Here is a 229,029-nt window from a genome sequence, read left to right on the forward strand (position 1 = left end):
TGATCCCGGATGACGCCCACCTGCACCGCTGGCTGGACATGGCCCGCGAGCGCATCAGCTTCCAGGGCCTGCCGGCGCGCATCTGCTGGGTCGGCCTGGGCCAGCGCGCCAAGCTCGGCCTGGCGTTCAACGAAATGGTCCGCAGCGGCGAGCTGAAGGCACGATCGTGATCGGCCGCGACCACCTCGACTCCGGCTCGGTGTCCAGCCCGAACCGCGAGACCGAAGCCATGCAGGACGGCTCCGACGCCGTGTCCGACTGGCCGCTGCTCAACGCCCTGCTGAACACCGCCAGCGGCGCCACCTGGGTTTCGCTGCACCATGGCGGCGGCGTGGGCATGGGCTTCTCCCAGCACTCGGGCATGGTGATCGTCTGCGACGGCACCGACGAAGCAGCGGCACGTATTGCTCGCGTCCTGACCAACGACCCAGGCACTGGCGTGATGCGCCATGCCGACGCCGGTTACCAGATCGCTATCGACTGCGCGAAGGAGCAGGGCCTGAACCTGCCGATGATTACCGGCAAGTGATTCGCTGATAGCAAGCCAGGACCAGGGAGAGGGCCGCCGCACGGCGTGGTGCGGCGGCCTGGTCCGTAAAGCAGTACATCGACAGACAAGAAATCCCTTCGGGAGAACAATAACGATGTCCCAGGCCAGTGATAGCTCCAAACCCCTGATCGAAGTCCGTTCGATCGACTACATCCCCGAGGCCGAGCGCCACGGCAAGCTCTACAGCCAGTTCACCCTGTGGCTGGGTGCCAACCTGCAGATCACCGCCATCGTCACCGGCGCCCTGGCCGTGGTGCTGGGCGGCGATGTGTTCTGGTCGCTGATCGGCCTGCTCATCGGCCAACTGTTGGGCGGAGGCGTGATGGCGCTGCACGCAGCCCAGGGGCCGAAGCTCGGCCTGCCGCAGATGATCTCCAGCCGCGTGCAGTTCGGCGTCTACGGCGCGGCGATTCCGATCGTGCTGGTGTGCCTGATGTACCTCGGCTTCACCGCCACCGGCACGGTGTTGTCCGGCCAGGCGCTGGGGCAGCTGTTCGGCGTCAGCGACAGCGTCGGTATCCTGCTGTTCGCCAGCGTCATCGTGCTGGTGACCGTGCTCGGCTACCGGGTGATCCACGTCATCGGCCGCATCGCCAGCGTCATCGGGATAATTGCTTTCATCTACCTGTTCAGCCGGCTGATGAGCCAGAGCGACGTCGGCGCGCTGCTGCAGATTCGCCACTTCAGCTGGGGCAGCTTCCTGCTCGCGGTGTCCCTGGCCGCGTCCTGGCAGATCGCCTTCGGCCCCTACGTCGCCGACTACTCGCGCTACCTGCCGAGCAAGACTTCTGCGGTGAAGACCTTCCTCGCCGTGGGCGCAGGCTCGGTGATCGGCGCGCAGGTCGCGATGATCTTTGGCGTGTTCGCCGCCGCCGGTGCCAACGGCCAGTTCGCCGGCCACGAAGTGGCCTACATCGTCGGCCTGAGCGGCAGTGGCGCGGTCGCCGCGCTGCTGTACTTCACCATCGCCTTCGGCAAGATCACCATCTCGACGCTGAACTCCTACGGCAGCTTCATGTGCATCGCCACGGTGATCAGCGGCTTCCGCGGCCACCTGGAAGTGAGCCGCCTGCAACGCCTGGTGTTCGTGCTGGTGATCGTCGGCGCTGCGACGCTGATCGCGCTGCTCGGCCAGCATTCGTTCCTCGGCGCGTTCAAGCCCTTCATCCTCTTCCTGCTGGCCTTCTTCACCCCGTGGAGCGCGGTCAATCTGGTCGACTACTACTGCATCACCCGCGAACACTACGACGTGCCGGCGCTGGCCGATCCGGATGGCCGCTACGGCCGCTGGAACATTCCCGGCATCAGCGTCTATGTGATCGGCGTCCTGGTGCAATTGCCGTTCATTTCCACCAAGTTCTACACCGGCCCGCTGGTGGATGCCCTGGGTGGCGTGGATATCTCCTGGATCATCGGCCTGGTGGTCCCTGCGGTTCTCTATTACCTGGTCGCCCGCCGCGTCACGCGGGCAGTACCGGACCGGCTGATCCTGCCGGCCCGCACCTGAACAGACCGGCCCGGCCGCGCGGCCACAAGCCTGCGCGGTCCTTGCACTGCCCAACCTCATTCACGTTTAGGAGCATCAGATGAACAACACCAAGAAGACGCTGCTGGGCCTGTTCCTGTCCGCCGGTCTGCTGGGCGGCACCATGGCATCGGCCCAGGCCGCCGGCTGGTGCGAGAGTGGCAAGCCGGTGAAGTTCGCCGGGCTGAACTGGGAGAGCGGCATGCTGCTCACCGACCTCATGCAGATCATCCTGAAGAACGGCTACGGCTGCGAAACCGACAGCCTGCCGGGCAACTCCATCACCATGGAGCAGGCGCTGGCGAACAACGACATCCAGATCTTCAGCGAGGAATGGATCGGCCGCAGCGACGCCTGGAACAAGGCCGCCGCCGCCAACAAGGTGGTCGGCGTGGGCGCGCCCATCGTCGGCGCCACCGAAGGCTGGTACGTGCCGCGCTTCGTGATCGAGGGCGACAAGGCGCGCAACATCGAAGCCAAGGCGCCGAACCTCAAGGCCGTCACTGACCTTGGCCAGTACGCCGAAGTCTTCCGCGACCAGGAAGAGCCGGGCAAGGGTCGCTTCTACAACTGCCCGGCCGGCTGGACCTGCGAGCTGGAAAACTCCGAGATGCTGAAGAAGTACGGCCTCGAGGACAAGTACACCAACTTCCGCCCCGGCACCGGCCCGGCCCTGGATGCCGCCGTGCTGTCGAGCTACAAGCGCAAGGAGCCTATCCTCTTCTACTACTGGTCGCCGACGCCGCTGATGGGCCAGGCCGACCTGGTGAAGCTGGACGAGCCGGGCGTGAACAAGGACGTGAAGATCCAGGTCGGCCTGTCGAAGGTCTTCCACGACCAGGCGCCGGAACTGGTGGCGGTGCTGGAGAAGGTCAACCTGCCCATCGACCTGCTGAACCAGAACCTGGCGAAGATGGCCAAGGAGAAACTCTCCTCCGAGCAACTGGCCAAGGCCTTCCTCAAGGAGCACCCGGAAGTGTGGACCACCTGGGTCAGCGAGGACGCTGCGAAGAAGGTCCAGGCCGCGCTCTGACGCCGCCGAATCCGGGGAGGCCCAGCTTCCCCGGTGATGCCCACTCCTGACGAGTACGTGCCATGTTTCCCGAACGCTTCACTTTCTCCATCGCCGACTGGGTCAACGGTTGGGTCGATGCCCTGGTTACCAACTACGGCGACGTGTTCCGCCACATCTCCGACACCCTTCTGTGGGCCATCGTCAACCTGGAGAGCGTGCTGCGGGCCACTCCCTGGTGGCTGATGCTGGCCATCGTCGCCGGCATCGCCTGGCACGCCACCCGGCGCATCCTGCCGACCGTAGTCATCGTCGGGCTGCTGTTCCTGGTGGGGGCCGTGGGCCTGTGGGACAAGCTGATGCAGACCCTCGCGCTGATGATGGTAGCGACCATCATCTCGGTGCTGATCGGCATCCCGCTGGGCATAGTCGCGGCGCGCAGCGACCGCTTCCGCGCCGTGCTGCTGCCGATGCTGGACATCATGCAGACCATGCCCAGCTTCGTGTACCTGATCCCGGTGCTGATGCTGTTCGGCCTGGGCAAGGTGCCGGCGATCTTCGCCACCGTGATCTACGCCGCTCCCCCACTGATCCGCCTCACCGACCTGGGGATCCGCCAGGTCGACCGCGAGGTGATGGAAGCCATCACCGCCTTCGGCGCCAACCGCCGCCAGCAACTGTTCGGCGTGCAGCTGCCGCTGGCGCTGCCGAGCATCATGGCCGGCATCAACCAGACCACCATGATGGCCCTGTCGATGGTGGTCATCGCCTCGATGATCGGCGCCCGCGGCCTGGGCGAAGACGTGCTGGTGGGCATCCAGACGCTCAACGTCGGCAAGGGCCTGGAGGCGGGTCTCGCCATCGTCATCCTCGCCGTGGTCATCGACCGCATCACCCAGGCTTACGGCCGCTCGCGCCACCATGAGGCCAGCAAATGAGCAAGATCCAGGTCAAGAACGTCTACAAGATCTTCGGCGCCAAGGCCGACTCGGCGCTGGCGATGATCCGCCAGGGCAAGAGCAAGGCCGAGGTACTCGCCGCCACCGATTGCGTGGTCGGCGTCAACGACCTCTCGCTGTCCATCGAGGCCGGGGAAATCTTCGTCATCATGGGCCTGTCCGGTTCCGGCAAGTCGACCCTGGTGCGCCACTTCAACCGCCTGATCGATCCCACCAGCGGGCAGATCCTGGTGGACGGCGAGGACGTGCTCGCCTACGACGCCGCCGCGCTGGAGAACTTCCGCCGGCGCAAGATCAGCATGGTGTTCCAGAGCTTCGGCCTGCTGCCGCACAAGAGCGTGCTCGACAACGTTGCCTACGGCCTGAAGATCCGCGGCGAGAGCAAGGCGCTGTGCCAGGAGCGCGCGCTGCACTGGATCGCCACCGTGGGCCTGAAGGGCTACGAGAAGTCCTACCCGCACCAGCTTTCCGGCGGCATGCGCCAGCGCGTCGGGCTGGCCCGCGCCCTGGCCGCGGACACCGACATCATCCTCATGGACGAAGCCTTCAGTGCCCTCGACCCGCTGATCCGCGCGGACATGCAGGACCAGCTGTTGGAGCTGCAGAAGACCCTGCACAAGACCATCGTCTTCATCACCCACGACCTCGATGAAGCGGTGCGCATCGGCAACCGCATCGCCATCCTCAAGGACGGCCAGCTGATCCAGGTGGGCGCGCCCGCCGACATCCTCCACAAGCCCGCCGACGAGTACGTCGACCGCTTCGTCCAGCGCCGCGTCGCCGCGCTGTAACACCATTCGCCGGCGGGGAAGGGGGCTTCCCCGCCTACAGGAGTTCCGCATGTCGTCCTCTTCCACCCTCACCTTCGGCAACGGCCCGCTGCGCTGGCAGGACCTGGTCGCGGTGGCGCGCCAGGGCGCGCGCCTGCAACTGTCGACGGCCGCCTGGGCTCGCATCGACAACGCCCACGGCATCGTCGAGCGCATCGTCAGCCGGGGTGAGCGGGCCTATGGCATCAGCACCGGCCTGGGTGCGCTGTGCAACGTGGTGCTGCAGGGCGAGCAACTGGCGCAGCTGTCGCGCAACACCCTGCTCAGCCATGCCTGCGGCGTGGGCGAGCCGCTGAAGGACGAACAGACCCGCGCGATCATCGCCGCCGCCATCGCCAACTACAGCCACGGCAAGTCCGGCCTGCACCGCCGCGTGGTGGAAGCGCTGCTGGCGCTGCTCAACCACGGCATCACCCCGCGCGTGCCGGCGCAGGGTTCGGTGGGCTATTTGACCCATATGGCCCACGTCGGCGTGGCGCTGCTGGGCATCGGTGAGGTGAGCTATCGCGGAGAAGTCGTTCCCGCTGCCCGCGCCCTGGCCGCCGAAGGCCTGGAACCGGTGCAACTGGGCGCCAAGGACGGGCTCTGCCTGGTCAACGGCACGCCGTGCATGACCGGCCTGAGCTGCCTCGCCCTCGACGAGGCGGCCCGCCTCGCGCAGTGGGCCGACGTGATCGGCGCCATGAGCTTCGAGGCCCTGCGCGGGCAGATCGACGCCTTCGACGCCGAGATCATCGCGCTCAAGCCGCACCCGGGCATGCAGAAGGTCGGCGCCAACCTGCGCGCTCTGCTCGAAGGCAGCGAAGTCATCGCGAGCAGCAAGGGCATCCGCACCCAGGACGCCCTGAGCATCCGCTCCATGCCGCAGATCCACGGCGCCTGCCGCGACCAGCTGGAGCATGCAGCGAAACAGATCGAGACCGAACTCAATTCCGCTACCGACAACCCGCTGGTGCTGGGCACGCCGGACGATTACCGGGTGGTGTCCCAGGCCAACCCCCACGGCGAATCCGTGGCCATGGCCGCCGACCTGCTGGCAATCGCCGTGGCCGAACTGGGCGGGGTTTCCGAGCGCCGCCTGGACCGCCTGATCAACCCGCTGGTCAGCGGCCTGCCGGCCTTCCTGGTGAGCAAGCCGGGGGTCAACTCGGGGATGATGATCGTGCAGTACGTCGCCGCCTCCCTGGCCGGCGAGAACCGCCAGCTGGCGCAGCCGGCGGTGGTGGACAACTACGTCACCTCCGGCCTGCAGGAAGACCACCTGAGCCTGGGCACCAGCGCCGCGCTCAAGCTCGGCCGCGCCCTCGACAACAGCCGGCGCATCCTCGCCATCGAATACCTGCTGGCCGCCCAGGCCTTCGAATTCCTCAAGCCGCAGCGCTTCGGCAGCGGCACCGACTGCGCCTGGAGCCTGCTGCGCGAACAGGTGCCGGCCTACGACAGCGACCGCTGGCTGGCGCCGGACATCGAGCGCGCCGCCGAGCTGCTGGCCAACCCGGCGGCGCTGCACAGCGTCGGCGCAAGCATCGGGAGACTGCAATGAAACACCTCTGGCAGCACTGCCACGCAGCGACCATGAAGGACGGCCGCTACTCGATCATCGAGGACGCGGCGATCATCACCGAGGGCGAGCGCATCAGCTGGATCGGCCCGCGCGCCGAACTGCCCGAACGCCCGATCCAGAGCACCGACCTGGGCGGCGCCTGGGTTACACCCGGCTTCATCGACTGCCATACCCACCTGGTGTTCGGCGGTGACCGCAGCGGTGAGTTCGAACAGCGCCTGAACGGCGTCAGCTATGCCGAGATCGCCGCAGCCGGCGGCGGCATCGCCAGCACCGTGCGCGCCACTCGCGAGGCCAGTGAGGACGAACTGCTGGCCAGCGCCATCAAGCGTGCCCGCCCGCTGCTGGCCGATGGCGTGACCGTGCTGGAGGTGAAGTCCGGTTACGGCCTGGACCTCGATAGCGAACGACGCATGCTGCGCGTGGCCCGCCGCCTGGAGCAGGAACTGCCGGTGACGGTGCGCACCACCTGCCTGTCCGCCCACGCCCTGCCGCCGGAATATGCCGGCCGCGCCGACGAATATATCGAGCAGGTCTGCAATCACATCCTCCCGGCGCTTGCCGACGAAGGACTGGTGGACGCGGTGGACGCCTTCTGCGAGCACCTGGCGTTCTCCCCTGCGCAGGTCGAGCGGGTGTTCCAGGCAGCCCAGCGCCTTGGCTTGCCGGTGAAGCTGCATGCCGAACAGCTGTCCTCGCTGCATGGTTCCAGCCTCGCTGCGCGGTATGGCGCGCTGTCCGCCGACCACCTGGAGTTCATGGACGAGAGCGACGCCATCGCCATGGCCGAAGCCGGCACCGTCGCTGTGCTGCTGCCGGGCGCCTTCTTCGTCCTGCGCGAAACCCAGCTGCCGCCGATGGATGCCCTGCGCAAGCACGGTGTGAACATCGCCATCGCCAGCGACCTCAACCCCGGCACCTCGCCGGCGCTGTCCCTGCGCCTGATGCTGAACATGGCCTGCACCGCCTTCCGCCTGACCCCGGAAGAAGCCCTGGCCGGCGTCACCCTCAATGCCGCGCGCGCGCTGGGCATGGCCGACAGCCACGGCAGCCTGGAAGCGGGCAAGGTTGCCGACTTCATCGCCTGGGACATCCAGCGCCCCGCCGAACTCGCCTACTGGCTCGGCGGCGACCTGCCCAAGCGCGTCATTCGTCACGGCGAAGAGCTGTGAATCTGCTCTTCGTAGGAGCGAGCTTGCTCGCGAACCGGGCTCCGCAGCGGGGCTGTTCGCGAGCAATAACGATGGCGTCCCCCTCGCTCCTACACGCAATGCATACATCTCGCCCGTACTGGAGATAGCCCCATGGACAACGTTCTCGAATTCAAACGCGGCCGCGTGCCGCTGCTGGTCAGCATGCCGCACCCCGGCATCCGCCTGACCCCGGCCGTGGAAAACGGCCTGGTGGACGAGGCCCGCGAGCTGGCCGACACCGACTGGCACATCCCCCAGCTCTACGCCTTCGCCGAAGAGCTGGGCGCCAGCACCCTGGCCGCCGGTTACTCGCGCTACGTCATCGACCTCAATCGCCCGGCCGACGACAAGCCGCTGTACAGCACCGCCACCACCGGCCTCTACCCGGACACCCTGTTCGACGGCCGCCCGCTGTTCAAGGACGGCCAGACGCCGTCGGCCGAAGAGCGCGCGCGTTACCTCGCCGAAGTCTGGACGCCCTACCACCGCACCCTGGCCGACGAGTTGGCGCGCCTGAAGGCCGAGTTCGGCTACGTGCTGCTGTGGGATGCCCACTCCATCGCCTCGGTGATCCCGCACCTGTTCGACGGCAAGCTGCCGGACTTCAACATCGGCACCAACAGTGGCGCGAGCTGCGACGCCGAGCTGGCCGAGCGCCTGGTTGCGGTGTGCGCCGATGCGCCGGCCTACCGGCACATCCTCAACGGCCGCTTCAAGGGCGGGCATATCACCCGCCAGTACGGCCAGCCGCAGGACAACGTGCACGCGGTGCAGCTGGAGCTTGCGCAGTGCAACTACATGGATGAGCACGCGCCCTTCGGCTACCGCGAAGACCTTGCCGCGCCGACCGCCCAGGTACTCCGGCGCATGCTGGAAACCTTCATCGCCTGGGGCCGCGAGCGCTACGGCCGCTGAGTTTTACGCAGCTTCCTGCCGCGCCGGGACTGTCGGCGCGGCGCCGCCGGACCACGCATCTCGGCGGCGCTTCCCCGGTGCGGCAGGGGGCTGTCTTTTCTTCAGGGCTGGACGCCTTCCAGCGTGCATTCGATGTGCTCGACACCGCGCTGATCGTTCGCCCATCCGGCGAGCACCGCGCGCAGTTGGGCTTCGTCGCTGGTAGCGACAGCTAGCAACTGCTCCTGCTGCCAGCTTTCTTCCTCCTCCAGCTCGTGATCATGCTGCTCGTGCGGATGGCCTTCCGAGCACTGGCGGCACAGCACACGCACGTTCTTCGACCAGGACTCGTTGGCGATATCCAGCTCATCCAGGCGTTGCTGCAGCGCGTCGAGGTCTTCCGGCGAGCCGAGCCGGAGGTCGACTTCATAGGTGCTGTGCGGGGAGGCGGTGAACAGTTCCAGGACGTTGAACACCGGATACTCGCGGCCCTGGTTTTCCCGGTAGCCGACCGCGGCGCCATCGTGCAGAACGATGTCGCCATGGCGGAAGCCCGAATCCGGGTAGGGGATGTTCAGCAGGCTGGCGCGCACCGGGTCGATGCGCTGCGCCCAGACCACTTCGGCGCTCTCGTCGGCATTCAGGCGCACCGGGGTCATGCCGAAATCGGCCTCGATGGGCTGGTCGCCCAGCTCGATGGCGATCCCCAGACGGTTCCACACGGCCCGCGCACAGCTCCAGTCGCGTAGCGCAGTGGCGGCGATGGCGAGGTTCCAGTTAGCCGCTTCATCGTCTGGCGTCAGGTCGACGGCCCGCTGGTTGTAGCGCTGTGAGGCCGCCCAGTCGCCGCGGTATTTGTAGATCAGGCCGATGTTGTAATGGGTTTCCGACTTCTCCGGTGCCAGCTCGATGGCCTGGAGATACAGCGCCAGGGCTGCATCGCTATCGCCCTGGTCGTCCAGGGTCATGGCTTGTTGGTGCAGTGCGTCGGCTTTATCGCGAGACATGGCTTTCCTTGTCGGTTCGACTCAATGTCGTCCTGGTGCACCCGAAGGGCACAGATGAGGCCGCCACTTTAAACCAGGCATGCCGTTCTGCCCGGTCTGCTCGCCCGCGCGAGCAAGGGACTATTCGAAGCGGTGCTGCGCCAGTTGCCTCTCGGCGTGCCGCACCAGCATTTCCAGCAGCAGCGCCTGGGTGTGCGGCGGGGTTTCGTCGGCGCGGGTCAGGGCGTAGAGCGTGACCTTCACGGTGGGTGACAGGGTGCGCTGCACCGTCAGGCGTTCGTCGGCGCCCAATGCGGTGAAGGGGTCGACCAGCGCCAGTCCTGTGCCGGCTTCCACCAGCGTCCGTGCCAGTGCATAGGTCTGCACTGCGATGCGCACGCGCGGTGGCGGTTCGACGTTGGCCAGATGGCTTTCCAGGCGCGCCGACAGCGGGTCGGAGGTGGACAGCCCGATCATTGGCTCGCCGGCCAGCTCGTCCAGCGTCAGCGGCTGGCCGAGGCGCTCAGTCGGCCAGTGCTCGCGTGGCGCCAGGGCCACCAGCGGGCCGCTGGCGATGGGCTGCGAGAGCAGGCCGGGGTGGTCGCTCTGCTGCAGGGTCAGGGCGAGGTCGAGTTCACGCATCAGCAGGTTCTGCACCAGCTCGCGGGAGTGCTGGGTGGCCAGTTCGCAGCTGCTCTGCGGGTAGCGGTCGGTCCATTCGCGGATCACCGGCGGCAGCAGCGACAGCGCCATGGCCGGCGTGGCGCCCACGCGCAGGCGGTTCTCCGGCTGGCCGCGCAGGCTCTGCGCCAGGCGCCGCACGCCCTGCAGGCTTTCGCTGACCTTGGCCACTTCGCGCTCCAGTTCCAGTGCCTCGGGTGTCGCCTGCAACTTTCCGCGAACACGGAGAAAGAGCGGGAAGCCCAGTTGCTGCTCGGCATGCTGCAGCACCTTGGTGACTGCTGGCTGCGAGACGTGCAGCAGTTGCGCGGCGCCGCTGACCGAGCCGGTCTCGCGGATGGCCTGGAACACTTCGATATGGCGCAGGCGCATGGGCGTCTCCCTTGTGTGGATAACCGATGCGTATAACGCAAGGTTATGGGTTGCCCATGTTTATTCATTGTTCGCCGCCTGTCACCCGGGCCTAAGGTCGGGGCCAGGAATGGATGGGCAGTGAGAAGGCAATGGCGCAGCGGGTTTGCATCATCGGCGCGGGCGTGGTCGGGCTGGCCACGGCCCAGGCGCTGGTCCTCGAAGGCTTCGAGGTCACCGTGCTGGAAGCGCGGGATCAGGCCGGGCTGGAAACCAGCTTCGCCAACGGCGGCCAGCTGTCGTACCGCTACGTGGCGCCGCTGGCCGATGCCGGCGTGCCGCAGCAGGCGCTGGGCTGGCTGCTGCGCGGCGACTCGCCGCTGCGCCTGCGCCCGCGTCTGGACCCGGCGCAATGGCGCTGGCTGCTGGAGTTCACCGCTGCCTGCCGGCGCTCGGTGAACCAGGCCAACGCGAAACACCTGCTGCGCCTCGCGCTGTTCAGCCAGGCCACGCTGGCACAGTGGCGCGAGGATGGGCTGGACGGCTTCGACTGGCGGCGCAACGGAAAGCTGGTGGCCTTCCGCGACGAAGGCAGCTTGCGCAGCGCGCGGCAGAACCTGTCCGATCCTTCCACGCAATTCGTGCTCTCGGCGCAGCGATGCCGCGAGCTGGACCCGGCGCTGGAGCGCGCGCCCTTCGTCGGTGGCATTCATACGCCGGACGAGGAGGTCGCCGACTGCTTCCTGTTCTGCCAGCGGCTGACCGAGCGGCTACAGGCGTCCGGGCGCTGCCGGATTCTCTATGGCCATCCCGCGTCGCGGCTGATCCTGCGCAACGGCGCCGTGGCTGGAGTCGAGGCGGGCGGGGCGGCTGGTGTGGAAAGCTTCGAGGCGGATCACGTGGTGCTCGCTGCCGGCTACCGTAGCGCCGCATTGCTGCCGCGCGGGCCGCGTCTGCCGCTCTATCCGCTCAAGGGCTACAGCCTCACCGCGCCAATCCGCGCGGGCGACCACGCGCCGGAGGTGAGCCTCACCGACTACGACCGCAAGGTGGTCTACGCACGTATTGGCGAGCGCCTGCGCATTGCCGCCATGGTCGACATCGTCGGCTTCGACCCGCGCCTGGAGCCCAAGCGGCTGGCGCTGATCCGCCAGCAGGCGGCGGACACCCTGCCCGACGCCTGCGACTACGGCGCCGCCATCGAATGGGCCGGCATGCGCCCGGCCACGCCCGCCGGCGTGCCGCTGGTGGGCGCCTGCGGGCCGCGCGGGCTTTGGCTGAATCTTGGTCACGGCGCTCTCGGTTTTACCCTGGCGTGCGGCAGCGCAGAGCTGATCGCCGCGCAGATCAGCGGGCGCAAACCCGGTATCGACACCAGCGGCCTGACGCCCGAACGGCTGGCCGGCTGATTCCATCGGATAGGGAGACTCACCATGCAACTCACACGCATCGCCACCAACGACCGCCTTTCCGGCGCTATGGTCTTCGGCTCGCTAGTGTTCCTCTCCGGGCAGGTGCCCGGTCAGGCCGGCGATATCCAGGGCCAGACCCGCGAGGTGCTGGCGAAGATCGACGCACTGCTGGCCGAAGCCGGCACGGAGAAGGCGAATATCCTCAGCGCGACCATCTACCTGAAGGACATCGCCGCGGACTTCGAAGCCATGAACGGCGTCTGGTCCGCCTGGCTGCCCGAAGGTTGCGCGCCGACCCGCACCACGGTGCAGGCGCTGCTGGCGCGGCCGTCGGTGCTGGTGGAAATCACCGTGATTGCCGCGCGCCCCTGAACCTCAACCCGACTCACAACAACAAGAGGGATCGAACCCATGAAACGACTCGCACTGGGAATGCTGGCGGCGTCCAGCCTGGTCTGCGCGCTGGCGCAGGCGAACGAAGCGCTGGATGGCACGCTGAAGAAAGTCGCTGATCGCGGCACGATAACCCTGGGTTATCGCGACGCCTCGGTGCCGTTCTCCTACCTGGGCGACAACAGCGGCCAGCCCATGGGCTACTCGGTGGACCTGGCCGGCAAGGTGGTCGAGCGCATCCGCCAGAAGCTCGACAAGCCGGACCTCAAGGTGAAGTACAACCTGGTGACCTCGCAGACGCGCATCCCGCTGGTGCAGAACGGCACCGTCGACCTGGAGTGCGGCTCCACCGGCGTCACCGCCGAGCGCCAGAAGCAGGTCGCCTTCTCCTACGGCTTCATCTACGTGAAGGGCCAGCTGCTGACCGCCAAGGACAGCGGCATCCAGGGCTTCGATGACCTCAAGGGCAAGAACGTGGTGACCACCGCCGGTACTACCAACGAGCGCTACCTCAAGGCCTACAACGCCGAGCACAAGCTGGGCATGAACGTGGTCAGCGCCAAGGACCACGGCGAAGCCTTCCTCATGCTGCAGTCCGGCCGCGCGGTGGCCTTCTACATGGACGACGCGCTGCTCTACGGCGAGAAGGCCAAGGCCCGCGACCCGCACCACTGGGTGGTGGTCGGCGAGCCGCAGTCGCGGGAAATCTACGCCTGCATGGTGCGCCGCGACGATCCGCAGTTCCTCGCCCTGGTCAACCAGACCCTGGCCGACCTCTACGCCTCGGGCGAGATCAAGGGCATCTACCAGCGCTGGTTCGAACAGCCGATCCCGCCGAAGAACCTCAACCTGGAATTCCCCATGACCGCCGAGCTGCAGGCGATCATCGCCAAGCCCACCAGCGAGCCGGTGCAGTAACGCCGCTAGCGTTGCAGGCCGAGGTGGCGGATCAGCGGCTGCGCCTCGGCCAGCCGCTCCCAGACGTCGTCGAGCAATTCGGCGGGGTAGTGGGGCAGGCGTGGCAGCTCCTGGCGCGGTACCCAGGCGACCTCGCGGATATCGAACTCATCGCCACCCAGACCGCGCAGGTTGTCCAGGCTGACCCGGCCGTCCCAGGCATCCACGCGGTAGAACAGCTCCATGTGGAAGCGCCCCGCCACCGGTTCGGCGAACTCGCGCACATAGACCAGCGGGCCGACTTCCACCGCCAGCCCGGTTTCCTCCCGGCACTCGCGGCGCACCGTGTCGCGGGTGGATTCGTCCTTGTCCGACTCGAAGCCGCCGCCCGGCGGAATCCAGTAAACGTCCCCGGCCACCTCGTGGCGCACCAGCAGGATTTCGTCGTTGCGCAGCAGCAGGCCGGCGGCGCGGATGCGGTGTTGCAGGGGGGATGTCATTGCCAGTCGAGCCTCGCCAGTTTCCATTCGGAGCCGTCGCGCCACCATTCCAGCTTCACCGAATAATGCCCGGCGCTGTCGGGGATGAAGCTCTCGGCGCCGGTGAGGGCCACCTGCGCGTCGGTATGGCCGCGGTTGGCGTAGGTCGGATCGATGCGGCTCTCGCTGCTGAGCAGGATCACCTTGACCTGCTGGTGGCGCAGGAACAGCAACGTCATGGTGCGCTTGGCCCAGTCGCGGTCGAACTCGCCGTTGGCGCGGAAATCGCCGGCCAGCTGATCGATCACGGCCCCGCTATTCTTGGCTTCGAGGTTGTCCTGCAGTTGCTTGACGGCGGCGTCCAGTTGCGCGCGCGGGTCGTCGCGGCCGCAGCCGGTCAGGGCGAGCAACAGCAGGAACAGAGAAAGAAACAACTTCCGTGGCATGGCTCACTAACTCCCTTATGGGTTTTTCGCTGGCCCGAGTATCATGCCCGACACCGTGGGGGCCGAAGACTTTCGACGGAAGTCGCGCTGCGGCAACGCGACTTTCTATAAGTAGGCAGCAGGCCCTAGGATGGTTACTGGTCCGGGAGCGACCGTACGCACTGATCCAGGAGCGAGCCATGCAAACTTTGTATCCGGAAATCAAGCCTTACGCCCGCCACGAACTGGCCGTCGATGAGCCCCACGTCCTCTATGTGGACGAGAGCGGCACGCCCGACGGATTGCCGGTTCTGTTCATCCATGGTGGCCCGGGCTCCGGTTGCGATGCCATGTCGCGACGCTTCTTCGATCCCAATATCTACCGCATCGTCACCTTCGACCAGCGCGGCTGTGGCCGTTCCACGCCCTACGCCAGCCTGGAGAACAACACCACCTGGCACCTGGTGCAGGATATCGAGCGCATCCGCGAGCACCTGGGCATCGACAAGTGGGTGCTGTTCGGCGGCTCCTGGGGCTCGACCCTGTCGCTGGCCTACGCCCAGACCCATCCCGAGCGGATGCTGGCGCTGATCGTGCGCGGCATCTTCCTCTGCCGCCCGCAGGAAATCCGCTGGTTCTACCAGGAGGGCGCGAGCCGCCTGTTCCCCGACTACTGGGAAGACTACCTGGCGCCGATTCCCGCCGACGAGCAGGACGACCTGCTGCACGCCTTCCATCGCCGCCTGACCGGCCCGGACCAGATCGCCCAGATGCACGCGGCGCGCGCCTGGTCTACCTGGGAAGGACGCACCGCCACGCTGCGGCCGAACCCGGCGGTGGTGGATCGCTTCGCCGATCCGCACCGTTCGCTGTCCATCGCCCGCATCGAGAACCACTACTTCGTCAACGACGGCTTCCTCGAACCGGACCAGCTGCTGCGCGACATGCACAAGATCGCCCACCTGCCTGGCGTGATCGTCCACGGCCGCTACGACGTGGTCTGCCCGCTGGACAACGCCTGGGCGCTGCACAAGGCCTGGCCCAACAGCGAGCTGCAGATCGTCCGCGATGCCGGCCACGTGGCCGGTGAGCCGGGCATCACCGATGCGCTGGTGCGCGCCACCAACGAGATCGGCCGGCGCCTGCTGAACCTGCCGCCGGAGGCTGAATGAAGGGTCTGATCCAGCGGGTGCGCGGCGCCCGCGTCGAGGTCGAGGGCGAAATCGTCGGCGCCATCGACCAGGGGCTGCTGGCCCTGGTGGGGATCGAACCCCAGGATGATGAAGAGTCGGTAAACCGTTTGTTGCACAAGCTGCTTAACTATCGAGTGTTTGCCGACGATGAAGGTAAAATGAACCTTTCATTGAGCGATGTCGGCGGCGGCCTGCTGCTGGTCTCGCAGTTCACCCTGGCCGCGGATACCCGCAAGGGATTGCGGCCGAGCTTTTCCAGCGCGGCGCCCCCTGAAAAGGGCGCCGCGTTGTTCGATCTGCTCGTGGCACAGGCACGAGAGCGTCATTCCATGGTCGCCACCGGACGTTTCGGCGCCAACATGCAGGTCCACCTGGTCAATGACGGCCCGGTGACCTTTCTTCTGGAGGCTTGAACGCGCGGCAGCTTGTCATAACGCCGTGGGATGATGGTTAGGGCTATGTACTTAGAACAATGCGCCTCCGGGAGTCAGAAGTACCCGTGGAAAAAATCGGGGAATCATTCAGGCTCACCGGGGTCGGAATTCAATCGCCAGCAGATTGGCATCGCCTTTGCTGGCTTTAATCGTTTTGTGTTCACGGACGAGGGGGACTCGTGATTTTCCGTTCCGTTCAACAACCGCTTTCGCGCCAAATCCTTCGCGGACTGGTCGGCTCCGCCCTGTTGGCGTTGAGCACTACCCATGCCTGGGCCTTCAATCTCGACGACGTTGGCGAACAGGCCAAGGCGCTGGCTGCTGAGAAGTACAGCGCACCGACGAGCAACCTGCCATCGGAATTCAGCGAAATGAAATTCGCCGATTACCAGCAGATTCGCTTCCGTAACGAGAAAGCCTACTGGGCTGACGAGAAGACCCCCTTCAAGATCAGTTTCTATCACCAGGGCATGCACTTCGATACCCCGGTGAAGATCAACGAAGTCACCGCTACCGACGTCAAGGAGATCAAGTACGATCCCTCGCGTTTCGACTTCGGTTCGCTGAAATTCGACGCCAATGCCACCAAGGATCTGGGCTACGCCGGCTTCCGCCTGCTGTACCCGATCAACTCGCCGGACAAGCAGGACGAGATCGCCACCTTCCTTGGTGCGAGCTACTTCCGCATCATCGGCAAGGACCAGTGGTGGGGCCTCTCCGCCCGTGGCCTGGCGCTGGACACCGCGCTGCCGTCGGGTGAGGAGTTCCCGCGCTTCCGCGAGTTCTGGATCGAGAAGCCCAAGCCCAAGGACAAGCACCTGGTGATCTTCGCGCTGCTGGATTCGCCCCGTGCGACCGGCGCCTACCGCTTCACCATCCGTCCGGGCAATGACACCGTGGTGGATGTGAAGGCCCGTGTGTTCCTGCGCGACAACAAGGTTTCCAAGCTGGGCCTGGCGCCGCTGACCAGCATGTTCCTGTTCGGCTCGAACCAGCCGTCGCCGGAGCACAATTTCCGTCCGGAACTGCATGACTCCACCGGCCTGCAGATCCATGCTGGCAACGACGAGTGGATCTGGCGTCCGCTGAACAACCCGAAACACCTGTCGGTGAGCGCCTACAGCGTCGAGAACCCGAAAGGTTTCGGCCTGCTGCAGCGCGGCCGCGAGTTCTCCCGCTACGAAGACCTGGATGACCGCTACGACCTGCGCCCGTCCGCCTGGGTCGAGCCGCAGGGTGACTGGGGCAAGGGCACCATCGAACTGGTGGAAATCCCGACCCCGGACGAGACCAACGACAATATCGTGGCCTTCTGGAACCCCGAGAAGCGCCCGGAAGTCGGCGAGCCGCTGGACTTCGCCTACCGCATGCGCTGGACCAAGGACGAGCAGGCCCTGCACGATCCGAAGAACGCCTGGGTCATGCAGACCTTGCGCTCGGTCGGCGACGTGAAGCAGAAGAACCTGATCCGTCAGCCTGACGGCAGCGTCGCCCTGGTCGTCGACTTCGTCGGCCCGACCCTCAAGGCGCTGGCCGGCGACACCCCGGTGAGCACCCAGGTGAGCACCGACGACAACGCTGAGGTGAAGGAAAACTCCCTGCGCTACAACGCGGTGACCCAAGGCTGGCGCCTGACCCTGCGAGTCAAGGTCAAGGATCCGAAGAAGCCGACGGAAATGCGCGCTGCGCTGGTGAACGGTGGCCAGACCATTTCCGAAACCTGGAGCTACCAGCTGCCTGCCGATGAATAATTCCACCGCTACCACCGCGCCGGTGGCCGACTACCTCGCGCACCTGCCCCTTTCGGCGCAGGAGCGTGAGCAGCTGGCCCAGGCCGGTTCCTTCAGCGAGCTGCACGAGCAGCTCGCTGGCGATGCCCAGGGCGATGACGCAGCGCTGGCCTCGGTCGGTGCGCGTCTGCGCCACGGCTATGGCCAGGACCTGGACGATGCGCAGATGCTTGGCATGGACGATAACGGCCGCGCCTACCTCAAGGCCGCGCCGCCGATCCAGCGCACCAAGGTGATTCCCGAGCCCTGGCGCACCAACCCGATCATGCGCGGCTGGCGCCGCCTGACCGGGCGCAGCAACCCGGCCAAGCCTTCCCGCGACCTGCCCAAGGCCCGCTGGCAGCGGGTCGGCTCGCTGCGCCGGTTCATCCTGGTCCTGCTCATGCTCGGCCAGACCAGCGTCGCCACCTACTACATGAAAGGCATCCTGCCCTACCAGGGCTGGGCCTTCGTCGACCTCGAAGAGATCAACCGCCAGACCTTCCTGCAGACCCTGGAACAGGTGCTGCCCTATGCCATCCAGTTCGGCGTGCTGGCGCTCTTCGCCATTCTCTTCTGCTGGGTCTCGGCAGGCTTCTGGACCGCCCTGATGGGCTTCTGGGAACTGCTCACCGGCCGCGACCGCTACCGTATCTCCGGCAGCAGCGCGGGCAGCGAGCCGATTGCCGCCGACGCCCGCACCGCCATCGTCATGCCGATCTGCAACGAAGACGTCCCGCGCGTCTTCGCCGGCCTGCGGGCGACCTACGAATCGGTGGCGGCCAGCGGCGAGCTGGATCGCTTCGATTTCTTCGTGCTCAGCGACACCAACCAGCCCGACATCGCCATGGCCGAAGAAAAGGCCTGGATCGAGCTGTGCAAGGAAGCCCTGGGTTTTGGTCGCATCTTCTACCGTCGCCGCCGGCGCCGGGTGAAGCGCAAGAGCGGCAACATCGACGACTTCTGCCGTCGCTGGGGTGGCCAGTACAAGTACATGGTCGTCATGGACGCCGACAGCGTGATGAGTGGCGACTGCCTGACCAAGCTGGTGCGCCTGATGGAGGCCAACCCCGAGGCTGGCATCATCCAGACCGCGCCCAAGGCGTCGGGCATGGACACCCTCTATGCACGCATGCAGCAGTTCGCCACCCGCGTCTACGGCCCGCTGTTCACCGCCGGCCTGCACTTCTGGCAGCTGGGCGAATCGCACTACTGGGGCCACAACGCGATCATTCGGGTGAAGCCCTTCATCGAGCACTGCGCCCTGGCGCCGCTGCCGGGCAAGGGTTCCTTCGCCGGTGCGATCCTCTCCCACGACTTCGTCGAAGCCGCGCTGATGCGCCGCGCCGGCTGGGGCGTGTGGATCGCCTACGACCTGGAAGGCAGCTACGAGGAATTGCCGCCCAACCTGCTGGACGAGCTCAAGCGCGACCGCCGCTGGTGCCACGGCAACCTGATGAACTTCCGCCTGTTCCTGGTCAAGGGCATGCACCCGGTGCACCGCGCGGTGTTCCTCACCGGCGTGATGTCCTACCTGTCGGCGCCGCTGTGGTTCTTCTTCCTGGTGCTGTCCACCGCGCTGCTGGCAGTGCACCAGTTGATGGAGCCGCAGTACTTCCTGGAGCCGCGCCAGCTGTTCCCGATCTGGCCGCAGTGGCACCCGGAGAAGGCCATCGCCCTGTTCTCCACCACCCTGACTCTGCTGTTCCTGCCCAAGCTGCTCAGCGTCATGCTGATCTGGGCAAAGGGCGCGAAGGGCTACGGCGGTGTGATCAAGGTGACCATGAGCATGCTGCTGGAGATGTTCTTCTCCGTGCTGCTCGCCCCGGTACGCATGCTCTTCCACACCCGCTTCGTGCTGGCCGCGTTCCTCGGCTGGGAAGCCCAGTGGAAGTCGCCGCAGCGTGACGACGACGACACCCCGTGGAGCGAGGCGATTCGCCGCCACGGCCTGCAGACCCTGCTGGGCCTGTGCTGGGCGCTGCTGGTGGCGTGGCTGAACCCGCGCTTCCTGTGGTGGCTGTCGCCCATCGTCGGCGCCCTGATGCTGTCGATCCCGGTCTCGGTGATCAGCAGCCGGGTCAAGCTGGGCCTGGCCTCGCGCGACGAGAAACTGTTCCTCATCCCCGAGGAATACGACACCCCGCGCGAGCTGCGTGCCACCGACGAGTACACCTATCAGAACCGCTGGCAGGCGCTGAAGGACGGCTTCGTCCGTTCCGCCGTCGACCCGGTGCTGAACGCCCTGGCCTGCGCCATGGGCACCGCCCGCCACGGCCAGTCCGCCGCCATCGAAGCGACCCGCAGCGCGCTGGTCGAGAAGGCGCTGGAAGCCGGCCCCGAGCAGCTTGACGGCAACCGCCGCCTGGCGCTGCTGAGCGACCCGGTGGCGCTGTCGCGCCTGCACCTGGCGCTCTGGCAGGGCGACAAGGAACAGTGGATCGGCCCGTGGCGGCAATCGCTGCAGGCCGACGCCCATGCCCCGGCAGTGCCCCTGGCACCGGTCGCGGAGCAGGGCGCCATGGCGCTGCCCGCCGCGCAATCCTGACCCAGCGCCTCCCTCGTCCCGTCCGGGGCGAGGGAGGCGTGGCGGTTTAGCCTGTTTTCCCCGCGCACCGCTGCTGGTACCCTTCGCCAGCTATCCAGAAAAGATTGAGATATCCGCCGCATGGGGTACGCTTCGCACCCTTCTGTGCCCGGCATGCCTGGGCGCGCGCGATTCGATCGCTGGAAAAAACAAGAAGTTCTTTCACTTGCTTGGGAGTATGGGGATGAAAAAGTACCTGGCATCGCTGGTGATGGGCGTCTGCGCCCTGGTCAGCGTGAGCGCGGCTCAGGCCGGCGCCATCGATGAAGCGGCCAAGCGCGGCACCCTGCGCGTGGGCATGGACCCGACCTACATGCCGTTCGAGATGACCAACAAGCGCGGTCAGATCGTCGGCTTCGAAGTGGACCTGCTCAAGGCCATGGCCAAGGCCATGAACGTCAAGCTGGAGCTGGTCTCCACCGGTTACGACGGCATCATCCCGGCCCTGCTCACCGACAAGTTCGACATGATCGGCTCGGGCATGACCCTGACCCAGGAACGCAACCTGCGCCTGAACTTCTCCGATCCCTTCATCGTGGTCGGCCAGACCCTGCTGATCCGCAAGGAGCTGCAAGGCGAGATCAAGTCCTACAAGGACCTGAACGATGCGAAATACCGCATCACCTCGAAGATCGGCACCACCGGCGAATTCGTTGCCAAGAAGCAGCTGTCCAAGGCCCAGTACCACGGCTTCGACAACGAGCCCGAAGCGGTCATGGACGTGGTCAACGGCAAGGCCGACGCCTTCATCTACGACTCGCCCTACAACGTCGTTGGCGTGAGCAAGTTCGGCGCCGGCAAGCTGGTGCACCTGGACCAGCCATTCACCTACGAGCCGCTGGCCTTCGGCCTGAAGAAGGGCGACTACGACTCGATCAACTTCATCAACAACTTCCTCAAGCAGATCCGTGAAGACGGCACCTACGATCGTCTGCATGACAAGTGGTTCAAGAACACCGACTGGCTCAAGGACATGGAATAATCCACGTCTGACGCAAGTCGACCCGACGCGCAGGCCACAAGCCTGCGCGTTCGCATTTTCACGGTAGAGATTCGTGGCTAGAACGAAACGCGCAACCTGGCCCTGGCACGGGCTGACCGGACTGATCCTGCTGATGATCGGCCTGGCCCTCTGGTACTCCACTTCGCTGATCTCCTACGAGTGGCGCTGGAATCGCGTCCCGCAGTACTTCGCCTACCAGGCCGAAGAACCGCTGCGTGCGGACAACGTCTCGCGGGTGGAGAAGATCGAGGACCAGGGCGGCAATGCCCGCGTCACCCTGGAGGACGAGGACGGCAAGCAGCAGGTGCTGACCGTGGCCGCCGACAGCCTGCAGTTCTCCGAGAACGACGACGTCGCCGAGGGCGATGTGGTCGGCTCGACTCGCCACTGGGCCGCCGGCCCGCTGGCCTGGGGCCTGTGGACCACGGTGTGGATTTCCTTCGTTTCCGGTGCGTTCGGCCTGTTCATCGGTCTGTTCACCGGTCTCTGCCGCCTGTCGAAGAATCCGACCCTGCACGACCTCTCGACCCTCTACGTCGAGCTGGTACGCGGCACGCCGCTGCTGGTGCAGATCTTCATCTTCTACTTCTTCATCGGCACCGTGCTGAACCTCTCCCGCGAGTTCGCCGGGGTGGCGGCACTGGCGCTGTTCACCGGCGCCTATGTGGCCGAGATCGTTCGTGCCGGCGTGCAGTCCATTGCCCGTGGCCAGGACGAAGCCGCACGCTCCCTGGGCCTGAACGCTGCGCAGTCGATGCGCCACGTGATCCTGCCGCAGGCCTTCAAACGCGTGCTGCCGCCGCTGGCCGGGCAGTTCATCAGCCTGGTCAAGGACACTTCCCTGGTCTCGGTGATCGCCATCACCGAGCTGACCAAGAGCGGCCGCGAGGCGATCACCACCTCGTTCTCCACGTTCGAGATCTGGTTCTGCGTCGCCGCGCTCTATCTCGTGATCAACCTGCCGCTGTCGCATCTGGCGGGGCGTCTGGAGCGGAGGCTCGGCCAAAGTGATTGAAGTGCGTAATCTGACCAAGGTCTACGACACCCGCGGGCTGGTCGTGCGCGCGGTGGACGACGTCAGCACCGGCGTCGCCCGCGGCGAAGTGGTGGTGGTGATCGGGCCATCCGGCTCGGGCAAGTCCACCTTCCTGCGCTGCCTCAACGGCCTGGAAGAGTTCGACTCCGGCTCGGTGAGCATCGACGGCGTCGACCTCGCCAACCCGAAGACCGACATCAACGCCTACCGCCGCGAAGTCGGCATGGTGTTCCAGCACTTCAACCTGTTCCCGCACATGACCGTGCTGGAGAATCTGTGCCTGGCGCAGAAAGTCGTGCGCAAGCGCGGCAAGGCCGAGCGCGAGGCCAAGGCCAAGGCGCTGCTGGAGAAGGTCGGCATCGGCCAGAAGGCCAACGAATACCCGTCGCGCCTCTCCGGTGGCCAGCAGCAGCGCGTGGCGATTGCCCGTGCGCTGTGCATGGAGCCGAAGGTGATGCTGTTCGACGAACCGACCTCGGCGCTCGATCCGGAAATGGTCGGCGAGGTGCTGGACGTGATGAAGACCCTGGCGCTGGAAGGCATGACCATGGTCTGCGTGACCCACGAAATGGGTTTCGCCCGCGAAGTGGCGGACCGCGTGCTGTTCTTCGATCACGGCAAGCTGCTGGAAGACGCCGCTCCGGCAGAGTTCTTCGCCCAGCCCAAGGATGCCCGCGCGCAGTCGTTCCTGCGCCAGGTGCTGTGAGGCTGCTGCCGCGCTGAAGAAGCCGCCTTCGGGCGGCTTTTTTCTGCCCGTTCGAGGAGGTATCTGCTCTTGTAGGAGCGAGCTTGCTCGCGAACCGAGTCCGCAGCGGGGCTTGTTCGCGAGCAAGCTCGCTCCTACGAAAAACGACTCCGGCGTTCGCTGGTGATCCCTCAAGTCCCAGGCATAAAGAAACCGCCCCCGGGGCGGTTTCTTCTGCAGCGGCGGATAACGCCGTAAGCGTTATGCGCCCTACGCGGGCAAGTGAGGGGCGGAGATTTTGTAGGAGCGGACTCTGTCCGCGATAGGTCCGCATCGCGCCGGAAACCATCGCGGACGGAGTCCGCTCCTACGATTACGGGCGCGCTGGCAGCAAATCCCAGGCAAAAAGAAACCGCCCCGAGGGGCGGTTTCTTCTGCAGCATCAGTCGCGGTTGCGGGTCAGCAGCGCGGGACGCTCGGTCTTGCGGCGCGGTTCCAGCTCTTCCAGCTGCTCCGGCGTCGGGAAGCGGTCGGTACGCACCAGGTCGCGCTTGTTGATCACCACCGGTTGGCGGGTCGGCTTGGCGGCGCCGTATTCGCTGGGCTCACGCAGCGGGGCGTCGTTCATGCGCGAGGCTGGGGCCTTGCCGCCACGCTTGCGCTGGCCTTGACCCTGGCCCTGCTTGCCCTGACCGTTGCTGCCCTGGCCACGAGCGCCGCTGCCATTGGGCTTCTTCGCGGCCTTGCCCTGACCTTGGCCCTGACCACGGCCTTGAGCGCCCTGGCCTTGGCCGCCGCCCTGGCTGCCCTGGCTGCGAGGACGTTGCTGGCCCTGGTTCTGGCCCTGACCTTGCGCCTGACCCTGACCGCCACGGCGGCGTTGGCCGCGTGGCTGGTCCTTGTCCGGGAACGGGCTGACGTAGTCGGCGCGGTTGCCGAAGTTGTCGAAGTCGTCGTCGAGGAATTCTTCCGGGTCGCGATTGCCATCGACGGCTTTCGGCGCGCGGGTCGGCTTGGGCTGCTGCTGGCGACCCTGGTCCTGCTGGCGCGGCTGACGGGGTTCACGGGGCTCACGCGCTTGAGCGTTGGCGCTCGGCTGAGCGTCGCCGCCCTGGCCGTCGCCCTTCTTCTTGCCGCGACCGCCACGACGGCGGCGCTTGCCAGCCGGCTTGTCACCGTCGGCACCTTCGCCTTCAGCGCTGGGGGCGGCGCTCTGCTGCTCCTGGGCCTGCGGCTGTTGCGGCTTGTCCTTGTTGCGGTCCTTGCGCTCGCCGCGCTTGGCCTTATCCTTGCGCGGTTGGCGCTGGGGAGCTTCCTTCGGCTCGGGCTGCTGGACTTCCGGCAGCACGGTGTCGGGGTCGAAGCCCAGCATGTCGCCATCGGGGATGCGCTGCTTGGTCAGGCGCTCGATGGCCTTGAGCAGCTTGTCCTCGTCCGGCGCCACCAGCGAGATGGCTTCACCGGTACGACCGGCGCGGCCGGTACGGCCGATGCGGTGGACGTAGTCTTCCTCGACGTTGGGCAGCTCGTAGTTGACCACGTGGGGCAACTGGTCGATGTCCAGGCCGCGGGCGGCGATGTCGGTGGCGACCAGGATGCGCACGTCGTTGGCCTTGAAGTCGGCCAGGGCCTTGGTGCGCGCGTTCTGGCTCTTGTTGCCGTGGATCGCGGCGGCCGGCAGGCCATGCTTGGTCAGGTACTCGGCCAGGCGGTTGGCGCCGTGCTTGGTACGGGTGAACACCAGCACCTGTTCCCAGGCACCCATGGTCACCAGGTGCGCCAGCAGGGCGCGCTTCTGCACGGACGGAATGCGGAACACGCGCTGCTCGATACGCTCGACGGTGGTGTTCGGCGGGGTGACCTCGATGCGCTCCGGGTTGTGCAGGAGCTTGTTGGTGAGGTCGATGATGTCTTTCGAGAAGGTCGCCGAGAACAGCAGGTTCTGGCGCTTGGCCGGCAGCTTGGCGAGGACCTTCTTGACGTCATGGATGAAGCCCATGTCGAGCATGCGGTCGGCTTCGTCGAGGACGAGGATTTCCACGCGGGACAGGTCGACGCTGCCCTGACCGATCAGGTCGAGCAGGCGGCCGGGGCAGGCGACCAGGACGTCGACGCCCTTGGACATGGCCTGCACCTGCGGATTCATGCCGACGCCGCCGAAGATGCAGGCGCTTTTCAGGGGCAGGTCGCGGGCGTAGACCTTGAAGCTGTCGTGCACCTGGGCAGCCAACTCGCGGGTCGGGGTCAGTACCAGGACGCGGGCCTGGCGTGGGCCATGGCGGTGTTCGCGGTCCGGGTGGCCTTCGGGGAACAGGCGTTCGAGCACCGGGAGGGCGAAGCCGCCGGTTTTGCCGGTGCCGGTCTGAGCGGCAACCATGAGGTCGCGGCCTTGCAGTACGGCGGGGATGGCGCGTTCCTGGACGGGAGTGGGGCGCGCGTAGCCGGCGGCTTCAACGGCGCCAGCCAGGGCCTCGGAGAGACCGAGGGAAGTAAAGGACATGCGGGGTTCCTGTAGGCCGGCGACCTGCCGGCTCGAGGGCGCGTGATTTCAGGCTCGGGGCGAGCGCTCAGCCGATGGCTGGAAGCACCCCGTCCACGATACGCCGGCGTTGCGCTGGCCGGGATCGCGGACGGTAAGCCCGGAGCAATGATCCTCAGCGGGGGAGCTTGAGGTTGTTCCAGAGCGCCAGGCTGGGTTCAGCCTGGTTCAGGGTGTAGAAATGCAGACCCGGTGCGCCGCCCTCGAGGAGGCGTTCGCACATATCGGTAATGACCTGCTCACCAAAGGCCTGGATGCTGGCGATGTCGTCGCCGTAGGCTTCCAGCTGCTTGCGAATCCAGCGGGGGATTTCCGCGCCACAGGCGTCGGAGAAGCGGGCCAGTTTGGTGTAGTTGGTGATCGGCATGATACCCGGTACGACCGGAATGCTGACACCGAGTTTCTCCGCACGCTCGACAAAATGGAAGTAGCTGTCGGCGTTGAAGAAGTATTGTGTGATGGCAGAGTCGGCGCCGGCTTTGACCTTGCGCACGAAATTCGCCAAATCATCCTCGAAATTGCGCGCTTGCGGGTGAACTTCCGGATAGGCGGCAACTTCGATGTGGAAGTGGTCGCCGGTTTCGGCGCGGATGAATTCCACCAGTTCGTTGGCGTAGCGCAACTCGCCGCTGGCCATGCCCATGCCCGAAGGCAGGTCGCCGCGCAGGGCGACGATGCGGCGGATGCCGGCATCCTTGTAGTGCGCCAGCAGGGCGGAGAGCTCAGGCTTGGTATCGCCGACGCAGGACAGGTGCGGGGCGGTCGGCACCTGTACGTCGCCGTCCAGCTGCAGCACGGTGGTCAGGGTGCGGTCACGGGTGGAACCGCCGGCACCGTAGGTGCAGGAGAAGAAGTCGGGTTTTTTCGCGGCCAGCTGGCGCGCGGTGGCCAGCAGCTTTTCATGGCCGGCTTCGGTCTTGGCGGGGAAGAACTCGAAGCTGAAGCGGCGTTCTTTCTGACTCATGGTCGTTCCTTCGGCGCCGCGTCATCGCGTGGCTGCCGGCATGTGCCGTCGACTTCAGAAGTAACGGCGGTAGTTGTCTATCTTCGCGCGCAGTCGCTCGGCGCTGGGCTCGTGCACATGGCCGAGGGCGGCCAGGATGCGCTGCGACTCCACGTGGTAGTCGGCGATCTTGCTCCGCGCCCAGGTCGAGGGTGGCGGCTGCAGGTTGGTGATGCGGTCGCACAGCTTGACGATCGCATACTGCGGCGCGCCGGTCGCCAGCCTTTCGAGGTAGTCGTCCAGCGGCAGCTTGCCGCCTTCCACCACCTTGCTCAGGTGCCGGGCGCCCTCGGCGACGAACTCGCCGAAACGCGTCTGCAGTTCCTTGAAGGGCACCGGGGTGTCTTCGAGCACGTCGTGCAGCAGGGCTATCTGGACGGTTTCCGCCAGGCGCTCGATGGGCGCTGCGCGGTCGGCCGCCATCACTTCATTGGCTACCATCGCCAGATGAACCGCATAGGGCAGCGTCGAGGCCGTGAGCGTCTGCCCGGCGTGGGCGCCAGCGGCGAAGAGCCAGGCTTCGTTGTAGCTGTCCTGCAGATCCATGCGGCGGTCCGTCCAGATGGCAAAGAGGGCAGGCGATTGCTCGTCTGCCCTCCGGCACATCAGTAGCGGTAGGTGTCCGGCTTGAACGGGCCGGCCACGGTCACGCCGATGTACTCGGCCTGTTTCGGGGTCAGCTGGGTGACGACGCCACCGAAGCCTTTGACCATTTCCAGGGCCACTTCTTCATCGAGCTTCTTCGGCAGTACTTCGACGGTCAGGCGCTCGGCTTTCTTCTCGGCAGAGAGGTCAGCGTACTTCTGCTCGAACAGGAAGATCTGCGCCAGCACCTGGTTGGCGAAGGAGCCGTCCATGATGCGGCTCGGGTGGCCGGTGGCGTTGCCCAGGTTCACCAGGCGGCCTTCGGCCAGCAGGATCAGGTAGTCATCGTTGGCCGGATCGAAATCGCCAGCGCCGGTGCGGTGGATCTTGTGCACCTGCGGCTTCACTTCTTCCCACGCCCAGGTCTTGCGCATGAAGGCGGTGTCGATCTCGTTGTCGAAGTGACCGATGTTGCAAACCACGGCGCGCTTCTTCAGCGCTTTGAGCATGCCGGCGTCGCAGACGTTGACGTTGCCTGTGGTGGTGACGATCAGGTCGATCTTGCCCAGCAGGGCGGCGTCAACGCTGGCTTCGGTGCCGTCGTTCAGGCCGTTCTTGTAGGGGGAGACCAGCTCGAAGCCGTCCATGCAGGCCTGCATGGCGCAGATCGGGTCGATTTCCGAAACCTTCACGATCATGCCTTCCTGACGCAGGGACTGGGCGGAGCCCTTGCCCACGTCGCCGTAGCCGATCACCAGGGCCTGCTTGCCCGACAGCAGGTGGTCGGTACCGCGCTTGATGGCGTCGTTCAGGCTGTGACGGCAGCCGTACTTGTTGTCGTTCTTGCTCTTGGTGACCGCGTCGTTGACGTTGATCGCCGGGACTTTCAGGGTGCCGGCCTTGAGCATGTCGAGCAGGCGGTGCACACCGGTGGTGGTCTCTTCGGTGACGCCGTGGATGCGCTCGAGCATCTGCGGGTATTTCTTGTGGAGGATTTCGGTGAGGTCACCGCCGTCGTCCAGCACCATGTTGGCGTCCCACGGCTGGCCATCTTTCAGGATGGTCTGCTCGATGCACCACTCGTATTCCTGCTCGGTCTCGCCTTTCCAGGCGAATACCGGGATGCCGGCGGCGGCGATGGCGGCAGCGGCCTGATCCTGGGTGGAGAAGATGTTGCAGGACGACCAGCGCACTTCGGCGCCCAGCGCGGTCAGGGTCTCGATGAGTACCCCGGTCTGGATGGTCATGTGGATGCAACCGAGGATCTTCGCGCCTTTCAGCGGCTGGCTGGCGGCGTACTTGCGGCGCAGGCCCATCAGTGCCGGCATTTCGGACTCGGCGATGATCAGCTCGCGGCGGCCCCAGGCGGCCAGGGAAATGTCGGCGACTTTGAAGTCGGTGAAACCGGCAGGCGTCATGACAGCGCTCATGCGTAACTCTCCATTCGTTGTCTGCGAATGGGCGCCGTTGATGCGTTTGGCGATCGGCGGATGCCGACCGTGACGCGCCCCGTCCGAGCCTGACATGTCGAAGCGAATCGACCTGCTGCAGCGCCCCTCGGACAGGTGGCGGGAACGACCGGGCAGTGCCGGTCGTTATTGAAGCCTGCGGATTATAGCCATGGCGCATGACAAGCCAAAGGCTTTTGGTCGCGTTCGCGCACTGGATCGCGGCCGGGATCCCCGTCGCGCCCGCGCCAGGGGCCGTGAAAACCCTGGCGCGGGCGTCGTTGCGGGGATCGGGGGCGCCTGCTGGGGCAGGCGCGATTGTCAGAGTCGACGGGCGGCGGATAACGCCTGGGGCGTTATGCGCCCTACGGGGGTTAGATCACGCCGTCTTCGCGCAGCTTGCCGATGGCGCCCTGGTCCAGGCCGAGCACGCCTGCGAGGATTTCGTCGGTGTGCTGGCCGAGGGTCGGCGGGGCGTTGCGGTATTCCACCGGCGTCTCGGACAGGCGGATCGGGCTGGCCACCTGCGGCACGCTGCCGGCCAGCGGATGCGGCAGGTCCACGCGCAGGCCGCGGGCGATTACCTGCGGGTCGGCGAAGACCTGTGCCAGGTCGTTGATCGGGCCGCACGGCACGCTGGCCTGTTCCAGCACGGCGATCCACTCGGCGGTGGTGCGCATGACGGTGGACTGGCGGATCAGCGGGATCAGCACTTCGCGGTGCGCCACGCGTGCCTTGTTGGTGGCGAAGCGTTCGTCGGTGGCCCATTCCGGGTGGCCCGCCAGCTCGGCGAACTTGCGGAACTGGCCGTCGTTGCCGACGGTGAGGATGAAGTCGCCATCGGCGGTCGGGAAGTCCTGGTACGGCACGATGTTCGGGTGCGCGTTGCCCAGGCGACGCGGTGGGTTGCCGGTGGTCAGGTAGTTCAGGGTCTGGTTGGCCAGGCACGCGACCTGCACGTCCAGCAGCGCCATGTCGATGTGCTGGCCGATGCCGCTGACGTCGCGATGGGCGAGGGCGGCAAGGATCGCGGTGGACGAGTAGAGGCCGGTGAGGATGTCGGTCAGCGCGACGCCGACCTTCACCGGGCCGGCGCCTTCCTCGGCGTCGGAGCGGCCGGTCAGGCTCATCAGGCCGCCCAGGCCCTGGATCATGAAGTCGTAGCCGGCGCGCTTGGCGTAGGGGCCGGACTGGCCGAAGCCGGTGATCGAGCAGTAGATCAGCTTCGGGTTCAGCGCTTTGAGCGACTCGTAGTCCAGGCCGTAGGCTTTCAGGCCGCCGACCTTGAAGTTCTCCAGCACGATGTCGGCCTTGGCGGCGAGTTCGCGCACCAGGCGCTGGCCTTCGGGTTGGGTGAAGTCGATGGTCAGGGATTTCTTGTTGCGGTTCGCCGACAGGTAGTACGCCGCCTCGCTGGTGTCGCGGCCATCGCTGTCCTTGAGGAACGGCGGGCCCCAGGCGCGGGTGTCGTCGCCGCTGCCGGGACGCTCGATCTTGATCACTTCCGCGCCGAGGTCGGCGAGGATCTGCCCGGCCCAGGGGCCGGCGAGAACGCGGGAGAGGTCGAGGACACGGATGTGCGAAAGGGCGCCGGACATGCAATCACCTGCAACGTGAAAAGGGGCGGGGAGGGCGCAGTGCGGGGACTCCACGGTCCTCCCCGGGGCCTCTCGGGCGAGAGGTAAACGGTCGCCAGCCCGGCTCCTGGAGCCGGGCTGGCGCGAGGCGCTTAGAAGAACGCCTGGATGCCGGTCTGGGCGCGGCCGAGGATCAGCGCGTGGACGTCGTGGGTACCTTCGTAGGTGTTCACCACTTCCAGGTTGACCAGGTGGCGGGCCACGCCGAACTCGTCGGAGATGCCGTTGCCGCCGAGCATGTCGCGGGCCAGACGGGCGATGTCCAGGGCCTTGCCGCAGCTGTTGCGCTTCATGATCGAGGTGATTTCGACGGCGGCGGTGCCTTCGTCCTTCATCCGGCCCAGGCGCAGGCAGCCTTGCAGGGCGAGGGTGATGTCGGTCTGCATGTCGGCCAGCTTCTTCTGGATCAGCTGGTTGGCAGCCAGCGGGCGGCCGAACTGCTTGCGGTCCAGGGTGTACTGGCGAGCGGTGTGCCAGCAGGCTTCGGCGGCACCCAGGGCGCCCCAGGAGATGCCGTAGCGGGCGGAGTTCAGGCAGGTGAACGGGCCGCGCAGGCCGCGCACGTCCGGGAAGGCGTTCTCTTCCGGGCAGAACACGTTGTTCATCACGATCTCGCCGGTGATCGAGGCGCGCAGGCCGACCTTGCCGTGGATCGCCGGGGCGGACAGGCCTTCCCAGCCTTTTTCGAGGACGAAGCCGCGGATCTGACCTTCGTCATCCTTGGCCCAGACCACGAAGACGTCGGCGATCGGGCTGTTGGTGATCCACATCTTGGCGCCGGTCAGGCGGTAGCCGCCGTCGACCTTCTTGGCGCGGGTGATCATCGAGCCCGGGTCGGAGCCGTGGTCCGGCTCGGTCAGGCCGAAGCAGCCGATGTACTCGCCGCTGGCGAGTTTCGGCAGGTATTTCTGCTTGGTGGCTTCGTTGCCGAATTCGTTGATCGGCACCATCACCAGGGACGACTGCACGCTCATCATCGAGCGGTAGCCGGAGTCGATGCGCTCGACTTCACGGGCGATCAGGCCGTAGCAAACGTAGTTCAGGCCGCTGCCGCCGTATTGTTCGGGGATGGTCGCGCCGAGCAGGCCGGTTTCGCCCATCTCGCGGAAGATCGCCGGGTCGGTCTGCTCATGGCGGAAGGCTTCCAGCACGCGCGGGGCCAGCTTGTCCTGGGCGAACTGGTAGGCGCTGTCGCGCACCATGCGCTCTTCTTCGGTGAGTTGCTGATCCAGCAGCAGCGGATCTTCCCAGTTGAAGCTTGCTTTGGTCGCCATGGAGAAACCTCGAACGCAGACAGTGAAAGACCCGCACAAGTCTAGGCGGGCTCGGTGTGGGCCATCCTAGTCAGCCGTCGGGAAGCCGGGCAACCGACTAATTCGCACGCTGTTGTGCTATTTTGTCACTCCGTAATCGCCTGGTTGCGACGCTGTTTTGCGTTTCAGCCTCTATATCAGGCGTTCCTGGCATTTCCTGCGCATCACGATATTCCGAAGAGGCATTCGATGCGACGCAAGATCCCGACCACTGCGGCGCTGGTCGCCTTCGAATCCGCCGCCCGCCACGAGAGTTTCACCAAGGCCGCCGACGAACTGTCGCTGACCCAGAGTGCCATCTGCCGGCAGATCGCCACGCTGGAGGAGTTCCTCGGCGTCGAGCTGTTCCGCCGCTCGCGGCGCGGGGTGAAGCTGACCGAAGCGGGGCTCAATTACAGCCGGCGCGTCGCCCAGCGCCTGGACGCAGTGGAGCGCGACACCCTGGCGGTGATGGGCCAGCAGGGTGGCGGCACGCTGGAGCTGGCGGTGGTGCCGACCTTCGCCACCCAGTGGCTGCTGCCGCGGCTGAAGGACTTCAAGCGCCTGCACCCGGAAGTCACGGTCAACCTGACCAACCGCACCCGGCCGTTCCTCTTCGCCGACACCGAGTTCGACGCCGCGTTGTATTTCGGCGATGGCGTGTGGTCCGGTACGGTGGCCAACTTCCTCATGCACGAGAACCCGGTGCCTGTGTGCAGCCCCGAGCTGCTGGGTGGGCAACGGGAATTATCCGCGGCGCAGATCGCCGAACTGCCGCTGATGCAGCAGACCACCCGGCCCTACGCCTGGCGCCAGTGGTTCGGTTCGCTGGGCATGAGCGTGGCGCACGACATGAGCGGCACCCGCTACGAGCTGTTCTCCATGCTCGCCCAGGCGGCCATGCATGGCATGGGCGTGGCGCTGATCCCGCCGATGCTGATCCAGCACGAGCTGGCCGACGGCCGGCTGATCGTGCCGATGCAACATGCCTATTTGAGCGAAAATGCCTATTACCTGATGATTCCCGAACGCAAGGTGGAGTCGGCGACCCTCGGCGCTTTTCGCGACTGGCTGGTGGATGAAGCCGCCCGTTATCGCGCCGAAGCCGGGCTCGGCTGAGCCATGGCAAGCAGGGCGGTGTCGGCCGGGTCCAGAATTGCATAGCCGGCGGGGCTTTCCCCGTCATCGCGCTCACGAGGCGCAACCTCCCAAGAAGGAGCTTCCATGAATTTCCATACCCGCAAATGGGTCAAGCCTGAAGACCTCAACCCGAACGGCACCCTGTTCGGGGGCAGTCTTCTGAAGTGGATCGACGAAGAAGCGGCGATCTACGCCATCGTCCAGCTGGGCAACCAGCGCGTGGTGACCAAGTTCATCTCCGAGATCAACTTCGTCAGTTCGGCACGCCAGGGCGACATCATCGAGCTGGGCATCACCGCCACCGAGTTCGGTCGCACCTCGATCACCCTGAGCTGTGAAGTGCGCAACAAGATCACCCGCAAGAGCATCCTCACGGTCGACAAGATGGTCTTCGTAAACATCGGCCCGGACGGCCAGCCGGCGCCCCACGGCCGTACCGAGATCCTCTACATCAAGGATCAGTTCAAGGACGACGCCATTCCCCAGCCCTGACGGGCTAGCCTCAAGGGTGATTGCCAGCGTGCCCGGAGCCAAGCCGAACCGCGGCGAAAACCTTTGCATTTGCGTCGATTGAGTGTGAGCCTGTGCCCGCCCACGGCGGGCATGGGCCGACGCACGCTCCCCGCCGATCCAGCTGCACGCATTCACTGGAGTGCGTCTGCAAAACAATGACCGGGGAGAGACCATGCACACCACCTTCGCATCCGCGCTGCGCCAACTGGCCGTGGCCACCTGTGCCAGCCTGCTGCTGGCCGGCGCCGCGCACGCCGCAGCGATCAAGGCTGATACCAAGCCCGAAGCCGGCACCTTCAAGATGGGCATGCAGCCCTGGCTGGGCTATGGCCAGTGGTATGTCGCCGAGCAGGCCGGCGCCTTCAAGGCCAACGGCCTGGAGCAGGTCGAGCTGGTCAACTTCACCGAAGACAAGGACATGAACGCCGCCCTGGCCAGCGGCCAGATCGACGGTGGCAACCTCGCCACCCACACCGCCATGGCCATGGTCGCCGCCGGCCTGCCGGTGAAGATCGTCCTGCTGCTGGACCAGAGCACCAGCGCCGATGCGCTGATCGTCGATCCGTCCATCAAGACGCTGACCGATCTGAAGGGCAAGCAGGTCGCCTACGAAGAAGGCACCACCAGCGACATCCTCCTGCACAGCGCCCTGCGCAAGGCCGGCCTGACCATCGCCGACGTGCAGCCGGTGCCGATGCCCGCCGCCAACGCCGGCAGCGCGCTGATCGCCGGGCAGGTTCCGGCCGCTGTGACCTACGAGCCGTACCTGTCTGCTGCCAAGCAGCAGAACCCCAAGGTCAACCTGCTGTACAAGGGCTCGGATGATCCGGGCATCATCAGTGACGTGTTCGTGGTCCGCGACGAGGTCCTGAAGGAGCGTCCCGGCCAGGTGCTGGCGCTGATCAAGAGCTGGGAAGCCGGCCTCAAGCACTACAACGAGAAGGGCGCCGAAGGCCGCGCCGCCATCGCCAAGGGCGTGGGCGCCGACGAGTCGGAGCTGACCAGCGCCTTCGACGGCGTGCACTTCTACTCGGTGAAGGAAAACCAGGCCGAGCTGAAGGGCGCCTTCCAGAAGGGTTCCTTCGAACACATCCAGAAGGCCGCCAGCGAAGCCGGCATCCTCCAGCAGCCGGTCACCCCGGCGCAGGCCATCGACGCGCGCTTCGTCGAGGCGCTCTGATCCTCTGATTCATTGATCTTCCGAGACACGGCGTGCGCCGGCCCTGAGCCGGCGCGCGTCTTTCTCCGTTCGACGAGCCTGACATGAAAGCCCGCAAATCCAACCCGCTGTTCACCATCGGCAAGCCGATCGCGCAGCGCCACTTCCTGCTCATCGGCGGCGCCGTGTTCGTCCTGCTGGCGCTGCTCTGGTGGCTGGCCGGCGCCAGCGGCGCAGTGCCGAAGATCTTCCTGCCGGCGCCCGGCGACGTCTGGGCGCGCATGCTCAAGCTGGCCGCCGACGGCACCCTGTGGTCGGACCTGAAGGTCAGCGTGTACCGCATTGCCGTGGCCTTCCTGGTGTCTTCGGCGATGTCCATCGTGATCGGCGTGTTCGCCGGCTGCTATGGCTTCTGGAAGGCTGCCACCGAGCCGCTGGTGGACTTCGTGCGCTACATGCCGGTGGTGGCCTTCGTCCCGCTGACCATCCTCTGGGCCGGCACCAGCGACTTCCAGAAATTCCTCATCATCTGGATCGGCACCTTCTTCCAGCAGGTGCTGATGGTGATGGACGCCATCAAGCGCGTGCCGGCGGACTTCGTCGGTCTCGGTCGTACCCTTGGCATGCCGGACCGCCGCATCCTCCTGAAGATCGTCCTGCCCAGCGCGCTGCCGGGCATCTGGGATGCCCTGCGGATCAGCCTCGGCTGGGCCTGGACCTGGCTGGTGCTGGCCGAACTGGTGGCCGCGACCTCCGGCCTGGGCTATCGCATCACCGTGTCCCAGCGCTTCTTCCAGACCGACACCATCATCGGCTACATCCTCCTGCTGGGCTTCCTCGGGCTGGTCACCGACCAGGCCATGCGCGCCGGCGAGAAGGTCCTGTTCCGCTACAACCGGAGACGCAGCTGATGGCAACCCTGGAAATCTCCGGCCTGAACAAGAGCTTCGCGGTCGGCAAGGAGCGCCGCGAGGTGCTGCGCAATATCGACCTGACCCTGGCGGACAACGAATTCGTTTCCATCGTCGGCACCTCGGGCTGCGGCAAGAGCACGCTGCTGTCCATCGCCGCCGGCCTGGAGGAGTTCGACAGCGGCAGCGTGAAGGTGGATGGCGTACCGATCACCGGGCCGGGCCTGGACCGCGGTGTGGTGTTCCAGTCCTACACCCTGCTGCCCTGGCTCACTGCGCGGCAGAACGTCGAATTCGCCCTCAAGGCGGCCGGCATGTCCCGCGCGCAATGCCGCGAGATCGCCGACGAGCACCTGGAGCTGGTCAAGCTGACGAAGTTTGCCGAGGCCTACCCGAACGAGCTCTCCGGTGGCATGAAGCAGCGCGTGGCGATTGCCCGTGCGCTGTCCTACCGGCCGAAGATCCTGCTGATGGACGAGCCCTTCGGCGCGCTGGATGCCATGACCCGCCACCAGATGCAGGAGCTGCTCACGCGCATCTGGGAAGTCCACCGGCTGACGGTGATGTTCGTCACCCACGACGTGGAAGAGGCGGTGTACCTGTCCGACCGCATCGTGGTGATGGGCCTGGGCCCTGGGCGGATCAAGACCACCTTCGAGGTGAAACTCGGTCGCCCGCGCCATGAGGACATGGCCGCCAGCGCCGAGTTCATCGACCTGCAGCGCCAGGTCCTGCGCTCGATCCGCGAGGAAGAACAGGGCGTCGCCGCCCTGTAATTCTCAGAAGTGGTTACCAGCGGCCGGAAGCACCGCCGCCGCCGCTGGAGCCACCGCCGCCCCGGAAGCCACCGCCTCCGCCGCCGCCACGCCCGCCGCCGCCACGGCCGATCGAGCTGATGATCATCAGCAGCAGCTGCAGTACGCCCGAGGTCAGCCACATTGGCGGCAGGAAGAAGATGTACAGCACTAGCGGGATCGAGAAGGAACCGATCATCTGCTGCTGCAGGGCTGCGGGATTGGTTTCGCTGAACAGCAGCACCGCCGAAGCGACGCCGCCAACCAGCGCGCTGCACAGCAGGTAGCGGCCCATGCTGCGCTGGCGCAGCCATTGCACCGGGAACAGCAGGCACAGCAGCGGCACGCCGACCAGCAGGGCGAGCATGCCGATCAGGCACGCGGGTGGGATTTCCTCGGCGGCGCTGGCGTTGTGGTTGGAATAGGCATCGCTGTAGCCCGTCACCGGGCCGGTCTGCGGCAGTTGGTCCGCTGCGCTTTCATCGGGTTCGGCTGGGGCTGCCGCTGGTGGTTCGATCAGCGCGACCAGGCTGTCCACACCGGCCTGGATGCCGCCGGCGAAGTCGCCGGTCTTGAAGTGCGGGACGATCTGATCGCGGATGATGCGCCCGGCCTGCACGTCGGTGATGGTGCCTTCCAGGCCGTAGCCGACCTCGATGCGCAGCGTGCGGTCGTTCTTGGCGACCACCAGCAGCACGCCGTCGTCCACGCCCTTGCGGCCCAGCTTCCACTGCTCGAAGGCGCGCACCGCGTAATCCTCGATGCTGTCGTCGCCGGTGCTGGGGATCAGCAGTACGGCGATCTGCGCGCCCTTGCGCTGTTCGAGGCCGGCGAGCTGGCTTTCCAGCTGCGTGCGCTGGCCCGCGTCGAGGGTCTGGGTGAGGTCGGTGACGCGGGCGCTGAGCGGCGGGATGGCGACCGGCGCCGCCTGCAGAACGGCCGCCCAGCACAGCAGCAGGGCGGCCAGCAGCCAGCGCGGCAGGGTCATTGCGCGGGCTGCGCCGGCGCGTTGCCGAAGTCCACTTTAGGCGCGGTGGAGATGGCGGCTTCGTTCTCCACGCTGAAGTTGGCCTTGGGCTTGTAGCCGAAGATCTTCGCGGTGATCACCTGGGGGAACTGGCGAATCATCACGTTGTACTCCTGCACCGACTTCACATAGCGGCCGCGGGCGACGGTGATGCGGTTCTCGGTGCCTTCGAGCTGGGTCAGCAGGTCCTTGAACAGGCCGTCGGCCTTGAGCTGCGGGTAGTTCTCCGAGACCACCAGCAGGCGCGAGAGCGCCGAGCTGAGCTGGCCCTGGGCCTGCTGGAAGCGCTTGACCGCTTCCGGGTCGTCTAGTTGGTCTGCGTTGAGGGTGGTGCTGCCGACCTTGGCGCGGGCTTCGGTCACCTGGGTCAGTACGCTGGCTTCATGGGAGGCGTAGCCCTTCACGGTGCTGACCAGGTTGGGAATCAGGTCGGCGCGTCGCTGGTACTGGTTGAGCACTTCCGACCAGGCGGCCTTCACCTGTTCATCACCGGCCTGCATGGCGTTGTAGCCACAGCCGGAGAGCAGGGTGACGAGGATGTAGCCGGTGAGGAACTTGATCAAACGGGGCATGGCAGGCGCTCGTGCTGGCGAAAAGGCCCAGTCTAGGCCAGTTCCGGCTGAGGAGTCAGATGGAAATGTCCGAAACAGCCAGCGCTTGCCGGCCATGGGGTGGCTCGGGGTAGAATCTTGTTGGTCTATACCAGGAGTTGTATTTCGTGTTCGCCACTACCCTGGTGCTGCTCGCCGCCCTGCTGCACGCCACCTGGAACACCCTCGTCAAATTCAGCAATGACCGCCTGCTGGTGGTCGCCTGCATGGACATGGTCGGCTTGGCCGCCGCGCTGCTGGTGCTGCCGTGGATCGAGATTCCCCCCGCCGAAGTGTGGCCCTGGCTGCTCGCCGCCGTGTCGCTGCAACTGGTCTACCGGGTGCTGCTGATCCAGGCCTACAAGGTCGGCGATCTGGGCCTCGTCTACCCGTTGATGCGCGGCCTGTCGCCGCTGGTGGTGCTGGCGCTGACCCTGTACTTCGGCGGCGAGCACCTGACCGACAAGCAGATCCTCGGCATCCTGCTGATCCCGGTCGGCATGCTGTTCCTGCTCAAGGGCGGCGGCGGCTCGAAGCTGCCGTGGATCGCCTATCCCACCGTGTTGCTGATGGGCATCTGCATCGGCAGCTACACCTGGACCGACGGCAACGCACTGAAGCTCTGGCCCAAGCCGCTGGACTACCTGGTCTGGCTGTCGCTGCTGTCCGGCCTGCCGTTCCCGCTGGTGGCGCTGGTCGGGCGCACCCGCGCCTTCGCCAAGTTCTGGATCAGCGACTGGAAGCTCGGCCTGAGCGTCGGCTTCTGCGTGCTCCTCAGCTACGGCCTGGTGCTCTGGGCCATGCAACTGGGCTCCATCGCCGAGGCCGCCGCGCTGCGCGAGACCAGCGTGCTGCTGGTGGTGCTGTTCGGCATGCGCTTCCTCAAGGAGCCTTTTGGCCTGCCGCGCCTGGCGGCGTGCAGCCTGGTGCTGGCAGGCATGCTGGTGATGAAGCTGTGAGGATTGGCTCAGGCTACGGCGCATGCCGCCAAGCCGGTCAAGGACGCAGCACGGGGCGATGACCTAAGCTGCGCGCTTTCCCCTCGACGAGACCTTCCCCATGCCTGTTGCCTTCTGGTGCGTCCTGATCGCGATCTTCCTGCCTTACGTCGGCACCAGCATCGCCAAGTTCACCGGCGGCGGCTTCGGCCCCCGGCAGAATCACGACCCGCGTACCTTCCTCGCCACCCTGGAGGGCTACCGCAAGCGCGCCAACGCTTTCCAGATGAACAGCTTCGAGGTGACCCCGGCCTTCGCCGCGGCGGTGATCATTGCCTACGTAGTGAACAACGCCGAACCCGCCACCATCGACCGCCTGGCCATCGCCTGGGTCACCAGCCGCCTGCTCTACATGATCTTCTACATCGCCGACCTGGCGTTGCTGCGCTCGCTGGCGTGGTTCCTCGGCATGGGCCTGATCATCGGAATCTTCGTCGTCTCGGCCTGACCGGAAGCCGCCTGAACGGCGGCTGAACGAAACGCGCGCCACTGCGGCGGATGGCCGCAGCGGCTGGCGCGTGGTCTGGAACATTCGGAATTCGGGGCGGATAATCCGGCGCTTCCGTGTCTGGCCGTCCTACAAGAGTCCCCCATGAAGTTGAAGACCCTGCTCGTTCTGCTGCTCGCTGGCGCGGCGCTCGCCGGCTGCCATCGCCTGGACCCCAACTCGCCGGAGTACAAGCGCCAGGCGGTGTTCAAGGAGATGCTCAAGACCAGCGAGGACATGGGCGGCATGCTGCGCGGACGCATCCCCTTCGATGCGGACAAGTTCCGCGCCAATTCGACCAAGCTCGGCGAACTGGCCGACAAGCCCTGGCAGTATTTCCCCACTACCCAGCCGTCGGCGGACAAGGTGGAAAGCGACGACACCCGCGCCAAGGCCGAAATCTGGCAGCGCCAGCTGGAGTTCCAGGCCGACGCCAAGACCTTCCAGCAGGCCGTCCACACCCTGGGCGAGAACACCCGCAACGCCGCGCCGACGCCCGAGGGCGTGCGCAAGGACTTCGCCGCAGTAGAAGACGCGTGCGAAGCCTGCCACAAGAAATTCCGCGCGCTCTGATAAGCGCTTTTTTGTAGGAGCGAGCTTGCTCGCGATCTGCCCCGCAACGAGGCTGGTTCGCGAGCAAGCTCGCTCCTACAGGTTGCTCCGCGCAACGGAGCGGCGGTTTTACTCCTCCAGCTCGCGCTTGGCCTGCTCCAGCTCGGCGCGGGCCTCGGCCAGCTTGTCCTTGCGCTTCTCGATCTTCTGCGGGTCGCCCTTGCTCATGGCCTTGCGCAGGTCTTTCTCGCGCTGGGCGACGTCCTTCTCCGCATCCAGCACATTCTGCTTGCGCTCCTGGCTGAGGGTGGCGTCGGTGCAGTAGGTCTTCACTTTCTCCAGGGCGGTCTGCAGGCCGGCTACGCGGTTGCCGTTGCCCTGTGCCTTGGCCTGTTCCAGCTGGGTTTCGAGGTTGGCGCGCTTGGCCGCGCAGCCGGTCAGCGGCGGCTTGCCCGACTCGGCGGCGAGCAGCGGGCCGGCGCAGCCGAGGGCGAGAATGGCGGCCATCAGGGCAGAGCTTCGGAACATTTTCGGAGTCCTTGGTTACCAAACACTAAGACGTTGGAGTCAACGAGCGGATTTTGCCACGGACGGGCCGATCGCGGGCTGCCACAGGACAAGGCCGGGACTCCCAGGGCCCGCCAGGCGGGCGAGGAGGGTGGTATGCGGGTGCTGATGCGGATCGTGCAGACACTCATCGCGCTGCTGGTGCTGGCGCTGCTGGTCGGTGGCTGGTGGTACGTGCCAGGCGAGCTGAAGCAGCGGCCGGTGCTGACCGGCAGCAGCGAGGACGCCTCGGTGCGCCAGGGCGCGCGGCGGCGCAGCTACGTGCTGTATGTCCCGCAGAAGCTGGCCGAGCGGCCGGCGCTGCTGGTGGTGCTGCACAGCTCGCAGAGCAACGGCGAGCGCATGCGCCGCGACAGCGGCTACCGCTTCGATGCGCTGGCCGATCGCGACGGCTTCCTGGTGCTCTATCCCGATGGTTTCGAAGGGCACTGGAACGACTGTCGGCGAGCCGCGTCCTACAGCGCCCGCCAGCAGAACATCGATGACGTCGCCTTCCTCTCGGGGATGATCGGACGCCTGCAGCGCGAGCGCGGCGTCGATCCTGCGCGGGTCTTCGTTACCGGTTACTCCAATGGTGGGCAGATGGCCCTGCGCATGGCCGCCGAAGCGCCGGATGCCGTCAAGGGCGTCGCCGCCGTGGCCGCCAGCCTGCCCAGCGCCGACAACGACGCCTGCCAGCCGGCGCAACAGGCCCGCGCCGCGCTGCTGATGAACGGCACCCAGGATTCGATCAATCCTTATGCCGGCGGCCGGGTGACGCTGTTCGGCTTCGGTGATCGCGGCGCGGTGCTGTCCGCCGAGGATTCCGCCCTGGCCCTGGCGCGCCGCAACGGCCAGAGTGGCGCGCCGGAAGTGGATCGGCTGACCGATCCCGGCCCGGTCTGGACCCAGCGGCAACGCTGGTCCGCCGCTGGCGGGCCGCCAGTCGAGCTGGTGACGGTGCATGGCGGCGGACACCTGATTTCGCAGCCAGATTACCGGCCGCCGAGAATGCTCGGCCAGGCCGATCCGCAACTGGACGGGCCGGCCGAGATCTGGCGTTTCTTCAGCGAGCTTGCACCGCCGCAGCTGCCGACTGATCCGCTGCCCTTCAACCCGCAGGCGCGCTAGAGCTCGATCACCCGGCAGGGATCGAAGCCGCTGTCCTCGCCCGGATAGGCGCCGGGGTTGGCGACGATGCGCGCCTTGCCGATGCGGTAGTCCAGGCATTCGTGGACGTGCCCGTGGATCCACAGGTCGCAGCGCTCGGCCAGGCCTTCGAGGTTCGAGGCGAAGGCTGGCGACAGCCCATCGCCGACATACTCCGCGGGGATCGAGCGCGCGCTGGGCGCATGGTGGGTGACGATCACCGTCGGTCCGGCAAAAGGTAGCGCCAGTTCGGCGTCCAGCCATTCGCAGGTAGCGCGGCAGAACTCCTGGCTCATGTCGGGGGTGAACGGCTGGGTGAAGTAGTCGATGGTGTTGAAGTCCGGCATCATCAGCTGCGCCTGCTCCCGGGCCAGCTCCGCCGCGCGCTTGCCGTAGAGCTGGAAGTCGGTCCACAGGGTGGCGCCGAGGAAGCGCACGCCGCCCAGGACCAGCGCATCCTTCTCCAGGAAGTGGATATCCAGCGCCTGCGCCAGGTTGCGCATCGCCTGGGTCAGATCCGCCATGTCCGAGTGGTAGAACTCGTGGTTGCCGGCGACGTAGATGACTTCGCTGTCGGGAAACTCTTCCCGCGCCCAGTGCAGGCCCTGCAGGTGCTCGTGGATATCGCCGGCCAGCACCACCACGTCGGCCGGGGCTTGGGGTAATTCACGGCGGCCGTCGGGGAAATGTTCGTGGTGAAGATCGGAGAGAACTCGCAGGCGCATCGGCTTCGGCTTTGGCTGAAGGAAAGAGCCGAGCATAGCGAATGGTCTTACTTTTGACATGAATCATGGCACCGGCAGTCCCTGCCTAAATCCCTTTCGAAATTAAGGGATGATTCAGAAGTTTCCTTCAGCTTCCGCTTGGGCTCGCTGTTTTAGCGCCCCAAGGAGGACTCATGAAACTCATCTGGATCGTACTGCTGGCCGTGGCGGCCAGCTTTGGCCTGGCGCTGTTCATCGACCCGCCGGCAACCCTGGATATCTGGGTCGTGCGCAAGCAGGCCATTCTCTTTACCGGTGTCGCGTCCTTCGCGCTGATGTCGCTGATCATGCTGCTGGCGGTGCGCCCGGTCTGGCTGGAAAAGCCCCTCGACGGCCTTGACCGCATGTACCGCGCGCACAAGTGGGCGGGCATCCTGGCCATCGTGCTGGGTCTTGCGCATTACCTGATGGAGCTGGGCGGGCCGCTGCTTGCCGAGTTCATCACCAAGCCGGCCAAGGGGCCGCGGGTGGAAGCCTTCCTCGACGCGTTCCGCGGCTCGGCCAAGGACCTGGGCGAGTGGTCGGCCTGGCTGCTGGCGGCGATGCTGGTCATCACCCTCTGGCAGCGCTTCCCGTATCACCTGTGGCGCTACGTCCACAAAACCCTGGCGGTGGTCTACCTGGTGCTGGCCTTCCATGGCGTGGTGCTGGCGCCGGCGGGCTACTGGGCGCAGCCCATCGGCTGGCTGGTGGCGCTTTGCGCTGCGGTGGGCAGCCTCTGCGCGCTGTGGTCGCTCACTGGGCAGATCGGCCGTCGGCGCACCCACGAGGGCGTCGTGGTGGCGATCGAGCGTCCCGGCGAGCGCATGCTGGAAGTGACTTGCAAGCTGCAGGGCCACTGGCAGCACCGTGCCGGCCAGTTCGCCTTCCTCACCTGCGATCGCCTGGAAGGGCAGCATCCCTTCACCCTGTCCAGCGGGGACCTGGGCAATGGCGAGGTGCGCTTCAGCATCAAGGCGCTGGGGGACTACACACAGCGCCTTCAGGACGGGCTGAAGGTCGGTGATCCGGTGAAGGTCGAAGGCCCCTACGGCCGCTTCGACTTCCGCCGCGACAAGGGCGAGCGGCAGGTGTGGATCGCCGGTGGCATCGGCGTCACGCCGTTCCTGGCCTGGCTCGAATCACTCCAGCAACGCCCCGAAGACTGTCCGGAGGTAACCCTGCTGTACTGCGTGCGCTCGCCGTCCGATGCCATCTACGCCGGGCGTTTGCGTGAGCTGTGCGCGCAGTTGCCGCGCATCGACCTGCGGGTGCATTACAGCGAAAGCGAAGGCTACCTGCAGGCGACCGACCTGGGCTTGCAGCCCGGCGCGCAAGGGCGCTGGCCGAGCGTCTGGTTCTGTGGTCCGCAGGCGCTGGCCGAATTGCTGCGCCGTGACCTGCGCCGCCAGGGCATGCCGGGCAACCGCTTCCACCAGGAAGCCTTCCAGATGCGCTGAGGCGTTCAGAAACCGGCAACGCCAAGGTCGTGCAGCTGCTCGCGCAGTTGCACGACTTCCGGGGCGTTGAAGAAGTCTTCCAACTGTTTCGCGCGCACCTTGCCGATGCCCGGCTGCTGCTGCCATTGCGCGGCGCTGCGAGTGGCCAGCGCTGACCAGTCATCGCCTGCCGGATGAGCGTCGGGCGAAGGCGCTCCGAGGGCGCGCAGCCAGAGGGCAAATGGGCGCTGGCGAGCGAACTGGAATTGCTGGTGCAGTGCAGACGCGCTGCGCTCAGCCAGTCCGGGCACCTGGCTCAACTGCTCCGGTGTCAGCGTCATCCAGTCGAGCATTCCTCGCAGCAGGTCGGCTTCGTGCAGGCGGCGCCAGGTTCCCGGTCCGACGCCGGCGAGCCCCAACCCACTTTTCCCAGCCAGCCACTCCAGGCGGGCGAGGAACTGTTCCTCGCAGCCCACTGAGGGTTGCCAGCAGGAGAGGGCGTTGTACTGCCCGTCTTCCGGTGCAGCTATTTCGACACGGGTTGGCGAGCGCCAGATCACACCATCCAGACGCGGAATGGTCAGCCCGGCCAGGGCAATGGCGACTTGGTCTCCGGGGCGCACGTCGAGGCTGCGCCAGCGCTTGAGCGAGCCGGCGCCGACGCGCTGGATGGTCCGCCCATCCAGCTCAACCGGTGCGAGGTGCAGCACCGGCGTTACCCGCCCGCTGCGGCCGACCTTGAACTCCACGCGACGGACTTCGGCTAGCGCCTGTTGATGTGGGTATTTCCAGGCGACTGCCCAGCCGGGTGTTTGCGCGCTCCAGGTCTTGCCCGGTGGCCGGCGGCCCTGACGGATGACGATGCCGTCACTGGCGAAGGGCAGTGGCTGGCGATACCAGTGTTCGCGCCAGGCCTCGATATCGCTCAGGCCTGTTACCGGCTCGGTCAGCTCGGCACTGTCGGTGAAACCCAGCTGGCGCAGGCGTGCCAGGCGCTCGGGCATCTCCAGCGGGCCGTCCGGCAGTTCCCAGACGAACAGGCCGATCTGCTCGGCCTCGTCGCCCGGCTCCTTGCGGGCCATCAGCCCGGCCACCTTGCCGCGTGCTCCGGCGCCGCCTTGCCGAGCTTGCACGTGCAGTGGCAGGCGCCAAAAGAGCTCGCCCTGCAGCACCAGGACACCGCGCTCGCCGGGCAGTTGCTTGGGAATTGTGGCAATCCGCTGGGCGTTGGCGGTCCAGTCTTGCCCGGCGCTGCCGTCGCCGCGGCTGATCGCCTGGAGGAAGCGGCCGTCACGGTAGAGCAGCGTGACCGCTACGCCGTCCACCTTGGGCTGCACCCAACGGTCGCTGCGGTTCGCCAGCCAGTCGCGCACCGCCGAGGCATCGGGAAGCTTGTCGAGGCCGGTGTGGGCGGCGGGGTGGCGAACGGTGCCGGTACTGCTGGCCAGTGGTGTTTCGGGGGTGGCGGGGAGCTGCGGGAAGCAGACCTGCCATTGTTTCAGGCGTTCACGGGCCTGGTCGTAGAGTTCGTCGGCAACCGGCGATTGGCCGTCGCGGTGGTAGGCGTCGTCCCACTGCTTGAGCTGGGCGCGGAGTGCCTCGATCTGCTTTGGCGCCTGCTCGGCTGGCCAGTCGGGGCAGGCTTGTGCGGCGGAGGCTAGACAGAGCAGCAGGGCGACGATCAAGCGTGGCATGGCGGACCTCCGCGCGGGGCAATGAGGCGCAGCCTAGAAGCGCGGTGCAGTGGTCGATGCCGAGGGTGGGGAGGGATGCTTCGCTGTGCTGTGTCGGACGCCGGCGGCAGGCTCGGGGAGCGTGTAGGAGCGAGCTTGCTCGCGAACCTCTCCACGCCGTCGTTCGGGCCATTCGCGAGCAAGAACTGGGCGTCCCCCTCGCTCCTACGAAAGGCTCGTGTCGCAGAAACGAAAAAGCCCCGCCAATGCGGGGCTTTTTCCTGCTACCGGGTCTTACAGGCCGGCGGCGTCACGCAGGGCGGCAGCCTTGTCGGTGCGCTCCCAGGTGAAGGCGGTGAAGGTGTCGTCACCGTAGGTCATTTCGAACGGGTTGCGACCGAAGTGGCCGTAGGCCGCGGTCTGCTGGTACATCGGGTGCAGCAGGTCGAGCATCTTGGTGATCGCGTACGGACGCAGGTCGAAGTGCTCGCGGACCAGCTGGATGATCTTGTCATCGCTGATCTTGCCGGTACCGAAGGTGTTGATCGAGATGGAGGTCGGCAGGGCCACGCCGATGGCGTAGGACACCTGGATCTCGCAGCGCTCGGCCAGGCCGGCGGCAACGATGTTCTTGGCCACGTAGCGGCCGGCGTAGGCGGCGGAACGGTCGACCTTGGATGGGTCCTTGCCGGAGAACGCGCCGCCGCCGTGACGGGCCATGCCGCCGTAGGAGTCGACGATGATCTTGCGGCCGGTCAGGCCGCAGTCGCCCACCGGGCCGCCGATCACGAAGTTGCCGGTCGGGTTGATGTGGAACTGGGTGTCCTTGTGCAGCAGCTCGGCCGGCAGGGCGTGCTTGATGATCAGCTCCATCACGCCTTCGCGCAGGTCGGCCAGCGACACTTCCGGGTTGTGCTGGGTGGACAGCACCACGGCGTCGATGCCGACCACCTTGCCGCCTTCATAGCGGCAGGTGACCTGGCTCTTGGCGTCCGGGCGCAGCCAGGTCAGCAGGTTGGACTTGCGTGCCTCGGCCTGGCGCTCGACCAGGGCGTGGGAGAAGCGGATCGGCGCCGGCATCAGCACGTCGGTTTCGTTGCTGGCGTAGCCGAACATCAGGCCCTGGTCGCCAGCGCCCTGGTCTTCCGGCTTGGCACGGTCGACGCCCTGGTTGATGTCCGGGGACTGCTTGCCGATGATGTTCATCACGCCGCAGGTGGCGCCGTCGAAGCCGACGTCGGAGCTGGTGTAGCCGATGTCGCAGATCACGTCACGGACGATCTGCTCCAGGTCGACCCAGGCGCTGGTGGTGACTTCGCCGGCAACGATGGCGACGCCAGTCTTGACCAGGGTTTCCACGGCCACGCGGGCGTGCTTGTCCTTGGCGATGATGGCGTCAAGCACCGCATCGGAGATCTGGTCCGCGATCTTGTCCGGATGGCCTTCGGAGACGGATTCGGAGGTGAAAACTGAGTATTCGCTCATCTAACGGTTCCTGTTCAATTACCGGTGGGTGAGGACGCTTCGCGAATCCGGCTTGGCGAAATGCCGTACCTGGATCTGAAAGCCATTACGTAAACCGATGTACACACTTTCGCCGGACGCGAGCCCGGCGGCGTCGGCCCAGAGGGCCAGGTCTTCCTGTTCGAACCCCAGCCAGAGATCACCGCAGGCCTCGCGGGCCCAGCTCTGGTCGTGGCTGCAGAGTTCGGTCACCAGCAGGCTGCCACCGGGTTTGACCAGGTGGGCCAGCTGCTTCACGGCCTCCGCCGGTGCGGCGAAGTGGTGCAGCACCATGTTCAGCACCACGCAGTCGGCCGCGTCGTCGACGTCCTGCAGGGCGTCGCCCAGCCGCAGCCGGACGTTGTTCAAGCCTTCGCTGGCGCAGCGCTGGCGAGCCATGTCGAGCATGGTCTGGCTGTTGTCCAGCGCGGTCACCTGAGCGAAACGCCGGGCCAGCTCGGGGAGGAATCCACCGTCGCCGGGGCCTACTTCCAACGCCGTGGCGCCGGGGGCGAAGCTCAGTGCATCGAGCAGCGCCAGCACGCTTTCGCGGTATTGCGGCAGTCCTGCGATCAGGTCCTGGGTCGCCTGGAACTTCTCCGCGCTGCGGGCAAAGAAGTCACGGCTGACGGCGGCACGCTGGGCGTGCACGCCATCGACGCGGGCGCTGACGTCAGCGGCCAGCGCCAGTTCGTCCACTTCTTCGAGCAGCGCACCGTGCAGCGTGCCACCCAGGCTTTCGCCCTGGGGCAGGGCGCGGCGATAGAAGATCGCGTTGCCTTCGCGGCGGGTGGCGACCAAGCCGGCCTGGGCCAGCACCTTGAGGTGGTGGCTCATGCCCGACTGACGCACGCCGAAGATATGCGCCAGTTCCAGCACGCCGAACGAATCGTTGGCCAGCACCCGCAGGACGTTCAGCCGCAGCGGATCGCCGCCGGCCTTGCACAGGGCAGCCAGCTGGTCGCAATCGTCGTGGCGGATTTCGGGCAGGCGCAGACTCATAGGTCGCGCAGTCTAGTCGCGGCTTTCGGGGGGGGCAATAGCTGTATCAAAAAGTTTTGATATTGGCGGATGAGCGGTTTTTGACCAGCCGGACCACTTCCGCGCGTGCCTTGCATCAGGCATCTGCCGATCTGTCATTGCCCCACAGGCCCCGGCTGGGCGAAAATAACGGCCTTTTTTCATTCCCTTCGATCTTTCGAAGCAGCCCCCGCAGGAGATTAGCGATGCCCAGCCGTCGTGAGCGAGCCAACGCCATCCGCGCACTGAGCATGGATGCCGTGCAGAAAGCCAACAGCGGCCATCCCGGCGCCCCCATGGGCATGGCGGATATCGCCGAAGTCCTCTGGCGCGACTTCCTCAAGCACAACCCGAGCAACCCGCAGTGGGCTGACCGTGACCGCTTCGTGCTGTCCAACGGCCACGGCTCGATGCTGATCTACTCGCTGCTGCACCTGACCGGCTACGACGTCACCGTCGATGACCTGAAGAACTTCCGTCAGATGCATTCGCGCACCCCGGGCCACCCGGAGTACGGCTACACAGCCGGCATCGAAACCACCACCGGTCCGCTGGGCCAGGGCATCGCCAACGCCGTGGGCATGGCGCTGGCCGAGAAGGTCCTCGCCGCGCAGTTCAACCGCGCCGGCCACAGCATCGTCGACCACTACACCTACGCCTTCCTGGGCGACGGCTGCATGATGGAGGGCATCTCCCATGAAGTCGCTTCGCTGGCCGGCACCCTGCGCCTGAACAAGCTGATCGCCTTCTACGACGACAACGGCATCTCCATCGATGGCGAAGTCCATGGCTGGTTCACCGACGACACTCCCAAGCGCTTCGAAGCCTACGGCTGGCAGGTGATCCGCAACGTCGACGGGCATGACGCCGACGAGATCAGGACCGCCATCGAGACCGCCCGCAAGAGCGACGTGCCGACCCTGATCTGCTGCAAGACCATCATCGGCTTCGGCTCGCCGAACAAGCAGGGCAAGGAAGAAAGCCACGGCGCCGCCCTGGGCGTCGACGAAGTGGCTGCCACCCGCGCCGCGCTGGGCTGGAACCACGCGCCGTTCGAAGTCCCGGCCGACATCTACGCCGAGTGGAGCGCCAAGGACACCGGCGCCACCCGTGAAGCCGAGTGGAACAAGCGCTTCGCCGCCTACCAGGCTGCGCACCCGGAACTCGCCGCCGAGTTCGAGCGTCGCGTTGCCGGTGAGCTGCCGGCCGACTTCGCCGAGAAGGCCGCTGCCTACGTCGCCGACGTCGCCGTCAAGGGCGAGACCATTGCCAGCCGCAAGGCCAGCCAGAACGCCCTGAACGCCTTCGGCCCGCTGCTGCCGGAACTGCTGGGCGGCTCCGCCGACCTCGCCGGTTCCAACCTGACCCTGTGGAAGGGCTGCAAGGGCGTGACCGCCGACGATGCCAACGGCAACTACATGTTCTACGGCGTACGCGAGTTCGGCATGAGCGCCATCATGAACGGCGTGGCCCTGCACGGCGGCTTCATTCCCTACGGCGCGACCTTCCTGATCTTCATGGAATACGCCCGCAACGCCGTGCGCATGTCCGCCCTGATGAAGCAGCGCGTGCTCTACGTGTTCACCCATGACTCCATCGGTCTGGGCGAAGACGGCCCGACCCACCAGCCGATCGAGCAACTGGCCAGCCTGCGCCTGACGCCGAACCTGGACGCCTGGCGCCCGGCTGACGCCGTGGAATCCGCGGTGGCCTGGAAGTACGCCATCGAGCGCGCCGACGGCCCGTCTGCGCTGATCTTCAGCCGCCAGAACCTGCCGCACCAGCCGCGCGACGCCGCCCAGCTGGCCGACGTGGCCCGTGGCGCCTATGTGCTGAAGGACTGCGACGGCGAGCCGGAACTGATCCTGATCGCCACTGGCTCCGAAGTCGGCCTGGCCGTCCAGGCGTTCGACAAGCTCAGCGCCGAAGGCCGCAAGGTGCGCGTGGTCTCCATGCCGTCCACCAGCGTCTTCGACCAGCAGGACGCCGGCTACAAGCAGGCCGTGCTGCCGGTTGAAGTGGCCTCGCGCATCGCCATCGAAGCCGCCCACGCCGACTACTGGTACAAGTACGTCGGCCTGGAAGGCCGCGTCATCGGCATGACCACCTTCGGTGAGTCGGCCCCGGCCCCGGCGCTGTTCGAGCACTTCGGCTTCACCGTCGAGAACGTGCTGGAAGTCGCTGCCGAGCTGCTCGAAGCCTGATCGAGGCTCTTGTAGGAGCGAGCTTGCTCGCGAACCGCTTCGCTCGGTTCACGGGCAGGCCCGCTCCTATGCAGAACACCAAGGGATAACAATGTCCAAGCGCCCTTACCGAGTTGCCCTCAACGGCTACGGCCGTATCGGCCGCTGCGTGTTCCGTGCCCTGCACGAACGCGGCGCCAAGGCTGATTTCTCCATCGTCGCGCTGAACGACCTGGCGGACCTGGCCAGCCTGGAATACCTGACCCGCTTCGACTCCACCCACGGCCGCTTCCCCGGCGAGGTGAGCGTGGCCGACGGCTGCCTGCATGTCGGCGGCGACTGCGTGAAGGTGTTCCGCGAAGCCGAACCCGAGGCCATCGACTGGCGCGCCCTGGACATCGACCTGGTGCTGGAATGCTCCGGCGTCTACAACACCCGCGCCGACGGCGAGCGCTTCCTTGGCGCCGGCGCGCCGCGGGTGCTGTTCTCGCAGCCGATGGCCAGCGAGTCGGACATCGACGCCACCGTGGTCTTCGGCATCAACCAGCAGGGCCTCTCCGGCGCCGAGACGCTGGTGTCCAACGCCTCCTGCACCACCAACTGCAGCGTGCCGCTGCTCAAGCTGCTGAACGAGGCGGTGGGTATCGAGTACGTCTCGATCACCACCATCCACTCGGCGATGAACGACCAGCCGGTGATCGACGCCTATCACCACGAAGACCTGCGCCGCACGCGCTCGGCCTTCCAGTCGGTGATCCCGGTGTCCACTGGTCTGGCGCGTGGCATCGAGCGCCTGCTGCCGGAACTCGCCGGACGAATCCAGGCCAAAGCCATTCGGGTGCCGACGGTGAACGTCTCGGCCCTGGACATCACCCTGCAGGTCTCCCGCGATACGTCCGCCGAGGAGATCAACCGCGTGCTGCGCCAGGCCGCCACCGAAGGCCCGCTGAAGGGCCTGCTGGCGTACACCGAGCTGCCCCACGCCAGCTGCGATTTCAACCATGACCCGCACTCGGCCATCGTCGATGGCAGCCAGACCCGCGTTTCCGGCCCCCGGCTGGTGAACGTGCTGGCCTGGTTCGACAACGAGTGGGGGTTCGCCAACCGCATGCTCGACACCGCAGGGCATTTCCTGCGGGTCGCCGCTACCGAACGTTAATCAAAACAGCCCCAACAGGACTGACTGTCATGACCGTGTTGAAGATGACCGACCTCGACCTCCAAGGTAAGCGCGTGCTGATCCGCGAAGACCTCAACGTTCCGGTGAAGGACGGTGTGGTCAAGAGCGACGCGCGCATCCTGGCCTCGCTGCCGACCATCAAGCTGGCCCTGGAGAAGGGCGCGGCGGTGATGGTCTGCTCGCACCTGGGCCGCCCGACCGAAGGCGAGTTCTCCGAGGAGAACAGCCTGCAGCCGGTCGCCGACTACCTGTCCAAGGCCCTCGGCCGCGCCGTGCCGCTGGTCAAGGACTACCTGGGCGGCGTCGAAGTGAAGCCGGGTGAAGTCGTGCTGTTCGAGAACGTGCGCTTCAACAAGGGCGAGAAGAAGAACGCCGACGAACTGGCCCAGCAATACGCCGCCCTGTGCGACGTGTTCGTCATGGACGCCTTCGGCACCGCCCACCGCGCCGAGGGCTCGACCCACGGCGTGGCCAAATTCGCCAAGGTTGCAGCGGCCGGCCCGCTGCTGGCTGCCGAACTGGAAGCCCTGGGCAAGGCCCTCGGTAACCCGGCACGCCCGATGGCGGCCATCGTCGCCGGCTCCAAGGTCTCGACCAAGCTCGACGTGCTCAACAGCCTGGCGCTGATCTGCGACCAGCTGATCGTCGGCGGCGGCATCGCCAACACCTTCCTCGCTGCGGCGGGCTACAAGGTCGGCAAGTCGCTGTACGAGGCCGACCTGGTCGATACCGCCAAGGCCATCGCCGCCAAGGTCAGCGTGCCGCTGCCGGTGGACGTGGTGGTTGCCAAGGAGTTCGCCGAGACTGCCGTCGCCACCGTCAAGGACATCGCTGACGTGGCCGACGACGACATGATCCTGGACATCGGTCCGAAGACCGCTGCCCAGTTTGCCGAGCTGCTGAAGACCTCCAAGACCATCCTGTGGAACGGTCCGGTCGGCGTGTTCGAGTTCGACCAGTTCGGCGAAGGCACCAAGACCCTGGCCAAGGCCATCGCCGAAGGCTCCGCCTTCAGCATCGCCGGCGGTGGCGACACCCTGGCGGCGATCGACAAGTACGGCATCGGCGAGCAGATCTCCTACATTTCCACCGGTGGTGGCGCCTTCCTCGAGTTCGTCGAGGGCAAGGTCCTGCCGGCCGTGGAAGTGCTGGAGCAGCGCGCCAAGGCCTGATCCGCGCGGCAGGCGGGCGACAGTAAAGCAAACCTCTGCGGCATCCCCGGGTCACAGACCTTGTAAGGATGCCAAGGAGAACGGTCATGCGAGCTGTCACCCCTCTGCTGTCGTTTTGCCTCGTACTGATGGGTTGCACCGGCAGCGGTGGTTCCCCCAGTACCTGTGAAGTGATGAGCCCGCCGGCGGTCATGGTCCCCTCGGACCAGAACCGCGAGCGGGTGGAAAGCCAGAGCAGCGGCGATCCGACGCCCGACCAGAAACCGGTGAACTGCCCCTGAGGCAGCGCCCGGCGGTCGGGATCACGATCTGACACTGCCGCCGGCGCCCGAGCGCAGGCGGCACTGGCGTTCCGGCGGCGGGACGGGCAATCTGGCGCATTGGATATCCGGCGGCGCGTCCGCCCGAAGGAGAATCGCCCGATGCTGCGTTATCTCGTCCCGGCCCTGGCGCTCGCGCTGGTGGCGGGCTGTTCCAGCCAGTCGAGCGGCGGCAAGTCCGCGGCGGCGGACGGCTGGGTCCACTGGGTCTGCGACAGCAAGGCCGAGGTGCGCTGGCGTTATGTCGATCCCAGCAAGTCGGTGGTCGACCTGAAGCTGGGCGAAGACGACGTCGTGCACCACCTGGAAGAGGAACCCGGCGGCTCCGGCGCTTTCTATAGCGACGGGCTGGTCGGCTTGAGCATCAAAGGCGACCAGGGCCTGGTCTACTGGGTCGAGAGCAACGACCTGATCGGCCGTGGTTGCAAGGCGCCCTGAGCGCCGACTGTCCGGCCCGTGCCGGAAGACTTGAACACGGCCTGCCCCTGCGGCAGGCTTCCAAACATGTAGTTAAGGGGCTCGTGTAACCGAGCCTGACTTCTGGGAGAAGCGAAGACCATGGCACTCATCAGCATGCGCCAAATGCTGGACCACGCCGCCGAGTTCGGCTACGGCGTTCCGGCTTTCAACGTCAACAACCTCGAGCAGATGCGCGCCATCATGGAAGCGGCCGACAAGACCGATTCCCCGGTGATCGTGCAGGCCTCCGCTGGTGCCCGCAAATACGCCGGCGCGCCCTTCCTGCGCCACCTGATCCTCGCGGCCATCGAAGAATTCCCGCACATCCCGGTGTGCATGCACCAGGACCACGGCACCAGCCCTGACGTCTGCCAGCGTTCCATCCAGCTGGGCTTCTCCTCGGTCATGATGGACGGCTCGCTGAAGGAAGACGGCAAGACCCCGGCCGACTACGACTACAACGTACGCGTTACCCAACAGACCGTTGCCTTCGCCCACGCCTGCGGCGTCTCCGTGGAAGGTGAACTGGGCTGCCTGGGCTCCCTGGAAACCGGCATGGCTGGCGAGGAAGACGGCGTTGGCGCGGAAGGCGTGCTGGATCACAGCCAACTGCTGACCGACCCGGAAGAGGCCGCGGACTTCGTCAAGAAGACCCAGGTCGACGCCCTGGCCATCGCCATCGGCACCAGCCACGGCGCCTACAAGTTCACCAAGCCGCCGACCGGTGACGTGCTCTCCATCGAGCGCATCAAGGAAATCCACAAGCGCATCCCCAACACCCACCTGGTGATGCACGGCTCCTCCTCGGTGCCGCAAGAGTGGCTGAAGGTGATCAACGAGTTCGGCGGCGACATCAAGGAAACCTACGGCGTGCCGGTCGAGGAAATCGTCGAAGGCATCAAGCACGGCGTGCGCAAGGTCAACATCGACACCGACCTGCGCCTGGCCTCCACCGGTGCCATCCGCCGCATGATGGCCGAGCAGCCGAGCGAGTTCGACCCGCGCAAGTTCTTCGCCAAGACCATCGTCGCCATGCGTGATATCTGCATCGCCCGCTATGAAGCCTTCGGCACCGCCGGCCATGCCTCGAAGATCAAGCCGATCTCCCTGGAAGGCATGTTCCAGCGTTACGCCAAGGGTGAGCTGGTGTCGAAGGTCAACTGATCCCGAGCCCTCTCCTGCTCTGTTACTGAAGAGTGCAGAGTTGAAGAGCCCCGCCCTGCGGGGCTCTTTCGTATCTGCCAGAAGGAAATCGCCGATGCTGCGTGCCTTGCTTTCCGTCCTGCTGCTGACGCTGCTTGCCGGCTGTTCGTTGCGCCCGTCCCAGCCTGCGGCGCCGTCGCCGAAGCCGCCGGTGGACCTGCCAGTGGACTCGCAGAACTGTCTGACCCACGAAGAGTGCACGCTGAAGACCTCGCGCACCCTGCTGTTCGTCTTCGATTACGCCGAGGCCGGTGCCGCCCTGGTGGAGAACGAGAACCGCGTGCTCAGCACGCCGGAAAAGGCGCCGAAGAAGGGCTGGCCGGCGATCCGTATCCAGCTGGCCGACCCGGATGGTGGCCGCTTCGAGTTCTCCAGCGAATGCCGGCAGAAGCGCTGCCGTATAAAGGAAGCGCGGCTGCTCAGCTGCTACCGTAGCTATCTGGATGGAAAGACAACTCTCGACGGCAAGGCCTGCCGGTTCCGCTGAGCACTGGTGCTCGGGCCGGACGGGCTCTGGAGGCACGATGACGGATGTACACGGCAGTGCGCAGGAAGGTTTCTCCCGCGAGGCCAAGGCCTACGCCCATGGGCGCCCGGATTATCCGGACGAGCTGCTGGGCTGGCTCGGCGAAGAGCTTGATGTCGGGGCTGGCAAGGAGGTCGTCGACCTCGGCGCGGGCACCGGGAAGTTCACCTCCCTGCTGCTGCGGACTGGCGCGCAGGTGACTGCCATCGAGCCGGTAGCGGCGATGCGCGAGCAGTTGAGCGAGAAGCTCCCGGCGGTGAAAGTCCTGCAGGGCACGGCCCAGGCGATGCCGCTGGTGGCGGAGAGTATCGACGCGCTGACCTGCGCCCAGGCGTTCCACTGGTTTGCCAACGAGCCGGCGCTGGAGGAAATCCATCGTGTCCTGCGTCCGGGCGGTCATCTCGGGCTGGTCTGGAACGTGCGCGATGAGCGCGTCGACTGGGTCGCCCAGGTCACGCGTATTCTCGAACGCTACGAAGGCAGCACGCCGCGCTTCCACACCGGTCAGTGGCGCCGTGCCTTTGCCGGCTCGCGCTTCGCGGACCTGCGCCTGCGCGAGTTCAGCTACCAGCACGTCGGCCCGCCGGAGCAGGTGATTGTCGCGCGTACCCTGTCGGTGAGCTTTATCGCGGCGCTGCCCGAGGAGCAGAAGCAGCGCGTCGCCGAGCAACTGCACGAGCTGATCGCCACGCACCCGGCGCTGAAGGGGCGCAGCGAAATTGCCTTCCCCTATCGCACTGAGGCCTACAGCACCCGCGCTCTGGCCTGAGCAGGGAATGCGTTAGACTGGCGGCTGTTTCTTCCGCCAGTCGTTCCCCATGCAGCCGCTTCGCTATCTCCAGGCCTATCCGCCGCAACTCCAGGACCAGGTTCGCCAGCTCATCGAGCAGGATCGCCTCGGCGACTACCTGGAGCGTCGCTATCCCGCCCGCCACGATGTACAGAGCGACAAGGCGCTGTACAGCTACGCCATGGACCTGAAGCAGCAGTACATGCGCACTGCGCCAGCGGTGGACAAGGTGCTCTACGACAACAAGCTGGACGTGGTGCAGCGCGCGCTGGGCCTGAATACGGCGATTTCCCGCGTGCAGGGCGGCAAGCTCAAGGCGAAGAAGGAAATCCGCGTGGCCTCGCTGTTCAAGGAAGCGGCACCGGAGTTCCTGCAGATGATCGTCGTCCACGAGCTGGCGCACCTGAAGGAGCGCGACCACAGCAAGGCCTTCTACCAGCTCTGCGAGCACATGCTGCCCGGCTATCACCAGCTGGAGTTCGACCTGCGCGTCTACCTGACGTGGCGCGACCTGCCGCGCTAGTACAGGCGCGCCAGGTAGACCATCCCTAGCCCCCAAGGCAGTAGCAGCGCATAGCCCAGGTAACGCAGCGCCTTGCGCCAGGCGTTGTCTCGCCTGCCGATCCACGCTATCGCCGCCAGAACCACCGTATAGACCGCCAAGCTGACCAGCAGCAGTTGGTATTGCTCCGGCGTGGGTGATGCCTGGGTGAGTGGGGCGCGAACGAGATGCCAGGTGCAGAGCGCCAAGGCAGGCGCCAGCAGTGCTAGGGCAGCAACTGTCCGGCCGCTCAGGCGCAGCAGGAAGGCGATCAGCAGGGTAAACAGGCCAGCGCTGCCGAGCAGGGCGGAGAACAGCTGGGCGACCAGGATAACGTCGGCGTATTGATCCAGCGAGCGAGGTTCGGCCAGCAGGAGTAGAAGCGAAGAACCGAGTAGCACGGCGAGCAGGCAGAACGACCCGCTCAGCAGGGAGCGCAGCATGGAGAGGCTCCGGAGAAGTTGCCGCGGGAAACCCCTGACGCGCCGGATGGGGTCGGTCGTCCGGGGTGCTTCACCGCCGCAAACGTGAGATTAATCAAGGATTTGGCTAAATGCCACGATTTTATTCTGAACCTTTTGCCAAGCGGCTTGTATTGCCCGGTCCGGTCGCTGGAAAAAAGCCCCTCTACGAGGGGCTTTTCATCAGAACAGATCGATCGGCGCTTCTTCGTCCGCCGGCATGCCGCTGCCAGGGGAGCTGCCAGGCGCCAGTTCGTTCATCGACGGCGGTGTGTCTTCGTTCTTGAACAGCTCGAAGTACGCGCCCGGCGTGCCTGGAGCGGCCGCTCGACCGGTGACCGGATCGATACGCAGGCTGACCAGGCCGGGCGGCTCGGGCAGCAGGTGCGAAGGCTTGTCCTTGAGCGCAGCGCCCATGTAGCGCATCCAGATCGGCAGGGCGACGTTGCCACCGTACTCGGCGCGGCCGAGGCTTTCCGGCTGGTCGAAGCCGACCCAGACGGTGGTCATGTAGTCGGCGTTGAAGCCGGAGAACCAGGCGTCCTTGGACTCGTTGGTGGTGCCGGTCTTGCCCGCCAGGTCGTCGCGCTTGAGCGCCAGGGCACGGCGGCCGGTGCCGCGCTTGATCACGTCCTGCAGCATGCTGGTCATGATGTAGGCGGTGCGCGCATCGATGATGCGTTCGGCAGCGGCCGGCTCGATGGTGGTCTTCGCCTGGTTCGGGTCATCGTTGCCGAAGGCGTCGGTGCTGGCCGGCTGGGCTTGTGCCTGGGCGGCCGGATCGAGCTTCTCCTCGTTCTGCGGCACGCTGGGCGGATTGGCCTGGTACAGGGTCTGGCCATCACGGCTCTCGATGCGCTCGACGATGTAGGGCGAGACCTTGTAGCCGCCGTTGGCGAAGACGCTCCAGGCGCTGGCGATTTCCATCGGGGTCAGGGTCGCGGTGCCCAGGGCCATCGACAGGTTCGGTGGCAGGTCGTCCTTGTTCAGGCCGAAGCGGCTGATGCAGTTGCGCGCACGGTCGACGCCCAGGGCCTGGAGGATGCGGATCGAGACCATGTTGCGCGACTTGTACAGCGCCTCGCGCATGGGGATCGGGCCGAGGAAGGTGTTGGTGTCGTTCTTCGGACGCCAGACCTTGTCCAGGTATTCGTCGTAGAACACCACCGGGGCATCGTTGATCAGCGAGGCGGCGGTGAAGCCGTTGTCCAGCGCACAGCTGTAGATGAACGGCTTGAAGCTGGAGCCGGGCTGGCGGCGGGCCTGGGTGGCGCGGTTGTAGTTGCTCTGCTCGAAGGAGAAGCCGCCCACCAGCGCCATGATCGCGCCGTTCTGCGGGTTGAGCGACACGAGGGCGCTCTGCGCCGCGGGCACCTGGGTCAGGCGCAACGAACCGTCATCCTTGCGCTTCACGCGAATTACGTCGCCGGCCTGGACCACGTCGCTGGGCTGGCCGGGCATGCGGCCCATGCTGTTGTTGCTCAGGTAGGGGCGGGCCCACTTCATGCCATCCCAGGGCAGGGCTTCTTCCTTGCCGTCGCGGGTCATGACCATGGCGCCGCTCTTCTCGACCTGGGTCACGATGGCCGGCTCCAGGCCGCCCAGCGGACGCTGCTGGGCAATCGCCTGACGCCAGGCGTCGCGAGTTTTGCCCGGCAGTCGGGTTTCCGGGCCGCGGTAGCCGTGGCGCTGGTCGTAGTCCTGCAGGCCTTCGCGCAGGGCGGTGTTGGCGTCGTCCTGCAGGTCGCTGCGAACGGTGGTGTAGACGCGATAGCCTTCGGTGTAGGCATCGCCACCGAAGCGGCCGACCAGCTCAGCGCGGGCCATCTCGGCGATGTAGGGGGCGGTCAGTTCCGGGGTCTGGACGTGGTACGACGCACCCACCGGTTCCTTGACCGCCTCTTCGTAGCGCGGCTGGTCGATGAAGCCGAGCTTGAGCATGCGCTCCAGAATCCAGTTGCGCCGCTCCAGGCTGCGCGCCGGGTTGGCCAGCGGGTTGTAGCGCGAGGGCGCCTTGGGCAGGCCGGCGATCATCGCCATCTGCGCCAGGCTGACGTCCTTGATCGACTTGCCGTAGTACACCTGCGCTGCCGCCTCGACACCGTAGGCGCGGTTGCCCAGGTAGATCTTGTTGACGTACAGCTCGAGGATCTCGTCCTTGGTGAGCGTGCGCTCGATCTGCAGGGCGAGCAGTATCTCGTTGATCTTGCGGGAGAAACTACGCTCGTTGGTGAGGAAGTAGTTCTTCGCCACCTGCATGGTTATGGTGCTGCCACCGGTCTGGATGTGCCCGGTCTTCAATAATTGCGCGGCAGCACGCATCAGGCTTTTCACGTCCACGCCATAATGATTGGCGAAATTGTCATCTTCGGCCGATAACAGTGCATGGACGAAATCCGGGGGGATTTCGGCAAAGCGAATCGGTGTTCGGCGCATCTCGCCAAACTCTGCTATCAATTTGTTATCAGCACTGTACACGCGCAACGGCATCTGCAACCGCACGTTGCGCAAGGCATCCACGGAAGGAAGGTTGGGGCTGAGGTACAGATAGGCGCCGCTGAAACTGAGCAGCAATCCACAAATAATGGTGACGCAGGTCCACCACAGAAACTTCAGCAGGCGCATCGGAAGGTCTTGGATTTCCAGAGAAAAGAAAGAGTTAAGCGGATGGCGCGGTAAAAAGGGAAAAGCTGATCACATTATAAGCAGTTTTTTTGCTGGCGAGCCATTTGCGAAGCTGTCAAGTCTGGTATCTAATGTGGAAAAACATAAATCGTCCGTAAGTCTCGGATGCTGATAGGAAATCAGTCGTGCTAGGGCTCTTCAATAAGAAAGCGAACACGCTGCTGGGGATAGACATCAGTTCGACTTCGGTCAAACTTCTCGAATTGAGCCGCTCTGGAGGCCGCTACAAGGTAGAGGCCTACGCTGTCGAGCCGCTCCCGCCCAATGCAGTGGTAGAAAAGAACATCGCTGAGCTTGAGGGCGTCGGCCAGGCGTTGTCACGCGTGGTCGCCAAGGCGCGGACCCCCGTGAAAACGGCTGCGGTCGCAGTTGCCGGCTCGGCGGTCATCACTAAAACCATCGAGATGGACGGTGGACTTTCCGACGACGAGCTGGAAAATCAGCTCAAGATCGAAGCCGACCAGTACATCCCCTATCCCCTCGAAGAGGTCGCGATCGACTTCGAGGTGCAGGGTGCATCCGCACGCAACGCGGAGCGAGTCGATGTTCTGCTTGCCGCCTGCCGGAAGGAGAACGTCGAGGTTCGCGAAGCAGCGCTGGCGCTTGCCGGTCTGACGGCCAAGGTCGTCGACGTCGAGGCCTACGCGCTGGAGCGAGCCTTCAGTCTGCTCGGGCAGCAGTTGGGCGGCAATGCCGACGAGCTCACAGTTGCGGTGGTCGATATCGGCGCCACCATGACTACCCTGAGCGTCCTGCACCACGGCCGCACCATCTATACGCGGGAACAGCTGTTCGGCGGGCGCCAGCTCACCGAGGAGATCCAGCGTCGCTATGGCCTGTCGGTCGAGGAGGCTGGTCTTGCGAAGAAGCAGGGCGGCCTTCCGGATGACTACGACAGCGAAGTGCTGCAGCCGTTCAAGGATGCCGTGGTCCAGCAGGTGTCCCGTTCGCTGCAGTTCTTCTTCGCGGCCGGCCAGTTCAACGACGTGGACTACATCCTGCTCGCGGGCGGTACTGCCTCCATCCCCGACCTGGATCGCCTGATCCAGCAGAAGATCGGTACTCCGACCCTGGTCGCGAACCCCTTCGCCGACATGGTGCTGAGCGGAAAGGTCAATGCCGGCGCGCTGGCCAGTGATGCCCCTGCGCTGATGATTGCCTGCGGTCTGGCGATGAGGAGTTTCGACTGATGGCACGCATCAACCTATTGCCATGGCGGGAGCAGCTGCGCGAGGAGCGCAAGCAGCGCTTCCTGGTGACCCTCGGGGCGGTACTGCTGGCTTCGGGTGCGTTGGTTTTCCTCGGGGACCAGTACTTCAACTCGTCCATCGAGAACCAGAACGCGCGCAATGATTTCCTGCGCAAGGAAATCTCCGTGCTGGACACGCGTATCAAGGAAATCAGCGAGCTGAAGACCCGTCGTCAGCAGTTGCTGGAGCGGATGAAGATCATCCAGGACCTGCAGGGCAACCGTCCGATCATTGGCCGGGTGTTCGATCAGCTGGTTCGTACCTTGCCCGATGGCGTCTACTTCACCGGGTTGAAGATGAACGGCAATCTGATTTCCATCGCAGGTGCGGCGGAATCGAACAACCGTGTTTCCAACCTGATGCGCAACCTGGACGCCTCCGAATGGCTGGCCTCGCCGAACCTGACCGAGGTCAAGGCGATTACCCAGGGAGCCCTGGATCAGGCCAACGTCTTCCAGCTCACCGTTCGCCAGGTTCAGCCGGATGAGGACAAGCAGGACGACAAGAAGAACGCAGCGCAAGGAGCCAAGAAATGAGTCTGGCCAGTTCGCTGGAAAGCTTGCGCAAGATCGACGTCAACGATCTTGATCTGAACAACATTGGCTCCTGGCCGGCAGCGGTCAAGGTGATCGCCTGCGTACTGCTGATGATCATCGTGCTGGCGCTGGGGTACAACTTCCACCTCAAGGATCTGGAAGCGCAACTAGACCAGCAGCGTCAGGAAGAAGTGACGCTGAAGGAGCAGTTTGCGACCAAGGCCTTCCAGGCTGCGAACCTGGATGCCTACAAGGCCCAGATGAAAGAGATGGAGGAATCCTTCGGTGCCCTGCTGCGGCAGTTGCCCAGTGACACCGAAGTGCCGGGCCTGCTGGAAGACATTACCCGCACCGGTCTGGGAAGCGGTCTGGAGTTTGAGGAAATCAAACTGCTGCCGGAAGTGGCCCAACAGTTCTACATCGAACTGCCAATCCAGATCAGCGTGGTGGGTGGTTACCACGACCTGGCGACATTCGTCAGCAGTGTTTCGAGCCTGCCGCGCATCGTGACTCTGCATGATTTCGAGATCAAACCGGCAACCGACGGCAGCACTTCCAAGCTGCGCATGAGCATCCTGGCCAAGACCTACCGCTACAACGACACGGGCGTGAAGGTCGGTGGCGCTGCAGCAGGAGGCGCGAAATGAAAGCGCGTCTGATAGCTGGGTGCTTCGTGGTTCTGGCGTTGCATGGTTGTGGCTCGGGCAGCGACTTTGCCGACCTGCAGTCCTACATGGACGAGGTGCGGGCTCGCCCGAAAGGTTCCATCGAGCCGCTACCCAAGTTCCAGCCGTACGAGCCGTTCACCTATAGTGCCGCTGCGTTGCGCAGTCCATTCCAGCCGCCGGTGAAGATCGACCTGGCGGTGAAGCAGAAGGGCAATCGCGTCGTCAAGCCGGACGACACGCGGGTCAAGCAATTCCTCGAGGGGTTCAACATCGAAACCTTCGAAATGGTCGGTACCTTGTCCAACGAGCAGGGTACGTTTGCGCTGGTGCGCGGTGCAGGAGGGGTGCATCGGGTGCGAGTGGGCGACTATCTGGGGCGCAACGACGGCAAGATCGTTGCGATCAGCGAAGGCAAGGTCGACGTGGTCGAAATCGTTCCTGATGGTGAGGGTGGCTGGCTCGAGCGTCCGCGCAGCCTGACTCTCAAGGAACGCTCCTAAGGGCGGGGATGAACATGCATAACAAACAGCAGTCTGCACGACGGATTCAGACGATGAACAGAACACTTTCCCGCCTGAGCATTTCCCTGCTCGCGGCAGTCTTTGCCCCGGCCTTGCTGGCGGCCAATCTCCAGAGTGTCGATGTGGCGGCACTTCCGGGGGATCGCGTCGAGCTGAAGCTGGGCTTCGACGAGCCGGTGGCCGCTCCGCGCGGCTATACCATCGAGCAGCCGGCGCGTATCGCGCTGGATCTGCCCGGGGTGCAGAACAAGCTTGGCAGCAAGAACCGTGAACTGGGCGTCGGTAATGCGCGCAGCCTGACGGTGGTCGAGGCCAAGGACCGCACCCGCCTGATCGTCAATCTGACGAGCCTGGTGCCTTACAGCACGCGCTCTGACGGCAACAATCTGTATGTCGTGGTAGGTGGGGCGGCTGCAACTGCTTCCTCCTACGCCTCTGCGGCGCCGTCCTCGGCTTCGGCGGCTCGCCCGGCTGCACCCAAGCCTTACATCCCGGCTGGCAAGGCCATTCGCAACGTCGATTTCCAGCGTGGCGAGCAAGGCGAAGGCAACGTCGTGATTGATCTGTCCGACCCGACCGTCGCTCCGGATATCCAGGAGCAGGGCGGCAAGATCCGTCTCGACTTCCCGCGTACCCAACTGCCGGACAACCTGCGCGTGCGCCTGGACGTCAAGGACTTCGCCACGCCGGTGCAATTCGTCAACGCTTCGGCCACTGGCGACAAGGCCAGCATCGTCATCGAGCCGACCGGCCTCTACGATTATCTGGTCTACCAGACCGATAACCGCATGACCGTCAGTATCAAGCCGCTGACCCAGGACGATGCCGAGAAGCGCAAGAAGGACAATTTCGCCTACACCGGCGAGAAGCTGTCGCTGAACTTCCAGGACATCGATGTGCGCTCGGTGCTGCAGCTGATTGCTGACTTCACCGACCTGAACCTGGTGGCTTCGGATACCGTGCAGGGCAATATCACCCTGCGTCTGCAGAACGTGCCGTGGGATCAGGCGCTGGATCTGGTGCTCAAGACCAAGGGCCTGGACAAGCGCAAGGTCGGTAACGTGCTGCTGGTCGCACCGGCTGACGAGATCGCCGCGCGTGAGCGTCAGGAGCTGGAAGCACAAAAGCAGATTGCCGAGCTGGCACCGCTGCGTCGTGAGCTGATCCAGGTGAACTACGCCAAGGCCTCGGATATCGCCAAACTCTTCAACTCCGTCACCGGTGCTGCCGGTGCTGCCGGTGCCCCGGCTGGGGCGGTTGGGGCTGATACCCGCGGTTCAATCACGGTCGATGACCGCACCAACAGCATCATTGCCTACCAGACCCAGGAACGTCTCGACGAGCTGCGCCGCATCGTTTCTCAGCTGGATATTCCTGTTCGCCAGGTGATGATCGAGGCGCGTATCGTTGAAGCCTCGGTTGACTACAGCAAGAGTCTCGGTGTGCGTTGGGGTGGTGCCTTCACCTTCGGTAACTGGGCCAGCTGGGGTAAGGACGGGAATATTGGCACCGGTGGTTCCAACGGGACCAGCTGTGGTCCGTTTGGTGGCGGTGGATGTACGCTGCCGACTACCAGTAGCTCGCCAACCCCGTCGGTCGATCTGGGCGCAACCAATGCTACCTCCGGCATCGGCATCGGCTTCGTCTCCAACAACGCCATCCTCGACCTGCAGCTCTCCGCCATGGAGAAAGGCGGTAACGGCGAAGTGGTCTCCCAGCCGAAGGTAGTTACCTCCGACAAGGAAACCGCGAAGATCCTCAAGGGCTCGGAGATTCCTTACCAGGAAGCCAGCTCCAGCGGCGCGACCTCGGTGTCCTTCAAGGAAGCTGCGCTGTCCCTGGAAGTGACCCCGCAGATCACTCCGGATAACCGCATCATCATGGAAGTGAAGGTCAACAAGGACGAGCCGGACTACGCCAACGCCCTGAACGGCGTACCGCCGATCAAGAAGAACGAGGTGAACGCCAAGGTGCTGGTCAACGATGGCGAGACCATCGTGATCGGTGGCGTGTTCTCCAACACCCAGACCAAGGCGACCGACAAGGTTCCCTTCCTGGGTGACGTTCCGGTCCTGGGCCGACTGTTCCGTCGTGATTCGGTAACCGACAGCAAGAACGAACTGCTGGTTTTCCTTACCCCGCGGATCATGAATAATCAGGCCATTGCAATCGGCCGTTGATCAATGTCGTGTCCAATTTGATTCTGGTAGGCCCGATGGGAGCTGGTAAAAGCACCATCGGGCGTCTTCTCGCCAAAGAGCTTCACCTCGTTTTCAAGGATTCGGATAAGGAAATCGAGCAGCGCTGCGGAGCCAACATCCCCTGGATATTCGATGTCGAGGGTGAAGCTGGCTTCCGTGAACGTGAGCAGTCGATGCTAGCCGAGCTGTGCGCCGAAGGCGGCATGGTCATCGCCACCGGCGGTGGCGCGGTCATGCGTGACGCCAATCGGCTGATCCTCAAGGGCGGTGGCAAAGTCATCTACCTGCATGCCTCGGTGGAGCAGCAGATTTCCCGCACGGCACGCGACAAGAATCGTCCGTTGCTGCAGAGGCCGAATCCGGACCAGATACTTCGCGATCTCATGCAGATGCGCGATCCGCTTTATCGCGAGATCGCCGACGTGATCATCGAAACCGACGAGCGGCCGCCGCGCCTGGTGGTTCTGGAGATTCTGGAGCGCCTGCACAAGCTGGAGCGCCATTAACGGCGCTGCAATCTGCGGTATCCTAGTCCCCTTTCTTGCCTGGGGGTTTCATGCGCACACTCAACGTCGATCTGGCCGATCGCAGCTACCCGATCTACATCGGTGAAGGGCTGCTGGACGATCCGCGCTACTTCGAGCCGCACATCCGTGGCCGTCAGGTAGCCATCGTCACCAACGAAACGATCGCGCCGCTGTACCTGGATCGACTGCAGAAGACCCTGGCCGGCTACAAGGTCACCACGGTCGTGCTCCCCGATGGCGAAGCCTACAAGCAGTGGGAAACCCTGCAGCTGATCTTCGATGGCCTGCTGACTGCGCGCCACGACCGCAAGACCACCCTGATCGCCCTCGGCGGCGGCGTCATCGGTGACATGACCGGTTTTGCCGCGGCCTGCTACCAGCGCGGTGTCGACTTCATCCAGGTGCCGACGACCCTGTTGTCTCAGGTGGACTCCTCGGTCGGTGGCAAGACCGGCATCAACCATCCGCTGGGCAAGAACATGGTTGGGGCCTTCTACCAGCCCCAGGCCGTGGTCATCGATACCGCGACCCTGAAGACCCTGCCGTCGCGCGAGCTGTCCGCCGGCCTGGCCGAGGTGATCAAGTACGGTTTCATCTGCGACGAGCCTTTCCTGACCTGGCTGGAAGCGCACATGGCTGACCTGCTGGCGCTGGAAACCACTGCGCTGACCGAAGCGATCGAGCGCTCCTGCGCCGCCAAGGCCCGCGTGGTCGGTGCCGACGAGAAGGAAACCGGCGTCCGCGCCACCCTCAACCTCGGCCACACCTTCGGCCACGCCATCGAAACCCACATGGGTTACGGCGTCTGGCTGCACGGCGAAGCAGTGGGTGCGGGAACCGTGATGGCACTTGAGATGTCGCATCGGCTGGGATGGCTGACAAAGGCCGAACTCGACCGCAGCATCCGCCTGCTCGCCGCGGCGAAGCTGCCGGTGGTGCCGCCGCAGGAAATGAACGCCGAGCATTTTCTCGAGCACATGGCTGTCGACAAGAAAGTGCTCGATGGCCGTTTGCGTCTGGTATTGCTCCAAGGGCTGGGGGGCGCGGTCGTCACCGCCGAATTCCCCCGTGAGATTCTGGAAGAAACACTGCGCGCTGACTACCAGGCACTGGTCGGTCAGGCAGGAGAACACTGAGGTCCCATGTCCAGCTTGCATGCCGATGAGGCCTTCCTGGCCCACTACCAGTTCAGCCACGATCCGTTCGCACCGCGGGTTCCGGGCTTCAAGTTCTTCCCGGCGCAGCGCAAGCCCGTGCTGGGCCAACTGCACCACCTGGCGCGCTACAGCCAGCTGCTGCTGGCCGTCACCGGCCCGCTGGGCAGCGGCAAGACCCTGCTGCGCCAGGCGCTGGTCGCCAGCACCAACAAGGACGCCGTCTCCAGCGTGGTGATTTCCGGTCGCTCGGTGACCGACGAAGCCACCCTGCTGCGCCAGCTCGCTCAGGGCCTGGGCATCACCCAGACCAGTATCGAGGCGATTCTTGCCAAGGTCGCCCAGCTGGCGATCACCGGCCAGGACGTCTACCTGCTGGTGGACGATGCCGAGCAACTGCGCGACGACGCCCTCGAAGTCCTCCTGTTGCTGGCCGCCGGCAATTCCGAAGCGCGCCTGCACGTCTTCCTGTTCGGCGAGCCGGAGTTGCTGTCGCGCCTGGAGGTGCTCTCCGAAGGCGAAGAACGCTTCCACGCCATCGAGCTGCAGCCTTACAGCGAGGAAGAAACCCGCGAGTACCTGGCACAGCGTCTCGAGGGCGCGGGGCAGGGCATCGAGCTGATCTCCGCCGACCTGCTGGCCGATATCCACGAACAATCCGGTGGTTGGCCGGGCACCATCAACCAGACCGCCCGCGACGCGATGATCGAAGCCATGCTGGCCGACCGTAGCGGCGAGCGCAAAGCGGCCGGCGCCGGCTTCAAGCTGCCGAAGAAGCACCTGGCAATCCTTGGTGTGGTGGCCATCGGCGTCATCGCCGCGTGGTTCATGCAGGGCAAGACCAGCAAGCCGGAAACCGCGAGCAACACCGCCGCGCAGAGCTCCTCGCAGCTGCCGCTGGGCGGTGCCGCCCCGCAGCCCGGCGCACAGCCGCAACCGGACGCCCAGGGTAGTGGCCCGGCGGTACAGTTCGCCGGCTCCAACCAGCCGCTGCCGTTGCCGCTGGTGGGTGAAAGCCAGCCGGTGATCCGTGAGCCGATGGCCCAGGCCGGCGGCCAGGAAGATGCCGATGACGGCGGCATGCCGTCCGCGGCCATTCCGCCGACCGTGACCACCTCCGCTCCGCCGGTGACTCCGCTGGCCAACAACGGTCCCAAGCCGCTGAACCCGGTGCCTGCGGCTCCAGTCCAGCAGCAGGCCGCTGTTCAGCCGACTCCCGCTCCTCGTCCGGAGCCGGTCAAGCCGGCCGCCACCGCACCGGCCAAGCCTGTCCAGGCCGCCAAGCCGGCAGCGACCAAGCCTGCTACCACTGTTGCCAGCGCCAAGCCGGCAACCGCTGCCAGCAAGCCTGCGGCCGCGGCCGGTGGCAGTGCTGGCGGCAGCAGCTGGTACCAGTCCCAGGCTGGCTCGCGCTACTCGGTGCAGGTGCTGGGTACCGGCTCCGAAGCCAGCGCCAAGGCCTTCATCAGCCAGCAGGGCGGTGGCGACTACCGCTACTTCCGCAAGAACCTGCAGGGCAAGCCGTTCTACGTCGTGACCTACGGCAACTTCGCTGATCGCACTGCCGCACAGGCGGCGATCAAGAAGCTGCCGGCGAAGATCCAGGCTTCCAAGCCCTGGGCGCGTCCGTTCTCCAGCATCCAGCAGGACATCGCCGGAGCCCGCTGACAGCCCGTCATGTCGCAAAAATGAAAAAGCCGGAGCCCCGCAAGGAGCTCCGGCTTTTTTCTTTTGCACTGAACTTTCAAAAATGCGACATTCGGTGTCGGCAGTGCGTCAAAAAAAACAGTGACGGCGCAATCTGCGTGTGTACAATGACCTCCCTTTGCCTATCGGAAACTTGCCGCTTGAGCGAGTAGACAGGCGAAGTGCTTGAAGAGGGTCTGCTGACGTTTCGTCATGGCCAGTACCGGAACCGCCGCTGCGTTGGGTAAGACGCGGCACATCGGGCGCTCCGGTCATTCCAGGTGAACCAGGGGCAATAGCGGCGCTGCACGGTAGATGCGGCCCGAGCCTTTGGGTTGCGCGGGAATCGAGCCAGCAACGGCGAAACAGGGCGATGGCGAAACGTCAGCAGACCCTGGAATTTATAAAAGTTTTGCCGGTGAGAGTTCCCTATGAAAGCAGGTCTGTACCATCCTGAGACGTTCAAGGATAACTGCGGATTCGGTCTGATCGCCCATATGACGGGCGAGGCAAGCCACGAACTTCTGCAAACCGCCATCGAAGCACTGACCTGCATGACCCACCGAGGTGGGATCAACGCGGACGGGAAAACCGGGGACGGCTGTGGGCTGCTGATCCAGAAGCCCGACCAGTTCCTGCGCGCCGTGGCCAAGGAGTCCTTCAGCGCCGAGCTGCCCACCCAATATGCCGTGGGCATGGTCTTCTTCAACCAGGATCCGGTGAAAGCCGAAGCCGCCCGCGCGAACATGAATCGCGAGATCGAGCGTGCCGGCCTGAAGCTGGTCGGCTGGCGCAAGGTGCCGATCGACACCAGCGTCCTGGGTCGCCTGGCGCTGGAGCGCCTGCCGCAGATCGAGCAGGTGTTCATCGGCGGTGAAGGCCTGTCCGACCAGGAATTCGCGGTCAAGCTGTTCAGCTCCCGTCGCCGCTCCTCCGTGGCCAACGCCGAGGACGCCGACCACTACATCTGCAGCTTCTCGCACAAGACCATCATCTATAAGGGCCTGATGATGCCGGCGGACCTCGCCGCCTTCTATCCGGATCTCTCCGACGAGCGCCTGAAGACCGCCATCTGCGTCTTCCACCAGCGCTTCTCGACCAACACCCTGCCGAAATGGCCGCTGGCCCAGCCGTTCCGCCTGCTGGCGCACAACGGCGAGATCAACACCATCACCGGCAACCGCAACTGGGCCCAGGCCCGTCGCGCCAAGTTCGCCAACGAGTGGATGCCCGATCTCGACGAGCTCGGCCCACTGGTCAACCGCGTGGGTTCCGACTCCTCCAGCATGGACAACATGCTCGAGCTGATGGTCACCGGCGGCATGGACATGTTCCGTGGCCTGCGCATGATCATTCCGCCGGCCTGGCAGAACGTCGAGACCATGGACGCCGACCTGCGCGCGTTCTACGAATTCAACTCGCTGCACATGGAGCCGTGGGACGGCCCTGCCGGCGTCGTGCTGACCGACGGCCGTTACGCCGTCTGCCTGCTCGACCGCAACGGCCTGCGTCCATCGCGCTGGGTCACCACCAAGAACGGTTACATCACGCTCGCCTCGGAAATCGGCGTGTGGGACTACAAGCCCGAGGACGTCATCGCCAAGGGCCGCGTCGGCCCGGGCCAGATCCTCGCGGTGGACACCGAGACCGGCCAGCTGCTGCAGACCGAGGACATCGACAACCGCCTGAAGTCGCGCCACCCGTACAAGCAGTGGCTGCGCCAGAGCGCGCTGCGCATCCAGGCCACCCTGGACGATGACCAGGGCGTGGCCAGCTACGACGGCGACCAGCTCAAGCAATACATGAAGATGTTCCAGGTCACCTTCGAGGAGCGTGACCAGGTGCTGCGCCCGCTCGCCGAGCAGGGCCAGGAAGCGGTCGGCTCGATGGGCGACGACACCCCGATGGCGGTGCTGTCCAAGCGCATCCGCTCGCCGTACGACTACTTCCGCCAGGTCTTCGCGCAGGTCACCAACCCGCCGATCGACCCGCTGCGCGAAGCGATCGTGATGTCCCTGGAAACCTGTCTGGGCATCGAGCAGAACATCTTCGAAGAGTCCCCGCACCACGCCAACCAGGCGATCCTGACCTCTCCGGTGATCTCCCCGGCGAAGTGGCGGACCCTGATGAACCTGGAGCGTCCGGGCTTCGACCTGCACCACATCGACCTGAACTACGACGAGTCCGTCGGCCTCGAGACGGCCGTGCGCAACATCGCCGACCAGGCCGAGGAAGCCGTGCGCGCCGGCAAGGTGCTGCTGGTGCTGTCCGACCGTCACATCGCCCCCGGCAAGCTGCCGGTGCATGCGGCCCTGGCCGTCGGCGCCGTGCACCACCGCCTGGTGCAGACCGGCCTGCGCTGCGACTCCAACATCCTGGTGGAAACCGCCACTGCCCGTGACCCGCACCACTTCGCGGTGCTGGTGGGCTTCGGTGCGTCTGCGGTCTACCCGTTCCTCGCCTACGAGGTGCTGGCCGACCTGATCCGTACCGGCGAAGTGCTCGGCGACCTCTACGAGGTCTTCAAGTACTACCGCAAGGGCATCTCCAAGGGGATGCTGAAGATCCTCTCGAAGATGGGCATCTCCACCATCGCCTCCTACCGTGGCGCCCAGCTGTTCGAGGCCATCGGCCTGGCCGACGAAGTCACCGGCCTGTGCTTCCCGGGTACCCCGAGCCGCATCCAGGGCGCGCGCTTCCTCGACATCGAGAACGAGCAGAAGCTGCTGGCCAATGAAGCCTGGAACAACCGCAAGGCGATCCAGCAGGGCGGCCTGCTGAAGTTCGTCTACGGCGGCGAGTACCACGCCTACAACCCGGACGTGGTGAACACCCTGCAGGCCGCCGTGCAGCAGGGCGACTACGCCAAGTTCAAGGAATACACCGCGCTGGTCGACCAGCGTCCGGTGTCCATGCTGCGCGACCTGCTCAAGGTGAAAACTTCCGAGCAGCCGCTGAGCCTGGACGAGATCGAGCCCCTGGAGTCCATCTTCAAGCGCTTCGACGCCGCCGGCATCTCTCTCGGCGCACTGTCGCCGGAGGCCCACGAGGCCCTGGCCGAAGCCATGAACCGCCTGGGCGGCCGCTCCAACTCCGGTGAAGGTGGCGAAGACCCGGCGCGCTACGGCACGCTGCGCAGCTCCAAGATCAAGCAAGTAGCAACCGGCCGCTTCGGTGTGACCCCGGAATACCTGGTCAACGCCGAAGTCCTGCAGATCAAGGTGGCCCAGGGCGCCAAGCCCGGCGAAGGCGGCCAGCTGCCCGGTGGTAAGGTCAACGGCCTGATCGCCCGCCTGCGCTATGCAGTGCCCGGCGTGACCCTGATCTCGCCTCCGCCGCACCACGACATCTACTCCATCGAAGACCTCGCCCAGCTGATCTTCGACCTCAAGCAGGTCAACCCACAGGCGCTGGTCTCGGTGAAGCTGGTATCCGAGCCGGGCGTCGGCACCATCGCCGCCGGCGTGGCCAAGGCCTATGCCGACCTGATCACCATCTCCGGCTACGACGGCGGTACCGGCGCCTCGCCGATCACCTCCATCAAGTACGCCGGTTCGCCGTGGGAACTGGGCCTCGCCGAGGCGCACCAGACCCTGCGCGGCAACGACCTGCGCGGCAAGGTCCGGGTGCAGACCGACGGCGGCCTGAAGACCGGCCTGGACGTCATCAAGGCGGCCATCCTCGGCGCCGAGAGCTTCGGCTTCGGCACCGCGCCGATGATCGCCCTGGGCTGCAAATACCTGCGCATCTGCCACCTGAACAACTGCGCCACCGGCGTCGCCACCCAGAACGACAAGCTGCGCAAGGACCACTTCATCGGCACCGTGGACATGGTGGTGAACTTCTTCACCTTCATTGCCAGCGAAACCCGTGAGTGGCTGGCCAAGCTCGGCGTGCGCAGCCTGGAAGAACTGATCGGCCGTACCGACCTGCTGGAAATCCTGCCGGGCGAGACGCCCAAGCAGGGCAACCTCGACCTAACGCCGCTGCTGGGCAGCGACTTGATTCCGGCCGAGAAGCCGCAGTTCTGCGAAGTCGAGAAGAACCCGCCGTTCGACCAGGGCCTGCTGGCCGAGAAGATGGTTGAGCTGTCGCGTTCCGCCATTCAAGGCGCCAAGGGCGGCGAGTACGAACTGGACATCTGCAACTGCGACCGTTCCATCGGCGCGCGGATTTCCGGCGAGATCGCCAAGGTCCACGGCAACCAGGGCATGGCCAAGTCGCCGATCACTTTCCGCTTCAAGGGCACTGCGGGCCAGAGCTTCGGCGTGTGGAACGCCGGCGGCCTGCACCTGTATCTGGAAGGCGACGCCAACGACTACGTCGGCAAGGGCATGACCGGTGGCAAGCTGGTCGTTACCCCGCCCAAGGGCAGCCCGTTCAAGTCGCAGGAATCGGCCATCGTCGGCAACACCTGCCTGTACGGCGCCACTGGCGGCAAGCTGTTCGCCGCCGGCACCGCGGGCGAGCGTTTCGGCGTGCGCAACTCCGGCGCCCACGCCGTGGTTGAAGGCACCGGTGATCACTGCTGCGAGTACATGACCGGCGGCTTCATCTGCGTGCTGGGCAAGACTGGCTACAACTTCGGCTCCGGCATGACCGGGGGCTTCGCCTATGTCCTGGACATGGACAACACCTTCGTCGACCGCGTGAACCACGAGCTGGTGGAAATCCAGCGCATCAGTGGCGAAGCGATGGAAGCCCAGCGCAGTCACCTGCGCAAGGTACTGGTCGAGTACGTAGAAGAAACGGCGAGCGAGTGGGGCGCGAACGTCCTGGAAAACCTGGACGACTACCTGCGTCGGTTCTGGCTGGTGAAACCCAAGGCTGCAAGCCTGGGCTCGCTGCTGTCCAGCACCCGTGCCAACCCGCAATAAGCGCCTGAAGTTGTTGATGAGGTCACGAAATGTCTGAACGTATGAATTCTGATCGCCTGAACAATGACTTCCAGTTCATCGAAGTCGGGCGCAAGGATCCAAAGAAGAAACTGCTGCGCCAGCGCAAGCGCGAGTTCGTGGAAATCTACGACCTGTTCAAGCCGGCGCAGGCCGCTGACCAGGCGCACCGCTGCCTGGGCTGTGGCAACCCGTACTGCGAGTGGAAGTGCCCGGTGCACAACTTCATCCCCAACTGGTTGAAGCTGGTCTCCGAAGGCAACATCCTCGCTGCCGCCGAGCTGTCCCACCAGACCAACACCCTGCCGGAGGTCTGTGGCCGGGTGTGCCCGCAGGACCGCCTGTGCGAAGGCGCCTGCACCCTGAACGACGGCTTCGGCGCGGTCACCATCGGCTCGGTGGAGAAGTACATCACCGACACCGCCTTCGCCATGGGGTGGCGCCCGGACATGTCCAAGGTCAAGCCCACCGGCAAGCGCGTCGCCGTGATTGGCGCAGGCCCAGCCGGCCTGGGCTGCGCTGACGTGCTGGTGCGCAACGGCGTGACCCCGGTGGTGTTCGACAAGAACCCGGAAATCGGTGGCCTGCTGACCTTCGGCATCCCCGAGTTCAAGCTGGAGAAACAGGTGCTCTCGCGCCGTCGCGAAGTGTTCACCGGCATGGGCATCGAGTTCCGCCTGAACACCGAGATCGGCAAGGACATCACCATGGAGCAGCTGCTCGATGAGTACGATGCCGTGTTCATGGGCATGGGCACCTACACCTACATGAAAGGCGGCTTCCCCGGCGAAGACCTGCCCGGTGTGCACGACGCGCTGGACTTCCTCATCGCCAACGTGAACCGCAACCTGGGCTTCGAGAAGTCGCCGGAAGACTTCGTCGACATGAAGGGCAAGCGCGTCGTGGTACTGGGCGGTGGTGACACCGCGATGGACTGCAACCGCACCTCCATCCGTCAGGGTGCGAAGAGCGTGACCTGCGCCTACCGCCGTGACGAAGAGAACATGCCCGGCTCGCGCAAAGAGGTGAAGAACGCCAAGGAAGAAGGCGTGAAATTCCTCTTCAACCGCCAGCCCATCGCCATCGTCGGCGAGGACAAGGTGGAAGGTGTGAAGGTGGTCGAGACCCGTCTCGGCGAGCCGGACGCCCGCGGCCGTCGCAGTCCCGAGCCGATTCCGGGTTCCGAGGAAATCATCCCGGCCGAAGCCGTGCTGATCGCCTTCGGCTTCCGCCCGAGCCCGGCACCGTGGTTCGACCAGCACCAGGTGGAAATCGACAGCCAGGGCCGCGTCATCGCTCCGGCCGCTTCGCAGTTCAAGCACCAGACCAGCAACCCGAAGATCTTCGCCGGTGGCGACATGGTCCGCGGTTCTGATCTGGTGGTGACCGCGATCTTCGAAGGCCGCACCGCCGCCGAGGGAATCCTCGACTACCTCGGCGTCTAAGCCGGACCTGTAGGAGCGAGCTTGCTCGCGAATCTGGCCCCGCAGCGGGGTTTGTTCGCGAGCAAGCTCGCTCCTACGAAGAGCACAGCCAGTGCGGCAGAATGCCGCGATGGACGAAAGGCACGGCACCCGCCGTGCCTTTTCTTTTGGGCTTTGCGAAAATACCCGCACTTTTTTGCCGGATGCCGTTATGACTGCCTTGAAGAACGATCGCTTCCTCCGCGCCCTGCTCAAGCAGCCCGTCGATGTCACCCCTGTCTGGATGATGCGCCAGGCCGGCCGCTACCTGCCGGAGTATCGCGCCACCCGCGCCAAGGCCGGTGACTTCATGAGCCTGTGCATGAACCCGCAGATGGCCTGCGAAGTGACCCTGCAGCCGCTGGACCGCTACCCGCAACTGGACGCGGCGATCCTCTTCTCCGACATCCTCACCATCCCCGACGCCATGGGCCAGGGCCTGTACTTCGAGACCGGCGAAGGCCCGCGTTTCAAGAAGGTCGTCAGCAGCCTGGCCGACATTGAAGCCCTGCCGGTCCCTGATCCGGAGAAGGACCTGGGCTACGTGATGGACGCCGTGCGCACCATCCGCCGCGAGCTGAACGGCCGCGTGCCGCTGATTGGCTTCTCCGGCAGCCCCTGGACCCTGGCCACCTACATGGTTGAAGGCGGCTCCAGCCGCGACTTCCGCAAGTCCAAGGCGATGCTCTACGAGAACCCGCAGGCCATGCACGCGCTGCTGGACAAGCTGGCGCAGTCGGTCACCAGCTACCTCAACGGGCAGATTCTGGCGGGCGCGCAAGCGGTGCAGATCTTCGATTCCTGGGGCGGCAGCCTGTCGGCGGCGGCGTACCAGGAGTTCTCGCTGGCCTATATGCAGAAGATCGTCGATGGGCTGATCCGCGAACACGAAGGGCGCCGCGTGCCGGTGATCCTCTTCACCAAGGGTGGCGGCCTCTGGCTGGAATCCATGGCCAACACTGGCGCCGAAGCCCTGGGCCTGGACTGGACCTGCGACATCGGCAGCGCCCGTGCCCGCGTCGGTGACAAGGTGGCCCTGCAGGGCAACATGGACCCGGCGGTGCTCTATGCCAAGCCGGAAGCCATCCGCGCCGAAGTGGCGCGCATTCTCGGCGCCTTCGGCAACGGCAATGGCCACGTGTTCAACCTCGGCCACGGCGTTACTCCGGAAGTCGATCCGGCTCATGCTGGAGCGTTCTTCGAGGCGGTGCACGAGTTGTCGGCGCAGTATCACTGAGTCTGATGCTGGATTGAAAAAGCCCCGCAGATGCGGGGCTTTTTTGTGTCTCGTGCAGGCCTGCGAAGTGGGCTATCTGTAGGAGCGGAGCTTCTCCGCGATGCTTTTTGCGTTGGGTTCGGAGTTTCAGCGCCGCTTCGGCGTGCGCGCGGATTCCCTGTTTCGCCCCCTCGGGCGAGTCCCTTTTGGCAAACGCCCCAAAAGGAACCAAAAGGTCTTGCCCCGGACATCCGGTTTTTCGCTTAGGCGAAAAATACCCTCGTTGAAACGAAGTTTCAGGGGCACGCTGCGAAGGGCCGTCCCTGGCCCATCGCAGCTCTCGCGACATCCATGTCGCTCAACCCCTGAAACTCCGCTTCAACGAGGCCTCCTGAACGGGGCGTTCGGAGTGCGCTGAGGTTTATCTGGAAGTCTTCAAGAGCCAGAGCCCGGGCATTGGCTCTTCGTAGGATCGAGGGGGACACCTAGTTCTTGCTCGCGAACCGCTCGGCGCCGACCGTCTTCTGCAGAAGCAGGTCATGCCCCGTATGAATGCCGATATGGGCGTAGGAGCGGACTTTGTCCGCGATCGGCCAGAACGGCACGACGCTCCACGACGCAATAAAAAAGCCCCGCTCTGCAGCGGGGCTTCTTCATTCCCTCAAGGAGCCTCAGGCTCCCTCAGAGCGGATCACGCAGCATCGCCCACCAGGCCGGCGGCGCGCTGGGATTTGCGGAGGTTGGACACCAGCAGGCCGGAGCAGACCACCACGACGGTCAGCAGGGTGGTGGCAACCACTTCCATGCGGTGATCCGGGCGGATCAGCATGGTCACCAGGGCGCCGACGATGAAGATGATCACCGCCCAGGTCAGCCAGGGGAACAGCCACATCTTCAGCTTCAGCTCATGGCCCTGGGCGAGCAGTTTCTTGCGCATGCGCAGCTGCGACATGGCGATCACCAGGTACACCAGCAGGGCGATGGCGCCAGAGCTGGCCAGCAGGAAGTTGAACACTTCGGCCGGGGCCAGGTAGTTGGCGAAGGTGCACAGGAAGGCCATGGCGGTGGACAGCAGCACGGCGTAGACCGGGGTGCGGCTGGCGCTGGTCACCTGGGCGATCTTCGGCGCGTCGCCGCGCTTGCTCAGCGAGTACATCATGCGCGAGGCGGTGTAGAGCGCCGAGTTCAGGCAGCTGGTCACTGAGACCAGCACGATGATGTCGACGATCAGCTTGGCGTACGGGATGTGCAGGTGTTCCAGCACGGTCTGGTAGGAGCCCATGCTCACCAGGCGCGGGTCGTTCCACGGCACCAGGCAGACCACGATCAGGATCGACAGCAGGTAGAACAGTGCGATACGCCAGATCACCGAGTTGGTAGCACGGGTGATCTGCTGCTCCGGGTCCTTGGACTCGGTGGCGGCGATGGTGACGATTTCCGAGCCCATGAAGGAGAACATGGTGGTCAGCAGCGCGGCCAGCACGGCGCCCCAGCCCTTGGGCAGGAAGCCTTCGCTGGTCAGGTGGCCGATGCCGGAGACTTCGCTGTTGGGCGAGAAGCCGAAGATGGCCGCGCAACCCAGCACCAGGAAGGCGATGATCGAGACGACCTTGATCAGCGCCAGCCAGAACTCGAACTCACCGTAGTTCTTCACGCTGAACAGGTTGGTCACGGTCAGCGCGGAGGTGATCAGGAAGGCCAGGACCCAGATCGGCGCGCCGGGGAACCAGGCGTGGATGATGGCTGCGGCGGCGTTGGCTTCCAGCGGGATTACCAGGACCCAGAACCACCAGTACAGCCAGCCGATGGTGAAACCGGCCCAGTGGCCGATGGAGCGGTCGGCGTAGGTGGAGAAGGAGCCGCTGTCCGGCTGCGCGACGGCCATTTCGGCCAGCATGCGCATCACCAGGACCACCAGCAGGCCGGCGATCAGATAGGAAACCATGACGGCAGGGCCGGCTTCGGCGATGGCGTGGCCGGAGCCCACGAACAGGCCCGCGCCAATGGCACCGGCAATCGAAAGCATCGTGACGTGACGATTTTGCAGGCCCTGGGACAGGCCGGAGGTTGGGGTGCTGCTCATGCTTTACCTACAACTACGGAGGGAATTGCGTACTGCGGGAGTCGAGGTCCGTTTCAGGATTCCAACAAGTCGTTCGAGATCATGAACGCAAGGATCGCGCCACATTCTGTTACGACTTAAGTCGTAGGTTGGGAATTTCACCCACAACGCCCCCGCAGGGGGGCGTTGTCGGATCTGAGATAAATGTCTTTGTACGACTGTTCCATGTCGTTTTTAGATATGCATATCTCTTTGTGTGTAGAAACTACCCATTCTTGCGAGTGGCGGGAAGGTCGCGCGGTAACACTGCCAGGCGCGCCAGGTGCAGCGCCACCAGCAGGCCGATGCCCAGCAGGCCGGCGATGAACAGGCCGACGCCGTTCCAGCCGTACTGGTGCCAGAACAGGCCACCAGCAGTACCGGCGACGCTGGAGCCGGTGTAGTAGCAGAACAGGTACAGCGACGACGCCTGGCCCTTGGCCTTGAGGGCGCGGCGGCCGATCCAGCTGCTGGCAACCGAATGCGCGCCGAAGAAGCCGAAGGTGAACACCAGCAGGCCGACCAGCACCAGGGCCAGCGGCTGCAGCAGGGTGATCAGCACGCCGCCGAGCATCAGCGCGATCATCGCCCAGAGCACCTTGCGCCGGCCCAGCTTGTCCGCCAGCGAACCGACCCAGGCCGAGCTGTAGATACCTGACAGGTAGACCAGCGAGAGCACACCGACGATGGCCTGGCTCAGGTGGTAGGGCTCGGCCAGCAGGCGGTAGCCGATGTAGTTGAACAGGGTGACGAAGGCGCCCATCAGCAGGAAGGCTTCGAGGAACAGCCAGGGCAGGCCGGCGTCGCGGAAGTGCCCGGTGAAGCCCTCGATGAGCCGGCGCGGCTGCAGCGGCGCGGGGCGGAAGTTCTTCGATTCGGGCAGGATGCGCCAGAACAGCAGCGCCGCCGCCAGGGCGAGCACGCCCAGGGTGGCCAGCGCGACGTGCCAGTTCACGTAATCCACCAGCACGCCGCTGATCAGCCGCCCGCTCATGCCGCCGATGGCGTTGCCGCCGATGTACAGCCCCATGGACAGCCCGATGTGCTGCGGGTGGATTTCCTCGGAGAGGTAGGTCATGCCCACCGCCGCCAGGCCGCTGAGGGCCAGGCCGAGCAGCGCGCGCATGGCCAGCACGCCGTGCCAGGTCGGCATCAGCGAGCTGCCAATGGTGAACAGGGCGGCGAGCACCAGCGAGGCGACCATGATCGACTTGCGCCCGATGGCGTCGGAGATCGGCCCGGTGACCAGCAGGCCGAAGGCCATGGTGATGGTGGAGATCGACAGCACCAGGCTGCTCTGCGCGGCGGTCAGCTCGAAGGCCTTCGACAGCACCGGCATCATCGGCTGCACGCAGTAGAGCAGGGCGAAGGTGGCAAAGCCGCCGGAGAACAGCGCCAGCGATGTGCGCATGAATTCCGGGGTGCCTTTCTCGATGTAGGTTTCGATTTCTTCGACGGCGCGCACCACGTCGCCGTTGGCTTCGCGTGCGCTCTCCAGCAGATCGGCCGGCTCGTTGGCGGCGACTGGTTCACTAACGGCAGCCGGATCGGCCGCCATGGAATGTTCTTCCCGCAAAGCCCGCAGGGCAGGTTGACTCACGACACACCTCTGGATGGTAAAGCTGGGGGTTGGTGACAGCAGAGGACCTGGAATGGCGGCAAAGGCCCGCGCGGCCAGGCAAGGAGCAGGTTGGTAGTCGTTATTGGGCTTGTGTGGAAAGGATAAGGAGCGGGCTTTATTATTTCCAATATATTAATCGACACGTTTGATTCGTTTTGCGAATCGTAGATTTTGGACGCGATACATAGTGGGTTCGCGAGCAAGCTCGCTCCTACAAGTTGATGCCAGCGCGCTCTTCGTAGGAGCGAGCTTGCTCGCGAACCGCACGGCACGATTCCCTGCGAGGGCACCATGGAACTGCGACACCTGCGCTACTTCATTGCGGTCGCCGAGGAACTGCACTTCGGCCGCGCCGCCGAGCAGCTGGGGATTTCCCAGCCACCGCTGAGCCAGCAGATCCAGGCGCTGGAGGAAGAGATCGGCGCGCGCCTGCTGGAGCGCACCAACCGCCGGGTGGAGCTGACCGAGGCGGGGCGGCTGTTTCTCGACGAGGCGCGGCAGATTCTCCAGCGCGTGGATCGCGCCGTGCTGCTGGCACGCCGCGCGCACCAGGGCGAGATCGGCGAGCTGCGGGTCGGCTTCACCGCCTCGGCGCCGTTCACCTCCAGCATTCCGCGCGCGATCCTGGCGTTCCGTCAGGCCTACCCGGATGTTCATCTGGACCTGCAGGAACTGAGCAGCGGGCAGGCCGTACAAGCCTTGCTGGAAGAGCGCGTGCAGGTCGGTCTGATTCGGCCGATCCCGCTGCCGGAAACCCTGGAAGCGGTGGAGTTGTTCAGCGAGCCCCTGGTAGCAGTGCTGCGCGCCGATCACCCGCTGGCCCAGGACAGCCAGGCTGGCATCGAGCTGGCCGAACTGGCCGAGGAGCCTTTCGTGTTCTTCCCGCGCAGCTACGGCACCGGCCTCTACAGCCAGCTGATGACGCTGTCGCGCCAGGCCGGATTCAGCCCGCGCATTGCCCAGGAGGCGGGCGAGGCCATGACCATCATCGGCCTGGTGGCAGCGGGGCTGGGGGTGTCGATGCTGCCGGCGTCGTTCCGTCGGACGCGGGTGGATGGCGTGGTCTACCGCACCTTGAGCGATCCGGGCGCGACCAGCTCGGTGTGGCTGGTGCGGCGGCGCAACGAGACCTCGCGCCTGGCGCAGTCGTTCGTCGACCTGGTGACCCAGCAAATCCAGGCCTGACCCAGGCACATCAGCGGATAACGCCGGAGGCGTTATGCGCCCTACGGGTGGACCGGATTACGTAGGGCGCATAAAGCGGAACGCTTTATCCGCCGATGCCCAAAGCCGGGCACGGCGGACAGCGCTGCGGGAGACAGCGGTTTACTTGGCGTAGTCGCCCTTCAGCGCGACCCCGGCGATGACCGCACCGGCGTGGCACTCGAACTGCTGGGCGTCCTTGTACTCGTTGCGCTTGTAGTAGCTGACGATGTTGGTCACGGCGCTGGCGCCGGCCTTCTTCGCCGAATCCTGCAGGGTGATCAGCGCCGATTGCAGCGCCCAGCGGCAGGCTTCCTCGTCGCTCTTGTTGAAGGCATTGGTCTTCTTGTTGGTGATGGCGCCGGACTGCACCACCTTGAGCTTGTCGCCCGCGGGGTTGCCCGCCAGGTAGAACTTCACGCTGCCATCGAGCTTGCCGCTCTTCACCGCCTCGGCGACGACGGCGTCAAACGGCAGGTGCAGGGTGGTGTCGCGGGCCTGGCTGATGCCGGGGATGGAAGCGCAGAGCGCGAGGGCGAGCGCCCCGAGGGTCTTGCGTTGCATGGATCGACTCCTTGTCGATGAGTGGGATCAGTTGCTCGGCGGGGCGAGGTGCAGGTTCTGCAGGATCTTGTTGTTGAGGATGGTGACCCACTTGTTGTAGTTGCGGTGGATCTGCCCGTCCTTCTCGTCCAGGCCGCTGCTGCTGCGCAGCTTGATGGAGTACTGCTGGCTGCTGTAGGGGATGCTGATCTCGGCGTGGTGGCGCTCACGCACGGTGATCTGGGCATAGATGACGCTGCCGGAGTCCTGTTGCACGGTCCATTTCTGTTCTTCCAGCGCATCGTGGATCGCCGCCTGCACCTGCACCGAGGTGCGGTTGCTGTCCGCCGGCAGGTTCTGGTCGATGCTTTCTACAGATTGGGTGGTACAGCCGACGGCCATCGCGGTGGCCACGCACAGCAGTAGGCTGCGGATCAGTCGGGACATGGCTTGCTCTCCTTGCAGGGTCGTTGCTCGTAACGTCGAGGTACGCCTCAGCGCCAGCGCTTGAAGATCAGCGAGGTGTTGATGCCGCCGAAGGCGAAGTTGTTGTTCATCACGTACTCGTTGTTCATCGCGCGCGGCTCGCCCCGCAGGTAGTCGAGGTCGCCGCAGCGCGGGTCGATCTCGTCCAGGTTGAGGGTGTGCACATAGCGATCGCTGTTCATCATCTCGATGCTGAACCACGACTCCAGCGCGCCGCACGCTCCCAGAGTGTGGCCCAGGAAACTCTTCTGCGAGCTGATCGGCATGCGATTTCCGAACAGTTCGCTGGTGGCCAGGGTCTCGGCGATGTCGCCCTGCTCGGTGGCGGTGCCGTGGCCGTTCACATAGCCGATGGCGTCGGGCGCGAGGCCGGCGTCTTCCAGCGCTAGCTCCATCGCGCGGCGCATGGTCGATTGCTCCGGGCGGGTGGTGTGCTGGCCGTCGGCGTTGCTGCCGAAGCCGACGATCTCGGCGTGGATATGGGCGCCACGTGCCAGGGCGTGTTCCAGTTCCTCCAGCACCAGCATGCCGGCGCCTTCGCCGATCACCAGGCCGTCGCGACCGCTGTCGTAGGGGCGCGGTGTGGTGTGCGGGGCGTCGTTCTTCAGGCTGGTGGCGTAGAGTGCGTCGAACACCATGGCCTCGGTCGGGCACAGCTCCTCGGCGCCGCCCGCGAGCATCAGCGGCAGGCGGCCGAAGCGGATGGCCTCGTAGGCGTAGCCGATGCCCTGGCTGCCGCTGGTGCAGGCGCTGGAGGTGGGGATCACCCGGCCGGTGAGGCCGAAGAAGATGCTGATATTCGCCGCCGTGGTGTGCGGCATCATGCGCACGTAGGAGTTGGCGTTGAGGCCGTCGGCCACCGAGTTCAGCAGCATGTTGCCGAATGCCTTGATCTCGTCGGTGCTGCCGGTGGACGAGCCGCAGGCCACGCCCATGCGGCCGTCGCGGATGGACTCGTCGCCCAGCAGCCCGGCATCGGCCAGCGCGCGTTCGGCGGCGCCCACCGACAGGCGCGAGACGCGGCCCATGCTGCGCAGCTGCTTGCGGGTCCAGTGCTTGGGCACCACGAAGTCCAGCACCGGGCCGGCCAGGCGGGTGTTCAGTTCGGTGAAGCGGTCCCAGTCGTCCATGCGGCGGATGCCGCTCTGGCTGGCGCTGAAGTTCGCCTCGATGCTCGCCCAGTCCGAACCCAGGGAGGTGATGCCGGACATGCCGGTGATGACCACGCGCTTCATCAGCACAGCCCTCCGTTGACCGCCAGCACCTGGCGGGTGATGTAGCCGGCCTCGGCCGACATCAGGAAGTTCACCGCGCCGGCGACTTCCTCCGGGGTGCCCATGCGCTGGGCGGGGATCATCTTGAGGATTTCCTCCACCGGCACCTGCTCATCGAGCATGGCGGTGTCGATCAGCCCCGGCGCCACGCAGTTCACGGTTATTTTCCGCTTGCCCAGCTCGATGGCCAGCGCCTTGGCGGCGCCGATCACGCCGGCCTTCGAGGCGCTGTAGTTGACCTGTCCGCGGTTGCCGATCAGTCCGGAAACCGAGGTGATGCAGACGATGCGTCCCGGCTGGCGGCGGCGGATCATTGGCATCATCACCGGGTGCAGGACGTTGTAGAAGCCGTCGAGGTTGGTGCGCAGCACCTGGTCCCAGTCTTCCTCGGTGAGTGCGGGGAAGGCGCCGTCGCGGGTCAGGCCGGCGTTGCAGACCACGCCGTAATAGGCGCCGTGGGCTTCCACGTCGGCTTCGAGGATGTTGCGCGCGGCTTCGCGGTCGGCCACGTCGAACTGCAGCACGCGGGCGCTGCGGCCGAGGGCCTGGATTTCGGCCTGCACGGCGTCGGCTTCGGCGCGGCCGCTGCGGCAGTGCAGCACCAGGTCGAAGCCGGCCCGGGCCAGGCGCAGGGCGATAGCGCGGCCGATGCCACGGCTGGAGCCGGTTACGAGGATGGAGTCAGTCATACGCTTGGCTCTTTCGGCTCTCGGTTCTCGGTTTTCTGATCAGCGAGAGAAGGTTCTTGTAGGTAGCTGGCAACCTCTGGCGGGCGGAACACGGTCAGGCGCGCCAGCGCCTTGATGTCCGGCCCTTCCAGATGGCATTCGAAGACGCCCATGCCGTTGTCGTCCTGCAGGGTGCGGATGGCATGGATAGTAATTTGCGCGCCGGCCGGGAAACTCGCCACGTCGCACTGGTACTGGCGGGTGCCGAGCAGGAAACCCAGCTCCACCGGCTCGCCGCGCGAGCGCGCCTGGCAGCCGGCGTAGGCGGCGACGCTCTGTGCCATCAGCTCCACGCCGACCCAGGCCGGCAGGCTGCCGTCGGCTTCGTTGAACAGACCGCCGGGGCGCACCGTCAGGCGGGTGCGGATGTCCTCGTCGCCGAAGTCGAGGACTTCGTCGATGAGGATCATGTCGCCCGCGTGGGGCAGCAGCGAGGCGATCGGCCAGTCGATCATCGGGTCACTCCAGAATCCTTGCTCATCTCGCCCAGGATCAGGCTGATGTTGTTGCCGCCGAAGGCGAACGAGTTGCTCATCAGGTAGCGCGGGCCGGCGTCCGGCAGACGCGGCGCGTCATCGCTCACCAGGTTCAGCTTCGGCAATTGTGCATCGGCGACGCCATCCCAGCGCTGCGGCGGCAGGCGCCGCTCGGGGTTGTGTTCGCCCAGCAGCAGCCAGCAGAACGCCGCTTCAAGCGCGCCGGCGGCGCCGAGGGTATGCCCGGACAGCGGTTTGGTCGAGGAGCAGGGCACGCCGGCGGGAAACTCGGCGCTGACGGCGAGGCTCTCCATGGCGTCGTTGTGCACTGTCGCGGTGCCGTGCAGGTTGAGGTAGGCGATCTGCTCGGGCTGCAGGCCGGCTTCGGCCAGCGCCTTGCGCATCGCCTCGCGGGCGCCGCGGCCCTGCGGTTCGGGGGCGGAAATATGGTGCGCGTCGGAACTGGCGCCGCAGCCAAGCAGCGCCACTGCGCCGGGCTCGCGGGTCATCAGGAACAAGGCGGCGCCTTCGCCGATGTTGATGCCCTGGCGATTGGCGGAGAACGGGTTGCACGGTTGATCCGACACCGCCTCCAGCGCGCCGAAGCCGTTCAGCGTCAGCTCGCACAGGCTGTCCACGCCGCCGCACAGCACCGCGTCGCACAGCCCCAGGTCCAGCAGCCGCCGGGCGCTCTGCAGGGCGCGCCCGCTGGAGGTGCAGGCAGTGGAAATCACGTAGGTCGGGCCGGCCAGTTCGTAGTGGTCGGCGAGGTACACGGCCGGGTCCGACAGCTCCTGGTGCGAGTAGTGGAAGCCTTCGGGCAACCGCCCGTGCAGGCTGTGGTGGCGTACGCCCTGGGTGGTTTCCTGGATGCCCGAGGTGCTGGTGCCAAGCACCACCGCCACACGCGCCGCACCGTAGCGCTGGATGGCTGCGCGGATGGCCGGGTCGATCTGCGTGGCGGCGGCCAGCAGCAGGCGGTTGTTGCGGGTGTCGTGGCGCTTGTCGGGGATCGCCGCCAGGCGCGCCTTCACCGTGCCCACCGGCAGGCTGCGGCCCGGCACCCAACCGGCCTGCACCTGCATGCCGGCGGATTCGCCTGCCAGCAGCGCGGCGGCCACTTCGCGGCGGTCGTTGCCCAGCGCGCAAATCAGGCCCAGCTCGTTCAGATAGCTCACGTTGCGGTGCGTGGCGGTCATGGTGCGGCGCTCTCGCTGTTCAGGGGCGTCACCTGGTATCGGATGTCGGCGGATTCCAGGGTGAAATCCTGCGCCGAACGGTAAGTGATCTTCCAGCCCTGTTGCAGTTGGCGGGTGGCGCCATCCGTCCGGTAGTCCGCCGGCTGGTAGTGCGCGGCGAGCTGGTCCGGCGGGGTGAGGGCGAACAGCAGCACGGCGAACAGCTCGCGTGCTTCCGGGTTGGGCGGCAGCAGGCCGTCGTTGCTCCATTCGCCGTCGCGCAGCAGCTGGCGCGACAACGGGATGCCCAGCGGATCGATCAGCGACCAGCGCAACGTGGCGCCTTCCTGTTGAATGACCAGCAACCAGTCCTGGCTGGCGCCCGCCTGTTCGCGCTGGATATGCAGCTGCAGCGGCGTCGCCAGCGGCGGCAATGCCGACGGTAGCGGCGCATGCTGGGCGCAACCTGCCAGCAGCAGGACCAAGGCGAGACTCAGCCAGCGGATCATGCTCAGCGGCTCTCCAGGGGCTTGCGCACCACGGCGTTGACCAGGGTTTCCTCGCGCTGACCGAACGGCTTCGGCTTGCGCAGGCCCCAGCGTTCCAGCAGGCCGAAGTCCCTGGCGCGGCTCCACCACAGGTAGGGGTAGGAGACGTTCTTCTCGCTGAACTCGAAGCCCTGTTCGCGGAGCATCTGCAGGTACTGCGCGGCGCTCTTCTGCACGTGCATCGGGTGGCGGAAGAACCAGCGGATCACCCAGGTATCGATGTACGCCTCGGTGGACTCGGCGAACAGCAGCAGGCCGCCCGGCTTGAGCACGCGCCAGAATTCCTGCAGCGCGCGCTCCTGCTCCACCAGGTGGTGGAAGGTCTGGTGGCAGAACAGGATGTCGACGCTGGCCGAGGGCAGCATCAGGTCCGCGCAGTCGGCGCAGTTGAGTTCCACCTCGACGTTCTCCCGCGCCGCTTCCACGGCCGAGCAATCGAGGCTGTGCGGGTCGGCGTCGAGGCCGATCAGGCGGCCGGGCTTGAAAGCCTCGCGCAGCAGGCGAAACGAGCGGCCCTGGCCACAGCCGGCGTCGAGCAGCACCGGGTTGGCCGGGATGTCCCAGCTGACCAGGCGCTTCAGATCGTTGATCGCCACGCGCAGCACGTGGTGCTGCCAGGTGTGGCTTTGCAGGAACCAGAAACCGAAGCGGGTTTCCTCGACATAGGTGTTGGCGGGGCGAGTCATGACAGTCCTTGTCCTTTCAGCTGGCACAGATTTCGGAGAGCACCCGCAGGCGACGCTGCGGTTCGGCGACGAAGGGATTGCGCGTGTCCCAGGCGTAGCCGGCGAGGATCGAGCTGATCATCCGGCGGATTTCCGGAGTGGCCTTCTCGTAGAAGATCACGTCCTGGAAGCTGCCGTCGTACCAGCCCTCGACGTAGGCGCGGAAGGTATCCACGCCGCGCTTGAGCGGTTTGGCGAAGTCGTTCTCCCAGTCCACCGTCTCGCCCTTGAGCTGACGGTCGAGCAGGTTGGCCGCCATGCTGGAGGAGCGCATGGCGATGGTGACGCCGGAGGAGAACACCGGGTCGAGGAATTCCGCGGCGTTGCCCAGCAGGGCGAAGCCCGGCCCGGCGAGGCGCTTCACGTTCGCCGAGTAGCCGCCGAGGGTGCGCGCCGGGGTGTCCCACACGGCGTTCTGCAGCAGCGGGCGCAGGTTCGGCGCGGCGTCGTAGAAGCCCTTCAGGCAGGCGTCCAGGTCATCCAGCTTGCCTTCGAAGTGGCGGTCCTCGGCGACCACGCCGACCGAGGTGCGGCCATCGCTGAAGGGGATGGTCCAGTACCAGATGCCGCGTTCCTCGGGGTGGATGCTGATGAGGATCTTCTCGCGGTCGAAGTGTGGCGCGTCGATGCGGTCTTCAACATGGGTGAAGACTGCGCGGCGCACCGGGAAGCCCGACGGCGCTTCGAGGTCGAGCAGCCGCGGCAACACGCGGCCGTAGCCGCTGGCGTCGAGGACGAAGGCGCACTCCACCTCGTACTCGCTGCCGTCCAGGCGGCGCACCCGCAGGCGCGGGCAGGCGCCGGCGAAGTCGGCGGCAACGATCTCTTCCTCGTAGCGGATTTCCGCGCCCTGCAGCTCGGCCTGGTCGGCCAGCAACTGGTCGAAGCGTGCGCGCTGGACCTGGAAGGTGGTGCCCTTGCCTTCGGTGAACTTGTCGCGGAAGTCGAATGCGGTGTAACGCTCGCCCCAGCCGAAGGCCGCGCCGTGCTTGATCTGGAAGCCGGCGGCGAGCACCGCGTCGAGCATCCCGGCTTCCTCGACGAAGTCCAGGCAGTGCGACAGCAGGCTCTCGCCGATGGAGAAGCGCGGGAAGCGCTGGCGCTCCAGCACCAGCACGTCGTGGCCCTTGCGCTTGAGCAGGGCGGCAGCGATGGCGCCGGACGGGCCGGCGCCGATCACGACGACGGTGCGTTGTTCGAGTGCTGCGCCGGTAGAGGATTCAGCGAGTGACATCGGAGGGGCTCCTTGCCGGGTGGGCATCCTGGGAATCTGGCTGGGAAGTGCTGGCGGCGCGTGGACGACGCACGCCGCAAAGGGCGGGCAGCAGGGTGGCGAACAGGCTCATCAGCAGCAGGCTGAAATACAGCAGCGAGTCGATGTGGCCCTGCTGGAACAACAGGTTGAGGAAGACGATCTCGGTCAGCCCGCGAATGTTCAGCAGCAGGCTTTCCTTCCACAGTTCACCCAGGCTTGCGCCTGGCAGCGCCCAGCGCAGGCCGAGCCAGCTGCCAGCCAGCTTGCTGATTACCGGCAGCGCCAGCAGCGCCCCGAGGTACAGCCAGGAGTAGTTGGCGAGGGCATTGTGGAAGTCGATCTGCAGGATGCCGAAGGCCAGCACCAGCGGCACCAGCAGGTAGTTCTGCAGGGCCAGCGCCGCGCGGGGCGAGATCGGCAGGCGGAACGGCTGGCGCACCGCGGCCTGGGCCATCAGCCAGGTGATGGCGAACACCAGGGTGTTCAGGTGCCAGTGCTGGAAGGCGATCATCAGGCCGAAGAACGGCAGGCTGTAGGCCAGGTGCTGGCGCACGCCGAGCAGGCGCAGCAACAGCGGCACCACACCGGCCAGCAGTGGCCAGACCAGCTTGGACGGATCGCTGCTGCCCTGGGCCAGGCCGAACAGGCTCCAGCACCACAGGTCCATCAGCACCGCCGCGTGCATCAGGCGGCGGGTGGCGTCCTCGGGGTAGTCGATGTTGCGCAGGAACAGGTAGAGCACCGGGATCGCGGTGATCGAGAACAGCAGGCCGATGCCCAGCACGCTCATGCCCTCGCGCACGCCCAGAAGCCACCAGGCGCTGGCCATGCCGCAGGCCAGCGGTACGGCGAAGCTGGGCAGGGCGATCTTCAGGCTCTGGCGGCTGACGTCGAGGTCGATCACGTCGCTGAGGATGTGCCCCAGCAGCAGCGCGAAACCGATGTCGTAAAGCGGCTTGAGCCAGGGCGCGGTAACCAGCGTGCGCACCTCGAAACCCTGTCTCTGCAGCACGACGAACAGCAGCGGCAGCAGCAGGCCGGCCACCAGCAGCTGGCTGACGATGGGCAGCAGACGCAGGCGCCTCCCGCCGATCACCGCCACGGCGAACAGCGGCGGCATGGCCAGCCAGAAGAGGATCGTCAGCATGCCGGAGCTCCTTCTCGGTCGCTTTCACCTGCCCAGGGGCAGAACAGGAAACAGAACCCCAGGCCCAGGCCCACGGCCAGGCCGAAGTTGCTGATCACCGGTGTGGCCGACAGCGCCAGCAGGCCGAACGACAGCCAGGTGGTGATGGCCGCCAGCAGCACGCCGACCAGGCTCACTGCCGCACCGCCGACGCGTTCGCGCATGAGGATTGTGTAATCCACGCCGATGGCGGTCACCAGCAGCAGGCCGAACAGGCTGAACAGCGTCAGCGGCTGGCCCAGCCAGCCCAGGCTGGAAAGGCTGCACAGCGCCGCCAGCAGCGGCAGCAGGACGATGCGCAACGCGCCGCGCGGGCCGAAGGGCTTGAGCAGCAGGGCGAAGATCAGCACGCAGGAGAGCAACTTGAGTTCGGTGGCGCTGACCTGGGTGGCGGCGAACAGGCGGTTCAGCTCACCGAGGCGATCTACCAGCTGCACGCCCTCCAGCCCCTTGGCCTGCTCGGCGAGCACGCCGGCATCGGACAGGCCCTGCAGGCTCACCAGCCCGGCCACGCCGCCGTCTACCGTGCCCAGCCACAGTGGTCGCCAGGGTTCGCCCAGAGGGCCTTGCAGAGCCTGATCGAGGGACTGCGGCGGGAGTTTTTCCAGCTGCTCCAGTTCGGCTTGCAGTGCGGCCTGGGGAATGCCGAGGTCGATCAGCGCCTGCCAGTGTTGCGGCAACTGGCGCAGGGCTTCGCGGGCCTGCTGTTGCTGCTGTGCGGTGGCGAGCAGCTGGTTGAGTGCGAGGTAGCCCTTGAGCTGGCCGGAGGTGACCAGCTTGTCCAGCCGCGCCGCCAGTTCGGCCTGGCGTTGCAGCAGCTGGGTTTCATCGGCGGCGCGGACCAGGAAGAACTGGCTGGTGGGCTGGTAGCCGGTGATGCGCGCTGCGGCCTGCGCTTCGCTGAGCAGTTGCGGCTTGGCGCCCAGCCACTGGCGCAGGTCGTTCTTCACCTGCAGTTGCCACAGCCCGCCGGCGCAGAACAGCGCGACCACTGCGAGCAGCGGCCAACTGCCGGTGCGCCGGAGCAAGGACTGGCGCAGGCCGATCAGGCGTTCACCCAGCGAGAGCAGCAGCGGTTGCGGAGCGATGGCATTACCGCGCAGCAGCAGAGGCAGCAGGCCGATCACGCACAGGTAGGCGGCGAGCAGGCCGGCCACCGAGAAGGTCGCCACCTGGGTCAGCGCCGGGAAGGGCGTGCAGGCCAGCGCGAGGTAGCCGATCAGGTTGGTGGCAAGGCTGAGGAACAGCCCGCGCTGACTGAGCTTCAGCGCGCGCCACGGCTGCCAATGAGTGGCAGTCCAGGCTTTGGATAGATAGTGCAGCGGGTAGTCCGAGGCCACGCCGATCAAGCTGGCGCCGAGTACCAGGGTGAGCAGGTTGATCTTGCCGAACAGCGCGATGCACGCAGTGGCGCCGGCCAGCACGCCGACCAGCACTGGGAGGAAGGCCAGCAGTGCTCGCACGCGGCGGAACGCGAGCAGCAGCAGGAGCAGGGTGCCCAGTGCGGCGCCGCCGCCAACCCAGGTCATCTCGCGGCTGGCCTGGCGCTGGCCGTCGGCGGCGTAGAGCAGGCCGCTGGCGGCGACTATCTGCCCGCCATCGGCAGCCAGCTGCTGGCGCGCCTCGGCGATCTGCGCGGCCACGGCGCGTGGCAGGTTCATGTCGAAAGCGTCGGCGCGGGTGCGCGCACGCAGCAGCACCCAGCTGCGCCCATCGTCTTCGGCGACCAGCGCGCCGCTGCCGATGTCCAGCTGCACCTTGGCCGTCAGCGGCTGGTGGTGCTGGATGCGCAGGGCCAGGCCGAACCAGTCCTGGTCGTTGGGCAGCAGGCCGAAGCCGGAGAAGGGGTCGAAGAGTTGTTCGACGCGCTGCTGGACGAAGGCATCCGGCTCATCGGCGAGCTGGCGACGGTCATCGGCATTGAGCAGCGCGAGGCGGCCGGCGCGCAGCTGTTCGCGCAGGGCCGGCAGGTCGGCCTGCACGCCCCACTGGACCTTTTCGTAGAGGCCGCTGGCCTGCCAGCGCTCGGCCAGTTCGCGGGCGTGGGCGATGGCAGTATCACGCTCGGGGTAGCCGACCAGCACCAGCAACTCGCGGTTGAGCGGCTCCTGCATGCGCTGCTCGGCCTGCTTCTGCAAGGCGTCGCGGCTACCGCCGGGGATCAGCTCCAGCAGGTCGGTACTCAGCGGCGCGGCGCCGCGCCATTGCCAGGCGGCGAGGGCGAGCAGCGCCAGCAGCCCGGCGATTACCAGGCGCGGCAGCCACTGCTGCCGCTCAGCGGGCAAAGTCGCTGCGCTCCGCATCGGTCAGGCTGTCGCCGGGCTGGCTGCTGGTCATGCGCAGCACGGTGCGGTCGCCCTGGGCTTCGTGCAGCTCGATGCGCTGCACCAGTTCGCCGCCGGCGATCTCGATGCTGTCGAAGATCTGCTTGAGCAGCACGGCGCGCGGGGTCAGGGTGAGTGTCCAGTCGTTCGCCTCGCCGCTCAGGGCGAGGTCGAAGTCGCGCTGCAGCCCGCTGCTATCGCCCTCCAGTACGGCGAGGAACAGGCGGTTCTGCTGTGCGCTGGCACTGCGTTGCGGCAGTTGCTGCCAGCCGTTGGCGTCGCGCCGGGCAATGCCCTGGTCGTCGATGCGGTAGTCCTGCTTGAGCGGCGTCTTCAGCAGCCAGAGCAGGCCATGTTGCTTGGCGAGGACGAAGTGGCCCTTGCTCACCAGCGGCTGCGGCAGCGAGCGCAGGTGCTTCTCCTGGACGAACTCGCCGCGCACCACCGCCGGCTTGCCGAGCTGCGCGGCCAGTTGCGGCAGGTCGAAGGCGTGGGCCAGAGGTGCGAGCAGCAGGCCGCAGACCAGCAGAGCGCGCTTCAGCATGTTTCGGCCTCCAGCGCGCGCTGCACGGCGTCGATGAACACCGCGGGCGAGGCCATCTGCATCTCGCGGCTGGCAATCTCCACCGCCACCTGGGTGCTGCTGGCGCGGGTCAGGCGTTCGCCGGTCTCGGCATCGCTGATCAGGTAGTTGATCTTCAGGCGGTTCTCCCACTCCACCAGGTCGGCGCGCACGCTGATTCGCTGGCCGAAGCGCGCGCCGCGCACGTAGCGCAGCTGCAGGTCGATCACCGGCCAGGCGTAGCCGGCCTCGCGCATCTGCGAGTAGTTGTGGTCGAGCCTGTCGAGCAGGGCGCAGCGCGCGACTTCCAGATACTTGACGTAGTGGCCGTGCCAGACCACTTCCATCATGTCGACGTCGAAGAACGGCACGAGGATTTCCACCTCGGCCTGCAGTACGCCGGCCTTACGCATAGAGCCCCCAGTGGCGCGCGCGGATGCGTTCCACGCACAGGCGCAGTTCGCTTTCCAGGGCGCGGTCCTCGATCAATGGCGGGAAGTCCTGGCCAAGCTGTTCGTGCATGCCGCCCAGTGGCGCCGGCAGCGGGCGCGCGCCGGCTTCGCCGCAGCGCAGCCAGACGCCCTGTTGCGCGGCCAGCAGGGTGGCGGCGGCGACCTGTTCGGTCAGCTCCAGGGTGCGCAGGGCATCGCGCGCGGCGATGGTGCCCATGCTCACCTTGTCCTGGTTGTGGCACTCGGTGGAGCGCGAGAACACGCTGGCCGGCATGGTGTTCTTCAGTGCTTCGGCGGTCCAGGCGCTGGCGCCGATCTGCACGGCCTTGAAGCCGTGGTTGATCATCGCGCGCTCCGCTGGCGCGCCCGAGAGGTTGCTCGGCAGGCCGTGGTTGTAGCGGGTGTCCACCAGCAGCGCGAGCTGCCGGTCGAGCAGGTCGGCGACGTTGGCGACGAGGTTCTTCAGGCTGTCCATGGCGAAGGCGATGTGCCCGCCGTAGAAGTGCCCGCCGTGGAGCACGCGCTCGTCCTCGGCGTCGATGATCGGGTTGTCGTTGGCGCTGTTCAGCTCGATCTCGATGAACTGCCGCAGCAGGCCCAGGCTGTCGGCCAGCACGCCGAGCACGTGGGGTGCGCAGCGCAGCGAGTAGCGGTCCTGCAGGCGGTGCAGCGGCGCTGTCGGCGCGTCGATGGCGAGGTCCTGGCGAATCCACGCGGCGACCTGCATCTGCCCCGGATGCGGCTTGGCGGCGAACAGGCGCTCGTCGAAGTGTTCCGGGTTGCCCTGCAGAGCGATGACGTTCAGTGCGGTGACGCGCGTGGCCAGCTTGAGCAGGTAGTCGGCGCGGGAATAGGCGAGGCAGGCCAGGCCGGTCATCACCGCCGTGCCGTTCATCAAGGCCAGCGCTTCCTTGGGTCGCAGCACCAGCGGCTGCCAGCCCAGCTCGGCGTGGACGTCGGCGGCGCTGCGGCGCTCGCCGCGCCACAGCACTTCACGCTCGCCGGCGAGGGTCGCGGCAACGTAGGACAGCGGGGTGAGGTCGCCGCTGGCGCCCACCGAGCCCTCTTCCGGGATCAGCGGCAGGATGTCGAGTTCGAGGAAGGCGTGCAGGCGCTCCAGCAGCTCCAGGCGCACGCCGGAAACCCCGTGGCTCAGCGAACGCAGGCGCGCGGCGAGCACGGCGCGCACGGCGGCCGGCTCCAGCAGCTTGCCCAGGCCGCAGCCGTGGAAGGTGAACAGGTGCTGCGGCAGCGCCTCGACGTGCTCCAGCGGCACGGCCACCACGCAGGAATCGCCGTAGCCTGTGGTGACGCCGTAGATCACGCCTTCCTTGTCCAGCAGGGTGTCGAGGAACTGCGCGCCGCGGGCGATCCGTGCGCGGAACTCGGCGTCGTCATCCAGGCGGCTTTCGACGCGGCGCTCGGCGAGGGCGACGATCTGTTCGATGCTCAGGTGGCCTTGGCCGAAAACCGGCGCTTCAGTGGCTGTCGTCATGGGCTTTCCAGAACGGGTAGAAGTTGAACCACTGCTGCGGCGCGCGCAGGCAGTAGTGTTCCAGGCGCTGGGCGTAGCGCTGGGTCCAGTGTTTCAGGACCTCCGCGCGGTCGCTGCGGCGCCACTGGATGCGCTCGGCGAAGGGTTCCAGGTGCACGCGGTAGCGGCCCTCTTCCTTCAGGCAGAACATCAGGTTGGCCGGGCATTGCAGCAGCCCGGCGAGCAGCCAGGGGCCCTGCGGGAAGGCGGCTGGGGCGCCGAGGAAATCGACCTCGACATTGCGCCCGCCGTGCAGCGGAATGCGGTCGCCGGCAATCGCCAGCCACTCGCCGGCGTCCAGGCGCTGGGACAGCTGCAGCATGATCGCCGGGTCCAGCTCGCTCACCTGGATCAGCCGCAGGTGGCTGGCGCCGGATTCGCCCAACAGCTTGTTGAACTGCTCGGCGTGGCGGGTGTGCACCAGCACGTTCATGCGTACCTTTTCGCCCAGCTCGGCCAGCGCGCGGCAGACTTCGAGGTTGCCCAGGTGCGCGCCCACCAGCAGTTGGCCACGGCCGCTGCGCAGTTGCGCGCGCAGGTTGTGCGGGTCGTTCAGTTCGATGCTGGCCAGATCCAGGCGGCCGGCCCAGACGTCGAGCTTGTCGAGGATGGCGTCGGCAAACGCCATGAACTGGCCGAACACGCGGCCGGTGCTCGGGCTCAGCGAGGCGTCACCGCTGTGCTGCGCCAGGCGTTGCTGGTACTCGCGTATGGCGCCGCGAGCGCGTGTGCCGAAGAGGAAGAAGTACAGCACGATCAGGTGCAGCAGCGGCGACAGCAGGCGGCGGCCGAGGGTGCGCGCCGCCCAGGCGGTGAAGCGCATCAGCAGCAGGCTGCCGCGCTCGCGCTGTTGCGCCCAGTGCTGCGCGCTCACGCGGCACTCCGCAGGCGGCGCCAGAGGATCGCCGGCGAGCGCCAGAGCATGCCGAAGAACAGCCGGGCATGCATGGAGGAAATCAGCGCGTTGTCGTGGAATAGTCGGAAGTGCGAGAGGCCGTCGAGCGGGTAATGCACCTTCGTCGGCAGCCACTGCATCGGCTGGTTGCGCCAGGCCAGGCGGACGAGGATTTCCGGGTCGAAGTCCATGCGCCTGCCCAGCGTGGTGCTGTCGATCAGTTTCAGCGTACTGGCCAGCGGATAGACGCGGAAGCCGCACATGCCGTCGCGGATCGACAGCGACAGGCTGTTGATCCATACCCAGACGTGGGTCAGGTAGCGCGCGTAGAGGCGGCCCTTGGGCACGCTCTCGTCGTACTGCGGGTAGCCGCAGACCAGCGCCTCGGGATGCTCGCGGGAGGTGCCGAGGAAGCGCTGCACGTCGCCCAGGTCATGCTGGCCGTCGGCGTCCACCTGCAGCGCGTGGGTGAAGCCCAGGCGCGCGGCTTCGCGCAGGCCGGCCATCACTGCGCCGCCCTTGCCCTGGTTAACCGCCAGGCGCACCAGGTACGTGTCGCGGCCTGCGGCGAGCTGGTCCATCACTGCCGCGCACTCGCGGCTGGAGGCGTCGTCCACCAGCACGCAGGGCAGCCCGGCGGCGAGCAGTTCGGCGACCACCTGGGGCAGCGCGTGCTCGTGGTTGTACACCGGGATCACGGCGCAGGGCCCCTTGCTCGCATCAATCACAGGGCTCATGCGTCCGCCCCCAGCAGGATGCGCCCGGAGGAACAGGCCGCCTCGCCACGGGTGAAGGCGAAGTACAGCTTGCCGCGCGCGGCGTCCCAGCGCAGGGCCAGTTGGCAGAGGTCGCCCGGCCGCAGCAGTTGCTGGAACTTCAGCACTTCCATGCCGCCGAAACGCGGCGGCAGGTCGAAGACCTGGCGGCCCAGCTGCTGCGCCCACTGCACCTGCACCACGCCCGGCAGCACCGGGGCCTTGGGGAAGTGGCCGGGGAAGTAGGCGAGGTCGAGGGGGATTTCCAGCTGGAAGCGCTGCTCGCCATCGGCTTCGCTGCGTGCCAGAACTTCGGGGTCGTGGCTGCGCGGTGCGTGCAGCAGTTCGTCCACCAGGCTTTGCGGCAGCTTGCCCTGGGCGTTGCCCGGCAGGCGTCGCAGCAGGCGCCAGCGGCGCGGCAGGGCGAGGGCTTCGCAGTGGTCGGCGAGGTGTTCGCGCAGGCGCTGGGTCAGCGCACGGCGGCCGCCGTTGCGCAGCTCATGCAGGCCGGCGTCGCTCAGGGCGACCAGTGCGCCGAGGCTGGCACGGTTCTCCTGCACCACGCCCAGGCGCGCTTCGCTGACGAAGGGGTGCTTCATCAGCGCGGCTTCCAGTTGCGGCAGGGAGATGCGCTTTTCTTCCAGCTTGACGATGCGGTCGAGTCGGCCGAGCAGCTCGAAGCGGCCGTCGGCGCAGATTCGCGCGGCGTCGGCGGTCTGTTCGGTTTCACCCGGCGGCAGGTAGGTCGATTCGATGCGCAGCGCGCCGTGCTCGTCCTGGCTCAGGGTTACTCCGTCGAACGGCTGCCACAGCTGGCCGCCCTGGCGCCAGGCGATGCCGCCGGTCTCGGAGCTGCCGTAGATTTCCGTGGGCGCCTGGCCGAGGCGTTCGTGCAGCAATTCGCCGGCTTCGGCCGGCAGCGGGCCGCCGGAGGAGAACACCCGCACCACCGGGCGCAATGCCGGCCAGTCGAGGTTGTCGCCCATGCGCTTGAGCAGCGCCGGGCTGCCGACCCAGGCGAAGCGCGGCTGGTCGAGGCTCAGGCGTTGCAGGTCTTCCGGGAAGGCGATCTGTCGACGGAGGAACGCGCGGCCGGCGGACAGCGGCCAGAGCACGCGGAACAGCAGGCCGTAGATGTGTTGTGCGGCGACGCTGCCGAGCAGGCGCGCGTCGCCCAGCTCTTCGCCCCAGAGGGCTTCGAGGACCTGCACTTCATTGCTCAGCTGGCGCAGCGACTTGCCGATCAGTTTCGGCTCGCCGGTGGAGCCGGAGGTGCTGAGCACCAGGCGGCAGGCGTCGAGGTCGAGCTCGGAGGGTGTCACTGCCGGGCCGTTCAGCTCGGCCAGCAACAGGTCGCCGGGTTGGTCGCCGATCCAGGCGTCGATCTGCGTCGCCAGCCGCTCGCGGCTGTGGGCGATGTTGTCGGCCGGCAGAACGGCTTCGGCGCCGGCCAGCCAACAGGCGTAGAGGGCGATGGCCAGCTCGGCAGCGTCTTCCAGGTGGATCGCCACGCGGCGCGCTTCACGCTGGCGCAGGGCACCGGCAGTGCTGCACGTGCGCTGCAGGAAATCGCCGGCCAGCAGCTCGGGCTCCAGCGCCAGTGGGCGCTCGGCGGGCAGCTCCAGTAGCAGCCGGGCGAGGGAAATCGGTTTCATCCTTGACCTCTGACCCGCTGCCGCACCAGCCACTCGACGGCGAACAGCACGCCCATCAGCAGGTAGGAAATCAGGCCGTTGTACAGCGTCCACCAGGCCAGCGGCGCCCACAATGTAAGGGCCGCGGCGATCAGGCCGTTGCCGAGAAAGAACAGCACCCAGGCCTGGGTCACCAGGCGGGTGTAGCGCACCGCGTGGGGCGGCAGGTCCGGCTCGCGCAGGCGCGCCAGGCGCTCCACCAGCGGCGGGCCGAACTTCAGGCTGAGGGCGAACAGGCACAGCAGGCCGCCGCTGATCAGCACCGGGTACCAGCGCAGCAGGTGCGGTTCGTTGACCAGCCACAGGACGATGCAGAACAGCACGGCGGCCAGGGCCATCCAGCGTTGGCCGGGGCGTTGCCCGCTGCCCAGGCTGCGGGCGAACCACAGGCCGCCCAGCAGCAGGGCGAAGAACTTCGGCGACAGGTGATCGATGCCGAAATAGATCGCGAACGGATAGAGCAACCCGGCCAGCAGCAGGCCGAGCCCGACCAGGCGTGTCATGGGTTGGCCAGGCGATAGACCGCTTCGACCACATCACCGACGGTGCGCACCGACTTGAACTCCTCGGCGGCGATCTTCTTGCCGGTCTGGCGCTTGAGGTGGTCGATCAGGTCGACGGCGTCGATGCTGTCGATCTCCAGGTCCTGGTACAGGTTGGCGTCGAGGCTGATCTGCTCCGGCTCCAGTTCGAACAGCTCGACCAGGGCGTCGCGCAGGGTGTTGAAAATATCCTCACGGGTTTGCATGGTCAGCGGTCTCAGGCGGCTTTCTTGGCGGTCACGAACGCCGCCAGGCTCGCCACGTTGGCGAAGTGCTGGCGGGTGTCCTTGGCATCGGCGTCGATCTTGATGCCGTAGCGTTTCTGGATGGCCAGGCCCAGTTCCAGGGCGTCGACCGAGTCCAGGCCGAGGCCGTCGCCGAACAGCGCGTCCTCGGCGTCGATGTCATCGGGGCCGATGTCTTCGAGGCCGAGGGCGTCGATGATCAGCTGTTTAATCTCCAGTTGCAGATCGCTCATCTCTTGCGAGCTCCTTGGTGAAATGCTGGTGCAGGAAGGCATTGAGCCGGCGTGAGGCCGCCGGGGGCGGGCCCTGGCTGGCAAAGACCTGGGGGTCCAGGTCGTCGCCGACGCGCAGGCGGAACTGCACGCGGCGAGCGGGAATGCTGTACCAGGGCTCGGCCTTGGTCAGGGTGGTCGGCGTGACGGTGATGGTCACCGGGGTGATCACGCTGGCGCCGCGCAGGGCGATGGACGCCGCGCCGCGATGGAATTCGGGGGCCTTGCCCGGCGTGGTGCGGGTGCCTTCGGGGAAGACGATCAGGGTCTGGCCCTGCTGCAGCGCTTCCACGGCCTCGTCGAACATGTCCATGCTGCCGTTGTTGCTGATGTACTGCGCCGCCGTCACCGGGCCACGGGTGAAGGGGTTGGCGAACAGGCTCTGCTTGACCACGCAATTGGCGTCGCGGATCAGGCCGATGAGGAACACCACGTCGATCAGAGAGGGGTGGTTGGCGATCACCATCTGCCCCGGACGGCCCAGGCGCTCGATGCCTTCCACTTCGTACGTCAGCACGCCGCTGCGCTGCATGATCTGCACGAACAGCCAGAACAGCCGGCTCACCGTCTGCCGCGCGCGGCTGCGACGGCGCAGGGCATCGCCCGGCAGCAGGCTCAGCAGCGGAAACACCAGCACCCGCAGCAGCAAGCCACCGATACCGAAGATGGCGAAGCACAGGCCGGTGGCGAACAGGCGCCACAGCCAAGCGTTGGCGCGCTTGCTCAGTGGTTGCGTTGCCAGGTCCATAGACGCTTCTTCCAGGGATGGTGGATCAGGCTGGTGTGCTCGATCAGCGCGCGCACCAGGTTCAGGGCATTGGGGGCAGACGGCGGAGCAAGCGCCGTGCCGTTCTCCGCAAGCTCCAGCGACCATTCGCTGCCGGCTGTCAGGCGCAGGGCCACGGCGTAGGGGAATGGCACGTCGTCGACCCAGGGCGAGTACAGCTCCGGTACCGGCTCCTCGGTCACCACCAGCAGCACCTCCGGCGCGCCCTCGGCGAGCAGCGCGGCAGCTTCCAGCAAGCCATGCTCAAAGCCGTCACGTTCGCCGGCGATCGCCGTCATTTCGCTGGTGTCCTGCCGCAGGATCGACCACAGCCCGATCACCGCGTTGTGCACGGAAAGGCTGAACTGGGTCGGGGACAGTGGTTGTTCGACGGCCAGCTCGCGCAGCAGTTCCAGGCTGCGGCCGGTTTCACCGTGGCGGGAGACGAAGATCAGTGGCATCGCCGGGCGCCCGTCGGCCAGGGGCCAGGCGACCGCAAATACCATGCGTGCCAGCGGGCTCAGGCGGCGGCGCTGCATCGCGGGGAGAAAGGCGACATCCGGTTGGGCGGCGGCGTCAGGAAGACGTTCTTCCCGTATCCAGCTCTGCCAGTCGGCGATCGTGGACAGGCCCGGGGCCCAGGCGCTCCACTGGTCGATATTGAATTGAATCACGCTGCGAGCTCTTGTTGGCCCCTGTGGGCATACCGGTCGGCTAATGGGTCTTCCTTGATCCACCAAGAGCTTCGTCGACACGTGCCATGGCGCAGGGCCGGTATTATCCCGGTCGCGCTGCTGTCAAGCAAACTTTTGCTTACAAAAGGGGCGGCCTTGAAAAGGGGACGTTTCTCAATTTAACGCCGACATTATTACGATGCGCCGTAAGACGCGCCTTCGGCCGCCGAGCGGTAGCGTGTCAGGGTGCTCGCCCTTGTCATGGGCTTTGCATAGAATCCCGAGGTCTTGAATGGTTCCTGGAGGGATGGCTCATGCGGCGCGTGGTGTTCAATCAGAAGGGCGGGGTAGGCAAGTCGAGCATCGCCTGCAACCTGGCGGCAGTGAGCGCGGCGGAGGGCTATCGCACGCTGCTGGTGGACCTGGACGCCCAGGCCAACTCCACCCACTACCTCACCGGCCTGACCGGAGAAGACCTGCCGGTGGGCATTGCCGACTTCTTCAAGCAGACGCTCTCGTCCGGGCCTTTCAGCCGCAAGGGCAAGGTCGACATCTACGAGACGCCCTTCGACAACCTGCACATCGTCACCGCCAGCCCGGAGCTGGCCGACCTGCAGCCCAAGCTTGAGCAGAAGCACAAGATCAACAAGCTGCGCAAACTGCTGGACGAGCTCTCCGAAGACTACGACCGCATCTACCTGGATACCCCGCCGGCACTGAACTTCTATACGGTTTCCGCGCTGATCGCCGCCGATCGCTGCTTGATCCCCTTCGACTGCGACAGCTTCTCGCGCCAGGCACTGTACGGCCTGCTGCAGGAGATCGAAGAACTGAAGGAAGACCACAACGAGGAGCTGGAAGTCGAAGGCATCGTGGTCAACCAGTTCCAGCCGCGCGCGACCCTGCCGCAGCAACTGCTCGACGAACTGGTGGAAGAGGAACTGCCGGTGTTGCCGGTGTACCTGATGAGCTCGGTGAAGATGCGCGAGTCGCACCAGGCCTGCACCCCGCTGATCTTCCTCGAACCCCGACACAAGCTGACCCAGCAGTTCGTCGAACTGCACAACCTGCTGGAAGCCTGAGCGCTTACTGGCTGATCAGCACGTCGCAGGGCGGCCGGCGCAGGAAATAGCGCGTCGAGCTGCCCAGCATGGCCTGCTCGATGGCGCCGCGGCTGCGGCTGCCGAGTACCAGCAGGTCCGGCGTCCACTCCCGCAACGCCGTCTCCAGCGCCTGCTGGGGCGTGCCCTGCTGCACCGCGCAAAGCAATTGCGGCCCGTTGGCCGGCACCTGCGAGCGCTCATCCTGCAGCGCCTGGCGCAGCAGTTCGCGCTGGGTCTCCAGGTGGCTGTCGGCGCGGCCGGCCTTCTTGCCTGGCTGGTAGGCGTTGAGCGCCAGCAGCTCGGCGTCGGCCGCGAGCAGCCGGTAGCCGGCGCGCCAGGCCTGGCAGGAACAGTGCGACAGGTCGAGCCCGACCAGCGCCTTGGCGTAGGGCGCGGCGGATTCTTCCACCGCCAGCAGGATCGGAGCGCGGCAATGCCGGGCGATGCGCTCCAGGGTGGTGCCGTCGAAGCGCTCCAGCAGTTGCTGGTGGTGTGCGCCGATCACCAGCAGGTCGGCGCCCAGCTCCTGCGCCGTCTGGGTGACGGTATTCGCCGCGCGACCCTGGCGGATCACCAGCTGGTAGTCGGCGATATCGCTGGCGCGGGCGGCATCGCGCAGTGCCACCTCGGCAGCTTCGCGCACCGTGGCCATCATGCGGTCGGGAAAGTATTCCTCGATCACGTGCAGCAGCGTGACGCTGGCGCCGTGCTGGCGAGCCAGCTGCGCGGCACGACGTACGGCGATATCCGCCTCGACACTGAGGTCGTGGGCGACGAGCAGGTTCCTGTACATGGTGGCTTCCCTCTGTGGCGCTTCCACTGTCGCGCCACGTAGGAAATTTCACCTTGATGCAGGGCAATGGCCCGTTTCAGCGGCTCCGCAGCTGATAGACGGAGTGGCTTTCGGCAACCACGTTGCCGTCCGTGTCCTTCAGTTGCAGGTCGAGGACGAACTCGGACTTGCCGTGCTGCGTCGCCTCCTCGCCGATGCGCTGGAGTTCCGCCTCGCTCAGGTAGGCGTCCACCGTCACGTCGGTGGTGGCCGGCCGCAGGAAGCGCAGGCCGGACTCCTTGACGATGGGGTAGAAGCGGTGGGCATCGAAGCTGGCCACGGTCAGCACACCGCCGGGCAGCTCGGCGACGGTGAACAGCGCGCCGGCGTACATGTTGTGGACGTGGTTCTCGTTGCCCTTGAGCGGCATGCGCAGGCGCACGTGGCCTGGCTCCAGCACCTCGGCCTTGAGGCCGGTGCGCTTGACGAAGGCGATGTGCTCTTCGGTGAGCTGACGGATGAATTCGATGGGATGAGGCATGGGCGCGCTCCGCTTCGCCTGGAAAGGTGTCTGCCCAAGCCTAGCCGCCCCGCGCGGCCTGGCAATGACCGCGCGGATTGACCGAATCGCTCGCCGCGATGTGCTTTGTATCAGCGTGCGTCGCCCGCTTCAGGCGCGCTGCTGTCGCTTTGCCTGAGGCGCTGCAATACCGCGTGCGCATCGTGGCTGGCGATAATCCCGGCGGCTTGTAGGCGTCGCTCCAGCGGTGCGTCGTTCTCTTCGTCCAGCAGCGTTCTGGCAGCCTGCTCCCGATCCTCGAACGCTTGCTGGCGCTTGCGGATGCGGATCAGCGACTCCTGCATCGCCGCCATCCGCCCCTGGAGCTGGTGCTGATGGCTGCCGATCTGCTCGCTGGCCTGCTGGGCGCTGGCCGTGGCGCGTACCTGGACCAGTTCCCGGCGATGCTCCTGGATGGCCTGCGCACTGGCTTGCAGGCGGGCCTTGAGCCGCGCTTCCTGAGCGCAGAGGTGGCTGATCTGGCGATCCTGCTCGCTGCTCTGGGTTTCCAGCCGCGCCACGAGCCCGGCCACTTCCAACGCCAGGGATTCATCGCCCTGCGCCAGTGCAGCCCTGGCCTGCGCCTCGCGCTTTTGCAGCAGTTGCTGCTGCGCCGCCCGCTCGCGTTCCAGGCCGATGCGCTCCGCGCAGAGCAGGGTCAGTTGCTGCCGGGCTGCCACCAGCGCGCCATCCGCGTCATGCAGCTCCTGTTCGAGAATGCGCAGGGCATTGGCATCCACCAGCCACTCCACCGACTCGCGGGCCTGGCCGCGCAGCAGGCTGCCCAACTTGTTCCATACGCTCATCGCTCGTCTCCTGGGGCAGGTTGCCGCTGGGGCTTACTCGGAAAATTCCTTGAGGATCTTCTGCGTCTTGGCTTCGCTGATGCGGTTGATCAGGCGTTCGCCCTCATGCTGGTCGCGCAGGGTTTTCGTCAGGGTGATGGTCGAGTTCACCAGGAACACCGCGCAGATGGTCATGTAGCCCTTGACCGTCAGATCGGCCGGCATGAAGACGATGCCCAGCGTCGTGGCGAGAAGGGACAGCGCGAAGGAAACCTTGATGAAAAACAGCCAGTACGCAGAGTTGAGTTGCACGTCGGATTGCATGGCTGACCTCCGGGGTCATGGTCGCTGAGACAGCCGCAGAGTGCGGTCAGGTATCGCCAGTCGCAACCTGAACTCCCACTGTTTAGTATTGAGATACAGCGAGTATCGCAAATCGATACTTTTCAGCAGGACCGGTGCCTGCTCGACCGGAGCGACCCATGGCCTCTTCCCAGCAACTGATCATTGCCCTGAAACAGCAACTCAAACAGAAGGGGCTGACCTACCAGCATCTGGCCGTCGCGCTCGGCATTTCGGAGCCGACGCTCAAGCGCTGGTTCTCCCAGGGCAACCTGAGCCTCAAGCAACTGGATGCGGTGTGCGAACAGCTCGGCGTGCCGCTTTCCGAGCTGGCGCAGCTTGCCGAGGAGCAGGAGAAGATCCACCAGCTGTCCACCGAGCAGGAGTCCCGGCTGGTGGCCGACCTGCGGCTGCTGTTGGTGGCCCTGGCGCTGCTGAATCACTGGCGCTTCGAGCAGATCCTGCAGACCTATACCTTCAGCGCCACCGAGTTGGTCCAGTTGCTGGCGCAGCTGGACCGCATGCGCTTCATCGAACTGCAGCCGAACAACCGCGTGCGGCTCAAGGTGTCAGCGGACTTCGCCTGGCAGGTGGGCGGCCCGATACAGGGCTTCTTCGAGCAGCAGGTGCAGCGGGAGTTCTTCCAGTGCTCCTTCGACCGTCCCGGCGAGCTGCGCCTGGTGGTCAGCGGCATGCTCAGCCGCGCCAGCAACGCGGTGATGCAGCAGAAAATGCAGCGCCTGCTCCGCGACTTCCGTGCCCTGCACGACAAGGACTCGCAGCTTGCACTGGAGGACAAGCACGGCACCAGCCTGGTGGTCGCCGTCCGCCCGTGGGAGCTGGCGGCCTTCACCCGGTGGCGCAAGCCGGGCCTGGAAAAGCGCTTCTGAGCGCTCGGCCAGCCCGGCTCCGATAGAACTCAGATGCCTTGGCGGGCCAGCCAGTCGAGCAGTTGCGGCAGTGGCATCGCTCCGCTCTGGCGCGCCACCTCCTGACCGTTGCGCAGCAGGATCAGGCTCGGGATCGAACGAATCCCCAGGCGCGTGGACAGGTTCGGGTTAGCATCGCTGTCCAGCTTGGCCAGCCGCACCTTGCCCGAAAGCCGCACCGCCGCCTGCTCGAACACCGGCGCAAAACCCTTGCACGGCCCGCACCAGTCCGCCCAGACATCCACCAGCAACGGCAGATCGCCCTTGGCCTGGGCAGCGAAGCCCGCTTCGTCCAGATCGAACGGCCGATCCAGCACGATCGGCGACTGACAGCGCCCGCAACTGGGCGAATCACCCAGCCGCTCGGCGGGCACGCGGTTCAGGCCGTTGCAGTTGGGGCAGGGGATGATCAGGGAATCGGACATGATGGGGCTCCTCGGGGTATGGGGAGCTAGGTGGTGGCGATCCGGGGATAATCAACTGTCCGGCTTCGAAGTTGATCAGTTCCGATGGGCCTGCATGTACTGCCGAAGTAGCTGGTTGATACGGGTCTGATAGCCCGCACCCTGGCTCTTGAACCACTCCAGCACGTCCGCGTCCAGGCGGATGGTGACGGCCTGTTTGGCGGGCACGTGGAGTTCGGCGTTCTTGAAGAAGTCTTCGCCCAGTTCGGGGATATCGCTGGTGTTGATGTCCTTGTCCTTGAGTTTGCTCAGGCGCTTGAAGTCAGTTTTCGATGGTTTGGACATAGTGTCTGGCCTCCCGTCTGGTGGCTTTTCGGGCGGAGATGATGCGGACTACCTCGCCCTCTCGTTCGGTGCTCACGACCACGCCGATCAACGACCTGATCCGGCCAAGGTTGATCCAGCGTTCCTCTGCGTAGTCCTCGCGATCATCGCGATGGGCGAGGTAGGGCTGCTGGAACAGTTCCATGGCGTCGTTGAAGTCGATCCCGTGTTTGCGGATGTTCGCCAGGTTCTTGGCTTCGTCCCATTCGAATAGCATCGTGCTCTCCGTATTGACGTTTGTACATACACGGCCACGCTTCTGATCCCTTTGCGCGACGAGAGGGCTTGTTCCTGCGGGGTCTAGCGCTGACCTCCGCGCCGTTCATGGTCTGCCTGATAAAGCGAGTGCGCATCGGAGGCCAGCAGCAGGAGGGAGCGGCTGATCTGCAGGACGTTGCGCATGGGCTGGGCGTCGAGGGTGGAGAGGGAGAGGATGCCGAGCAGGTCGATGACGGCGCTCAGGCGGTCTTCGGCGGCGTTGTAGAGTTCGTCGGCCGGGGCGTCGGTGCGCAGGTAGAGGGTGGCGTTGCGGGGATGGGCGTGGTGTTGTGAGTCGGTTCCCAGTGGGATGAAGCGGTCGGACTCGGTGGGAATGGGTGACGTAGTATGGGCGATAGCCATGATCAGTTGCCTATGAGCTGGTTGTGGTTAGCGGGCCTTCGGTGTTGGTAGCACCGGGGGCTCGCGTCTTTTTGATCCGTGCCGTTCGGTAGTTCGGATCGCAATCTTCCGTCGCGTAGAAAATGCAGGAAAATTCATGCATCGTGCGGTGTTTGGTCGGGAAGATGTCGCTATTCTACAAATTCGAGACGAGCAGGAACCCGGCTGGATGGGGAATCCACCGTGTCTGGCAGGAGCTTGCGAAAAAGCGGGTGAGGGCGGGGTAGGACGGCGGGAAAGGGATGTAGTCCCGCCTGGTTTTGTGCCAGGCGGGTTCGCGAGCAAGCTCGCTCCTACGAAAAGCGGAATTGCCTAAGTGGGGCCGCCGGTGGTGCCGGCGGCCCTTCGGATCACACGCGGAAGTGGCTGACCAGGGTTTGCAGTTGGCCGCCCAGGCGCGCCAGTTCGACGCTCGACGCGGCGACTTCCTGGTTGGCCGAGGCGGTCTGTTCGGAGACGTCGCGGACGTTGACCACGCTGCGGCTGATTTCCTCGGCGACGGCGCTCTGTTCCTCGGCGGCGGTGGCGATCTGCTGGTTCATCGCCTGGATGTTGGAGACGGTGCGGGTGATCTCGTCGAGGGATTCGCCGGCCTGGCGGCTGAGGGCGACACTGCTGGCGGTGAGTTCGCGGCTGCCGAGCATGACGCTGGAGACCTGGCGGGTACCGCTCTGCAGGCCAGCGACCAGGGCTTCGATCTCTTCGGTGGATTGCTGGGTGCGCTGGGCCAGGCCACGCACTTCGTCGGCGACCACGGCGAAACCGCGCCCGGCCTCGCCGGCGCGGGCTGCTTCGATGGCGGCATTGAGGGCCAGCAGGTTGGTCTGCTCGGCCACCGACTTGATCACGTCCATGACCTTGCCGATCTTCTCGCTTTCCTGTTCCAGGCGCTGCATGGCTTCGGCGGAGCGTTCGACTTCCTCGGCCAGGCGCTCGATCTGTTCCACGGCCTTGTTCACCACGCGGTCGCCGTCCTGGGCCTGGTGGTCGGCGGCGGAAGCGGCCTGGGAGGCCTGCTCGGCGTTGCGCGCGACTTCCTGCACGGTGGCGGACATCTCGTGCATGGCGGTGGCGACCTGGTCGGTCTCGACCTTCTGGGTGTTGGCGCCGGCGCTGGTCTGCTCGGTGACGGCGGAGAGTTCTTCGGCGGCGCTGGCGATCTGGGTGACGCCGTCGCGGATGCCGCCGATCAGTTCGCGCAGGCTCTGGCTCATGCGCTGCATGCTCTGTTGCAGGCGGCCGAGTTCGTCGCGGCGGCTGACCTGGATGGTCTGTGACAGGTCGCCGGCGGCGATGCGGTCGACCACGGCCATGGTGTCGTGCAGCGGGCGGGTGATCTGGCGGGTGATGATCAGCGCGGCGATGCTGCCCAGGACCAGTGCGAGCAGCGTGACCAGGGTCTGCAGGCTGCGGGCGCTGGCGCTTTCGGCGTCGCGGCGGTCGAGCTGCAGCTGGTAGAGGTTTTCGCTGATCTTGACGATGTCCTGGCCCTGGGTGGTCATTTCCTTGCGGGCCTGGACGATGGCGGCCATGTTCTGCCGCAGGCTGACGACGGCATCGCGGTAGGCGCGCAGGGCGCTGCCGAGCTGTTCGACGTAGGTGGCTTCAGCGGCGCCGAGCACGCTGCCCAGCGCGGGCAGGCCGGCGATGCTTTCGTCGAGGCCGCGGGTGACGTTGTCACCGTTGCTGGTGAGGGCGGTGGCGAGGTAGTCGCGTACGTCGTAGCGGGCCTGCAGCAGGTCTTCGCGGGTACCGGTGATGGCCTGGAAGCGGGTGGCGCGCTCTTCGTCGGCCGGGGCCTTGAGGATGTCTTCCTGGATCTTCGCGGTCAGGTCGGTGGCGCGGGCGGCGTTGTCCTGCAGGGCGCGGCGGCTGACGCCGGCGCTCTGGTAGCCGGCGCGCATGGCGGCGAGGGATTTCTCGTAGTCAGCGATGATGCCGCCGAGCTGGTCGAGCATGCGCACGTTCTCGGGGCTGACGAAGCTGGCGCGCAGCTTCTGCTGCTGCGCCTTGAAGTCGGCCAGGGTGGTCATGACGTTGGCGGCTTCCTGCTCGGCGCCGTCGGCGATCATGTATTGCAGGCGGGTGATGCGCAGCTTGGTGAGGCGCGAGTTCAGCTCGGTGATGTCGCTCATCCAGTTGCTGCGGTCGATCAGCGAGCCGAGGCCGACCCAACTGACGATGGCGAGGATGGCGGTGAAGGCGAGCACGAGGCCGAAGCCCAGGGCCAACTTGAGGTTCACACTCAGGTTGGATATCCAGCTGTTCATTGACGATCTCCATGAAGGGTGGTGTGAAGTCAGGCCGTTCGGAGATTGTTGTTATTGGGGGCCAGGGTGGCGAACCACGTTCCTGCACTATCGGCAGGCTTGGGCGGAACCCGATGGTGGCGAGCGAAAAAAGTTATCCACCGGCCGGCGCCGGAGCGGGTCGGAGTGCGGATGACGGGGGAGGGGAAGCGGTGGGATGGCCGCGCAATTCCCTTTTCGCAGGCGTATCGGATGGCGCGATTGCGCCGCTGCCGGGTGGCAGGCAGGGGCGGCATTGTACGGAATGGTGAGGCCATCGTCTGCACGATGATGGCATCTGGATATTGCGGTCTTCGATGGCAAGGGATGGCGAGGCACCGGGCGGTGCCTCGCGGGTGCCTGCCGATCAGGCCTTGGCGGCGTCCAGCGCCTGGGCGAGGTCGGCGAGGATGTCGTCGATGTGCTCGATGCCGATGGACAGCCGCACCATGTCGCGCGGCACGCCGGCCTTCTGCAGCTCCTCGTCGTTGAGCTGGCGATGGGTGGTGGAGGCCGGGTGGCAGGCCAGGGACTTGGCGTCGCCGATGTTGACCAGGCGCACCACCAGCTTGAGCGCGTCGATGAAGCGCGCGCCGGCTTCCTGGCCGCCCTTGATGCCGAACGAGAGGATCGACGCGGGCTTGCCGCCCATGTAGCGCAGCGCCAGTTCCTGCTCGGGGTGGTCGGCGAGGCCGGCGTATTTCACCCAGCTGACTTGCGGGTGGTCCTGCAGGTACTGGGCGACTTTCACCGCGTTCTCGCAGTGGCGCTCCATGCGCAGGGCGAGGGTTTCCAGGCCTTGCAGGATGAGGAAGGCGTTGAACGGCGAGAGCGCGGCGCCGGTGTTGCGCAGCGGCACGACGCGGCAGCGGCCGATGAAGGCGGCGGGGCCGAAGGCTTCGGTGTAGGTGACGCCGTGGTAGGACGCATCCGGCGTGTTGAGCAGCGGGAAGCGCTCCTTGTTGTCGGCCCAGGGGAATTTGCCGGAGTCGACGACGATGCCGCCGATGCTGGTGCCGTGGCCGCCGATGTACTTGGTCAGCGAGTGCACGACGATGTCCGCGCCATGCTCGAACGGGCGGCAGAGGATCGGTGTGGCGACGGTGTTGTCGACGATCAGCGGCACGCCGTGGCGGTGCGCGGCATCGGCCAGGGCCTGGAGATCGACGATGTTACCCGCCGGGTTGCCGATGGATTCGCAGAACACCGCCTTGGTACGCTCGTCGATCAGCGCTTCGAGGGCGGCGATGTCGTCGTGGGCGGCGAAGCGGGTCTGGATGCCGAAGCGCGGCAGGGTGTGGGCGAACAGGTTGTAGGTGCCGCCATAGAGCTTGGCCACCGAGACAATGTTGTCGCCGGCTTCGGCGACGGTCTGGATGGCGTAGGTGATGGCGGCCATGCCGGAAGCCACGGCCAGCGCCGCGACGCCGCCTTCGAGGGCGGCCACGCGCTCCTCCAGCACCGCGTTGGTGGGGTTCATGATGCGCGTGTAGATGTTGCCGGCGACCTTCAGGTCGAACAGGTCGGCACCGTGCTGGGTGTCGTCGAAGGCGTAGGAGCTGGTCTGGTAGATCGGCACGGCCACGGCCTTGGTGGTCGGGTCGGGGCTGTAGCCGGCGTGGATGGCCAGGGTTTCCGGTTTCATTGTTCGAGCGTCCTTGTGGCAGAAAGCCCCGAGGATGCGAGCGGCGCCCGGCCCCGGTCAATGACCGGGAGCAATGCCGGCTGGGCGCCGCTAGATCGCTTTTCGCTGAGCTTATAACCGGCTCAGGAGGAGCAGCTGATCTCCAGGTGGCGGCCCCAGTCCGGCGGGCGGCGGGTGAAGACTTCGGCTTTGGGCTGCTCTTCGAAGGGTTTGCTGAGCACTTCGTGCAGGCGGCGCACCAGGCTGAAGTCGCCCTGTTCGGCGGCGCTGATGGCTTCCTGGGCAAGGTAGTTGCGCAGTACGTAGAGCGGGTTGACGGCATGCATGCGCGCGCGGCGTTGGTCCTGGCTGCCGCCTTCGCGTTCGGTGCGGGCCTGGTAGTCGGCAGCCCAGGCGTCGAAGCCGGTGAGGTCGACGAAGTCTTCGCGGACCACCGCCAGCGCCTGCTCGGGCGCCTGTTCGCCGAGGCGGCGGAAGAACAGCGAGTAGTCCACCGCGCCCTTCTGCATGGTTTGCAGCAGGCGCTGCACCAGTTCCAGATCGCCGTCTTCGGCGGTGGTGAGGCCGAGGCGGCGGCGCATCAGGTCCAGATAGCTGGCCTGGTAGAGCGGCAGGAACAGGTCCAGGGTGGCGCGCAGGTCGTCCACTTCGACGAAGGGCACCAGCGCCTGGCCGAGGGCCGCGAGGTTCCAGTGGGCGATGGGCACCTGGTTGCTGAAGGAGTAGCGGCCGGTGTCGTCGGAGTGGTTGCAGATGTGGTTGGCGTCGAAGTCGTCGAGGAAGGCGTAGGGGCCGTAGTCGAAGGTGATGCCGAGGATCGACATGTTGTCGGTGTTCATCACCCCGTGGCAGAAGCCGTAGGCCTGCCAGTAGGCGATCATCTCGGCGTTGCGCTCGACGACTTCGCGGAAGAACGCCAGGTAGGGCTTTTCGTCGTTCAGGCACTGCGGGTAATAGGACTTCAGGACGAACTCGCCGAGGGTGCGCAGGTGTTCTTCCTGCTTGGTGTAGTAGAAGTATTCGAAGTGGCCGAAGCGCACGTGGCTGGGCGCCAGGCGCAGCAGCATGGCGCCGGTTTCCTTCGACTCGCGCCATACCGTGGTGCTGGAGCCGGTGACGCACAGCGCGCGGCTGCTGGGGATGCCCAGGGCGGCGAGGTATTCGCTGGCGAGGAATTCGCGGATCGACGATCGCAGCACGGCGCGGCCATCGCCCATGCGCGAGTAGGGCGTCTGCCCCGCGCCCTTCAGGTGCAGGTCCCAGTGCTCGCCGGCCTCGTTCACCACTTCGCCCAGCAACAGGCCGCGGCCGTCGCCCAGGCGTGGGTTGTAGGAGCCGAACTGGTGCCCGGAGTAGACCATCGCGCGCGGGTCGGCTTCTTCCCAGAGCTTGTGCCCGGCGAAGATTTCCGCGAACAGCGGGTTATCCGCCTCGCTCGGGTCGAGGTCGAGCAGGGCCATGGCGGCGGGGCTGGCAACGACAAGACGCGGGTCGGCGATGGGATCGGGCAGGACCTGGGTGGAAAACACGTCGCCCAGGCGGGCGAAGCGGTTATCGAAGGTTAGTTCGTCGAGCTTTTTCACAATCTAACTCCGGACAAGTCCGAGCATTGTGCTCGGACTTGTCCGGGGGCGTCCACCCTCAGGCCCTGTCGCCGCTGGGCTTGTCATTCTGCGCGGCGGGCAGTTTCACCGGCGTGGCGGCGGGTTGCTGCTGGCCGACGATGACCTGGGCTTCCTGGCCCTGGAAGTTCTTCAGGAACACGTCGACCTGGTTGAAGGCCATGTCGATGCCGGCCTCGCGGAAGGCCAGGGCGATGCGCGTGAGGGTTTCGTCCACCGCCGGGTTGCGGTCGCCCAGCTCGCGCACGTGGAAGCGCAGTTCGTAGTCGAAGGTGCTGGCGCTGATCATGGTGAAGTACAGCACCGGCTCCGGGTCGCGCAGGATGCGGGTGTTGGCGTGGGCGGCGTCGAGCATGATCTTGCGTGCCAGCGGCAGGTCGCTTTCATAGGCCAGGCCGATCTTGATCGTTACCCGCGTGACGGTATCGCTCAGCGACCAGTTCACCAGCTGGCCGGTGATGAAGGTCTGATTGGGGACGATGATTTCCTTGCGGTCGAAGTCGGTGATGGTGGTGGCGCGGATGCGGATCCGGCTGACGGTGCCGGACAGCGTGCCGATGGTCACCACGTCGCCGATCCGCACCGGGCGCTCGAAGAGGATGATCAGGCCGGAGACGAAGTTGGAGAAGATCGCCTGCAGGCCGAAGCCCAGGCCAACCGACAGCGCGGCCACCAGCCATTGCAGCTTGTCCCAGCTCACCCCGAGGGTGGACAGCGCGCTGACGAAGCCGACGCCGCTGATGGTGTAGGACAGCAGCGTGGTGATGGCATAGGCGCTGCCTTGGCCCAGGGTCAGGCGCTGCAGCACCAACACTTCGAGCAGGCCGGGCAGGTTGCGCGCCAGGGCGACGGTCACGGCGGCGATGACCAGCGCCATGAGGAAGTCACTGAGGCTGATCGGCGTGGTGGACGCCGCGTCACCGGTGCCGCTGGTGTACTGGTAGAGGGTCACGTTGTCGAGGTAGGAGACCACGCTGATCAGGTCCGCCCAGACCCAGTACAGGGTGACCACGAAGCCGATCAGCAGGCCCAGGCGGATCAGGCGCATCGACTGTTCGTTGATCTGCTCGATGCCCAGGGTCGGCTCTTCGATGACCTCGGTGCCCTCGATGCCTTCCTTGGGCGCGTTCTGGCGATTCTTCAGGGCGCGCTGGTAGGCCAGGCGGCGGGCGGCGACGCCCATGCCGCGGACGAAGGTGGCTTCCACCACCATCCAGAACATCAGCAGGAACAGGGTGTCGATCAGCCGGTCGGTGAGCTTGAGGGCGGTGTAGTAGTAGCCGAAGCCCACGGCGAGGAACAGCGCCACCGGCAGGGCGGTGAAGCCCAGGCCGACGATCATCTTGATCATCGACGGACGCTCGCTGGAGGGGCTGTTGAACAGCAGCTGGGCGAGCAGCCAGGTCATCGCGCCATAGCCGAACAGCACCACGGCGATGCCGATCACGTCATCGGCCAGCGAGGCCGGCGAGTGCTCGGCGACGGTGACCACGGCGACCAGCGACATCACTACCAGGCCCAGTCGGCGCATCAGCTTGCCGAGGAACACCACCTGCGGCTGGCTCCAGTGGAAGTGCCGCTCGGCGATGCCGCCGGGGCGCAGGATGCGGTGCGCGGTGTAGAACACCAGCCAGACCTGCGCCATCTCCAGCAGCGCGCTGCCCAGGGTGGCGTTCTGCCCGCGGGCGTCGAGCAGCAGGGCGAGGCCGGCGATGGCCAGGGCCAGGGTGCCGGGCAACGCCAGCAGCACGGCGAGCAGCAGCGCCAGCGGGGTGTGCGCCTGGCTGTCGCGCTTGAAGTGGCCGATGTCGTCGTTCAGCGACTCCAGCTTGTCGTAGAGGAACTTGCGCTTCCACAGCAGGGCGGCGACCAGCAGGAGCAGCGGCAGGAACAGGAAGGGTCGGTCGATCAGGCCTTCGCCCAGCTCCTTCACGCCCGAGCCCCAGGGCACCTCGGCCAGCTGGTGGTGCAGCAGGGTCGGGGTCATCTTGAACCACGACAGGTCCAGCGGGCGGTTGCTGGGAATCCAGAACATCTGCTCGTCGAGGGTGGCGCGCAGGCTGTCGCTGGTTTCCTTGAGCTGCTTCTGGTTGAGCTGCAGGGTGATGGCTTCGTTGAGCAGCGCGTTCAGCTCGTGGTTGAGGCGCTCCATCAGTTCCAGGCGGGTGTCCACCAGCTCGGAGAGGTCGTGGCGCAGCTGCGGGGTGACGCTTTCCTGCGCCTGCTGGGCCAGCTGGTTGTCGATGTAGACCTGGGTGTTGTTGATCTCGTCGCGCTTCTGGTTCAGCTCGAACTGGTACAGGCGCAGGTCGGCGATCTCGTCGGCGAGGTCCTGGTCGGTCTTGATCACCGGCAGCGACTGCTTCTGCTGGTAGAGGATCTTCGACAGCAGCAGGCTGCCGCGCAGGACGTTGATCTGCTCGTCGAGGGCCTGCTCGCCCTGGGTCAGGTTGTCCAGCTGCTGCTTGGCTTCGAGGTTGCGCCGGGTCAGGGTGTTGAGGCGGTCGGTGGTACGCAGCAGGTAGTCGGAGAGCTTGAGGTTGGCGGCATTCTGCTGGCTCAGCAGGCTGTCGGTGCCGGCGGCCTGGCTGCTGTCCTTGGACAGCTGGGCGACGGTCTTCTCCGACTGCTCGCGGCGCTTGTCGCTGATCATCGCCTGCAGTTCGAGGGTTTCGCGCTCTTCGCGGCCGATGCGCTCGGCGAGCAGGTCGCGCTGGCTGGAGGCGAGGTCGAGCAGCAGGTTGTTGCCGGCCAGCTGCTGGCGCAGCAGCAGGTTCTGCGCGATCAGCGCGGCCTGCTCGGCGAGCAGCTCGTTGCGGCGTTCGTCGGCCAGCGGCTTGGCGCCTTCCTTGCCGGCCTTGAGGGCGGTGTTGATGTCCAGCAGGCGGCTCTGGTTCCTGCTCAGGTCGGCCTGGGCGCGCTCGGGGCGGGTCTGCGCGGTGAGGATCTCGCTCTTGGCGTCGATCATCTCCTTCTGCCAGCCGGCGAGCAGGGTGGATTGCTCGTTGAGGAGCATTTCCAGCTGGGTGGCGTTGTAGCCGGCGTAGCGCTGGGTGGCGGGTTTGTCGGCGGTGCCCTTGAGGCGGACGAGCGCCTTCTGGTTTTCGCTGATCAGCTTGGGCGCATCGGCCAGGCGGCCCTTGAGCTCGCTCAGCTGCTTTTCGCTGTCTTCCTTGGCGGCCAGCAGCTTGAGGGTGTTTTCCAGGCTGGCCTTGATCGGCTTGGCTTCGGCCTCGCTGAGTTTACGGTCGGCGAGGCCGTCGAGGTTCTGCTGCACCTTCTCGGCGCTGGGCACTGTGGTATCGGCGGCGAGCGCGGGCAGGCCGGTGAGGGAGCCGCCCAGGAGGACGACGGTCAGAAGGGTACGCAGCAGGAATGACATGGTCGCGTTCAGCGGCTCGTGCAAAAAAGTGGAGTGAGGGTAGTTCTGGCGGGCCGGCACCCGCAAGCGGGCGCCGGTGGGCGGTCAGAGGAAGAGTCCGGGACCGGGACGGCCTTCGGGGAATTTGACCCCGACCTTGCGGATCTTGTTCCCGTCCAGGGCGGCTACGGTCCAGGTCAGGCCGTTCCATTCCACCTGGTCGCCGATGATCGCCTGGCCGCCGATTTCGTGGGCGATGAAGCGGCCCAGGTTCTGTTCGCCGTCGACGCCTTCGAGCTTCAGGCCATACAGCGAGGCCACGGCGGAGAGCTGGGCATCGCCTTCGAGGACGAAGTCGCCGAAGAAGCGCGCGCTGAGGCCGCGGTCCGGCGCCTGGCTGAACAGCTTGCCCAGCGGCGAGAGGTCATGCTCGTGGCCGATCACGCAGAGAATGTCATCGGCTTCGAGGATGGTACTGCCGGACGGGTGCAGCAGCTGGGTACCGCGGAACAGGGCGGCGATACGGGTGCCTTCGGGCATCTTCAGCTCGCGCAGGGCGGCGCCGATGCACCACTTTTCCTTGCTCAGGTGGTAGACGAACAGCTCCCACTCGCTGGTCGGGTGGACCTCAAGGCCGGCGCGGGAGATCGGCGCCGGGTCCGGCGGAACTACCACGCGCAGCAGCTTGGCGGCCCAGGGCAGGCTGGTGCCCTGCACCAGCAGCGAGACCAGCACGATGAAGAAGGCCACGTTGAAGAACAGCTGCGCGTTGGGCAGGCCGGCCATCAGCGGGAACACCGCGAGGATGATCGGTACCGCGCCGCGCAGGCCGACCCAGGCGATGAAGGCCTTCTCGCGGCCATGGAAGGCGCGGAACGGGAACAGGCCGACCAGCACCGACAGCGGGCGGGCGAAGAGGATCATCCACAGCGCCAGGCCCAGGGCGGGCAGGGCGATGGGCCAGAGATCGTGGGGCGTGACCAGCAGGCCCAGCACCAGGAACATGCCGATCTGCGCCAGCCAGGCCATGCCGTCGAGCATGTGCATGATGCCGTGGCGCGAGCGGATCGGCTGGTTGCCCAGCACCAGGCCGCACAGGTAGATGGCGAGGATGCCGCTGCCGTGCACGGCGTTGGCCAGGGCGAAGATCAGCAGGCCGCCGCTGATCGCCAGCAATGGGTAGAGGCCGTTGGCCAGATGGATGCGGTTGATCACCTGCAGCAGCAGCCAGCCGCCGGCCAGGCCGAGCACCGAGCCGATGCCGAACTCGCGCAGGAAGTGCCAGAGGAAGCTCCAGGACAGGCCGCTCTCGCCGTGGGCGAGCATGTCGATCAGGGTGACGGTGAGGAAAACCGCCATCGGGTCGTTGCTGCCCGATTCGATCTCCAGGGTGGCGGTGACCCGCTCGTTCAGGCCCTTGCCGCCGAGCAGCGAGAATACCGCGGCGGCATCGGTGGAGCCGACGATGGCGCCGATCAGCAGGCCTTCCATCCAGCTCAGCTTGAACAGCCAGGCGGCGGCCACGCCGGTCAGCCCGGCGGTGATCAGCACTCCGGCGGTGGCCAGCGACAGCGCCGGCCACAGCGCCACGCGGAAGCTCGACACCCGCGTGCGCAAGCCGCCGTCCAGCAGGATCACTGCCAGCGCCAGGTTGCCCACCAGGTAGGCCATGGGGTAGTTGGAGAAGCCGATGCCGCCGGGGCCGTCGGTGCCCGCGATCATGCCCACGGCGAGGAAGATGACCAGGATCGGGATGCCCAGGCGCGAGGACAGCGAGCTGACCAGGATGCTCATGCCGATCAGCACAGCAGCGATCAGGAAATAGCTGTTGATGGCCACGGCATCCAAGGTGTCGACCTCCTGGGGAATGGGGGAGTGGCGACGCTACGTGGGTTCAGGATGCAGGCCGCATGCCAATCGATTCTAACCTGCGGATTTGCAAGGCTGTCAAAGGTTTGTTGAGGGGCTTTCGGCGGCGGATTCGGGCCAGGCCGCGGAGGAGCTCCCGGCGGGCGCCAGGCCAAGGCTGGCGAGTTCGCCCGGCAGCCAGCCGGGTTTGCTGGTCAGCGCCCGGCTGACGTCGGCAAGGCAGGTCTGGCGGTCGCGCTCCAGGGTGTCGCTGGCTTTGCGCAGTTCCCCCGACAGGGCGTTGCGCGCACCCTCCTGGAGCGCGCGGACCTGGGTGTGCCAGAGGTGCCGCGCCGAGCTGCCGGCCGCTCCGCAACTGCCCAGCGGGTCGTAGTAGGACGAACCGAACTGGGCGTAGCCGGCATTCACCAGCGCATTGAAATAGCGGCCCTGGGCGATGATCGACTTGCTTTCGCCGCCACGCAGGACCGCGACGCCATTGGCCACGGCCTTGTCGATGCTGCCGAGGAAGTCGACGGCATGCTGCTGGGCTTCGGCGCTGGGGACGTCATAGATCGGGCTGGCGCTGGAGGCGATCGCCACGCTGCGCGGCAGGGCGCGGTCGGCCAGGTCGTCGAGCGGGTCTGAGCTGGAGAGCAGCATCGCGGCTCCCACTGCGGTGGCTATCAACAGCAACGGCAGCAACGGAAGGCTGCGTTGCAGGAGAGCGGGGAGAGCTGGGGAATAATTGGCCATGGCGTCGGGAGGCAGAGGAGTGCGCGGGCGCCATTCAACGGCATGCGACGGGGGCCAGGTAGTCGGTCGGGGCGTCTATTTGTGTGGGAATATTCCTTCGGTTGCTGCCGCGGTGCTCTGTCTGCCTGTGGGATGCCTCCAGGCGCCGGGCATAAAAAAGCCCCGGACGTGACCGGGGCGCAAAGCTCATGCGGGGGCCTAGAACCAGGCGTCCCGCATGGTGAAACAGGTGTCGTCGCGGGCTTCGAGCAGCGTGAGGTCGTGGTGGCAGGACGGCACTTCCCAGGTCAGGAAGTAGCGCGCGGCCTGCAGCTTGCCGCGGTAGAAGTCAGCGTCCGAAGCATCTCCGCGCGCCAGGCCTTCCTCGGCGCGAATGGCCTGCTCCAGCCAGCGCCAGCCGATCACTGCGTGGCCGAACACCTTCAGGTACAGCGCCGAGTTGGCCAGCCCTTGCGCCACGCGGCCCTGCATCAGGTCGCCGAGCAGGCTCAGGGTGGTGGCCGACAGGCGCGCCATCAGTTGTTCCAGCGGTTCGCGCAGCTTGTCCAGCGACGAGTGTGCGCTGGCGCGCTCGCAGCACTGGTTGATCAGGCGGGTCAGCTGCTTGAGGCCGGCGCCATTGTTCTGCGCCAGCTTGCGGCCCAGCAGGTCCAGCGACTGGATGCCATGGGTGCCTTCGTGGATCGGGTTCAGGCGGTTGTCGCGGTAGTACTGCTCCACCGGGTATTCGCGGGTGTAACCGTGGCCGCCGAGGATCTGCACCGCCAGTTCGTTGGCCTTGAGGCAGAAGTCCGAGGGCCAGGACTTGACGATCGGGGTGAGCAGGTCGAGCAGTTCGTGGGCCTGCTTGCGCTCCTCTTCGGTGGCCAGCGTCTCGCAGTCGTCCACCAGGCGCGCGGCGTACAGGCCGAGGTCGAAGGCGCCCTCGACGTAGGCCTTCTGGGTCAGCAGCATGCGCCGTACGTCGGTGTGCTCGATGATCGACACCGGCGCCGAGGTCGGGTCCTTGGCATCCACCGGGCGGCCCTGGGGGCGCTCGCGGGCGTATTCCAGGGAGTACAGGTAGCCGGCATAGCCGAGCATGATGGCGCCCATGCCGACGCCGATACGTGCTTCGTTCATCATCTGGAACATGTAGGCCAGGCCGTGGTGCGGCTTGCCGACCAGGTAGCCGACACACTCGCCCTTGTCACCGAAGTTCAGCGCAGTGGAGGTGGTGCCGCGCCAGCCCATCTTGTGGAACAGGCCGGCCAGGGTCACGTCGTTGCGCGCGCCGAGGGAGCCGTCGTCGTTGACCAGGAACTTCGGCACGATGAACAGGCTGATGCCTTTCACGCCGGGCGGGGCGTCCGGCAGCTTGGCCAGCACCATGTGCACGATGTTGTCCGACAGCGGGTGGTCGCCGCCGGAGATGAAGATCTTGTTGCCCTTGATCCGGTAGCTGCCGTCGCCGGCCGGTTCCGCGCGGGTGCGGATGTCGGCCAGGGACGAGCCGGCGTGGGGCTCGGTCAGGGCCATGGTGCCGAACCAGCGACCTTCGATCATCGGCTGCAGGAACAGGCGTTTCTGTTCTTCGCTGCCGAAGGTCTCGATCAGGTGGCTGGAACCCATGCTCAGCATCGGGTAGGACGAGGTGGCGATGTTGGCCGACTGGAAGTGCGCGAAGCAGGCGCGAGCGAGCAGGTGCGGCAACTGCATGCCGCCCTGTTCGAAGCTGCGCGAGGCGTTCTGGAAGCCGGCCTCATTGAAGGCATCCACCGCTGGCTTCACTTCCGGGATGAGCACCGCGCCGCCGTCGACGTATTGCGGTTCGTTCTCGTCGTTCTTGCGGTTGTGCGGGGCGAACAGCTCCTCGGCGATGCCGCGGGCAGTGCCCAGGGCGGCGTCGAAGGTCTCGCGGTTGTGGTCGGCGAAGCGTTCGCGCTGGGTCAGGGCCTCGGCGTCGAGCACTTCGTAGAGTTCGAAAGCGAGGTTGCGGGAGCTGAGCAGGGTCTCGGACATGGATCGACCTCCGTGGGAATCGGCGCAGTCTAGTCTGGTGAATGAAGCGCGCACAGAATCATCCATGAGCGTGATAAAGGGCTAAAACGCCCGGCCTCCCGGCGGGCCCCGGCGACGGCGGACTCGCACCGCACCCGTCGCAGGACCTAAACTGCGCGCCTTGAGGAGTCCGCAATCCATGAACTACCGCCACGCCTACCACGCCGGCAACCATGCCGACGTGCTGAAACATATCGTCCTTGCCCGCATCTTCGCGCTGATGGCGCGCAAGGACACGCCCTTCGCCTACCTCGACAGCCATTCGGGCATCGGCCTGTACGACCTGCTGGGCGATGAGGCCAGCCGTACCGGCGAGTGGGAGTCGGGCATCGGCCGTCTGTACGAGCGCGATGACCTGCCGGAGCTGCTGCAGGATTATCTGGAGGTGGTCAGTGCGCTGAATCCCGACGGCGGCCTGGAGTTCTACCCCGGCTCGCCGGAGCTGGCGCGGCGCCTGACCCGCCCGCAGGACCGGGTGATGCTCAACGAACTGCACCCGGAAGACGGCCGCCTGCTCAAGGCCAACATGGCGGGCGAACGGCGCATCTCGGTGCACCAGGGCGACGGCTGGCTGCTGCCCCGCGCCTTCCTGCCCGTTGCCGAGAAACGCGGCGTGCTGCTGATCGACCCGCCCTTCGAGCAGCCCGACGACCTGGAGCGCTGCGTGACCGCGCTGGACGAGGCCATCGGCCGCATGCGCCAGACCGTGGTCGCCATCTGGTACCCGATCAAGGACCGCCGCCAGCTCAAGCGCTTCTATCAGCGCCTGGAGAAGAGCTCGGCGCCGAAGCTGTTGCGAGTGGAGCTGTGCGTGCACCCGGCTGACACGGCGGATCGCCTGAACGGTTCCGGGCTGGTCATCGCCAACCCGCCGTGGCCGCTGGACGAGGAACTGCGCGGCCTGTTGCCTTGGCTGGCCGAGACGCTGGCGCAAAGCGAAGGCAGCAGCCAGGTGGATTGGCTGATCGCCGAATGAAAAAAGCCCCGGCAGTGCCGGGGCTTTTTTGTGGGGCGCAGGAATGGCGTGGGGCTGGGCCGATCGCGGACGGAGTCCGCTCCTACGTCACCGGGTGGCACCGTGGTCCCTGTAGGAGCGAGCTTGCTCGCGAACAGCTTCACGGCGAGGCCGGTTCGCGAGCAAGCTCGCTCCTACAAGAGCAGGTTCACGCCGGCATGCAGACGCCAGTGCCACCCAGGCCGCAGTAGCCGTTGGGGTTCTTCGCCAGGTACTGCTGGTGGTAGGCCTCGGCGTAGTAGAACGGCGGCACCTCGCGGATTTCCGTGGTGATCTCGCCGTAGCCCTTGGCGTTCAGTTCCTGCTGGAAGGCGGCGCGGCTGGCTTCGATGGCGGTCTTCTGCGCCTGGTCGAACCAGTAGATCGCCGAGCGGTACTGGGTGCCGGTGTCGTTGCCCTGGCGCATGCCCTGGGTCGGGTCGTGGGATTCCCAGAACACCTTCAGCAGCGCTTCGATGCTGGTTTCACGCGGGTCGTAGACCACCAGCACGACTTCGCTGTGGCCGGTCAGGCCGGAGCAGACTTCGTCGTAGGTCGGGTTCGGCGTGAAGCCACCGGCGTAGCCCGCGGCAGTGACCCACACGCCCGGTTGCTGCCAGAAGCGCCGCTCGGCACCCCAGAAGCAGCCCAGGCCGACCACGATCTGCTGCAGGCCGGCGGGGAAGGGCGCGCTCAGCGGGCGGCCATTGACGTGATGCGCTTCGGGCACCGGCATCGGACTCTCGCGGCCGGGCAGGGCCTGGGCGGAGCTGGGCAGCTCCAGCTTGTGGACAAGTATTTGCGAGCGCAGGGTCATGGCATTCGTCTCCTCGAAATGGGGGCGGCAATAGACTCGGGTACTCGCCGAAGATTACAGCGTTTGTTTTGCTTTGCGGGATGTTTGCGCGTGCTCAAGGGCGTGGCTGCGGGCACGCCGCGCCAGGCCGGCTCAGTGCGGGCGGCAGGGGTAGCGTTGCAGGCTGGCGGAGAGGTCGTGGCTGGGGATCGGCTTGTCGAACAGGTAGCCCTGGCCGATGTCGCAGCGGTTGCGCCGCAGGAAGGCCAGCTGGGCGGCGGTCTCGACGCCTTCGGCGACCACTTGCAGCTTGAGGTTGTGGGCCATGGCGATCACCGCCGAGGTGATTTCCATGTCGTCCTGGTTGTCCGGGATGTCCTTGATGAAGCTGCGATCGATCTTGATCACGTCGATGGGGAATTTCTTCAGGTAGCTCAGCGACGAGTAGCCGGTGCCGAAGTCGTCCATGGCCATGGCCAGGGTCAGGCCGAGGTGCTTCAGGCGTTCGAGCTGCTGGCGGGTGTCGTCGGTGGCGTCCAGCAGCAGGCTTTCGGTGAGCTCCAGCTCCAGCTGGCCGGCGGGGATGCCTTCCTCGTGGAGGATCGCGGCGATGGAGCCGACCAGGTCCGGGTCGCTGAACTGCTTGGGCGACAGGTTGATCGCCATGTGCAGCTCGCCCAGGCCCTTGGCGGCCAGCTCGCGCACCTGGCGGCAGGCCTGGCGGATCACCCATTTGCCGATGGGGATGATCAGGCCGGTTTCCTCGGCGACGCTGATGAACTGGTCCGGGCGGATCATGCCCTTCTCCGGGTGCTGCCAGCGCAGCAGGGCCTCCAGGCCGAGCAGCGCGCCGCTGCGCAGGCACAGCTTGGGCTGGTAGTGCACCGCCAGTTCGTCCTGCACCAGCGCGCGGCGCAGGTTGCTCTCGACGAACAGCTTGTAGCTGGCCTCGGCGGTCATCGCCTCGGTGAAGGTCTGTACCTGGTGCTTGCCGTTGGCCTTGGCCTTGTGCAGCGCGAGGCCGGCGTGCTTCATCAGGGTCTGCGGGTCCTGCCCGTGCTGTGGCGCGTAGGCGATGCCGATGGAGCCGGTGATGCTGATCAGCTGGTTGTCGACGAACAGCGGCTTGTCGAGCACCGAGAGGATCTGCGCGGCGACCTTCTCGCCACGGCCGGCCACGGATTCCTCCAGCAGCACGGCGAATTCGTTGCTGGCGAAGCGCGCCAGGGTGGCGCTGTCGCTCAGGCTGCTGCGCAGGCGCCGGGCGAGGTTGGACAGCAGCTTGTCGCCGGTCTGGTGGCCGAGGCTGTCGTTGATCCGCTTGAAGTTGTCGATGTCCACCAGCAGCAGGCTCAGCGAGTGCTGGCTGCCGGCCTGCAGGCGCTCTTCCAGGGCGTTGATGAAGAAGTGCCGGTTGGCCAGGCCCGTGAGGTTGTCACGGTAGGCGAGCTTCTCGATGTGCTGCTGGGCCAGCTTGCTCTGGGTGATGTCTTCGTAGATGCCGATGTAGTGGGTCAGCTCGCCCTGGTCGTCGTAGACCTTGGACAGCGACAGCTGGCCCCAGTAAGGCTCGAGGTTCTTGCGCCGGCTGCGGAACTCGCCCTGCCAGCTGTTCTGGGTGACCAGGGTGGAGCGCGCGTCGAACAGCAGCTCGCTGAGATTCGCCAGCGCCGGCAGCTCCGGCAAGCGGCGGCCGCGGACTTCGTCGGCGCCGTACTGGGTGATCGCGGTGAAGCTCGGGTTGACGTATTCCACCAGGCCGTCGCGGTCGATCAGCAGGAAGGCGCTGGCGCTCTGCTCGACGGCGCGCTGGAACAGGTGCAGGGCGCTGGAAACGTTGCGCCGCTCGTGGTTCATCAGCACCTGGGCGTACTGGTCGGCCAGTTCGCCGGCAAAGGCGATCTCGTCGCTCTGCCACATGCGTACTTCGCCGACATGCTCCAGGCAGAGCACGCCGACTACCTCGCCGCCGACGCGGATAGTGGCGTCGAGCATGGCGCTGATGCCCTGCGGGCGCAGATAGCGCGCCGCCAGTTCCTGGGTGCGCGGGTCCTGCTGGGCGTTGTGGGCGTCGATGGCGCGGCCGCTATGCACCGCGTCGATGTAGTTGGGGAAGTTGCTGGCGTCGATGTCCTGGGGCTTTTCGTACTGGTCGGTGTCGCGACGGTAGACGGTGACCGCTTCCAGGCGATTGTCCGGGTGCAGGCGCCAGAGGCCGGCGCGGGCCACGTCGTAGGCCTCGCAGGCAGCCTGGGCGATCAGTTGGGCGGCTTCCAGCAGCGGGTCGCTGGACAGGTAGCGGTGCCGCGCCAGGCGCACGATGAGGTTCTGCTGGGTGCGCGAGCGCACCAGGTGCTGCAGGTGTTCGTCCTGGGAGCGCTGGTACATCTCCAGGGACATCTTCAGGCGGATGTTCTGCGCTTCGAGGTCGAGCAGGCGCGGGTCCAGCTCGGTGCTCTGCTCGTCACCCTCGGTCTGCAGCAGGTAGCCGTGGAGCAGCTGGCGGCCGTGCTGCTGGAAGGATTCGCCGACTTCCAGCACGTCCAGCGTGCCGCGCGGCGAATGCAGCAGGTAGCGCACCCGGTAGCGGTTGTCCTTGAGCAGTTGCTGTTGCACTTGTTCGTGCAGGCGATGGCGCGCCTCGGGCTCCATCAGGCTGGCGTAGGGGGCGTCGAGGATGCCGCAGAGGTCCTGGGCCGGCACGCCGATCTGGCGTTCGCAGCCGGGGTCGAGGAACAGCAGGGTCCAGCTGGGTTCATTCAAGCGCTCGAAGCGCAGCATCCCGAGCCTCGAAGGGACGGGAAGCTGCGTGACAACCTCGGCCGCCTGACGGCTGGCGGCATCGGGATGAGTCTTCATGCGCGGTGGAATTCCAGGGTGCTGGACGAGGGACATGGCCTCGCCCGACTTCTATGGGCGTTGGCAAGAGTTGCATGAGGCACGGGGCCATGACAAGCCAGGACTGTATCGGCCGTCACACCGGGAAGTTGAACCCTGGCGCTCTGGATCGCGGACCGCTGGTCAGAAGTGGCCAGGCAAAAAGAAGCCCCGCCATCTGGCAGGGCTGGAGAGTACGAGCGTGGCGTGCTCGTCGAGAGGAAGGCCGGCGCGGGGCCGGCCTTTTACAACACTTGCAGGAAGAGCTCTTACAGCAGCAGCGTGCGGATATCCGCCAGCAGGTCGGACAGGCGCTTGGTGTAGCGCGCGGCGGCCGCCCCGTTGATCACGCGGTGATCGTAGGACAGCGACAGCGGCAGCATCAGGCGCGGCTGGAAGGCCTTGCCGTCCCACACCGGCTGCATGGTCGCCTTGCTGACACCCAGGATCGCCACTTCCGGCGCGTTGACGATCGGCGTGAAGCCGGTGCCGCCAATGTGGCCGAGGCTGGAGATGGTGAAGCAGGCGCCCTGCATGGCGTCGGCGGAGAGCTTCTTGGTGCGCGCTTTCTCGGCCAGTTCGGCGGCTTCGGCGGCGAGTTGCAGGAGGCTCTTCTGGTCGACGTTCTTGATCACCGGGACCAGCAGACCATCCGGGGTGTCCACGGCAAAGCCGATGTTCACGTACTTCTTGCGGATCAGCGCCTTGCCGCTGGGGGCCAGCGAGCTGTTGAAGTCCGGCATTTCCTTGAGCAGGTGGGCACAGGCCTTCAGCAGGATCGGCAGCACGGTCAGCTTGACGCCAGCCTTTTCCGCAACGGCTTTCTGGGCCACGCGGAAGGCTTCCATCTCGGTGATGTCGGCCGAGTCGAACTGGGTCACGTGCGGCACGTTCAGCCAGCTGCGATGCAGGTTGGCGGCGCCGACCTGCATCAGGCGGGTCATCGCCACTTCTTCCACTTCGCCGAACTTGCTGAAGTCGACTTCCGGAATCGGCGGGATGCCCGCGCCACCAGTGGCGCCAGCCGGCGCGCCGGATTTGGCGCGCTGCAGTTGTTCCTTGACGAACAGCTGCACGTCTTCCTTGAGGATGCGGCCTTTCGGACCGGTGCCTTTGACTTCGTTCAGCTCGACGCCGAACTCGCGGGCGACCATGCGCACTGCGGGGCCAGCGTGAACCTTGGCGCCGTCACGGCTGGGCGCGCCCACCGGAGCGGCTTCCGCAGCCGGAGCCGCGGCAGCCGGTGCCGGAGCGGCGGCAGGGGCAGCAGCGGCCGGAGCCGGTGCGGCAGCCGGAGCTTCGGCAGCAGCCGGGGCAGCAGCGCCCGCGACCTTGAGCTTGAGGATCAGGTCGCCGGTGCCAACTTCGTCACCGACCTTGATCGACACGCTTTCCACCACGCCGGAGGCCGGCGAGGGGATTTCCATGCTGGCCTTGTCCGATTCCAGGGTGATCAGCGACTGGTCGGCTTCGACCGTGTCGCCGGCTTTCACCATGACTTCGATGACGTTGGCCTTGCCGGCCGAGCCGATGTCCGGGACGTGGATGTCCTGGACGCTGGCGGCAGCAGCAGGCGCGGCAGCCGGCGCCGGGGCAGCGGCCGGAGCCTCTGCCTTGGGTGCCTCGGCGGCCGGAGCCGGAGCTTCGGCCTTGGGCGCTTCGGCAGCCGCCGAACCACCCTCGACTTCCAGCTCGAGGATCTCGTCGCCTTCCTTCAGGGTGTCGCCCACCTTGACCTTCAGGCTCTTCACCACGCCGGCTTTCGGCGAGGGGATTTCCATGCTGGCCTTGTCGGATTCCAGGGTCAGCAGGCTCTGGTCGGCCTCGACGGTGTCGCCGACCTTGACCAGCAGTTCGATGACTTCACCCTGACCATTGCCGATGTCGGGTACACGAATCAGTTCGCTCATCGTGCCTCTCCTCAGCAGTCCAGCGGGTTACGTTTTTCGGGGTTGATGCCGAACTTGGCGATGGCTTCGGCCACGACCTTGGGTTCGATATCACCGCGATCGGCCAGGGCTTCCAGCGCGGCCAGCACCACCCAGTGGCGGTCGACTTCGAAGAAGTCGCGCAGCTTGCGGCGGCTGTCGCTGCGGCCGAAGCCGTCGGTGCCCAGGACCTTGAACTCCTTGCTCGGCACCCACTGACGGATCTGCTCGGCGTAGAGCTTCATGTAGTCGGTGGAGGCGATCACCGGGCCCTTGCGGCCGGCGAGGCACTCTTCGACGTAGCTCTGCTTCGGCTTCTGACCCGGGTGCAGGCGGTTCCAGCGCTCGACAGCCAGGCCGTCGCGGCGCAGTTCGTTGAAGCTCGGTACCGACCAGACGTCGGCGCCGATGCCGAAGTCTTCGCGCAGGATCTTCGCGGCGGCTTCGACTTCACGCAGGATGGTGCCCGAGCCCAGCAGCTGCACGTGATGTGCGGCGGCCTTCTTGTCCTCATCGAGCAGGTACATGCCCTTGATGATGCCTTCCTCTGCGCCCTTGGGCATGGCCGGCTGGACGTAGTTCTCGTTCATCACGGTGATGTAATAGAAGATGTCCTGCTGCTCTTCGATCATCTGACGCGAGCCTTCGCGGATGATCACCGCCAGCTCGTAGGCGTAGGTCGGATCGTAGGTGCGGCAGTTCGGGATGGTCGCCGCCAGCAGGTGGCTGTGACCGTCTTCGTGCTGCAGGCCTTCACCGTTCAGGGTGGTACGGCCGGCGGTGCCGCCGATCAGGAAGCCGTGCGCGCGGCTGTCGCCAGCGGCCCAGGCCAGGTCGCCGATACGCTGGAAGCCGAACATCGAATAGAAGATGTAGAACGGCAGCATCGGCTGGTTGTGCGTGGAGTACGAGGTACCCGCGGCGATCCAGCTGGACATGGCGCCGGCTTCGTTGATGCCTTCCTCGAGGATCTGACCTTTCTTGTCCTCGCGGTAGAACATCACCTGGTCCTTATCCACCGGCTCGTACAGCTGGCCGACGGAGGAGTAGATACCCAGCTGACGGAACATACCTTCCATACCGAAGGTACGGGCTTCGTCCGGCACGATCGGGACGATGCGCGGGCCGAGTTCCTTGTCCTTGACCAGCTGCGAGATGATCCGCACGAAGGCCATGGTGGTGGAGATTTCGCGGTCGCCCGAGCCATCGAGCATGGCCTTGAGGGTTTCCAGCGGGGGAACCGGGACCTGGAAGCTCTTCTCGCGGCGCACCGGCATCACACCGCCCAGTGCGGCACGGCGGTTGGCCAGGTACTTGGCCTCGGCGCTGCCTTCCTCGGGGCGGTAGAACGGCAGGTTTTCCAGGTCGGCATCCTTGATCGGGATGTCGAACTTGTCGCGGAACGACTTCAGCGACTCGACGTCGACCTTCTTGACGTTGTGCGCGATGTTCTTCGCTTCGCCCGAACCTGTGCCATAGCCCTTGATGGTCTTGGCCAGGATGACGGTCGGCTGGCCCTTGTGGTTGACCGCCTGGTGGTAGGCCGCATAGACCTTGTAGGGGTCGTGGCCGCCACGGTTGAGTTTCCAGACTTCCTCGTCGGAGAGGTCCTTGACCATCTCCAGCAGCTCCGGACGTGCACCGAAGAAGTGCTCACGCACGTAGGCGCCGTCTTTGGCCTTGTAGTTCTGGTACTCGCCGTCGATGACCTCGTCCATGCGCTGCTGCAGCAGGCCGGCGGTGTCCTTGGCGAACAGCGGGTCCCAGAAGCGACCCCAGACCACCTTGTTGACGTTCCACTCGGCGCCACGGAACACGCCTTCGAGTTCCTGGATGATCTTGCCGTTGCCGCGAACCGGGCCGTCGAGGCGCTGCAGGTTGCAGTTGATGACGAAGATCAGGTTGTCCAGCTTCTCGCGGCCGGCCAGGGAGATCGCGCCCAGGGATTCGGGCTCGTCGCACTCGCCGTCGCCCATGAAGCACCAGACCTTCTGCTTGCCGGCGGGGATGAAGCCGCGGCTTTCCAGGTACTTCATGAAGCGCGCCTGGTAGATCGCCTGGATCGGACCCAGACCCATGGAAACGGTCGGGAACTGCCAGAAGTCCGGCATCAGCCAGGGGTGCGGGTAGGAAGACAGGCCGTTGCCGTCCACTTCCTGGCGGAAGTTGTTCAGCTGGTCTTCGGTGATGCGGCCTTCGAGGAAGGCGCGGGCGTAGACGCCGGGGGAGGCGTGGCCCTGGAAGAACACCAGGTCGCCGCCGTGTTCTTCGGTCGGGGCCTGGAAGAAGTAGTTGAAGCCAACGTCATACAGGGTCGCCGAGGAGGCGAAGGAGGAGATGTGACCACCCAGATCCGGGTCGGCCTTGTTGGCCTTCATCACCATCGCCAGGGCGTTCCAGCGCACCAGGGAGCGGATGCGGCGTTCCATGAACAGGTCGCCAGGCATGCGGGCTTCGTGGGTTACCGGGATGCTGTTGCGGTACGGCGTGGTGATCGCGTAGGGCAGTTGGGTGCCGGACCGGCTGGCCAGCTCGCCCATACGGGTCATCAGGTAATGGGCGCGGTCTTCACCTTCACGGTCCAGGACCGATTCCAGGGCGTCCAGCCATTCCTGGGTTTCGACGGGATCGAGGTCTTGCATGGCTTGCTCCAGGGCGGAAAGGCTTCCAGAATCGGAAGCCAGTAGATCGTTGCCGATAGCTGCGCCAACCTCGTGGGCGACGCGGCGAATTCTTGGAAGTGCTCCGGGGGTACGCCCGGCGGGTTGTAGTTTTACTACAAATCGCCAGCGGATACATCCCTCCGCCAGAAAAAGTTAGTAGTAAAACTACAGGGGCGCGAAAGACGGGATCGCCGGCGCCTCGCCGACCACTCAGGATAGACCATGAGCCTGCCGTCCCTGGCCGCTTTGCCGGCCACCCTGAAGCCCCTCGCCGAGCGGGCCGAACAGAATTTCCGCACTGCCATCGCCGCGTTTTCTCCCGAGCAGATTGCAAGCTTCGAAGGCTGGTCCGACGAGCGGCACGCCGATTTCGCCCGGGTCACCGCCGGCAGCGATTTCGTCGCCGAGCAGGTCCAGCGTGATCCTGCCTTTCTATTGATGCTGGCCGCGACCGGCGAACTGGAGCGTGGCCTGCAGCCCGGCGAAATGGGCGCGCAACTGGAAGCGCTGCTGGCCGACTGCGCCGACGAGGACGAGCTGGGGCGCCGCCTGCGCCGCTTCCGCCGGCGCCAGCAGGTGCGCATCATCTGGCGCGACCTGACCCGTCGCAGCGACCTGGCCGGCACCTGCCGCGACCTTTCCGACCTTGCCGACGCCTGCATCGACCAGTCCCTGGCCTGGCTCTACCAGCGTCACTGCCAGCAGTTCGGCGTGCCCATCGGCAACCGCTCCGGCCTGCCGCAGAAGATGATCGTGCTGGGCATGGGCAAGCTGGGCGCGGGCGAGCTGAACCTGTCCTCCGACATCGACCTGATCTTCGGCTACCCCGAGGGCGGTGAGACCCAGGGCGCCAAGCGCGCGCTGGATAACCAGGAGTTCTTCACCCGCCTGGGGCAGAAGCTGATCAAGTCGCTGGACGCCATCACCGTCGAGGGCTTCGCCTTCCGCGTTGACATGCGCCTGCGCCCCTACGGCTCCAGCGGCCCGCTGGTGCACAGCTTTGCCGCGCTGGAGCAGTACTACCAGGACCAGGGCCGCGACTGGGAACGCTACGCGATGATCAAGGCCCGCGTGGTCGGCGGCGATCAGGAAGCCGGCCAGCGCCTGCTGGAGCTGCTGCGCCCGTTCGTCTACCGGCGCTACCTGGACTTCTCTGCCATCGAGGCGCTGCGCACCATGAAGCAGCTGATCCAGCAGGAAGTGCGGCGCAAGGGCATGAGCGAGAACATCAAGCTGGGCGCCGGCGGCATCCGCGAGGTGGAATTCATCGCCCAGGCCTTCCAACTGATCCACGGCGGCCGTGACCTCAGCCTGCAGCAGCGGCCGTTGCTGCGGGTGCTGGCGATCCTCGAAGGGCAGGGCTACCTGCCGCCGCAGGTGGTTGCCGAGCTGCGCGAGGGCTACGAGTTCCTGCGCTACGCCGAGCATGCCCTGCAGGCCATCGCCGACCGCCAGACGCAGATGCTGCCGGAGGACGAGATCGAGCGCGTGCGGCTCGCCTTCATCATGGGCTTCGCCAACTGGTCGGCGTTCCACCAGGCCACCAACCAGTGGCGCGACCGCATCGACTGGCATTTCCGCCAGGTCATCGCCGACCCCGACGAGGACGAAGACGGCCAGGTCGACACCACCATCGGCGGCGAGTGGATTCCCGTCTGGGAAGAGGCGGTGGACGAGGAGTCCGCCTGCCGGCAGTTCGCCGACAGCGGCTTCGCCGAACCGGCCCAGGCCTGGAAGCGCCTGACCGACCTGCGCCACGGCGCGCAGGTGCGTGCCATGCAGCGCCTGGGGCGCGAGCGGCTCGATGCCTTCATGCCGCGCCTGTTGAACATGATCGCCGAGCGCGGCCCGGCGGACGTTCTGCTGGAGCGCACGCTGCCGCTGATCGAGGCGGTGGCGCGGCGTTCGGCCTATCTGGTGTTGCTCACCGAGAACCCCGGTGCGCTGGAGCGCCTGCTGACCCTCTGCGCGGCCAGCCCGATGGTGGCCGAGCAGATCGCCCGCTTCCCGATCCTGCTCGACGAGCTATTGAATGAAGGACGGCTGTTCCGTCCGCCGCAGGCCGCCGAGCTGGGCGCCGAGCTGCGCGAGCGGCTGATGCGCATCCCCGAGGATGACCTCGAACAGCAGATGGAAACCCTGCGCCACTTCAAGCTGGCCCACGGCCTGCGCGTGGTCGCCTCGGAGATCGCCGGGACGCTGCCGCTGATGAAGGTCAGCGACTACCTGACCTGGCTGGCCGAGGCGATCCTCGAACAGGTGCTGAGCCTGACCTGGGACCAACTGGTGCAGCGCCACGGCCGACCGACCCGCGTCGACGGCACGCCTTGCGATCCGGATTTCATCATCATCGGCTACGGCAAGTCCGGCGGCCTGGAGCTGGGCCACGGCTCGGACCTCGACCTGGTGTTCATCCACGATGGCGACCCGCAGAGCGAGACCGACGGCGAGAAGTCCATCGACGGCGCGCAGTTCTACACGCGCCTGGGGCAGAAGATCATCCACTTCCTTACTGCGCAGACGCCCTCGGGCATGCTCTACGAGGTGGATATGCGCCTGCGCCCCAGCGGCGCCTCCGGCCTGCTGGTCAGCTCGCTGCGTGCCTTCGAGGTCTACCAGATGGGCGAGGCCTGGACCTGGGAGCATCAGGCGCTGGTGCGCGCCCGCGTGCTCGCCGGCTGCAAGCGGGTGGCCGTGGCGTTCGAGGCGATCCGCGCGAAAGTGCTGGGCCAGCAGCGCGACCTGGCTGAGCTGCGCAAGGAAGTCAGCGAGATGCGCGCGAAGATGCGCGACAACCTCGGCACCCCGAGCACGGCCGCCGGCACTGCGCCGAATGCCTTCGAGGCCGCGGCCCCGTTCGATCTCAAGCAGGACGCCGGTGGTATCGTCGATATCGAATTTATGGTGCAATACGCGGCCCTGGCGTGGTCGTGGCAGCACCCGGAACTGGTGGAGTTCACCGACAACATCCGCATTCTGGAAGCGCTGGAGCGGGTCGGGTTGATGTCCGGCGAGGATGTCCTGAAGCTGCAGGACGCCTACAAGGCCTACCGGGCGGCGGCGCACCGATTGTCCCTGCAGAAGCAGCCGGGCGTGGTGAGCGGCGACCACTTCCATGCGGAAAGGCGCATGGTGATGCAGATGTGGAAGGCCTTCGAGCTGACCTGATTCGCTGCGATTCCCCGTGAAGTAGAAAGCATCCGGCGAGATGATGCTCGCCGGAACGGGTCGCGCTGTCAGTGCTGGGCTGGCAGCAGGAACAAGGCGCGCAATGCCGTTGCGCCAGGTCACAGGGAGTGACGAAAACCGCCCGGCTGCAAGAACGGCTGGGCTAGACTGCCGGCATTCGCTGCTCGGCACCCGATCGCAGAGGCCCGCGCCCTGCGGCTGGATGAATGGAGTACGGGGAGGCGAGAGCCTCCCCGCTTGTTTTCGGAAAAGGCATGAGAATTCTGATCGTAGGCCCCTCCTGGGTGGGCGACATGGTGATGGCGCAGACGCTCTTCCAGTGTCTGAAGCGGCAGCATCCGGACTGCGTGATCGACGTGCTGGCGCCCGACTGGAGCCGGCCGATCCTCGAGCGCATGCCCGAAGTGCGCCAGGCCCTGAGCTTCCCGCTTGGCCACGGCGTGCTGGACATCGCCTCGCGCCGGCGCATCGGCAAGACCCTCAAGGGCCAGTACGACCAGGCGATCCTCCTGCCCAACTCGCTCAAATCGGCGCTGGTGCCGTATTTCGCCGGCATCCCCAAGCGCACCGGCTGGAAAGGCGAGATGCGCTACGGCCTGCTCAACGACATCCGCGCGCTGGATAAAGAACGCTACCCGCTGATGATCGAGCGCTTCATGGCCCTCGCTTTCGCGCCAGGTGAAGAGTTACCGCAGCCTTATCCACAGCCGCGCCTGTCCATCGATCCGCAGAGCCGCGAGGCCGCCCTGGCCAAGTTTGGCCTGAGCCTGGACCGGCCGGTGCTGGCCCTGTGTCCCGGCGCCGAGTTCGGCGAGGCCAAGCGCTGGCCGGCCGAGTACTACGCCAAGGTCGCCGAGGTGAAGATCCGTGCCGGCTGGCAGGTGTGGATCTTCGGCTCGAAGAACGACCATCCCGGTGGCGAAGACATCCGCATGCGCCTGATCCCCGGCCTGCGCGAGGAGTCGGTGAACCTTGCCGGCGAGACCGCCCTGGCCGAAGCCATCGACCTGATGTCCTGCGCCAGCGCCGTGGTCACCAACGATTCCGGCCTGATGCACGTGGCCGCTGCGCTGAACCGCCCGCTGGTGGCGGTCTACGGCTCCACCTCGCCGCAGTTCACCCCGCCGCTGGCCGACGCCGTCGAGATCGTCCGCCTCGGCCTGGAATGCAGCCCCTGCTTCGATCGCGTCTGCCGTTTCGGCCACTACAACTGCCTGCGCGAGCTGAAGCCGCGCCCGGTGCTCGAAGCGCTGGACCGACTGGTCGCCGACCCGGTGGATGTGGAAAGCGCTGAATGAGGGTCCTGCTGATCAAGACTTCGTCCCTGGGCGATGTCATCCACACCCTGCCGGCGTTGACCGACGCCGCCCGCGCCATTCCCGGCATCCAGTTCGACTGGGTGGTGGAGGAGGGCTTCGCCGAGATCCCCGCCTGGCATCCGGCCGTGGCCCAGGTGATCCCGGTGGCGATCCGCCGCTGGCGCAAGAATCTCTGGCAGACCCTCAAGAGCGGCGAGTGGAGCCGCTTCAAGCGCCGCCTGAAAGAAGTCGACTACGACCTGGTGATCGACGCCCAGGGCCTGCTCAAGAGCGCCTGGCTGACCCGCTACGCGCGCCGTCGCACGCCCATTGCAGGGCTGGACAAGGAGTCGGCCCGCGAGCCGGCCGCCAGCCGCTTCTATAACCGTACCTACCCGGTCGCCTGGGGCCAGCATGCCGTCGAGCGCGTGCGCCAGCTGTTCGCCCAGGCGCTGGACTACCCGTTGCCCGCCGGCACCGGCGACTACGGCCTGGACCGCAGCCGCCTGCTGGACGCCGTGGATACCGAGCCCTACCTGGTGTTCCTGCATGGCACCACCTGGGTCACCAAGCACTGGCCCGAGGTCTACTGGCGCGAACTGGCCCAGCGCATGGGCGAGCGCGGCTGGCAGGTGCGCCTGCCGTGGGGCAACGACGCCGAGCGGCAGCGCGCCGAACGGCTCGCCGAAGGCTTGGAAAACGCCTCGGTACTCCCCAGATTAAGCCTCGCAGGCATGGCCAAGGTACTGGCCGGAGCTTCCGCCTGCGTGGCGGTCGACACCGGGCTCGGACACCTGGCCGCCGCCCTGGACGTGCCGACGCTGTCGCTGTTCGGCCCGACCAACCCCGGTCTGACCGGCGCCTACGGGCGCTCGCAGGTGCACCTGGCCAGTGATTGGCCCTCGTGCGCGCCCTGCCTGCAGAAGACCTGCACCTACCAGCCGACGGCCGAAGACAAGCGCCAATTCGACCTGCGGCATGAACAGCCTCTGTGCTTCACGCGCCTGAATCCCCAGCGCGTGGCGAACCAGCTGGAGGCACTGCTGCTGGCCCCGGAGACGCTTCGATGACCCTGGCTTTCGTCCTCTACAAATACTTCCCGTTCGGCGGGCTGCAGCGCGATTTCATGCGCATCGCCCTGGAATGCCAGCAGCGCGGCCACTCCATCCGCGTCTACACGCCAATATGGGAAGGCGAGGTCCCGTCCGGCTTCGACGTGCGCGTGGCGCCGGTGAAGTCGTTGTTCAACCATCGCCGCAACGAGAAATTCAGCGCCTGGCTGCAGGCGGATCTCGCACGTTCGCCGGTGGACCGGGTGATCGGCTTCAACAAGATGCCGGGCCTGGATGTGTACTACGCCGCCGACGGCTGCTTCGAGGACAAGGCGCAGACCCTGCGCAATTCCTTCTACCGTCGCTGGGGCCGCTACAAGCACTTCGCCGACTACGAGCGCGCCGTGTTCGCGCCGGAGTCGAAGACCGAAATCCTGATGATCTCCGAGGTGCAACAGCCTCTGTTCATCAAGCACTACCGTACCCCCGAGGCGCGCTTCCACCTGCTGCCGCCGGGCATCGCCCAGGATCGTCGCGCGCCGGCCAACGCCGGCGAAATCCGCGCCGAGTTCCGCCGCGAGTTCAAGCTTGGCGACGACGACCTGCTGCTGGTGCAGATCGGCTCCGGCTTCAAGACCAAGGGCCTGGACCGCAGCCTCAAGGCATTGGCCGCGCTGCCGCGCTCGCTACGCAAGCGCACCCGCCTGATCGCCATCGGCCAGGACGATCCCAAGCCGTTCCTGCTGCAGGTGAAGGCGCTGGGGCTGTCGGACAACGTGCAGATTCTCAAGGGGCGCAGCGATATCCCGCGCTTCCTGCTCGGCGCCGACCTGCTGATCCACCCGGCCTACAACGAGAACACCGGTACCGTGCTGCTCGAAGCGCTGGTCGCGGGCCTGCCGGTGCTGGTCACCGACGTCTGCGGCTACGCCCACTACATCGACGAGGCGAAGGCCGGTCGCGTGGTGCCGACGCCCTTCGAGCAGGATCGCCTGAACGGCATGCTCCAGCAGATGCTCGAAGATGACGCGGCGCGTGCGGAGTGGGGGCGCAACGGCCTGGCCTTCGCCGACAGCGCCGACCTCTACAGCATGCCGCAGCACGCCGCCGACCTGATCCTGCAGGAGCGCGCATGAAAGCCTTTGCTCTGGTAGGAGCGAGCTTGCTCGCGAATGCTCTCCCTACGAGCCAGGGTGCCATGCGGGTTCGCGAGCAAGCTCGCTCCTACAAAGGCGGTGCCCATGAAGCTTGAGCTGCACGAGCCGTTCAAAACCCTGTGGGCCGGCAAGGACCCGTTCGCCGAAGTCGAACGCCTGCAGGGCAAGGTCTACCGCGAGCTGGAAGGCCGCCGCACCCTGCGCACCGAAGTCGACGGGCGCGGTTACTTCGTCAAGATCCACCGCGGCATCGGCTGGGGCGAGATCGTCAAGAACCTGTTCAGCGCCAAGCTTCCCGTGCTCGGTGCGGGCCAGGAACAGCGCGCCCTGGAACGCCTGCACCAGGCCGGCGTGGCGACCATGACCTCGGTGGCCTACGGCGAGCGCGGTGGCAATCCGGCCAGCCAGCATTCCTTCATCGTCACCGAGGAGCTGGCGCCGACCACCGACCTGGAAGTGTTCTCGCTGGACTGGCTGCAGACGCCGCCCGAGCCGCGCCTCAAGCGCGCGCTGATCGCCGAGGTGGCGAAAATGGTCGGCACCATGCACCGCGCCGGGGTAAACCACCGCGACTGCTACATCTGCCACTTCCTGCTGCACACCGATCGCCCGGTCAGCGCCGATGACCTGCGCCTGTCGGTGATCGACCTGCACCGCGCCCAGACCCGCGACGCCACCCCGCGTCGCTGGCGCAACAAGGACCTGGCGGCGCTGTACTTCTCCGCGCTCGACATCGGCCTGACCCGCCGCGACAAGTTGCGTTTCCTGCGTGATTACTTCGGTAAGACTCTGCGTGACATCCTCCGCGAGGAGGCCGCACTGCTCGCCTGGATGGAGCGCAAGGCGGCCAAGCTGTATGACCGCAAGCAACGTTACGGAGACCTGCTCTGATGGCTGGCTGGGTACTCGAAGCCGACTACCAGCATCTCGCCGCCGATTTCGGCAGCCTGGATGCGGTGTTCGCCGTCGAAGGCGAGCGCATCACCAAGGATGCGATGTCCGACGTCGTGCGCATCGAACGCGACGGCGTGCGTTATTACGTCAAGCGCTATCGCAAGCCCGGCAAGGGCTTTCGCCGTTACCTGCCGCGCCCGCGGGTGAAGGCCGAGTGGCAGAACCTCAAGCAGTTCGCCAAGTGGGGCATCCCCACCGCGCAGGTGGTGGCCTACGGCCTGGAGCGCGTCAACGGCGCCTTCGCCCGTGGCGCGATCATCACCCGCGAGCTGGTCGGCACCGAGGACCTGCACGCGTTGGCCCGCCAGGACGATCCGCGCCTGAAGGATCGCGCCTGGGTCGAGCATGTCAGCCAGCAACTGGCCAACTACACGCGGATCATGCATGACCACCACTTCACCCATAACGACCTGAAGTGGCGCAACATCCTGGTGGACCAGGCCGGCACGGTGTACTTCATCGACTGCCCGATCGGCGGCTACTGGGTCAGCTTCATGCTGCGCTATCGCATCACCAAGGACCTGGCCACCCTCGACAAGGTCGCCAAGTACCACCTTTCCTACACGCAGCGCCTGCACTTCTACCTGCTGTACCGGCGCCGCGAACGACTGAACGAATCGGACAAGAAACGTGTCCGTCAGATCGTGCATTTCTTCGAGGGACGCGAGTGAAGGATTTCATTGCCGAGGGCGACCAGGCCCTGCTGGAAAGCAACGCCCTGGCCGATTTCGATGCCCTGTGGAACCTGCAGCTGGAAGCCGTGGACGAGCCCAACACCGAGCGGGGTGGCTGGAGCAGCGTTTATCGCCTGGAACTGGACGGCACCGCCTACTACCTCAAGCGCCAGAGCAACCACCTGACCCGCAGCTTGAAGCGCCCGCTCGGCGAGCCGACCTTCAGCCGCGAGTTCCGCAATATCCAGCGCTACCACCAGCTTGGCATTCCCTCGATGGAGGCCGCGTTCTTTGGCGCGCGTCAGGTCGGTGGCGAGCGACGGGCGATCCTGATGACTCGCGCGCTGGACGGCTGGCGTGACCTGGACAGCCTGCTGCAGGGCTGGTCGAACCTCGCCGCCGAGCGCCGTCAGGCCATCCTGCGCGCCTGCGGCATGCTCGCCCGCCGCCTGCACGAGGCCGGGCAGATGCACGGCTGCTTCTACCCCAAGCACATCTTCCTGCGCGAAACCGACGACGCCTTCGAGGCGACCCTGATCGACCTGGAGAAGACCCGTTCGCTGTGGTTCGGCCAGCGCGACCGCGTGCGTGACCTCGAACCGCTGCTGCGCCGCGCGCCGGACTGGAACGAAGGCGACGTGCGCACCCTGCTGGCGGCCTACCTCGGTACTGCGGCCAGCGGCCCGGAAGTCGATGACTGGTATCGCCGCCTGGGTGCGCGTCGGAAGAAGAAGGAAAACCGCGCATGAGGCTGTCCGCGCTGCGCGATGCCGGTCGCACGCCGTCGCTGCCGCTGCGCATCGAGCTGGCGGATGGCGCCGGCGCTGCCGAACTGCGCCTGGACAGCCTGCTGCGTGTGCTGCCCGGCCAGCGTTATGTCGGTGCGGCCAATTGGCGCGGCCGCCCGGTACTGGCCAAGCTGCTGGTCGGCGGCCGTGCGGCGAAGCATTTCCAGCGCGAACGCGACGGTGTACGCCTGCTCGCCGAGCAGGGCCTGACCACGCCGGCGCTGCTGGCCGATGGCCTGAAGGACGGCGAGGGCGGCTGGCTGCTCTTCGAATTCCTCGACAACGCCCAGAGCCTGTGGGATGCCTGGCGCGCCGTGGAAGGCGAGCCGGTATTGTCCGATGCGCAGACGGCCGTCATTGCCGAGGCGCTGACCGCCATCGCCCGGATGCATGCCAAGGGGCTGTGGCAGGAAGACCTGCACCTGGACAACCTGCTGCGCAAGGACGGTGAGCTGTACCTGATCGACGGCGCCGGTATCCGTGCGGAAACCCCTGGCCAGCCGCTGTCGCGCAAGCACGTGCTGGAAAACCTCGGGGTGTTCTTCGCCCAGTTGCCGGCCAGCCTCGATCCTTTCCTGGAAGAGCTGCTGATCCACTACCTGCTGGCCAACGGCGAGCACGCGCTGCCGCTGGAAGCCCTGCAGAAGGAGATTGCGAAGATTCGCCGCTGGCGCGTCGGTGACCTGATGAAGAAGATCGCCCGCGACTGCAGCCTGTTCAGCGTGTTCAAGGGTCCGTTCGGCCTGCGCGCTACGCGCCGCGAGGAAGAGGAAGGCCTGCAGCCGCTGCTGGCCGACCCCGACGCCTTCATCGCCAAAGGGCATATCTACAAGACCGGCGGCGCGGCGACCGTGGCGCGGGTCGAGCTCGATGGCCGGCCGCTGGTCATCAAACGTTACAACATCAAGAACCTGCTGCACTGGTTCAAGCGCTTCTGGCGCCCCAGCCGCGCCTGGGCCTCCTGGCGCGAGGGCAACCGCCTGGACTTCCTCGGCATCGCCACGCCCCGGCCGCTGGCGGTGATCGAGCGGCGCTGGCTGTGGCTGCGCGGCCCGGCCTTCCTGATTACCGATTACCTGGCCGGTCAGGATATAATCGCCCGTTTCAAACCCTACCTGGAGCAACCGGGAGGGGGCGGCCTGCCGCCGGAATCGGACCTTGTGGCCCTGGACAGACTGTTCGCGGCGCTGGTGCGTGAACGCATCAGCCACGGCGACCTCAAAGGGCACAACCTGTTCTGGCAGGAGCAGGGCGAAGGCGGGCAATGGTCGTTGATCGACCTTGATGCCATGCAGCGCCACTCGCGAGAAGCGAGCTTCGCCCGCGCCTATGCCCGCGACCGTGCGCGTTTCCTGCGCAACTGGCCGACCAGCAGCGCACTGCACCAGCTGCTCGACGAACGTTTACCGCGGGTGCCTGCGCACCCGCCCAGATGAAAGAGGCTAGACCCTGTGGCATTGACCATCCTCGGCCTGTCCGGCGCCGTAAGCCATGACCCTTCCGCCGCTCTGTACATCGACGGCAAGCTGGTCGCGGCCGTCGAAGAAGAGCGCTTCGTCCGCGACAAGCACGCGAAGAACCGCATGCCCTACGAGTCGGCCAAGTTCTGCCTGGAGCAGGCCGGGATCAAGCCGTCGGACGTTGACGTGGTGGCCATTCCCTTCGCCCCCATCAGCATCTTCGACAAGGCCCGCTGGCACTACGCCAAGCGCTACGCCTATGCGCCGGACCGGGCACTGGACGCCATCCTGCTCGGCAACCGCCGCTACAAGCGCTACTACAAGCGCATCGAATGGTGCCTGCAGCAGCTGGGCTTCGACCTGAAGAAAACCAAGATCCAGCCGGTCGAGCACCACCTGGCCCACGCCTCCAGCGCCTACCACTGCTCGGGCTTCAAGGAGAAGACGGCGATCCTTGGGATCGACGGCAAGGGCGAGTACGCCACCACCTTCTTCGGCTACGGCGAGAACGGCAAGATCCACAAGATCAATGAGTTCTACGATCCGGACTCCCTGGGCGGCCTGTACGGCGCGCTGACCGAATACCTCGGCTTCGACATGCTCGACGGCGAGTTCAAGGTCATGGGCATGGCGCCCTACGGCGATGCCAGCAAGTACGATTTCTCCCGCCTGGCCAAGTTCGAGAACGGCGAGCTGATCATCAACACCGAGTACGCCAACGTCATCGGCTTCCGTCGCTACAAGGAAAAGGGCAAGGGTTACTACTTCTCGCCCAAGCTGATCGAGTGGCTCGGCCCGAAACGTGAAGGCGACATCGCCGACGATCCGTACATCCACTACGCCGCCAGCATCCAGGCACTGTTCGAGAAGCTGTCGCTGGAGATGATGGATTACTACCTGGGCGACATCATCCGCGAGACCGGCAAGATCGCCTTCGCCGGCGGCTGCGCGCTGAACGTCAAGCTCAACCAGAAGATCATCGCCCGTCCCGAGGTCAAGGAGCTGTACGTGCAGCCCGCGGCCAGCGACGCCGGCACCGCGGTTGGCGCGGCAGCCTATGTGTCGTGGGAGCGTGGCGTACCGGTCGAGAAGATGGAGCACGTCTACCTCGGCCCGGAATACAGCAACGAAGACGTCATCGCCGCCTGCGCCCGCCACGAGGCCAAACCGACCTGGCGCAAGATCGACAACCTCTCCGAGCTGATCGCCAAGGTGCTGGTGGACGGCAACCCGGTGGCCTGGTTCCAGGGCCGCCTGGAGTTCGGCCCGCGCGCCCTCGGTGGCCGCTCGATCATCGGTTGCCCGAGCGTGCCCGGCGTGGCCGACCGCATCAACGCGCAGATCAAGTTCCGCGAGCGCTGGAGGCCCTTCTGCCCGTCGATGCTGGATACCGTCGGCCCGCAGATGTTCAAGATCGACCACCCGGCGCCGTTCATGACCTTCACCTTCGAAGTCAACGAAGAGTGGAAGACCCGCGTGCCGGAAGTCGTCCATGAAGACGGCACGTCCCGCGCCCAGGTGCTCAAGCGCGAGTTCAACCCGCGCTACTACGACATGATGAAGGAGCTGGAACGCCTCACCGGCAACGGCGTGGCGCTCAACACCTCGCTGAACCGCCGCGGCGAGCCGATGGTCTGCTCGCCCACCGACGCCCTGAACATGTTCTACGGCTCGGACCTGCAGTACCTGATCATGCAGGACATCCTCGTGGTCAAGGATGGCGCGGAGCCCTATGACTCGCTCGGCTGAACCGCGCGTCCTGCAGTTCTGCCACGGCTATGACGGGCCGTTCCTCGACTGTGCCCGTCAGTACGCCAGTCTGTTCGCCGGCACTGGCTACCGGGTCACCACGGTGTTCCTCACCGGTACGCCCGACCCGGAAGTGGCCTCCGGCTGCGCCAGCGACGAGGTGCTGTTCCTCGACTACAGCTCGCGGGATATCCGCGGGCTGAAGCTCAGGGCGATCCGCGACCTGCGTGAGATCGCCCGTTCGCGCGACTTCCGCTTCTGCATCGCGCACCGCTTCAAGCCAACCTGGATCGCCATGCTCGGCACCAAACTGCCGATCATTGGTGTGCACCACGGCTTCGGCGATTTCCAGCGACTGGGGCGCAAGCTGTTCGCGCGCTTCTTCGCTGAGCGCCTGAGCCTGCTCGGCGTGTCCAAGGCCGTGCGCGACGAGATCCGCGCCTGCCTGCCGGCCTGGCCGCAGGAGCGCATCGAGACCCTGTACAACCGTATCGACGTCGACGCCCTGCAGGCCGAGCAGCTTGACCGCTACCCGGCGCGACAGCACCTGGGGCTGGCCGACAACGCCTGGGTGGTCGGCAACGTTGGCCGCCTGCATCCGGACAAGGACCAGGCGACCCTGCTGCGCGGCTTCGCCCAGGCCCTGCCGCGCCTGCCGCACAACAGCCTGCTGGCGATCCTCGGCAAGGGCCGTCTGGAAGAGGACCTCAAGGACCTCGCCCGCGAGCTGGGCATCGGCGAACGCGTGCTGTTCCTCGGCCAGGTACCGGATGCTCGGCGCTACTTCAAGGCGTTCGACGTGTTCGCCCTCACTTCCGACCATGAGCCGTTCGGCATGGTCCTGCTCGAAGCCATGGCCGCCGGCGTGCCGGTGATCGCTACTTCCGGTGGTGGCGCGAGCGAGGTGGTCGAAGGCGTCGGCATCCTCTTCCCGCTGCGCGACGAAAAGGCCCTGGCCGAAGGGCTCGGGCACATGGCCGCGCTCGATCGCGGCCAGCGCGAGGCCTGCGAGCGGCTGATGGACGAGCGTCTGCGCACCTGTTTCTCCGACGATGCCGTGCGCCGCGAGTTCTGGCGCCTGCCCGGCGTGCGCGAGCTGGCGAGTGGTCCGTCCGAATAAAGTGCCCGCTGGGCGGGTTTGAAGGTGTGCGCTTGAAAGTCCTGTTCCTGGTCCAGAAAGAACAACGTGCAATCCTCGACCGTCTCTACGACGGCATCGCCGAACACTGCGAATGTGACCTGCGCTGGCTGAGCAGCGACGAGCAGGCCAACCTGCGGCGTTATTTCCGCGAGCAGGTGGACGTCGCGAAATACGACCGCATCCTGTTCTTCCTGCGCTTCAAGAAGGAAATCCGCCAGGCATCCTTCATCCGCAGCGTGCCGAACCTGGTCATCCTCGAACACGACGCCTACCAGAACTATATTCCCTGCAAGTACACCGGCAAGTTCAGCGCCCACTATCGGCGCATGCCCTGGGTGCGGGTGATCAGTTCCGGTTTCATGGTCAGCGAACGCCTGCGCCAGGAAGGCTTTGACGCAGTGTTCGTGCCCAAGGGCTATGACCAGGATCTGCTTCATGATCTGGGTCGCCCACGGGATATCGAGCTGGCTTTCGTCGGCAGCACCGGCAGCGTCGCTTACAGTGGCCGCAAGGCACTTCTGGACGAACTGGGGCAGGTGGAAAACCTGCTGGTCACCAAGACCAACTCCGGCGAGGATTACCTCAACACGCTCAATCGCATCCGCTTCTTCGTTAGCGCGGATGTCGGCATGGGCGAGTACATGATCAAGAACTTCGAGGCCATGGCCTGCGGTTGCGTGCTCTTCGCCTACGATCAAGGGGAAGAGGAAAATCGTGCGCTCGGCCTGGTGGATATGCACAACGTGGTGCTGTACCGGGATATCCCGCAACTGCGCAGCAAGCTGCAGGTGCTGCGCGCCGATGCGGGCCTTGCCGAGCGCATCGCGCAGCAGGGGCGCGAACTCGCCCGTTCGTCGTTCGGCTTCAGCCAGATCGGTGCACGGATCGTCGAGAGCATGGCCGCGCCGCTGCGTTCGCAGGAACCGGCCGGCTGGCTGGACAGGTTGCTCAGCGTGATGGGGCGGTAAGTCTTCCCGGATCAGGTGGCGTTGGCTCGACGTGTCCACGGACACGGTTTCATGTGGGTGAAGGGGAGATTGTCCAGATGCTGTCTTGCGCAGCGAATTCGGTACGACCAGATGACCAGGCGCTGGTGAGCGTCATCATCGCCTCGTATAACCATGCTCCCTATATCGAGGCCAGCATTCGCAGCGTGCTGGCCCAGACTTATCCGTTCATCGAACTGCTGGTGGTGGATGATGGCTCCACCGACGGCAGCGTCCAGCTGCTCAAGGGCCTGCAGGCCGAGCTGGGTTTCGACCTGCGCATCCAGGCCAACCAGGGCTTGTCCCGCACGCTCAATGAGTCGATCGCCCGCTGTCAGGGCAGCCTGATCGTGCCGTTCGGCTCCGACGACATCATGTTCCCCCAGCGCATCCAGCGGCAGGTCGAGCACCTGCGCGGCAAGCCGGAAGTGGGGATCTGCGCGGCCAACATCGAGATCATCGACTCCCACGGAGAGATCAAGGCCGAACGCGAGCAGGGTCACCGCTCGCTGCCGTTCCGCCGGCTGGACTTCGACGATCTGTTCCTCGATCGCAAGCCGGGGCCTATGGCGGCGACCCTGATGTTCCGCCGCGAGGCGCTGGAGAAGGTCGGCGGGTTCAATCCGGAAATCCGTCTCGAAGACGTCTACATCGAGTTGGCCATCACCCATGCCGGCTACGTCATCGATATCCTCGGCGAGGTGTTGGCCCAGTACCGCAAGCATCCGACCAATACCTACAAGAACCTGCCGTTCATGGTCGACAACATGCTGCGCACCTATTCCCAGTACCGCGACCACCCGGCCTACGAGGAAGTGGTGATGCGCTACCGCAACTCGATGTTCCTCAAGTGCGCCAACCGCGACAAGCCGCTGGCGCGCCAGTTGCTGGGGGATATCACCCTGCGTTACTGGCGGCTCAAGACTCTGCGGGGCGTCTGTCGTCTGCTGCTGAAGTGAGCTGGCGCTGTTCGAGGCGCAGTCGCACCCACTGCGCGTAGAGGAAGGCCATCGGCAGCCAGATCAGGAACCAGTGTTCCTTCGGCCGCGAGAGGAACGCCATGCCCTCGGTCAACCCGGCGCCCAGGCCGAATACCAGCCAGGTGGCGGCGATGAGCACCAGCGGCTCGTGGCGGTTCTTCCAGGCGAAAGTCATCGCGAAACCATAGAGCGTCGCCCACAGCGCCAGCCCCACTATGCCGCCGGCATAGAGGACGCCCAGCTCCATATTGTGCGGGTCGGCCAGCAGTTGGCCGGGCACCTGGATGCGGATCGGATGGCCGAATCCATGACCGAACCAGGGCTTCTCGGAAATCTGCCGCAGCGCGTCGAGCCAGATGGTCGGGCGGTGGGAGACGCCGCGCTGGGCCAGCAGGTCCGGGTAAAGCCAGATCTGCAGGGCCAGCAGGACGGCTACGGCGGCAAGCGCGAGACTGCCGCGGCGAACATTGCAGGCGACCAGCAGCCAGAGCAGGGCGGCGATCATGCCCACCAGCGGGGTACGGGAGCCGGTGGCCAGCAGCAGTACGCCCAGCACCGCGAGGGCTGCGATAGGCGCCGGATTGAGCGGCGAGCGGCTCTGGAACCAGCGCGTCAGCCAGATGGCGGCGAAGGCGCCATACACATGGGCGCTGAGCAGGGCGTTATAGAGCGCGCCGTAGCCGGAGAAACGCTGGTGCGGCAGCTTATAGCCAGCCATGGCCACGAAGTAGCCCAGCGACAGCACGGCGCTCAGCACCGCGATCCAGCAGGCGGCCCTGACTACCAGGTCCAGTCGCTGCGGGGAGCGCATCGCCACCAGGGCTACGCCAAAGAACAACAGCGCGATGAACAGTGGCCGCTTGAGCAGCGAGTCGAGCTTGTCATCCAGGTCGCCGGCCCAGGTCAGGGTCAACAGCATGTAGCAGCTGAAGGCGAGGAAGCTGAGGAACAGCGGGTTGCTCAGCAGCGACTTCCAGGGGCGCATCGAGAGCAGCAGGGCGATCAGTGTCGGTGCGGCGAAGAAGACGTAGAAGAGCCGGTGGTAGGCATTCCGCTCGCCGACCCAGAACATCCCCGTCAACAGGGCGACCAGGCCGATGGGCAGCAGGTAATGAGTGAAGAAGTTGTGGCAGCGGGCCAGGCGCCCGGTTCCGGCATCGACGACGTTGGTTCGCATCACAGGTAGGCTGAGTCCAGAATGTCCTGAGCGCGCAGGGCGCGCTCGCAGTGCGTGAGATAGGCGTCGATGACGCGCTGGTCGCGCATCAGCCATTGGCGGTCGTCGGCATAGCGCAGCATGTGGCTGAAGTTGCGCTTGCGTTGCGTGCGGCTGAGTGCGCGGCGCTGGACCTTCATATCGGAAATGTCGATCAGGCCGAGTGCGCCTTCGGGAGTCTGCACCACGTTACCCAGGTGCAGGGAGCGGAAGTAGACACCTTGGCCGTGCAGTTCGGCGATCAGTGCGCCAAGTCGCTCGCGCAGGTCGCCAGGTTCGTCATCGGCGCCGATCAGCTGGCGCAGGGTCAGCCCCGGCAGCGGATGGTAATGCACCGCATCGCGGCTGATGTCGGCGATGCGGTACACGCCGATGATCTGCGGGCAGGGGACGCGCAGCCGTTGCAGGGCTTCGGCGTTGTCGGCGAAGCGCTGGGCGTAGGGATAGATCGCCGCCGAGGAGATCAGCCGCTTGCGCCGAAAGAGTTTCAGGAAGTTGCCATCCGCCAGGCGCAGCACCTTGTCGCCGTGCTGATCGGCTTCCAGTACCTGGGCACCGGCGCGCAGCGATTGGTAGGCGGAGAGGGCGAGGTCTTGCATGGAGGCTTCCTGTTCGGGGCCGGCTATAGTAGCCCAGCCGCCGGGCAAACGAGAGCGCTGTGTTATAATCGCCGACCTTTCAAGTGTGCGATTCCTACATGCCCGGTAAAGAACCCCAGGCCCCTTCGAGCCTGAAGATCTACTTCCGACTGCTGACCTATGTGCGCCCGTACATCGGGATGTTCCTGCTCAGCATCGTCGGCTTCCTGATCTTCGCCGCGACCCAGCCGATGCTGGCCGGCATCCTCAAGTATTTCGTCGACGGCCTGGCCCATCCGGATGCCAAGCTGTTCCCCAACGCGCCCTTCGCCTGGCTGAGCGACCTCTCGCTGCTCTACGCGGTGCCGCTGCTGGTGGTACTCATCGCGGTCTGGCAGGGCGTTGGTTCCTTCCTCGGCAACTACTTCATCGCCAAGGTTTCCCTGGGGCTGGTGCATGACCTGCGCATCGCGCTGTTCAACAACCTGCTGACCCTGCCCAACCGCTATTTCGACAACAACAACTCCGGTCACCTGATCTCGCGCATCACCTTCAACGTGACCATGGTCACCGGCGCCGCCACCGACGCCATCAAGGTGGTGATCCGCGAAGGCATGACCGTGGTGTTCCTGTTCCTGTCGCTGCTCTACATGAACTGGAAGCTGACCCTGGTGATGCTGGCGATCCTGCCGATCATCGCGATCATGGTGACCAGCGCCAGCCGCAAGTTCCGCAAGCAGAGCAAGAAGATCCAGGTGGCCATGGGCGACGTGACCCACGTGTCCTCCGAGACCATCCAGGGCTACCGCGTGGTCCGCAGCTTCGGCGGCGAGCCCTACGAGCGCGAGCGCTTCCTCCGTGTGAGCAGCGAGAACACCGAGAAGAACCTGCGCATGAACAAGACCTCCGCGGTCTACACGCCCATGCTGCAGCTGGTGATCTACAGCGCCATGGCCGTGCTGCTCTACCTCGTGCTGCTGCTGCGTGGCGACGCCACCGTCGGCGACCTGGTGGCCTACATCTCCATGGCCGGCCTGCTGCCCAAGCCGATCCGCCAGCTCTCCGAAGTCAGCTCGACCATCCAGAAGGGCGTGGCCGGCGCGGAAAGCATCTTCGAGCAGCTCGACGAGCAGCCCGAGGTGGACAACGGCACCGTCGAGCGTGAGCGCGTGCAGGGCCGCCTGGAAGTGAAGAACCTCAGCTTCACCTACCCGGGCACCGACAAGAAGGTCCTCAACGACCTCAACTTCAGCGTCGAACCGGGCCAGATGGTGGCGCTGGTCGGCCGCTCCGGCAGCGGCAAGTCGACCCTGGCCAACCTGATCCCGCGCTTCTACGACCACAGCGACGGGCAGATCCTGCTCGATGGCACCGACGTCGAGGACTACAAGCTGAGCAACCTGCGCCGGCACATCGCGCTGGTGACCCAGCAGGTCAACCTGTTCAACGACAGCGTGCTGAACAACATTGCCTACGGCGACCTCGCCAGCAAACCGCGCGAGGCGGTGGAGAAGGCTGCCGAAGACGCCTTCGCCCGCGAGTTCATCGACCGCCTGGCCGAAGGCTTCGACACCGAAGTCGGCGAGAACGGCGTGATGCTCTCCGGCGGCCAGCGCCAGCGCCTGGCGATTGCCCGCGCGCTGCTCAAGGACGCCCCGGTGCTGATCCTCGACGAGGCCACCTCGGCGCTGGACACCGAGTCCGAGCGGCACATCCAGGCTGCCCTGGAGAAGGTCATGGAAGGTCGCACCACCCTGGTCATCGCCCACCGCCTGAGCACCATCGAGGCGGCGGACCTGATCCTGGTGATGGACCAGGGCCACATCGTCGAGCGTGGCTCCCACGACGAGCTGATCGCCCAGAACGGCTACTACGCACGCCTGCACGCGCGACAGTTCGCCGACGAGCCGCAAGCGCACGTCGAGCAGTCGGTATGACGCCGGAGCGGAATGCCCTGACATGCTGAATCGCCTGCGCTTGTTCCGCGAACGCGGCTGGACGCCCATCGCGGCGGCGGACTATGCCGCCGCCTGGCAGCAGTTCGGCGGCAGCGTTGCCACTCACCCCGATGTCGTCGAGCGCCTGGCGCAGCTGGCCGGTATCCCGGTGCGCTACCTGGGCTGGTTCGAGGGCGATGAATTGCGCGCCGCCGTGCCGACCTGGGGGCGCAACCTCGCGCTGTCCAAGGATGTGCTCAAGCGCGAGAGCAAGAAGGCGCTGTTCGACCTGGGCAACGCCGAGATCATCCTGCCGATTGCCGAAGGTGCGCGCATCGAACTGCGCCACCAGGTGCGCTACCTCTCCGAGCTGAACCGCGAGCAGGTCAGCGACGCCCGCGAGCAGCCCGAGCAACTGGCGATGAACCGCGCGCCGGCCGACTTCTCGAAGAAGTTCCGCTACAACCAGCGCCGCGAACAGCGCCTGCTGGAAGAGGCGGGTGGCGTGCTGCAGCCCATGAGCGAGCTGAGTCCCGAGGAACAGGCGCGCATCTATGCCGACCTGTTCCAGCGCCGCTGGGAATTCGAGGTGCCGGGCAAGGCGCGGCTCGCCGAAGTCTTCGGCCTGATGCGCGAATTCATGCGCGGCTCGCTGGTGCGCCTGGACGGCGAGCCGGTGGCGATCCAGATTCTCTACCGGGTCGAAGCCCCGAAGTGGGTCAGCGTCGAGTACATCAACGGCGGCGTCGCCCCGGAGAACCGCGACTTCAGCCCCGGCAGCGTACTCAGCTTCGTCAATACCCAGGAGGCCTGGGCCGACGCCGAGGCGCTGGGCAAGCCGCTGCGCTATTCCTTCGGCCGCGCCGACCGCGAATACAAGGACCGCTGGTGCCATCGCGTGCCGGTGTTCCAGGTCTGACGTCGGCTTTCCATTGGATCGCACGGCGGCTTCACGGGTGCGTAGGAGCGGACTCCATCCGCGATTGGCCTTGAGGGAGAATCAGCATGACCGGGCGTAAACAACAGCTGCTCAAACAGCACCGCCGCAAGAAACGCGCGGTGCTGCTCGTCGCCCTGCTGGCGCTGATCCTGCTGGGCATCTTCGCGCCCTGGTGGAGTGTGCCGCTGGCCGTGCTGCTCGGCTGGGTCGCCCACGAAGCGTGGTTCGCCGACCACCTGTTCTACTCGCCGCGCGACGACTACCGCTACGACTTCCCCGAGGGCTCCATCGCCCTGCCGGTCTCCCTCGGCCCGCACGGCCTGCATGTCGCCACCGGCGCGCTGCCGGAGAACGAGGAAACGCTGGTGCTGGAGATCGAGGTCAAGGCCTCGCTGCTCGGTCGCTGGCTCGACCCGCAGGTACTGGTCGAAGGTGTCGAGAGCGACCGCCAGGACTTCGAACGCGGCGTCAGCGGCAAGCGCTACATCAACCTCTCCGGCCAGGGCGAAGCGCTGCGCTCCGGCCAGTTGCGCATCCGCAGCCGCCACTGCCGGCTGGCGCAACAGGGCGTGCTGCACGCCTTCCACAACCCGGACTACGCCCAGCAGCGCCTGCTGATCATCGCGCCCCACGCCGACGACGCCGAGCTGGCTGCCTTCGGCCAGTACAGCCGCTGCCCTGAGGCCTGGATCGTCACCCTGACCCAGGGCGAAATCGAGGCCGAGTACTACCAGCGCCTCGGCCTGGGCAAGGCCGCCGCCGCCAAGCTCAAGGGCCGCCTGCGCACCTGGGACAGCATTGCCGCGCCGCTCTGGGGCGGCGTGCCTACCGATCACTGCGTGCAGCTGGGCTACTACTGCCTGCAACTGCCGGCCATGGCCGCCGATCCAAGCCAGGCATTCGGCTCGCGAGAGTCTGGTGATATCGATATCCGCAGTGCGCGCGGCCTCAATCCCTTCGCCTTGCCGGGCGACAGCGATGGCGCGCCGACCTGGCTCAATCTGGTGGCCGACCTCACCGCGCTGATCGAACGCATCCGCCCGGAAGTGATCCTCACCGCGCACCCGGAGCTGGACCCCCACGCCGACCATGTGCACGCCACTCAGGCGACGCTGGAGGCCATCAGTCACAGCAGCTGGAAGCCGCAGACCCTGCTGCTCTACGCCAACCATCTGGCCGACAACGACCGCTGGCCCATGGGCCCGGCCGATGGCGGCATCGCCCTGCCACCTTGTATCGAGGCATTGCCGGCCGACCCGTTGTGGAGCCCGGTACTGGATGCCGAAACCCGCATCGACAAGGCCCAGGCGCTGGCCCTGCAGCACGACCTGCAGACCCCGCTCACCGGCAAGAAGTGCCTGCGCCGGCTGATCCAGCGCGTGCTCGCCGGGCGTCAGTGGCCGGTCACCGGCGACGACGAATTCTTCCGCAAGGCGGTGCGCCGCCACGAGCTGTTCTGGGTGCGCAAAGTCCCCTAGCTGTCGCCGTGACCGCCCGGTGTTCGGCGCAAGTCGCACTGGGCGGCTATGGTATTATCCGCGGCGATTTCGACCTGCGGAGTTCCCATGAAATTGACCATGCCCCGATTCGATCAGGCCCCCGTGCTGGTGGTTGGCGACGTTATGCTCGACCGCTATTGGCACGGCGCGACCTCGCGCATCTCGCCCGAGGCGCCGGTGCCCGTGGTGCGGGTCGAGCAGCATGAGGACCGCCCCGGTGGCGCCGCCAACGTCGCACTGAACCTCGCCGCCCTCGGCGCCCCGGCCTTCCTGGTCGGCGTCACCGGCGTCGACGAAGCCGCCGACAGCCTGAGCGACAGCCTGCAGGCGGTGGGCGTGACCACCCGCTTCCAGCGCATCGCCGGCCAGCCGACCATCGTCAAGCTGCGGGTCATGAGCCGCCACCAGCAACTGCTGCGCGTAGACTTCGAGGAAGCCTTCCGCACCGACGCCGTGGCCCTGTCCGCCGACGTCGAGGCGCTGCTGGACCAGGTCCGCGTGCTGGTGCTCTCCGACTACGGCAAGGGCGCGCTGAAGAACCACCAGCAACTGATCCAGGCCGCCCGCAAGCGCGGCATCCCGGTGCTGGCCGACCCCAAGGGCAAGGACTTCGCCATCTACCGTGGCGCCAGCCTGATCACCCCGAACCTCTCCGAATTCGAAGCCATCGTCGGTCGCTGCACCGACGAGGCCGACCTGGTCGCCAAGGGCCAGCAACTGATGACCGAGCTGGAACTCGGCGCGCTGCTGGTCACCCGTGGCGAACACGGCATGACCCTGCTGCGCCCCGGCCATAGCGCCCTGCACCTGCCGGCCCGTGCCCGCGAGGTGTTCGACGTTACCGGCGCCGGCGATACCGTGATCTCCACCCTGGCCGGCGCCATCGCCGCCGGTGAAGACCTGCCGCAGGCCGTGGCCCTGGCCAACCTCGCGGCTGGCATCGTCGTCGGCAAGCTCGGTACCGCTGCCATCAGCGCCCCGGAACTGCGCCGCGCCGTGCAGCGCGAGCAGGGCTCCGAGCGTGGCGTGCTGAGCCTCGACCAGCTGCTGCTGGCCATCGAGGACGCCCGCGCCCATGGCGAGAAGATCGTCTTCACCAACGGCTGCTTCGACATCCTCCACGCCGGCCATGTGACCTACCTGGAGCAGGCCCGCGCCCAGGGCGACCGGCTGATCGTCGGCACCAACGACGATGCCTCGGTGACCCGCCTGAAAGGCCCCGGCCGGCCGATCAACAGCGTCGACCGCCGCATGGCCGTGCTCGCCGGCCTCGGTGCGGTGGACTGGGTCGTCAGCTTCTCCGAAGACACCCCCGAGCGCCTGCTCACCGAAGTCCGTCCGGACGTGCTGGTGAAGGGCGGCGACTACGGTGTCGAGCAGGTGGTCGGTGCCGATATCGTCAAGGCCTACGGCGGCGAAGTCCGCGTGCTGGGCCTGGTGGAAAACAGCTCCACCACTGCCATCGTCGAGAAGATCCGCCACCAGGGCTGATCTTTCTTTCCTGTGGCTTCCCCTCACCCTGACCCTCTCCCGGAGGGCGAGGGAACCGTTCGGTGCAGGATGAAACCACAGCGTCCGCCGGCACCGTCTGCCCCCTTTCCCTGAGGGGGAGGGCTGGGGTGAGGGGGTAACCCAGGCAGAGGTTTCCAGATCCACCTCCACTGACCGCGTTGCCAGCGACTGACGGCAAAGCGGTCATGGTCCCTGCGGCAATTTGCAGCGCATGATCGGGGCATCCACCCTCCGCGGAGCGAGATGCCATGACCACCGACGTGCAGGGCCGCGCCCTGGCCGTGCTGAACCGTGTCGCCCAGGCCGACTGGCCGGACCGACTGAAGCTGCGCAAACCCTTCGAAAGACTCCTCTACAGCGGCAGCCGCACCGGCTTCCGGCTGGCCAGCGAGCGCGCCGCCAAACAGCCCAAGACCCCACGCAAGGCCGACCCGGACGGACTGTTCGACCTGTCCCTGTCCGACGAGCAGCAGATGCTGGTGGAAATGCTCGAAGGCTTCGCCGCCGAAGTGCTGCGCCCGGCCGCCCATGAGGCGGACGCCAAGGCCAGCCTGAGCCTGGAGCTGCTGGCCCAGGCGCAGGAACTCGGCCTGACCCACTACGGCGTCAGCGAAGTGCACGGCGGCATGGCCGGCGAGCGCACCGTGGTGACCAACGCACTGATTGCTGAAGCCCTCGCCCGTGGCGACTTGAGCCTGGCTGCGGCGCTGCTGGTGCCGTTGTCGGCGGCCAACTGCATTCGTCGCTGGGCCTCCCCAGAGCAACAGGCGCGCTGGCTGCCGGCTTTCGTCGGCGAAGAGGCCGCGCCGCTGATCGCCATCGCGGTGAACGAGCCGCAGCTGCTGGCCGACCCGCTGCGCCTGTCGACCAAGGCGCGCAAGCGCGGTTCGAGCTACACGCTGACCGGCGAGAAGTGCCTGGTCGTGCGCGGCGTGGACGCGCAGAAACTGATCGTCGCGGCGGATGTCGGTGATGGCCCGGCGCTGTTCCTCATCGACACCCGCGCCAAGGGCGTCGAGGTGCGCGCCGAACCGGCCATGGGCCTGAAGGCCACTGGCACTGCGCGGGTGCGTCTCAAGGGCGTGAAGGTGCCGGCTGAACAGCGGTTGGCAGTGGAGCGCTTCGACTACCAGGCCTTCCTCGATCACACCGCGCTGGCCTGGTGCGCGCTGGCCGTGGGCACCGGGCAGGCCGCGCTGGACTACGTGATCACCTACTGCAACGAGCGCGAGGCTTTCGGCGAGCCGATCAGCCATCGCCAGGGCGTGGCCTTCATGGTCGCCGACATCGCTGTCGAGCTGGATGCCATGCGCCTGATGGTCTGGCGCGCCTGCGCGCTGGCTGAGCGTGGCCAGCCGTTCCACCGTGAGGCCTATCTGGCGAAGCTGCTCTGCGCCGAGAAGGCGATGAAGATCGGCACCGACGCGGTGCAACTGCTCGGCGGCCACGGTTTCACCCAGGAACACCCGGCCGAGCGCTGGTACCGCGACCTGCGCGCCGTCAGCCTGATGGCTGGCGGCCTGCACCTGTAAGGAGCTTTGCATGTACCTCGAGACGCCGAAGAAATTCCGCACCTTGCAGAACCAGGCCCGCCAGGTGGCGGAGAACTACCTGCGACCGATTTCGCGCAAGTACGACAAGGCCGAGCACGCCTACCCCAAGGAGCTGGACCTGCTGGCCGCGCTGCTGGACGGCATGAACGCCGGCTCGCCGGACGCCGTCGGCGCCACCTCCGCCAGCAAGCGCAAGGCTGGTGTGGAGGAGGGTGTGAAGAATGGCGGCAACCTCTCAGCCTGCCTGGGCGTGATGGAAATGTGCTGGGGCGACACCGGCCTGCTGCTGGCCATGCCGCGCCAGGGCCTGGGCAACGCCGCCATTGCCGCGGTGGCCAATGAGGAGCAGCTCAAGCGCTTCTCCGGCACCTGGGCGGCCATGGCCATCACCGAGCCGGGCTGCGGCTCGGACTCGGCGGCGATCCGCACCACCGCCACCCGCGATGGCGATCACTACCTGCTCAATGGCGAGAAGATCTTCGTCACCTCCGGCGCCCGCGCCGACGCGGTGGTGGTCTGGGCGACCCTGGACAAGAACCTCGGCCGCGCAGCGATCAAGTCCTTCGTGGTGGAGAAGGGCACGCCGGGCATGACCGTCACCCGCCTGGAGAAGAAACTCGGCATCAAGGCCTCGGACACCGCCTCCATCAGCTTCAGCGACTGCCGCGTGCCGGCCGCCAACCTGCTGGGCAACGCCGAGATCGACGTGCAGAAAGGTTTCGCCGGGGTGATGGAAACCTTCGACAACACCCGCCCGCTGGTGGCGGCCATGGCCATCGGCGTGGCCAAGGCCTCGCTGGACCGCACCCGCGAGCTGCTGAAGAAGGCCGGCTGCCGTTTCGACTATCGCCAGCCGCTGCTCAGCGCCAGCCATGCCGAAGCCACGCTGTATCGCCTGGAAGCCGAATGGGAGGCCGCGCGCCTGCTGACCCTGAAGGCCGCCTGGATGGCCGACAACCGTCTGCCCAACTCCAAGGAGGCTTCCATCGCCAAGGCCAAGGCCGGGCGGGTGGCCAACGAGGTGACGTTGAAATGCGTCGAGCTGGCCGGTGCGCTGGGTTATGGGGAGGAAGAGTTGCTGGAGAAGTGGGCGCGGGATTCGAAGATTCTCGACATCTTCGAGGGCACCCAGCAGATCCAGTTGCTGATCGTCGCGCGGCGGCTGCTGGGCAAGAGTTCCAGTCAGCTCAAGTGACGAGAGCACCCTGCGATTTGCGTTGTCCGGGGAGAGCCCCTCTCCCTAACCCTCTCCCTGAAGGGAGAGGGGACTGATTCGGCGCGACATTGAAATTCTGAGCCAGCCGGCTGACTCGGCATTCTCCTACAACGCCGAACGGCTCCCTCTCCCTTCAGGGAGAGGGCTGGGGAGAGGGCAGAACCCCGCGCAGAACTTCAAGGTGCTGCGCTTTTCCCAGCCAACCATCAGGCTGGCCGGTTTACGTTGGTGGCCTCAGGCCGTGCGCCGCCCGCTGCCGGCATTGCCGGCGGCGGGCGGCCACTGCTCCATCCATTCGCGGAAGCGGATGCGTTCCTCGCGCACGAGCCAGCCATCCTGCTCGGCAAAGCTCTCGGACAGCCACAGGCCGCGGGTGCTTGCCTTGCACAGCTCGCCCTTGCTCAGGGTGAACAGCTCGCCGGTCGGCTCGCCGTGTTCCAGCGGCAGCAGGTAGATGTCCGGGCGACGGCGGTCGAGCCGTGCCACCAGCGGGCCGCTTTCGAGTTTCTCGTCGACATGGAACAGGCTGACCTCGCGGGCATCCTTGGGCAGCTCCATGCGCAGGTCATAGACCAGCTGCAGCGACGCCGTCGGCAGGTGCACGTAGGCCTGCGGGCGCTCCAGCAGGCGCAGCGCGCCGGCCTGCACCGGGCGCGAGGCGCCGGACAGCGGGGTGAGAGAGAAGTGGCTGGTCTCGCGATAGCGCAGGATGCCCTCGTAGGGCGTCGGCAGCCAGGTGTCGCCGAAGCGCCCGCCGAGCCAGCCGTCGGCGGTTTCCACCAGGCATTCCTCGGCGACTTCCTGGATCGCGGTGAGCAGCGGCAGGTTCAGTTCGTGGGCCGGCACGTAGCCGGAAATCAGCTTGAGCACCGTGTCGCCACGGTCCTCGCGGCGCTGGCGCACCAGGATCCAGTGGTCGCGGCCCTGGTAGTTCAGGGTCAGGCGCACCGAAACGCCGAGGTTGGCCAGCTCGCTGACGAAGCGTTCGGTGCCGTTGATCTCGATGGGGCGACGCTTTTCCAGCACCTGGGCAAAGTTCAGGGGCTTGCCGAGGGTCTGGTAGGCGAGGCCTTCCGCGCTGGCTTCCACCAGCAGCGGCAGGGTCTTGAAGGCGGTCGGGTCCTTGCGGGCGAGCGTACGGGGCATGTGGGCTTCCTTCTCGTACAGGGCGCCGGGGTGCGCGGCGCGTCCTTACCTTGGTAAGCGACGCCGACGCGAACGCTGACCGTCTGGTGGGGACGGTCCGGCCGATCGTTCAATTACGGGGTCGCTACAACCTAGACAGCCTGACACCCATCCTGGTGTCATCGAAAATCAAAAGGATTTCCGGATTTTTCCCTGAAAGGCTTGGTAATTCCGAGGCTTTTGCGTGGGAATCACCGGTTGGCGACAGTTTCTGTGCCCCGCCGATTTCGCCGGGGGAGTTGGAGCATGGCACAGGAATGCGTAAGTCACATGACCGTCGATCAGCGGTCGAGGACCTCGGCGGCGATGTTCACGTTGTGTGCCAGGTGCAGCGGATTGATGGTGCCGACGATGGCGCTGGCGACGCCGGGATGCCCCAGCACCAGCTCGAAACTGGCGCGCACCGGGTCGACGCCGGGGGCAAGGGTGGCGTGGCCGCTGGCCAGGGCCTTCTTGATCAGGATGCCGCGGCCATGGGCCTGGGCGTGATCGATCACCGGCTTTTCAGCCTGCTCGTTGAGGTTGTAGGTAACCATCGCGCAGTCGCCGCGCTCCAGGGCCAGCAGGCCGCCGTCGGCGGTCTTGCCGGAGAAGCCGAAGCCGCGGATCAGCCCTTCGTCCTTCAGGCGTTCGAGGGTCGCGTAGACCTCGGTGCCGCGCAGGATGTCCAGGTCGTTGCCGTCGGAATGCACCAGCACCAGGTCGATGTAGTCGGTCTCCAGGCGCTGCAGGCTGCGCTCCACCGATCGCCGCGTGTGGGCGGCGCTGAAGTCGAACTGCGACTGGCCGCCGACGAACTCCTCGCCGGTCTTGCTGACGATCACCCACTGGTCGCGCTGGCCGCGGAGCAGCGGGCCGAGGCGCTCCTCGCTGCGGCCATAGGCCGGCGCGGTGTCGATCAGGTTGATGCCCAGCTCGCGGGCCAGCGCGATCAGGTCGGCGGCCTCACGGTCATCGGGAATACGGAAGCCGGCGGGGTACTTCACGCCCTGGTCGCGGCCGAGCTTCACGGTGCCCAGGCCGAGCGGCGAAACGTTCAGGCCGGTGCTGCCCAGTGGGCGATGCAGGTGATGCAGAGTCTTCATCCGAGCAGTTCCTCCCACACCGGGCGGGCCATGGCCGGGCGCGGCAGGTCCGGCAGCGCGGCATTTGCCTGCGGGCGAATGCCGCTCTTCTCCAGCGACTCCAGCACGCGGTCGGCGAAGTTCGGTGCCAGGGCCAGCTTGGTCGGCCAGCCGACCAGCAGCGCGCCATCCTCGGCGAGGAAGGCGCTGTCCGGGCGCAGCAGGTTGTTCTGCGAGGGCTCGGCGCGGTCCACACGCAGGGTGGCCCAGCGGGCGGCGGAAAGGTCGATCCACGGCACCAGCTTGTGCAGCTCGCGCTGTGCCTCAGCGATCTGCTCGGCCTCGTTGCGCGCCACGCCGCCGGCTTCGGCGATGTCGCCGCCCAGGTACCAGACCCAGTCGCCGTTGCTCAGCGGGTGGGTGGTGACGGTGACGCGGGGCTTCGGCCCGCCGCCGAGGCAGTGGGCGTACAGCGGCTTCAGCGTCGGCGCGGTGACCAGCACCATGTGCAGTGGGCGACGCTGCATCTCCGGGCGCTCCAGGCCCAGTTCGCGCAGCAGCGCCTCGTTGCCGGCGCCGGCGCTGAGCACCACGCGCTGGGCGCGAATCTCGCGGCCGTCCACGCGCAGGCCGACCAGCTTGTCGCCGTCGCGCAGGTCTTCGATTTGTTCGCCGGCCAGCAGGCTGTCACCGGCCAGTTCGGCCAGGCGGGCGACCAGGCTGGGTACATCCAGTACAAGCTCGGTGAGGCGGTAGGCCTTGCCCTTGAAGGCCTTGTCCTGCAGGGCTGGCGGCAGGTCGCTGCCCTTCACCTGGGCGACGCGGCTGCGCACCGCCTTGCTGGCGAAGAAGCTGGTGAGGTTGCCGGCCAGGCCGCCGGGCGACCACAGGTAGTGGGCGTCGGAGAGCAGGCGCACGCCGCGCAGGTCCACCTCACCGGTGCCGGCCAGGCAGTCGCGCCACAGCGCCGGCATGTCGGCAATGGCTTCCGAGGCGCCGGTCAGCGCGCCGTGCAGGGCGTACTTGGTGCCGCCATGGATGATCCCCTGCGAGCGCATGCTCTGCACGCCGCCCAGCGCGGTGTTCTCCACCAGCACGGTGGAAAAGCCGGCGCGCCGCAGACGGGCATTGAGCCAGAGACCGGCGATGCCGCCGCCGACGATGAGGATGTCGGTGCTCAGGGATTCGGACATGAAAGCGCCTCGCAGGGAAAAACGAAGGGCGCAGTATAACGCTTGAGGGCGGCGGCAAGCGGCAGGCTACAAGCTGCAGGTAAAAGCAAAGGGCAGTCAGAGCCCTCCCCCGTTGACGGGAGAGGGCAGGGGACCTTAATGGCCGGCGGTGCGGGAGAACAGCTGGATCACCACCACGCCGCTGACGATCATGCACATGCCGAGCACGGCCGCGGTGTCGAGCTTCTGCTGATACAGGAACAGTGCGGCGACGCTGACCAGCACGATCCCCAGGCCGGCCCAGATGGCGTAGGCGATGCCCACCGGGATGCTGCGCACCACCAGGGTGAGCATCCAGAAGGAAATGGCATAGCCGACGATAACCAGTACCAGTGGCAGGGGCGTGGAAAGTCCCTTGACGGACTTCAGCGACGCGGTGGCGACGACTTCGGCGACGATGGCAATGGCGAGGTAGAGATAGCCGGGCATGGTGGGTGCTCCCCGGAACGACACGCCGCTCGGTATGAGCGACACGCAGCTGACGTTCGATTCTGCCGCGCATTCTAGTCCGCTGGATGATGGGATAAAGTCATTGCCTATCTGTTTGTGAGATAGGTTTGGAGTTGAGCCATGCAGTGGAACCTCGACCAACTGCGACTCTTCGTCAGCGTCGCCGATCAGTCCTCCTTCTCGGCGGCCGCGCGTCAGCTGCAGCGCGTGCAGTCGGCGGTGAGTTCGTCCATCGCGCTGCTGGAGAGCGACCTGGGCGTGACCCTGTTCGAGCGCAGCAGCGGCCGCCAGCCTGTGCTGACCGCCGAAGGTCGGGCCTTGCTGGATGAAGCCCGCGAGGTGCTACGCCAATGCGAGCGCCTGGAGAGCCGGGCGCTGGCGCTGGTGCGCGGCACCGAGCCGTTGCTGCGCCTCGCGCAGGACGAGGCGATGCCCTACCAGCCGGTGCTCTCCGGCCTGCAGGCGCTGGCGCAGGAATTCCCCACTCTGGAGGTGCAACTGGCCAGCGGCGCCCAGGGCGACGTGGCGCGCAAGCTGCTGGAGCGCCGCGCCGACCTCGGCCTGCTGTTCCACCACGAAGGCATGCCCGAGCAACTGGAGCGCCAGCGCCTGGGCACCATCGAGATGGTCACCGTGTGTGGTGCCGGGCACGAACTGGCCAAGCTGGACTACGCCGACCGCCGCGAACTGGCGCGACATCGCCAGCTGCTGATGGCCCCGCAGGACAGCCACTACCCCGGTGGCGAGCAGATCAGCCCGCTGGTCTGGCGCGCCGACAGCTTCTACGCCATGGCCGAACTGCTGATGCGCGACCTCGGTTGGGCCTGGCTGCCGACCCACGTGGCGCAGTACCCGGCTTATCAGCCGCTGTTGGTGGAGCTGGCCAGCGACTGGACGCCACCGCCGCTGGTGGTGGAACTGGTCTGGCGCCGCGACGAACCGCTGGGGCCGGCAGCGAACTGGCTGGGCGAGTGCTTTGCCGAGCACTTGGCTTCGCCCGTGTGACACCGCCTGCCCCCGCGCCGATCTGCTTTTCGTAGGAGCGAGCTTGCTCGCGAATAGGGCTTTCCGGCCGCTTCAGCGTCAAGCGGTTCGCGAGCAAGCTCGCTCCTACAGAAACGGTGTCCCCTTCAGGATTGTGCGGCGGCCAAGCCCGCTAATTTGCTACTCTCCGCCGCCATGAACCGGACCCTCTATACCCTGCTGTTCCACCTGGGCCTGCCGCTGGTCGCGCTGCGCCTGTTCCTGCGTTCGCGCAAGGCGCCGGCCTATGCCCAGCGCGTCGGCGAGCGCTTCGCCATTGGCCTGCCGGCGCTCAAGCCCGGCGGCATCTGGGTGCATGCGGTATCGGTGGGCGAGAGCATCGCCGCCGCACCGATGATCCGCGCGCTGATGCAGCGCCACCCCGGCCTGCCGATCACCGTCACCTGCATGACGCCCACTGGCTCCGAGCGCATCCGCGCGCTGTTCGGCGACCAGGTGCAGCACTGCTACCTGCCCTACGACCTGCCCTGGGCGGCGGCGCGCTTCCTCGACCGCGCGCGGCCGGTGCTGGGCGTGATCATGGAAACCGAGCTGTGGCCCAACCACATCCACCAATGCGCCAAGCGCGGCATCCCGGTGGCGCTGGCCAATGCACGGCTGTCCGAACGCTCGGCGCGCGGCTATGCACGCTTTGCCGGGCTGACCCGACCGATGCTGGAAGAGATGAGCTGGATTGCCGTGCAGACCGAGGCCGAAGCCGAGCGCTTCCGCCAGCTCGGCGCGCGCCCGGACCGCGTGAGCGTGACCGGCTCGATCAAGTTCGACCTGACCATCGACCCGGAACTTCTGGCGCGCGCCGATGACCTGCGCGGCCAGTGGCAGGCGCAGCAGCGGCCGATCTGGATTGCCGCCAGCACCCATGCCGGGGAAGACGATATCGTCCTCGCCGCCCACCGCCAGTTGCTGGAGAAACACCCGGAGGCGCTGCTGATCCTGGTACCGCGCCATCCGGAGCGCTTCGGCCCGATGTTCGAGCTGTGCAATCGCGAGGGTTTCCGCACCTTGCGCCGCTCCACTGGCGAGCAGGTCACGGCGGACACCCAGGTGCTGCTGGGCGACACCATGGGCGAATTGCTGTTCCTCTATGCGCTGGCCGACGTCGCCTTCGTCGGCGGCAGCCTGGTGCCCAACGGCGGGCACAACCTGCTGGAACCGGCCGCGCTGGGCAAGCCGGTGCTGTCCGGCCCGCACCTGTTCAACTTCCTGGAGATCGCCGCGCAACTGCGCGAAGTCGGCGCGCTGCGCGAAGTGGCCGATGCGCCTTCGCTGGCGGTGGCCGTGGCGGCGCTGTGGGATGAGCCGGCTGCGGCCGAGCGCATGGCCGAGGCGGGGTTGGGCGTGATGAAGGCCAACCAGGGGGCGCTGGTGCGGTTGCTTGATGGATTGGGGCGGTTGATCAAGGGCTGATCGGGCTTCGGAGCTGGGGGATTTACCCTCTCCCTAACCCTCTCCCTGAAGGGAGAGGGGACTGATTCGGCGCGACATGACAATTCTGAGCCAGTCGGCTGACTCGGCGTCCTCCTACAACGCCGAACGACTCCCTCTCCCTTCAGGGAGAGGGCTGGGGAGAGGGGACGTTGTGCGGTACTTGGCGCTGGCAGGTTCGCGAGCAAGGACTGGGCGTCCCCCTCGGTCCTACAAGAGCGGAAGCCCCTCAGAACGTCGGCGGCGTAATCACCCAGAGCACCACGGCATCCACCTCGCCGGGGTTGCCGTAGCGGTGCGGTTCCTGGCTGGAATAGCTGAAGCTGTCGCCCTCGTTGAGCACGAAATGGCGCTCGCCCACCCATAGCTCGAAGGTGCCGCTGAGCAGGTAGCCGGCTTCCTCGCCGTCGTGGCTGTAGCTCTGCTGGCTGTAGGTGCCGGGCGGAAACTTCGAATGAAGGATTTCCAGCTGGCGGCTGGGCTGCGGGCTCAGCAGTTCGTCGACGATGCCATCCTCGTAATGAACGCTGGTGCGGGCATTGCGCCGCACCACGTAGCCGGCGTCGGCCGGGTCGACCTGCACTTCGCTGGCGAAGAACCACTGGATGGTCACGCCCAGGCTGCGGGCGATGTTGAACAGCGCCGGGATCGACGGGTAGGCCAGGTTGCGTTCCAGCTGGCTGATGTAGCCGGCGGTCAGCCCGCTCTGCTCGGCCAGCTCCGCCAGGGTCATGCCGCGCCGCTTGCGCAGGCCGCGGATGCGGGTGCCGAGGAACTGCGCTTCGGCGTTGGCGGGGGCTTCCTGCGGGGCTTTGCGGCTCATGCGGCGGTGGTCCTGGCGATTGGCGTCGTGAGGCATTCTAAACAATGCGCCGGGACTGTGGACCGTTTGCTTTTCGTAGGAGCGAGCTTGCTCGCGAACGGGTATCCCGGCCACTTCGGCATAGGATGGTTCGCGAGCAAGCTCGCTCCTACAAAAGCGCTGTTCAGATCGCCCACCCCGCCTTGAGCCCCTCGTAGATCGCTTCTTCCGCCGTGCGCGGCGCCAGGCAGTCGCCGATGCGGCGGACTTCGGCGAGGTCGGCGATCTCGCCGGCCAGTTCGTCCACCGGCTGGTGGCCCTGGCAGAGCACCAGGGTGTCGATGTTTTCCACCAGCATCGGCTCGCCGCTGGCGGTGTGCTGCAGGTAGACGGTGCTGTCGTCGACGCCGTACAGGCGGGCGTAGGGGGTGATGGTGATGCCCAGGCGGTGCAGCTCGCCGGCCATGTGGTCACGAACGTAGAGCGGCAGGCTCTCGCCGGCGTGGGTGCCGTTCACCGCCAGGTGCACCTGGTGGCCGTCGCGCACCAGGCGCTCGGCGATGCCGGGGGCGATCCAGTCGGCGCGCCAGTCGGTGACCAGCACCGAGCGGCCCAGCTTCACGTCGCCGCGCAGCACCTGCCAGGCGTCCACCACCTGCAGTTCGCCGGCTTCCTCGTAGGGCGGGCGATAGGGTTTGGCGCCGGTGGCGACTATCACCACGTCGGGGCGCTCCTGCTCGACCAATGCGCGGTCGACGCGGGTGTTGCGGCGTACTTCGACGCCGGCCAGTTGCATCTCGCGTTGCAGGTTGGTGGAGGCACCACCGAACTCCGCGCGACGCGGCAGCAGTTGGGCGAGGTTGACCTGGCCGCCGAGCTGGGCACTGGCTTCACAAAGGGTGACTTGGTGGCCGCGCTGGGCCGCGACGGCAGCCGCCTTCATGCCCGCCGGCCCACCGCCGACCACCAGCACGCGCTTGCGCTGGGTGGCCATCTTGCGTTCGGAATAGATCAGCTCGCGGCCGGTTTCCGGGTGCTGGATGCAGGAGATCGGGTAGCCGCGGTGGAAGTGGCCGATGCACGCCTGGTTGCAGGCGATGCAGGCGCGCACGTCCTCGACGTGGCCGCTTTCGGTCTTGCTCGGCATCTTCGGGTCGCAGATCAGCGCGCGGGTCATGCCGCAGACGTCGGCCTGGCCACGGGCGACGATCAGCTCGGCTTCCTGCGGCTGGTTGATGCGCCCGGTGACGAACAGCGGAATCTTCAGGTTGCGCTTGAAAGTGCCGGCCTCGTTGGCCAGGTAGGCCGCTTCGACGGCCATCGGCGGGACGATGTGGATGGCGCCGCCAAGCGACGCCGAGGTGCCGGCGACGATGTGCACGTAGTCCAGCGAGTTCTGCAGGCCTTTCACGCCCTGCAGCGATTCGTCTTCGGTAAGGCCTTCGGGGTCGCGCTCATCGGCGGAGATGCGCAGGCCGATGATGAAGTTTTCGTCGGTGGCGGCGCGCACGGCGGCGATCACTTCGCGGGTGAAGCGCAGGCGCGCGTCGAGGTCGCCGTTGTAGCCGTCGCTGCGGCGGTTCACCCGTGGGTTGAGGAACTGCGCTGGCAGGTAGCCGTGGCTGGCGACCACTTCCACGCCGTCGATGCCGGCGGTATGCAGGCGCCGTGCGGCGTCGGCGTAGCCCTGGATGATCTCGTCGATCATCGCCTGGCTCAGCTCGCGGGGCATCACCCGGAAACGTTCGTTGGGCGAGGCGGACGGCGCGTAGGCCACGGCCAGCAGGCCGTCGCTGGATTCCATGATCTCCCGGCCGGGGTGGAATACCTGGGACAGCACCACGGTGCCCTCCGCATGGCACGCCTCGGCGATGCGCCGGTAGCCGGGGATGCACTCGTCATCGGTGGCCATCAGCACGTGGGAGGTGTAGCGGGCGCTGTCGTGCACGCCAGCCACCTGTAGCACGATCAGGCCGACGCCGCCCTTGGCGCGGGCGGTGTGGTAGGCCACCAACTGGTCGTTGACCAGGTTGTCGGTGGGCATCGAGGTGTCGTGCCCGGTGGACATGATGCGGTTCTTCAGCTCCTTGCCACGGATGCGCAGCGGGCTGAACAGGTGGGGAAACTGGCTCATCGGGCAACTCCGGATTCTTGTTGTGGTGGTGCAGCGTTGAAACGCCGGCCGCGTCGGGCGGCCGGGGGCGAACTCAGGCGTTGCGCGCCTGCCAGTCCACCGGGTAGAGCGCGTAGAACACGCAGGCTTTCTCGCCTTCGTAGGCCAGCGGGGTGCGTTCAGGGACCCAGATCACGTCGCCCGGCTTGGCGTCAATCACCTGGTCGGCCAGGCGCAGGCGGAAGTTGCCTTCCAGCACCACGATCAGCTCGTCGTAGAGCACCGTCCACTCGATGGACACACCGTCGAAGCGGGCCAGGCCCGCGCCCATGGTCTCGCTGTCCGCCGGGCCGATCAGCCGGCAGATGGCGGCGCGCTCAGGGTCTTGCCCGCCGTAGGGCTGGAACTGCAGGGCGGATTGCTGGAAGTGACGGACCTGGGACACGGCGGCTTCTCCTGATACGGAAAATGTTGTTTAAGTTCTTCCTATGGAAATTTACCGCTAGTAAAAAATCAACTTGTTTTTTTAAAAGTGACTGGGTAGTTTCGATAGCGCACCCGGAGTACTCCGGGGCAACCGCGACGTGCTCCACAACAACTACAAGAGGAGAGGCGCATGAACCGTCCCGTACGGTCTCCCCTCGCCTGGCGGGCCCACCCGCTGGCAATCGATTTCGCTCTGCCCTGCCTTCCTTGCAACGTTGTTTCGGCGCGCCCGTCCAGCGTGTGCGCGGCCATCCCGGCTGCGCCCATGGCCAACTACGACTGGGGGTATGCTCGATGACTTTCCACCGCAACACCTGCCACAAGCGCTCCTTCCTCAAGACCGCCGTCTCGCCCCTGCTGCTCGCCCTCGGGCTGAGCTGCGCCGCCGCCCAGGCTGCCGAGAACATGGTGGTGGTCGGTTACGGCGGCGCCGGGCAGAAGGCCCAGGACGCGGCCTTCTTCCAGCCATTTAGCAAGCAGTCCGGGGTTGGCGTGACCCAGACCGAGTACAACGGTGAAATGGCCCGTATCAAGGTGATGGCCGACACCGGCCATGCCGACTGGGACGTGGTGCAGATCGAAGGCCCGGACCTGGCCCGTGGCTGCGACGAGGGCCTGTTCGTGCCGCTGGACTGGCAGCAGATCGGCAACAAGGACCAACTGATCCCCAACGCCGCCAAGGACTGCGGTTCCGCCGCTCTGGTCTGGGGCGTGGCCATCGCCTACGACGCCGATAAGCTGAAGCCGGCGCCGCAGTCCTGGGCGGATTTCTGGGACGTGAAGAAATTCCCCGGCAAGCGCGGCCTGCGCAAGCGCGCCATCTACAACCTGGAGTTCGCCCTGATGGCCGACGGCGTGAAGCCGGCGGACGTCTACAAGGAGCTGGGCACCAAGGCCGGGGTCGACCGGGCCTTCGCCAAGCTCGACCAGATCAAGCCCTACGTGCAGTGGTGGGAAGCCGGCGCGCAACCGCCGCAGTGGTTGGCCGCCGGTGACGTGGTGATGACCACCACCTACACCGGGCGCATCGCCGATGCCTTCAAGGCCGGGCGCAACCTGCAGCTGGTCTGGCCGGGCAGCCTGTACGGCATGGACTACTGGGCGATCATCAAGGGCTCCACGCACGTCGATGCGGCCAAGCGCTTCATCGCCTTCGCCAACGGCGCCGATGCGCAAGTCGACTACGTGAAGCACATTGCGTATGGTCCGACCAACACGCAGGCCGCCGAACGCCTGCCGGCCGACCTCGCTGGCTGGGTGCCGACCTCGAAGCAGAACCTGCCCGTGGGCCTGGCGATGGACGACGAGTTCTGGGTTGACCACGGCGAGGAGCTGGAAGAACGCTTCAACGCCTGGGCCGCGCAATAACCGGGATGTGACCGTGGCGCCGGGGCAACTGCCCCGGCGCCTTTTGCCTTGAAGAGGAGAGCACCATGACGTCGCTGCAGGCGCCGGCCCCGAGCCGCGCCACCTGTTCGCCCGAAGAATGGAAACTGCGCGAGGAGCTGGCGGCCTGTTATCGCCTGATCGCGCACTACCGCATGACCGACCTGATCTTCACCCACATCTCGGTGCGCATCCCCGGCCCCGAACACCATTTCCTGATCAACCCGTACGGGCTGATGTTCGACGAGATCACCGCGTCGAGCCTGGTGAAGATCGACCTGTCCGGCCATGCCGTGGAGCCGTCGCCGTACAAGGTCAACCCGGCCGGCTTCGTGATCCACAGCGCCATTCATGGCGCCCGCGAAGACGCGCAGTGCGTGCTGCACACCCACACCCGCGCCGGTTGTGCGGTGGCGGCGCAGGCCTGCGGGTTGCTGCCGCTGAACCAGATCTCCCTGGAGTTTTACGGGCGCATCGGCTACCACGACTACGAAGGCATCGCCCTGTCGATGGACGAGCAGGAGCGCCTGGTGCGCGACCTGGGTGACCACTACGGGCTGATGCTGCGCAACCATGGGCTGCTGACCGTGGGCCAGACGGTGCAGCAGGCGTTCCTGCGCATGTACTACCTGGAGAAGGCCTGTGATATCCAGCTGGCGGCCCAGGCGGGCGGTGAGCTGGTGATTCCGCCGGATGAGGTGTGCCGTCACACCGAGCAACAGTTCAACGCCCCGGCAAGGCCGCTGGCGGAGGGGGAGTTGAGCGATCCGGATGGTTATGACCTGGCGTGGACGGCGTTGCTGAGGATGCTGGATCGGGTGTCGCCGGGGTATCGGGACTGATCGGCGCCTTCAGCCTTCGCTGCGGTGCCCCCGTGTAGGAGCGGACCTTGTCCGCGAAATCCCGCGCGGCGGAATCTGATGGCCTCGGCGTGATGCGAATGTCTTGGCTGGCAAGAAACGTAGGGCGTACAACCGTTCGCGGTTGTACGCCGATGCTTCTGGATTGGGGGCTTCACCTTGCCTTCCTGTTGGACGTACAGCGCCGCTTCGGTGTGCGCGGGGAGATTTGGTTTCGCCTCTCGGCGAGTCACTTCTTCCAAACGCCGAAGAAGTAACCAAGAAGGCTTGCCCCTCCATCCGGTTTTTCGCCTAGGCGAAAAATTCCCTCGTTGAATCGAAGTTTCAGAGGCACGCCACGACGGGCCATCCCTGGCCCATCGTGGCTCTCGCGACATCCATGTCGCTCAACCCCTGAAACTCCGCTTCAACGAGGCCTCCTGAAAGGGGCCGTTCGGAGTGTGCTGGGGTTTCGCTGGAAGTCTCTGAAGAGCCAGAGCTAGAGCTGAATCAAGAGCGATGCTGTCTGTAATCGGCACCAAAGAAAAAGCCCCGCATTGCGGGGCTTTTTCGTGGGGCTGCTGGATCAGTACTTGCCCTTGGAGTTCAGCTGCGCCTCGGCGGCCTTGGCCAGGTCCGGGGGGAGGAAGTCCTTGTCCGGGTTGTAGTCCGACTTGAGGTAGGCGCCCAGTGCCTCCAGGTCGGTCGGCGCGAGGGTGCCGGCGGTCTGCTTGAGGCTCAGGTTGTCGAGGATGTAGTCGTAGCGCGTGTTGTTGTAGTCGCGCACCGAGTTGTACAGCGAACGCTGGGCGTCCAGTACGTCGACGATGTTGCGGGTGCCGACCTGGTAGCCGATTTCGGTGGCTTCCAGCGAGCTCTGGTTGGAGATGATCGCCTGGCGGCGGGCCTTCACCTGCTCGACGTCGGTGTTCACCGCGCGGTGCTGGTTGCGGGCGTCCTGGACCACCTGGCGGCGCTGGCTTTCGCGCAGTTGCTCGCTCTGGTTCAGGCGCTGGTAGGCCTCGCGCACCTGGGAGCTGGTCAGGCCGCCGCTGTAGATCGGCACGTTCAGCTGCAGGCCGATCGTGCTCTGGTCGACGTACTTGCCGTAGTGCGGCTCGCCCGGCACGCCGGTGTTGGCGAAGCCCAGGGCGTCGTTGTCGCCCTTCTGGTACTGGGCTACGGCGTCGACGGTCGGCAGGTGGCCGGCCTTGCGCTGGCGCAGGGTCTCTTCGGCGGCGTCGACCGCGTAGTTGCTGGCCTGCAGGCGCAGGTTCTGTTGCACCGAGGTGTCCACCCAGGCCTTGGCGTCGTTGGGGATCGGCGCAACGACCGGCAGCGAGTGGAGGATGCCCTCGATGGAGCTGTATTCGCGGTTGGTCAGGGTGACCAGCGCCTGGAAGGCGTCATCCACCTGGCGTTCGGCGACGATCCGGTTGGCCCGCGCGGTGTCGTAGCCGGCCTGGGATTCGAGCACGTCGGTCTTGTCGGAGAGGCCGACGTCGAAGCGTTCGTTGGACTGGTCGAGCTGGCGCTTGAACGCCGCTTCCTCGGCCTTGCTGGCAGCCAGGTTGTCCTGGGCGCGGAGCACGCCGAAGTAGGTCTGCGCGGTCTGCAGGATCAGCTGCTGCTGGGTCGCGGAGAATTCCAGCTGGGCCTGTTCGGTGGTGTTTTCCGCAGCCTTGAGCTGGAACCAGCGATCGGCACGGAACAGCGGCTGGCTGAGGGTCGCCTGCACCAGCTGGGTGTTGCGGTTCAGCGTGGCGCTGGGGGTGTCCAGCGAGGTGCGGGTCGAGCCAGTGCTGGCGCCGGCATTGATCTGCGGCAGCAGGCCGGAGCGCGCCTGGGGTACGGCTTCCTTGCGCGCCATGTAGTCGGCCTGGGCGGCGGCGAGGTCGGCGTTGTTGTCGACAGCGTCCTTGTAGACGCTGATCAGGTCGGTCTTGGTGGGCAGAGGTGTAGCAGCCGGAGCGGGCTGTGCAGCCCAGGCAAAGCCTGTCGTTGCGGCAACAGCGACAGCCAGAGAGAGTCTGCGCAGCATTCGTTCGTCCTGGAAAGTGATGCGAGGTGGGGCAAGGCTACGGTCGCCGCCTGCGGCGGTCAAGGCACGTTCGTACGAGCCTTCCGAGGCAGGAGTGTAGCTGCCTGTAGGTTGCCGCGAAGAATTCTGTCAGACGGCGTTGGCTAATCCCTGTTCACTTGATTAGACTGCGGGCGTTCTTGTCGGGGTGCCCCATTGCGAGGGGCTGAGATCGGATAGTTCCGGATCCCGTTGAACCTGATCGGGTTAGCACCCGCGTAGGGAACAAGAAGTACGCATCCCGCGGCGCATTCCGCCCCGGCCCCAGCCCTTTCCGGGGTGCGTCCCTTCGCTGCAGCAAGCAGCTCCTCTCGTCCCAGGTTCTCCCCGGCAATCAACCCCAGGAGAGCCAGGATGAGCACCCAGAAAAACAACGTCACCCGCCTTGAACAGCTGGACCGCCAGTCGACCCAGCCCTTTCCGAATTCGCAGAAGGTCTACCTGACCGGCTCGCGCCCGGACATTCGCGTCCCCGTGCGGGAAATTTCCCTCGCCGACACGCCCACCGCCTTCGGGGGTGAGAAGAATGCTCCGGTGATGGTCTACGACACCTCCGGCCCCTACACCGACCCGAACGTGCGCATCGACCTGCGCAAGGGCCTGCCGGACGTGCGTTCGCGCTGGATCGACGAGCGCGGCGACACCGAAATCCTCCCCGGCCTGACCTCCGAGTTCGGCCAGTCGCGCCTGGCCGACGCCAGCCTCGACGCCCTGCGCTTCGCCCACGTGCGCACCCCGCGCCGCGCCAAGGCCGGCGGCAACGTCACGCAGATGCACTACGCGCGCCAGGGCATCATCACGCCGGAGATGGAATACATCGCCATCCGCGAGAACATGAAGCTGCAGGAAGCCCGCGCCGCTGGCCTGCTCGACGCCCAGCATCCGGGGCAGAGCTTCGGGGCGAGCATTCCGAAGGAAATCACCCCCGAGTTCGTCCGTGACGAAGTGGCCCGCGGCCGCGCGATCATCCCGGCGAACATCAACCACATCGAACTGGAACCGATGATCATCGGCCGCAACTTCCTGGTGAAGGTCAACGGCAACATCGGCAACAGCGCGCTGGGTTCCTCCATCGAGGAAGAAGTGGAGAAACTCACCTGGGGCATCCGCTGGGGCGCCGACACGGTGATGGACCTGTCCACCGGCAAGCACATCCACGAGACCCGCGAGTGGATCCTGCGCAACAGCCCGGTGCCCATCGGCACCGTGCCGATCTACCAGGCACTGGAGAAGGTCAACGGCGTCGCCGAGGACCTGACCTGGGAAATCTTCCGCGACACCCTGATCGAACAGGCCGAGCAGGGCGTGGACTACTTCACCATCCACGCCGGCGTGCTGCTGCGCTACGTGCCGCTGACCGCCAAGCGTGTCACCGGCATCGTTTCCCGTGGCGGCTCGATCATGGCCAAGTGGTGCCTGGCCCATCACCAGGAGAATTTCCTCTACACCCATTTCGAGGAAATCTGCCAGATCATGAAGGCCTACGACGTCAGCTTCTCGCTGGGCGACGGCCTGCGTCCGGGCTCGGTGGCCGACGCCAACGACGCCGCCCAGTTCGGCGAACTGGAGACCCTCGGCGAGCTGACCCGCATCGCCTGGAAGCATGACGTCCAGGTGCTGATCGAAGGCCCCGGCCACGTGCCTATGCACCTGATCAAGGAAAACATGGACAAGCAGCTGGAGTGCTGCGACGAGGCGCCGTTCTACACCCTCGGCCCGCTGACCACCGACATCGCGCCGGGCTACGACCACATCACCTCCGGCATCGGCGCGGCGATGATCGGCTGGTTCGGCTGCGCCATGCTCTGCTACGTCACGCCCAAGGAGCACCTGGGCCTGCCGAACAAGGATGACGTGAAGACCGGCATCATCACCTACAAGATCGCCGCCCACGCCGCCGACCTCGCCAAGGGCCATCCGGGCGCGCAGATCCGCGACAACGCGCTGTCCAAGGCGCGCTTCGAGTTCCGCTGGGAGGACCAGTTCAACCTCGGCCTCGACCCGGACACCGCCCGCGCCTTCCACGACGAGACCTTGCCCAAGGACTCGGCCAAGGTCGCGCACTTCTGCTCCATGTGCGGGCCGAAGTTCTGCTCCATGAAGATCACCCAGGAAGTCCGCGACTACGCCAAGGTGAATGGCCTGACCGACGAGCAGAAGGCCATCGAGGCCGGCTTCCAGGAGCAGGCCGCGCGCTTCAAGGACGAAGGCTCGGTGATCTACAAGCAGGTGTGACCGGTCGTGCTCACCCTTGATGACAAGGGTGGGCAGACTTGTAGGAGCGAGCTTGCTCGCGAACAGCTTTGCAGCGGAGCCGCCGGCGGGCACCGTTCGCGAGCAAGCTCGCTCCTACGAAAAACAACAAAATCCACTCCAACCTTCGAGCCCTGCACGCATCGTGACCACAACCACCATCGATTATTCACCGACTTCCGCCGTGGGCAGTGCCCAGCGCGTGCTCGGCCTGCGCGACCTGTTCTCCCTCTGGTTCTCCCTGGGCATAGGCCTGATGGTGCTGCAGACCGGCGCGCTGCTGGCGCCGGGCCTGGGCCTGGCCGGTGCGCTGGGCGCGATCCTGCTCGGCACCCTGGTCGGCGTGCTGCTGCTGGCCAGCGCCGGGGTGATCGGCACCGATACCGGCCTGTCCGCCATGGCCTCGCTCAAGCTCAGCCTGGGCAGCCACGGCGCCGCGCTGCCGGCGCTGCTCAACCTGCTGCAGCTGGTCGGCTGGGGCGCCTTCGAGATCATCGTCATGCGCGATGCCGCCAGCCTGCTGGCGACCCGCGCCTTCGGCGAAGGCAGCGCCTGGACCAGCCCGGCCCTGTGGACCCTGGTGTTCGGTGCACTGGCGACCCTGCTCGCAGTCGCCGGCCCGCTCGCCTTCGTGCGCAAGGTGCTGCGCCGCTGGGGCATCTGGCTGCTACTGGCCGCGTGCATCTGGCTGACCTTCGACCTGTTCCAGCGTGCCGACCTGGCCGCGCTCTGGGCCAAGGCCGGCGATGGCTCGCTGTCGTTCGCCGTGGGCTTCGACATCGCCATCGCCATGCCGTTGTCCTGGCTGCCGCTGATCGCCGACTACTCGCGCTTCGGCAAGCGCGCCGGGCACACCTTCACCGGCGCGGCGCTGGGCTTCTTCATCGGCTGCTTCTGGCTGATGGGTCTGGGCGTGGCCTACACCCTGGCTTTCGCCCAGGGCAGCGACGCCAATGCGCTGCTGCTGGCGCTGGCCGGAGCGGGCATGGGCATCCCGCTGCTGCTGATCCTGCTGGACGAATCGGAGAAGGCCTTCGCCGACATCCACTCGGCGGCGGTTTCCAGCGGCATCCTGCTGCCGCTCAAGGTCGAGCTGCTGGCCCTGGCCATCGGCGTGATCTGCACCCTGATCGCCTGGTTTGCGCCGCTTGAGCAGTACCAGAACTTCCTGCTGCTGATCGGCTCTGTGTTCGCCCCGCTGTTCGGCGTGGTGCTGGTCGACCACTTCGTCCTGCGCCGCCGCGCACCGGCCGCAATTCCCCACGGCCTGCGCTGGGGCTCGCTGCTGGCCTGGGGCGGTGGCGTGGTGGTGTATCACCTGCTGGCGAACTACCAGCCGGACCTGGGTGCGACCCTGCCGGCGCTGGTGGTGGCCGGTGTGTTGCAGCTGCTGCTGGGGCGTGTGGGTGCGAAGGTGCCGGCTGCGGCGTGATGTGGTTCGCGAGCAAGCTCGCTCCTACAAAAGCTGCTGCACCCTGTAGGAGCGAGCTTGCTCGCGAACACGCCCAATGCCGGCCTTGCCGGCTGATCGCGGATGAATCCGCTCCTACGCACGTGCTGAAGCGTGGCGTAGGAGCGGACTCCGTCCGCGATTGACTACCGGCCGCTGTGAACCAACCTACTGCGCTCCGCGCCCCGGGAAGTAATAGGTCTTCACGATGCCGTTCAGGCGCGGGTAGGGAATCTTCAGCTCCGGGTGCCCGACCGAGTGCGGGGCGATGCGGTCGATGTCGTACTTGAGCGTCATCGCGCCGAAGGTCAGGGCGAAGTGCTCGGTCGGCTGGAACGGCCAGTCCTTCGAGAAGTTCGGGTCCTGCTCGTCCAGCTTGTTCTGCAGGATCCACGCCTGGTGCGCCATACGCGCCACCTTCCAGAAGTTGTCCTCCTGGCCGGGCTGGAGAATGTCCTGCAGGGTGAGCACCTTGTGGATACGTCGATCATAATTGATGAACGCGCGGCCGGGCTGGCCGTACTCGCCGCCGGTGAAGCGATAGCTGGACAGCTCGATGATCACCAGACCGTCATGCTGCTCGCGGATCTTGGCTTGCAGGTAGCTGCTCCAGCCGGGCTGCGCCGAATCGAGGAAGCGCTTCTCGTAGATTTCCAGATTGGCCGGTGCCGCGCCGTCGCCTTCACGGGCCAGTTGCAGCAGCTGGGTATTGATCGCCTCGTTGAGCGCCGGCTCATCGTCGAAGCTGACGGTATCGAGGTTGAACAGCGGGCACTTCTCGCCCTGGCAACCCGGCTGCAGGTGTTCGAAGCTGACATGACGGGCGGTCAGCGGTTCGTCGAGTGCGGGCTTGAACAGACCCTGGCACGCCCCCAATAACAGGCCGATGCTGCACAGGGCTGCTAGTTTCAGAAGTCGCATGGGATTCCTTTTCATAGACGTTCGCCGGCAATGGAGTGGTTCGACCGCCATCGACGCTGCCGGTTCGGCGGCTGATTATGAACCACTTTGCGAACCACGGCTGCGGGCGGCGGTCACAGCCAGCCTGGCCGCCCGCCTGCCGGCAAAAGAGGCTGCGTCGCCCTCGGCGGCGCGATAGGATGGCGCGAAGTTCAACGTAACAGTGAGTAGGAACGGGAGTAGGAACGGGATGTCGGAAACGTTCAAGCCAGGCCCGCAGGATATCGAGATCCAGGAGCGCGAACAGTGCTTCAAGGGCTTCTACAAGGTCGACCGTCTGCGCCTTCGCCACCGCCAGTTCGCGGGTGGCATGGGGCCGTTGCTGACCCGCGAGTTGTTCGTGCGCCACGATGCCGTGTGCGTGCTGCCCTACGATCCGCAGCGCGATGAAGTGGTGCTGATCGAGCAGTTCCGCGTCGGTGCCATGGACGCCGGGGTCAACCCCTGGCTGATGGAGCTGGTCGCCGGGCTGATCGACAAGGACGAGGAGCCCGAGGAAGTCGCCCGCCGCGAAGCAGTGGAAGAGGCCGGCCTGACCCTCGGCGCGCTCTGGCCGATCGCCCAGTACCTGCCGTCGCCCGGTGGCAGCAACGAGCTGGTGCACCTGTTCGTCGGCCGCTGCGACAGCAGCAACGCCTCGGGCATCCACGGGCTGGAGGAGGAGGGCGAGGACATTCGCGTCCACGTCATGCCGTTCGAGGAAGCACTGCAGGCCGTGCGTGACGGTCGCATCAACAACGCGGCGAGCATGCTCGCCCTGCAATGGCTGGCGCTCAACCGCGCCGAGGTAAGGGGGTTATGGGTGTGAATCTGTTGCGCGAGCGCTATCGCGTCGACCTGGCGGGTCTGCAGGCGACCTGCGAGGCGAACTACTTGCGCCTGATGCGCCTGTTGCCGGAAATGCGCGAGACCCAGGTCTCGCGCCGCGTGGCGCTCAGCGAAGGCGAGCGGCTGCTCGGCGTGCTGGCGCTGGACGTGCTCGAAGCCTGCCCCTACACCACCGTGCTGCAGGTGCGCCAGGAGCTGGGCCTGCCCTGGCTGCCGGCGCCCAAGCTGGAAGTGCGGGTCTACCACGACGCGCGCATGGCCGAAGTGGTCGGCGCCGAACAGGCGCGCCGCCTGCTGGCGATCTATCCCTACCCGAACCAGGCGATGCACCAGCCGGACGAGAAGAACCAGCTCAACCAGTTTCTCGGCGAATGGCTGAGCCATTGCCTGTCCTGCGGCCACGAACTGGAGCCGGTGCTGCAACGCTGATATTGGTTTGATGGCCACCTGCCATGATAGGCTGTCCACCCATCGAACACTCGTGCCCCTAACTGTGATCTGTGACGCTTTCCCGGTTTGCCCAGGGAGGCGCCTGTCACCATACTCGTCACGAATCCCCCGGACGCCCGCCTCACAGGAGAAGGCGCATTGCCCACCCAGCCCACCGCTTCCGATTCCGTCCTGGTCGTCCAGCTGTCCGACAGCCACCTGTTCGCTGAAGAGAACGGCCGCCTGCTGGGCATGGACACCGCCGACAGCCTGACCCAGGTCGTGCGCCTGGTCGGCGAGGAGCAGCCGGCAATCGATCTGGTACTGGCCACGGGCGACCTGTCCCAGGATGGCTCGGTCGAGTCCTACCAGCGTTTCCGCGCCATCACCGCGCCGATCGCTGCGCCGACCCGCTGGTTCCCCGGCAATCACGACGAAATGCAGCCGATGCGCGCAGCCGCCGCCGGTACCGACCTGCTTGACCCGGTGATCGACCTGGGCGCCTGGCGGGTGATCCTGCTGGACTCCACCATCCCCGGCGCCGTGCCGGGGCAGATGACCGTCGAGCAGATCCAGCTGCTGGAACGCGCCATCCAGGCCGCGCCGGACAAGCACCTGCTGATCAGCTTCCATCACCATCCGGTACCCATCGGCAGCCAGTGGATGGACCGCATCGGCATCTACAACCCGGAACGCCTGTTCGCCGTCATCGACCGCTACCCCAACGTGCGCTGCCTGCTCTGGGGCCACGTGCACCAGGAGATCGACCAGATGCGCGGCGACGTGCGCCTGCTGGCCTCGCCGTCCACCTGCGTGCAGTTCACTCCCGGCAGCGAGGACTTCTGCGTCGACAGCCCGGCACCGGGCTACCGCTGGTTGCGGCTGATGGCCGACGGCGAAGTGCAGACCGGAGTGTCGCGAGTGACCGACATCGAGTTCGAAGTCGACTACAGCATCAAGGGCTATTGATCGGTCACGCTTCGAACGCCTTGCGACGCTGACCCACTTGCGGCATGCCACTTGCAACTTGTAGCCTCCCGGCCCATGACCGCATTCCTCTATATTCACGGATTCAACAGCTCGCCCGGTTCGCAGAAGGCGCGCCAGTTCATGGCTGCCATGCAGCGCCTGGGCCTGGCCGACCAGGTGCGCGTGCCCGCACTGCATCACCATCCGCGCCAGGCCATGGCGCAGCTGGAGTCCGCCGTCGCCGAACTGGGCCAGCCGCTGCTGATCGGCAGCTCCCTGGGCGGCTACTACTCGACCTACCTGGCCGAACGCCATGATCTGAAGGCCGTGCTGATCAACCCGGCCGTGGCGCCGCATCGACTGTTCGACGGCCAGCTCGGCCCGCAGACCAACTACTACAGCGGCGAGACCTGGGAACTGACCCTGGACCACGTCGCTGCACTGGCGGAACTGGAAGTCCCGGCCCCCGTCGAAGGCTCGCGCTACCAGGTGTGGCTGCAGACCGCCGACGAAACCCTCGACTACCGCGCCGCCGAGCGTTACTACCGCAACGCCGCGCTGCGCATCGAAGCCGGTGGCGACCACAGCTTCCAGCGCTTCGTCAGCCACCTGCCGGCGCTCCTGGCCTTTGCCGGGGTGTCTTCGAGCCAGTGGCGCGACGTGGATTTCTCCGAATTTGAAGCCATCACCTCTTCGACTGATTAAGCAGGAACCCCATGGCCCAGCAGAACGCCTATAACGCAGACGCCATCGAGGTTCTCTCCGGCCTCGACCCGGTGCGCAAGCGCCCGGGCATGTACACCGACACCTCGCGGCCCAACCACCTGGCCCAGGAAGTCATCGACAACAGCGTCGACGAAGCCCTCGCCGGCCACGCCAAGAGCGTGCAGGTCATCCTCCACGAGGACAACTCGCTGGAAGTGATCGACGACGGTCGCGGCATGCCGGTGGACATCCACCCCGAAGAGGGTGTGCCCGGCGTCGAGCTGATCCTCACCAAGCTGCACGCCGGCGGCAAGTTCTCCAACAAGAACTACCAGTTCTCCGGCGGCCTGCACGGCGTGGGTATCTCGGTGGTGAATGCGCTGTCGACCCTGGTCGAGGTGCGGGTCAAGCGTGACGGCAACGAATACCGCATGACCTTCGCCGACGGCTTCAAGTCCAGCGACCTCGAGGTTGTTGGCACCGTCGGCAAGCGCAACACCGGCACCAGCGTGCACTTCTGGCCGGACGCCAAGTACTTCGACTCGCACAAGTTCTCCGTCAGCCGCCTTAAGCACGTGCTCAAGGCCAAGGCCGTGCTCTGCCCCGGCCTGCTGGTCAGCTTCGAGGACAAGGCCAGCGGCGAGCGCGTCGAATGGCACTACGAGGATGGCCTGCGCTCCTACCTGGTCGACTCGGTCTCGGAGAACCTGCGCCTGCCCGACGAGCCGTTCTGCGGCGCGCTGGCCGGCAACAAGGAAGCGGTGGACTGGGCTCTGCTGTGGCTGCCCGAGGGCGGCGAATCGCTGCAGGAAAGCTACGTCAACCTGATCCCCACCGCCCAAGGCGGCACCCACGTCAACGGCCTGCGCCAGGGTTTGCTGGACGCCATGCGCGAGTTCTGCGAATTCCGCAACCTGCTGCCGCGCGGCGTGAAGCTGGCCCCGGAAGACGTCTGGGAGCGCATCGCCTTCGTCCTCTCGATGAAGATGCAGGAGCCGCAGTTCTCCGGCCAGACCAAGGAACGCCTGTCCTCCCGCGAGGCCGCCGCGTTCGTCTCCGGCGTGGTCAAGGACGCCTTCAGCCTGTGGCTCAACGCCCACCCCGAGCTGGGCCTGCAGCTGGCCGAACTGGCCATCAGCAACGCCGGCCGCCGCCTCAAAGCGGGCAAGAAGGTCGAGCGCAAGAAAATCACCCAGGGCCCGGCGCTGCCGGGCAAGCTGGCCGACTGCGCCGGGCAGGACCCGATGCGCTCCGAGCTGTTCCTGGTGGAGGGTGACTCCGCCGGTGGTTCGGCCAAGCAGGCGCGCGACAAGGAATTCCAGGCGATCATGCCGCTGCGCGGGAAGATCCTGAATACCTGGGAAGTGGACGGCGGCGAAGTGCTCGCCAGCCAGGAAGTCCATGACATCGCCGTGGCCATCGGCGTCGATCCGGGCGCGGCCGACCTCAGCCAGCTGCGCTACGGCAAGATCTGCATCCTCGCCGACGCCGACTCCGACGGCCTGCACATCGCCACCCTGCTGTGCGCGCTGTTCGTCCGTCACTTCCGCCCGCTGGTGGAAGCCGGCCACGTCTACGTCGCCATGCCACCGCTGTTCCGTATCGACCTGGGCAAGGAAGTCTTCTACGCCCTGGACGACGCCGAGCGTGACGGCATCCTCGACCGCCTGACTGCCGAGAAGCGCCGTGGCAAGCCGCAGGTCACCCGATTCAAGGGGCTGGGCGAGATGAACCCGCCGCAGCTGCGCGAAACCACCATGGACCCGAACACCCGCCGTCTGGTCCAGCTGACCCTGGAAGACGCCGAGGGCACCCTGGAAATCATGGACATGCTGCTGGCCAAGAAACGCGCCAGCGACCGCAAGTCCTGGCTGGAAACCAAGGGCAACCTGGCGGACTTCGCCTGATGCGCTGGCTGTTGGCCGCGCTCGGCCTGTCCGCCGGCCTCGCGGTTGCCGCCCAGGCGCCTGTCGAAGCGCCCGCTGCGGCGGCGACTACCCCCGTAGCGCCGGCATCGCTGCAGTTCGTCGCCGAGCACCCGGTGGAAGGTATGCCCAGCGGCAACCTGTCCGGCCTGGCGCTGTGCGGCGACGAGATGTGGACGGTGTCCGACCGCGACGACGACCGCATCTACCGCCTGCTGATGGACGAGACGCCGGGCAAGGCCTGGCAGGCCACCGCGGAGCCCTTCGTGGCGCCGGGTACACCGGAAAGCGGGCTGTCCTGGGGGGCGAAGGCGCGCGTCAGCGTCGGCGGCCTGCTGCGCGGCGGCGCCATGGACTTCGAGGGCATCACCTGCGACCAGGCGGGCAACCGCTATGTGGTCAGCGAAGGCTACGCCGCCGTTCTGCTGCTGCCCGCCGCCGGTGAGCCGAGCTGGCTGCCGCTGCCGCAGAGCCTGCTGCGCCAGGCCCGCGCCAGCGGCCTGCTGATGGAATTCAACGCACTCTACGAAGGCATCGCCGTCAGCGCCGATGGCAAGCAGCTGTGGCTGGCCGCCGAGCGCCAGCGCCGCGGGCTGCTCAAGGTGCACAACGATAACGGCAGCTGGAAATGCGCCGGCAACTGCGTCCTGCTCAGCGAGGGCGGCACCGCCTTGCCGCCGCCGGAGCTGGGTGGCGAGCGTGCGCTGCCGATCGATTTCTCCGATATCGCGCTGTACAAGGACAAGCTGTTCACCCTGGAACGCCTGGCGCACCAGATCTGCCGCCGTGACCCGAGCAGTGGTGCGCAGGAGCTCTGCTGGTCCTTCGCCGCCGGAGCCCTGGCCCCGGAGCGCCGCTATGACCTGCCTTACGGCGTGGCCGAAGCACTGGTGCTGGACGACAAGGGCGCCTGGATCGGCCTGGACAACGGCGACCACGCCCGCGCCGATGGCGACATCCGTCCCTACGTGCTGCGCTTTGCGGCGCCGGCCGGTGGCTGGCTCGGTGGCAAATGAGCGACGCGGCGCCGGGCAGGCGGATCGGCAAGATCATGATGTTCCTCGCCTGGGGCGCGGGTATCCTGCTCGCCACCCGCTATTTCGGCGCCTGGGAAGACCGCCAGCACAATCCCAACCCGCAGCCGCAGTCGACCCGCAGCGAGGGCTACGTGGAGGTGCGGCTGGTGGGCAATCGCGCCGGCCACTACGTGGTGGACGGCCGGATCAGCGGCGAGCCGGTGACCTTCATGCTCGATACCGGCGCCACCCAGGTGGCCCTGCCGCAGCGCCTGGCCGACCGCCTCGGCCTGCCGCGAGGCTTGCCGGTCACCCTGGACACCGCCAATGGCCGCAGCCAGGGCTGGCGTACGCGCCTGCCCAGCCTGCAGCTTGGCGACATCCGCCTGACCGATGTGCCGGCGCTGATCGCGCCGGGCATGGAAGGCGACGAGGTGCTGCTCGGCATGAGCGCACTCAGACAACTGGATTTCACCCAGCAGGACGGCACCCTGGTGCTGCGCCAGCGATCTACACCGTGAGGCACGCATGAGCGAAACCCTCGATCTGAGTCTGGAGGGCGTGGAGCGCCGGTCACTGGCCGACTTCACCGAACAGGCTTACCTGAACTACTCCATGTACGTGATCATGGACCGCGCCCTGCCGCACATCGGCGACGGCCTGAAGCCCGTGCAGCGACGCATCATCTACGCCATGAGCGAGCTGGGCCTTGATGCGGATTCCAAGCACAAGAAATCGGCGCGGACCGTCGGTGACGTGCTGGGTAAATACCACCCCCACGGCGACTCGGCGTGCTACGAAGCCATGGTGCTGATGGCCCAGCCGTTCTCCTACCGCTACCCGCTGGTGGATGGCCAGGGCAACTGGGGTGCGCCGGACGATCCCAAGTCCTTCGCCGCCATGCGCTACACCGAAGCCCGCCTGTCGCGCTACGCCGAGACCCTGCTGTCCGAGCTGGGCCAGGGCACCGCGGACTGGGTGCCGAACTTCGACGGCACCATGAACGAGCCGGCCGTGCTGCCGGCGCGCCTGCCCAACCTGCTGCTCAATGGCACCACCGGCATCGCCGTGGGCATGGCCACCGACATTCCGCCGCACAACCTGCGCGAAGTCGCTGCCGCCTGCATCCGCTTGCTGGATGAACCGCAGGCGACGGTCGTCGACCTGATGGAGCACGTGCAGGGCCCGGATTTCCCGACAGAAGCGGAAATCATTACCCCGCGCGCCGACCTGCAGAAAATCTACGAAACCGGCCGTGGCTCGGTGCGCATGCGCGCCGTGTACCGCGTCGAGGACGGCGACATCGTCGTCACCGCGCTGCCGCACCAGGTCTCCGGGGCCAAGGTGCTGGAGCAGATCGCCGGCCAGATGCAGGCCAAGAAGCTGCCGATGGTCGCCGACCTGCGCGACGAGTCGGACCACGAGAACCCGACCCGCATCGTCATCATCCCGCGCTCCAACCGCGTGGACGCCGAAGAACTGATGACCCACCTGTTCGCCACCACCGACCTGGAAAGCTCGTACCGGGTGAACATGAACGTCATCGGCCTGGACGGCAAACCCCAGGTCAAGGACCTGCGCCAGGTGCTCAGCGAGTGGCTGACCTACCGCACCGACACCGTGCGCCGTCGCCTGCAGTTCCGCCTGGACAAGGTCGAGAAGCGCCTGCACCTGTTGGAAGGCTTGCTGGTCGCCTTCCTCAACCTCGACGAAGTCATCCACATCATCCGCACCGAGGATCAGCCCAAGCCGGTCCTGATGCAGCGCTTCGAGCTCTCCGAGCTGCAGGCCGACTACATCCTCGACACCCGCCTGCGTCAGCTGGCGCGCCTGGAAGAGATGAAGATCCGCGGCGAGCAGGACGAGCTGGCCAAGGAGCGCGCCAAGCTGCTGGCCATCCTGGGTTCCAACGCCAAGCTGCGCAAACTGGTGCGCGACGAGCTGCTGGCCGATGCCGAGACCTACGGCGACGACCGCCGTTCGCCCATCGTCGCCCGCGCCGAAGCCCGCGCCCTGTCGGAAACCGAGCTGATGCCGACCGAGCCGGTGACCGTGGTGCTGTCCGAAAAAGGCTGGGTGCGTTGCGCCAAGGGCCACGACATCGACGCCACCGGCCTGTCGTACAAGGCCGGCGACGGCTTCAAGGTCTCTGCGCCGGGCCGCTCGAACCAGTACGCAGTGTTCATCGACTCCACCGGCCGCAGTTATTCGCTGGCGGCCCACAGCCTGCCGTCGGCCCGTGGCCAGGGCGAGCCGCTGACCGGTCGTCTGACACCGCCGCCGGGCGCCAGCTTCGACCGCGTGTTGTTGCCTGAGGACAATGCGCTGTACGTGCTGGCGTCGGATGCTGGCTACGGCTTCGTCGCCAAGGGTGAGGACATGCAGGCCAAGAACAAGGCCGGCAAGGCGCTGCTCAGTCTGCCCAACGGCGCGCAGGTCATGGCGCCGCGTCCGGTCGCGGACCTGGAGCAGGACTGGATTGCGGCCGTCACCACCGAAGGCCGCCTGCTGCTGTTCAAGGTCTCCGACCTGCCGCAGCTGGCCAAGGGCAAGGGCAACAAGATCATCAGCGTGCCGGGCGACCGCGTGGCGAGCCGCGAGGAGTACCTCACCGACCTCGCGATTCTTCCGACGGGCGCGACCCTGGTGTTGCAGGCAGGCAAGCGGACGCTCTCGCTCAAGGGTGACGACCTGGAGCACTACAAGGGCGAAAGGGGTCGTCGGGGCAATAAACTGCCGCGCGGTTTCCAGCGCGTGGATGCCTTGCTGGTAGAATCGCTGTCTCAGGATTGAAACGCGGTTGGATACATCCTGCCTCTGGAGCTGAGGCGCCGGTTAGGGGATGATAGGTCCCCTTGGGTAACCGGCGCCTTGGCGCGTTGCCTGAATTCTTTTTTGTTTTGTTGGAAGTAGCGCCGAACTTCGGCGAATGACGGTGATCCAGATGAGCGCATTGCGCGCCTTGGCCTATCTTTCCCTCGTCAGCCTCCTCGGGCTGGCGGGCTGCACGGTGAATCGACCGACCCAGCTGTACCAGCTGGATGCGGGTGCCGTTCCGGTTCCGGAACGTGACAACGGTGTCGCTGTGCTCCTCGGTCCGGTATCCCTGGCCGATTACCTGAAGCGCGAGACCATGGTCCAGCGCCAGGCTGACGGAATCCTCAACCTGTCCACCGAGGCCCGCTGGGCCGGCAGCCTGGAGACCAACGTCAGCCAGCAGCTGATGCGCCTGCTCTCCGGCGAGCTGGACAGCACCCGCCTGGCCCTGTTCCCGGAGAAGCCCGGCTTCACCCCGCAGGTGCAGGTCATGCTGACCATCAGCCGCCTGGACTCCGGTCCGAAGGAACCGGCGGTGCTGGAAGCGCGCTGGCGTCTTCTCGATCCGAAGGGCGAGCTGCGTGACAGCCGTGTCTTCCGTGAGCAGGAAGAACACTCGGGCAGCGTGCAGGACCAGGTGCGCGCCCAGGGCGACCTGCTGCGCAAGCTGTCGGTCCAGCTGGCTCGCGATGTGCGCCCGGTAGCGACTGCGGTCGCCGAGCAACAGGCCGCGCCGCCGCGCAAGCCTGTGGTGGCCAACACCGAGCAGGCGGCCAAGCCCAAGGAAGAGGGGCCGAAGATCCCGCTGGTGGTGCCGATCCGCACCGACGTCGAGGTCTACCGCTTCTAGTCGCGTACTGTGACTGACTTACCAACGGCCCGCAGCGCCTCGCTCTGCGGGCCGTTTCGTTTCGGCTCCCGCCTGCCTTTGACATATTCTTGACGGCCCTCGTGTTATCAACTGGCCGACATGCAGGTCGTTGCGCGCGGACACTTTCCACGCGGAGCCTGCGAGAGATCCGACGTGTCCTCATTCCCTCTTCCTTCCCATGTTCAGGCGGATTCCGCCCTGGCTCGTCAGACGCTTTGCGTCGCACTGGCGACCCTGCTGTTGTTCCTCTGTGGCGTGCAGGGCGATGCCTTCGTCGGCTTCGACTCGCGCTTCGCCCTGTTCGCCAAGGAAATGTTGCGCCACGGGCCCGGCTGGTTCCCGACCACCTACGGCGAGCCCTATCCGGACTACCCGGCAACCTCGACCTGGCTGATCTACCTGCTGTCGCTGCCGCTGGGCAAGGTCACCAGCTTCACCGCCTGGCTGCCGACGGCGCTGGCCGCGGCACTGTGCACGGGCATCGTCTACCGCCTGGTGGCGCCGCTGTCGCGCAGTTGGGCGCTGATCAGCGTGGCGATGCTGCTGCTGACCGCGACCTTTGTCAGCGAAACCCGGGCGATCTCCCTCGATCTGATGGTGGCAGCGGTGGGGCTGCTGGCCTTCCTGATTGCCTACGACAGCGCGCGGTACAGCCTGCCGGGCCTGCTCGTGCGTCTGCTGCCGCTGCTGTTCGTCGGCTTCGCCCTGCGTGGCCCGCTGGGGGTGGTGGTGCCGGCAGGAATGGTCTGCTGCCTGTTGCTGCTGGATCGGCGCTGGAAGGCCCTGCTGCTGTTCTGCCCGAGCGCCCTGGCCCTGTTGATCGGTTGCACCCTGGTGCTGCTCGCCTTGGCCCGCGTCGCCGGCGGCGAAGCTTTTGTCCAGGATGTTATTCACATGCAGGTGACCGGCCGCCTGGACGGCACCGCCGGCTCCAGTGACGTTCTGTATTACTTCCGCAGTTCGCTGGGCAACTACGCCCTGGTGTTCCCGCTGGCGCTGCCGGCCCTGCTGTTGCTCTGGAAGCGCCGGCAGGAGCCGGCGGCCCGCCTGGTGGCCGGCTGCGCGCTGGCGGCACTGGTGGTGATGGCCGGGCTGTCCGTGCCGCAGGCGAAGAAGGCGCGCTACATCATCGCGATGGCGCCCCTGGCGGCAATCGTCGCCGGTTATCCGTTCATGGTCGCCGGCAGCCGTCTGGCCGGTGTCCTGCGTGCCGTGCTGCGCGGGCTCTGGCTGGTGTTTCCAGTGCTGCTGCTGGCGGGGCTGTGGTTCGCCTGGCGGCGTTACCCCGCGGAACTTGCCGGCCTCGGCTGGCGCCTGCCGCTGTGCATTGCCCTGCTGGCCGGGCTGCTGGTGCTGGCAGCACTGCGCTGGCGGCAACCGGCCGTTCAGGCGCTGTGCGCGGCGCTGGCCCTGTGGGGCGGCTACATCCTGGTGTTCGAGCCGGTCGAGCATCGACTCTACGACTCGCAGGCCTTCTCCGCCGAAGTGGCCCGCCAGCTCGAAGCGCGTCCGTCGTCGCTGGTGCTCTACGGCATGGGCAAGGACGCGCAGGCGATCAAGCTGATGGTCAACCTGGATCGCGACCTGCAACCGCAGTTCCCCGATACCCCGCAGCAACTCGCCGCCCTGCGCGGGCCGCTGCTGCTGATGGTTGAGGAGCGCGACCTGGCGCGTCTCGCCGCTGCGCTACCGGGCCTGCCCGACCCCTTGTTCAGTGGCCGTTTCAGCAACGATGAATACCGTCTGCTGCGCCTTGAGGGAGCGGGCACCTCGCCGTGATGAAGCCGCTTACGACCCTGCTCGCCGGCAGCCTGCTGCTGGCCGGCTGCAACGATTCCGATACCCAGGACCAGGTCGAGCGCAGCCAGGCGTTCTTCCGCCAGCATCCGCTGCCGGCGCTGCAGATCGTCCCGGGCGGAGGCAGCTTCGTGTTGCCGCTGCTGCCCGATACCCAGTACTACGCGGAGAACAACCACCGCGAGCGCCACCTGCTGCGCAGTGAGGAGCGTTATCCGGACCTGCCGTACGCGCCGGCCATGGCCTTCTTCGCCCAGACCTTCTGGCTGGCGAAGAACGCCGAAGCGCTGCAGGTGCCGCTGGTGGTGCACCTGGGCGACGTGGTGGAGAACTCCGACGCCGCCAATCAGTGGTCGACCGCCAGCGGCGCCATGCGCACCCTGGAAGAGCGCGGCGTGCCCTACAGCATCGTCACCGGCGAGCGCGACGTGCGCAGCGCGGCGACGCCGGATGACCAGCGCTCATTCCTCGATGAATTCAAGGACCACTTCGGCCCGCAGCGCGCGGCCTGGCAGAGCACCTATGTCGGCAGCGACCCCAAGGGGCTGAGCCAGGTCCACCTGTTCCAGCGCTATGGCCAGTCGTTCCTGCTGCTGGCGCTGGACTGGAGCCCGTCGGAAGCCACTCTGGCCTGGGCTCAGGGCGTGCTCGACGAACATCCCCACGTGCCGGCGATCCTGGTTTCGCACAACATCCTGCGGCGCAGTCCCGAGGGTGTGGTGGAGCTGTCCCGCGAGGGTAGCGCCAGCGGCCCGCTTCTGTGGGAGCGGCTGATCCGCCGCAACGACCAGGTCTTCCTCACCCTCAGCGCCCATGCCGATGGCGCAGCGCACACGCGGATGCTCAATGACCTGGGGCATAGCGTGGACATGGTGATGGTCGACTACCAGCACCAGTACCTGGGCGGCAACGGTCTGCTGCAGTTGCTGGAGCTGGACTTGCGGCGCAATCGCCTGGGCGCCCTGGCGCTGTCGCCCTGGGTGCTGTGGAAGCACCAGGTCTATCCGCAGTCCTACAAGCCCTGTGCTTCGCCGCAAGCGTTGCGCGATTGCGACCAGTTGATGCCGATGGACTCGCCGGGCTGGGAGAACCGCTTCCAGGTCGAGCTGGATTACCAGGCGCGCTTCGCCAGCTTCCAGGGCTACAGCGCGCAGCTACCGCTGCCGCGCGATCAGGCTTCGTTGCTGGAGCAGCTGCAGGCGCAGCTCGCTCCGCGCTGAATCAGGCTTCGCGGCGCAGCAGCCGGCGCAGGCCGATGCCGCCGATAGCCACCAGCAGGCAAGGCAGCCAGACCCAGCGCGCCTCCGAGATCAGCACCTCCAGCCCGCGTGCGCTGAGGAAGCGCGACAGGCCAATAGGCGACACTTCGATGGGATGGAAGGGCAGGAAGTAGCGCTGCTGGCTCCAGGGCCAGAACCAGGCAACGCCCAAGCCGCCATCGGTCATGGCGTCCAGCACGCTGTGTGAGGCGGTCGCCAGGCCGATCCACAGGCCGGCTTTCAGTGGGCCGCTGCTCAGCAGGCGGCAGCAGAGCGCGCCCAGCAGGCCGATGCAGGCGGCGAACAATAGCGAATGGCTGAAGCCGCGATGGCCGAAAGCGTCGTTGTAGGCGATGCCCAGCTTGAAGGCGACCACGTCGAGGTCGGGCAGGCAGGCAGCGAGCATGCCCGCCAGCAGCAGGCGCGGCGGAATGATCCGCGAGCCGAGTGCCAGGCCGACGGCCAGCGCCGGCAGGGGATGGGTGATCAGGGTGGTCATGGAATCCTTTCCACGTGGGGCCCGGCGGCGGCCCCTCTACTGTTGGGGGTCAGGTGGTGCGCAGCGCGCGCATGCGCGACAGCTGGCGTTCCAGCATCGACGGGTAGGGTTCCTTCAGCCATTCCACGCAGCAGGCGTTTTCCGGGCTGGCGATCGGGCGGATGCGTGCCCGCTCGCGGACCTTGTCATCGTCGCCGATGGCTTTTTCCACCAGCAGCAGGTTGCGGCTGTGCTGGCTGAGCGCCAAGGCGTCCTGTGCAGCGGTATTGGCCAGCAACTCGGCCTGCTCCAGGTCGGCGACGTCTTCACCCAATACCAGGCCCAGTTGCAGTTGCAGGGTGATGCCGCTGTCGGCGACTTCGATCTGCAGGGCGTGACCCAGGGCGCGCATCAGCTCGCCGCAGCACAGTGCGTTGGTGAGGTATTCCTCGTCCTGGTCACGGCTGTGGAAGAGGATCAGGCTGCCGCCGTCGCTGAGGGTGTAGAGCGTGCCCTTGTACAGGCGCGCGGCCTGTTCCAGGCAGTCGCGGTAGCGTTGCAGCAGGTCGACCAGGCGCGGGCGCGGCAAGCGGCGCAGTTGCTCCTGGGCGCCCAGTTGCACGGCCAGCACGGCGCTGGTGCCGGCGGCAACCGGCTCAGGCTCGGCCTCTTCTTCCTCGACGCCGATTTCGTCTTCGGCTTCCGCCCGGGCGGCAGGCTCGAATTCTTCTTCCTCGGGGAAGTCCTCGTCGGCAGCCGGCTTGCGGCGGGCGGCGGGGGCGAGCAGTTCGTCGTCGGAGAAAATGTTCTCGTCGAATTCGTGTTCGTCGATGGCGACGGTGTCGTCCAGCAGCGGCTCCTTGGCGGCTGCCTTGGGCGCGGCTTTCGGGCGCGGGGCAGGGGCGCTGACCACCGGCTCCGGCGCCGGCGGCTTCTCCGGCACCAGGCGCGATTGCAGCTGGCGGGCGAGGTCGCCGATCTCGTTCTGCAGGTCGGCGCCCGGCGCGGGGTCATCCGGGTCGCGCAGCCAGACACGAAGCTGTAACAAGGGTGTGGAAATCTGCCGGCCCAGACGCAAGCCGAAGGTCAGGGTGAGCAGCAGCAGGATCAGGCTGATCAGCCCCATGCTCTGCAGGCTGACGGTCATCGGCTGCTCGAACTGGTGCATGTCGAGGCTGATGCGCAGATGCCCGGCGATCACTTCCTGGAAGGTGATCGGCGTCGAGTACAGGCCTTCGGCGTCGCCCAGCAGGCCCTGCTTGGGCCGTGTGCCGGACTCGGCGAGGATGCGGTTGTCCACGCTGTAGATGGCGGCGTGGGCCACCAGCGGGTTCTTCGTCAGGTTGTTGAGCAGCACGTTGAGGCTGAGGATGTCGTTGGACACCAGCAGCTCGGTGGCGGACTGCGCCGTCTGGGTGGTCAGGCTCTGACCCAGGGCGTCGGCCTGCTGCTGCATGGCCTGCTTGAACTGCATGCCCATCACCCAGGCGTAGATCACCAGGGCGGCCGCCACCAGCAGCAGGCCGTGGATGGCGATCCGCAGGGCAATCGGCACGCGCCGCTGGCGCAGGGCGTGGAAGAGCAGCAGGAAGAAATTGTCGGGCTTGACGGAGGTGGGCCGGGTCACAGCGGGCTCGGTCTTCTTTAAGGGCAGAGCCGGCAGTATAACGAGGCCCTCCCGAGGGGCAAAGCGCCGCAGGCGCTGTCAAGGCGGCTAAAGTCGGCGTCCGTCGGCCAGCGTGGGCTCATTCCGATCGACGGCCCTGCCTTGCGGGGCGGCTGGAGCGACGGAAAGCAGGTAGAATGGCCGCCTTTTTTCCATGGCGGAGACAGCGCCTTGCGCGAGATCGTCCTGATCAATATCACCGGGGAAGACCGCCCCGGCCTCACCGCGGCCATTACCGGCGTCCTGGCGCAGGGTGGCGTGAATATCCTCGACATCGGCCAGGCGGTGATCCACGACACCCTGTCCTTCGGCATCCTGGTAGAAATCCCGGATGAAGAGCGGGCCTCGTCGGTGCTCAAGGACGTGCTGTTCACGGCCTACAAGCTCGACCAGCAGGTGCGCTTCACGCCGGTGTCCGAAGATGATTACCGCCAGTGGGTCGGTGGCCAGGGCAAGCCCCGCCACATGGTCACCCTGCTGACGCGCCGGGTGACCGCCGAGCAGCTGCAGCGGGTCAGCTCGATCACTGCCAAATACGGCCTGAACATCGACCAGATCGACCGCCTGTCCGGGCGCATGCCGCTGGACATGCCGGCCGACCAGGGCAAGGGCTGCATCGAGTTCTCCGTGCGTGGCGAGCCCGCAGATCCTGCGGCCCTGCGCGCCGAGTTCCTCAGCGTGGCCCAGGAGCTGAACGTCGATATCGCCTTCCAGCAGGATTCGGTGTTCCGCCGCAACCGTCGCCTGGCGGTATTCGACATGGACTCGACGCTGATCGAGGCCGAAGTGATCGACGAACTGGCCAAGGCCGCCGGCGTCGGCGAGCAGGTCTCCGAGATCACCGAGCGCGCCATGCGCGGTGAACTGGACTTCCGTGCCAGCTTCAAGGAGCGCCTGGCGCTGCTGCAGGGGCTATCCGAGGACGTGCTGGAAGAGATCGGCGCCTCGCTGCGCCTGACCGAAGGCGCCGAGACGCTGTTCGCCGAACTCAAGCGCCTGGGCTACAAGACCGCGATCCTGTCCGGCGGCTTCAGCTACTTCGCCAAGCAGCTGCAGGCCAAGCTCGGGATCGACTACGTGTTCGCCAACGAGCTGCAGATCGTCGACGGCAAGCTGACCGGCGTGGCCATCGAGCCCATCGTCGATGCCCAGCGCAAGGCTGACCTGCTGCGCGAGCTGGCGGCGAAGGAAGGTTTGCAGCTGGAACAGACCATCGCCGTGGGCGACGGCGCCAACGACCTGCCGATGCTCGGCCTGGCCGGCCTGGGCGTGGCCTTCCGCGCCAAGCCGCTGGTCAAGCAGTCGGCCAAGCAGGCGATCTCCACCCTCGGGCTGGATGGCATCCTCTACCTGCTCGGCTTCCGCGACCGCGAAGGCGCCGACGAGCGCTGATCGATGCCGGAATGAAAAAAGCCGCCCTTCGGGGCGGCTTTTTAGTTTTTGCGAGGGCTCGGTGTGAAACGGACCCTATCGCGGACGGAGTCCGCTCCTACGCCTAGGTCGGGGGTAGGAGCGGGCTTTGTTCGCGATGGATCAACCCCAACGCCGGAACTGCGTCGGGATTACTCGTCCGAGGCGAAGTCGTAATCCATCGCCTGGCTCGGGCCCTGCAGGTAGCGGCCCTGGATATAGTTGGCGCCGGCCTGCCAGAGGGTGGCCAGGGCGGTGGCGCTTTCCACCATCGGCACGATGGTCAGCTTGGCCTGGGCGTGCAGGCTGGCCATCAGGGTCTTCAGGTTTTCCTGGTTTTCCGGATTGCTCAGGTCCTGCACGTAGGAGCCATCGACCTTCACGAAGTCGACGTTCATGTGCTTGAGGGTGTTGAACGGGTTCAGCGCGCAACCGAACTGGCACAGGGCGATCTGGCAGTGCAGCTCGGCCAGGCCCTGGCTGAGCACCTTGGCCTGGCGCAGGTAGGCGATGGCGTCCGGCTCGTTGATCTGCACGATCAGCGCGTCGGCCGGCAGGCGCGAGGCCTTCAGCGCCACGCTGAGCCACGGCAGCAGCTCGGGGTCCTGCAGGCCGGAGCCGGAGAGATGTACGAAGAGCTTGGTCTCGTGGCCCTTGGCGCGGTGTTCGGAGAGCAGCTTGATCGAGTTGAGCAGCACCCAGCGGTCGATCTTCTCCGCCAGGCCCGCGGCCTTGGCAGCATTGAGGAAGTCCGCCGGCGGTACTTCCTCGCCCTGCGGGTTGAGCAGGCGCAGCAGGACTTCGTAGTGTTCGTGGGTGTCGCCACGCAGGCTGATGATCGGCTGGAACAGCAGGCGGAAGCTGTTCTGCTCCAGCGCCTGGCGGATGATCGCGGCGATGTCGCCCCGGTAGGCGGCGGCAGCCAGCTCGTCGGCCGGGTTGTAGACCTTCAGGCCGTTGCCGTCCTTCTGGGCGATCTCGTCGGCGGCGCGGTGGGCGCGTTCGATGACTTCCTGGGCGCGGGTGGTCTTCTCGTCCAGGCCGGCAACGCCGATGGACAGGGTGACCTGGGCGGTGCGGCCGTGGATGTCGAACAGGTGGCCTTCGACCTTCTTCAGCAGGGCGCTGAAGCGTGCGGTCGATTGCTCCGGGTCTTCGCCCGGCAGCAGCACGGCGAAGACGTCGTCGCTCAGGCGCGCCAGTTGCGCCTGCTCGGGGAACTGGCCGCGCAGCAGGTTGCCGAGGTCGGCCAGCAGCAGGTCGATGCTGGCCACGCCGAGGTTGAGCTGCAGGGTCTGGGCGCGGTCGAGCTGCATGTAGGCGAAGGTCGCCGGCTGGCCGGCGGTCACCGCGCGCTCCACGGCGCTGTCCATCAGGTCGAGGAAGTGCGCGCGGTTGTACAGGCCGGTGACCAGGTCCTGGCTGCTGACTTCGCGCAGCTTCTCTTCGAGCTGGGCGTTGTCGGTCTCGGCGCGGATCACCACCTGGATGCACGGCTCGCCGTCGTAGGTGGCCGGCGAGAAAGTCATGCGTGCGGCGAAGGCCTGGCCGTCGCTGCGGATGCCACTGCAGGCGAGGTCGGCGTTGTCCTCGGTGGTTTGATAACCCTTGAGGAAGTCCTTGAAGGTGGCCTGGTCGCAACCGGCGATCAGATCGATCATCGGCATGCCTTCCAGTTCCTCGGCGTCCTCGTAGCCGAACAGGCCGACGTAGGCGCGGTTGGCGTAGATGTGCATGCCGTCGTGGACGTAGGTGATGGCGTCCACCGAGCTGTCCAGCAGCAGCTGGCAGCGCTTTTCGGCCTCGCGCAGGGCGACTTCGGCGGAGCGGCGCGCACGGCGCTCCTCCAGGTTGGCCAGCTCGCGGTTGGCCACCAGGATCAGTCGTTCATCCTCGCCTTGCGGCAGGGCGTCCTGGGCGCCGAGCGCCAGGGCCTCGGTCACGGCATCGGAATCGTTGCCGCTGACCAGCTGGATGAAGGGAATGTCCTTGGCCTGGCGGCGGATGGCGCCCAGCGCTTCGCTCGGGTCCAGCGCCTCGGCTTCGGGGGCTGCGATCAGCAGGTCCCAGCCCTGGGACAGGATCTCCGCCAGGTCTTCGCTGGAGGTGATGCGGTGGACGCGGGTCGCACGACCGGCGTTGCGGAACAGGCTGACCAGGCGCTCGGCTTCGTTCTGCGAGTCTTCCAGGATCAGCAGGCGGATGGTTTTCTTTTCATTGGCCATGGGGAAGGCTGCTTATACCGCGCTGGACGGCAGCAAAAAGGCGACAAGTGGGAATTTTCTGAAATCTACAGAGACTTCCACAGTGAGTCAAAATCTTCCTCCCCACCATTCCCGCGAGTGTTCGCGGCTGTGATGGGCTTATCGCTCGGGGCTCCCGCCGCATCCTGCGCCTGGTATTCGAACTGGGTGAAGCTGGCGGTCGCGGTGACCTTGCGGGTCAGGGTGGCGCGGCGCTCGTCGCCCTGCAGGTTGAGCTGCACGCGGTTGCCTTCCTGGAACGGCAGGCGCGGGGTGATGACAGTGGCCGGCCGGGAGATCGCGGCGATCTCCGGCAGCAGCAGGGCGCGCAGGTACTGGCTGCCCTGTTCGGTCTTGCGCAGCAGTTGCAGGCCGCAGGGCTGGGCGAGCGGAGCGATCAGCTCGATACCCATCTGCGTGCCGCCGCCACGGACCTGGCGAATCCAGCGCACCACGGCGATGCTCCAGCTGTGCTCGGGGGTGTCCTGGATGCCGAGGATTTCACCGGCCTGCAGCTGGCTGGGGATTTCCTTCGGCCAGGTCAGGCAGTAGCCGCCGGGGCTGTGGTTGACGATGGCCAGGGTGAACACCGGGTAATCGTCGCGCGGGGCTTCCTGCGTCGTGCTCACGCCGGTGTCGTCGGTGTGACGCGGGGCGGTGTATTCGATTTCCTCCATGGGCATGCCGGGCTGCCAGTCGTTGACCTTCTGCGCATCGAAGGCGCTCGACCAGGCGTCGCTGATTTCTGCCTTGAAGGTAGGCGCCTGGACTTCCAGTTGGATCTTCAGCACGTCGGCGAAGCTGCGGCGGCCGGCAAGGAAGTAGTGCAGGGCGCTCATGCCGATGCACAGGGTCAGCTGGCCCTGGCCGGGCGTGCGGTGGAAGGTGCGCTCGGCGATGTCGCCCCAGGCGGCCGCCAGGTGCTGCAGCAGGTCGATGCTGACGCCCTCGGGCACCTTCAGGCGCGCCTTGGGCCGGTCTTCGGCGCTGAGCATCAGGTATTCGCGGATCTGGTCCACCAGCGGTTGCGGGTCGATGCCCAGGCCGCCGCCGAGGTCGGTTTCCTTGAACAGGGTGCGGTAGCGCGGCGGACCGTCGACCTGCGGCATCACCACGAACAGCGTGGACGGCAGGTCAGCGGCCTGCACCTTCACCAGCGAGCTCCAGCCTTCGAGGACTTCGGCGACGCGGGCGATGTTGTTCTGGCGCATCTGGTTGCAGCGCGCCGAACCGAGCATCAGCGCCACCAGGTAGGACTGTTCGATGGACAGCCCCGGGGACTGGCGCGCCAGTGCATCACGCACCGGAGTGTTCTGCAGGCCGTGCTGGCGGGCGAGCTGGTACAGCTGGTGGAGCTCCAGCCAGAGATGTTCGGGCACCGGGCAATACAGCTGCGAGGCTCGTACCAGCGGGCCGCACAGGCTGCGGATGGCGCGCTGGATGGCGGCGGTCATCACCTGCGCGCGTTCGCGGGTGAAGCGCGAGGCCTCGCGCACGGCGATCAGCTTGTAGCCGATGGCCAGGTGGTTCTGCAGGGCCTGGCAGAGGTTGGCGACCTTGCGCGGGCGCTCGTCGAGGACGATGGACTGGTTGAGGAAGTGCCGCTCCAGGTTATGGCAGACGAAGTGCACTTCCGGGCGGAACAGTTCCAGCAATTGCAGGCGCGTCTCCACCGGGAGCTTGAGCTGGTTCAGCTCGATCAGCCCCTGGTAGAGCTGACGCGCGGTCTCTCCGAGGTTGGCCTTGGGCAGATGGTCCAGCCAGGTTTTCAGCTCGCGCGTGTTGGCGTTGCAGAAACTCAGGCTCTCGTGCGTCGGCGTGGGGACACGTAGAAACTGCTGGGGACTGTTGTCCATAGTGGGGTTGGTTTCTCCACAATCCGGTCCGTTGTACGAACCGGTTGCTCATAACTGTCGGCTTTTTCCGAACTCTAGCAGCATCCGCCGCCCACCGCAGCCCATCGCCCGGCTGGTGCGCGGACAGGTCACGGCAGCGGGGTTTCCCCTTTGATCTGGCGTTGCAGGGCATCTTTCGCCGACTCCTGCGGCGTGACACGCACCCAGCCGTCGCCCTGGGCGACTACCGCGTGGGCGGCCCAGTCGAGCAGGTCCTGGCGGCGGCAAGCGCCCGTGTTGCCCTTGCCGGCGCCGGCCACCACCTTGTAGACCAGCTGGTCCTGGCGGCCACGCTGCTCCGGGTGACTGTCGATCACCTGGCGCACGGCCCAGGCATCGCCGCTCAGGGCGTTGCTGTAGCAGGCGCCGAGGAGGATGTCGTCCGCGGTCAGGCGCTGCGCCTGGGCGTGCTCCTGGGCCAGCTGGAGGATCTTCAGCAGGTCGTCGAACTGCACGTCGATGAACGAATCCATCTTGCGCAGCGCGTGGTAGAGGTCTTCCGGCGACGGGCCGGCCGGCAGCTTCGGCGTGGCCGGCAGGCGTGCCAGCGGCGCGGGATAGCGGCGCCAGGCGAACATCCCGTTGAACACCACGGCGACGGCGAGGATCAGCACCACATTGAGCAGCACCGGGCTGAGCACGTAGTGAAAGCCCAGCGCGGTCACGGCCGGGCCGCCGGAGACTGCTGCCAGTGCGGTGGCGCCACCGGGCGGATGGATGCAGCGCGCGTAATGCATGACCAGGATCGCCGCGCCCACCGCCAGGGCAGGGGTGAAGGGCTGGTCGGGGAAGAGTTTCTGGCAGATCACCCCGACCATGGCCGAGAGCACCTGTCCGCCGAGTACTGCCCAGGGCTGCGACAGCGCGCCATGGGGCACGGCGAACAGCAGCACGGCGCTGGCGCCCATGGAGGCGACGACCCAGATGGCTGCTTCACCGGGCAGGACCCAGTGGGTGACGGCGTAGATGGCGGCGATGCCGCACAGCGCTCCGATTGCGGAGAGCCATTTTTCCAGGTGGCTGGTGGCGTTGGCCCGCCAGCCGAAGAGGTGCAGGTAACGATTCATGGCAGGGAACTAGCACGATGAGGCAAAAACACTGGCGGGCGGCTCATTGGCCGCCCGCCTTATAGAGGTGGGCGTCAGCCCTGGCGCGCGCCACCCAGGCGCTCGCCCATGCGCACGGCGCTGGTGGCGGCGAGGTTTTCCGCCCAGCTGACCTGCTCGGGGCCGAACAGCACGATGGCGGTGGAGCCCAGCTTGAAGCGGCCCAGTTCGGCGCCTTTTTCCAGGTGGATCGGCGCGCGGGCGGCTTCGTCGTAGGAGAAGGACTTCAGCTCACGCTTGGGCGGAGTCACCAGGCCGGCCCACACGGTTTCGATGGAGGCGACGATCATCGCGCCCACCAGCACCACGGCCATCGGCCCGCGCTCGGTGTCGAAGATGCACACCACGCGCTCGTTGCGGGCGAACAGTTCCGGTACCTGCTCGGCGGTCAGCTGGTTCACCGAGAACAGTCGGCCAGGTACGTAGACCATCTCGCGCAGGGTGCCGGCCAGCGGCATGTGCACGCGGTGGTAGTCCTTGGGCGACAGGTAGACGGTGGCGAATTCGCCGCCCATGAAGGGCGCGGCACGCTCGGCGTCGCCGCCCAGCAGTTCCATCAGGCTGTAGCTGTGGCCCTTGGCCTGGAACACGCGGCCGTGCTCGATCGGGCCGAGCTGGCTGATGGCGCCGTCGGCGGGGCAGAGCACCGCGCCGGCAGTCTCGTCCAGCGGGCGGGCGCCGTCTTTCAGGGCGCGGGTGAAGAAGGCGTTGAAGTGCTCATACGCGCTCAGGTCCTCGACCTGGGCTTCGCGCATGTCCACTTTGTAGCGGCGGGCGAACCAGGGGATCAGGCGGTCCTTGAACCAGGGCGCGCGGCATTCCGCGGCGCAGCCGATGAGGCGCGACAGCAGGTGATGCGGCAGCAGGTACTGGGCGAGGATGAACAAACGATCTTTGAACGACATTCCTTAAACCTCTACGGGGGTGTCGGGATGGTTGCCCCATTCCGACCAGGAACCGGCATAGCCCTTGACCCGCGGATAGCCGAGGGCCTTGGCCACCAGGTAGGTGAAGCCGGAACGGTGATGGGTCTGGCAGTGGGTGATCACTTCCTTGTCCGGGGTGATGCCCAGATCCTGCAGGATCTGCGGCATGTCGGTGCGGATGCGCAGGGCGCGGGCCGGGTCCATGCCGGCGGTCCACTCGAAATTCACCGCCCCGGGCACGTGCCCGCCCTTGGCGGCGAGGACTTTCTGGCCGCTGTACTCGCTGGGATTGCGGGCATCCCAGACGGCCAGGTCGGCGGCGCCCAGGCGGCTCTGCAGGTATTCGCGGGTGGCGGTGGGTTCGTCGTGCAGGGTCAGCGGCAGCGGGCCGCCGGCCGCTGCCGGGACGTCCTCGGAGAGCGGCAGGCCGTCGGCGAGCCAGGCGTGCAGGCCGCCGTCGAGATAGTGGTATTGGCTGTGACCGATCACGTCCAGCAGCCAGATGAAGCGGCCGGCCCAGCCGCCGCCTTCGTCGTCGTAGACCACATAGACGGCATCGGGGTTGTGGCCCAGCTCGCCGAACAGCGCTTCGAGGTCGGCCTTGGCCGGCAGCAGGCCCGGTGCCGGACCGCCCAGCTGGGTGCGCGCGGGGGCGACGAAGCGGGCGCCGGGGATGTGGCCCTGGGCATAGCGCGCGGTGCTGGTGAGGTCGACCAGGATCAGTTCGGGAGCGTCGAGACGGCTGGCAAGCTCGGCCGGTTCGATCACCAGCGGCAGGGCGGAGAAGGCGGACATGGCGGAGTCTCCCGGTGGAAAAGGTGGGGGAGGCAACGTGAGCAGGTGCCCTGGGCTACCCCGTGAGGGCGGTCAGTTTAAAGGGGGCGCGGCGGGGCGCAAAGCTTTCGTGGATCAGCCGCCCCGCGCCATCTGCTTCACCGCGTGCTCGATGCACTGCACGGTGCGGCCGAAGGCCTGGGCGTGCAGGTCGGCCAGCGGCTGGCCGTGGCGGTCGCAGACCACCAGCATGACCACCCGCGCGCCGTTGCCCAGCGAGCGCAGCAGCAGGTGTTCACTGGGCAGCAGCGCCTTCAGTGAACCGGGGATCAGCGCGGAGAACTCGGCCATGTTGTTCGGGCTCAGGCGCAGCTGACCGGGTTGTTGCAGGAGTTTGCGCAGCACCGGGCTGGCGGCCACCTCCAGCTTGAAGTCGCCGATCTCGCTGTCCAGGCCGAAGTGCCGGCGCGCCTGCAGCCAGTTGCCGGCCTTGTCGGCCAGCAGGATCAGCCCGCGTTGCAGCCCGCAGGCCTGCAGCGCGGCGCTGGCGCAGTCGAGCAGTTGCACGGCGTTGCCGAACGGGCTGGGTGTCTGCATCAGGCGGGTGCAGTGCTGGCGCCAGTCGGCCAGGGTATCCGGCGCCTTGGCCGGTTCCTCGGCCTTCGGGCCGTTGAGCCAGCGCTTGGCGTCCCAGGGCCAGAGCAGCGCCTCAGCAGGGTGCCAGAGCAGCGGCCGGGCGTGGCGGCGGGCGCTCTGTGCGGCGAGGCCATGGACGGTCTGCTGCAGTTCATCCAGCGGCATCTGCAGGTAAAGGCAGGTCAGGCGCTGCCAGCGCAGCATGTGCACACCGCCCCAGGACTGGTGCGCGGCCATGGCGATGCTGTTGGCCAGCAGGATGGTGTTGGCCGGGCGGGTCAGCCAGCGCTGCAGCTCAGGGTCGGCGTCCAGTCGCTGCTGCTGGCCCAGCGCGTCATGTTCGGTGTGTGCCACGTGCAGCGCGCGCACCAGCAGACGCTTGTCGTCGCTGAGCAGGGCGTAGCCCTGGGCCACCCAGTCCGGCAGGCGCCAGCGCTGGGCGAGTTCGCGGCATAGCGGCAAAAGGCGGGTGCCGAGCAGCTCCAGTTCGACTTCGCTGCTGCAGCGGCCCAGGCCGTAGACCTGGCGTTGCCAGGCTTCGATCAGCTCCGGCCGCGCGGTGGCCAGCGCCCACAGCGGGGCGAGGGTGAACAGGCTGCCCCAGTGGATTTCCTGCCAGAGCCGCGCCAGGCGGTTGGCGAACAGGCCGCTGGCCTGCTGCATGGCGTGGCGGCTGATCAGCAGCAGCTGGTTCAGCGCACGCGGCATCTGTGCCTCGGGTACTGCCGGCAGGCGGTCGAGCAACTGGCTGGCGCGGGCCAGGCCCAGGCGATTGAGGGCGACCTCCAGGCTTTCCGCCGGGTTGTCCCGCGCGCTCTCGGCGCGGTTGACCTCGCGCAGGATGGCGAAAGCCAGGGTTGGCGCGTCCTGCAGTAGGTCGGCAATGTCGCGGATCGAGCGTCGGCTATCGTTCAGCGCACGGCGAATGTCGTCGCGCTGCTCCAGCGGAACCGGCAAAGGCAGATCTTCCAACTGGTCGAGCCAGGCCTTGAGACGCTCTGGTTGAAGCATTTGCTTGGACATGCGTGAGGCGCCGAACTGGTTTTTAGTGTTTTCGGCCTATAGTCTTGCCCGAAATCTCCGATAACAACAGGGAGGCGGGAATCGTGCCTCTCATTCTGTTCACAGTTTCAGTCCGGTCCTCATGGCAAAAATCATCGGCATCATCGTCATCCTCGGCAGTGTCATCGGGGGCTTCATGCTCTCCGGCGGCAAGATCGCGGCCATCATCCAGCCGTTCGAAGTGCTGATCATCGGCGGCGCCGCGCTGGGTGCGTTCCTCCAGGCGAACCCCGGCAGCACCTTCATGACCGTGCTGAAGAAGGCGCCGAAGATGTTCGGCAACCGCTTCACCCACACCTTCTATCTGGAAGTGCTGGGCATGCTCTACGAGGTGCTCAACAAGAGCCGCCGCGAAGGCATGATGGCCATCGAGGCCGACGTCGAGGACCCGGCCGCGAGCCCGATCTTCAGCAAGTACCCGGCGCTGCTCAAGGACGAACGCATGACCGCGTACGTCTGCGACTACCTGCGCATCATGTCCTCCGGCAACATGGCGCCCCACGAGCTGGAAGGCCTGTTCGACATGGAACTGGGCAGCCTGAAGGAAGACCTCGAACACCCGTCCCACGCCGTGACCCGCGTCGCCGACGGCCTGCCCGGCTTCGGTATCGTCGCCGCAGTACTGGGCATCGTGATTACCATGTCCCTGCTCGGCCAGGGCAGCCAGGCCGAGATCGGCCACCACGTCGCCGCGGCGCTGGTGGGCACCTTCCTCGGTATTCTCGCCGCCTATGGCTTCGTCGGCCCGCTGGCCAACGCCCTGGAGCACGATGCCAAGGAAGAGCTGAACCTGTACGAGGCGATCAAGGCCTGTCTGGTGGCTTCCGCCTCCGGCATGCCGCCGTCGCTGGCCGTGGAGTTCGGCCGCAAGGTGCTGCTGCCGGCGCACCGTCCCAGCTTCAGTGAGCTGGAACAGGCGGTACGTGGGCGCTAAGCATGGATAACAACCAGCCGATCATCGTCAAGCGCATCAAGCGCTATGCCGCCGGCCACCATGGAGGTGGCTGGAAGATCGCCTTCGCCGACTTCGCCACCGCCATGATGGCGTTCTTCCTCGTGCTCTGGCTGCTGTCCTCGGCCACGCCGGAGCAGAAGAAGGCCATCTCCGGCTACTTCCAGGACCCCATCGGTTTCACCGAGAGTGCCAGCCCCTACGTGATCGACCTGGGCGGCACGCCGACGCCGGCGCCGGACAAGACCCTGAACCCGCAGATCCAGGCCCAGCCGGACGCCGACGAAACGCGGATCAACCCGGACGAGAACGCCAAGGTCACCGAGCAGCAGGCCCAGGATGTTGCCGAGCAGGTCGAGAAGGAGCGCCTGGAGCTGCTGCTGCAGGAGCTGCAGAACAAGGTCGACGAGAACCCGACCCTCAAGCGCTTCAAGGACCAGATTCTGTTCGAGATCACCCAGGACGGCCTGCGCATCCAGATCGTCGACTCGGACAACCGGCCGATGTTCGACCTGGGCAGCGCGCGCCTGCAGCCGTACTTCGAGGACATCCTGCTGGCGCTGGCCGAGACCATCCAGCAGGTGCCGAACAAGATCAGCATCAGCGGCCATACCGACGCCAAGCCCTACGCCGGCAACGGCGATTTCGGCAACTGGGAGCTTTCGGCCAACCGCGCCAACGCCGCCCGGCGTGCGCTGGAAGCGGGCGGCTACCCGGAAGACCAGATCGCTCGCGTGGTCGGTTACGCCTCGTCTGCGCTGTTCGACCGTGACAAGCCGCTCAACCCGGTGAACCGCCGCATCGACATCATCGTCCTGACCAAGAAGGCCCAGCGGGCTATCGAAGGCCAGGATGGCGGCACGGAGAAACCGGCCGATGGCGCCACGCCTGCCGCACCGGGGGCGCAAGCTGCTCCGGGTGCTCCGGGTACCGCCACGCCGAATGCCACGCCGGCCAAGCCGGCGAACGGGCAGGGCGACCCGCTGCCGCCGGACCAGCTCAAGCAGAAGCTCAACCTGTTCGACGACGGCGGCACGCTGAAGCTCGATGAGCTGAACAAGCAGCAGTGAGAAAGCAGAAGGCCAGCTGTTCAGCTGGCCTTCTTCCTGTAGGGCGCATGAAGCGGAACGCTTTATCCGCCATTTCGCGGCTCGGGCCGATGGCGGATAACGCTTGAGGCGTTATGCGCCCTACGGTTATGCCAAATGGGTTGGCGAGAGGGCTTTTCGTAGGAGCGAGCTTGCTCGCGAACCGCATCGCAGAGGGGCTTGCTCGCGAGCAATAACGATGGCGTCCCCTCGCTCCTACAGATTCGGGCAACGCCGGCGCTGCGGCGTCACCCGCCGATCAATACTCGTCTTCCGGCAGGCTGGCGAGGATGTGCCGGTAGCTGGCCATCCGCTGCGGCGAGATGCGCCCGTCTTCCAGCGCCTTGAGCAGCGCACAGCCCGGTTCGCGGTCGTGCTTGCAGTCGCGGAAGCGGCAGTGGCCGAGCAGGTCGTGGAATTCGATGAAGCCGGCTTCCACGTCGTCACGGCTGACATGGCCAAGGCCGAACTCGCGGATGCCGGGGGAGTCGATCAGGTCGCCGCCGGCGGGGAAGTGGAACAGCCGCGCGGTGGTGGTGGTGTGGGTGCCCTTGCCGGTGACTTCCGAGAGGTCGCCGACACGGGTGTCGACGCCCGGCAGCAGCGCGTTGACCAGCGACGACTTGCCCACGCCTGACTGGCCGACGAACACGCTGACGTGCTCGTTCAGCGCCGCGCGCAGGGCGTCCAGCGCCAGGCCGTTGGCTGCCGAGACTTCCAGCAGCGGGTAGCCCAGCTCGCGGTAGGTGCCCAGCAGCGAGTCGAGGAAGGGCGCGTTCTCCTCGTCGATCAGGTCGGCCTTGTTCAGCAACAGCAGCGGCTTGATGCCGGCGTGCTCGGCGGCCACCAGGTAGCGGTCGATCAGGTTGGCGTGGGGTTCCGGGCGTGGAGCGAAGACGATGACGATGCGGTCGACGTTGGCCGCCACCGGCTTGAGCACGCCGCGCATGTCCGGGCGGCGCAGCTCGGAGGTTCGCGGCAACTGCGCGACGATCACGCCGATGCCCTGGTTGCCCGGACGCCAGACCACCTGGTCGCCCGTCACCAGCGGCGGCAGGTTGGCGCGCAGGTGGCAGCGGAATACCTGGCCGGCGTCGTCGCCGTCCTGGGCCTCGACTTCCACCTGCACACCGAAGTGGGCGATCACCTGGCCGGTCTGTTCCGGGCCAAGGTCGCCGCCTTCCAGTTCTTCCAGGGCGCGCGACTCGCGCTTCGCCGCGCGGGCGGCGCGTTCTTCCTGGACTTTTTCGATCCGCCAGCTCTGCCGGCGGGTGAGGTGACGCTTGGCCATAGGGTATCCACAGGGAAAATCGCGCCGCAGTTTAGCATGCGCGCGCCCGCTTCCCGCTAAACTAGGGGGCTGAGCTGAGGAGCCCCATCATGCAGAACCCGCAGAACCTGATCTGGATCGACCTGGAAATGACCGGGCTGGACCCGGACAAGGACGTCATCATCGAGATGGCGACCATCGTCACCGACAGCGACCTGAACATCCTCGAGGAAGGCCCGGTGATCGCCGTGCACCAGAGCGAGGAGCTGCTCGCCGGCATGGACGAGTGGAACACCCGCCAGCACGGCCAGTCCGGCCTGACCCAGCGCGTGCGCGAAAGCAGCATCTCCGCAGCCGAAGCCGAAGCGATGACCATCGCCTTCCTGGAAAAGTGGGTGCCCAAGCGCAGCTCGCCGATCTGCGGCAACAGCATCTGCCAGGATCGCCGCTTCCTCTATCGCCATATGCCGAAGCTGGAAGGCTACTTCCACTACCGCAACCTGGACGTCTCCACCCTCAAGGAACTGGCCGCACGCTGGGCGCCGTCGGTGCGCGACGGCTTCAAGAAGGGCAACACCCACCTGGCCCTGGACGACATCCGCGAGTCCATCGCCGAGCTGCGCTACTACCGCGAGCACTTCATCAAGGTGTAGGCGGCGCGCTTCTGCTCTTGTAGGAGCGAGCTTGCTCGCGAACAAACCCTGTTGCGGGGCTGTTCGCGAGCAAGCTCGCTCCTATGAAAAGCTTCAGATTTCGGCGTGGTGGCGTGCCAGCGCCCATTCCACATGCTCGCGCACCAGTTCCGACGGGAACTCCCGTCGCGCGCGCAGCGCCTCGATCACCGGGATGGTCGACGGCGCATTGCCCAGCCCTACCGCCAGGTTGCGCAGCCAGCGCTCGTAACCCGCGCGCCGCAACGGCGAGCCTTCGGTACGGCTGAGGAATTCCTCTTCCGTCCACAGGAACAGCTGCGCCAGGTCGGCGTTGTCCAGGCTGTGGCGCGGCTGGAAGTCGCCCTGGTCGGTGGCGCGGGCGAAACGGTTCCACGGGCAGACCATCTGGCAGTCGTCGCAGCCGAACACGCGGTTGCCGATCAGCGGGCGCAGGTCTGCGGGGATCGGGCCCTTCAGCTCGATGGTCAGGTAGGAGATGCAGCGCCGCGCATCCAGCACATAGGGCGCCACGAAGGCGGCGGTGGGGCAGATGTCCATGCAGGCCGAACAGCGCCCGCAGTGCTCCGTGCCGTGGGGTTCGTCCACCGGCAGCGGCAGGTCGGTGAACAGCTCGCCGAGGAAGAAGTAGCTGCCGGCCTTGCGGTTCAGTACCAGGGTGTTCTTGCCGATCCAGCCCAGGCCCGATTGCTCGGCGATGGCCTTCTCCAGCACCGGCGCGCTGTCGACGAAGGCGCGGAAGCCGAATGGGCCGACCTTCTGCTGGATGCGCTCGGCCAGTTGCTGCAGGCGTTTGCGGATCAGCTTGTGGTAGTCGCGGCCCAGGGCGTAGCGCGACACGTAGGCCTTCTCCGGGTCGCCCAGCACCTGCGCCATGCGCGTGTCGCCGGGCAGGTAATCCATGCGCAGCGAGACCACCCGCAGGGTGCCGGGCACCAGTTCGTCCGGCCGCCAGCGCTTGCTGCCGTGGGCGCCCATGTAGTCCATCTCGCCGTGATAGCCCGCCTCCAGCCAGCGTTGCAAATGCGCGCCGTGCTCCTCCAGATCGAGCCCGCTGATCCCCACCTGCTGGAAGCCGAGTTCGCGCCCCCAGTCCTTGATGGAGCGGGCGAGGTCGTCGTGGTCGAGTGTCGAATCGTGCATGGAAGGCGAGAAACGGAAGTCCGGGTGCGTATAATTCTGCCAGACCTTGCCGGCGTCGGCCCGTCCGAACGCCAAGGCGACACATTCTGCCGCCCGGAACAGCGATGACTGCCCACGCTCACGACGCTCTGCCCCTGACCCTTTTCAGCGCCCAACAGGTGCGCGACCTCGACGCGCGCCTGATCGCCGCCGGCACCCCCGGCTTCGAACTGATGCGCCGCGCCGCCCACGCCGCCTGGCGCGCCCTGCGCCGCCAGTGGCCGGATGCCGGCGAAGTCACCGTACTGGCCGGCCACGGCAACAATGCCGGCGACGGCTACCTGATCGCCGCCCTGGCCCTGCGGGCCGGCTGGCGCGTGCGGGTGATGGCAGTGGGCGACGCCTCGCGTCTCTCCGGTGATGCCGCCTCGGCCCATGGCGAAGCACGCTCGGTCGGGGTGGATATCGAAGCTTGGAGCGACAGCGCCGAGCTGCGCGGCGTGCTGGTGGATGCGCTGCTGGGCACTGGCCTGGGCGGCGAGGTGCGCGAGCCTTACGCCTCGGCCATTGCTGCGATCAACGCCAGCGGCCTGCCGGTGCTGGCGGTGGATATCCCTTCCGGCCTCAGCGCCGACACGGGGCAAGTGCTGGGTTGCGCGGTGAACGCCGACCTGACTGTGACCTTCATCGGCCTCAAGCTCGGCCTGTTCACTTCCAGCGGCCCCGATCAGTGCGGCGAGCTGGTGTTCGACGCACTGGATGCCGACCCCGCGCTGATTCCCGCAGATGGTGTGGCGCGCCGTCTCGCTCCGGCGTCCCTGGCTCGTCTGGCTGCCCGCCCGAAAGCCGCACACAAGGGCCAGTTCGGCCATGCGCTGGTGATCGGTGGTGATACCGGCATGGGCGGCGCCGTGCTGCTCGCGGCGGAAAGTGCGCTGCGTTGCGGCGCCGGGCTGGTTTCCCTGGCGACCCGCGCCGCCCACGTGCCGGCTGCTCTGGCGCGCCGGCCTGAGCTGATGGCGCGCGGCGTCTCCTCTTCTGCAGAACTGCTGCGCCTCGCCGAGCGCGCCGATGTGCTGGTGGTCGGCCCCGGTGTCGGTCGCGAAGCCTGGGGGCGCGTGCTGGTCAGTGCGGCGGCGAGCCTGGAGCGTCGGCAGGTGTGGGACGCCGATGCGCTCAATCTGCTGGCCGAGGGCCTGGTGGCGCGCCCGTCCGGCGACTGGGCGATCACTCCCCATCCCGCTGAGGCGGCGCGTCTGCTGGGGATTTCCACCGCCGAGGTGCAGGCGGATCGGCCGAAGGCCGTCCACGAACTGGCGCAGCGCTACCAGGCGGTGGTCGTGCTCAAAGGCGTCGGCAGTCTGGTCGCCTCCCCGGATGGTCGGCTGGCGCTGTGCAGCCATGGGCATCCCGCGATGGCGGGGGCGGGACTGGGCGATGTGCTCTCCGGCATCCTCGGTGCGCTGCTGGCGCAAGGGCTGCCGGGTTTCGATGCCGCGTGCCTGGCCGTCTGGCTGCACGCCCGTGCCGGCGAGTCGCTGGGCCCGCAAGGCCGCGGGCTGGCTGCCGCTGATCTGATTCCTGCCGTTCGTCAGTTGCTCGAGGAGCTGTGCCCATGCCTGAACTGAATCTGTTCGCCGACGGCGAAGACGCCATGGTCGATCTCGGTCGAAGGATTGCCGTGGCGACCGGTGGGCGCGGCATCATCTATCTGCACGGGGACCTGGGGGCGGGCAAGACCACGCTGTCGCGCGGCATCCTGCGGGGGCTGGGTCATGGCGGCTCGGTAAAAAGTCCGACCTTCACCCTGGTCGAGCCCTACGAAATCGGCGATCTGCGCGCCTTCCACTTCGACCTCTACCGCCTCGCCGACCCCGAGGAGCTGGAGTTCCTCGGCATCCGCGACTACTTCGACGGCGACGTGCTGTGCCTGATCGAGTGGGCGGAACGCGGCAAAGGCATTTTGCCAAAGGCCGACATGGACATTACCATTGTTCCGCATGCGGGCGGACGCATGCTGCGCCTCGACCCGCACGGAACACGGGGCGAAGCCTGGTGTGCCGCCCTGGCCACGGGAGCATAGAAAAAAGATGGGTTGGGGGTTGCGCCTTCGGGCGTTGTTTATCGGGGTGTCCGTTCTGCTGGCATTCGTTGCCGGTGAGGTTTCTGCCGCCACGCAAATCAAGAGCGTGCGCATCTGGCGCGCGCCGGACAACACACGCCTGGTGTTCGATCTGTCCGGCCCCGTGCAGCACAGCCTGTTCACCCTGAGTGCGCCCAACCGCATCGTCGTCGACATCAACGGTGCGCAGATGGCCGCCGCCCTCGACAAGATCAAGCTGGGCAACACGCCGATCACCGCGATGCGCTCGGCCCAGCGCTCGCCCACCGATCTGCGCCTGGTGCTGGACCTGAAGAACCAGGTCACGCCCAAGAGCTTCGTGCTGCCGCCGAACCAGCAGTACGGCAACCGCCTGGTCGTCGATCTCTATGACCAGGGCGCCGACATCGCCCCGGACGTCCCCGCGACCCCGACGCCCAACGTGCCCGCCACGCCGGTCAGCCCTGCGCAGTCGGTCGCCAAGATTCCCGCGCCGAGTACCGGCGGCAAGCGTGACGTGGTGATCGCCATCGACGCCGGCCACGGCGGCGAAGACCCCGGCGCCCTTGGCCCGAACGGCCTGCACGAGAAGAACATCACCCTGTCGATCGCCCGCGAGCTGCAACGGCAGATCAACCAGATGAAAGGCTTCCGCGCCGAACTGACGCGCACCGGCGACTACTTCATCCCGCTGCGCAACCGCACGGTGATCGCCCGCAAGAAGGGCGCGGACCTGTTCGTCTCCATCCACGCCGACGCCGCGCCCAGCCGCAGTGCGTTCGGTGCCTCGGTGTTCGCCCTGTCTGACCGTGGCGCCACCTCCGAGACCGCGCGCTGGCTGGCCGACACGGAAAACCGTTCCGACCTCATCGGCGGCGACGGCGGGGTGAACCTCGACGACAAGGACAAGATGCTTGCTGGCGTACTGCTCGACCTGTCGATGACCGCCACCATGTCCTCCAGCCTGGACGTCGGCCACAAGGTGCTGACCAGCGTCGGCCGCGTTACCCCGCTGCACAAGCGCCGCGTGGAACAGGCCGGCTTCATGGTGCTGAAGTCCCCGGACATCCCGTCGATCCTGGTGGAAACCGGCTTCATCTCCAACCCCAACGAATCCGCCAAGCTGGCCAGCGGCTCGCACCAGCAGGCGCTGGCGCGCTCCATCGCTGCCGGCGTGCGTCAGTACTTCGTGCAGACTCCGCCGCCGGGCACTTACATCGCCTCGCTGCGCGATGGCGGCCAACTTGCCTCTGGTCCGCGCGAGTACGTGGTGCGCAGTGGCGACAGCCTGGCGATGGTTGCCAGCCGCTTCGATGTCAGCACTGCTTCGATCCGCAGCACCAACTCGCTCAAGAGCGATGAGCTGAAGATCGGCCAGGTGCTGAAGATTCCGGGCACCTCCCTGGCGTCGCAGCAATGACTGACGCACGCCGCATCCAGCTGCTCACGCCGCGGCTGGCGAACCAGATCGCCGCCGGCGAAGTGGTCGAACGACCCGCATCGGTGATCAAGGAGCTGCTGGAAAACTGCCTGGATGCCGGTGCCAGGCGCATCGACATCGAAGTCGAGCAGGGCGGCGTCAAGCTGCTGCGCGTGCGTGACGATGGCAGCGGCATCCCGGCAGACGACCTGCCACTGGCCCTGGCGCGCCATGCCACCAGCAAGATCCGCGAACTGGAAGACCTCGAACGGGTCATGAGCCTGGGCTTCCGTGGTGAAGCGCTGGCCTCGATCAGCTCCGTCTCGCGCCTGACCCTGACCTCGCGCACCGCCGACGCCGAACAGGCCTGGCAGGTGGAAGTCGAGGGCCGCGACATGGAGTCCACGGTGAAGCCGGCGGCTCACCCGGTGGGCACCAGCATCGAAGTGCGCGACCTGTTCTTCAATACCCCGGCGCGCCGCAAGTTCCTGCGCGCCGAGAAGACCGAATTCGATCACCTGCAGGAAGTCATCAAGCGCCTGGCCCTGGCCCGCTTCGACGTGGCTTTCCACCTGCGCCACAACGGCAAGACCATCCTCTCGCTGCATGAGGCCAAGGACGAAGCCTCCCGCGCCCGCCGCGTGGGCGCCGTGTGCAGCTCCGGCTTCCTTGAGCAGGCGATGCCCATCGAGGTGGAGCGCAACGGCCTGCACCTGTGGGGCTGGGTCGGCCTGCCGACCTTCTCGCGCAGCCAGCCGGACCTGCAGTACTTCTACGTGAACGGCCGCATGGTGCGCGACAAGCTGGTCGCCCACGCCGTGCGCCAGGCCTACCGCGACGTGCTGTACAACGGCAGGCATCCGACCTTCGTGCTGTTCTTCGAGGTCGATCCGTCGGTGGTGGACGTCAACGTCCACCCGACCAAGCATGAAGTGCGCTTCCGCGACGGCCGCATGGTCCACGACTTCCTCTACGGCACCCTGCACCGGGCGCTGGCGGAAGTGCGTCCGGACGACCAGCTGGCGCCGCCGGGAGCGACCACCCTGACCGTGCCGCGCCCCACTGGCGCGGAGGCCGGCGAGTTCGGCCCGCAGGGTGAAATGCGTCTGTCCGAGACTGTGCTGGAGGCTCCTGCCGCCGCGCGTGCGTGGCAGCCCAGCCCGACTTCGGGTGGCTCTGGTGGTAGTGGCGGTGGCAGCGGTGGTGGCTACAGCTATCAGCCGAATCGCCCGGAAATGCCGCCGATCCAGGAGGCCCAGGGCGCCTACAAGGCCTACTTCGCTCCGCTGCCAGACCAGGCGCCGCAGGCGCTGCCGGAAAGCAGCCAGGACGTGCCGCCGCTGGGTTACGCCCTGGCGCAGCTCAAGGGCATCTACATCCTCTCGGAAAACGCCCACGGCCTGGTGCTGGTGGATATGCACGCCGCCCACGAACGCATCATGTACGAGCGCCTGAAGACCGCCATGGCCAGCGAAGGCCTGCGCGGCCAGCCGCTGCTGGTGCCCGAGTCCATTGCTGTCAGCGAGCGCGAAGCGGACTGCGCGGAAGAGCATGGCGCCTGGTTCTCCAGGCTCGGCTTCGAGCTGCAGCGGCTCGGCCCGGAAACCCTGGCGATTCGCCAGATTCCCGCGCTGCTCAAGCAGGCCGAGGCTACCCAGCTGGTGCGAGATGTGCTCGCCGATCTGCTGGAGTACGGCACCAGCGACCGCATCCAGGCGCATCTCAATGAGCTGCTCGGCACCATGGCTTGCCATGGCGCGGTGCGCGCGAATCGCCGCCTGACCCTGCCGGAAATGAACGGCCTGCTGCGTGACATGGAAGTGACCGAGCGCAGCGGCCAGTGCAACCACGGCCGGCCGACCTGGACCCAGCTGGGCCTCGACGAACTGGACAAGCTTTTCCTGCGCGGACGTTGATCTTCGTAAGCTTGCGTTCAGGAAAGTGCAGTAAACTGCGCGACAATCGATTCAGCAGTGCGTAAGAACGAGCTCCCGATGTCCCTGCCTCCCGCCATCTTCCTCATGGGCCCCACCGCCGCCGGCAAGACCGACCTGGCGCTGGAGCTGGCGCGTTTGCTGCCGGTGGAGTTGATCAGCGTGGATTCCGCGCTGATCTACCGCGACATGGACATCGGCACCGCCAAGCCGCCGCGCGAGGTGCTGGCCGAGTTTCCCCATCGCCTGATCGACATCCGCGACCCCAGCGAAGCCTACTCGGCAGCGGAATTCCGCGCCGACGCCCTGGCGGCCATGGCGGAGATCACCGCGGCCGGGAAGATACCTCTTCTGGTCGGCGGCACCATGTTGTATTTCAAGGCATTGCTCGAAGGCCTGGCCGATATGCCCAGCGCCGACGCCGCGGTGCGCGCGGAGCTGGAAGCCTGGGCCGCCGCCGAAGGCTGGGGCGCCCTGCATGCAGAGCTCGCCCGAGTCGACGCGGAGTCGGCCGCGCGCATCCATCCCAATGACCCCCAGCGCCTCATTCGGGCGCTGGAGGTGTACCGCGTAAGCGGTATGTCAATGACTGCACACCGACAGCGCCAGGCTAGCGAAAATGCGGGTTTCGGCGCGCAAGGCGGTGGACAATTACCGTATACTGTGGCTCATCTGGCGATCGCGCCTCTGCAGCGCCAGGTGTTGCACGAGCGTATCGCGCAACGTTTTGACCAGATGCTGGAACAGGGCTTCATCGCCGAGGTCGAACGCCTTCGCGCAAGGAGTGACTTGCACGCGGGGCTGCCGTCCATAAGAGCGGTGGGTTACCGACAGGTATGGGATTACCTTGAGGGCAAACTGTCCTACGCTGAGATGGTGGAGCGTGGTGTCATCGCCACGCGGCAACTGGCCAAGCGCCAGTTCACCTGGCTCCGCAGCTGGAGCCATCTACACTGGTTGGACAGTCAGGCCAGCGACAATTTGCCGCGTGCCTTGAAATACCTTGAGGCGGTCTCCATATAGGCTCGAGACCTTAATTCCGGCCGTCTATCCTTGGGGTTCAGGACGGCGTTAAGCCAAATTCGACTACTACTAAATCAGTTTTTTACCCTTACAAGGAGTGCGGCATATGTCAAAAGGGCATTCGCTACAAGACCCTTACCTCAATACCCTGCGCAAAGAACGCGTTCCGGTTTCCATCTACCTGGTCAACGGCATCAAGCTGCAGGGTCAGATCGAATCCTTCGACCAGTTCGTCATCCTGCTGAAGAACACTGTCAGCCAGATGGTCTACAAGCATGCGATTTCCACCGTGGTTCCCAGCCGCCCTGTGCGCCTGCCCACCGGTGATCAACCGGCCGAGCCGGGCAACGTTTGACGGGAGTCCGCCTTGTTCTTTGAGCGCCCGGGTGGTGGGGAACGGGCCATTCTGGTCCATCTGGAAGGTCAGGACCCCGAGGCGCGCGAAGACCCGCAGGAATTCCAGGAACTGGCCCGTTCGGCAGGCGCGGAATCCGTCGCTTTCGTCAGTATTTCGCGCCACCAGCCCTCAGCCAAGTACCTGATCGGCAGCGGCAAGGTCGAAGAGTTGCACGACCTCGTCCATGCCGAGAAGGTCGAGCTGATCATCTTCAATCACACCCTCACGCCGAGCCAGGAGCGCAACCTCGAGCGAGCGCTCGAATGTCGCGTGCTCGATCGTACGGGGCTGATCCTCGATATCTTCGCCCAGCGCGCCCGTACCCACGAAGGCAAGCTGCAGGTGGAGCTCGCCCAGCTCGAACACATGAGCACGCGCCTGGTGCGCGGCTGGACTCACCTTGAGCGCCAGAAAGGCGGTATCGGCCTGCGTGGCCCGGGTGAAACCCAGCTGGAAACCGACCGCCGCCTGCTGCGTGGGCGCATCCGCCAGATCAAGTCACGCCTGGAGAAGGTCCGCAGCCAGCGCGAGCAGGCCCGCCGCGGCCGTCGCCGTGCGGAGATTCCTGCGGTGTCCCTGGTGGGCTACACCAACGCCGGCAAGTCCACGCTGTTCAATGCGCTGACCACTTCCGAGGTCTACGCCGCCGACCAGTTGTTCGCCACCCTCGACCCGACCCTGCGCCGTCTGCAACTGGATGACGTCGGGCCGATCGTGCTGGCCGACACCGTGGGCTTCATTCGCCACCTTCCGCACAAGCTGGTGGAGGCGTTTCGGGCTACCTTGGAAGAGTCCAGCAACTCCGATCTGCTACTGCACGTGATCGACTCCCACGAGCCGGATCGTGACGCCCAGATCGAACAGGTGCTGGCGGTACTCAAGGAAATCGGCGCAAACGAGTTGCCGATGCTCGAGGTGTACAACAAGATCGACCTGCTGCCGGACCTGCAGCCGATGATCCAGCGCGACGAGCTGGGCAAGCCGGTCCGCGTCTGGCTGTCGGCCCGCGAGTCGCGCGGCCTGGAGCTGCTGGAGCAGGCGATTTCCGAGTTGCTGGGGGAGGACATGTTCGTCGGAACGCTCTGCCTGCCACAGCAATTGGGGCGACTTCGCGCTCAGTTCTTCGAGCTGGGTGCGGTACAGTCGGAGAATCACGACGAACAGGGACGCGCCGTTTTGCAGGTCCGCCTGCCGCGTGTCGAGTTGAACCGCATGGTGAGCCGCGAAGGCTGGCAGCCGGCGGAGTTCATTGCGCAACACACTTTGCAATAAAGCCCGGCACGCTGTTTTTGGCAGCGTAAGGGGCATTCGGTAGCATAGGTGGGCGCGCCGTAGGCGCGTTTTCGCGTTATCAGATGGAGAGCGCTATGGCTTGGAATGAGCCGGGTGACAACTCGAACAAGAATGACCAGGACCCCTGGGGTGGACGCCGTGGTGGCGGTCGCCAGGGTCCTCCTGATCTGGATGAAGCGTTCCGCAAGCTGCAAGACAGCCTGAACGGAATTTTCGGCAAACCCAAGCGCGGCAGTGGTTCGGGCGGTGGCGGCGGTGGTCGGGGCGGTAGTCTCGGCCTGTTCGGTATCGGCCTGGCGATCCTTGCCGTGCTGTGGCTGTACAACGCCATCTACGTAGTGGACGAACAGGAGCAGGCAGTGATCCTGCGCTTCGGTCAGTATCACGAGACCGTCGGCCCAGGCCTGAACATCTACTTCCCGCCGATCGACAAGAAGTTCCAGGAGAACGTCACCCGCGAGCGTGCCTACAGCAAGCAGGGCCAGATGCTCACCGAGGACGAGAACATCGTCGAGGTTCCACTGACCGTGCAGTACAAGGTCAGCAACCTGAAGGACTTCGTGCTCAACGTCGACCAGCCGGAAGTGAGCCTGCAGCACGCCACCGAAAGCGCCCTGCGCCACGTGGCCGGCTCCACCACCATGGACAAGATCCTCACCGAGGGCCGCGAACAGATGGCCACCGAGGTGCGTGATCGTCTGCAGCGGTTCCTCGATACCTACAAGACCGGTATCACGGTGACCCAGGTGAACATCCAGAGCGCCGCCGCGCCGCGTGAAGTACAGGAGGCGTTCGACGACGTAATCCGTGCCCGCGAGGACGAGCAGCGCGAGAAGAACCAGGCCGAAGCCTACGCCAATGGCGTGGTGCCCGAAGCCCGTGGTCAGGCCCAGCGCATCATCGAGGAAGCCAACGGCTACCGCGATGAGGTGGTCTCCCGCGCCCAGGGTGAGGCGGATCGCTTCACCAAGCTGGCCGGCGAATACCACAAGGCGCCGGACGTGACCCGCCAGCGTCTGTACCTGGACACCATGCAGGACGTCCTGAGCCAGACCAGCAAGGTGCTGGTCACCGGGCAGCAGGGTCAGAACAACCTGATCTACCTGCCGCTGGACAAGATGATGGATGGCCGCGGTTCGGCAACCCCGGGCAGCACGCCGAGTGCGAGCAGCAGCACGCCGGATATCGGTTCGCGCGTCGCCAACGACCTGCAGCAGCGTGACACGCGTACCCGGGAGAGCCGCTGATGAGTAACAAGTCCCTGATCGCCCTCATCGCGGGTGTGGTGGTTGCTGTTGCCGTCTGGAGCAGCGTCTACGTGGTGCAACAGACCGAGCGCGCCGTACTGCTGCGCTTCGGTCGCGTGGTCGAGCCGGACGTGAAGCCCGGCCTGCACTTCAAGATTCCGTACGTCAACACGGTGCGCAAGTTCGATGGCCGCCTGCTGACCCTGGATTCGCCGACCCAGCGCTTCCTGACGCTGGAGAAGAAAGCGGTGATGGTCGACGCCTACGCCAAGTGGCGCGTCTCCGATGCCGAGCGCTTCTACACCGCGACTTCCGGCATGAAGCAGATTGCCGACGAGCGTCTGTCCCGTCGTCTGGAAGCAGGCCTGCGTGACCAGTTCGGCAAGCGCACCCTGCACGAAGTGGTGTCGGGTGAGCGTGATGCGCTGATGGGCGATATCACCGCTTCGCTGAACCGCATGGCGCAGAAGGAGCTGGGCATCGAAGTGGTCGACGTTCGCGTCAAGGCCATCGACCTGCCCAAGGAAGTGAACCGCAGCGTGTTCGAACGCATGAGCACCGAGCGTGAGCGGGAAGCCCGTGAGCACCGCGCCAAGGGTCGCGAGCTGGCTGAAGGTATCCGTGCGGATGCCGACCGTCAGCGCCGTGTCCTGCTGGCCGAGGCCTATCGCGAGTCGGAAGAGACCCGCGGTGACGGCGATGCCAAGGCGGCGGCGATCTACGCCAAGGCCTACACCGCCGATCCGGAGTTCTACGGCTTCACCCGCAGCCTCAAGGCTTATCGCGAGAGCTTTGCCGACAAGAAGGACGTGCTGGTGCTCGATCCGAGCAACGAGTTCTTCCGCTACCTGGAAAAAGCTAAACCTTGAGTCAAAGTCTCCGGCGGGCGGCAGCGCCCGCCGGAGAAATCGTGTTATCATGGGTCAGCCGGGAAATCCCGGCTTTTTTGCGTCCGCGAGAATGATGTACGAGAGCCATGTGGCAGGAATTCGGCAAGGCGTTCTGTCTGTTGCTGGTGCTGGAAGGCATCCTTCCATTCCTGTACCCGCGTGGTTGGCGCGACGCCGTGAGCGGGCTCGGGCGCTTGGGCGACCGCAGTCTGAGACTCATCGGGCTGGGCAGCATGCTGCTCGGCACCGTCCTTCTTTACTGCATTCATTGAAGTGCCGCCCGGCCTAAAAAAGGAGAGAGGCGACATGGCAACGGTAGACCGCTGGCTGCTGCCAGATGGGATCGAAGAAGTGCTGCCACCGGAGGCGGCTCGCGTTGAAGCAGCCCGCCGTCAGGTGCTGGACCTGTTCCAGCGCTGGGGTTACGAGTTCGTCGTCACCCCGCATATCGAATACCTGGAATCCTTGCTGACCGGTGCCGGCCAGGATCTGGACCTGCGTACCTTCAAGGTCACCGACCCGGCTTCCGGCCGTCTGATGGGCTTCCGCGCGGACATCACGCCGCAGGTGGCGCGCATGGATGCCCACAGCCTGCGTCGCGAAGGCCCGAATCGCCTGTGCTACGCCGGCAGCGTGCTGCATGCCCGCCCGCGCGCGCTGGCGACTTCGCGCAGCCCGATCCAGCTGGGTGCCGAGCTTTATGGCAACACCGGCTCGGCCGGCGACGTCGAAGTCATCAGCCTGCTGCTCGACATGCTCGAGATGGCCCAGGTGCCGGACGTGCACATGGACCTCGGTCATGTCGGCATCTACCGTGGCCTGGCCCAGGCTGCCGGTCTGTCCGGCGAAGTCGAACAACTGCTGTTCGACGCCCTGCAGCGCAAGGCGGTGGACGAAGTTGCAGCGCTGACCGAAGGCCTCCCGGCTGAGCTCGCTGGTATGCTCCGCGCGCTCGCCGAGCTGTGCGGCAGCCGCGAAGTGCTGGAGCAGGCGCGCGAAGTGCTCGCGGGCGCTCCGGCCAACGTCCAGGCGGCGCTGACTGACATCACCGCCATCGCCGATTCGCTGGCGGCGCGCTTCCCGCAGCTGCCGCTGTATTTCGATCTCGGCGAGCTGCGTGGCTATCACTATCACACGGGCGTGGTGTTTGCCGCGTTCGTGCCTGGGGTTGGCGAGTCCATCGCCCAGGGCGGCCGTTACGACGACATCGGCGCCGATTTCGGCCGTGCGCGTCCGGCCACCGGTTTCTCCACCGACCTCAAGACCCTGGTCACTCTCGGCCGCGCCCAGCTCGACCAGCCGCGCACCGGAGTCTGGGCGCCGGCCGATGGGGCTGGCTTGTGGCAGGCGGTGCAGCAGTTGCGCCGTCAGGGCGTGCGCGTGGTACAGGCGCTGCCCGGGCAGGATGCGGCTTCGGCTTCCGAAGCGGGCTGCGACCAGCAACTGCTGGTTCGCGATGGCAATTGGCAGGTGGCTGCGCTCTGACGCGCGCCACTTCGAGTTTCCGCCGGCCGCGGCCGGCACCGAACTTCCAAGGGGACAAGAGTTATGGGTAAGAATGTCGTAGTCCTGGGCACCCAGTGGGGTGATGAGGGCAAAGGCAAGATCGTCGACCTGCTGACCGACCAGGCTGCTGCCGTGGTGCGTTACCAGGGCGGCCACAACGCTGGTCATACCCTGGTGGTCGCTGGCGAGAAGACCGTACTGCACCTGATCCCGTCGGGCATCCTGCGCGAAGGCGTGCAGTGCCTGATCGGCAACGGCGTGGTGCTGGCGCCCGACGCGCTGATGCGCGAGATCGCCAAGCTGGAAGAGAAGGGCGTACCGGTGCGCGAGCGCCTGCGCATCAGCCCGTCCTGCCCGCTGATCCTGTCCTTCCACGTGGCCCTGGACCAGGCTCGCGAGAAGGCCCGTGGCGACGCGAAGATCGGCACCACCGGTCGCGGCATCGGCCCGGCCTACGAAGACAAAGTGGCCCGTCGTGGCCTGCGCGTGGGCGACCTGTTCCACCGCGAGCGCTTCGCCGCCAAGCTGGGTGAGGTTCTGGACTACCACAACTTCGTCCTGCAGCACTATTACAAGGAGCCGGCCGTCGACTTCCAGAAGACCCTGGATGAGTGCATGGCCTATGCCGAAGAACTGAAGCCGCTGATGGCCGACGTGACCTCGACCCTGCACGACCTGCGCCGCGCCAACGAGAACATCATGTTCGAGGGTGCCCAGGGCTCGCTGCTGGACATCGACCACGGCACCTATCCGTTCGTCACCAGCTCCAACACCACCGCTGGCGGCACCGCTACCGGTTCGGGCTTCGGTCCGCTGTACCTGGACTACATCCTGGGTATCACCAAGGCCTACACCACCCGCGTGGGTTCCGGCCCGTTCCCGACCGAGCTGTTCGATGACATCGGCGCGCGCCTGGCCAAGGTCGGTCACGAGTTCGGCGCCACCACCGGCCGCGCCCGTCGTTGCGGCTGGTTCGATGCCGTCATCCTGCGTCGCGCCATCGAGATCAACAGCCTGTCCGGCCTGTGCCTGACCAAGCTGGACGTCCTCGACGGCCTGGAAACCGTGCGCATCTGCACCGGTTACAAGAACGCCGCCGGTGAGCTGCTGACCGACGCGCCGACCGATGCCGACAGCTACATCGGCCTGCAGCCGATCTACGAAGACCTGCCGGGCTGGAGCGAATCCACCGTGGGTGTTCAGACCCTGGAAGGCCTGCCGGCCAATGCGCGTGCCTACATCAAGCGCATCGAGGAGCTGGTCGGTGTGCCCATCGACATCATCTCCACCGGCCCGGACCGCGCCGAGACCATCGTCCTGCGCCATCCGTTCGGCTGATCCAGCGCTGCACACTGCAACGGGCCGCTCATGCGGCCCGTTGTCGTTTCCGGGTTTTGCTTCTGCTCAGCGGCACGGGCTTTGCTGGTGAAACGGATTGGCGCGCTTTCCGCGTCAGACATCCGTTATATCCGGAGGAAGCCCGCCGTGTCCGCCGTCCTGTCTCTGTTGCGCAGCCGCTTGCTGCGCCCCGCTTTCATCGCCCTGGGGATCGCGCTGCTGGTGCAGTTGGCGATTGCCCTGTGGCTGACCCGCAGCACTGTCGATGGCCTGGTCAGCGACCTGGGTGAGCACCTGGGTAACGAATCGCAGCGCCTGGCTGGTGAGCTGGAGCAGGCGGGGCGGGAAGTTACCTCGGGCTTGAACGACCTCTCCAGTCGCACCCGTGAGCGTCTGGGCTCGGCGCTTTCGGCGCGATTAAAGGAAGAGCAGGGCCAGCTGCGTGAGGGGCTGGAGCAGAACCTGCGCCAGTCCGCCACGGAATTGGCGCAGCTGCTCGCCGCGGTCGCGCCCAAGGCCATGTGGGACAACGACGTGCCGGTGCTCTCGGACTATGCCCGGCGCGCCCAGGCTAATCCCAATGTGCTCTTCGTGGTCTACGACGATCCGCAGGGCCAGCACCTGACCCGCTACCTCAATCGCGAGGATGCAAGGGTCCAGGCGCTGCTGGAGAAGGGCAAGGGTGAGCGGGCGCTGGACAAGGTGCTCGAAGCGGCCAGTCATGACGGCTCGGTATTCCTCGTCGAGGCGCCGATCAGCCCGAATGGCGTGGAGATCGGCAAGGTGCGCCTGGGCGTTTCCACCGATGCCATCGAAAAGCAGATCACCGCGCTGGACCAGCGCTTCTCCGCCCTGGTCGCCAGTGGCGATCAGTTGGTGGGCGAGAGCCTTGCCGGTGCCGCTGCCGACAGCACCAAGGCCCTGACCGCGCGCCTGCAATCGGCCAAGCAAGCTGCTGATGGCATGAGCCAGGGCGCCAAGGCTTCCATCGAAGAGGCGGCGGGAACGCTGCGCTGGCGCATCGGCATGGGGCTGCTGCTGGTTGGGCTCGGCGTGCTGCTCTGCCTGGCCATCGTACTCGGTCGTCGCGTGGTGAATCGCCTGCGCCTGCTGATCGATGCGCTGAACGATCTGGCGGCCGGGGAGGGTGACCTGACCCGTCGGGTGCGGCTGGATAGCCGTGATGAGCTGGGCGAGATGGCGACGGCAGTAAACCGTTTCGTCGACAAGCTGCAACCCATCGTGCGCGAGGCCGGTCAGGTGGCGCAGCAGACCGGCAGTGAAATCGCCGCGCTGGCCAGCCGCAGCGCCAGTGCCGAGGCGGCAGCGGACCGGCAGCGCAATGAGGTGGCCGGCAGCCTGGAGGCGCTCTCCGGGATGGCGGCGGAGGCCGAGATGGAGAGCCGTTCCATGCAGGCGGCGCTGGCGCGGGTTGGCGAGATTCGCAAGGCGGCGCAGGCCAATGCGGCGATTGCTCGCAAGGTCGGTGGCCTGATCGAGACCCTGGAATCCCGCGTGCAGAACGGTGCCGGCGTTATCGAGCGCCTGGCGCGACAGAGCGAACAGATCGAAGTGGTGCTCTCGGTAATCCACGGTATCGCCGAGCAGACCAACCTGCTGGCGCTGAATGCGGCGATCGAGGCGGCGCGTGCGGGAGAAAGCGGGCGCGGATTCGCCGTGGTGGCGGACGAGGTGCGTGCGCTGGCCAGCAAGACTCAGCAATCCACCGGCGACATCCAGTCGCACATTGGTGCGCTGCAGGCGGGGGCGCGCGAGGCGGTGTCCGCCATCGGGCAGGCCCGCGAGCAGGCGGTGCAGGGTTTGGCGGCGCTGCAGGATAGCGAGCGGTTGCAGCGTGAAGTGCAGAGTGCGGTGGAAGAGGTGCACGGCGCCATCGAGGCAGCCACCCATTCGGCGCAACAGCAGGCGGCCGGCGCTGCGGCGGTGCGTGGAAGAGTCGAGGTGATCCATGCCGAGGCGAGTCGCGCGGCGGAAGCGGTAAGTGCGACGGCCAGCAGCGGGCGAGTGCTCGATGGCCTGGCTGGTCAGCTGCGCGCCAGCCTGGGGCAGTTCAAGGCTTGAGGATCTGCACGGTTCTGGCGTTTACGTAGGAGCGGACTCCGTCCGCGATGTGCAGCAGGCCGGTTCCGAGTTGCCGGCGATCGATTGCGGACAGAGTCCGCTCCTACGCAAGGTTTGAGTTTTCACAAACGGAAAAAACAAAAAAGCCGAGCTATGCTCGGCTTTTTCGTTTGAAGATGGTGCCCAGGAGAAGACTCGAACTTCCACGGTGTTGCCACCGCTAGGACCTGAACCTAGTGCGTCTACCAATTCCGCCACCTGGGCATGCTTTTCAGCATGGGGTGCGATGATCGCTCATCGTCTTGCGGTGATGCAACCCTTGGTTGCATCTGACGGTCAATTGTTCGGTTATCAGGGTTCCGAACCCGCCTGATAAAGCCTGTCAGAGACTGACTTTACCCTTGAATAAGTGGTGCCCAGGAGAAGACTCGAACTTCCACGGTGTTGCCACCGCTAGGACCTGAACCTAGTGCGTCTACCAATTCCGCCACCTGGGCACTGGAGTCGATGATTACTCATCGTTTCCGTGTTACAACGTCTGTCTGACGCTGTGGGCGCGAACTATACGGAGAGGGTTTTCGCTTGTAAACCCCTGATGCGATAAAAAATTTATTCTTGTCCAAAGCTGACCGACGAGTGGATTTCGCGCTTCAATAAGCCTATGGCGATCCATACCCCTATATATAAGGTGACCGCACTTTAATGGCCGATTGGCAAAACCTCGATCCCGAGGCCGCCCGCGAGGCGGAAAAATACGACAACCCCATCCCCAGCCGTGAACTCATCCTGGCGCATCTCGCCGAGCGCGGCGCACCCGCGACGCGATCCCAGCTGCTGGAAGAGCTCGGCCTCTCCGGCGAAGAGCAGGAAGAAGCGCTGCGCCGCCGACTGCGCGCCATGGAGCGCGACGGCCAGCTTATCTATACCCGCCGTGGCGCCTATGCGCCGGTGGACAAGCTCGACCTGATCCTTGGCCGCATCGCCGGCCACCGCGACGGCTTCGGCTTCCTGATTCCCGATGACGGCAGCGATGACCTGTTCCTCAGCCCGACGCAGATGCGCCTGGTGTTCGATGGCGACCGCGCCCTGGCGCGCGTGTCCGGCTTCGACCGCCGTGGTCGCCGCGAAGGCGCGGTGGTGGAAGTGGTCGAGCGCGCCCACGAAACCATTGTCGGCCGCTACTTCGACGAGAGCGGCATCGGCACGGTCGTCGCCGACAACCCGAAGATCCAGCAGGAAGTGCTGATCCCGCCGGGCAAGGCCGGCAAGGCCAAGCACAACCAGTTCGTCCAGGTGCGCATCGACGTCTGGCCGAACGTGCATCGTCAGGCCCAGGGCGAAGTGGTGGAAGTGCTCGGCGACTACATGGCGCCGGGCATGGAAATCGAAGTCGCCCTGCGCAGCTACGACATTCCGCACACCTGGCCCGAGGCCGTGGAGAAGGAAGCGGCCAAGCTCAAGCCCGAAGTGCTGGAGAAGGACAAGGAAAAGCGCATCGACCTGCGCGCCCTGCCTTTCGTCACCATCGACGGCGAGGATGCCCGCGACTTCGACGACGCGGTCTATGCCGAGAAGCGCAAGGGTGGCGGCTGGAAGCTGTTCGTCGCCATCGCCGACGTCTCGCATTATGTGAAGGTCGGTTCGGCCCTGGATGAAGAAGCTGCCAAGCGCGGCAACTCGGTGTACTTCCCCGAGCGCGTGATCCCGATGCTGCCGGAGATTCTCTCCAACGGCCTGTGCTCCCTGAATCCGCTGGTCGATCGCCTGGCCATGGTCTGCGAGATGAATCTCTCCAAGGCCGGCAAGATGACCGACTACCAGTTCTATGAGGCGGTCATCCATTCCCATGCGCGTCTGACCTACACCAAGGTCAGCCAGTACCTGGAAACCCCGGACAGCCCCGAAGGCCAGCGCCTGAAGGAGCAACTGCCGGCGGTGGTGCCGCACCTCAATACGCTTTATGACCTGTACAAGGTCCTGGTCGGCGCGCGCCATGTGCGCGGTGCGATCGATTTCGAGACCCAGGAAACCCGCATCGTCTTCGGCGCGGACCGCAAGATCTCGGAAATCCGCCCGACCCAGCGCAACGATGCGCACAAGCTGATCGAGGAATGCATGCTGGCGGCCAACGTCGCCACCGCCAAGTTCCTCGAGAAGCACGCCATCCCGGCGCTGTACCGCGTCCACGACGGCCCGCCGCAGGAAAAGCTGAACAACCTGCGCCAGTTCCTCGGTGAGCTGGGCCTGACGCTCTATCGCGGCAAGGGCGACCCGACCCCGGCGGATTACCAGAAGCTGCTGGAGTCCATCCAGGGCCGCCCGGACCTGCAACTGATCCAGACCGTGATGCTGCGCTCCCTGAGCCAGGCGGTGTACAGCCCGGAGAACGCCGGCCACTTCGGCCTGAACTACGAGGCCTACACCCACTTCACTTCGCCGATCCGTCGCTACCCGGACCTGCTGACCCACCGCGCCATCCGTGGCCTGATCCGTTCCAAGGCGGCATCCGAGCACGTCCAGCGCGCTGGCGCCGCCAGCATGCCCAAGGCACGCATCTATCCGTACGACGAAGCACGCCTGGCGCAACTGGGCGAGCAGTGCTCGATGACCGAGCGCCGTGCTGACGAAGCGACCCGCGACGTCACCAACTGGCTGAAGTGCGAGTTCATGCGCGAGCGCGTGGGCGAGACCTTCCCCGGTGTGATCACCGCGGTGACCGGCTTCGGCATCTTCGTCGAGCTGAGCGACATCTATGTGGAAGGCCTGGTGCACGTCACTGCGCTGCCCGGCGACTACTACCACTTCGATGCCGTGCATCACCGCCTGAGTGGCGAGCGCACCGGTCGCAGCTTCCGTCTCGGCGACACCGTCGAGGTGGTCGTGGCGCGCGTCGACCTGGATGAGCGCAAGATCGACTTCGAACTCTCCGACAACGTGCTCAGCGCGCCCATCGGTCGCAAGAAACGTGGCGACAAGGCCGAGCCGGTTGCCAAGGGCAAAACGGCGGCCAAGGGCAGGGCGCCCAAGGCTGTGGCGGCGAAAGACAAGCCGTCCCGGGCTCCGCGTGCGGTGGCGGACGATCCGTACCTCGCTCCGGACGTGGCCGTGCAGCCGCGCAAGCGCAAGGTCGGTGTGGTCCAGGCGCTGCCTTCGGTGGCTCCGGAAATGCTCGCCAAGGCCGAGGAAATGCTCGGCAACACCGACGTACGCAAGAGTCGAGAAGTGAAGAAGGCGCTGCTCGAAGAAGCCAAGGTCGGCGGCAACAAGCCGGCGACCGGTAAAGGCAAGGGCGCGCCTGCTGCAGGCAAGCCGCGCAATCCGTCGAAACAGAAAGCCCGCTCCGGCAAGTCGAGCAAGCACCGCAAGGGCTCTGCTGCGCCCGGTGCCGGTGCAACCGGTGGCGCGCCGGCCAGCAAGCGTAAGGCGAAGAAATGAGTCAGTGGGAAAAGGTCTACGGGGTCCATGCCGTAGAAGCGTTGCTGCGTCATCACCCCAGGCGGGTCAAGCAGCTGTGGTTGGCCGAAGGCCGGCAGGACCCGCGGGTCCAGGCGCTGGTCGAGCTGGCCGGGCAGGCGCGCGTGCCGGTGGGCACGCGCGACCGCAAGGAGCTGGATGAATGGGCCGAAGGCGTGCACCAGGGTGTGGTCGCCGAGGTCAGCCCGAGCCAGGTGTGGGGCGAGAACATGCTGGAGGAGCTGCTGGAACGCTCCGCCGGCCCGGCGTTGCTGCTGGTGCTGGACGGCGTGACCGACCCGCACAACCTCGGCGCCTGCCTGCGTACCGCCGATGCGGCGGGCGCGCTGGCGGTGATCGTGCCGAAGGACAAGTCCGCCACCCTCAACGCCACCGTGCGCAAGGTCGCCTGTGGCGCCGCCGAAGTGATCCCGCTGGTGGCGGTGACCAACCTCTCGCGCACGCTGGAGAAACTCCAGCAGCGCGGCCTGTGGATCGTCGGCACCGCCGGCGAGGCCACTCAAATGCTCTATGAGCTCGACCTCACCGGGCCGACCGTGCTGGTGATGGGCGCCGAGGGCAAGGGCATGCGCCGTCTGACCCGCGATCACTGCGACTACCTGGCCAAGCTGCCGATGCAGGGCAGCGTGAGCAGCCTGAACGTCTCGGTGGCCACTGGCGTCTGCCTGTTCGAGATCGTCCGCCAGCGCCAGCTCAAGGCCGGCGCCTGACGACATTTTTGTAGGAGCGAGCCCTCGCGGCAACTGTACAAATAATCGTCAATTGCCTTGCGCCGCCATCCCCCCTTCTCTAGAATGTCGGCCCTTGTCGTCCGGGCAGGCGTTCGCGCGTGCTTCCGAGTGGCAAGGAAAAAATCATTCACTCCTTGTCTGACCGCTTAGTCGGCAGGCTGCAATCCGTAAGGAGCATTTATGCGTCATTACGAAATCGTGTTCCTGGTTCACCCGGACCAGAGCGAACAAGTCGGTGGCATGGTCGAGCGTTACACCAAGGCCATCGAAGAAGACGGCGGCAAAGTCCACCGTCTGGAAGACTGGGGCCGTCGTCAGCTGGCTTACGCCATCAACAACGTGCACAAGGCTCACTACGTTCTGATGAACGTCGAGTGCACCGCCAAGGCCCTGGCAGAAATGGAAGACAACTTCCGTTACAACGACGCCGTGATCCGTAACATGGTCATCCGTCGCGACGAAGCCGTTACCGGCCAGTCCGAAATGCTGAAGGCCGAAGAGAGCCGCAACGAGCGCCGCGAGCGCCGTGAGCGTCCCGAATCGAACGAGGGCGAGTCCGCTGACGGCGATGATAGCCGCGACAGCGCTGACGAGTAATCCCGGACCAGTATTGAGGAGCCACACACATGGCACGTTTCTTCCGTCGTCGTAAGTTCTGCCGTTTCACCGCTGAAGGCGTGAAAGAGATCGATTACAAGGATCTCAACACCCTGAAAGCCTACGTTTCCGAAACCGGCAAGATCGTTCCGAGCCGTATCACCGGCACCAAGGCCAAATACCAGCGTCAGCTGGCGACCGCTATCAAGCGCGCCCGCTACCTGGCCCTGCTTCCCTACACCGACAGCCACGGCCGTTGATCGGGCAGTCGACTGGAATTGATGGATAGATCGCATGCGCGCATTGGCTGAATTTGTCATGCGAGGCCGCATGCAGGCGACCCTGGTGGTCGTCGCAGCCGCGGTACTGCAGCCGTTGTTCTGGCTCGGTGCCGCAGCAGGCAGTCTGGTGCTGTTGCGCCGTGGTCCGAGTGACGCCTTTGGTGTCCTGGCCTGGGCGCTGCTTCCGGCACTGGCCTGGTGGTACCTGGGTGACCCCAGCGTGAGTCTGGTTCTGGTGGGTAGTGCCGTGCTGGCGCAGGTTCTGCGCAGCAAGGTGTCCTGGAACCGGGTGATGCTGGCGAGCGTTGTGCTCGGTGCGGTGTTCGTGCTGCTGCTCAGCACGGTGTCGGCCGGGTTGGTCGCAGGTCTGGCCGATGCATTCGGCAAGGCCCTGCCGCAGGTTCTGGCCGAAGCCAAGCTTTCGCCGGAACAGATGGCCGCCCTGCAGGCGGAGATGGTTCCGACCATCACCGGCCTGATGGCAGCCTCGCTGCAGACGATCAGCCTGTTGTGCCTGATGCTGGCGCGTTATTGGCAAGCAGTACTGTTCAACCCGGAAGGGTTTGGCCGCGAGTTCCGCGCACTGCGCCTGTCTCCGGGCACGGCTGTTGCGTTGCTGGTTGGCGTTGTGGCTCTGCCCTTCGCAGGACCGGCAGCCACCATGCTGGCGCCGCTGTGCATGATCCCGCTGCTGTTCGCCGGGATCGCACTGGGGCACGGCCTGGTCGCACTGAAGAAGCTTCCGGGCTTCTGGCTGGCACCGCTGTACCTGCTGGTATTCGTACTGGGCAATGTGATCTGTCTTGTCGCCGTAGTCGACAGTCTGTTTGATTTTCGCGGTCGCCTGGCCAAGCGCCAGAAAGCTGCGAACGGTGAAGGTTAAAAGTTAAGAGGTAAGACTCAAATGGAAGTCATCCTGCTGGAAAAGATCGCCAAACTGGGCAACCTGGGCGACAAGCTGAACGTAAAGGGCGGTTACGCTCGTAACTACCTGCTGCCGCAGGGCAAAGCCACTGCTGCCACCGCTGCCAACGTCGCTGCTTTCGAAGAGCGCCGTGCAGAGCTGGAAAAAGCCGCTGCTGAGAAAAAAGCCGCTGCTGAAGCTCGTGCTGCCCAACTGGCCGAACTGATCGTGACCATCGGCGCCCACGCTGGCGACGAAGGCAAGCTGTTCGGTTCGATCGGCACCCGCGACATCGCCGACGCCGTTTCGGCTGCCGGCTACCCGCTGGAAAAGAGCGAAGTTCGCCTGCCCGACGGCGCCCTGCGCGCTGTAGGCGAATACAACATCGAAGTGCAACTGCACATGGATGTTGATGCAACCCTGCACGTGGTTGTAGTCGCCGAGTAAGCGATCCGTCGCTAGGACGATTCGTACACCTTGCGTGGCCGAATCAGTCCGCTAACATCGGGCACGGTACTGAGTTTCGGTACCGTGCCCTTTGTTTTTTCCGCCCCAGAATTTCTACGAAGAGCCCGCACGAACAGCCCATGAACGACATCACCGTCCCCGAGCAATACGACCTGCAGACCGCTTCCCTCAAGGTGCCGCCGCACTCGATCGAAGCCGAACAGGCAGTGCTGGGCGGGCTGATGCTCGACAACAACGCGTGGGAACGTGTGTCGGACGCCGTGTCCGACGGCGACTTCTATCGCCATGACCATCGCCTGATCTTCCGCGCCGTCTACAAGCTCGCCGAAGCCAACCAGCCGATCGACGTGGTAACCCTGTCCGAGATGCTCGAACGCGAAGGCCAGCTGTCCCAGGTGGGCGGCCTGGCGTACCTCGCGGAGCTGGCGAAGAACACGCCCTCGGTGGCCAACATCAAGGCGTACGCCGGCATCATTCGCGAGCGCGCCACGCTGCGGCAGCTGATCGGCATCAGCAGCGACATCGCCGACAGCGCCTTCAACCCGGAAGGGCGCAGCGCCAACGAAGTGCTCGACGAAGCCGAGCGGAAGATTTTCGAGATCGCCGAGGCGCGGCCCAAGACCGGCGGCCCGGTGGGGATCGGCGACATCCTGGTGAAGACCATCGACCGCATCGACCACCTGTTCAACACATCCGAGGCGCTGACCGGTATTTCCACCGGCTTCACCGACCTCGACGAGAAGACCAGTGGCCTGCAGCCGTCCGACCTGATCATCGTTGCCGGCCGCCCGTCCATGGGCAAGACCACCTTCGCCATGAACCTGGTGGAGAACGCCCTGATGCGCAGCGACAAGGCGATCCTGGTGTACTCCCTGGAGATGCCCTCCGATTCCATCGTGATGCGTATGCTTGCCTCCCTGGGCCGCATCGACCAGACCAAGGTGCGTACCGGCAAGCTGGACGACGAGGATTGGCCGCGCCTGACCTCGGCGGTGAACCTGCTCAGCGACCGCAAGCTGTTCATCGACGACACCGCCGGCATCTCGCCCTCGGAAATGCGCGCGCGCACCCGCCGCCTGGCCCGCGAGCACGGCGAAGTCGGCCTGATCATGGTCGACTACCTGCAGCTGATGCAGATTCCCGGCTCCTCCGGCGACAACCGGACCAACGAGATTTCCGAGATCTCGCGCTCGCTCAAGGCCCTGGCGAAGGAATTCAACTGCCCGGTGGTGGCGCTCTCCCAGCTCAACCGCTCGCTGGAACAGCGCCCCAACAAGCGCCCGGTGAACTCCGACTTGCGCGAATCCGGAGCGATCGAGCAGGACGCCGACGTGATCATGTTCGTCTACCGCGACGAGGTGTATCACCCGGAGACCGAGTTCAAGGGCGTTGCCGAGATCATCCTCGGCAAGCAGCGTAACGGCCCCATCGGCACCGTGCGCGTGGCCTTCCTCGGCCGCTACAGCCGCTTCGAGAACCTCGCGCCCGGCATGTACAACTTCGAAGACGAGTAACGATGCCGCATTCCGCGTGATCGATGGGCGCCGTAATATAGGCGCCCGTTTTCATTGCAGAGGCCGCCATGCGCCCGCTCGTCGCCCACGTCGATCTAGCCGCCATTCGCCACAACTATGCCGTCGCCAAGCGCTGCGCGCCGGGCCGCGAGGCCTTTGCGGTGGTCAAGGCGAATGCGTATGGGCACGGCGCGCGGGAGGTGGTCAGCTGCCTGCACGACGAGGCTGACGGTTTCGCGGTGGCCTGTCTTGAGGAAGCCGCAGAAGTTCGTGCCCTGCATGCAGGCGCGCGCATCCTGCTGCTGGAGGGCTGCTTCGAGCCGACGGAATACCTGATTGCCGCCCAGTTGCGCCTGGACGTGGCCGTGCAGGGCCCGGAGCAGGCGCAGGCGCTGCTGGCCGCACAGCTGCCCAGCGCGCTGAACGTGTGGATGAAGCTGGACACTGGCATGCACCGCCTGGGCTTCTCGCCCGAAGCGCTGCGCGACTGGCATGCGCGCCTGCGCCAGGCGCCGCAGGTGGCCGAGCTGAACCTGATGAGCCACTTCGCCAATGCCGACCTGCGCGGCGACGAGCTGACCGAGGACCAGGTGGCCTGCTTCCTCAGCGTGCTCGACCTGGACTTCGACCTGCGCTCGCTGGCCAACTCCGCTGCCGTGCTGACCATTCCGGCCGCGCACATGGACTGGATTCGCCCGGGCATCATGCTCTACGGCGCCACGCCGTTCGCCGACATCGGCGCCGCCGAGCTGGGCCTGCGCCCGGCGATGAGCCTGGAAGCGCAGTTGATCGCCGTGCGTGAGGTGGCAGTCGGGGATAGCGTGGGTTACGGCGCGACCTGGGTCGCCGAGCGCCCGTCGCGTATCGGCACCGTCAGCTGCGGTTATGCCGATGGCTATCCGCGCCACGCGCGGAGCGGCACGCCGGTGCTGGTGGGTGGCCAGCGCGTGCAACTGGCCGGGCGGGTATCCATGGACATGCTGGCGGTCGATCTGACCGACCTGCCGGGCGCCGCCGTGGGTGAGCACGTCGAGCTGTGGGGCGCCAACCTGCCGGTGGACGAGGTGGCGGCCCACGCCGGGACTATCGGCTACGAGCTGCTGACCAAGGTCACCGCCCGCGTTCCGCGCCGCTATCGCAGCTGATCAGAGGCGTTCTTCGCTGTTTTCCAGCCGTTCGTTTTCCAGCCGTTCGTTTTCCAACCAGAGATCGCTGGTCTCGCCGCCGCCTTCGCTGGCGATGGCAAAGCTGGCGCGGCCGTTGCCCTTCACTTCGTAGAGCGCCTGGTCGGCAGCCTTGTAGAGCTTGCTGAACTGCATCGCGTGGCTGGGGTAGATGGCCACGCCGATGCTCGGCGTCACGCGCAGTTCCAGGGCCTCGAACTTCACGGGCCGCGACAGCTCGTTGAGGATGCGGCAGGCGATTTCCTTGGCGTGGCCCTCGGCGTCGGGGCCGGCAATCAGCGCAGCGAATTCGTCACCGCCCAGGCGCGCCACGCAGTCGCTGCCGCGCACGCACTGGCGCAGGCGGTTGCCGACGTTCTGCAGCATGAAGTCGCCGGCGTCGTGGCCGTGGCTGTCGTTGATCGGCTTGAAGTGGTCGAGGTCGATCAGCATCAGCGCCAGGGTCTCGCCGTGTTGCTGGGCGTGGGCCAGGGCGACTTCCGCGTGTTCCACCAGGTAGCGGCGATTCGGCAGGCCGGTCAGCGTGTCGTAGTGCGCGGCGTGCTTGAGCTGGACTTCGCGCTCGCGCAGCAGCTGGTTGCTCTCGGTCAGTTCGGCGGTGCGCTCGGCCACCGCGCGGGCCAGGTCCTGCTGGGCGCTGTCGAGCAGGGTCAGGCGCGCGCTCTTTTCGCGGTCGGCCTGCTCCAGCGCCTGGGCGCGTTCGCGCTTGAGGCCCTGGATGCGCGAGGTGAGGGCGAAGGAGAACAGCACCGACTCCATGGCCACGGCGATGGGGAAGATGTAGGAGGTCATCGGCGAGGGCTGCACCACGCCCATGGCGCGCATCACCGAGATGCTCACGCTGGTCAGCACCAGGCCGAAGCCGAGCATGTAGAGGAAGGCCGGGAACGAGCCCTGGCGCCAGCGCACCACGGCGCCGCCGAGGGCTGCCGGCACGCCGATCAGGGTGATCACCACCAGCATCCAGCCGGCTATGCCGCGCATCTGCAGGGCGCCGAGGGCGATGGTCAGAAGGTACAGGCCGCAGTTCAGGTTGAGCAGCCAGTGCGACCAGCGCACGTGGCGGCGGGTCTGCAGCAGGGTGATGGTGAAGCGGTGCACGCACAGGCCCCAGAGCGAGGGCAGGGTGATGCGGTCGAGCCACCAGGGCACTGGGTGATCGGGCCAGAAGTATTCGAAGCCGTGGCCGCTCATCCCCAGGCTGAACAGCAGGGCGCTGGCGGTGGTCAGCACGTACCAGAAGTACGCCGGGTCGCGCAGGGTCAGCAGGATGAACAGGTTGTACAGCAGCAGCGCTGCGATCAGCCCGTAGATGAAGCCGAGGAACAGGTTGGTGTCGGCGCGGTGGTCCTGCAGGTCGTTGAGCGACCAGATGCGCAGCGGGAAGGAGTTGCCGGCCGGGTCGGCGGCGCGCATGTACAGGCGCAGCGGGCCGCTGCCTTCGGGCAGGTGGAACACCGGCTTGCGGTAGTCCCGGTCGCGGCCTTCGGCGAACGGCACCACTTCGCCGGAGCGAATCTCGCGGTAGTTGCCGTGGGCATCGGGCAGGTAGAGGCGCAGGTCCTGCTGGTTGACCGCGTCCACTTCCAGCCACCAGCCGCCCTGTGGCGTGCTGCGGCGCTCCAGGTCCAGGCGCAGCCACCAGCCGTGCGGGCTCTGGCCGACGCTGGTGCGGCCGTTGGCCGGGACGAAGTCCGCGCTGCCGCGCACGGCGTCGAGCGTCAGCGGCGCGTCGCGCTCTTCGAGCAGTTCGATATGGTCGTTGAGCCAGGCGCCGCTGGCCTTTTCGTCGAGGTCGAAGGCGAGCGCCGTCTGGCAGACCAGCAGGCTGAGCAATAACAGGAAGGCACGGCGCACGACAGGGACTCCCAGGCCTGGGAGGGATTGCCAGGCGTACTGCGGATAGTGGCTGGAGTATAGCCAGATGATGGCACTTGCAATCTACCCTGCGCTGGCTAAATCTGAGTTCACTGGTCGGATTTGTACACTTTTTGTGCTATATTCCGCGCCCGCGTTTTTCCGCGAAAACCCATTAGAGATACCC

General features: G+C 66.2%; 195 protein-coding genes, 2 tRNA genes, 1 pseudogene and 2 riboswitches. Of the genes and pseudogenes, 112 read left to right on the top strand and 86 right to left on the bottom strand.

The genetic code is table 11. The annotated features are described in order from the left end of the window. The 8 genes and pseudogenes from QO207_RS02960 to hutG form a co-directional block, all read left to right on the top strand. Positions 1–529, top strand: a pseudogene (locus tag QO207_RS02960) (urocanate hydratase); the annotation flags it as partial. A 115-nt stretch (positions 530–644) separates the two neighbouring features. Further along, the gene (locus QO207_RS02965) at positions 645–2,057 is read left to right on the top strand and encodes a cytosine permease (RefSeq protein WP_301479414.1); all 1,413 of its coding nucleotides are present in this window, start codon (positions 645–647) and stop codon (positions 2,055–2,057) included. Positions 2,058–2,136: 79 nt separating this feature from the next. After that, positions 2,137–3,108: an ABC transporter substrate-binding protein gene (locus tag QO207_RS02970; RefSeq protein WP_301479416.1), complete on the top strand. Its 972-nt coding sequence runs from the start codon at positions 2,137–2,139 to the stop codon at positions 3,106–3,108. A gap of 62 nt (positions 3,109–3,170) precedes the next feature. Beyond that, complete coding sequence (locus QO207_RS02975) at positions 3,171–4,025, top strand: proline/glycine betaine ABC transporter permease (RefSeq protein WP_045215843.1); 855 nt, start codon at positions 3,171–3,173, stop codon at positions 4,023–4,025. After that, positions 4,022–4,837 carry a glycine betaine/L-proline ABC transporter ATP-binding protein gene (locus QO207_RS02980; protein WP_301479418.1) on the top strand — a complete coding sequence of 272 codons (816 nt, stop codon included), beginning with the start codon at positions 4,022–4,024 and terminating at the stop codon, positions 4,835–4,837. Before QO207_RS02975 ends, QO207_RS02980 begins: the two co-directional genes overlap by 4 nt. A 49-nt stretch (positions 4,838–4,886) precedes the next feature. Further along, the gene (gene hutH / locus QO207_RS02985) at positions 4,887–6,419 is read left to right on the top strand and encodes a histidine ammonia-lyase (RefSeq protein ID WP_301479420.1); all 1,533 of its coding nucleotides are present in this window, start codon (positions 4,887–4,889) and stop codon (positions 6,417–6,419) included. Continuing rightward, the gene (gene hutI / locus QO207_RS02990) at positions 6,416–7,612 is read left to right on the top strand and encodes an imidazolonepropionase (protein ID WP_301479422.1); all 1,197 of its coding nucleotides are present in this window, start codon (positions 6,416–6,418) and stop codon (positions 7,610–7,612) included. The genes hutH (QO207_RS02985) and hutI overlap by 4 nt, the downstream gene beginning before the upstream one ends. 132 nt (positions 7,613–7,744) lie before the next feature. After that, entirely contained in the window at positions 7,745–8,548 is an 804-nt protein-coding gene (gene hutG / locus QO207_RS02995; RefSeq protein WP_301479424.1) for an N-formylglutamate deformylase, read from the top strand. 101 nt (positions 8,549–8,649) lie between these two features. Here the strand turns inward: hutG and QO207_RS03000 are convergent, their stop codons facing one another. Both QO207_RS03000 and QO207_RS03005 read right to left on the bottom strand, forming a co-directional pair. Beyond that, positions 8,650–9,534, bottom strand: a complete 885-nt coding sequence (locus tag QO207_RS03000; RefSeq protein WP_301479426.1) for a tetratricopeptide repeat protein — start codon at positions 9,532–9,534, stop codon at positions 8,650–8,652. Between the two features lie 120 nt (positions 9,535–9,654). Further along, the gene (locus QO207_RS03005; RefSeq protein ID WP_301479428.1) at positions 9,655–10,566 is read right to left on the bottom strand and encodes a LysR family transcriptional regulator; all 912 of its coding nucleotides are present in this window, start codon (positions 10,564–10,566) and stop codon (positions 9,655–9,657) included. Positions 10,567–10,697: 131 nt separating this feature from the next. Here QO207_RS03005 and QO207_RS03010 point away from each other — a divergent pair, with 131 nt between their 5' ends. Genes QO207_RS03010 through QO207_RS03020 form a run of 3 tightly spaced genes read left to right on the top strand, consistent with a single transcriptional unit; the run spans position 10,698 to position 13,268 of the window. Beyond that, positions 10,698–11,954: a D-amino acid dehydrogenase gene (locus QO207_RS03010; RefSeq protein WP_301479430.1), complete on the top strand. Its 1,257-nt coding sequence runs from the start codon at positions 10,698–10,700 to the stop codon at positions 11,952–11,954. 24 nt (positions 11,955–11,978) lie between these two features. After that, positions 11,979–12,329 (top strand): RidA family protein, encoded by a 351-nt coding sequence (locus tag QO207_RS03015; protein WP_301479432.1) that lies wholly within the window; start codon positions 11,979–11,981, stop codon positions 12,327–12,329. Positions 12,330–12,368: 39 nt separating this feature from the next. Next, positions 12,369–13,268, top strand: a complete 900-nt coding sequence (locus QO207_RS03020) for a transporter substrate-binding domain-containing protein (RefSeq protein ID WP_301479434.1) — start codon at positions 12,369–12,371, stop codon at positions 13,266–13,268. Positions 13,269–13,273: 5 nt separating this feature from the next. Here QO207_RS03020 and QO207_RS03025 read toward each other — a convergent pair whose 3' ends face one another. Further along, the gene (locus QO207_RS03025) at positions 13,274–13,747 is read right to left on the bottom strand and encodes an NUDIX domain-containing protein (protein WP_301479436.1); all 474 of its coding nucleotides are present in this window, start codon (positions 13,745–13,747) and stop codon (positions 13,274–13,276) included. After that, entirely contained in the window at positions 13,744–14,172 is a 429-nt protein-coding gene (locus QO207_RS03030) for a hypothetical protein (RefSeq protein WP_301479438.1), read from the bottom strand. The genes QO207_RS03025 and QO207_RS03030 overlap by 4 nt, the downstream gene beginning before the upstream one ends. Positions 14,173–14,351: 179 nt before the next feature. Between QO207_RS03030 and pip the strand changes: the two genes are divergently transcribed. The 7 genes from pip to QO207_RS03065 all read left to right on the top strand — a co-directional run bounded on the left by pip (position 14,352) and on the right by QO207_RS03065 (position 22,879). After that, positions 14,352–15,323 carry a prolyl aminopeptidase gene (gene pip / locus QO207_RS03035; RefSeq protein WP_301479440.1) on the top strand — a complete coding sequence of 324 codons (972 nt, stop codon included), beginning with the start codon at positions 14,352–14,354 and terminating at the stop codon, positions 15,321–15,323. Further along, entirely contained in the window at positions 15,320–15,757 is a 438-nt protein-coding gene (gene dtd, locus QO207_RS03040) for a D-aminoacyl-tRNA deacylase (RefSeq protein ID WP_301479441.1), read from the top strand. Before pip ends, dtd begins: the two co-directional genes overlap by 4 nt. A gap of 239 nt (positions 15,758–15,996) precedes the next feature. Next, positions 15,997–17,529: a glucan biosynthesis protein G gene (locus tag QO207_RS03045; protein WP_301531525.1), complete on the top strand. Its 1,533-nt coding sequence runs from the start codon at positions 15,997–15,999 to the stop codon at positions 17,527–17,529. Continuing rightward, a complete protein-coding gene (gene mdoH, locus QO207_RS03050) occupies positions 17,522–20,095 on the top strand; it encodes a glucans biosynthesis glucosyltransferase MdoH (RefSeq protein WP_301479443.1) in 2,574 nt (857 codons plus the stop codon). The genes QO207_RS03045 and mdoH overlap by 8 nt, the downstream gene beginning before the upstream one ends. 223 nt (positions 20,096–20,318) lie before the next feature. Beyond that, positions 20,319–21,116, top strand: a complete 798-nt coding sequence (locus QO207_RS03055) for a transporter substrate-binding domain-containing protein (RefSeq protein ID WP_301479445.1) — start codon at positions 20,319–20,321, stop codon at positions 21,114–21,116. Positions 21,117–21,189: 73 nt separating this feature from the next. Next, complete coding sequence (locus QO207_RS03060; RefSeq protein ID WP_301479447.1) at positions 21,190–22,152, top strand: amino acid ABC transporter permease; 963 nt, start codon at positions 21,190–21,192, stop codon at positions 22,150–22,152. After that, positions 22,145–22,879, top strand: coding sequence for an amino acid ABC transporter ATP-binding protein (locus QO207_RS03065; protein ID WP_301479449.1), 735 nt, complete (start codon positions 22,145–22,147; stop codon positions 22,877–22,879). Before QO207_RS03060 ends, QO207_RS03065 begins: the two co-directional genes overlap by 8 nt. A 421-nt stretch (positions 22,880–23,300) precedes the next feature. Here QO207_RS03065 and QO207_RS03070 read toward each other — a convergent pair whose 3' ends face one another. The 6 genes from QO207_RS03070 to QO207_RS03095 all read right to left on the bottom strand — a co-directional run bounded on the left by QO207_RS03070 (position 23,301) and on the right by QO207_RS03095 (position 31,344). Next, positions 23,301–25,358, bottom strand: a complete 2,058-nt coding sequence (locus QO207_RS03070) for a DEAD/DEAH box helicase (RefSeq protein WP_301479451.1) — start codon at positions 25,356–25,358, stop codon at positions 23,301–23,303. Between the two features lie 154 nt (positions 25,359–25,512). After that, on the bottom strand, positions 25,513–26,361 hold the full coding sequence (gene metF / locus QO207_RS03075) for a methylenetetrahydrofolate reductase [NAD(P)H] (protein ID WP_301479452.1): 849 nt from the start codon (positions 26,359–26,361) through the stop codon (positions 25,513–25,515). Between the two features lie 54 nt (positions 26,362–26,415). Then, complete coding sequence (locus QO207_RS03080; protein ID WP_301479454.1) at positions 26,416–26,946, bottom strand: HD domain-containing protein; 531 nt, start codon at positions 26,944–26,946, stop codon at positions 26,416–26,418. Between the two features lie 59 nt (positions 26,947–27,005). Further along, positions 27,006–28,415 (bottom strand): adenosylhomocysteinase, encoded by a 1,410-nt coding sequence (gene ahcY / locus QO207_RS03085; protein WP_236199115.1) that lies wholly within the window; start codon positions 28,413–28,415, stop codon positions 27,006–27,008. 22 nt (positions 28,416–28,437) lie between these two features. Beyond that, positions 28,438–28,550, bottom strand: a riboswitch (S-adenosyl-L-homocysteine riboswitch). 257 nt (positions 28,551–28,807) lie between these two features. Next, positions 28,808–30,031 (bottom strand): CaiB/BaiF CoA-transferase family protein, encoded by a 1,224-nt coding sequence (locus QO207_RS03090; protein ID WP_301531128.1) that lies wholly within the window; start codon positions 30,029–30,031, stop codon positions 28,808–28,810. A 131-nt stretch (positions 30,032–30,162) separates the two neighbouring features. Continuing rightward, on the bottom strand, positions 30,163–31,344 hold the full coding sequence (locus QO207_RS03095; protein ID WP_192293220.1) for an acyl-CoA dehydrogenase: 1,182 nt from the start codon (positions 31,342–31,344) through the stop codon (positions 30,163–30,165). Between the two features lie 228 nt (positions 31,345–31,572). Here QO207_RS03095 and gcvA point away from each other — a divergent pair, with 228 nt between their 5' ends. The 5 genes from gcvA to QO207_RS03120 all read left to right on the top strand — a co-directional run bounded on the left by gcvA (position 31,573) and on the right by QO207_RS03120 (position 35,861). Continuing rightward, positions 31,573–32,481: a LysR family transcriptional regulator gene (gene gcvA / locus QO207_RS03100; RefSeq protein ID WP_184588093.1), complete on the top strand. Its 909-nt coding sequence runs from the start codon at positions 31,573–31,575 to the stop codon at positions 32,479–32,481. Positions 32,482–32,586: 105 nt separating this feature from the next. After that, a complete protein-coding gene (locus QO207_RS03105) occupies positions 32,587–32,994 on the top strand; it encodes an acyl-CoA thioesterase (protein WP_138213907.1) in 408 nt (135 codons plus the stop codon). A gap of 193 nt (positions 32,995–33,187) precedes the next feature. Beyond that, entirely contained in the window at positions 33,188–34,195 is a 1,008-nt protein-coding gene (locus QO207_RS03110; protein ID WP_138523585.1) for an ABC transporter substrate-binding protein, read from the top strand. Positions 34,196–34,278: 83 nt separating this feature from the next. After that, positions 34,279–35,085 carry an ABC transporter permease gene (locus QO207_RS03115; RefSeq protein ID WP_184588097.1) on the top strand — a complete coding sequence of 269 codons (807 nt, stop codon included), beginning with the start codon at positions 34,279–34,281 and terminating at the stop codon, positions 35,083–35,085. Next, positions 35,085–35,861, top strand: a complete 777-nt coding sequence (locus tag QO207_RS03120) for an ABC transporter ATP-binding protein (RefSeq protein ID WP_301531129.1) — start codon at positions 35,085–35,087, stop codon at positions 35,859–35,861. The genes QO207_RS03115 and QO207_RS03120 overlap by 1 nt, the downstream gene beginning before the upstream one ends. Positions 35,862–35,874: 13 nt before the next feature. Here QO207_RS03120 and QO207_RS03125 read toward each other — a convergent pair whose 3' ends face one another. Both QO207_RS03125 and QO207_RS03130 read right to left on the bottom strand, forming a co-directional pair. Continuing rightward, on the bottom strand, positions 35,875–36,867 hold the full coding sequence (locus QO207_RS03125) for a YgcG family protein (RefSeq protein ID WP_301531130.1): 993 nt from the start codon (positions 36,865–36,867) through the stop codon (positions 35,875–35,877). Continuing rightward, positions 36,864–37,478: a LemA family protein gene (locus QO207_RS03130; protein ID WP_081515397.1), complete on the bottom strand. Its 615-nt coding sequence runs from the start codon at positions 37,476–37,478 to the stop codon at positions 36,864–36,866. The genes QO207_RS03125 and QO207_RS03130 overlap by 4 nt, the downstream gene beginning before the upstream one ends. 146 nt (positions 37,479–37,624) lie before the next feature. On the opposite strand from QO207_RS03130, the gene QO207_RS03135 reads away from it, so the two are divergent. The 3 genes from QO207_RS03135 (at position 37,625) to QO207_RS03145 (ending at position 39,554) form a co-directional block, all read left to right on the top strand. Then, on the top strand, positions 37,625–38,455 hold the full coding sequence (locus tag QO207_RS03135) for an EamA family transporter (protein ID WP_301531131.1): 831 nt from the start codon (positions 37,625–37,627) through the stop codon (positions 38,453–38,455). A 100-nt stretch (positions 38,456–38,555) separates the two neighbouring features. Continuing rightward, on the top strand, positions 38,556–38,942 hold the full coding sequence (locus QO207_RS03140) for an MAPEG family protein (RefSeq protein WP_301531132.1): 387 nt from the start codon (positions 38,556–38,558) through the stop codon (positions 38,940–38,942). 144 nt (positions 38,943–39,086) lie between these two features. Beyond that, positions 39,087–39,554: a cytochrome c gene (locus tag QO207_RS03145; RefSeq protein WP_301531133.1), complete on the top strand. Its 468-nt coding sequence runs from the start codon at positions 39,087–39,089 to the stop codon at positions 39,552–39,554. A gap of 108 nt (positions 39,555–39,662) precedes the next feature. Here the strand turns inward: QO207_RS03145 and QO207_RS03150 are convergent, their stop codons facing one another. Beyond that, positions 39,663–40,061 carry a DUF1090 domain-containing protein gene (locus QO207_RS03150; protein WP_301531134.1) on the bottom strand — a complete coding sequence of 133 codons (399 nt, stop codon included), beginning with the start codon at positions 40,059–40,061 and terminating at the stop codon, positions 39,663–39,665. A 135-nt stretch (positions 40,062–40,196) separates the two neighbouring features. Here QO207_RS03150 and QO207_RS03155 point away from each other — a divergent pair, with 135 nt between their 5' ends. Further along, positions 40,197–41,210, top strand: a complete 1,014-nt coding sequence (locus tag QO207_RS03155) for a PHB depolymerase family esterase (RefSeq protein WP_301531135.1) — start codon at positions 40,197–40,199, stop codon at positions 41,208–41,210. On the opposite strand, the gene QO207_RS03160 is transcribed toward QO207_RS03155, so the two are convergent. Next, on the bottom strand, positions 41,207–41,953 hold the full coding sequence (locus tag QO207_RS03160) for a metallophosphoesterase (protein WP_301531136.1): 747 nt from the start codon (positions 41,951–41,953) through the stop codon (positions 41,207–41,209). The genes QO207_RS03155 and QO207_RS03160 overlap by 4 nt on opposite strands. Positions 41,954–42,126: 173 nt before the next feature. Here QO207_RS03160 and QO207_RS03165 point away from each other — a divergent pair, with 173 nt between their 5' ends. Continuing rightward, the gene (locus QO207_RS03165) at positions 42,127–43,431 is read left to right on the top strand and encodes a ferric reductase-like transmembrane domain-containing protein (protein WP_301531137.1); all 1,305 of its coding nucleotides are present in this window, start codon (positions 42,127–42,129) and stop codon (positions 43,429–43,431) included. A gap of 5 nt (positions 43,432–43,436) precedes the next feature. Here QO207_RS03165 and ligB read toward each other — a convergent pair whose 3' ends face one another. The 3 genes from ligB to QO207_RS03180 form a co-directional block, all read right to left on the bottom strand. After that, complete coding sequence (gene ligB / locus QO207_RS03170) at positions 43,437–45,104, bottom strand: NAD-dependent DNA ligase LigB (RefSeq protein ID WP_301531138.1); 1,668 nt, start codon at positions 45,102–45,104, stop codon at positions 43,437–43,439. Between the two features lie 273 nt (positions 45,105–45,377). Beyond that, positions 45,378–46,568: a methionine adenosyltransferase gene (gene metK, locus QO207_RS03175; RefSeq protein ID WP_301531139.1), complete on the bottom strand. Its 1,191-nt coding sequence runs from the start codon at positions 46,566–46,568 to the stop codon at positions 45,378–45,380. A gap of 18 nt (positions 46,569–46,586) precedes the next feature. Next, the gene (locus QO207_RS03180; RefSeq protein ID WP_301531140.1) at positions 46,587–47,588 is read right to left on the bottom strand and encodes a metalloregulator ArsR/SmtB family transcription factor; all 1,002 of its coding nucleotides are present in this window, start codon (positions 47,586–47,588) and stop codon (positions 46,587–46,589) included. Positions 47,589–47,812: 224 nt separating this feature from the next. On the opposite strand from QO207_RS03180, the gene tkt reads away from it, so the two are divergent. The 9 genes from tkt (at position 47,813) to QO207_RS03225 (ending at position 55,962) form a co-directional block, all read left to right on the top strand. Further along, positions 47,813–49,810, top strand: coding sequence for a transketolase (gene tkt / locus QO207_RS03185; protein WP_301531141.1), 1,998 nt, complete (start codon positions 47,813–47,815; stop codon positions 49,808–49,810). A gap of 91 nt (positions 49,811–49,901) precedes the next feature. Continuing rightward, entirely contained in the window at positions 49,902–50,948 is a 1,047-nt protein-coding gene (gene epd, locus QO207_RS03190; protein ID WP_301531142.1) for an erythrose-4-phosphate dehydrogenase, read from the top strand. A gap of 29 nt (positions 50,949–50,977) precedes the next feature. Continuing rightward, a complete protein-coding gene (locus tag QO207_RS03195) occupies positions 50,978–52,141 on the top strand; it encodes a phosphoglycerate kinase (RefSeq protein ID WP_301531143.1) in 1,164 nt (387 codons plus the stop codon). Between the two features lie 86 nt (positions 52,142–52,227). Next, positions 52,228–52,422: a hypothetical protein gene (locus QO207_RS03200; RefSeq protein ID WP_301531144.1), complete on the top strand. Its 195-nt coding sequence runs from the start codon at positions 52,228–52,230 to the stop codon at positions 52,420–52,422. Positions 52,423–52,563: 141 nt separating this feature from the next. Continuing rightward, on the top strand, positions 52,564–52,899 hold the full coding sequence (locus tag QO207_RS03205) for an MliC family protein (RefSeq protein ID WP_301531145.1): 336 nt from the start codon (positions 52,564–52,566) through the stop codon (positions 52,897–52,899). 120 nt (positions 52,900–53,019) lie between these two features. Beyond that, entirely contained in the window at positions 53,020–54,084 is a 1,065-nt protein-coding gene (gene fba / locus QO207_RS03210; RefSeq protein WP_253448102.1) for a class II fructose-bisphosphate aldolase, read from the top strand. Positions 54,085–54,178: 94 nt separating this feature from the next. Continuing rightward, the gene (locus tag QO207_RS03215) at positions 54,179–54,610 is read left to right on the top strand and encodes a hypothetical protein (protein ID WP_301531146.1); all 432 of its coding nucleotides are present in this window, start codon (positions 54,179–54,181) and stop codon (positions 54,608–54,610) included. 37 nt (positions 54,611–54,647) lie between these two features. Beyond that, positions 54,648–55,418 (top strand): class I SAM-dependent methyltransferase, encoded by a 771-nt coding sequence (locus tag QO207_RS03220; RefSeq protein WP_301531147.1) that lies wholly within the window; start codon positions 54,648–54,650, stop codon positions 55,416–55,418. A gap of 49 nt (positions 55,419–55,467) precedes the next feature. Continuing rightward, complete coding sequence (locus QO207_RS03225; protein WP_301531148.1) at positions 55,468–55,962, top strand: M48 family metallopeptidase; 495 nt, start codon at positions 55,468–55,470, stop codon at positions 55,960–55,962. Here the strand turns inward: QO207_RS03225 and QO207_RS03230 are convergent. Then, the gene (locus QO207_RS03230; RefSeq protein ID WP_301531149.1) at positions 55,959–56,423 is read right to left on the bottom strand and encodes a hypothetical protein; all 465 of its coding nucleotides are present in this window, start codon (positions 56,421–56,423) and stop codon (positions 55,959–55,961) included. The two genes, QO207_RS03225 and QO207_RS03230, sit on opposite strands and share 4 nt — an antisense overlap. A gap of 201 nt (positions 56,424–56,624) precedes the next feature. Continuing rightward, on the bottom strand, positions 56,625–59,066 hold the full coding sequence (locus QO207_RS03235) for a penicillin-binding protein 1A (RefSeq protein WP_301531150.1): 2,442 nt from the start codon (positions 59,064–59,066) through the stop codon (positions 56,625–56,627). A gap of 185 nt (positions 59,067–59,251) precedes the next feature. Between QO207_RS03235 and QO207_RS03240 the strand changes: the two genes are divergently transcribed. The 11 genes from QO207_RS03240 (at position 59,252) to hemE (ending at position 75,264) form a co-directional block, all read left to right on the top strand. Beyond that, complete coding sequence (locus QO207_RS03240; protein WP_301531151.1) at positions 59,252–60,316, top strand: pilus assembly protein PilM; 1,065 nt, start codon at positions 59,252–59,254, stop codon at positions 60,314–60,316. Then, a complete protein-coding gene (pilN, locus tag QO207_RS03245) occupies positions 60,316–60,912 on the top strand; it encodes a type 4a pilus biogenesis protein PilN (protein ID WP_301531152.1) in 597 nt (198 codons plus the stop codon). The genes QO207_RS03240 and pilN overlap by 1 nt, the downstream gene beginning before the upstream one ends. Beyond that, positions 60,909–61,559 carry a type 4a pilus biogenesis protein PilO gene (gene pilO, locus QO207_RS03250; protein WP_301531153.1) on the top strand — a complete coding sequence of 217 codons (651 nt, stop codon included), beginning with the start codon at positions 60,909–60,911 and terminating at the stop codon, positions 61,557–61,559. Before pilN ends, pilO begins: the two co-directional genes overlap by 4 nt. Then, positions 61,556–62,080, top strand: coding sequence for a type 4a pilus biogenesis lipoprotein PilP (pilP, locus tag QO207_RS03255; RefSeq protein ID WP_301531154.1), 525 nt, complete (start codon positions 61,556–61,558; stop codon positions 62,078–62,080). Before pilO ends, pilP begins: the two co-directional genes overlap by 4 nt. Before the next feature lie 53 nt (positions 62,081–62,133). Further along, entirely contained in the window at positions 62,134–64,281 is a 2,148-nt protein-coding gene (gene pilQ / locus QO207_RS03260) for a type IV pilus secretin PilQ (RefSeq protein WP_301531155.1), read from the top strand. An 8-nt stretch (positions 64,282–64,289) separates the two neighbouring features. Beyond that, positions 64,290–64,808 (top strand): shikimate kinase AroK, encoded by a 519-nt coding sequence (gene aroK / locus QO207_RS03265; RefSeq protein ID WP_301531156.1) that lies wholly within the window; start codon positions 64,290–64,292, stop codon positions 64,806–64,808. A gap of 50 nt (positions 64,809–64,858) precedes the next feature. After that, positions 64,859–65,965 (top strand): 3-dehydroquinate synthase, encoded by a 1,107-nt coding sequence (gene aroB / locus QO207_RS03270; protein WP_301531157.1) that lies wholly within the window; start codon positions 64,859–64,861, stop codon positions 65,963–65,965. A gap of 6 nt (positions 65,966–65,971) precedes the next feature. Continuing rightward, complete coding sequence (locus tag QO207_RS03275) at positions 65,972–67,651, top strand: AAA family ATPase (RefSeq protein WP_301531158.1); 1,680 nt, start codon at positions 65,972–65,974, stop codon at positions 67,649–67,651. Between the two features lie 449 nt (positions 67,652–68,100). Next, positions 68,101–72,546, top strand: coding sequence for a glutamate synthase large subunit (gene gltB / locus QO207_RS03280; RefSeq protein ID WP_301531159.1), 4,446 nt, complete (start codon positions 68,101–68,103; stop codon positions 72,544–72,546). Positions 72,547–72,575: 29 nt separating this feature from the next. Beyond that, on the top strand, positions 72,576–74,009 hold the full coding sequence (locus tag QO207_RS03285; protein WP_301531160.1) for an FAD-dependent oxidoreductase: 1,434 nt from the start codon (positions 72,576–72,578) through the stop codon (positions 74,007–74,009). Between the two features lie 190 nt (positions 74,010–74,199). Then, entirely contained in the window at positions 74,200–75,264 is a 1,065-nt protein-coding gene (gene hemE / locus QO207_RS03290) for a uroporphyrinogen decarboxylase (RefSeq protein WP_301531161.1), read from the top strand. Positions 75,265–75,934: 670 nt separating this feature from the next. Here hemE and gabP read toward each other — a convergent pair. Together gabP and QO207_RS03300 are read right to left on the bottom strand one after the other, a co-directional pair. Next, a complete protein-coding gene (gene gabP / locus QO207_RS03295) occupies positions 75,935–77,326 on the bottom strand; it encodes a GABA permease (RefSeq protein ID WP_301531162.1) in 1,392 nt (463 codons plus the stop codon). A 244-nt stretch (positions 77,327–77,570) separates the two neighbouring features. Further along, on the bottom strand, positions 77,571–78,902 hold the full coding sequence (locus QO207_RS03300) for an MFS transporter (RefSeq protein ID WP_301531163.1): 1,332 nt from the start codon (positions 78,900–78,902) through the stop codon (positions 77,571–77,573). 354 nt (positions 78,903–79,256) lie between these two features. Here QO207_RS03300 and QO207_RS03305 point away from each other — a divergent pair, with 354 nt between their 5' ends. Beyond that, a complete protein-coding gene (locus QO207_RS03305; protein WP_301531164.1) occupies positions 79,257–80,150 on the top strand; it encodes a LysR family transcriptional regulator in 894 nt (297 codons plus the stop codon). Positions 80,151–80,291: 141 nt separating this feature from the next. On the opposite strand, the gene QO207_RS03310 is transcribed toward QO207_RS03305, so the two are convergent. Genes QO207_RS03310 through QO207_RS03415 form a run of 22 tightly spaced genes read right to left on the bottom strand, consistent with a single transcriptional unit; the run spans position 80,292 to position 99,282 of the window. Beyond that, positions 80,292–80,732 carry an excinuclease gene (locus QO207_RS03310; RefSeq protein WP_301531165.1) on the bottom strand — a complete coding sequence of 147 codons (441 nt, stop codon included), beginning with the start codon at positions 80,730–80,732 and terminating at the stop codon, positions 80,292–80,294. A 27-nt stretch (positions 80,733–80,759) separates the two neighbouring features. Further along, entirely contained in the window at positions 80,760–81,158 is a 399-nt protein-coding gene (locus QO207_RS03315; protein WP_301531166.1) for a hypothetical protein, read from the bottom strand. 47 nt (positions 81,159–81,205) lie between these two features. Further along, entirely contained in the window at positions 81,206–82,432 is a 1,227-nt protein-coding gene (locus QO207_RS03320) for a beta-ketoacyl-ACP synthase (RefSeq protein WP_301531167.1), read from the bottom strand. Continuing rightward, positions 82,432–83,160 (bottom strand): 3-oxoacyl-ACP reductase FabG, encoded by a 729-nt coding sequence (gene fabG / locus QO207_RS03325; RefSeq protein ID WP_301531168.1) that lies wholly within the window; start codon positions 83,158–83,160, stop codon positions 82,432–82,434. Before fabG ends, QO207_RS03320 begins: the two co-directional genes overlap by 1 nt. Next, a complete protein-coding gene (locus QO207_RS03330) occupies positions 83,157–83,654 on the bottom strand; it encodes a hotdog family protein (protein WP_301531169.1) in 498 nt (165 codons plus the stop codon). The genes fabG and QO207_RS03330 overlap by 4 nt, the downstream gene beginning before the upstream one ends. Continuing rightward, on the bottom strand, positions 83,651–84,874 hold the full coding sequence (locus QO207_RS03335; RefSeq protein ID WP_301531170.1) for a beta-ketoacyl-[acyl-carrier-protein] synthase family protein: 1,224 nt from the start codon (positions 84,872–84,874) through the stop codon (positions 83,651–83,653). Before QO207_RS03335 ends, QO207_RS03330 begins: the two co-directional genes overlap by 4 nt. Next, entirely contained in the window at positions 84,871–85,362 is a 492-nt protein-coding gene (locus tag QO207_RS03340) for a DUF3261 domain-containing protein (RefSeq protein WP_301531171.1), read from the bottom strand. Before QO207_RS03340 ends, QO207_RS03335 begins: the two co-directional genes overlap by 4 nt. A gap of 2 nt (positions 85,363–85,364) precedes the next feature. Next, positions 85,365–86,087 carry a class I SAM-dependent methyltransferase gene (locus QO207_RS03345; RefSeq protein WP_301531172.1) on the bottom strand — a complete coding sequence of 241 codons (723 nt, stop codon included), beginning with the start codon at positions 86,085–86,087 and terminating at the stop codon, positions 85,365–85,367. Between the two features lie 16 nt (positions 86,088–86,103). Beyond that, on the bottom strand, positions 86,104–87,360 hold the full coding sequence (locus QO207_RS03350) for an NAD(P)/FAD-dependent oxidoreductase (RefSeq protein ID WP_301531173.1): 1,257 nt from the start codon (positions 87,358–87,360) through the stop codon (positions 86,104–86,106). After that, positions 87,347–88,528 (bottom strand): sodium:proton antiporter, encoded by a 1,182-nt coding sequence (locus QO207_RS03355; RefSeq protein WP_301531174.1) that lies wholly within the window; start codon positions 88,526–88,528, stop codon positions 87,347–87,349. The genes QO207_RS03350 and QO207_RS03355 overlap by 14 nt, the downstream gene beginning before the upstream one ends. After that, entirely contained in the window at positions 88,522–90,852 is a 2,331-nt protein-coding gene (locus QO207_RS03360) for an MMPL family transporter (protein WP_301531175.1), read from the bottom strand. The genes QO207_RS03355 and QO207_RS03360 overlap by 7 nt, the downstream gene beginning before the upstream one ends. Then, a complete protein-coding gene (locus QO207_RS03365) occupies positions 90,842–91,435 on the bottom strand; it encodes an outer membrane lipoprotein carrier protein LolA (protein ID WP_301531176.1) in 594 nt (197 codons plus the stop codon). The genes QO207_RS03360 and QO207_RS03365 overlap by 11 nt, the downstream gene beginning before the upstream one ends. Continuing rightward, the gene (locus QO207_RS03370) at positions 91,429–91,866 is read right to left on the bottom strand and encodes a thioesterase family protein (protein WP_301531177.1); all 438 of its coding nucleotides are present in this window, start codon (positions 91,864–91,866) and stop codon (positions 91,429–91,431) included. Before QO207_RS03370 ends, QO207_RS03365 begins: the two co-directional genes overlap by 7 nt. Beyond that, positions 91,859–93,400: a histidine ammonia-lyase gene (gene hutH / locus QO207_RS03375; RefSeq protein ID WP_301531178.1), complete on the bottom strand. Its 1,542-nt coding sequence runs from the start codon at positions 93,398–93,400 to the stop codon at positions 91,859–91,861. The genes QO207_RS03370 and hutH (QO207_RS03375) overlap by 8 nt, the downstream gene beginning before the upstream one ends. Continuing rightward, positions 93,384–94,262: a glycosyl transferase gene (locus QO207_RS03380; RefSeq protein ID WP_301531526.1), complete on the bottom strand. Its 879-nt coding sequence runs from the start codon at positions 94,260–94,262 to the stop codon at positions 93,384–93,386. The genes hutH (QO207_RS03375) and QO207_RS03380 overlap by 17 nt, the downstream gene beginning before the upstream one ends. A gap of 47 nt (positions 94,263–94,309) precedes the next feature. Further along, complete coding sequence (locus QO207_RS03385; protein WP_301531179.1) at positions 94,310–95,071, bottom strand: glycosyltransferase family 2 protein; 762 nt, start codon at positions 95,069–95,071, stop codon at positions 94,310–94,312. Continuing rightward, positions 95,068–96,744, bottom strand: a complete 1,677-nt coding sequence (locus QO207_RS03390; RefSeq protein WP_301531180.1) for an AMP-binding protein — start codon at positions 96,742–96,744, stop codon at positions 95,068–95,070. Before QO207_RS03390 ends, QO207_RS03385 begins: the two co-directional genes overlap by 4 nt. Next, the gene (locus QO207_RS03395) at positions 96,741–97,286 is read right to left on the bottom strand and encodes a hypothetical protein (RefSeq protein ID WP_301531181.1); all 546 of its coding nucleotides are present in this window, start codon (positions 97,284–97,286) and stop codon (positions 96,741–96,743) included. Before QO207_RS03395 ends, QO207_RS03390 begins: the two co-directional genes overlap by 4 nt. After that, positions 97,283–97,531 (bottom strand): acyl carrier protein, encoded by a 249-nt coding sequence (locus QO207_RS03400; protein WP_081515447.1) that lies wholly within the window; start codon positions 97,529–97,531, stop codon positions 97,283–97,285. The genes QO207_RS03395 and QO207_RS03400 overlap by 4 nt, the downstream gene beginning before the upstream one ends. An 11-nt stretch (positions 97,532–97,542) precedes the next feature. Further along, on the bottom strand, positions 97,543–97,803 hold the full coding sequence (locus QO207_RS03405; RefSeq protein WP_301531182.1) for a phosphopantetheine-binding protein: 261 nt from the start codon (positions 97,801–97,803) through the stop codon (positions 97,543–97,545). Next, positions 97,778–98,590, bottom strand: coding sequence for a 1-acyl-sn-glycerol-3-phosphate acyltransferase (locus QO207_RS03410; protein WP_301531183.1), 813 nt, complete (start codon positions 98,588–98,590; stop codon positions 97,778–97,780). The genes QO207_RS03405 and QO207_RS03410 overlap by 26 nt, the downstream gene beginning before the upstream one ends. Next, positions 98,566–99,282: a beta-ketoacyl synthase chain length factor gene (locus QO207_RS03415; protein WP_301531184.1), complete on the bottom strand. Its 717-nt coding sequence runs from the start codon at positions 99,280–99,282 to the stop codon at positions 98,566–98,568. The genes QO207_RS03410 and QO207_RS03415 overlap by 25 nt, the downstream gene beginning before the upstream one ends. 314 nt (positions 99,283–99,596) lie before the next feature. Here QO207_RS03415 and QO207_RS03420 point away from each other — a divergent pair, with 314 nt between their 5' ends. Next, positions 99,597–100,364 (top strand): ParA family protein, encoded by a 768-nt coding sequence (locus QO207_RS03420; protein WP_138523465.1) that lies wholly within the window; start codon positions 99,597–99,599, stop codon positions 100,362–100,364. Positions 100,365–100,368: 4 nt separating this feature from the next. On the opposite strand, the gene QO207_RS03425 is transcribed toward QO207_RS03420, so the two are convergent. From QO207_RS03425 to QO207_RS03440, 4 genes are all read right to left on the bottom strand, one after another. Next, the gene (locus QO207_RS03425) at positions 100,369–101,178 is read right to left on the bottom strand and encodes a universal stress protein (RefSeq protein ID WP_301531185.1); all 810 of its coding nucleotides are present in this window, start codon (positions 101,176–101,178) and stop codon (positions 100,369–100,371) included. 76 nt (positions 101,179–101,254) lie between these two features. After that, on the bottom strand, positions 101,255–101,698 hold the full coding sequence (locus QO207_RS03430; RefSeq protein WP_301531186.1) for a YiiD C-terminal domain-containing protein: 444 nt from the start codon (positions 101,696–101,698) through the stop codon (positions 101,255–101,257). 110 nt (positions 101,699–101,808) lie between these two features. Then, on the bottom strand, positions 101,809–102,522 hold the full coding sequence (locus tag QO207_RS03435; RefSeq protein WP_301531187.1) for a PspA/IM30 family protein: 714 nt from the start codon (positions 102,520–102,522) through the stop codon (positions 101,809–101,811). Between the two features lie 33 nt (positions 102,523–102,555). Further along, positions 102,556–102,825, bottom strand: coding sequence for a YiaA/YiaB family inner membrane protein (locus QO207_RS03440; protein WP_301531188.1), 270 nt, complete (start codon positions 102,823–102,825; stop codon positions 102,556–102,558). 158 nt (positions 102,826–102,983) lie between these two features. On the opposite strand from QO207_RS03440, the gene QO207_RS03445 reads away from it, so the two are divergent. Next, entirely contained in the window at positions 102,984–103,733 is a 750-nt protein-coding gene (locus tag QO207_RS03445; RefSeq protein WP_301531189.1) for a helix-turn-helix transcriptional regulator, read from the top strand. 29 nt (positions 103,734–103,762) lie between these two features. Here the strand turns inward: QO207_RS03445 and trxC are convergent, their stop codons facing one another. The 11 genes from trxC to QO207_RS03500 form a co-directional block, all read right to left on the bottom strand. Beyond that, a complete protein-coding gene (gene trxC, locus QO207_RS03450; protein ID WP_301531190.1) occupies positions 103,763–104,197 on the bottom strand; it encodes a thioredoxin TrxC in 435 nt (144 codons plus the stop codon). A 75-nt stretch (positions 104,198–104,272) separates the two neighbouring features. Beyond that, positions 104,273–104,521: a BrnA antitoxin family protein gene (locus QO207_RS03455; protein WP_301531191.1), complete on the bottom strand. Its 249-nt coding sequence runs from the start codon at positions 104,519–104,521 to the stop codon at positions 104,273–104,275. Further along, positions 104,499–104,777 carry a BrnT family toxin gene (locus QO207_RS03460; RefSeq protein WP_301531192.1) on the bottom strand — a complete coding sequence of 93 codons (279 nt, stop codon included), beginning with the start codon at positions 104,775–104,777 and terminating at the stop codon, positions 104,499–104,501. Before QO207_RS03460 ends, QO207_RS03455 begins: the two co-directional genes overlap by 23 nt. 83 nt (positions 104,778–104,860) lie before the next feature. Continuing rightward, positions 104,861–105,181: a hypothetical protein gene (locus QO207_RS03465; RefSeq protein ID WP_301531193.1), complete on the bottom strand. Its 321-nt coding sequence runs from the start codon at positions 105,179–105,181 to the stop codon at positions 104,861–104,863. A 389-nt stretch (positions 105,182–105,570) separates the two neighbouring features. After that, the gene (locus QO207_RS03470) at positions 105,571–107,490 is read right to left on the bottom strand and encodes a methyl-accepting chemotaxis protein (RefSeq protein WP_301531194.1); all 1,920 of its coding nucleotides are present in this window, start codon (positions 107,488–107,490) and stop codon (positions 105,571–105,573) included. 385 nt (positions 107,491–107,875) lie between these two features. Then, positions 107,876–109,153 (bottom strand): bifunctional O-acetylhomoserine aminocarboxypropyltransferase/cysteine synthase, encoded by a 1,278-nt coding sequence (locus QO207_RS03475; RefSeq protein ID WP_301531195.1) that lies wholly within the window; start codon positions 109,151–109,153, stop codon positions 107,876–107,878. Between the two features lie 122 nt (positions 109,154–109,275). Further along, positions 109,276–110,736, bottom strand: coding sequence for a protein adenylyltransferase SelO (gene selO / locus QO207_RS03480; RefSeq protein WP_301531196.1), 1,461 nt, complete (start codon positions 110,734–110,736; stop codon positions 109,276–109,278). Positions 110,737–110,794: 58 nt separating this feature from the next. Further along, a complete protein-coding gene (mscK, locus tag QO207_RS03485; protein WP_301531197.1) occupies positions 110,795–114,157 on the bottom strand; it encodes a mechanosensitive channel MscK in 3,363 nt (1,120 codons plus the stop codon). A gap of 84 nt (positions 114,158–114,241) precedes the next feature. Further along, the gene (locus tag QO207_RS03490; protein WP_301531198.1) at positions 114,242–115,984 is read right to left on the bottom strand and encodes a potassium/proton antiporter; all 1,743 of its coding nucleotides are present in this window, start codon (positions 115,982–115,984) and stop codon (positions 114,242–114,244) included. A gap of 99 nt (positions 115,985–116,083) precedes the next feature. Further along, complete coding sequence (locus QO207_RS03495) at positions 116,084–116,647, bottom strand: hypothetical protein (RefSeq protein ID WP_301531199.1); 564 nt, start codon at positions 116,645–116,647, stop codon at positions 116,084–116,086. Between the two features lie 291 nt (positions 116,648–116,938). Next, the gene (locus tag QO207_RS03500; RefSeq protein ID WP_301531200.1) at positions 116,939–118,741 is read right to left on the bottom strand and encodes an acyl-CoA dehydrogenase; all 1,803 of its coding nucleotides are present in this window, start codon (positions 118,739–118,741) and stop codon (positions 116,939–116,941) included. A gap of 178 nt (positions 118,742–118,919) precedes the next feature. On the opposite strand from QO207_RS03500, the gene QO207_RS03505 reads away from it, so the two are divergent. Beyond that, positions 118,920–119,756 carry a 23S rRNA (adenine(2030)-N(6))-methyltransferase RlmJ gene (locus QO207_RS03505; protein WP_301531201.1) on the top strand — a complete coding sequence of 279 codons (837 nt, stop codon included), beginning with the start codon at positions 118,920–118,922 and terminating at the stop codon, positions 119,754–119,756. 187 nt (positions 119,757–119,943) lie between these two features. On the opposite strand, the gene msrA is transcribed toward QO207_RS03505, so the two are convergent. The 4 genes from msrA to aceE form a co-directional block, all read right to left on the bottom strand. Beyond that, positions 119,944–120,591, bottom strand: coding sequence for a peptide-methionine (S)-S-oxide reductase MsrA (gene msrA, locus QO207_RS03510; protein ID WP_301531202.1), 648 nt, complete (start codon positions 120,589–120,591; stop codon positions 119,944–119,946). A 132-nt stretch (positions 120,592–120,723) separates the two neighbouring features. Continuing rightward, positions 120,724–123,429, bottom strand: a complete 2,706-nt coding sequence (locus QO207_RS03515) for a bifunctional diguanylate cyclase/phosphodiesterase (protein WP_301531203.1) — start codon at positions 123,427–123,429, stop codon at positions 120,724–120,726. 287 nt (positions 123,430–123,716) lie between these two features. After that, positions 123,717–125,357 (bottom strand): dihydrolipoyllysine-residue acetyltransferase, encoded by a 1,641-nt coding sequence (gene aceF / locus QO207_RS03520; RefSeq protein ID WP_301531204.1) that lies wholly within the window; start codon positions 125,355–125,357, stop codon positions 123,717–123,719. Between the two features lie 11 nt (positions 125,358–125,368). Then, positions 125,369–128,017, bottom strand: a complete 2,649-nt coding sequence (aceE, locus tag QO207_RS03525) for a pyruvate dehydrogenase (acetyl-transferring), homodimeric type (RefSeq protein ID WP_301531205.1) — start codon at positions 128,015–128,017, stop codon at positions 125,369–125,371. A 243-nt stretch (positions 128,018–128,260) separates the two neighbouring features. On the opposite strand from aceE, the gene glnE reads away from it, so the two are divergent. The 12 genes from glnE to QO207_RS03585 all read left to right on the top strand — a co-directional run bounded on the left by glnE (position 128,261) and on the right by QO207_RS03585 (position 143,445). Then, the gene (glnE, locus tag QO207_RS03530) at positions 128,261–131,206 is read left to right on the top strand and encodes a bifunctional [glutamate--ammonia ligase]-adenylyl-L-tyrosine phosphorylase/[glutamate--ammonia-ligase] adenylyltransferase (RefSeq protein WP_301531206.1); all 2,946 of its coding nucleotides are present in this window, start codon (positions 128,261–128,263) and stop codon (positions 131,204–131,206) included. Between the two features lie 275 nt (positions 131,207–131,481). Continuing rightward, positions 131,482–132,525, top strand: a complete 1,044-nt coding sequence (waaF, locus tag QO207_RS03535; protein WP_301531207.1) for a lipopolysaccharide heptosyltransferase II — start codon at positions 131,482–131,484, stop codon at positions 132,523–132,525. Further along, positions 132,522–133,595, top strand: coding sequence for a lipopolysaccharide heptosyltransferase I (gene waaC, locus QO207_RS03540; RefSeq protein ID WP_301531208.1), 1,074 nt, complete (start codon positions 132,522–132,524; stop codon positions 133,593–133,595). The genes waaF and waaC overlap by 4 nt, the downstream gene beginning before the upstream one ends. After that, positions 133,592–134,713: a glycosyltransferase family 4 protein gene (locus QO207_RS03545; RefSeq protein WP_301531209.1), complete on the top strand. Its 1,122-nt coding sequence runs from the start codon at positions 133,592–133,594 to the stop codon at positions 134,711–134,713. Before waaC ends, QO207_RS03545 begins: the two co-directional genes overlap by 4 nt. Before the next feature lie 105 nt (positions 134,714–134,818). Next, positions 134,819–135,625: a lipopolysaccharide core heptose(I) kinase RfaP gene (gene rfaP / locus QO207_RS03550; protein WP_301531210.1), complete on the top strand. Its 807-nt coding sequence runs from the start codon at positions 134,819–134,821 to the stop codon at positions 135,623–135,625. Beyond that, positions 135,625–136,359, top strand: a complete 735-nt coding sequence (locus tag QO207_RS03555) for a lipopolysaccharide kinase InaA family protein (RefSeq protein ID WP_301531211.1) — start codon at positions 135,625–135,627, stop codon at positions 136,357–136,359. Before rfaP ends, QO207_RS03555 begins: the two co-directional genes overlap by 1 nt. Continuing rightward, complete coding sequence (locus QO207_RS03560) at positions 136,356–137,111, top strand: lipopolysaccharide kinase InaA family protein (protein WP_301531212.1); 756 nt, start codon at positions 136,356–136,358, stop codon at positions 137,109–137,111. Before QO207_RS03555 ends, QO207_RS03560 begins: the two co-directional genes overlap by 4 nt. After that, positions 137,108–138,586, top strand: coding sequence for a lipopolysaccharide kinase InaA family protein (locus QO207_RS03565; protein ID WP_301531213.1), 1,479 nt, complete (start codon positions 137,108–137,110; stop codon positions 138,584–138,586). The genes QO207_RS03560 and QO207_RS03565 overlap by 4 nt, the downstream gene beginning before the upstream one ends. Before the next feature lie 15 nt (positions 138,587–138,601). Continuing rightward, positions 138,602–140,359, top strand: a complete 1,758-nt coding sequence (locus QO207_RS03570; RefSeq protein WP_301531214.1) for a carbamoyltransferase — start codon at positions 138,602–138,604, stop codon at positions 140,357–140,359. Continuing rightward, positions 140,343–141,479 carry a glycosyltransferase gene (locus QO207_RS03575; RefSeq protein WP_301531215.1) on the top strand — a complete coding sequence of 379 codons (1,137 nt, stop codon included), beginning with the start codon at positions 140,343–140,345 and terminating at the stop codon, positions 141,477–141,479. Before QO207_RS03570 ends, QO207_RS03575 begins: the two co-directional genes overlap by 17 nt. Before the next feature lie 32 nt (positions 141,480–141,511). Continuing rightward, positions 141,512–142,468 carry a glycosyltransferase gene (locus tag QO207_RS03580; protein ID WP_301531216.1) on the top strand — a complete coding sequence of 319 codons (957 nt, stop codon included), beginning with the start codon at positions 141,512–141,514 and terminating at the stop codon, positions 142,466–142,468. A gap of 77 nt (positions 142,469–142,545) precedes the next feature. Further along, positions 142,546–143,445 (top strand): glycosyltransferase, encoded by a 900-nt coding sequence (locus tag QO207_RS03585; RefSeq protein ID WP_301531217.1) that lies wholly within the window; start codon positions 142,546–142,548, stop codon positions 143,443–143,445. Here the strand turns inward: QO207_RS03585 and QO207_RS03590 are convergent. Further along, entirely contained in the window at positions 143,405–144,643 is a 1,239-nt protein-coding gene (locus QO207_RS03590) for an O-antigen ligase (RefSeq protein ID WP_301531218.1), read from the bottom strand. The two genes, QO207_RS03585 and QO207_RS03590, sit on opposite strands and share 41 nt — an antisense overlap. Next, positions 144,643–145,281 carry a lipopolysaccharide kinase InaA family protein gene (locus QO207_RS03595; RefSeq protein WP_301531219.1) on the bottom strand — a complete coding sequence of 213 codons (639 nt, stop codon included), beginning with the start codon at positions 145,279–145,281 and terminating at the stop codon, positions 144,643–144,645. Before QO207_RS03595 ends, QO207_RS03590 begins: the two co-directional genes overlap by 1 nt. 98 nt (positions 145,282–145,379) lie before the next feature. Between QO207_RS03595 and msbA the strand changes: the two genes are divergently transcribed. From msbA to QO207_RS03625, 6 genes are all read left to right on the top strand, one after another. After that, the gene (gene msbA, locus QO207_RS03600; RefSeq protein ID WP_301531220.1) at positions 145,380–147,197 is read left to right on the top strand and encodes a lipid A export permease/ATP-binding protein MsbA; all 1,818 of its coding nucleotides are present in this window, start codon (positions 145,380–145,382) and stop codon (positions 147,195–147,197) included. Positions 147,198–147,219: 22 nt separating this feature from the next. Next, positions 147,220–148,116, top strand: a complete 897-nt coding sequence (locus QO207_RS03605; RefSeq protein WP_301531221.1) for a GNAT family N-acetyltransferase — start codon at positions 147,220–147,222, stop codon at positions 148,114–148,116. Between the two features lie 86 nt (positions 148,117–148,202). Further along, the gene (locus tag QO207_RS03610; RefSeq protein ID WP_301531222.1) at positions 148,203–149,615 is read left to right on the top strand and encodes a PIG-L deacetylase family protein; all 1,413 of its coding nucleotides are present in this window, start codon (positions 148,203–148,205) and stop codon (positions 149,613–149,615) included. An 87-nt stretch (positions 149,616–149,702) separates the two neighbouring features. After that, positions 149,703–151,127: a bifunctional D-glycero-beta-D-manno-heptose-7-phosphate kinase/D-glycero-beta-D-manno-heptose 1-phosphate adenylyltransferase HldE gene (hldE, locus tag QO207_RS03615; protein ID WP_301531223.1), complete on the top strand. Its 1,425-nt coding sequence runs from the start codon at positions 149,703–149,705 to the stop codon at positions 151,125–151,127. Between the two features lie 269 nt (positions 151,128–151,396). Further along, a complete protein-coding gene (locus QO207_RS03620) occupies positions 151,397–152,680 on the top strand; it encodes an acyl-CoA dehydrogenase family protein (protein WP_301531224.1) in 1,284 nt (427 codons plus the stop codon). A 10-nt stretch (positions 152,681–152,690) separates the two neighbouring features. Further along, positions 152,691–153,896: an acyl-CoA dehydrogenase family protein gene (locus tag QO207_RS03625; RefSeq protein WP_301531225.1), complete on the top strand. Its 1,206-nt coding sequence runs from the start codon at positions 152,691–152,693 to the stop codon at positions 153,894–153,896. Between the two features lie 255 nt (positions 153,897–154,151). Here QO207_RS03625 and QO207_RS03630 read toward each other — a convergent pair whose 3' ends face one another. The 4 genes from QO207_RS03630 to QO207_RS03645 form a co-directional block, all read right to left on the bottom strand. Continuing rightward, the gene (locus tag QO207_RS03630; protein ID WP_301531226.1) at positions 154,152–155,063 is read right to left on the bottom strand and encodes a metal ABC transporter ATPase; all 912 of its coding nucleotides are present in this window, start codon (positions 155,061–155,063) and stop codon (positions 154,152–154,154) included. 320 nt (positions 155,064–155,383) lie between these two features. After that, entirely contained in the window at positions 155,384–156,187 is an 804-nt protein-coding gene (locus QO207_RS03635; RefSeq protein ID WP_301531227.1) for an aldo/keto reductase, read from the bottom strand. Beyond that, on the bottom strand, positions 156,184–157,359 hold the full coding sequence (locus QO207_RS03640; RefSeq protein WP_301531228.1) for an FAD-binding oxidoreductase: 1,176 nt from the start codon (positions 157,357–157,359) through the stop codon (positions 156,184–156,186). The genes QO207_RS03635 and QO207_RS03640 overlap by 4 nt, the downstream gene beginning before the upstream one ends. 135 nt (positions 157,360–157,494) lie before the next feature. Next, positions 157,495–157,827, bottom strand: coding sequence for a multidrug efflux SMR transporter (locus QO207_RS03645; protein WP_301531229.1), 333 nt, complete (start codon positions 157,825–157,827; stop codon positions 157,495–157,497). Between the two features lie 141 nt (positions 157,828–157,968). Between QO207_RS03645 and QO207_RS03650 the strand changes: the two genes are divergently transcribed. Both QO207_RS03650 and waaA read left to right on the top strand, forming a co-directional pair. Next, positions 157,969–158,853, top strand: a complete 885-nt coding sequence (locus QO207_RS03650; protein WP_138214005.1) for a LysR family transcriptional regulator — start codon at positions 157,969–157,971, stop codon at positions 158,851–158,853. Between the two features lie 174 nt (positions 158,854–159,027). Continuing rightward, a complete protein-coding gene (gene waaA / locus QO207_RS03655) occupies positions 159,028–160,299 on the top strand; it encodes a lipid IV(A) 3-deoxy-D-manno-octulosonic acid transferase (protein ID WP_301531230.1) in 1,272 nt (423 codons plus the stop codon). A 247-nt stretch (positions 160,300–160,546) separates the two neighbouring features. Here waaA and QO207_RS03660 read toward each other — a convergent pair whose 3' ends face one another. From QO207_RS03660 to QO207_RS03670, 3 genes are all read right to left on the bottom strand, one after another. After that, positions 160,547–161,140: a helix-turn-helix domain-containing protein gene (locus QO207_RS03660; RefSeq protein WP_081515496.1), complete on the bottom strand. Its 594-nt coding sequence runs from the start codon at positions 161,138–161,140 to the stop codon at positions 160,547–160,549. Positions 161,141–161,303: 163 nt separating this feature from the next. Beyond that, positions 161,304–163,253, bottom strand: coding sequence for an FAD-dependent oxidoreductase (locus QO207_RS03665; protein WP_301531231.1), 1,950 nt, complete (start codon positions 163,251–163,253; stop codon positions 161,304–161,306). A gap of 73 nt (positions 163,254–163,326) precedes the next feature. Continuing rightward, entirely contained in the window at positions 163,327–163,677 is a 351-nt protein-coding gene (locus QO207_RS03670; RefSeq protein ID WP_301531232.1) for a cupin domain-containing protein, read from the bottom strand. Between the two features lie 335 nt (positions 163,678–164,012). Here QO207_RS03670 and QO207_RS03675 point away from each other — a divergent pair, with 335 nt between their 5' ends. After that, a complete protein-coding gene (locus QO207_RS03675; protein WP_301531233.1) occupies positions 164,013–165,086 on the top strand; it encodes an ABC transporter substrate-binding protein in 1,074 nt (357 codons plus the stop codon). 65 nt (positions 165,087–165,151) lie between these two features. After that, entirely contained in the window at positions 165,152–165,946 is a 795-nt protein-coding gene (locus QO207_RS03680) for a class II aldolase/adducin family protein (RefSeq protein ID WP_301531234.1), read from the top strand. A 583-nt stretch (positions 165,947–166,529) separates the two neighbouring features. Here QO207_RS03680 and QO207_RS03685 read toward each other — a convergent pair. Continuing rightward, complete coding sequence (locus QO207_RS03685; RefSeq protein ID WP_301531235.1) at positions 166,530–167,984, bottom strand: TolC family outer membrane protein; 1,455 nt, start codon at positions 167,982–167,984, stop codon at positions 166,530–166,532. A gap of 173 nt (positions 167,985–168,157) precedes the next feature. Further along, positions 168,158–168,265, top strand: a riboswitch (TPP riboswitch). A 112-nt stretch (positions 168,266–168,377) separates the two neighbouring features. Between QO207_RS03685 and thiC the strand changes: the two genes are divergently transcribed. Then, complete coding sequence (thiC, locus tag QO207_RS03690; RefSeq protein WP_301531236.1) at positions 168,378–170,258, top strand: phosphomethylpyrimidine synthase ThiC; 1,881 nt, start codon at positions 168,378–168,380, stop codon at positions 170,256–170,258. Between the two features lie 163 nt (positions 170,259–170,421). Continuing rightward, a complete protein-coding gene (gene cytX / locus QO207_RS03695; RefSeq protein WP_301531237.1) occupies positions 170,422–171,708 on the top strand; it encodes a putative hydroxymethylpyrimidine transporter CytX in 1,287 nt (428 codons plus the stop codon). Between the two features lie 186 nt (positions 171,709–171,894). On the opposite strand, the gene QO207_RS03700 is transcribed toward cytX, so the two are convergent. Continuing rightward, a complete protein-coding gene (locus tag QO207_RS03700) occupies positions 171,895–172,647 on the bottom strand; it encodes an RsiV family protein (protein ID WP_301531238.1) in 753 nt (250 codons plus the stop codon). Positions 172,648–172,876: 229 nt separating this feature from the next. On the opposite strand from QO207_RS03700, the gene QO207_RS03705 reads away from it, so the two are divergent. From QO207_RS03705 to QO207_RS03755, 11 genes are all read left to right on the top strand, one after another. Further along, positions 172,877–173,494: an NUDIX domain-containing protein gene (locus tag QO207_RS03705; protein WP_169936049.1), complete on the top strand. Its 618-nt coding sequence runs from the start codon at positions 172,877–172,879 to the stop codon at positions 173,492–173,494. Further along, on the top strand, positions 173,485–173,943 hold the full coding sequence (locus tag QO207_RS03710) for a DUF1249 domain-containing protein (protein WP_301531239.1): 459 nt from the start codon (positions 173,485–173,487) through the stop codon (positions 173,941–173,943). Before QO207_RS03705 ends, QO207_RS03710 begins: the two co-directional genes overlap by 10 nt. Before the next feature lie 159 nt (positions 173,944–174,102). After that, positions 174,103–174,912, top strand: a complete 810-nt coding sequence (gene cpdA / locus QO207_RS03715) for a 3',5'-cyclic-AMP phosphodiesterase (RefSeq protein WP_301531240.1) — start codon at positions 174,103–174,105, stop codon at positions 174,910–174,912. A 75-nt stretch (positions 174,913–174,987) separates the two neighbouring features. Continuing rightward, positions 174,988–175,617, top strand: coding sequence for a YqiA/YcfP family alpha/beta fold hydrolase (locus tag QO207_RS03720; RefSeq protein ID WP_301531241.1), 630 nt, complete (start codon positions 174,988–174,990; stop codon positions 175,615–175,617). Positions 175,618–175,628: 11 nt separating this feature from the next. Next, positions 175,629–177,524, top strand: a complete 1,896-nt coding sequence (gene parE / locus QO207_RS03725) for a DNA topoisomerase IV subunit B (protein ID WP_301531242.1) — start codon at positions 175,629–175,631, stop codon at positions 177,522–177,524. Beyond that, positions 177,524–178,558 carry an esterase-like activity of phytase family protein gene (locus QO207_RS03730; protein WP_301531243.1) on the top strand — a complete coding sequence of 345 codons (1,035 nt, stop codon included), beginning with the start codon at positions 177,524–177,526 and terminating at the stop codon, positions 178,556–178,558. Before parE ends, QO207_RS03730 begins: the two co-directional genes overlap by 1 nt. After that, positions 178,555–179,079, top strand: coding sequence for a TIGR02281 family clan AA aspartic protease (locus QO207_RS03735; RefSeq protein WP_301531244.1), 525 nt, complete (start codon positions 178,555–178,557; stop codon positions 179,077–179,079). The genes QO207_RS03730 and QO207_RS03735 overlap by 4 nt, the downstream gene beginning before the upstream one ends. A 7-nt stretch (positions 179,080–179,086) precedes the next feature. Beyond that, positions 179,087–181,351 (top strand): DNA topoisomerase IV subunit A, encoded by a 2,265-nt coding sequence (gene parC, locus QO207_RS03740; RefSeq protein ID WP_301531245.1) that lies wholly within the window; start codon positions 179,087–179,089, stop codon positions 181,349–181,351. Between the two features lie 151 nt (positions 181,352–181,502). Next, entirely contained in the window at positions 181,503–182,225 is a 723-nt protein-coding gene (locus tag QO207_RS03745) for a membrane integrity-associated transporter subunit PqiC (RefSeq protein ID WP_301531246.1), read from the top strand. A 174-nt stretch (positions 182,226–182,399) separates the two neighbouring features. Continuing rightward, positions 182,400–184,025, top strand: coding sequence for a glycosyltransferase family 39 protein (locus tag QO207_RS03750; RefSeq protein WP_301531247.1), 1,626 nt, complete (start codon positions 182,400–182,402; stop codon positions 184,023–184,025). After that, positions 184,025–185,263: a calcineurin gene (locus tag QO207_RS03755; RefSeq protein WP_301531527.1), complete on the top strand. Its 1,239-nt coding sequence runs from the start codon at positions 184,025–184,027 to the stop codon at positions 185,261–185,263. Before QO207_RS03750 ends, QO207_RS03755 begins: the two co-directional genes overlap by 1 nt. A 1-nt stretch (position 185,264) precedes the next feature. Here the strand turns inward: QO207_RS03755 and QO207_RS03760 are convergent, their stop codons facing one another. After that, positions 185,265–185,801 (bottom strand): metal-dependent hydrolase, encoded by a 537-nt coding sequence (locus tag QO207_RS03760; RefSeq protein WP_301531248.1) that lies wholly within the window; start codon positions 185,799–185,801, stop codon positions 185,265–185,267. A 49-nt stretch (positions 185,802–185,850) separates the two neighbouring features. Beyond that, positions 185,851–187,407, bottom strand: a complete 1,557-nt coding sequence (locus tag QO207_RS03765) for an AhpA/YtjB family protein (protein ID WP_301531249.1) — start codon at positions 187,405–187,407, stop codon at positions 185,851–185,853. Positions 187,408–187,617: 210 nt separating this feature from the next. Here QO207_RS03765 and serB point away from each other — a divergent pair, with 210 nt between their 5' ends. After that, entirely contained in the window at positions 187,618–188,838 is a 1,221-nt protein-coding gene (gene serB / locus QO207_RS03770) for a phosphoserine phosphatase SerB (protein WP_301531250.1), read from the top strand. A gap of 170 nt (positions 188,839–189,008) precedes the next feature. Here the strand turns inward: serB and QO207_RS03775 are convergent, their stop codons facing one another. From QO207_RS03775 to QO207_RS03800, 6 genes are all read right to left on the bottom strand, one after another. Further along, positions 189,009–191,081 carry an EAL domain-containing protein gene (locus tag QO207_RS03775; protein WP_301531251.1) on the bottom strand — a complete coding sequence of 691 codons (2,073 nt, stop codon included), beginning with the start codon at positions 191,079–191,081 and terminating at the stop codon, positions 189,009–189,011. A gap of 65 nt (positions 191,082–191,146) precedes the next feature. Further along, on the bottom strand, positions 191,147–192,955 hold the full coding sequence (locus QO207_RS03780) for a molecular chaperone (protein WP_301531252.1): 1,809 nt from the start codon (positions 192,953–192,955) through the stop codon (positions 191,147–191,149). A 128-nt stretch (positions 192,956–193,083) separates the two neighbouring features. Beyond that, on the bottom strand, positions 193,084–194,061 hold the full coding sequence (locus QO207_RS03785) for an HPP family protein (RefSeq protein ID WP_301531253.1): 978 nt from the start codon (positions 194,059–194,061) through the stop codon (positions 193,084–193,086). A 74-nt stretch (positions 194,062–194,135) separates the two neighbouring features. Continuing rightward, entirely contained in the window at positions 194,136–195,005 is an 870-nt protein-coding gene (asd, locus tag QO207_RS03790; RefSeq protein WP_301531254.1) for an archaetidylserine decarboxylase, read from the bottom strand. A gap of 3 nt (positions 195,006–195,008) precedes the next feature. Beyond that, positions 195,009–195,821: a thiosulfate sulfurtransferase gene (gene rhdA, locus QO207_RS03795; RefSeq protein ID WP_301531255.1), complete on the bottom strand. Its 813-nt coding sequence runs from the start codon at positions 195,819–195,821 to the stop codon at positions 195,009–195,011. A 114-nt stretch (positions 195,822–195,935) separates the two neighbouring features. Next, positions 195,936–197,459: an HDOD domain-containing protein gene (locus QO207_RS03800; protein ID WP_301531256.1), complete on the bottom strand. Its 1,524-nt coding sequence runs from the start codon at positions 197,457–197,459 to the stop codon at positions 195,936–195,938. 121 nt (positions 197,460–197,580) lie between these two features. On the opposite strand from QO207_RS03800, the gene motA reads away from it, so the two are divergent. Together motA and motB are read left to right on the top strand one after the other, a co-directional pair. Then, positions 197,581–198,432 (top strand): flagellar motor stator protein MotA, encoded by an 852-nt coding sequence (gene motA, locus QO207_RS03805; RefSeq protein ID WP_184595175.1) that lies wholly within the window; start codon positions 197,581–197,583, stop codon positions 198,430–198,432. 2 nt (positions 198,433–198,434) lie between these two features. After that, positions 198,435–199,520, top strand: a complete 1,086-nt coding sequence (motB, locus tag QO207_RS03810) for a flagellar motor protein MotB (protein WP_301531257.1) — start codon at positions 198,435–198,437, stop codon at positions 199,518–199,520. A gap of 277 nt (positions 199,521–199,797) precedes the next feature. On the opposite strand, the gene rsgA is transcribed toward motB, so the two are convergent. Continuing rightward, complete coding sequence (gene rsgA, locus QO207_RS03815) at positions 199,798–200,829, bottom strand: small ribosomal subunit biogenesis GTPase RsgA (RefSeq protein ID WP_138214032.1); 1,032 nt, start codon at positions 200,827–200,829, stop codon at positions 199,798–199,800. An 89-nt stretch (positions 200,830–200,918) separates the two neighbouring features. On the opposite strand from rsgA, the gene orn reads away from it, so the two are divergent. After that, entirely contained in the window at positions 200,919–201,461 is a 543-nt protein-coding gene (orn, locus tag QO207_RS03820; RefSeq protein WP_233297351.1) for an oligoribonuclease, read from the top strand. A 93-nt stretch (positions 201,462–201,554) separates the two neighbouring features. Here the strand turns inward: orn and queG are convergent, their stop codons facing one another. Then, complete coding sequence (gene queG, locus QO207_RS03825; RefSeq protein ID WP_301531528.1) at positions 201,555–202,622, bottom strand: tRNA epoxyqueuosine(34) reductase QueG; 1,068 nt, start codon at positions 202,620–202,622, stop codon at positions 201,555–201,557. 104 nt (positions 202,623–202,726) lie between these two features. Here queG and QO207_RS03830 point away from each other — a divergent pair, with 104 nt between their 5' ends. The 13 genes from QO207_RS03830 (at position 202,727) to QO207_RS03890 (ending at position 217,832) form a co-directional block, all read left to right on the top strand. Continuing rightward, positions 202,727–204,229 (top strand): NAD(P)H-hydrate dehydratase, encoded by a 1,503-nt coding sequence (locus QO207_RS03830; protein ID WP_301531258.1) that lies wholly within the window; start codon positions 202,727–202,729, stop codon positions 204,227–204,229. Beyond that, the gene (gene tsaE, locus QO207_RS03835; RefSeq protein WP_301531259.1) at positions 204,217–204,684 is read left to right on the top strand and encodes a tRNA (adenosine(37)-N6)-threonylcarbamoyltransferase complex ATPase subunit type 1 TsaE; all 468 of its coding nucleotides are present in this window, start codon (positions 204,217–204,219) and stop codon (positions 204,682–204,684) included. The genes QO207_RS03830 and tsaE overlap by 13 nt, the downstream gene beginning before the upstream one ends. A gap of 7 nt (positions 204,685–204,691) precedes the next feature. Continuing rightward, positions 204,692–206,122 carry an N-acetylmuramoyl-L-alanine amidase AmiB gene (gene amiB / locus QO207_RS03840; protein WP_301531260.1) on the top strand — a complete coding sequence of 477 codons (1,431 nt, stop codon included), beginning with the start codon at positions 204,692–204,694 and terminating at the stop codon, positions 206,120–206,122. Further along, positions 206,119–208,038 carry a DNA mismatch repair endonuclease MutL gene (mutL, locus tag QO207_RS03845; protein ID WP_301531261.1) on the top strand — a complete coding sequence of 640 codons (1,920 nt, stop codon included), beginning with the start codon at positions 206,119–206,121 and terminating at the stop codon, positions 208,036–208,038. Before amiB ends, mutL begins: the two co-directional genes overlap by 4 nt. A 78-nt stretch (positions 208,039–208,116) precedes the next feature. Then, a complete protein-coding gene (gene miaA, locus QO207_RS03850) occupies positions 208,117–209,079 on the top strand; it encodes a tRNA (adenosine(37)-N6)-dimethylallyltransferase MiaA (RefSeq protein ID WP_301531262.1) in 963 nt (320 codons plus the stop codon). Positions 209,080–209,185: 106 nt separating this feature from the next. Continuing rightward, positions 209,186–209,434 carry an RNA chaperone Hfq gene (gene hfq, locus QO207_RS03855; RefSeq protein WP_017520393.1) on the top strand — a complete coding sequence of 83 codons (249 nt, stop codon included), beginning with the start codon at positions 209,186–209,188 and terminating at the stop codon, positions 209,432–209,434. A 12-nt stretch (positions 209,435–209,446) separates the two neighbouring features. Then, positions 209,447–210,748: a ribosome rescue GTPase HflX gene (hflX, locus tag QO207_RS03860; RefSeq protein ID WP_301531263.1), complete on the top strand. Its 1,302-nt coding sequence runs from the start codon at positions 209,447–209,449 to the stop codon at positions 210,746–210,748. Positions 210,749–210,843: 95 nt separating this feature from the next. Next, complete coding sequence (gene hflK / locus QO207_RS03865; protein ID WP_301531264.1) at positions 210,844–212,016, top strand: FtsH protease activity modulator HflK; 1,173 nt, start codon at positions 210,844–210,846, stop codon at positions 212,014–212,016. Beyond that, entirely contained in the window at positions 212,016–212,885 is an 870-nt protein-coding gene (gene hflC, locus QO207_RS03870) for a protease modulator HflC (RefSeq protein WP_301531265.1), read from the top strand. The genes hflK and hflC overlap by 1 nt, the downstream gene beginning before the upstream one ends. A gap of 107 nt (positions 212,886–212,992) precedes the next feature. Further along, a complete protein-coding gene (locus QO207_RS03875; RefSeq protein WP_037012084.1) occupies positions 212,993–213,178 on the top strand; it encodes a DUF2065 domain-containing protein in 186 nt (61 codons plus the stop codon). Between the two features lie 34 nt (positions 213,179–213,212). Further along, on the top strand, positions 213,213–214,391 hold the full coding sequence (locus tag QO207_RS03880) for an ATP phosphoribosyltransferase regulatory subunit (RefSeq protein WP_301531266.1): 1,179 nt from the start codon (positions 213,213–213,215) through the stop codon (positions 214,389–214,391). Positions 214,392–214,454: 63 nt separating this feature from the next. Further along, on the top strand, positions 214,455–215,750 hold the full coding sequence (locus QO207_RS03885) for an adenylosuccinate synthase (protein WP_301531267.1): 1,296 nt from the start codon (positions 214,455–214,457) through the stop codon (positions 215,748–215,750). A gap of 147 nt (positions 215,751–215,897) precedes the next feature. Further along, complete coding sequence (locus tag QO207_RS03890; RefSeq protein WP_301531268.1) at positions 215,898–217,832, top strand: methyl-accepting chemotaxis protein; 1,935 nt, start codon at positions 215,898–215,900, stop codon at positions 217,830–217,832. Positions 217,833–218,009: 177 nt separating this feature from the next. On the opposite strand, the gene QO207_RS03895 is transcribed toward QO207_RS03890, so the two are convergent. Together QO207_RS03895 and QO207_RS03900 are read right to left on the bottom strand one after the other, a co-directional pair. Further along, positions 218,010–218,096, bottom strand: a tRNA-Leu gene (locus tag QO207_RS03895). Positions 218,097–218,242: 146 nt separating this feature from the next. Then, positions 218,243–218,329, bottom strand: a tRNA-Leu gene (locus QO207_RS03900). Between the two features lie 205 nt (positions 218,330–218,534). On the opposite strand from QO207_RS03900, the gene rnr reads away from it, so the two are divergent. The 8 genes from rnr (at position 218,535) to alr (ending at position 226,946) form a co-directional block, all read left to right on the top strand. Further along, positions 218,535–221,267 (top strand): ribonuclease R, encoded by a 2,733-nt coding sequence (gene rnr, locus QO207_RS03905; RefSeq protein ID WP_301531269.1) that lies wholly within the window; start codon positions 218,535–218,537, stop codon positions 221,265–221,267. Next, on the top strand, positions 221,264–222,016 hold the full coding sequence (gene rlmB / locus QO207_RS03910; RefSeq protein ID WP_301531270.1) for a 23S rRNA (guanosine(2251)-2'-O)-methyltransferase RlmB: 753 nt from the start codon (positions 221,264–221,266) through the stop codon (positions 222,014–222,016). The genes rnr and rlmB overlap by 4 nt, the downstream gene beginning before the upstream one ends. 201 nt (positions 222,017–222,217) lie before the next feature. After that, on the top strand, positions 222,218–222,634 hold the full coding sequence (gene rpsF / locus QO207_RS03915; protein ID WP_017518275.1) for a 30S ribosomal protein S6: 417 nt from the start codon (positions 222,218–222,220) through the stop codon (positions 222,632–222,634). Positions 222,635–222,663: 29 nt separating this feature from the next. After that, the gene (gene rpsR, locus QO207_RS03920) at positions 222,664–222,894 is read left to right on the top strand and encodes a 30S ribosomal protein S18 (RefSeq protein ID WP_003095634.1); all 231 of its coding nucleotides are present in this window, start codon (positions 222,664–222,666) and stop codon (positions 222,892–222,894) included. Positions 222,895–222,928: 34 nt separating this feature from the next. After that, positions 222,929–223,798, top strand: a complete 870-nt coding sequence (locus QO207_RS03925; protein ID WP_301531271.1) for a hypothetical protein — start codon at positions 222,929–222,931, stop codon at positions 223,796–223,798. A gap of 21 nt (positions 223,799–223,819) precedes the next feature. Continuing rightward, a complete protein-coding gene (gene rplI, locus QO207_RS03930) occupies positions 223,820–224,266 on the top strand; it encodes a 50S ribosomal protein L9 (RefSeq protein WP_015479134.1) in 447 nt (148 codons plus the stop codon). Between the two features lie 140 nt (positions 224,267–224,406). Then, positions 224,407–225,801 (top strand): replicative DNA helicase, encoded by a 1,395-nt coding sequence (dnaB, locus tag QO207_RS03935; protein ID WP_184595218.1) that lies wholly within the window; start codon positions 224,407–224,409, stop codon positions 225,799–225,801. 68 nt (positions 225,802–225,869) lie between these two features. Next, positions 225,870–226,946: an alanine racemase gene (gene alr, locus QO207_RS03940; protein WP_301531272.1), complete on the top strand. Its 1,077-nt coding sequence runs from the start codon at positions 225,870–225,872 to the stop codon at positions 226,944–226,946. Here the strand turns inward: alr and QO207_RS03945 are convergent, their stop codons facing one another. Then, a complete protein-coding gene (locus QO207_RS03945; RefSeq protein ID WP_301531273.1) occupies positions 226,947–228,842 on the bottom strand; it encodes a GGDEF domain-containing protein in 1,896 nt (631 codons plus the stop codon). Between the last annotated feature and the right edge of the window lie 187 nt (positions 228,843–229,029).

The sequence above is a fragment of the Pseudomonas sp. CAN1 genome, from assembly GCF_030462585.1.
In the GTDB taxonomy this organism is placed as follows: Bacteria; Pseudomonadota; Gammaproteobacteria; order Pseudomonadales; family Pseudomonadaceae; genus Pseudomonas.

What these genes read in the sequence shown, in the direction of transcription:
- QO207_RS02965 (WP_301479414.1), top strand. Translation starts at nt 645, where the DNA reads ATGTCCCAGGCCAGTGATAGCTCCAAACCCCTGATCGAAGTCCGTTCG.
- QO207_RS02970 (WP_301479416.1), top strand. Translation starts at nt 2,137, where the DNA reads ATGAACAACACCAAGAAGACGCTGCTGGGCCTGTTCCTGTCCGCCGGT.
- QO207_RS02975 (WP_045215843.1), top strand. Translation starts at nt 3,171, where the DNA reads ATGTTTCCCGAACGCTTCACTTTCTCCATCGCCGACTGGGTCAACGGT.
- QO207_RS02980 (WP_301479418.1), top strand. Translation starts at nt 4,022, where the DNA reads ATGAGCAAGATCCAGGTCAAGAACGTCTACAAGATCTTCGGCGCCAAG.
- hutH (WP_301479420.1), top strand. Translation starts at nt 4,887, where the DNA reads ATGTCGTCCTCTTCCACCCTCACCTTCGGCAACGGCCCGCTGCGCTGG.
- hutI (WP_301479422.1), top strand. Translation starts at nt 6,416, where the DNA reads ATGAAACACCTCTGGCAGCACTGCCACGCAGCGACCATGAAGGACGGC.
- hutG (WP_301479424.1), top strand. Translation starts at nt 7,745, where the DNA reads ATGGACAACGTTCTCGAATTCAAACGCGGCCGCGTGCCGCTGCTGGTC.
- QO207_RS03000 (WP_301479426.1), bottom strand. Translation starts at nt 9,534, where the DNA reads ATGTCTCGCGATAAAGCCGACGCACTGCACCAACAAGCCATGACCCTG.
- QO207_RS03005 (WP_301479428.1), bottom strand. Translation starts at nt 10,566, where the DNA reads ATGCGCCTGCGCCATATCGAAGTGTTCCAGGCCATCCGCGAGACCGGC.
- QO207_RS03010 (WP_301479430.1), top strand. Translation starts at nt 10,698, where the DNA reads ATGGCGCAGCGGGTTTGCATCATCGGCGCGGGCGTGGTCGGGCTGGCC.
- QO207_RS03015 (WP_301479432.1), top strand. Translation starts at nt 11,979, where the DNA reads ATGCAACTCACACGCATCGCCACCAACGACCGCCTTTCCGGCGCTATG.
- QO207_RS03020 (WP_301479434.1), top strand. Translation starts at nt 12,369, where the DNA reads ATGAAACGACTCGCACTGGGAATGCTGGCGGCGTCCAGCCTGGTCTGC.
- QO207_RS03025 (WP_301479436.1), bottom strand. Translation starts at nt 13,747, where the DNA reads ATGACATCCCCCCTGCAACACCGCATCCGCGCCGCCGGCCTGCTGCTG.
- QO207_RS03030 (WP_301479438.1), bottom strand. Translation starts at nt 14,172, where the DNA reads ATGCCACGGAAGTTGTTTCTTTCTCTGTTCCTGCTGTTGCTCGCCCTG.
- pip (WP_301479440.1), top strand. Translation starts at nt 14,352, where the DNA reads ATGCAAACTTTGTATCCGGAAATCAAGCCTTACGCCCGCCACGAACTG.
- dtd (WP_301479441.1), top strand. Translation starts at nt 15,320, where the DNA reads ATGAAGGGTCTGATCCAGCGGGTGCGCGGCGCCCGCGTCGAGGTCGAG.
- mdoH (WP_301479443.1), top strand. Translation starts at nt 17,522, where the DNA reads ATGAATAATTCCACCGCTACCACCGCGCCGGTGGCCGACTACCTCGCG.
- QO207_RS03055 (WP_301479445.1), top strand. Translation starts at nt 20,319, where the DNA reads ATGAAAAAGTACCTGGCATCGCTGGTGATGGGCGTCTGCGCCCTGGTC.
- QO207_RS03070 (WP_301479451.1), bottom strand. Translation starts at nt 25,358, where the DNA reads ATGTCCTTTACTTCCCTCGGTCTCTCCGAGGCCCTGGCTGGCGCCGTT.
- metF (WP_301479452.1), bottom strand. Translation starts at nt 26,361, where the DNA reads ATGAGTCAGAAAGAACGCCGCTTCAGCTTCGAGTTCTTCCCCGCCAAG.
- QO207_RS03080 (WP_301479454.1), bottom strand. Translation starts at nt 26,946, where the DNA reads ATGGATCTGCAGGACAGCTACAACGAAGCCTGGCTCTTCGCCGCTGGC.
- ahcY (WP_236199115.1), bottom strand. Translation starts at nt 28,415, where the DNA reads ATGAGCGCTGTCATGACGCCTGCCGGTTTCACCGACTTCAAAGTCGCC.
- QO207_RS03090 (WP_301531128.1), bottom strand. Translation starts at nt 30,031, where the DNA reads ATGTCCGGCGCCCTTTCGCACATCCGTGTCCTCGACCTCTCCCGCGTT.
- QO207_RS03095 (WP_192293220.1), bottom strand. Translation starts at nt 31,344, where the DNA reads ATGGCGACCAAAGCAAGCTTCAACTGGGAAGATCCGCTGCTGCTGGAT.
- gcvA (WP_184588093.1), top strand. Translation starts at nt 31,573, where the DNA reads ATGCGACGCAAGATCCCGACCACTGCGGCGCTGGTCGCCTTCGAATCC.
- QO207_RS03105 (WP_138213907.1), top strand. Translation starts at nt 32,587, where the DNA reads ATGAATTTCCATACCCGCAAATGGGTCAAGCCTGAAGACCTCAACCCG.
- QO207_RS03110 (WP_138523585.1), top strand. Translation starts at nt 33,188, where the DNA reads ATGCACACCACCTTCGCATCCGCGCTGCGCCAACTGGCCGTGGCCACC.
- QO207_RS03115 (WP_184588097.1), top strand. Translation starts at nt 34,279, where the DNA reads ATGAAAGCCCGCAAATCCAACCCGCTGTTCACCATCGGCAAGCCGATC.
- QO207_RS03120 (WP_301531129.1), top strand. Translation starts at nt 35,085, where the DNA reads ATGGCAACCCTGGAAATCTCCGGCCTGAACAAGAGCTTCGCGGTCGGC.
- QO207_RS03125 (WP_301531130.1), bottom strand. Translation starts at nt 36,867, where the DNA reads ATGACCCTGCCGCGCTGGCTGCTGGCCGCCCTGCTGCTGTGCTGGGCG.
- QO207_RS03130 (WP_081515397.1), bottom strand. Translation starts at nt 37,478, where the DNA reads ATGCCCCGTTTGATCAAGTTCCTCACCGGCTACATCCTCGTCACCCTG.
- QO207_RS03140 (WP_301531132.1), top strand. Translation starts at nt 38,556, where the DNA reads ATGCCTGTTGCCTTCTGGTGCGTCCTGATCGCGATCTTCCTGCCTTAC.
- QO207_RS03145 (WP_301531133.1), top strand. Translation starts at nt 39,087, where the DNA reads ATGAAGTTGAAGACCCTGCTCGTTCTGCTGCTCGCTGGCGCGGCGCTC.
- QO207_RS03150 (WP_301531134.1), bottom strand. Translation starts at nt 40,061, where the DNA reads ATGTTCCGAAGCTCTGCCCTGATGGCCGCCATTCTCGCCCTCGGCTGC.
- QO207_RS03155 (WP_301531135.1), top strand. Translation starts at nt 40,197, where the DNA reads ATGCGGGTGCTGATGCGGATCGTGCAGACACTCATCGCGCTGCTGGTG.
- QO207_RS03160 (WP_301531136.1), bottom strand. Translation starts at nt 41,953, where the DNA reads ATGCGCCTGCGAGTTCTCTCCGATCTTCACCACGAACATTTCCCCGAC.
- QO207_RS03165 (WP_301531137.1), top strand. Translation starts at nt 42,127, where the DNA reads ATGAAACTCATCTGGATCGTACTGCTGGCCGTGGCGGCCAGCTTTGGC.
- ligB (WP_301531138.1), bottom strand. Translation starts at nt 45,104, where the DNA reads ATGCCACGCTTGATCGTCGCCCTGCTGCTCTGTCTAGCCTCCGCCGCA.
- metK (WP_301531139.1), bottom strand. Translation starts at nt 46,568, where the DNA reads ATGAGCGAATACTCAGTTTTCACCTCCGAATCCGTCTCCGAAGGCCAT.
- QO207_RS03180 (WP_301531140.1), bottom strand. Translation starts at nt 47,588, where the DNA reads ATGAGTCTGCGCCTGCCCGAAATCCGCCACGACGATTGCGACCAGCTG.
- tkt (WP_301531141.1), top strand. Translation starts at nt 47,813, where the DNA reads ATGCCCAGCCGTCGTGAGCGAGCCAACGCCATCCGCGCACTGAGCATG.
- epd (WP_301531142.1), top strand. Translation starts at nt 49,902, where the DNA reads ATGTCCAAGCGCCCTTACCGAGTTGCCCTCAACGGCTACGGCCGTATC.
- QO207_RS03195 (WP_301531143.1), top strand. Translation starts at nt 50,978, where the DNA reads ATGACCGTGTTGAAGATGACCGACCTCGACCTCCAAGGTAAGCGCGTG.
- QO207_RS03200 (WP_301531144.1), top strand. Translation starts at nt 52,228, where the DNA reads ATGCGAGCTGTCACCCCTCTGCTGTCGTTTTGCCTCGTACTGATGGGT.
- QO207_RS03205 (WP_301531145.1), top strand. Translation starts at nt 52,564, where the DNA reads ATGCTGCGTTATCTCGTCCCGGCCCTGGCGCTCGCGCTGGTGGCGGGC.
- fba (WP_253448102.1), top strand. Translation starts at nt 53,020, where the DNA reads ATGGCACTCATCAGCATGCGCCAAATGCTGGACCACGCCGCCGAGTTC.
- QO207_RS03215 (WP_301531146.1), top strand. Translation starts at nt 54,179, where the DNA reads ATGCTGCGTGCCTTGCTTTCCGTCCTGCTGCTGACGCTGCTTGCCGGC.
- QO207_RS03220 (WP_301531147.1), top strand. Translation starts at nt 54,648, where the DNA reads ATGACGGATGTACACGGCAGTGCGCAGGAAGGTTTCTCCCGCGAGGCC.
- QO207_RS03225 (WP_301531148.1), top strand. Translation starts at nt 55,468, where the DNA reads ATGCAGCCGCTTCGCTATCTCCAGGCCTATCCGCCGCAACTCCAGGAC.
- QO207_RS03230 (WP_301531149.1), bottom strand. Translation starts at nt 56,423, where the DNA reads ATGCTGCGCTCCCTGCTGAGCGGGTCGTTCTGCCTGCTCGCCGTGCTA.
- QO207_RS03235 (WP_301531150.1), bottom strand. Translation starts at nt 59,066, where the DNA reads ATGCGCCTGCTGAAGTTTCTGTGGTGGACCTGCGTCACCATTATTTGT.
- pilN (WP_301531152.1), top strand. Translation starts at nt 60,316, where the DNA reads ATGGCACGCATCAACCTATTGCCATGGCGGGAGCAGCTGCGCGAGGAG.
- pilO (WP_301531153.1), top strand. Translation starts at nt 60,909, where the DNA reads ATGAGTCTGGCCAGTTCGCTGGAAAGCTTGCGCAAGATCGACGTCAAC.
- pilP (WP_301531154.1), top strand. Translation starts at nt 61,556, where the DNA reads ATGAAAGCGCGTCTGATAGCTGGGTGCTTCGTGGTTCTGGCGTTGCAT.
- pilQ (WP_301531155.1), top strand. Translation starts at nt 62,134, where the DNA reads ATGAACAGAACACTTTCCCGCCTGAGCATTTCCCTGCTCGCGGCAGTC.
- aroB (WP_301531157.1), top strand. Translation starts at nt 64,859, where the DNA reads ATGCGCACACTCAACGTCGATCTGGCCGATCGCAGCTACCCGATCTAC.
- QO207_RS03275 (WP_301531158.1), top strand. Translation starts at nt 65,972, where the DNA reads ATGTCCAGCTTGCATGCCGATGAGGCCTTCCTGGCCCACTACCAGTTC.
- gltB (WP_301531159.1), top strand. Translation starts at nt 68,101, where the DNA reads ATGAAAGCAGGTCTGTACCATCCTGAGACGTTCAAGGATAACTGCGGA.
- QO207_RS03285 (WP_301531160.1), top strand. Translation starts at nt 72,576, where the DNA reads ATGTCTGAACGTATGAATTCTGATCGCCTGAACAATGACTTCCAGTTC.
- hemE (WP_301531161.1), top strand. Translation starts at nt 74,200, where the DNA reads ATGACTGCCTTGAAGAACGATCGCTTCCTCCGCGCCCTGCTCAAGCAG.
- gabP (WP_301531162.1), bottom strand. Translation starts at nt 77,326, where the DNA reads ATGAGCAGCACCCCAACCTCCGGCCTGTCCCAGGGCCTGCAAAATCGT.
- QO207_RS03300 (WP_301531163.1), bottom strand. Translation starts at nt 78,902, where the DNA reads ATGGCGGCCGATCCGGCTGCCGTTAGTGAACCAGTCGCCGCCAACGAG.
- QO207_RS03305 (WP_301531164.1), top strand. Translation starts at nt 79,257, where the DNA reads ATGGAACTGCGACACCTGCGCTACTTCATTGCGGTCGCCGAGGAACTG.
- QO207_RS03310 (WP_301531165.1), bottom strand. Translation starts at nt 80,732, where the DNA reads ATGCAACGCAAGACCCTCGGGGCGCTCGCCCTCGCGCTCTGCGCTTCC.
- QO207_RS03315 (WP_301531166.1), bottom strand. Translation starts at nt 81,158, where the DNA reads ATGTCCCGACTGATCCGCAGCCTACTGCTGTGCGTGGCCACCGCGATG.
- QO207_RS03320 (WP_301531167.1), bottom strand. Translation starts at nt 82,432, where the DNA reads ATGAAGCGCGTGGTCATCACCGGCATGTCCGGCATCACCTCCCTGGGT.
- fabG (WP_301531168.1), bottom strand. Translation starts at nt 83,160, where the DNA reads ATGACTGACTCCATCCTCGTAACCGGCTCCAGCCGTGGCATCGGCCGC.
- QO207_RS03330 (WP_301531169.1), bottom strand. Translation starts at nt 83,654, where the DNA reads ATGATCGACTGGCCGATCGCCTCGCTGCTGCCCCACGCGGGCGACATG.
- QO207_RS03335 (WP_301531170.1), bottom strand. Translation starts at nt 84,874, where the DNA reads ATGACCGCCACGCACCGCAACGTGAGCTATCTGAACGAGCTGGGCCTG.
- QO207_RS03340 (WP_301531171.1), bottom strand. Translation starts at nt 85,362, where the DNA reads ATGATCCGCTGGCTGAGTCTCGCCTTGGTCCTGCTGCTGGCAGGTTGC.
- QO207_RS03345 (WP_301531172.1), bottom strand. Translation starts at nt 86,087, where the DNA reads ATGACTCGCCCCGCCAACACCTATGTCGAGGAAACCCGCTTCGGTTTC.
- QO207_RS03350 (WP_301531173.1), bottom strand. Translation starts at nt 87,360, where the DNA reads ATGTCACTCGCTGAATCCTCTACCGGCGCAGCACTCGAACAACGCACC.
- QO207_RS03355 (WP_301531174.1), bottom strand. Translation starts at nt 88,528, where the DNA reads ATGCTGACGATCCTCTTCTGGCTGGCCATGCCGCCGCTGTTCGCCGTG.
- QO207_RS03365 (WP_301531176.1), bottom strand. Translation starts at nt 91,435, where the DNA reads ATGCTGAAGCGCGCTCTGCTGGTCTGCGGCCTGCTGCTCGCACCTCTG.
- QO207_RS03370 (WP_301531177.1), bottom strand. Translation starts at nt 91,866, where the DNA reads ATGCGTAAGGCCGGCGTACTGCAGGCCGAGGTGGAAATCCTCGTGCCG.
- hutH (WP_301531178.1), bottom strand. Translation starts at nt 93,400, where the DNA reads ATGACGACAGCCACTGAAGCGCCGGTTTTCGGCCAAGGCCACCTGAGC.
- QO207_RS03380 (WP_301531526.1), bottom strand. Translation starts at nt 94,262, where the DNA reads ATGCGCTTCACCGCCTGGGCGGCGCGCACCCTCGGCCGCCGCCTGCTG.
- QO207_RS03385 (WP_301531179.1), bottom strand. Translation starts at nt 95,071, where the DNA reads ATGAGCCCTGTGATTGATGCGAGCAAGGGGCCCTGCGCCGTGATCCCG.
- QO207_RS03390 (WP_301531180.1), bottom strand. Translation starts at nt 96,744, where the DNA reads ATGAAACCGATTTCCCTCGCCCGGCTGCTACTGGAGCTGCCCGCCGAG.
- QO207_RS03395 (WP_301531181.1), bottom strand. Translation starts at nt 97,286, where the DNA reads ATGACACGCCTGGTCGGGCTCGGCCTGCTGCTGGCCGGGTTGCTCTAT.
- QO207_RS03400 (WP_081515447.1), bottom strand. Translation starts at nt 97,531, where the DNA reads ATGCAAACCCGTGAGGATATTTTCAACACCCTGCGCGACGCCCTGGTC.
- QO207_RS03405 (WP_301531182.1), bottom strand. Translation starts at nt 97,803, where the DNA reads ATGAGCGATCTGCAACTGGAGATTAAACAGCTGATCATCGACGCCCTC.
- QO207_RS03410 (WP_301531183.1), bottom strand. Translation starts at nt 98,590, where the DNA reads ATGGACCTGGCAACGCAACCACTGAGCAAGCGCGCCAACGCTTGGCTG.
- QO207_RS03420 (WP_138523465.1), top strand. Translation starts at nt 99,597, where the DNA reads ATGCGGCGCGTGGTGTTCAATCAGAAGGGCGGGGTAGGCAAGTCGAGC.
- QO207_RS03425 (WP_301531185.1), bottom strand. Translation starts at nt 101,178, where the DNA reads ATGTACAGGAACCTGCTCGTCGCCCACGACCTCAGTGTCGAGGCGGAT.
- QO207_RS03430 (WP_301531186.1), bottom strand. Translation starts at nt 101,698, where the DNA reads ATGCCTCATCCCATCGAATTCATCCGTCAGCTCACCGAAGAGCACATC.
- QO207_RS03435 (WP_301531187.1), bottom strand. Translation starts at nt 102,522, where the DNA reads ATGAGCGTATGGAACAAGTTGGGCAGCCTGCTGCGCGGCCAGGCCCGC.
- QO207_RS03440 (WP_301531188.1), bottom strand. Translation starts at nt 102,825, where the DNA reads ATGCAATCCGACGTGCAACTCAACTCTGCGTACTGGCTGTTTTTCATC.
- QO207_RS03445 (WP_301531189.1), top strand. Translation starts at nt 102,984, where the DNA reads ATGGCCTCTTCCCAGCAACTGATCATTGCCCTGAAACAGCAACTCAAA.
- trxC (WP_301531190.1), bottom strand. Translation starts at nt 104,197, where the DNA reads ATGTCCGATTCCCTGATCATCCCCTGCCCCAACTGCAACGGCCTGAAC.
- QO207_RS03455 (WP_301531191.1), bottom strand. Translation starts at nt 104,521, where the DNA reads ATGTCCAAACCATCGAAAACTGACTTCAAGCGCCTGAGCAAACTCAAG.
- QO207_RS03460 (WP_301531192.1), bottom strand. Translation starts at nt 104,777, where the DNA reads ATGCTATTCGAATGGGACGAAGCCAAGAACCTGGCGAACATCCGCAAA.
- QO207_RS03465 (WP_301531193.1), bottom strand. Translation starts at nt 105,181, where the DNA reads ATGGCTATCGCCCATACTACGTCACCCATTCCCACCGAGTCCGACCGC.
- QO207_RS03470 (WP_301531194.1), bottom strand. Translation starts at nt 107,490, where the DNA reads ATGAACAGCTGGATATCCAACCTGAGTGTGAACCTCAAGTTGGCCCTG.
- QO207_RS03475 (WP_301531195.1), bottom strand. Translation starts at nt 109,153, where the DNA reads ATGAAACCGGAAACCCTGGCCATCCACGCCGGCTACAGCCCCGACCCG.
- mscK (WP_301531197.1), bottom strand. Translation starts at nt 114,157, where the DNA reads ATGTCATTCCTGCTGCGTACCCTTCTGACCGTCGTCCTCCTGGGCGGC.
- QO207_RS03495 (WP_301531199.1), bottom strand. Translation starts at nt 116,647, where the DNA reads ATGCTGCTCTCCAGCTCAGACCCGCTCGACGACCTGGCCGACCGCGCC.
- QO207_RS03500 (WP_301531200.1), bottom strand. Translation starts at nt 118,741, where the DNA reads ATGTCCGAGACCCTGCTCAGCTCCCGCAACCTCGCTTTCGAACTCTAC.
- QO207_RS03505 (WP_301531201.1), top strand. Translation starts at nt 118,920, where the DNA reads ATGAACTACCGCCACGCCTACCACGCCGGCAACCATGCCGACGTGCTG.
- msrA (WP_301531202.1), bottom strand. Translation starts at nt 120,591, where the DNA reads ATGACCCTGCGCTCGCAAATACTTGTCCACAAGCTGGAGCTGCCCAGC.
- QO207_RS03515 (WP_301531203.1), bottom strand. Translation starts at nt 123,429, where the DNA reads ATGAAGACTCATCCCGATGCCGCCAGCCGTCAGGCGGCCGAGGTTGTC.
- aceF (WP_301531204.1), bottom strand. Translation starts at nt 125,357, where the DNA reads ATGAGCGAACTGATTCGTGTACCCGACATCGGCAATGGTCAGGGTGAA.
- aceE (WP_301531205.1), bottom strand. Translation starts at nt 128,017, where the DNA reads ATGCAAGACCTCGATCCCGTCGAAACCCAGGAATGGCTGGACGCCCTG.
- glnE (WP_301531206.1), top strand. Translation starts at nt 128,261, where the DNA reads ATGAGCCTGCCGTCCCTGGCCGCTTTGCCGGCCACCCTGAAGCCCCTC.
- waaF (WP_301531207.1), top strand. Translation starts at nt 131,482, where the DNA reads ATGAGAATTCTGATCGTAGGCCCCTCCTGGGTGGGCGACATGGTGATG.
- waaC (WP_301531208.1), top strand. Translation starts at nt 132,522, where the DNA reads ATGAGGGTCCTGCTGATCAAGACTTCGTCCCTGGGCGATGTCATCCAC.
- QO207_RS03545 (WP_301531209.1), top strand. Translation starts at nt 133,592, where the DNA reads ATGACCCTGGCTTTCGTCCTCTACAAATACTTCCCGTTCGGCGGGCTG.
- rfaP (WP_301531210.1), top strand. Translation starts at nt 134,819, where the DNA reads ATGAAGCTTGAGCTGCACGAGCCGTTCAAAACCCTGTGGGCCGGCAAG.
- QO207_RS03555 (WP_301531211.1), top strand. Translation starts at nt 135,625, where the DNA reads ATGGCTGGCTGGGTACTCGAAGCCGACTACCAGCATCTCGCCGCCGAT.
- QO207_RS03565 (WP_301531213.1), top strand. Translation starts at nt 137,108, where the DNA reads ATGAGGCTGTCCGCGCTGCGCGATGCCGGTCGCACGCCGTCGCTGCCG.
- QO207_RS03575 (WP_301531215.1), top strand. Translation starts at nt 140,343, where the DNA reads ATGACTCGCTCGGCTGAACCGCGCGTCCTGCAGTTCTGCCACGGCTAT.
- QO207_RS03585 (WP_301531217.1), top strand. Translation starts at nt 142,546, where the DNA reads ATGCTGTCTTGCGCAGCGAATTCGGTACGACCAGATGACCAGGCGCTG.
- QO207_RS03590 (WP_301531218.1), bottom strand. Translation starts at nt 144,643, where the DNA reads ATGCGAACCAACGTCGTCGATGCCGGAACCGGGCGCCTGGCCCGCTGC.
- QO207_RS03595 (WP_301531219.1), bottom strand. Translation starts at nt 145,281, where the DNA reads ATGCAAGACCTCGCCCTCTCCGCCTACCAATCGCTGCGCGCCGGTGCC.
- msbA (WP_301531220.1), top strand. Translation starts at nt 145,380, where the DNA reads ATGCCCGGTAAAGAACCCCAGGCCCCTTCGAGCCTGAAGATCTACTTC.
- QO207_RS03605 (WP_301531221.1), top strand. Translation starts at nt 147,220, where the DNA reads ATGCTGAATCGCCTGCGCTTGTTCCGCGAACGCGGCTGGACGCCCATC.
- QO207_RS03610 (WP_301531222.1), top strand. Translation starts at nt 148,203, where the DNA reads ATGACCGGGCGTAAACAACAGCTGCTCAAACAGCACCGCCGCAAGAAA.
- hldE (WP_301531223.1), top strand. Translation starts at nt 149,703, where the DNA reads ATGAAATTGACCATGCCCCGATTCGATCAGGCCCCCGTGCTGGTGGTT.
- QO207_RS03620 (WP_301531224.1), top strand. Translation starts at nt 151,397, where the DNA reads ATGACCACCGACGTGCAGGGCCGCGCCCTGGCCGTGCTGAACCGTGTC.
- QO207_RS03625 (WP_301531225.1), top strand. Translation starts at nt 152,691, where the DNA reads ATGTACCTCGAGACGCCGAAGAAATTCCGCACCTTGCAGAACCAGGCC.
- QO207_RS03630 (WP_301531226.1), bottom strand. Translation starts at nt 155,063, where the DNA reads ATGCCCCGTACGCTCGCCCGCAAGGACCCGACCGCCTTCAAGACCCTG.
- QO207_RS03635 (WP_301531227.1), bottom strand. Translation starts at nt 156,187, where the DNA reads ATGAAGACTCTGCATCACCTGCATCGCCCACTGGGCAGCACCGGCCTG.
- QO207_RS03640 (WP_301531228.1), bottom strand. Translation starts at nt 157,359, where the DNA reads ATGTCCGAATCCCTGAGCACCGACATCCTCATCGTCGGCGGCGGCATC.
- QO207_RS03645 (WP_301531229.1), bottom strand. Translation starts at nt 157,827, where the DNA reads ATGCCCGGCTATCTCTACCTCGCCATTGCCATCGTCGCCGAAGTCGTC.
- QO207_RS03650 (WP_138214005.1), top strand. Translation starts at nt 157,969, where the DNA reads ATGCAGTGGAACCTCGACCAACTGCGACTCTTCGTCAGCGTCGCCGAT.
- waaA (WP_301531230.1), top strand. Translation starts at nt 159,028, where the DNA reads ATGAACCGGACCCTCTATACCCTGCTGTTCCACCTGGGCCTGCCGCTG.
- QO207_RS03660 (WP_081515496.1), bottom strand. Translation starts at nt 161,140, where the DNA reads ATGAGCCGCAAAGCCCCGCAGGAAGCCCCCGCCAACGCCGAAGCGCAG.
- QO207_RS03665 (WP_301531231.1), bottom strand. Translation starts at nt 163,253, where the DNA reads ATGAGCCAGTTTCCCCACCTGTTCAGCCCGCTGCGCATCCGTGGCAAG.
- QO207_RS03675 (WP_301531233.1), top strand. Translation starts at nt 164,013, where the DNA reads ATGACTTTCCACCGCAACACCTGCCACAAGCGCTCCTTCCTCAAGACC.
- QO207_RS03680 (WP_301531234.1), top strand. Translation starts at nt 165,152, where the DNA reads ATGACGTCGCTGCAGGCGCCGGCCCCGAGCCGCGCCACCTGTTCGCCC.
- QO207_RS03685 (WP_301531235.1), bottom strand. Translation starts at nt 167,984, where the DNA reads ATGCTGCGCAGACTCTCTCTGGCTGTCGCTGTTGCCGCAACGACAGGC.
- thiC (WP_301531236.1), top strand. Translation starts at nt 168,378, where the DNA reads ATGAGCACCCAGAAAAACAACGTCACCCGCCTTGAACAGCTGGACCGC.
- QO207_RS03700 (WP_301531238.1), bottom strand. Translation starts at nt 172,647, where the DNA reads ATGCGACTTCTGAAACTAGCAGCCCTGTGCAGCATCGGCCTGTTATTG.
- QO207_RS03705 (WP_169936049.1), top strand. Translation starts at nt 172,877, where the DNA reads ATGTCGGAAACGTTCAAGCCAGGCCCGCAGGATATCGAGATCCAGGAG.
- QO207_RS03710 (WP_301531239.1), top strand. Translation starts at nt 173,485, where the DNA reads ATGGGTGTGAATCTGTTGCGCGAGCGCTATCGCGTCGACCTGGCGGGT.
- QO207_RS03720 (WP_301531241.1), top strand. Translation starts at nt 174,988, where the DNA reads ATGACCGCATTCCTCTATATTCACGGATTCAACAGCTCGCCCGGTTCG.
- parE (WP_301531242.1), top strand. Translation starts at nt 175,629, where the DNA reads ATGGCCCAGCAGAACGCCTATAACGCAGACGCCATCGAGGTTCTCTCC.
- QO207_RS03730 (WP_301531243.1), top strand. Translation starts at nt 177,524, where the DNA reads ATGCGCTGGCTGTTGGCCGCGCTCGGCCTGTCCGCCGGCCTCGCGGTT.
- QO207_RS03735 (WP_301531244.1), top strand. Translation starts at nt 178,555, where the DNA reads ATGAGCGACGCGGCGCCGGGCAGGCGGATCGGCAAGATCATGATGTTC.
- parC (WP_301531245.1), top strand. Translation starts at nt 179,087, where the DNA reads ATGAGCGAAACCCTCGATCTGAGTCTGGAGGGCGTGGAGCGCCGGTCA.
- QO207_RS03745 (WP_301531246.1), top strand. Translation starts at nt 181,503, where the DNA reads ATGAGCGCATTGCGCGCCTTGGCCTATCTTTCCCTCGTCAGCCTCCTC.
- QO207_RS03755 (WP_301531527.1), top strand. Translation starts at nt 184,025, where the DNA reads ATGAAGCCGCTTACGACCCTGCTCGCCGGCAGCCTGCTGCTGGCCGGC.
- QO207_RS03760 (WP_301531248.1), bottom strand. Translation starts at nt 185,801, where the DNA reads ATGACCACCCTGATCACCCATCCCCTGCCGGCGCTGGCCGTCGGCCTG.
- QO207_RS03775 (WP_301531251.1), bottom strand. Translation starts at nt 191,081, where the DNA reads ATGGCCAATGAAAAGAAAACCATCCGCCTGCTGATCCTGGAAGACTCG.
- QO207_RS03780 (WP_301531252.1), bottom strand. Translation starts at nt 192,955, where the DNA reads ATGGACAACAGTCCCCAGCAGTTTCTACGTGTCCCCACGCCGACGCAC.
- QO207_RS03785 (WP_301531253.1), bottom strand. Translation starts at nt 194,061, where the DNA reads ATGAATCGTTACCTGCACCTCTTCGGCTGGCGGGCCAACGCCACCAGC.
- asd (WP_301531254.1), bottom strand. Translation starts at nt 195,005, where the DNA reads ATGTCGTTCAAAGATCGTTTGTTCATCCTCGCCCAGTACCTGCTGCCG.
- rhdA (WP_301531255.1), bottom strand. Translation starts at nt 195,821, where the DNA reads ATGTCCGCCTTCTCCGCCCTGCCGCTGGTGATCGAACCGGCCGAGCTT.
- QO207_RS03800 (WP_301531256.1), bottom strand. Translation starts at nt 197,459, where the DNA reads ATGTCCAAGCAAATGCTTCAACCAGAGCGTCTCAAGGCCTGGCTCGAC.
- motA (WP_184595175.1), top strand. Translation starts at nt 197,581, where the DNA reads ATGGCAAAAATCATCGGCATCATCGTCATCCTCGGCAGTGTCATCGGG.
- motB (WP_301531257.1), top strand. Translation starts at nt 198,435, where the DNA reads ATGGATAACAACCAGCCGATCATCGTCAAGCGCATCAAGCGCTATGCC.
- rsgA (WP_138214032.1), bottom strand. Translation starts at nt 200,829, where the DNA reads ATGGCCAAGCGTCACCTCACCCGCCGGCAGAGCTGGCGGATCGAAAAA.
- orn (WP_233297351.1), top strand. Translation starts at nt 200,919, where the DNA reads ATGCAGAACCCGCAGAACCTGATCTGGATCGACCTGGAAATGACCGGG.
- queG (WP_301531528.1), bottom strand. Translation starts at nt 202,622, where the DNA reads ATGCACGATTCGACACTCGACCACGACGACCTCGCCCGCTCCATCAAG.
- QO207_RS03830 (WP_301531258.1), top strand. Translation starts at nt 202,727, where the DNA reads ATGACTGCCCACGCTCACGACGCTCTGCCCCTGACCCTTTTCAGCGCC.
- tsaE (WP_301531259.1), top strand. Translation starts at nt 204,217, where the DNA reads ATGCCTGAACTGAATCTGTTCGCCGACGGCGAAGACGCCATGGTCGAT.
- amiB (WP_301531260.1), top strand. Translation starts at nt 204,692, where the DNA reads ATGGGTTGGGGGTTGCGCCTTCGGGCGTTGTTTATCGGGGTGTCCGTT.
- mutL (WP_301531261.1), top strand. Translation starts at nt 206,119, where the DNA reads ATGACTGACGCACGCCGCATCCAGCTGCTCACGCCGCGGCTGGCGAAC.
- miaA (WP_301531262.1), top strand. Translation starts at nt 208,117, where the DNA reads ATGTCCCTGCCTCCCGCCATCTTCCTCATGGGCCCCACCGCCGCCGGC.
- hfq (WP_017520393.1), top strand. Translation starts at nt 209,186, where the DNA reads ATGTCAAAAGGGCATTCGCTACAAGACCCTTACCTCAATACCCTGCGC.
- hflK (WP_301531264.1), top strand. Translation starts at nt 210,844, where the DNA reads ATGGCTTGGAATGAGCCGGGTGACAACTCGAACAAGAATGACCAGGAC.
- hflC (WP_301531265.1), top strand. Translation starts at nt 212,016, where the DNA reads ATGAGTAACAAGTCCCTGATCGCCCTCATCGCGGGTGTGGTGGTTGCT.
- QO207_RS03875 (WP_037012084.1), top strand. Translation starts at nt 212,993, where the DNA reads ATGTGGCAGGAATTCGGCAAGGCGTTCTGTCTGTTGCTGGTGCTGGAA.
- QO207_RS03880 (WP_301531266.1), top strand. Translation starts at nt 213,213, where the DNA reads ATGGCAACGGTAGACCGCTGGCTGCTGCCAGATGGGATCGAAGAAGTG.
- QO207_RS03885 (WP_301531267.1), top strand. Translation starts at nt 214,455, where the DNA reads ATGGGTAAGAATGTCGTAGTCCTGGGCACCCAGTGGGGTGATGAGGGC.
- rnr (WP_301531269.1), top strand. Translation starts at nt 218,535, where the DNA reads ATGGCCGATTGGCAAAACCTCGATCCCGAGGCCGCCCGCGAGGCGGAA.
- rlmB (WP_301531270.1), top strand. Translation starts at nt 221,264, where the DNA reads ATGAGTCAGTGGGAAAAGGTCTACGGGGTCCATGCCGTAGAAGCGTTG.
- rpsF (WP_017518275.1), top strand. Translation starts at nt 222,218, where the DNA reads ATGCGTCATTACGAAATCGTGTTCCTGGTTCACCCGGACCAGAGCGAA.
- rpsR (WP_003095634.1), top strand. Translation starts at nt 222,664, where the DNA reads ATGGCACGTTTCTTCCGTCGTCGTAAGTTCTGCCGTTTCACCGCTGAA.
- QO207_RS03925 (WP_301531271.1), top strand. Translation starts at nt 222,929, where the DNA reads ATGCGCGCATTGGCTGAATTTGTCATGCGAGGCCGCATGCAGGCGACC.
- rplI (WP_015479134.1), top strand. Translation starts at nt 223,820, where the DNA reads ATGGAAGTCATCCTGCTGGAAAAGATCGCCAAACTGGGCAACCTGGGC.
- dnaB (WP_184595218.1), top strand. Translation starts at nt 224,407, where the DNA reads ATGAACGACATCACCGTCCCCGAGCAATACGACCTGCAGACCGCTTCC.
- alr (WP_301531272.1), top strand. Translation starts at nt 225,870, where the DNA reads ATGCGCCCGCTCGTCGCCCACGTCGATCTAGCCGCCATTCGCCACAAC.